This window comes from Apibacter muscae (genome assembly GCF_007845595.1).
In the GTDB taxonomy this organism is placed as follows: domain Bacteria; phylum Bacteroidota; class Bacteroidia; order Flavobacteriales; family Weeksellaceae; genus Apibacter; species Apibacter muscae.
Genome location: NZ_SELI01000018.1, coordinates 1 through 230686 on the forward strand (window position 1 = coordinate 1; position 230686 = coordinate 230686).

At 30.4% G+C, this 230686-nt stretch carries 212 protein-coding genes, 1 tRNA gene, 1 other RNA gene and 1 pseudogene (1 of these 215 cut by a window edge); 145 read left to right on the forward strand and 70 right to left on the reverse strand.

Features of this window, described 5'->3' with window-relative positions; genetic code table 11:
- The 3 genes from ETU10_RS11160 to ETU10_RS05390 all read left to right on the forward strand — a co-directional run.
- The coding region (locus tag ETU10_RS11160) for a scabin-related ADP-ribosyltransferase (RefSeq protein ID WP_317129702.1) at positions 1 to 578 on the forward strand (578 nt) is incomplete at its 5' end.
- 19 nt (positions 579 to 597) lie between these two features.
- Positions 598 to 1092: a hypothetical protein gene (locus ETU10_RS05385; RefSeq protein ID WP_146310472.1), complete on the forward strand. Its 495-nt coding sequence runs from the start codon at positions 598 to 600 to the stop codon at positions 1090 to 1092.
- Positions 1093 to 1096: 4 nt separating this feature from the next.
- A complete protein-coding gene (locus ETU10_RS05390) occupies positions 1097 to 2029 on the forward strand; it encodes an ADP-ribosylglycohydrolase family protein (RefSeq protein ID WP_146310474.1) in 933 nt (310 codons plus the stop codon).
- Positions 2030 to 2069: 40 nt separating this feature from the next.
- On the opposite strand, the gene ETU10_RS11165 is transcribed toward ETU10_RS05390, so the two are convergent.
- Together ETU10_RS11165 and ETU10_RS05395 are read right to left on the reverse strand one after the other, a co-directional pair.
- Positions 2070 to 2240 (reverse strand): hypothetical protein, encoded by a 171-nt coding sequence (locus ETU10_RS11165; RefSeq protein WP_185145060.1) that lies wholly within the window; start codon positions 2238 to 2240, stop codon positions 2070 to 2072.
- Positions 2241 to 2242: 2 nt separating this feature from the next.
- Positions 2243 to 3784 carry a M20/M25/M40 family metallo-hydrolase gene (locus ETU10_RS05395; RefSeq protein ID WP_146261935.1) on the reverse strand — a complete coding sequence of 514 codons (1542 nt, stop codon included), beginning with the start codon at positions 3782 to 3784 and terminating at the stop codon, positions 2243 to 2245.
- 107 nt (positions 3785 to 3891) lie between these two features.
- Here ETU10_RS05395 and eco point away from each other — a divergent pair, with 107 nt between their 5' ends.
- The 8 genes from eco (at position 3892) to ETU10_RS05435 (ending at position 14179) form a co-directional block, all read left to right on the forward strand.
- Positions 3892 to 4389, forward strand: coding sequence for a serine protease inhibitor ecotin (gene eco / locus ETU10_RS05400; RefSeq protein WP_185145380.1), 498 nt, complete (start codon positions 3892 to 3894; stop codon positions 4387 to 4389).
- 217 nt (positions 4390 to 4606) lie between these two features.
- Positions 4607 to 5893: a TolC family protein gene (locus ETU10_RS05405; protein ID WP_146261933.1), complete on the forward strand. Its 1287-nt coding sequence runs from the start codon at positions 4607 to 4609 to the stop codon at positions 5891 to 5893.
- A gap of 4 nt (positions 5894 to 5897) precedes the next feature.
- Positions 5898 to 6977, forward strand: a complete 1080-nt coding sequence (locus tag ETU10_RS05410; protein ID WP_146310476.1) for an efflux RND transporter periplasmic adaptor subunit — start codon at positions 5898 to 5900, stop codon at positions 6975 to 6977.
- A 6-nt stretch (positions 6978 to 6983) separates the two neighbouring features.
- Positions 6984 to 10082, forward strand: coding sequence for an efflux RND transporter permease subunit (locus tag ETU10_RS05415; RefSeq protein ID WP_146261931.1), 3099 nt, complete (start codon positions 6984 to 6986; stop codon positions 10080 to 10082).
- A 43-nt stretch (positions 10083 to 10125) separates the two neighbouring features.
- Positions 10126 to 10809, forward strand: coding sequence for a response regulator transcription factor (locus ETU10_RS05420; protein WP_146261930.1), 684 nt, complete (start codon positions 10126 to 10128; stop codon positions 10807 to 10809).
- Positions 10806 to 12152, forward strand: a complete 1347-nt coding sequence (locus ETU10_RS05425) for a sensor histidine kinase (RefSeq protein ID WP_146310478.1) — start codon at positions 10806 to 10808, stop codon at positions 12150 to 12152. The genes ETU10_RS05420 and ETU10_RS05425 overlap by 4 nt, the downstream gene beginning before the upstream one ends.
- A 311-nt stretch (positions 12153 to 12463) precedes the next feature.
- Positions 12464 to 13105, forward strand: a complete 642-nt coding sequence (locus ETU10_RS05430) for a DUF47 domain-containing protein (RefSeq protein WP_146261928.1) — start codon at positions 12464 to 12466, stop codon at positions 13103 to 13105.
- Between the two features lie 9 nt (positions 13106 to 13114).
- A complete protein-coding gene (locus tag ETU10_RS05435) occupies positions 13115 to 14179 on the forward strand; it encodes an inorganic phosphate transporter (protein ID WP_146261927.1) in 1065 nt (354 codons plus the stop codon).
- Positions 14180 to 14194: 15 nt separating this feature from the next.
- Here the strand turns inward: ETU10_RS05435 and ETU10_RS05440 are convergent, their stop codons facing one another.
- Positions 14195 to 14626: a nucleoside deaminase gene (locus ETU10_RS05440; RefSeq protein ID WP_146310480.1), complete on the reverse strand. Its 432-nt coding sequence runs from the start codon at positions 14624 to 14626 to the stop codon at positions 14195 to 14197.
- An 11-nt stretch (positions 14627 to 14637) separates the two neighbouring features.
- The gene (locus tag ETU10_RS05445) at positions 14638 to 15528 is read right to left on the reverse strand and encodes an ion transporter (protein WP_246118424.1); all 891 of its coding nucleotides are present in this window, start codon (positions 15526 to 15528) and stop codon (positions 14638 to 14640) included.
- Positions 15529 to 15744: 216 nt separating this feature from the next.
- On the opposite strand from ETU10_RS05445, the gene ETU10_RS05450 reads away from it, so the two are divergent.
- The 4 genes from ETU10_RS05450 (at position 15745) to ETU10_RS05465 (ending at position 18089) form a co-directional block, all read left to right on the forward strand.
- Complete coding sequence (locus tag ETU10_RS05450) at positions 15745 to 16221, forward strand: Lrp/AsnC family transcriptional regulator (RefSeq protein ID WP_146261925.1); 477 nt, start codon at positions 15745 to 15747, stop codon at positions 16219 to 16221.
- A gap of 90 nt (positions 16222 to 16311) precedes the next feature.
- Complete coding sequence (locus ETU10_RS05455; protein WP_146292001.1) at positions 16312 to 16713, forward strand: hypothetical protein; 402 nt, start codon at positions 16312 to 16314, stop codon at positions 16711 to 16713.
- Between the two features lie 176 nt (positions 16714 to 16889).
- Positions 16890 to 17564 (forward strand): tRNA (guanosine(37)-N1)-methyltransferase TrmD, encoded by a 675-nt coding sequence (gene trmD / locus ETU10_RS05460; protein WP_146310482.1) that lies wholly within the window; start codon positions 16890 to 16892, stop codon positions 17562 to 17564.
- Between the two features lie 18 nt (positions 17565 to 17582).
- The gene (locus ETU10_RS05465) at positions 17583 to 18089 is read left to right on the forward strand and encodes a DUF2480 family protein (RefSeq protein ID WP_146310484.1); all 507 of its coding nucleotides are present in this window, start codon (positions 17583 to 17585) and stop codon (positions 18087 to 18089) included.
- 125 nt (positions 18090 to 18214) lie between these two features.
- Here ETU10_RS05465 and ETU10_RS05470 read toward each other — a convergent pair whose 3' ends face one another.
- The 16 genes from ETU10_RS05470 to gldB form a co-directional block, all read right to left on the reverse strand.
- Positions 18215 to 19075 (reverse strand): DUF2911 domain-containing protein, encoded by an 861-nt coding sequence (locus ETU10_RS05470; RefSeq protein WP_146310487.1) that lies wholly within the window; start codon positions 19073 to 19075, stop codon positions 18215 to 18217.
- A 7-nt stretch (positions 19076 to 19082) separates the two neighbouring features.
- Positions 19083 to 20768 (reverse strand): glutamine--tRNA ligase/YqeY domain fusion protein, encoded by a 1686-nt coding sequence (locus ETU10_RS05475; protein WP_146310489.1) that lies wholly within the window; start codon positions 20766 to 20768, stop codon positions 19083 to 19085.
- A gap of 85 nt (positions 20769 to 20853) precedes the next feature.
- A complete protein-coding gene (gene rsmG, locus ETU10_RS05480) occupies positions 20854 to 21471 on the reverse strand; it encodes a 16S rRNA (guanine(527)-N(7))-methyltransferase RsmG (protein ID WP_146310826.1) in 618 nt (205 codons plus the stop codon).
- Between the two features lie 273 nt (positions 21472 to 21744).
- On the reverse strand, positions 21745 to 23679 hold the full coding sequence (gene dnaG / locus ETU10_RS05485; protein ID WP_146310491.1) for a DNA primase: 1935 nt from the start codon (positions 23677 to 23679) through the stop codon (positions 21745 to 21747).
- 183 nt (positions 23680 to 23862) lie between these two features.
- Positions 23863 to 24372 (reverse strand): tetratricopeptide repeat protein, encoded by a 510-nt coding sequence (locus ETU10_RS05490; RefSeq protein ID WP_146310493.1) that lies wholly within the window; start codon positions 24370 to 24372, stop codon positions 23863 to 23865.
- A gap of 229 nt (positions 24373 to 24601) precedes the next feature.
- Positions 24602 to 24934: a peptide chain release factor-like protein gene (locus ETU10_RS05495; protein WP_146310495.1), complete on the reverse strand. Its 333-nt coding sequence runs from the start codon at positions 24932 to 24934 to the stop codon at positions 24602 to 24604.
- Between the two features lie 12 nt (positions 24935 to 24946).
- Positions 24947 to 25162, reverse strand: coding sequence for a hypothetical protein (locus ETU10_RS05500; RefSeq protein WP_146310497.1), 216 nt, complete (start codon positions 25160 to 25162; stop codon positions 24947 to 24949).
- A 94-nt stretch (positions 25163 to 25256) separates the two neighbouring features.
- Positions 25257 to 26654, reverse strand: a complete 1398-nt coding sequence (locus ETU10_RS05505) for an RtcB family protein (RefSeq protein WP_146310498.1) — start codon at positions 26652 to 26654, stop codon at positions 25257 to 25259.
- Positions 26655 to 27092: 438 nt separating this feature from the next.
- Positions 27093 to 27962 carry a phosphate ABC transporter ATP-binding protein gene (locus ETU10_RS05510; protein WP_146310500.1) on the reverse strand — a complete coding sequence of 290 codons (870 nt, stop codon included), beginning with the start codon at positions 27960 to 27962 and terminating at the stop codon, positions 27093 to 27095.
- Entirely contained in the window at positions 27959 to 28807 is an 849-nt protein-coding gene (gene pstA / locus ETU10_RS05515; protein WP_146310502.1) for a phosphate ABC transporter permease PstA, read from the reverse strand. The genes ETU10_RS05510 and pstA overlap by 4 nt, the downstream gene beginning before the upstream one ends.
- A gap of 3 nt (positions 28808 to 28810) precedes the next feature.
- Positions 28811 to 29707: a phosphate ABC transporter permease subunit PstC gene (gene pstC, locus ETU10_RS05520; protein WP_221410370.1), complete on the reverse strand. Its 897-nt coding sequence runs from the start codon at positions 29705 to 29707 to the stop codon at positions 28811 to 28813.
- A 14-nt stretch (positions 29708 to 29721) separates the two neighbouring features.
- A complete protein-coding gene (locus tag ETU10_RS05525; RefSeq protein ID WP_146310504.1) occupies positions 29722 to 30651 on the reverse strand; it encodes a PstS family phosphate ABC transporter substrate-binding protein in 930 nt (309 codons plus the stop codon).
- A 122-nt stretch (positions 30652 to 30773) separates the two neighbouring features.
- Positions 30774 to 31328: a copper resistance protein NlpE gene (locus ETU10_RS05530; RefSeq protein WP_146310506.1), complete on the reverse strand. Its 555-nt coding sequence runs from the start codon at positions 31326 to 31328 to the stop codon at positions 30774 to 30776.
- Between the two features lie 75 nt (positions 31329 to 31403).
- Positions 31404 to 32381 (reverse strand): porphobilinogen synthase, encoded by a 978-nt coding sequence (gene hemB, locus ETU10_RS05535; RefSeq protein WP_146310508.1) that lies wholly within the window; start codon positions 32379 to 32381, stop codon positions 31404 to 31406.
- Positions 32382 to 32406: 25 nt separating this feature from the next.
- Positions 32407 to 32733: a gliding motility protein GldC gene (gldC, locus tag ETU10_RS05540; RefSeq protein WP_146261910.1), complete on the reverse strand. Its 327-nt coding sequence runs from the start codon at positions 32731 to 32733 to the stop codon at positions 32407 to 32409.
- A gap of 6 nt (positions 32734 to 32739) precedes the next feature.
- Positions 32740 to 33777, reverse strand: coding sequence for a gliding motility lipoprotein GldB (gene gldB, locus ETU10_RS05545; RefSeq protein WP_146261909.1), 1038 nt, complete (start codon positions 33775 to 33777; stop codon positions 32740 to 32742).
- A 43-nt stretch (positions 33778 to 33820) separates the two neighbouring features.
- Between gldB and nadE the strand changes: the two genes are divergently transcribed.
- The 3 genes from nadE (at position 33821) to ETU10_RS05560 (ending at position 36584) form a co-directional block, all read left to right on the forward strand.
- On the forward strand, positions 33821 to 34606 hold the full coding sequence (nadE, locus tag ETU10_RS05550; RefSeq protein ID WP_146310510.1) for an NAD(+) synthase: 786 nt from the start codon (positions 33821 to 33823) through the stop codon (positions 34604 to 34606).
- A 188-nt stretch (positions 34607 to 34794) separates the two neighbouring features.
- Entirely contained in the window at positions 34795 to 35535 is a 741-nt protein-coding gene (locus tag ETU10_RS05555; RefSeq protein WP_146310512.1) for a YebC/PmpR family DNA-binding transcriptional regulator, read from the forward strand.
- A gap of 95 nt (positions 35536 to 35630) precedes the next feature.
- Positions 35631 to 36584 carry a PorP/SprF family type IX secretion system membrane protein gene (locus ETU10_RS05560; RefSeq protein ID WP_146310514.1) on the forward strand — a complete coding sequence of 318 codons (954 nt, stop codon included), beginning with the start codon at positions 35631 to 35633 and terminating at the stop codon, positions 36582 to 36584.
- Positions 36585 to 36955: 371 nt separating this feature from the next.
- Here the strand turns inward: ETU10_RS05560 and ETU10_RS05565 are convergent, their stop codons facing one another.
- On the reverse strand, positions 36956 to 43162 hold the full coding sequence (locus ETU10_RS05565; RefSeq protein ID WP_146310516.1) for a T9SS type B sorting domain-containing protein: 6207 nt from the start codon (positions 43160 to 43162) through the stop codon (positions 36956 to 36958).
- 197 nt (positions 43163 to 43359) lie between these two features.
- On the opposite strand from ETU10_RS05565, the gene ETU10_RS05570 reads away from it, so the two are divergent.
- Entirely contained in the window at positions 43360 to 43863 is a 504-nt protein-coding gene (locus ETU10_RS05570) for a thioredoxin family protein (protein WP_146292033.1), read from the forward strand.
- Here ETU10_RS05570 and ETU10_RS05575 read toward each other — a convergent pair.
- The 3 genes from ETU10_RS05575 to proS form a co-directional block, all read right to left on the reverse strand.
- Positions 43847 to 45850: a ComEC/Rec2 family competence protein gene (locus ETU10_RS05575; RefSeq protein ID WP_146310518.1), complete on the reverse strand. Its 2004-nt coding sequence runs from the start codon at positions 45848 to 45850 to the stop codon at positions 43847 to 43849. The two genes, ETU10_RS05570 and ETU10_RS05575, sit on opposite strands and share 17 nt — an antisense overlap.
- 58 nt (positions 45851 to 45908) lie before the next feature.
- Positions 45909 to 47156 carry a 3-deoxy-D-manno-octulosonic acid transferase gene (locus tag ETU10_RS05580; protein WP_146310520.1) on the reverse strand — a complete coding sequence of 416 codons (1248 nt, stop codon included), beginning with the start codon at positions 47154 to 47156 and terminating at the stop codon, positions 45909 to 45911.
- Positions 47157 to 47304: 148 nt separating this feature from the next.
- Complete coding sequence (gene proS, locus ETU10_RS05585) at positions 47305 to 48777, reverse strand: proline--tRNA ligase (RefSeq protein ID WP_394344703.1); 1473 nt, start codon at positions 48775 to 48777, stop codon at positions 47305 to 47307.
- Between the two features lie 186 nt (positions 48778 to 48963).
- Here proS and ETU10_RS05590 point away from each other — a divergent pair, with 186 nt between their 5' ends.
- Together ETU10_RS05590 and ETU10_RS05595 are read left to right on the forward strand one after the other, a co-directional pair.
- A complete protein-coding gene (locus ETU10_RS05590) occupies positions 48964 to 50148 on the forward strand; it encodes a hypothetical protein (RefSeq protein ID WP_146310524.1) in 1185 nt (394 codons plus the stop codon).
- A 34-nt stretch (positions 50149 to 50182) separates the two neighbouring features.
- Complete coding sequence (locus ETU10_RS05595) at positions 50183 to 51625, forward strand: OmpP1/FadL family transporter (RefSeq protein WP_146310526.1); 1443 nt, start codon at positions 50183 to 50185, stop codon at positions 51623 to 51625.
- Between the two features lie 36 nt (positions 51626 to 51661).
- On the opposite strand, the gene mscL is transcribed toward ETU10_RS05595, so the two are convergent.
- From mscL to ETU10_RS05610, 3 genes are read right to left on the reverse strand one after another with little or no spacing between them, the layout of a single operon-like run.
- On the reverse strand, positions 51662 to 52057 hold the full coding sequence (mscL, locus tag ETU10_RS05600) for a large conductance mechanosensitive channel protein MscL (RefSeq protein ID WP_146261890.1): 396 nt from the start codon (positions 52055 to 52057) through the stop codon (positions 51662 to 51664).
- Positions 52058 to 52059: 2 nt separating this feature from the next.
- The gene (locus ETU10_RS05605) at positions 52060 to 54183 is read right to left on the reverse strand and encodes a type IA DNA topoisomerase (RefSeq protein ID WP_146310528.1); all 2124 of its coding nucleotides are present in this window, start codon (positions 54181 to 54183) and stop codon (positions 52060 to 52062) included.
- A 47-nt stretch (positions 54184 to 54230) separates the two neighbouring features.
- Positions 54231 to 54893: a YceI family protein gene (locus tag ETU10_RS05610; RefSeq protein WP_146261888.1), complete on the reverse strand. Its 663-nt coding sequence runs from the start codon at positions 54891 to 54893 to the stop codon at positions 54231 to 54233.
- Between the two features lie 88 nt (positions 54894 to 54981).
- On the opposite strand from ETU10_RS05610, the gene ETU10_RS05615 reads away from it, so the two are divergent.
- The 4 genes from ETU10_RS05615 (at position 54982) to ETU10_RS05630 (ending at position 60421) form a co-directional block, all read left to right on the forward strand.
- Positions 54982 to 56313, forward strand: coding sequence for an SGNH/GDSL hydrolase family protein (locus ETU10_RS05615; RefSeq protein ID WP_146310530.1), 1332 nt, complete (start codon positions 54982 to 54984; stop codon positions 56311 to 56313).
- Positions 56291 to 57505 carry a GDSL-type esterase/lipase family protein gene (locus ETU10_RS05620; protein ID WP_146310532.1) on the forward strand — a complete coding sequence of 405 codons (1215 nt, stop codon included), beginning with the start codon at positions 56291 to 56293 and terminating at the stop codon, positions 57503 to 57505. The genes ETU10_RS05615 and ETU10_RS05620 overlap by 23 nt, the downstream gene beginning before the upstream one ends.
- The gene (locus ETU10_RS05625; protein WP_146310534.1) at positions 57489 to 59189 is read left to right on the forward strand and encodes an MBOAT family O-acyltransferase; all 1701 of its coding nucleotides are present in this window, start codon (positions 57489 to 57491) and stop codon (positions 59187 to 59189) included. The genes ETU10_RS05620 and ETU10_RS05625 overlap by 17 nt, the downstream gene beginning before the upstream one ends.
- A 257-nt stretch (positions 59190 to 59446) precedes the next feature.
- On the forward strand, positions 59447 to 60421 hold the full coding sequence (locus ETU10_RS05630; RefSeq protein WP_146310830.1) for an ABC transporter ATP-binding protein: 975 nt from the start codon (positions 59447 to 59449) through the stop codon (positions 60419 to 60421).
- A 6-nt stretch (positions 60422 to 60427) separates the two neighbouring features.
- Here the strand turns inward: ETU10_RS05630 and ETU10_RS05635 are convergent, their stop codons facing one another.
- Positions 60428 to 61027: an aminotransferase class IV gene (locus ETU10_RS05635; RefSeq protein ID WP_146310536.1), complete on the reverse strand. Its 600-nt coding sequence runs from the start codon at positions 61025 to 61027 to the stop codon at positions 60428 to 60430.
- A complete protein-coding gene (locus ETU10_RS05640; protein WP_146310538.1) occupies positions 61011 to 61997 on the reverse strand; it encodes an aminodeoxychorismate synthase component I in 987 nt (328 codons plus the stop codon). Before ETU10_RS05640 ends, ETU10_RS05635 begins: the two co-directional genes overlap by 17 nt.
- 42 nt (positions 61998 to 62039) lie before the next feature.
- Between ETU10_RS05640 and ETU10_RS05645 the strand changes: the two genes are divergently transcribed.
- From ETU10_RS05645 to ETU10_RS05660, 4 genes are all read left to right on the forward strand, one after another.
- Entirely contained in the window at positions 62040 to 62612 is a 573-nt protein-coding gene (locus tag ETU10_RS05645; RefSeq protein WP_146261882.1) for an anthranilate synthase component II, read from the forward strand.
- A gap of 137 nt (positions 62613 to 62749) precedes the next feature.
- Positions 62750 to 63406: a uroporphyrinogen-III synthase gene (locus tag ETU10_RS05650; protein WP_146310540.1), complete on the forward strand. Its 657-nt coding sequence runs from the start codon at positions 62750 to 62752 to the stop codon at positions 63404 to 63406.
- Entirely contained in the window at positions 63399 to 64424 is a 1026-nt protein-coding gene (gene hemE / locus ETU10_RS05655; protein WP_146310542.1) for a uroporphyrinogen decarboxylase, read from the forward strand. Before ETU10_RS05650 ends, hemE begins: the two co-directional genes overlap by 8 nt.
- 17 nt (positions 64425 to 64441) lie before the next feature.
- Complete coding sequence (locus ETU10_RS05660; RefSeq protein ID WP_146310544.1) at positions 64442 to 64960, forward strand: hypothetical protein; 519 nt, start codon at positions 64442 to 64444, stop codon at positions 64958 to 64960.
- Between the two features lie 19 nt (positions 64961 to 64979).
- Here ETU10_RS05660 and ETU10_RS05665 read toward each other — a convergent pair whose 3' ends face one another.
- From ETU10_RS05665 to sstT, 3 genes are read right to left on the reverse strand one after another with little or no spacing between them, the layout of a single operon-like run.
- Positions 64980 to 65654 (reverse strand): TIGR02117 family protein, encoded by a 675-nt coding sequence (locus tag ETU10_RS05665; RefSeq protein ID WP_146310547.1) that lies wholly within the window; start codon positions 65652 to 65654, stop codon positions 64980 to 64982.
- Positions 65655 to 65696: 42 nt separating this feature from the next.
- Positions 65697 to 66467 carry a Cof-type HAD-IIB family hydrolase gene (locus tag ETU10_RS05670; protein ID WP_146310550.1) on the reverse strand — a complete coding sequence of 257 codons (771 nt, stop codon included), beginning with the start codon at positions 66465 to 66467 and terminating at the stop codon, positions 65697 to 65699.
- Positions 66467 to 67681 carry a serine/threonine transporter SstT gene (gene sstT / locus ETU10_RS05675; protein ID WP_146310552.1) on the reverse strand — a complete coding sequence of 405 codons (1215 nt, stop codon included), beginning with the start codon at positions 67679 to 67681 and terminating at the stop codon, positions 66467 to 66469. The genes ETU10_RS05670 and sstT overlap by 1 nt, the downstream gene beginning before the upstream one ends.
- A 229-nt stretch (positions 67682 to 67910) precedes the next feature.
- Between sstT and ETU10_RS05680 the strand changes: the two genes are divergently transcribed.
- The 25 genes from ETU10_RS05680 (at position 67911) to ETU10_RS05800 (ending at position 95085) form a co-directional block, all read left to right on the forward strand.
- Positions 67911 to 68597: a potassium channel family protein gene (locus ETU10_RS05680; RefSeq protein ID WP_146261875.1), complete on the forward strand. Its 687-nt coding sequence runs from the start codon at positions 67911 to 67913 to the stop codon at positions 68595 to 68597.
- A gap of 302 nt (positions 68598 to 68899) precedes the next feature.
- Positions 68900 to 69370, forward strand: a complete 471-nt coding sequence (gene mraZ / locus ETU10_RS05685; protein ID WP_146310554.1) for a division/cell wall cluster transcriptional repressor MraZ — start codon at positions 68900 to 68902, stop codon at positions 69368 to 69370.
- Entirely contained in the window at positions 69354 to 70256 is a 903-nt protein-coding gene (rsmH, locus tag ETU10_RS05690) for a 16S rRNA (cytosine(1402)-N(4))-methyltransferase RsmH (protein WP_146310556.1), read from the forward strand. Before mraZ ends, rsmH begins: the two co-directional genes overlap by 17 nt.
- On the forward strand, positions 70256 to 70603 hold the full coding sequence (locus ETU10_RS05695; RefSeq protein WP_146310558.1) for an FtsL-like putative cell division protein: 348 nt from the start codon (positions 70256 to 70258) through the stop codon (positions 70601 to 70603). The genes rsmH and ETU10_RS05695 overlap by 1 nt, the downstream gene beginning before the upstream one ends.
- Complete coding sequence (locus ETU10_RS05700; RefSeq protein ID WP_146310560.1) at positions 70596 to 72560, forward strand: penicillin-binding protein; 1965 nt, start codon at positions 70596 to 70598, stop codon at positions 72558 to 72560. The genes ETU10_RS05695 and ETU10_RS05700 overlap by 8 nt, the downstream gene beginning before the upstream one ends.
- Entirely contained in the window at positions 72557 to 74011 is a 1455-nt protein-coding gene (locus ETU10_RS05705) for a UDP-N-acetylmuramoyl-L-alanyl-D-glutamate--2,6-diaminopimelate ligase (protein ID WP_146310562.1), read from the forward strand. Before ETU10_RS05700 ends, ETU10_RS05705 begins: the two co-directional genes overlap by 4 nt.
- A 12-nt stretch (positions 74012 to 74023) precedes the next feature.
- Entirely contained in the window at positions 74024 to 75247 is a 1224-nt protein-coding gene (gene mraY, locus ETU10_RS05710) for a phospho-N-acetylmuramoyl-pentapeptide-transferase (RefSeq protein WP_146261869.1), read from the forward strand.
- Positions 75248 to 75250: 3 nt separating this feature from the next.
- A complete protein-coding gene (gene murD / locus ETU10_RS05715; RefSeq protein WP_146310564.1) occupies positions 75251 to 76585 on the forward strand; it encodes a UDP-N-acetylmuramoyl-L-alanine--D-glutamate ligase in 1335 nt (444 codons plus the stop codon).
- Between the two features lie 8 nt (positions 76586 to 76593).
- Positions 76594 to 77781 (forward strand): FtsW/RodA/SpoVE family cell cycle protein, encoded by a 1188-nt coding sequence (locus tag ETU10_RS05720; RefSeq protein ID WP_146261867.1) that lies wholly within the window; start codon positions 76594 to 76596, stop codon positions 77779 to 77781.
- Complete coding sequence (murG, locus tag ETU10_RS05725; RefSeq protein WP_146261866.1) at positions 77768 to 78874, forward strand: undecaprenyldiphospho-muramoylpentapeptide beta-N-acetylglucosaminyltransferase; 1107 nt, start codon at positions 77768 to 77770, stop codon at positions 78872 to 78874. Before ETU10_RS05720 ends, murG begins: the two co-directional genes overlap by 14 nt.
- 2 nt (positions 78875 to 78876) lie before the next feature.
- Positions 78877 to 80238, forward strand: coding sequence for a UDP-N-acetylmuramate--L-alanine ligase (gene murC / locus ETU10_RS05730; RefSeq protein WP_146310566.1), 1362 nt, complete (start codon positions 78877 to 78879; stop codon positions 80236 to 80238).
- 43 nt (positions 80239 to 80281) lie between these two features.
- Complete coding sequence (locus ETU10_RS05735) at positions 80282 to 80950, forward strand: cell division protein FtsQ/DivIB (RefSeq protein ID WP_146310568.1); 669 nt, start codon at positions 80282 to 80284, stop codon at positions 80948 to 80950.
- 2 nt (positions 80951 to 80952) lie between these two features.
- Positions 80953 to 82311, forward strand: coding sequence for a cell division protein FtsA (gene ftsA, locus ETU10_RS05740; protein WP_146310832.1), 1359 nt, complete (start codon positions 80953 to 80955; stop codon positions 82309 to 82311).
- Between the two features lie 13 nt (positions 82312 to 82324).
- Complete coding sequence (gene ftsZ, locus ETU10_RS05745) at positions 82325 to 84079, forward strand: cell division protein FtsZ (protein WP_146310570.1); 1755 nt, start codon at positions 82325 to 82327, stop codon at positions 84077 to 84079.
- Between the two features lie 9 nt (positions 84080 to 84088).
- On the forward strand, positions 84089 to 84535 hold the full coding sequence (locus ETU10_RS05750; protein WP_146310572.1) for a GatB/YqeY domain-containing protein: 447 nt from the start codon (positions 84089 to 84091) through the stop codon (positions 84533 to 84535).
- A gap of 88 nt (positions 84536 to 84623) precedes the next feature.
- Positions 84624 to 86753 (forward strand): Tex family protein, encoded by a 2130-nt coding sequence (locus ETU10_RS05755; protein ID WP_146310574.1) that lies wholly within the window; start codon positions 84624 to 84626, stop codon positions 86751 to 86753.
- 93 nt (positions 86754 to 86846) lie between these two features.
- Positions 86847 to 87341, forward strand: coding sequence for an acyl-CoA thioesterase (locus ETU10_RS05760; RefSeq protein WP_146310576.1), 495 nt, complete (start codon positions 86847 to 86849; stop codon positions 87339 to 87341).
- A complete protein-coding gene (gene rfbC, locus ETU10_RS05765) occupies positions 87342 to 87896 on the forward strand; it encodes a dTDP-4-dehydrorhamnose 3,5-epimerase (protein ID WP_146310577.1) in 555 nt (184 codons plus the stop codon). It abuts the gene before it with no gap.
- On the forward strand, positions 87893 to 88741 hold the full coding sequence (gene rfbD / locus ETU10_RS05770; protein WP_146310579.1) for a dTDP-4-dehydrorhamnose reductase: 849 nt from the start codon (positions 87893 to 87895) through the stop codon (positions 88739 to 88741). Before rfbC ends, rfbD begins: the two co-directional genes overlap by 4 nt.
- A 10-nt stretch (positions 88742 to 88751) precedes the next feature.
- Entirely contained in the window at positions 88752 to 89798 is a 1047-nt protein-coding gene (locus tag ETU10_RS05775; protein ID WP_146310581.1) for an acyltransferase family protein, read from the forward strand.
- Entirely contained in the window at positions 89791 to 91101 is a 1311-nt protein-coding gene (locus ETU10_RS05780; protein ID WP_146310583.1) for a flippase, read from the forward strand. The genes ETU10_RS05775 and ETU10_RS05780 overlap by 8 nt, the downstream gene beginning before the upstream one ends.
- A gap of 5 nt (positions 91102 to 91106) precedes the next feature.
- Complete coding sequence (glf, locus tag ETU10_RS05785; protein ID WP_146310585.1) at positions 91107 to 92207, forward strand: UDP-galactopyranose mutase; 1101 nt, start codon at positions 91107 to 91109, stop codon at positions 92205 to 92207.
- Positions 92200 to 93237, forward strand: a complete 1038-nt coding sequence (locus ETU10_RS05790; protein WP_146310586.1) for a hypothetical protein — start codon at positions 92200 to 92202, stop codon at positions 93235 to 93237. Before glf ends, ETU10_RS05790 begins: the two co-directional genes overlap by 8 nt.
- 128 nt (positions 93238 to 93365) lie before the next feature.
- Entirely contained in the window at positions 93366 to 94346 is a 981-nt protein-coding gene (locus ETU10_RS05795; RefSeq protein ID WP_146310588.1) for a glycosyltransferase, read from the forward strand.
- 73 nt (positions 94347 to 94419) lie between these two features.
- Positions 94420 to 95085, forward strand: coding sequence for an acyltransferase (locus ETU10_RS05800; protein ID WP_146310590.1), 666 nt, complete (start codon positions 94420 to 94422; stop codon positions 95083 to 95085).
- A 9-nt stretch (positions 95086 to 95094) separates the two neighbouring features.
- Here ETU10_RS05800 and ETU10_RS05805 read toward each other — a convergent pair whose 3' ends face one another.
- Positions 95095 to 95652: an SGNH/GDSL hydrolase family protein gene (locus ETU10_RS05805; protein ID WP_246118425.1), complete on the reverse strand. Its 558-nt coding sequence runs from the start codon at positions 95650 to 95652 to the stop codon at positions 95095 to 95097.
- A 94-nt stretch (positions 95653 to 95746) separates the two neighbouring features.
- Complete coding sequence (locus ETU10_RS05810) at positions 95747 to 96583, reverse strand: glycosyltransferase family 2 protein (protein ID WP_146310594.1); 837 nt, start codon at positions 96581 to 96583, stop codon at positions 95747 to 95749.
- 394 nt (positions 96584 to 96977) lie between these two features.
- Between ETU10_RS05810 and ETU10_RS05815 the strand changes: the two genes are divergently transcribed.
- From ETU10_RS05815 to ETU10_RS05825, 3 genes are read left to right on the forward strand one after another with little or no spacing between them, the layout of a single operon-like run.
- Positions 96978 to 97886, forward strand: a complete 909-nt coding sequence (locus ETU10_RS05815) for an O-antigen ligase family protein (RefSeq protein WP_146310596.1) — start codon at positions 96978 to 96980, stop codon at positions 97884 to 97886.
- A 51-nt stretch (positions 97887 to 97937) separates the two neighbouring features.
- Positions 97938 to 99047 carry a glycosyltransferase family 4 protein gene (locus ETU10_RS05820; protein ID WP_146310598.1) on the forward strand — a complete coding sequence of 370 codons (1110 nt, stop codon included), beginning with the start codon at positions 97938 to 97940 and terminating at the stop codon, positions 99045 to 99047.
- Positions 99044 to 99718: an acyltransferase gene (locus tag ETU10_RS05825; RefSeq protein WP_146310600.1), complete on the forward strand. Its 675-nt coding sequence runs from the start codon at positions 99044 to 99046 to the stop codon at positions 99716 to 99718. The genes ETU10_RS05820 and ETU10_RS05825 overlap by 4 nt, the downstream gene beginning before the upstream one ends.
- 5 nt (positions 99719 to 99723) lie before the next feature.
- On the opposite strand, the gene ETU10_RS05830 is transcribed toward ETU10_RS05825, so the two are convergent.
- Positions 99724 to 100287, reverse strand: a complete 564-nt coding sequence (locus tag ETU10_RS05830) for a hypothetical protein (RefSeq protein WP_146310602.1) — start codon at positions 100285 to 100287, stop codon at positions 99724 to 99726.
- Positions 100288 to 100414: 127 nt separating this feature from the next.
- On the opposite strand from ETU10_RS05830, the gene ETU10_RS05835 reads away from it, so the two are divergent.
- From ETU10_RS05835 to ETU10_RS06000, 34 genes are all read left to right on the forward strand, one after another.
- Positions 100415 to 101503, forward strand: coding sequence for a DUF1972 domain-containing protein (locus tag ETU10_RS05835; protein WP_146310605.1), 1089 nt, complete (start codon positions 100415 to 100417; stop codon positions 101501 to 101503).
- The gene (locus ETU10_RS05840; protein WP_146310607.1) at positions 101494 to 102729 is read left to right on the forward strand and encodes an O-antigen ligase family protein; all 1236 of its coding nucleotides are present in this window, start codon (positions 101494 to 101496) and stop codon (positions 102727 to 102729) included. Before ETU10_RS05835 ends, ETU10_RS05840 begins: the two co-directional genes overlap by 10 nt.
- Complete coding sequence (locus tag ETU10_RS05845; protein WP_146310609.1) at positions 102722 to 104140, forward strand: exopolysaccharide biosynthesis polyprenyl glycosylphosphotransferase; 1419 nt, start codon at positions 102722 to 102724, stop codon at positions 104138 to 104140. The genes ETU10_RS05840 and ETU10_RS05845 overlap by 8 nt, the downstream gene beginning before the upstream one ends.
- An 80-nt stretch (positions 104141 to 104220) precedes the next feature.
- Positions 104221 to 104613, forward strand: a complete 393-nt coding sequence (locus tag ETU10_RS05850) for a hypothetical protein (RefSeq protein ID WP_146310611.1) — start codon at positions 104221 to 104223, stop codon at positions 104611 to 104613.
- A 93-nt stretch (positions 104614 to 104706) separates the two neighbouring features.
- Positions 104707 to 105288, forward strand: a complete 582-nt coding sequence (locus ETU10_RS05855) for a cytochrome b/b6 domain-containing protein (protein WP_146261842.1) — start codon at positions 104707 to 104709, stop codon at positions 105286 to 105288.
- Positions 105289 to 105338: 50 nt separating this feature from the next.
- A complete protein-coding gene (locus ETU10_RS05860; protein ID WP_146310613.1) occupies positions 105339 to 109646 on the forward strand; it encodes a CusA/CzcA family heavy metal efflux RND transporter in 4308 nt (1435 codons plus the stop codon).
- A gap of 12 nt (positions 109647 to 109658) precedes the next feature.
- On the forward strand, positions 109659 to 110792 hold the full coding sequence (locus ETU10_RS05865) for an efflux RND transporter periplasmic adaptor subunit (protein WP_146261840.1): 1134 nt from the start codon (positions 109659 to 109661) through the stop codon (positions 110790 to 110792).
- Between the two features lie 295 nt (positions 110793 to 111087).
- Positions 111088 to 111852: an alpha/beta fold hydrolase gene (locus ETU10_RS05870; RefSeq protein WP_146261839.1), complete on the forward strand. Its 765-nt coding sequence runs from the start codon at positions 111088 to 111090 to the stop codon at positions 111850 to 111852.
- Positions 111853 to 111869: 17 nt separating this feature from the next.
- A complete protein-coding gene (gene yihA, locus ETU10_RS05875) occupies positions 111870 to 112490 on the forward strand; it encodes a ribosome biogenesis GTP-binding protein YihA/YsxC (RefSeq protein WP_146310615.1) in 621 nt (206 codons plus the stop codon).
- Between the two features lie 112 nt (positions 112491 to 112602).
- Complete coding sequence (locus ETU10_RS05880; RefSeq protein WP_146310617.1) at positions 112603 to 113946, forward strand: cytochrome ubiquinol oxidase subunit I; 1344 nt, start codon at positions 112603 to 112605, stop codon at positions 113944 to 113946.
- Between the two features lie 3 nt (positions 113947 to 113949).
- Entirely contained in the window at positions 113950 to 114954 is a 1005-nt protein-coding gene (locus tag ETU10_RS05885) for a cytochrome d ubiquinol oxidase subunit II (RefSeq protein ID WP_146292086.1), read from the forward strand.
- A gap of 439 nt (positions 114955 to 115393) precedes the next feature.
- The gene (locus tag ETU10_RS05890) at positions 115394 to 115816 is read left to right on the forward strand and encodes an RrF2 family transcriptional regulator (protein ID WP_146310620.1); all 423 of its coding nucleotides are present in this window, start codon (positions 115394 to 115396) and stop codon (positions 115814 to 115816) included.
- 27 nt (positions 115817 to 115843) lie between these two features.
- The gene (locus tag ETU10_RS05895) at positions 115844 to 117325 is read left to right on the forward strand and encodes an MFS transporter (RefSeq protein ID WP_146310622.1); all 1482 of its coding nucleotides are present in this window, start codon (positions 115844 to 115846) and stop codon (positions 117323 to 117325) included.
- A 17-nt stretch (positions 117326 to 117342) separates the two neighbouring features.
- Entirely contained in the window at positions 117343 to 118698 is a 1356-nt protein-coding gene (locus ETU10_RS05900) for an MFS transporter (protein ID WP_146310624.1), read from the forward strand.
- A 22-nt stretch (positions 118699 to 118720) separates the two neighbouring features.
- Entirely contained in the window at positions 118721 to 119776 is a 1056-nt protein-coding gene (locus ETU10_RS05905; protein WP_146310626.1) for an MFS transporter, read from the forward strand.
- A gap of 29 nt (positions 119777 to 119805) precedes the next feature.
- Positions 119806 to 122028, forward strand: a complete 2223-nt coding sequence (locus ETU10_RS05910; RefSeq protein ID WP_146310627.1) for a molybdopterin oxidoreductase family protein — start codon at positions 119806 to 119808, stop codon at positions 122026 to 122028.
- An 11-nt stretch (positions 122029 to 122039) separates the two neighbouring features.
- Complete coding sequence (locus ETU10_RS05915; protein WP_146292095.1) at positions 122040 to 122609, forward strand: 4Fe-4S dicluster domain-containing protein; 570 nt, start codon at positions 122040 to 122042, stop codon at positions 122607 to 122609.
- 21 nt (positions 122610 to 122630) lie between these two features.
- Positions 122631 to 123128, forward strand: a complete 498-nt coding sequence (locus ETU10_RS05920; protein ID WP_146261829.1) for a QcrA and Rieske domain-containing protein — start codon at positions 122631 to 122633, stop codon at positions 123126 to 123128.
- Between the two features lie 3 nt (positions 123129 to 123131).
- Entirely contained in the window at positions 123132 to 123407 is a 276-nt protein-coding gene (locus tag ETU10_RS05925; RefSeq protein WP_146310629.1) for a DUF6755 family protein, read from the forward strand.
- Positions 123400 to 124383 (forward strand): GTP 3',8-cyclase MoaA, encoded by a 984-nt coding sequence (gene moaA / locus ETU10_RS05930; protein ID WP_146310631.1) that lies wholly within the window; start codon positions 123400 to 123402, stop codon positions 124381 to 124383. The genes ETU10_RS05925 and moaA overlap by 8 nt, the downstream gene beginning before the upstream one ends.
- A gap of 39 nt (positions 124384 to 124422) precedes the next feature.
- Positions 124423 to 125610: a molybdopterin molybdotransferase MoeA gene (locus ETU10_RS05935; RefSeq protein ID WP_146310633.1), complete on the forward strand. Its 1188-nt coding sequence runs from the start codon at positions 124423 to 124425 to the stop codon at positions 125608 to 125610.
- Positions 125598 to 125924, forward strand: coding sequence for a winged helix-turn-helix domain-containing protein (locus ETU10_RS05940; protein ID WP_146310635.1), 327 nt, complete (start codon positions 125598 to 125600; stop codon positions 125922 to 125924). Before ETU10_RS05935 ends, ETU10_RS05940 begins: the two co-directional genes overlap by 13 nt.
- The gene (gene mobA / locus ETU10_RS05945) at positions 125914 to 126489 is read left to right on the forward strand and encodes a molybdenum cofactor guanylyltransferase (protein WP_146310637.1); all 576 of its coding nucleotides are present in this window, start codon (positions 125914 to 125916) and stop codon (positions 126487 to 126489) included. Before ETU10_RS05940 ends, mobA begins: the two co-directional genes overlap by 11 nt.
- A complete protein-coding gene (locus tag ETU10_RS05950; protein WP_146310639.1) occupies positions 126479 to 126709 on the forward strand; it encodes a MoaD/ThiS family protein in 231 nt (76 codons plus the stop codon). Before mobA ends, ETU10_RS05950 begins: the two co-directional genes overlap by 11 nt.
- A gap of 23 nt (positions 126710 to 126732) precedes the next feature.
- Entirely contained in the window at positions 126733 to 127815 is a 1083-nt protein-coding gene (locus ETU10_RS05955) for a HesA/MoeB/ThiF family protein (protein ID WP_146310641.1), read from the forward strand.
- A gap of 13 nt (positions 127816 to 127828) precedes the next feature.
- Positions 127829 to 128278 carry a molybdenum cofactor biosynthesis protein MoaE gene (locus ETU10_RS05960; RefSeq protein WP_146310643.1) on the forward strand — a complete coding sequence of 150 codons (450 nt, stop codon included), beginning with the start codon at positions 127829 to 127831 and terminating at the stop codon, positions 128276 to 128278.
- Position 128279: 1 nt separating this feature from the next.
- Positions 128280 to 128975: an MOSC domain-containing protein gene (locus ETU10_RS05965; RefSeq protein WP_146310645.1), complete on the forward strand. Its 696-nt coding sequence runs from the start codon at positions 128280 to 128282 to the stop codon at positions 128973 to 128975.
- 8 nt (positions 128976 to 128983) lie between these two features.
- Positions 128984 to 129892, forward strand: coding sequence for a bifunctional molybdenum cofactor biosynthesis protein MoaC/MoaB (gene moaCB, locus ETU10_RS05970; protein ID WP_146310647.1), 909 nt, complete (start codon positions 128984 to 128986; stop codon positions 129890 to 129892).
- 16 nt (positions 129893 to 129908) lie between these two features.
- The gene (gene modA / locus ETU10_RS05975) at positions 129909 to 130673 is read left to right on the forward strand and encodes a molybdate ABC transporter substrate-binding protein (protein WP_146310649.1); all 765 of its coding nucleotides are present in this window, start codon (positions 129909 to 129911) and stop codon (positions 130671 to 130673) included.
- A 4-nt stretch (positions 130674 to 130677) separates the two neighbouring features.
- Positions 130678 to 131355, forward strand: a complete 678-nt coding sequence (gene modB, locus ETU10_RS05980; protein WP_146310651.1) for a molybdate ABC transporter permease subunit — start codon at positions 130678 to 130680, stop codon at positions 131353 to 131355.
- A gap of 8 nt (positions 131356 to 131363) precedes the next feature.
- Entirely contained in the window at positions 131364 to 132017 is a 654-nt protein-coding gene (locus tag ETU10_RS05985; protein WP_146310653.1) for an ABC transporter ATP-binding protein, read from the forward strand.
- Between the two features lie 176 nt (positions 132018 to 132193).
- Positions 132194 to 135286 carry a UvrD-helicase domain-containing protein gene (locus ETU10_RS05990; RefSeq protein ID WP_146310655.1) on the forward strand — a complete coding sequence of 1031 codons (3093 nt, stop codon included), beginning with the start codon at positions 132194 to 132196 and terminating at the stop codon, positions 135284 to 135286.
- Positions 135287 to 135297: 11 nt separating this feature from the next.
- The gene (locus ETU10_RS05995; RefSeq protein ID WP_146261815.1) at positions 135298 to 135672 is read left to right on the forward strand and encodes a ribosomal maturation YjgA family protein; all 375 of its coding nucleotides are present in this window, start codon (positions 135298 to 135300) and stop codon (positions 135670 to 135672) included.
- Position 135673: 1 nt separating this feature from the next.
- Complete coding sequence (locus ETU10_RS06000; protein ID WP_146310657.1) at positions 135674 to 136036, forward strand: YraN family protein; 363 nt, start codon at positions 135674 to 135676, stop codon at positions 136034 to 136036.
- On the opposite strand, the gene ETU10_RS06005 is transcribed toward ETU10_RS06000, so the two are convergent.
- The 10 genes from ETU10_RS06005 to ETU10_RS06050 are packed head-to-tail and all read right to left on the reverse strand — an operon-like array spanning position 136031 to position 146999.
- Positions 136031 to 136726, reverse strand: coding sequence for a tRNA1(Val) (adenine(37)-N6)-methyltransferase (locus tag ETU10_RS06005; protein ID WP_185145063.1), 696 nt, complete (start codon positions 136724 to 136726; stop codon positions 136031 to 136033). The two genes, ETU10_RS06000 and ETU10_RS06005, sit on opposite strands and share 6 nt — an antisense overlap.
- The gene (locus tag ETU10_RS06010; protein ID WP_146310661.1) at positions 136719 to 138152 is read right to left on the reverse strand and encodes a sensor histidine kinase; all 1434 of its coding nucleotides are present in this window, start codon (positions 138150 to 138152) and stop codon (positions 136719 to 136721) included. Before ETU10_RS06010 ends, ETU10_RS06005 begins: the two co-directional genes overlap by 8 nt.
- Before the next feature lie 45 nt (positions 138153 to 138197).
- Positions 138198 to 139535 (reverse strand): hypothetical protein, encoded by a 1338-nt coding sequence (locus ETU10_RS06015; protein WP_146310663.1) that lies wholly within the window; start codon positions 139533 to 139535, stop codon positions 138198 to 138200.
- 20 nt (positions 139536 to 139555) lie between these two features.
- On the reverse strand, positions 139556 to 140728 hold the full coding sequence (locus ETU10_RS06020; RefSeq protein WP_221410371.1) for an ABC transporter ATP-binding protein: 1173 nt from the start codon (positions 140726 to 140728) through the stop codon (positions 139556 to 139558).
- Between the two features lie 12 nt (positions 140729 to 140740).
- A complete protein-coding gene (locus ETU10_RS06025) occupies positions 140741 to 142075 on the reverse strand; it encodes a DUF58 domain-containing protein (RefSeq protein WP_146310665.1) in 1335 nt (444 codons plus the stop codon).
- 2 nt (positions 142076 to 142077) lie between these two features.
- A complete protein-coding gene (locus tag ETU10_RS06030; RefSeq protein ID WP_146310667.1) occupies positions 142078 to 143061 on the reverse strand; it encodes an AAA family ATPase in 984 nt (327 codons plus the stop codon).
- Positions 143062 to 143067: 6 nt separating this feature from the next.
- A complete protein-coding gene (locus ETU10_RS06035) occupies positions 143068 to 144264 on the reverse strand; it encodes a DUF4350 domain-containing protein (RefSeq protein WP_146310669.1) in 1197 nt (398 codons plus the stop codon).
- Between the two features lie 30 nt (positions 144265 to 144294).
- The gene (locus ETU10_RS06040; RefSeq protein ID WP_146310671.1) at positions 144295 to 145080 is read right to left on the reverse strand and encodes a hypothetical protein; all 786 of its coding nucleotides are present in this window, start codon (positions 145078 to 145080) and stop codon (positions 144295 to 144297) included.
- Positions 145064 to 146041 (reverse strand): glycerophosphoryl diester phosphodiesterase membrane domain-containing protein, encoded by a 978-nt coding sequence (locus tag ETU10_RS06045; RefSeq protein WP_146310673.1) that lies wholly within the window; start codon positions 146039 to 146041, stop codon positions 145064 to 145066. Before ETU10_RS06045 ends, ETU10_RS06040 begins: the two co-directional genes overlap by 17 nt.
- Positions 146019 to 146999, reverse strand: a complete 981-nt coding sequence (locus ETU10_RS06050; protein WP_146310676.1) for a stage II sporulation protein M — start codon at positions 146997 to 146999, stop codon at positions 146019 to 146021. The genes ETU10_RS06045 and ETU10_RS06050 overlap by 23 nt, the downstream gene beginning before the upstream one ends.
- Positions 147000 to 147046: 47 nt before the next feature.
- Between ETU10_RS06050 and ETU10_RS06055 the strand changes: the two genes are divergently transcribed.
- From ETU10_RS06055 to ETU10_RS06070, 4 genes are read left to right on the forward strand one after another with little or no spacing between them, the layout of a single operon-like run.
- On the forward strand, positions 147047 to 147796 hold the full coding sequence (locus ETU10_RS06055; RefSeq protein ID WP_146292123.1) for an RDD family protein: 750 nt from the start codon (positions 147047 to 147049) through the stop codon (positions 147794 to 147796).
- Between the two features lie 25 nt (positions 147797 to 147821).
- Entirely contained in the window at positions 147822 to 148802 is a 981-nt protein-coding gene (locus tag ETU10_RS06060; RefSeq protein ID WP_146310678.1) for a Gfo/Idh/MocA family protein, read from the forward strand.
- Between the two features lie 25 nt (positions 148803 to 148827).
- Complete coding sequence (locus ETU10_RS06065; RefSeq protein WP_185145064.1) at positions 148828 to 149136, forward strand: CD225/dispanin family protein; 309 nt, start codon at positions 148828 to 148830, stop codon at positions 149134 to 149136.
- A 54-nt stretch (positions 149137 to 149190) separates the two neighbouring features.
- Positions 149191 to 149781, forward strand: coding sequence for a hypothetical protein (locus ETU10_RS06070; RefSeq protein WP_146310680.1), 591 nt, complete (start codon positions 149191 to 149193; stop codon positions 149779 to 149781).
- A 1-nt stretch (position 149782) separates the two neighbouring features.
- Here the strand turns inward: ETU10_RS06070 and ETU10_RS06075 are convergent, their stop codons facing one another.
- Both ETU10_RS06075 and ETU10_RS06080 read right to left on the reverse strand, forming a co-directional pair.
- Positions 149783 to 150271: a dihydrofolate reductase gene (locus tag ETU10_RS06075; protein ID WP_311388679.1), complete on the reverse strand. Its 489-nt coding sequence runs from the start codon at positions 150269 to 150271 to the stop codon at positions 149783 to 149785.
- Positions 150272 to 150365: 94 nt separating this feature from the next.
- The gene (locus ETU10_RS06080; protein WP_146310682.1) at positions 150366 to 152879 is read right to left on the reverse strand and encodes a M1 family metallopeptidase; all 2514 of its coding nucleotides are present in this window, start codon (positions 152877 to 152879) and stop codon (positions 150366 to 150368) included.
- Positions 152880 to 152965: 86 nt separating this feature from the next.
- Between ETU10_RS06080 and ETU10_RS06085 the strand changes: the two genes are divergently transcribed.
- Genes ETU10_RS06085 through ETU10_RS06095 form a run of 3 tightly spaced genes read left to right on the forward strand, consistent with a single transcriptional unit; the run spans position 152966 to position 154359 of the window.
- A complete protein-coding gene (locus tag ETU10_RS06085; protein ID WP_146310684.1) occupies positions 152966 to 153259 on the forward strand; it encodes a DUF721 domain-containing protein in 294 nt (97 codons plus the stop codon).
- A 48-nt stretch (positions 153260 to 153307) separates the two neighbouring features.
- Complete coding sequence (gene rlmB / locus ETU10_RS06090) at positions 153308 to 154039, forward strand: 23S rRNA (guanosine(2251)-2'-O)-methyltransferase RlmB (protein WP_146310686.1); 732 nt, start codon at positions 153308 to 153310, stop codon at positions 154037 to 154039.
- A gap of 41 nt (positions 154040 to 154080) precedes the next feature.
- Positions 154081 to 154359 carry a hypothetical protein gene (locus ETU10_RS06095; protein ID WP_146310688.1) on the forward strand — a complete coding sequence of 93 codons (279 nt, stop codon included), beginning with the start codon at positions 154081 to 154083 and terminating at the stop codon, positions 154357 to 154359.
- Here the strand turns inward: ETU10_RS06095 and ETU10_RS11425 are convergent.
- Positions 154334 to 154792: an exosortase F system-associated membrane protein gene (locus tag ETU10_RS11425; protein ID WP_146310690.1), complete on the reverse strand. Its 459-nt coding sequence runs from the start codon at positions 154790 to 154792 to the stop codon at positions 154334 to 154336. The genes ETU10_RS06095 and ETU10_RS11425 overlap by 26 nt on opposite strands.
- Positions 154776 to 155330: an exosortase family protein XrtF gene (gene xrtF, locus ETU10_RS06105; protein WP_146310692.1), complete on the reverse strand. Its 555-nt coding sequence runs from the start codon at positions 155328 to 155330 to the stop codon at positions 154776 to 154778. The genes ETU10_RS11425 and xrtF overlap by 17 nt, the downstream gene beginning before the upstream one ends.
- Positions 155331 to 155463: 133 nt before the next feature.
- On the opposite strand from xrtF, the gene putP reads away from it, so the two are divergent.
- From putP to ETU10_RS06135, 6 genes are all read left to right on the forward strand, one after another.
- Positions 155464 to 156975, forward strand: coding sequence for a sodium/proline symporter PutP (gene putP / locus ETU10_RS06110; RefSeq protein WP_146310694.1), 1512 nt, complete (start codon positions 155464 to 155466; stop codon positions 156973 to 156975).
- Between the two features lie 299 nt (positions 156976 to 157274).
- Positions 157275 to 158273, forward strand: a complete 999-nt coding sequence (locus tag ETU10_RS06115; RefSeq protein WP_146310696.1) for a bile acid:sodium symporter family protein — start codon at positions 157275 to 157277, stop codon at positions 158271 to 158273.
- A 101-nt stretch (positions 158274 to 158374) separates the two neighbouring features.
- Complete coding sequence (locus tag ETU10_RS06120; protein ID WP_146310698.1) at positions 158375 to 158908, forward strand: RNA 2'-phosphotransferase; 534 nt, start codon at positions 158375 to 158377, stop codon at positions 158906 to 158908.
- Positions 158909 to 158912: 4 nt separating this feature from the next.
- Positions 158913 to 159440, forward strand: a complete 528-nt coding sequence (locus ETU10_RS06125; RefSeq protein ID WP_146310700.1) for an O-acetyl-ADP-ribose deacetylase — start codon at positions 158913 to 158915, stop codon at positions 159438 to 159440.
- Between the two features lie 201 nt (positions 159441 to 159641).
- Positions 159642 to 160319, forward strand: a complete 678-nt coding sequence (locus ETU10_RS06130; RefSeq protein ID WP_146310702.1) for a hypothetical protein — start codon at positions 159642 to 159644, stop codon at positions 160317 to 160319.
- 2 nt (positions 160320 to 160321) lie between these two features.
- Positions 160322 to 161038 carry a toxin-antitoxin system YwqK family antitoxin gene (locus tag ETU10_RS06135; protein ID WP_146310704.1) on the forward strand — a complete coding sequence of 239 codons (717 nt, stop codon included), beginning with the start codon at positions 160322 to 160324 and terminating at the stop codon, positions 161036 to 161038.
- A gap of 86 nt (positions 161039 to 161124) precedes the next feature.
- Here the strand turns inward: ETU10_RS06135 and pnp are convergent, their stop codons facing one another.
- Together pnp and rpsO are read right to left on the reverse strand one after the other, a co-directional pair.
- On the reverse strand, positions 161125 to 163278 hold the full coding sequence (gene pnp / locus ETU10_RS06140; RefSeq protein WP_146310706.1) for a polyribonucleotide nucleotidyltransferase: 2154 nt from the start codon (positions 163276 to 163278) through the stop codon (positions 161125 to 161127).
- A gap of 253 nt (positions 163279 to 163531) precedes the next feature.
- Positions 163532 to 163801: a 30S ribosomal protein S15 gene (gene rpsO / locus ETU10_RS06145; protein WP_146310708.1), complete on the reverse strand. Its 270-nt coding sequence runs from the start codon at positions 163799 to 163801 to the stop codon at positions 163532 to 163534.
- A 281-nt stretch (positions 163802 to 164082) separates the two neighbouring features.
- Here rpsO and ETU10_RS06150 point away from each other — a divergent pair.
- The 6 genes and pseudogenes from ETU10_RS06150 to ETU10_RS06175 all read left to right on the forward strand — a co-directional run bounded on the left by ETU10_RS06150 (position 164083) and on the right by ETU10_RS06175 (position 171230).
- Positions 164083 to 164955 (forward strand): annotated as a pseudogene (locus ETU10_RS06150) (IS982 family transposase).
- Positions 164956 to 165143: 188 nt separating this feature from the next.
- A complete protein-coding gene (dnaN, locus tag ETU10_RS06155) occupies positions 165144 to 166259 on the forward strand; it encodes a DNA polymerase III subunit beta (RefSeq protein ID WP_146310710.1) in 1116 nt (371 codons plus the stop codon).
- Between the two features lie 82 nt (positions 166260 to 166341).
- Positions 166342 to 168759, forward strand: coding sequence for a phenylalanine--tRNA ligase subunit beta (gene pheT / locus ETU10_RS06160; protein ID WP_146310712.1), 2418 nt, complete (start codon positions 166342 to 166344; stop codon positions 168757 to 168759).
- Positions 168760 to 168769: 10 nt separating this feature from the next.
- Positions 168770 to 169549, forward strand: a complete 780-nt coding sequence (locus tag ETU10_RS06165; protein ID WP_146261782.1) for a Rossmann-like and DUF2520 domain-containing protein — start codon at positions 168770 to 168772, stop codon at positions 169547 to 169549.
- Positions 169536 to 170066 carry a KdsC family phosphatase gene (locus tag ETU10_RS06170; RefSeq protein WP_146310714.1) on the forward strand — a complete coding sequence of 177 codons (531 nt, stop codon included), beginning with the start codon at positions 169536 to 169538 and terminating at the stop codon, positions 170064 to 170066. The genes ETU10_RS06165 and ETU10_RS06170 overlap by 14 nt, the downstream gene beginning before the upstream one ends.
- 195 nt (positions 170067 to 170261) lie before the next feature.
- Positions 170262 to 171230, forward strand: a complete 969-nt coding sequence (locus ETU10_RS06175) for an acyltransferase family protein (RefSeq protein WP_185145065.1) — start codon at positions 170262 to 170264, stop codon at positions 171228 to 171230.
- Here the strand turns inward: ETU10_RS06175 and ETU10_RS06180 are convergent.
- The 3 genes from ETU10_RS06180 to ileS are packed head-to-tail and all read right to left on the reverse strand — an operon-like array spanning position 171222 to position 175649.
- Positions 171222 to 171866, reverse strand: coding sequence for a lipoprotein signal peptidase (locus ETU10_RS06180; protein WP_146261779.1), 645 nt, complete (start codon positions 171864 to 171866; stop codon positions 171222 to 171224). The genes ETU10_RS06175 and ETU10_RS06180 overlap by 9 nt on opposite strands.
- A gap of 1 nt (position 171867) precedes the next feature.
- Positions 171868 to 172248 carry a TraR/DksA family transcriptional regulator gene (locus tag ETU10_RS06185; RefSeq protein ID WP_146261778.1) on the reverse strand — a complete coding sequence of 127 codons (381 nt, stop codon included), beginning with the start codon at positions 172246 to 172248 and terminating at the stop codon, positions 171868 to 171870.
- A 5-nt stretch (positions 172249 to 172253) separates the two neighbouring features.
- Positions 172254 to 175649, reverse strand: coding sequence for an isoleucine--tRNA ligase (gene ileS, locus ETU10_RS06190; RefSeq protein WP_146310718.1), 3396 nt, complete (start codon positions 175647 to 175649; stop codon positions 172254 to 172256).
- Positions 175650 to 175874: 225 nt separating this feature from the next.
- Here ileS and ETU10_RS06195 point away from each other — a divergent pair, with 225 nt between their 5' ends.
- From ETU10_RS06195 to ETU10_RS06245, 11 genes are all read left to right on the forward strand, one after another.
- On the forward strand, positions 175875 to 176441 hold the full coding sequence (locus ETU10_RS06195) for a YceI family protein (RefSeq protein ID WP_146261776.1): 567 nt from the start codon (positions 175875 to 175877) through the stop codon (positions 176439 to 176441).
- 121 nt (positions 176442 to 176562) lie between these two features.
- On the forward strand, positions 176563 to 177549 hold the full coding sequence (locus ETU10_RS06200; protein WP_246118426.1) for a homocysteine S-methyltransferase family protein: 987 nt from the start codon (positions 176563 to 176565) through the stop codon (positions 177547 to 177549).
- A gap of 59 nt (positions 177550 to 177608) precedes the next feature.
- Positions 177609 to 178298 carry a superoxide dismutase gene (locus tag ETU10_RS06205; RefSeq protein WP_146310720.1) on the forward strand — a complete coding sequence of 230 codons (690 nt, stop codon included), beginning with the start codon at positions 177609 to 177611 and terminating at the stop codon, positions 178296 to 178298.
- Between the two features lie 248 nt (positions 178299 to 178546).
- Entirely contained in the window at positions 178547 to 179200 is a 654-nt protein-coding gene (locus tag ETU10_RS06210; RefSeq protein ID WP_146261773.1) for a DedA family protein, read from the forward strand.
- A 25-nt stretch (positions 179201 to 179225) separates the two neighbouring features.
- Positions 179226 to 180764 carry a dicarboxylate/amino acid:cation symporter gene (locus ETU10_RS06215; protein WP_246118427.1) on the forward strand — a complete coding sequence of 513 codons (1539 nt, stop codon included), beginning with the start codon at positions 179226 to 179228 and terminating at the stop codon, positions 180762 to 180764.
- A gap of 97 nt (positions 180765 to 180861) precedes the next feature.
- Entirely contained in the window at positions 180862 to 182616 is a 1755-nt protein-coding gene (aspS, locus tag ETU10_RS06220) for an aspartate--tRNA ligase (RefSeq protein ID WP_146310722.1), read from the forward strand.
- A gap of 929 nt (positions 182617 to 183545) precedes the next feature.
- Positions 183546 to 184232, forward strand: coding sequence for a response regulator transcription factor (locus ETU10_RS06225; RefSeq protein WP_146310724.1), 687 nt, complete (start codon positions 183546 to 183548; stop codon positions 184230 to 184232).
- 4 nt (positions 184233 to 184236) lie between these two features.
- Positions 184237 to 185604 (forward strand): HAMP domain-containing sensor histidine kinase, encoded by a 1368-nt coding sequence (locus tag ETU10_RS06230; RefSeq protein ID WP_146310726.1) that lies wholly within the window; start codon positions 184237 to 184239, stop codon positions 185602 to 185604.
- Positions 185605 to 185725: 121 nt separating this feature from the next.
- A complete protein-coding gene (locus ETU10_RS06235) occupies positions 185726 to 186838 on the forward strand; it encodes an efflux RND transporter periplasmic adaptor subunit (RefSeq protein ID WP_146310728.1) in 1113 nt (370 codons plus the stop codon).
- A gap of 19 nt (positions 186839 to 186857) precedes the next feature.
- Positions 186858 to 189956: an efflux RND transporter permease subunit gene (locus tag ETU10_RS06240; RefSeq protein ID WP_146310730.1), complete on the forward strand. Its 3099-nt coding sequence runs from the start codon at positions 186858 to 186860 to the stop codon at positions 189954 to 189956.
- Positions 189953 to 191227 (forward strand): TolC family protein, encoded by a 1275-nt coding sequence (locus ETU10_RS06245; RefSeq protein ID WP_146310732.1) that lies wholly within the window; start codon positions 189953 to 189955, stop codon positions 191225 to 191227. The genes ETU10_RS06240 and ETU10_RS06245 overlap by 4 nt, the downstream gene beginning before the upstream one ends.
- 70 nt (positions 191228 to 191297) lie before the next feature.
- Here ETU10_RS06245 and ETU10_RS06250 read toward each other — a convergent pair whose 3' ends face one another.
- A complete protein-coding gene (locus tag ETU10_RS06250; RefSeq protein WP_146310734.1) occupies positions 191298 to 192167 on the reverse strand; it encodes a hypothetical protein in 870 nt (289 codons plus the stop codon).
- Between the two features lie 342 nt (positions 192168 to 192509).
- Here ETU10_RS06250 and ETU10_RS06255 point away from each other — a divergent pair, with 342 nt between their 5' ends.
- From ETU10_RS06255 to ETU10_RS06280, 6 genes are all read left to right on the forward strand, one after another.
- Positions 192510 to 192821, forward strand: a complete 312-nt coding sequence (locus tag ETU10_RS06255; RefSeq protein WP_146310736.1) for a hypothetical protein — start codon at positions 192510 to 192512, stop codon at positions 192819 to 192821.
- A 23-nt stretch (positions 192822 to 192844) separates the two neighbouring features.
- Entirely contained in the window at positions 192845 to 195400 is a 2556-nt protein-coding gene (locus ETU10_RS06260; RefSeq protein WP_146310738.1) for an Hsp70 family protein, read from the forward strand.
- Positions 195400 to 196920 carry a hypothetical protein gene (locus ETU10_RS06265; RefSeq protein ID WP_146310740.1) on the forward strand — a complete coding sequence of 507 codons (1521 nt, stop codon included), beginning with the start codon at positions 195400 to 195402 and terminating at the stop codon, positions 196918 to 196920. The genes ETU10_RS06260 and ETU10_RS06265 overlap by 1 nt, the downstream gene beginning before the upstream one ends.
- An 80-nt stretch (positions 196921 to 197000) precedes the next feature.
- Positions 197001 to 198191: an aspartate aminotransferase family protein gene (locus ETU10_RS06270; RefSeq protein WP_146310838.1), complete on the forward strand. Its 1191-nt coding sequence runs from the start codon at positions 197001 to 197003 to the stop codon at positions 198189 to 198191.
- Positions 198178 to 199209, forward strand: a complete 1032-nt coding sequence (locus ETU10_RS06275) for a VanW family protein (protein WP_146310742.1) — start codon at positions 198178 to 198180, stop codon at positions 199207 to 199209. The genes ETU10_RS06270 and ETU10_RS06275 overlap by 14 nt, the downstream gene beginning before the upstream one ends.
- A 95-nt stretch (positions 199210 to 199304) precedes the next feature.
- Positions 199305 to 199922, forward strand: a complete 618-nt coding sequence (locus tag ETU10_RS06280; protein ID WP_146310744.1) for a glycosyltransferase — start codon at positions 199305 to 199307, stop codon at positions 199920 to 199922.
- 29 nt (positions 199923 to 199951) lie between these two features.
- Here the strand turns inward: ETU10_RS06280 and ETU10_RS06285 are convergent, their stop codons facing one another.
- The 7 genes from ETU10_RS06285 to ETU10_RS06315 all read right to left on the reverse strand — a co-directional run bounded on the left by ETU10_RS06285 (position 199952) and on the right by ETU10_RS06315 (position 208396).
- The gene (locus ETU10_RS06285) at positions 199952 to 202072 is read right to left on the reverse strand and encodes a fibrinogen-like YCDxxxxGGGW domain-containing protein (protein WP_146310746.1); all 2121 of its coding nucleotides are present in this window, start codon (positions 202070 to 202072) and stop codon (positions 199952 to 199954) included.
- A gap of 428 nt (positions 202073 to 202500) precedes the next feature.
- A complete protein-coding gene (locus ETU10_RS06290; RefSeq protein WP_146310748.1) occupies positions 202501 to 204150 on the reverse strand; it encodes a fibrinogen-like YCDxxxxGGGW domain-containing protein in 1650 nt (549 codons plus the stop codon).
- 132 nt (positions 204151 to 204282) lie between these two features.
- Complete coding sequence (locus ETU10_RS11170; RefSeq protein WP_185145066.1) at positions 204283 to 204447, reverse strand: hypothetical protein; 165 nt, start codon at positions 204445 to 204447, stop codon at positions 204283 to 204285.
- A 366-nt stretch (positions 204448 to 204813) separates the two neighbouring features.
- Positions 204814 to 205677: a diaminopimelate epimerase gene (gene dapF, locus ETU10_RS06300; RefSeq protein WP_146310752.1), complete on the reverse strand. Its 864-nt coding sequence runs from the start codon at positions 205675 to 205677 to the stop codon at positions 204814 to 204816.
- A gap of 1 nt (position 205678) precedes the next feature.
- On the reverse strand, positions 205679 to 206161 hold the full coding sequence (locus ETU10_RS06305; protein WP_146261758.1) for a VanZ family protein: 483 nt from the start codon (positions 206159 to 206161) through the stop codon (positions 205679 to 205681).
- A gap of 4 nt (positions 206162 to 206165) precedes the next feature.
- On the reverse strand, positions 206166 to 207476 hold the full coding sequence (locus ETU10_RS06310; RefSeq protein ID WP_146310754.1) for an ABC transporter permease: 1311 nt from the start codon (positions 207474 to 207476) through the stop codon (positions 206166 to 206168).
- A 2-nt stretch (positions 207477 to 207478) separates the two neighbouring features.
- A complete protein-coding gene (locus ETU10_RS06315; protein WP_146310756.1) occupies positions 207479 to 208396 on the reverse strand; it encodes an ABC transporter ATP-binding protein in 918 nt (305 codons plus the stop codon).
- A 147-nt stretch (positions 208397 to 208543) separates the two neighbouring features.
- Between ETU10_RS06315 and ETU10_RS06320 the strand changes: the two genes are divergently transcribed.
- From ETU10_RS06320 to ETU10_RS06335, 4 genes are all read left to right on the forward strand, one after another.
- Positions 208544 to 210670 carry a hypothetical protein gene (locus ETU10_RS06320; RefSeq protein WP_146310758.1) on the forward strand — a complete coding sequence of 709 codons (2127 nt, stop codon included), beginning with the start codon at positions 208544 to 208546 and terminating at the stop codon, positions 210668 to 210670.
- A gap of 126 nt (positions 210671 to 210796) precedes the next feature.
- Positions 210797 to 211372: an SPOR domain-containing protein gene (locus tag ETU10_RS06325; RefSeq protein ID WP_146310760.1), complete on the forward strand. Its 576-nt coding sequence runs from the start codon at positions 210797 to 210799 to the stop codon at positions 211370 to 211372.
- An 86-nt stretch (positions 211373 to 211458) separates the two neighbouring features.
- Positions 211459 to 212280 carry a hypothetical protein gene (locus ETU10_RS06330; RefSeq protein ID WP_146310762.1) on the forward strand — a complete coding sequence of 274 codons (822 nt, stop codon included), beginning with the start codon at positions 211459 to 211461 and terminating at the stop codon, positions 212278 to 212280.
- Between the two features lie 26 nt (positions 212281 to 212306).
- A complete protein-coding gene (locus tag ETU10_RS06335; RefSeq protein ID WP_146310764.1) occupies positions 212307 to 214133 on the forward strand; it encodes a chloride channel protein in 1827 nt (608 codons plus the stop codon).
- On the opposite strand, the gene ETU10_RS06340 is transcribed toward ETU10_RS06335, so the two are convergent.
- The 4 genes from ETU10_RS06340 to ETU10_RS06355 all read right to left on the reverse strand — a co-directional run bounded on the left by ETU10_RS06340 (position 214130) and on the right by ETU10_RS06355 (position 217345).
- Entirely contained in the window at positions 214130 to 214537 is a 408-nt protein-coding gene (locus tag ETU10_RS06340) for a thiol-disulfide oxidoreductase DCC family protein (RefSeq protein ID WP_146310766.1), read from the reverse strand. The two genes, ETU10_RS06335 and ETU10_RS06340, sit on opposite strands and share 4 nt — an antisense overlap.
- A complete protein-coding gene (locus ETU10_RS06345) occupies positions 214534 to 215172 on the reverse strand; it encodes an acyl carrier protein phosphodiesterase (RefSeq protein WP_146261750.1) in 639 nt (212 codons plus the stop codon). Before ETU10_RS06345 ends, ETU10_RS06340 begins: the two co-directional genes overlap by 4 nt.
- A 30-nt stretch (positions 215173 to 215202) precedes the next feature.
- The gene (locus ETU10_RS06350; protein WP_146310768.1) at positions 215203 to 216552 is read right to left on the reverse strand and encodes a tetratricopeptide repeat protein; all 1350 of its coding nucleotides are present in this window, start codon (positions 216550 to 216552) and stop codon (positions 215203 to 215205) included.
- A 91-nt stretch (positions 216553 to 216643) separates the two neighbouring features.
- Positions 216644 to 217345: a biotin--[acetyl-CoA-carboxylase] ligase gene (locus ETU10_RS06355; protein ID WP_146310770.1), complete on the reverse strand. Its 702-nt coding sequence runs from the start codon at positions 217343 to 217345 to the stop codon at positions 216644 to 216646.
- A gap of 118 nt (positions 217346 to 217463) precedes the next feature.
- On the opposite strand from ETU10_RS06355, the gene rsfS reads away from it, so the two are divergent.
- The 9 genes from rsfS (at position 217464) to ETU10_RS06400 (ending at position 223699) form a co-directional block, all read left to right on the forward strand.
- Positions 217464 to 217835, forward strand: coding sequence for a ribosome silencing factor (rsfS, locus tag ETU10_RS06360; protein ID WP_146261747.1), 372 nt, complete (start codon positions 217464 to 217466; stop codon positions 217833 to 217835).
- Between the two features lie 40 nt (positions 217836 to 217875).
- Positions 217876 to 219873 (forward strand): ATP-dependent zinc metalloprotease FtsH, encoded by a 1998-nt coding sequence (gene ftsH / locus ETU10_RS06365; protein WP_394344704.1) that lies wholly within the window; start codon positions 217876 to 217878, stop codon positions 219871 to 219873.
- A gap of 113 nt (positions 219874 to 219986) precedes the next feature.
- Positions 219987 to 220568 carry a hypothetical protein gene (locus ETU10_RS06370; protein ID WP_146310772.1) on the forward strand — a complete coding sequence of 194 codons (582 nt, stop codon included), beginning with the start codon at positions 219987 to 219989 and terminating at the stop codon, positions 220566 to 220568.
- A gap of 5 nt (positions 220569 to 220573) precedes the next feature.
- Entirely contained in the window at positions 220574 to 221428 is an 855-nt protein-coding gene (locus ETU10_RS06375) for a phosphatidate cytidylyltransferase (RefSeq protein ID WP_146310774.1), read from the forward strand.
- The gene (locus ETU10_RS06380) at positions 221425 to 222078 is read left to right on the forward strand and encodes a phosphatidylserine decarboxylase family protein (protein WP_146310776.1); all 654 of its coding nucleotides are present in this window, start codon (positions 221425 to 221427) and stop codon (positions 222076 to 222078) included. Before ETU10_RS06375 ends, ETU10_RS06380 begins: the two co-directional genes overlap by 4 nt.
- A gap of 67 nt (positions 222079 to 222145) precedes the next feature.
- Positions 222146 to 222397: a type B 50S ribosomal protein L31 gene (locus ETU10_RS06385; protein ID WP_146261742.1), complete on the forward strand. Its 252-nt coding sequence runs from the start codon at positions 222146 to 222148 to the stop codon at positions 222395 to 222397.
- 145 nt (positions 222398 to 222542) lie between these two features.
- Positions 222543 to 222851: a hypothetical protein gene (locus ETU10_RS06390; protein WP_146261741.1), complete on the forward strand. Its 309-nt coding sequence runs from the start codon at positions 222543 to 222545 to the stop codon at positions 222849 to 222851.
- Positions 222852 to 222870: 19 nt separating this feature from the next.
- A complete protein-coding gene (gene bshB1, locus ETU10_RS06395) occupies positions 222871 to 223587 on the forward strand; it encodes a bacillithiol biosynthesis deacetylase BshB1 (RefSeq protein ID WP_146261740.1) in 717 nt (238 codons plus the stop codon).
- A gap of 38 nt (positions 223588 to 223625) precedes the next feature.
- Positions 223626 to 223699 (forward strand) — tRNA-His (locus ETU10_RS06400).
- Positions 223700 to 223927: 228 nt separating this feature from the next.
- On the opposite strand, the gene ETU10_RS06405 is transcribed toward ETU10_RS06400, so the two are convergent.
- The 4 genes from ETU10_RS06405 to ETU10_RS06420 form a co-directional block, all read right to left on the reverse strand.
- The gene (locus tag ETU10_RS06405) at positions 223928 to 224473 is read right to left on the reverse strand and encodes an RNA methyltransferase (RefSeq protein ID WP_146310778.1); all 546 of its coding nucleotides are present in this window, start codon (positions 224471 to 224473) and stop codon (positions 223928 to 223930) included.
- A 125-nt stretch (positions 224474 to 224598) separates the two neighbouring features.
- The gene (locus tag ETU10_RS06410; RefSeq protein ID WP_146310780.1) at positions 224599 to 225381 is read right to left on the reverse strand and encodes a class I SAM-dependent methyltransferase; all 783 of its coding nucleotides are present in this window, start codon (positions 225379 to 225381) and stop codon (positions 224599 to 224601) included.
- A 21-nt stretch (positions 225382 to 225402) separates the two neighbouring features.
- On the reverse strand, positions 225403 to 226212 hold the full coding sequence (map, locus tag ETU10_RS06415; protein WP_146310782.1) for a type I methionyl aminopeptidase: 810 nt from the start codon (positions 226210 to 226212) through the stop codon (positions 225403 to 225405).
- Complete coding sequence (locus ETU10_RS06420; protein ID WP_146261736.1) at positions 226209 to 226649, reverse strand: BT0820 family HAD-type phosphatase; 441 nt, start codon at positions 226647 to 226649, stop codon at positions 226209 to 226211. The genes map and ETU10_RS06420 overlap by 4 nt, the downstream gene beginning before the upstream one ends.
- 355 nt (positions 226650 to 227004) lie before the next feature.
- On the opposite strand from ETU10_RS06420, the gene ssrA reads away from it, so the two are divergent.
- From ssrA to ETU10_RS06445, 5 genes are all read left to right on the forward strand, one after another.
- Positions 227005 to 227406: a transfer-messenger RNA gene (gene ssrA, locus ETU10_RS06425) on the forward strand.
- A 214-nt stretch (positions 227407 to 227620) separates the two neighbouring features.
- Positions 227621 to 227857 (forward strand): hypothetical protein, encoded by a 237-nt coding sequence (locus ETU10_RS06430; protein ID WP_146310784.1) that lies wholly within the window; start codon positions 227621 to 227623, stop codon positions 227855 to 227857.
- Between the two features lie 105 nt (positions 227858 to 227962).
- Positions 227963 to 229012, forward strand: coding sequence for a DUF2931 family protein (locus ETU10_RS06435; RefSeq protein WP_146310786.1), 1050 nt, complete (start codon positions 227963 to 227965; stop codon positions 229010 to 229012).
- Between the two features lie 120 nt (positions 229013 to 229132).
- Positions 229133 to 230113, forward strand: coding sequence for a phospholipase effector Tle1 domain-containing protein (locus tag ETU10_RS06440; protein ID WP_185145068.1), 981 nt, complete (start codon positions 229133 to 229135; stop codon positions 230111 to 230113).
- Positions 230114 to 230155: 42 nt separating this feature from the next.
- On the forward strand, positions 230156 to 230686 hold the 5' portion of the coding sequence (locus tag ETU10_RS06445) for a hypothetical protein (RefSeq protein WP_146310790.1). Its footprint extends 216 nt past the window's final position; the window shows 531 of its 747 coding nt (coding positions 1-531); it begins with the start codon at positions 230156 to 230158; its stop codon lies off the right edge, out of view.

The following is a 230686-nucleotide window of genomic DNA, read 5'->3' on the forward strand; positions in this document are numbered from 1 at the left end:
AAGCAAAAAGTATTCACTCGCGCGAGACAAAAGTAAGCGCAGAGTTAGACTACAATCGTTTCCGTTACTACAATCCCCAAACTGGACAATACATCTCCAAAGACCCCATCGGACTACTTGGAAATAATCCGAATGTCTATGCGTATACGCATGACTCCAATACGATGGTCGATCCATTTGGATTGGATTTAATTACTGTATATAGATTTGATAGAAGATCTCCTGATGTGATAAAGGCGGAAGGTGGATTTAACGCAAAATCTCCGAATGCAAATGTTGATTTATTAGATTATGCCAAAAATAACACTCCTTCTCAATATATCTCTACTACCTATGATATAAACAGTGCTATAAATTTTGGTAATGATTACTATAATGGAGAAGGATATGTTTATAAGATTCAGGTTGATGACTCCAAAGGAGTAAATGTCAATGAAGTTTTAGGAGCTAAAAGTCCATATCCTCTGGAAAAGGAATTTTCGGTCATAAATAAAATACCTAATGAAAATATTATAGGTCATACTCCTGCTAAAGATATCAAAAATCCTAATGATATTAAATGGCTTTGTCCTTATTAATACATGTAATCTAATTAAAATGAATAATAAAGAAAATTTTAAATGTTTTAATATAAAAAGTTTGAATTTTCAACACAAGATACTTGATGCAAGTATTAATATTTGGACTGAAAATATAGAAAATCCTACAATATATGATATTGTTGAAAATAAGAAATATGAATTTCAGGGGAAATATGAAGTATTCTTTTTAGAATATCATGATGAAACTGGAAATTCGCTTAAAAATTATTCTGATAGAATTGGTAGTGCCTTTTATGGGCTTTGTATTAAGATAGAACAAATAGAATTAAAATTATTAATTAAGGGATGTGTTTTAAGTAATTATATAATTCCTCGACTACAATATTCTATTTATACTACTCATTTAACATTAGGTAAAAGGATTGATAAAGAATTTGTAAGAATCAATCTTTTTGATCCAGAAGAAGATGTAAATCAAATAGCAACTGTCCAAGAACAGAAAGCATATTACAATCAATGGTTAAAAAGTATAGAAGGCTTACCTTATTAAGATTATGGAAAAAAGCTTATTAAAAGATATACTTTATGGAGTATTAATAGGAGATTCATTAGGAGTACCTTATGAGTTTAGGACTAGAGAAAACATGCATAGAAACCCAGCTCAAGACATGGTTGGTTATGGGACACATAATCAGCCTCCAGGAACCTTTTCAGATGACGGGTCTTTAACATTATGTTTAGCAGATTCAATTATTCAAAACGGATATAATATAAAAGATATAGCTAAGAAATTTATATTATGGCAAGATGCAGGATATTGGGGTGCACATAATCAAGTTTTTGACATAGGTATAGCAACTAAAGAAGCAATATATAATCTAAAACAAGGGATTAATCCAATTTTGGCAGGAGGGAATGATGAATATTCAAACGGAAATGGATCTCTAATGCGCATATTACCTCTATTATTAATACTAAAAGATATTCAAGACCCAAAAGAAAGATTTAAAATAGTTAGTGAAGTTTCTTCTATAACACATGCACACATTCGATCAATTATAGCATGCTTTTATTATCTTGAATTTGCAATGCTTCTAATAAAAGATAAAGATATAGAGGAAATATATTTTAAATTACAAAACCACATCTCTAATTTTTTACTAGAACAAAAAATACCATCAAAAGAAATAAAGAAATTTGATCGCCTTTTACAAAATAAAATATTTGATTTAAAAGAAGAAGATATACAAAGTAGTGGTTATGTTATTGATACATTAGAAGCTAGCATTTGGTGTTTATTTAAAACACAGAATTATAAAGATTCAATACTAAAAGCAGTTAATTTAGGAGAAGATACAGATACTACAGGAGCGGTTACAGGGGGATTAGCTGGTTTATTATATAGTCATGAAAGTATTCCTCAAGAATGGTTATTAAAATTAGCCAGAAAAAAAGAAATAGATAATATGATTAATAAGTTAGAATAACCGAAAAACACCAACCCTAAAGGTTGGTGTTTTGTTTTAATTAATACTTATTTAGCTTGTCCAAGAGTTCCCATTCGCTTTTAGGGATCAGCTCTAAGAGTAAGGACAAAAGCAAAAAAAACTCGTCCCTGTTTAAAGAATTCCCAGGGTCTAAAATAGCCACTTTCATAGCTTTAATAAGCGCCTGAATGGTATTAGTAATTAAAAACACAATTACTGCATTAATTCTTTAAAATAAGCAATCATTTTACTGTAATTATCGATAGAAATATGTTCATTCTCATTATGAATGGTTCTTTGTTCAAATTGATTTACCATAATTGGCATGAAACGATAGATATTATTACTTACAATTTGATATTTGTAAGCATCTGTTCCTCCAATAGTAATATAAGGAGAAATAATAGCCCCAGGGTAAATTTTATTTACCGCACTTTCAATTTTTTTAAACCCGTCAGTTTGAGAGGAAGAAATTTTTGAAGGTTCTCTTGAAGAAATTGTTTTAATATTAACTTTATATCCTTTGCAAAGATTTTCAACATGATCCATTACTTGCTTTACCGTATTCCCGGGTAAAATTCTAAAATTAACGGTGATTTCAGCAGTTGTTGAAAGCACATTAGGAGCATCACTACCTTTTGCCATTGTAATGGCTGTAGTAGTTCTAACTAAAGCATTAGATGCAGGTGTTTTGGAAAGAGATTTAATAAGTACCGGCTGTAACAACCATTGGTTTGCAATAGCCATTCTTGATGTAAAGCCCATTTCTCCCCCTACATTCTTCAAAAAATTATTAATAGGTTCAATAATTTCAGCATCCATTTGCGTAGAATTTAAAAGTTCAATAATCTCAGCGGCATAGACTAAAGAACTCTTTTCTGGGGGCATAGAAGAATGACCACCAATTCCCTCTACTTCAATATTTAATGTTAAAAAGCCCTTTTCTCCAACCCCAACTAAAGCCATTGGCTTTCCAATAGATTCTAAGATGGAATGAGGAGCAATTATAAATCCACCTTCATCATATACCGCTTCAAATTCAATATTTTTACTTTTAAAAAATTGTGCAATGTTTACAGCGCCTTGCTTACCACTTACTTCCTCGTCATGTCCAAAAGCAAACCAAAGATCTTGTTCCGGCTCAAATCCTTCCTTTAATAGTTGATCTGCAGCTTCCAAAATAGAAAAAAGCATACCTTTCATATCCAACGTACCTCTACCATATATTCTACCATCGACAACAGCACCAGAAAAGGGGGAATAATCCCAAGAATTTTTATTTTCTTGTATAGGGGCAATCGGTGTGTCCTTGGGTTGAAAAATTATAGGAGAATTTTTAATAGTATCTAGATCATAACCCGTTACAGGCACTACATCATAGTGAGAGAGAAATAAAATAGGTTTTTTGGTAGAATTTTTACCTTTCCAGTGAAAAACCAAACCGTAATTATTTATAGTTGTAGTTTCAAGACTGTTATAAACTCTAGGGTAAGAATCTCTAAGGTACTGTTTAAATTCATCAAAAGGTTTGAAATTTGTTTCTTCATAATCAGTCGTACTTATAGTAGGAATTCTAATTCCGCCGGCTAATCTTTGTAAAGATTCATCCATGATCGAGATAGTTCCACTAGTCTTATCCTTTTCTTGAGATTCAACAATTTTTTTGAAAGGATAAGTATAGGTTTTAATAATTAAAATTAAAAAAAGCACAAGGGCTAAAATAGCAATGCCTAAGAATATTTTGGATAATTTCATAAGTTAAATTCAGTGTTTGAATTTGTTTCAAAATCAAAAATTAGTCCACTTTAAAATATTTAGTACAATTATTGCCCATAAATAAGAATAAATTTAAAAATAGAATGATGAAATTATTTAAAGTATTCTTGATATTTACTTTTGTAGGTATAATCTTAATGTCATTTACAAAACATGAAAAAATGAAATTTAATAATAACGATCCTTATAAAGAATTAGGTAACTTTCCAGTAGCTGGTGAAGGTATGACACGTTATGTGATTTTTTTGAAAAAGAAATCTAACGAAAATGATTTTAAGATAGAATTAATACCTGGTAAGATTATGAATGTAGATTGCAATTTCTACACTTTATTGGGGAATATGGAAGAAAAAAATTTAGACGGTTGGGGGTATAATTACTACCAATACACAAGTTCAGGAGAAGCTATGTCAACCATGATGGCATGTCCAGAACAAACGAAAACGAATAAGTTTGTAGCAGGTAAGTCTATATGGGTAGATTATAACAGTAAATTACCCATAGTTATCTATGTACCTAAAGGTATAGAGGTTAATTATAAAATTTGGAAAGCAGGTAAAGAATCATCTGCAGAAGAAAAATAAAATTAAAAAAGAGAAAGTGATTTCACTTTCTCTTTTTTAATTTCGTATAATCTCTCTATTTTAGTATTATTCAATTCTATTTCTAAAGAGAAGATTATTTTTATAAAAAAACATATTTTCTAATCTACTTCTAATCTACTTCTTAATTAAAATTAATTTATATCAAAGATCGTATTAATGGGAGAAAAATAATTTTGTAAAAAATTGATCCCGTGTTATGCGCAAGTACAAAATTTTAATACTATTACTACTAATTATTCAAAGAATTTCAGCTCAAGATTCCAGAGTAATTAAGATGACTCCAGAGCAAATAGAAGCCCAATTTCTAGATCAAAATTTGGAGCTTATTGCTGAGAAAATGAATATAGATATTGCTGATGCTTCAATCATTCAAGCAAAGTTGTGGGAAAATCCATCGTTTGAGTTAGGGGATGTTAATTTATGGACAACCAAAGCTCAGAGAAATACAGAAGAATTATCTCCAATAATTGGGAAATCTTTAAGAACACAATTTTCATTAGAACTTAGCCAGTTAATACAAACGGCTAGAAAAAGAGGGAAATTAATTAATAGAGAAAAAGTTTCTAAAGAAATAGCAATTCAAGATTTTGAAGATGTGCTTAGAGGTTTAAAACTTGAATTAAGAACTTCCATTCAGGAAATTATATATCTACAGAATTACCAAAAAATATTACAGCACCAAGAAGATCTCTTAAAAGGTTTGATACAAGCCTACAAGAATCAGGTTCAACAGGGAAATATTGCCAAGAATGAATTGGTAAGATTGCAATCCTCCTTATTGGAAATAAGTAACGAATTGTATGAAGTAAAAACAGAGTTTAACGAACAACAGAAAACACTTAAAACATTATTAAATTTTCAGCCTGAAGTATCTATCGAAATTGAGGAGACAACGGAAAAATTATTAAAAGATCCGCAAAACATACACTTAGAGCAGTTATTGCAAAATGCTTTAGAAAACAGAGCAGATGTTAAAAAAGCAAATTTGCAGATTGATTACTCAGATAAAGATTTAATTTACGAAAAAGCCCAACGAGTGCCAGATATTACTTTTTCAGCCAATTACGATAGAGCCAGTGGAGTATGGAAAGATTACGTAGGATTCGGATTAAGTTTTGACCTACCACTATTAAACAAAAATCAAGGGAATATAAAAGCTGCCCAATTTGCCAAAAAACAAAGTGAGTTTATGGCTGTACAACAAATGAATTTAGCCCAGCATGAATTGGTAGAGGCATATAATAATTACGAAGAAACTTACAAGCTTTCCAAAGAAATTGAAAAAGAAGATCTAACAAAAGATCTAGATTTTATGATAGATGCTTACACCAGAAATTTAAAAAATAGAAACATAAGCATGGTAGAATATATGGACTTTATGGAAGCATATAAAGAAAATAAACAAACCATGTTAACCATCAATAAAAATATGTTTATACAATTTGAAAATCTACAATACGCAGCAGGCGTTGAACTAAAATAAAATTATGAAAAGAATAACAATCTTATTAGCAACCCTTTATTTACTAGGTGCTTGTAGCAGTAAATTAGAAAATAACGAAACAGCAGAAAAACAAACCATAAACCAAACATTTCTAAATAATTTAAAAACAGTTCGTGCAGAATTAAAACCACAAGAAGAAGATTTAGTACTCACGGGTAAAGTAGAATACAATCCAGACAAAGTAGTGGAATATTCACCCTTGGTAAATGGAGTTATTACACAAACCTACTTTTCTTTGGGAGATAAAGTAAATAAAGGGCAGGTCTTAGCCAACGTAAAAAGTATGGAAATCAATTCTCTACATTCAGAAAAATCATCATTGCAGGCAGAATTGGCAACGGCTCAAAGAGAACTAAAAAGTGCAGAATCTATGCATAAAGATAGCATGTTGTCCGATGCAGAATTGCAAGAAGCACGTTCAAAAGTAATGCAAGCCCAAGCAGAATTAAGTAGAGTAAATTCAGATATGTCCGTAACCGGATCTAACAAATCAGGAGGTTTCTCCATCGTGGCTCCTATATCAGGATATATCGTTACTAAAAATATTGCCCCAGGAACCATGGTAAGCCCGGATTCTGATCCATTATTTACCATAGCAGATTTAAATCAAGTTTGGATTACCGCTAATGTATATGCAAGCAATCTAAAATTTGTAAAAGAAGGGATGCCGGTAGATATGACAACCCTTTCATATCCAGGAGATGTGTTTGTTGGTAAAATTAATCAAATATCTCAAGTATTTGACTCAGAAGAAAGGGTTCTAAAAGCAAGAATAGTAATGGATAACCCTGATTTATTGTTGAAGCCCGAAATGGCTATGATGATAAAACTCAAAAACAATACAGAGAATTTAAAGGTTGCTATACCTATGAAAGCTTTAATTTTTGATGAGGATAAGGACTTTGTTGTAGTAAAACAAGGCGCGGATAAGTTTGTAATTAAAGAAGTAAAATTACAAGGGCACAATGGAGATACAGCTTACCTACTTTCAGGGCTAAAGGAAGGAGATGAAGTTGTAATTAAAGATCAATTGCTTATCTATTCACAACTAAAAAACAAATAAGAATTTATGCACAAGTTTGTAGAAAAATGTATAGCCTTTTCATTGCGAAATTCCATTCTAGTTTTATTTTTAACCGTACTTTTATTTCTAGGAGGAATTCTTTGTTACTTTAATACCCCTATAGAAGCATATCCGGATGTAACCAATACTCGGGTAAGAATCATTACCCAATGGCCGGGGAGGAGCGCAGAAGAGGTTGAAAAATTCATTACTCTCCCAATCATGAGGGAAATGAATACGATACCTAAAAAGACAGATGTAAGATCTACTTCATTATTTGGATTATCAGTAGTAACGGTTTTATTTGACGATGGAGTGGATGACTTTTTTGCACAGCAATATGCCTCTAATCGAATGCAGGGTATAGATCTGCCCGAAGGAGCAGATGCAAGTATTGAACCGCCTTCCGGTGCTACAGGCGAAATTTACCGCTATGTAGTAAAGAGCGACCTACCTATAAAAGAAGTAGCGGCATTAAATGAATGGGTAATTGAAAGAGAATTATTATCAGTCCCTGGAGTTGCAGATATCAATAGCTTTGGAGGAGAAGAAAAGATTTATGAAATTAAAGTAAACCCTATTGAACTTGCCAATTATGGACTATCGCCGTTGGAAGTATATGAAGCAGTTGAAAATAGTAATATAAATGTTGGAGGAGATGTTATTCAAAAAGGAAATCAAGCTTATGTAGTACGAGGAATAGGATTGCTAGATAAGATTGAGGATATAGAAAATATTCTAATTGAAGTTAAAGGTAGCACACCTGTACGAGTAAAACAAGTAGCAGAAGTAAGTGTTTCCGCTAAACCACGTTTAGGACAAGTAGGATTGGATAATGAAGATGATGTAGTACAAGGAATAGTTGTAATGCTGCGAGGAGAAAATCCGGGGGAGGTTATTAAGCATCTTAAAGAAAAAATTACAGAGTTAAATGAAAGAATATTACCTAAAGATGTTAAAATTGAACCATTTATTGATCGAACAACACTAGTAGATTCAACGGTTCACACCGTAATGAAAAACCTTATAGAAGGAGTTATCTTAGTATCTATAGTCGTATTTATTTTTCTCTTTAATTGGAGGAGTACCCTTATAGTTGCAACGGTAATCCCCTTGTCATTCCTATTTGCAATTATAATGTTAAGAATACAAGGGCTTCCGGCAAACTTAATTTCTATGGGAGCTTTAGATTTTGGACTTTTATTGGAGGGAACCTTAGTAATTGTAGAAATTATATTTGTATCTATGGCTAAAAGGAACGAAGAATTAGGAGATCAACGTTTTCTTAAATTAGCCAAAGGAGGATTGATTAAGAAAAGTGCTGGAGGAGTAGCCTCTCATATCTTTTTTGCTCAAATCATACTAGTAGTTGCATTATTTCCAATATTTTCTTTCCAGAAAGTAGAAGGCAAAATGTTTTCCCCTTTAGCGTTTACTTTAGGTTATGCACTATTAGGGTCTTTAATATTAGCCCTTACATATGTTCCGGTAATGTGTAAAGTATTGTTAAACAAACCCATTAAAGAAAGAACCAACCGAATAAGCAGATTTTTTACAACCAATCTCTATCGCATATACGCATTTGCCTCTCGTTACAGGAAAGGAACGATTCTAAGCTTTTTAGCATTATTAATTTTATGTTTGGTACGTTTTAGTTTTTGGGGAACAGAATTTATTCCAAGTATGAATGAAGGCGCAATTTATATAAGAGCAACTTTGCCCAACAGTATAAATTTAGATGAATCAGTTCGTATTACCAAAGAAATGAAAAAGAAGCTGAGAAAATTTGACGAAGTTAAATTTGTGCTTACCCAAACCGGAAGACCCAATGACGGTACAGATCCTACAGGTTTCTTCAATATTGAATTTCATGCAGAATTAAAACCTGAAAAAGAATGGAAAAGGAAAATTAAAAAAGATGAATTAATCAATCAAATGAAAGATTCCTTAGACATTTATCCAGGAACTATTTTTGGATTTAGTCAACCCATCCAAGACAATGTAGAAGAATATGTTGCAGGAGTAAAAAGCGCCTTGGTGATTAAAATTTATGGAGATGACTTAAAACAGCTGGAGAAGCTAGCAGATCAAACAGCCAGTGCAATTGGCAAAGTTAAAGGAGTAGAGGACGTCAATGTTTTTAGAAGTATAGGTTTGCCAGAATTACAAATCAAATTATCAGAATCTAAAATGGCACGTTATGCAGTCTCCATGGCAGATGCACAAGCTGTAGTTGAAATGGCAATAGGAGGGAAAGCAGCAACTAATTTCTACGAAGGAGAAAGAATATTTGATGTTCGTGTACGTTTTCAAAAAGAATTTAGAGAAAACGAAGACCAAATTGGAGAGATATTAATCCCTACCATGGATCAAAAATATGTTCCACTGAAAGAAATTGCAGATATACAATTTGTCTCAGGACCAACCTTTATTTACAGAGATGGAAGTAGTCGTTATGTAGGAGTAGGATTTAGTGTAAGGGATAGAGATTTAGGCTCAACCATAGCAGAAGCACAGAAAATTGTAGATAAAGAAATAAAATTAGACCATGGAAATAAAATGGTATGGGCAGGAGAATTTGAAAGTCAGCAGAGAGCAACCCATCGCTTAATGATAATTGTTCCATGTGCATTATTGTTAATTTTATTTCTACTTTACATGAACTTTCATACATTAAAAGACACTCTAATTGCTGCTAGTGCAATGCCTTATGCGTTCATTGGAGGATTTATATCTCTATGGGCAACTGGAACAGTTTTTGGTATTTCTGCCGGAATTGGATTCATTATCCTATTTGGAATTACTGCTATAGATAGTATATTGCTTATAGCATTAATGAAAAACACGATGCAGAGAACCCATAATTTAAAACTAGCGATAGACAGTGCTGTGAAAAGTAGAGTTCGCCCTGTGTTAATGATTGCTTTAATGGGGTCTATGGGATTATTGCCTGCAGCGATGTCCAACGGTATGGGGTCCGAAGTGCAAAAGCCACTAGCGATAATGATTGTAGGGGGGATAGTTGTTTGTATGCTATTGTCATTCACAGTATTACCTCAAGTCTTTTATTTTGCCTATCGGAAAAAAGATAAAAGTAAAAATTAATATATTTACTATACTGTAAAAAAATAATTGCCAGATTAGAAATATGGAATTGCTATTAGTAGAAGACAATAAAAAAATCAGCCAGTTTATGGTCAAAGGATTAGAAGAATGCGGTTTTGCTGTAACCTTGGCTGAGAATGGAGTGCAAGCAAGAAAACTATTTTTAGAGAAGATATGGAACGTAATTCTTTTAGATATTATGTTGCCGGATCTGGACGGCTTGGAACTTTTGCAGTATTTAAGATACAAAAAAATAGAAAGTCCAGTGTTAGTCATTAGTGCATTGGGCGATCCGGATGACAAAGTTAAAGCATTAGAAAAGGGGGCGGATGATTATTTATCCAAACCCTTTCACTTCAAAGAATTAGTAGCAAGAATTCAAGCCCTCAATCGTCGAGCAAACCTTAACTATCAAGTTCCTACTCACAGCCTCAGTTGTGCAGATTTATATTTAGATCTAGAAGCACATAAAATTACTAGAGGAGATGAGGAAATTATCTTAACCATACAAGAATTTAAGCTCTTAAAATTTCTAATGGAAAATAAAGATAAAGTATTAACACGTACACAAATTTTAAGTGCCGTATGGGGAGCTCATTACGACACCAACACCAATGTAGTAGATGTGTATATATCCTACCTTAGAAATAAAATAGATATTGAAGGTAAGCCCAAACTTATTGAAACCGTAAAAGGAAGAGGTTACAAAATAAATTCAATTCAATGAAAGTACAAACCCGTTTAAGCTTATTAAGTTCGGCACTTTGGGGAATTGTATTTATTGTTGTATCCATACTTATATTTAGTTTATATAAACAAAATATTGAAAAATCAGTTTATCATAATTTAGAAAAAACGGCACAAATTATTGCTTTTTATTTTTTTGAAGAAGACGAAATTTCTTTTAAAGAATACGAAAAAATAAAAAAACAATACGAGAATCTTTCCAATGCTTATTTTCAAGTTTATGACAAGAATAATCATTTAGAATTTGGATTGAAAACCCCTCAAATTCCAGTAGAAATTATAGATGAAATTCGTAACAAAGGTAAATTAACCTTTAATATACCAGGTTTTTTATGTTACGGAGTTTATTATAAAGATAACCAAGGAGATTTTGTAATTATAACCAAAGATAAAAAAGACGAAGTAGTAACCAATTATATTAAACCATTGTGGTGGATATTAACTTCTGCCTTTGTGGTAGGTATGTTGGCAACAATTCTTTTAAATTTATGGATATCCCGACTAGCTTATAGACCGATTAGGGAAACCATTAAGCAAGTGAAAAACATGTCTCCCAACTCCTTATCTCTATTAAAAAGCTCAAAAATAAAAGATGAAATTTACGATTTAACCGATACTTTCAATCAGTTGCTACAACAGATTTCCGATACATTTAAAATACAACAAAACTTTGTAAGTTATGTCTCTCACGAATTCAAAACCCCTTTAGCAGCAATACAAGGAAATTTAGAAGTATTTTCCTTAAAAGATAGAACCCCCGAAGAGTATAGAGAGCTTAGTGATCTACTTATTGAAGAAATCAGGCAATTGGAAGAGATTTTAGACATTTTATTAATTGTTTCGGATTTAAGAAAAAATACAGATATCGCTGAAGTTATACATTTAGATGTATTGATTGAGGAAATCATACGTAAGGTTTGTGAGAAATACCCTTCTGCATCCCAACAAATCAAGTGGGAAAAAATGATAGACGCTGAATTCAAAGATTATTTACAGATTAACATAGACCGCACCCAGTTATTTATGGCCTTGTATAATTTAATTGAAAATGCAGTAAAATTTTCGCAAGAAAATCCAGTGGAAATAGTTTTGTACTGGGACAATGCATTGTATCTTTCTATAAAAGACCATGGTATAGGTATTCCGGAGGAACATATGGGAAATATTATACGTCCTTTTTTTAGGGGTAAAAACGCGCAGAATATTCCTGGTAAAGGAATAGGTTTATCCATTGCATTGCGAATTCTGGAAAAAAATAAAGTGAAGTATCAAATTAACTCTAAAGAAAATGAGGGCACAGAATTTCTTCTAAGATTTACTTAAACATATTTTTGATTACTAAAGATTCTGATGGATGTAATTCATAAAAATTTACAAACATTTAAATATTTATTTAATCTCACTCATTTAATTTCTAAGATTGAACGAATCATCAATCACTAAAAAATTCAAGAATTCAAAAAAATCGTAGATATAATTAAACGCGTAAAAAATAAATTTTTTCTGTTTATTATATATCCCTGAAAGCTTTTAGAAATTTTTTATTAGAAAGGAACTTATTGTGAGTGTTTTGTATTCAATTAAAATCAATATATTTGCTACACATATAAGAGAATTGAATCTATAAATCAACTATGAATATTAGTGCATTTTTCAGGTTATTTCAACCCAAAGACAAAGTATTTTATTCTTTGTTTGAACAAGTAGCCGATAATTTGGCAGCCATGTCTAAAGATTTGGTCGATGGTCTAAAATCAGAAGAAGCCATTACCGAAGGGTTTTATAAAAAAATGGAAGATTACGAGCATGCTAATGATAAATTAACACACAACATTTATATTGAATTGGGGAAAAACTTTATAACCCCTTTTGATAGAGAAGATATCCATCAATTAACTTCATCTTTAGATGATATTGCAGATTTTATTTATGCATCAACCAAATATATATTGTTATATAAATCTCCGGTCATGCCTTGTTATAGTTCTTTTGCAAGCATTATCAATGATAGTGTTCTTGAATTAAAGAAAGCAATTTATGCTATGAGAGATTTAAAAAAGCCCAAGGAAGTATTCGCACATTGCGTAGAAATAAATAGAATGGAAAATATGGCAGATGATCTATTCAGTAAGGAAATCAGTGCCTTATTTGAAAGTAATAAAGAAGTCTTAGACATTATTAAAATAAAAAGCATTTTAGAATATTTAGAAGACGTTACTGATAAGTGCGAGAAATCTGCAAATATTATTGAATCCATTTTAGTAAAATACTCATAATTTTTTTTAATGACCTTACTAATAACCATTGTAGTATTAGCCTTAATTTTTGATTATATCAATGGATTTCATGATGCGGCTAATTCCATTGCAACAATTGTTTCCACTAAAGTTTTAACCCCTTTTCAAGCAGTCTTATGGGCCGCATTTTTTAATTTTGTAGCATACTTTGTCTCCTTATATATCATAGGGGAATTTAAGATCGGAAACACCATAGCCAAAGCTGTACATGAAAATTTTATAACTCTTGAAGTGATATTCTCTGGTTTAATTGCTGCAATTACATGGAATTTATTTACTTGGTGGGCAGGAATACCCTCATCATCCTCACACACTCTAATAGGTGGATTTATAGGAGCAGCAATCGCACATGTGGGAGGTTTTTCAGAAGCAGGGAATGTAGTTATCAATTATCCTGTAGTAATTCCAATCATACTTTTTATTTTCGTTGCTCCATTGATTGGGATGATTATTTCTTCAATTATTACTTTACTGATCATGAACATATGCAGGAAAGCAAATCCTTATAAGGCCGATCAATGGTTTAAGAAATTACAACTCGTTTCCTCAGCAGCCTTTAGTATCGGTCATGGAGGCAACGATGCACAAAAAGTTATGGGGATTATTGGGGCAGCCTTTATTTTTTATGAAGTAAATGTAGTTCATGCAGCAGAATATGTAAACCTTTCCACTTCTGAACGTTTTCAACATTTTACCATTGATTATTGGTGGGTTCCCATAGCAAGTTTTGTAGCGATTGGATTAGGAACCATGTCTGGCGGATGGAAAATTGTTAAAACTATGGGGACTCGTATAACTAAAGTTACTCCTTTAGAAGGAGTAGCAGCAGAATCCTCAGGTGCAATTACATTATTTTTAAGTGAATATTTAGGTATACCAGTAAGTACCACCCATACCATTACCGGGTCAATAATTGGAGTTGGTTTAGTAAAAAGAGTATCGGCAGTACGTTGGGGAATAACCATAAAACTTTTATGGGCATGGATCTTAACAATTCCTGTTAGTGCAATACTTGCTATGATAGTTTATTGGATTGTTAAGTTATTTATATAAAAGCATTAAATAAATTCATCTTCTTAGTTTAAAGAATTCCTGAAGTAATTCAGAGCATTCATCTTTTAAAATACCAAATTCATAGGTTGTTTTGGGATGCAAAGAAATATTTTTAGATATAAATCCTCGTTTTTCATCCGAGGCACCCACTACAATTTTATCTATTTGTGACCAATACAAGGCACCTGCACACATGACGCAGGGTTCTAGGGTTACATACATAGTGCATTGAGTTAAGTATTTAGCGCCTAAATAGCTACTTGCCGCAGTTATGGCTTGGATTTCAGCATGAGCAGTTACATCTGTTAAAGACTCTGTTAGATTATGCGCTTTGGCTAAAATTAGATTATTGGATACAACAACAGCTCCTACAGGAACTTCTCCTTTATCAAAGGCAATTTTAGCTTGTTCAATTGCAATCTTCATAAAATATTCGTGGCTAAGCATAAGTGAAATTATTAAGGATTGTCGGTAGTATTTAAATTTTCATTCAAAAGATGTCCGCATCGTTTACAATATATAGCATCAACCTCATGATTTTCAGCCATACAATACCTGCAAACCTGAGTGTTCTGTTTATAAATTTTATTTCTTCTATATTCAACAGAGAGAAGTCCGGCAGGTACTGAAATTATTGAATAACCTAAGATCATGATTCCCGAAGCAATAATTTTACCTAAAACAGTGTGGGGAGCAATGTCTCCATAACCAACAGTAGTAAGTGTTACAATTGCCCAGTACATAGATTGCGGAATGCTAGAAAAATTTTCACCCTCAATCACATACATTAAAGCGCCTAATATTAAGGTAATTAGTAAAATAAAATAAAGAAAAACAAAAATTTTCCGTTTACTATTTTTTAAAGTAATTAACATAGTATTACTCTCATCAATGTAATTGGCTAATTTTAAAATCTTAAATACTCGAAAAAGTCTAAAAATTCTTATAATAGCCAAATAATGAGATTGAATAAAAAAGATGCTTAAATAAGTAGGTATAATGGTTAATAAATCAATTAAACCATAAAAGCTTGTCATATATTTCCATCTGTTTTTAACGCTAATAAGCCGAAGAAAATATTCAATAGTAAAAGAGATAGTCACCCACCAATCTAAGATATAAAGCCAAAAGCCAATTTCATTGTTTATTTTTGAAACACTTTCAAGCATTATTATAAGAGTGCTAAGCGAAATAAAAAATAAAAGTATAATATCAAAAATTTTACCTTTTACCGTATCGGATTCAAAGATAATTTCGTGCAGTTCATACTTCCATTTTAAGGAGCCATTAATTTGATCAGGAGTAGAACCGTCAAAAAATAATTTTATTTTTCTTCCAATTTTTTTCACAATGGGTCAGTAGCGGTAATTATTTAGGTTTTAAGTATTATGCACAAATATAAAAATAAATTGATGTAGACATAATATAGGGATAATTAGACACTTTTGTTAATTAATTTATAAATTACTTGTAATTTATAGTAATAATTTGATAAAGGTTAGAATAATTTTATATATTTGTACCATTACATAAGAAAAATAACAAAAAAAATAAAGCGTTTCATTATGAAAGAAAACTTTTATATAGATGATACAGACAAGAGAATCTTAAAATTTCTATCGGTCAATACAAGAATGCCATTTACAGAAATAGCAAAAAAAATGAATGTTTCTGCCGGTACTATACATGTAAGGGTTAAAAAAATGGAAGATGCAGGGGTGATTAGAGGAACTTCTTTAAATATTGATTATTCAATTTTAGGGTATGGGTTTATTGTTTATGTAGGAATTCTTCTTACTAAATCAAGTAAAACACAAAGTGTTTTAGAAAAATTAGCTTTAATACCTAATGTAACTACTGCAAATGTGATTTCAGGAAAATATAATATTTATTGTAAAATCAGTGCAAAAGATCCTCAAGATGCAAAGAATGTTATTTATAAAATAGATGATATTGAAGATGTATTAAGAACTGAAAGTATGATTTCTTTAGAAGAAAGTTTGAATGATCAAAACCGATTAATGGATGCTCTATTTCTCTAAAAATATTTTTTAAAAGGAACGTATTAAAAATAATACAGAAATTTTCTGTATTATTTTTTTTATATTTACTTAACATTAAAAAATATTTTTATGAAAGAGGAAGATTCAATTTTTGGTAAAAGACCTAAGGAATATTTTGTAGTTAAAGAAAAAAAATCCTTAGGCTTTTTAATGGCTTGTTTATATATGGGGTTTATGGGTTTAATACCTATAGTACTTGCCTATTTAGGTTTTAAAAAAATATATTTTCCTTCAGCTCCACTTTGGTTTTTCGGGATAAATCTTTTTTTTGGAGTATTAATGATATTAGGTTCCTATTGGTCTTACCACTTTAAGAAAAATGGTATTTACCTATTTACAGCAACTCTAATTTTAGATATTCTTTTTCATTTGTTCTTAGGATTTGAAGAACTAGACGCCATACATGGGTTGTATTTTTTTATAGGTTTTGCTTTAGTTCCCATCATCCCAAGATGGAAATACTTTAAATAAACAATTATATTAAGGAAGTTTGAATTTTAGTTTAATAATTATTTAAATCTTCATTATAATTTAAATAAATCTTATTTTTTAGATATTTGTAAATATAATTAGTATATAAAATCACGAGTTAAAAAAGATAAAAGATTGATTTTAAACAAAGATTTAGATATTTTAGTTAAACAAAAATGAGGATAGATATTATAAGTGTACTGCCAGATTTGTTGAAAAGTCCTTTGCAAGAGTCTATAATGAAACGAGCTCAGGATAAAAATAGAGTAGAGATATACGTACATAATTTGAGAGAATTTGCCAAAGGAAAACATAAGCAGGTAGATGATACTCAATATGGAGGAGGTGCCGGAATGGTAATGATGATAGAACCTATAGATCTATGCATTTCCCAATTAAAACAAGAACGGCACTACGATGAGATTATTTACATGACTCCGGATGGAGATACCCTAAATCAAAAAACTTGCAATTCCCTATCACTAAAAAAAAATTTAATGATCCTATGCGGTCATTATAAAGGAGTAGACCAGAGAGTGAGAGACTTGCACATAACTAAAGAGATATCCATTGGAGACTATGTGCTGAGTGGGGGAGAATTAGGCGCTTGTGTGTTGGTAGATGCTATTGTAAGGTTATTGCCCGGGGTTTTGAATGATGAGACCTCTGCATTGTACGATTCATTTCAGGACAATTTATTAGCTCCACCGGTGTATACACGACCGGAAGAATATAAAAATTTAAAAGTACCGGAAGTTTTGCTCAGCGGAAATTTTGCAAAAATTGAAGACTGGAGACATGAAATGTCTTTGCAGCATACACAAAAGAGAAGACCCGATTTATTGGAATAATAAATAAGATAGACTTTTATGAGTGATATTGTAAACAAAGTAGAAAAAAGTGGACTAATAACCATAGATTTAGAGGATTTTTACCCTACTGAGCCTAGAAAAGTATTCGATTTAAAAGAATTTCTGTATCAAGAATTAGTACTTAAAGAAAAAGATTTTAGACAAAATTTAAAAGATTTCAATTGGGAAATTTATAAAAATAGCTATGTAGCCATTCATTGTTCATCAGAGGCGATTATTCCCTCCTGGGGATATTTGCTGGTGGCAACTTATCTTACCGATATAGCTAAACATATTTCTTTCGGATCTTTAGAAGAACTGGAAAGAGATATTTATACAAAATTCATTCAAGATTTTGATGTTACCCCCTATAGGGATAAAAAAGTAATAATTAAAGGTTGTTCAGGAAAACCAATTCCTCAGAATGCATATGTACAATTGGTACAAAAATTAAAACCCGTAGTTTTTTCATTAATGTATGGAGAGGCTTGTAGCACAGTACCGCTTTACAAGCAGAAAAAATAAAAAAGCATGCTCCAAAAGATCCTATGATTGAAGCATGCTAAAACTTATTATCTATATAAAGAACGATGTGCAAATATAAGATATTTTATAGAATACTGAAATAAAAAGCACAATATTTTATCTTATTATAAAACTTTTTTCCAACCTTTAAGTGCGTTGGTGTTAAGTTTGATATATTCTTCGTTAGACTCTATTTTGGCTCCCTCTAAAGATTTTTCAGAAGATTCTATCGCTCCTTTAATGTCACCCAATTTCGCTTGTATCTGAGCCTTAATCCAATAATACCAATAAGGAGACTCACCTTGCTTTAAATCAATAGCTCTATTGATCCAGTTAAGCGCTTTTTTCATATCTCCGTTGGATCTTAGATAGTAATTTGCGGCAGCATAGTAAGCATTTGCATCCGCATTAGGATTAGATAAAATACCTTCTATGCTGGAATTTGCAATTTTTTGGGTTGGAACATTAAATTTAGCATCGATCAATGTTTGGTCCCACATCAGCTGTAAATGCCCCGAATTGTCGGAAAGATTATTAATACCAATGGTAAAAGTTTCAACTGTATCATTCAGTTGCTTAGTCGGAACTGTTATTTTTAGTGCAACCTTACTTTCATCCCATTCTTTAGGCACCCCCCAGTTTTCAGAATCTGAGTAAAAGATAAGATCCCATTTATTTTTGTGAGGGATGGTGTACAAAGCATATTTACCCTTAGGTAAATTTTGACCATAAAATTCTACATCATCACCAAATTGAAAAGTAGTATTTTCATTTGCTCCGGTTCTCCAAATTTTATTGTACGGCACCAAGTCTCCAAAAATAACCCTACCTTTTTTGTTAGGACGCGAATATTCAAACTCAACGTCTGTAAGCCCCACCATTTGTTCCACTTTCGCTTTTAAACTAGCTGCGGGAGCTTTAATTTCCTGTGCATAAGTAAATAAGGTAAATAGTAGTAGAGTAGTTAAAGAAATTATTTTTTTCATATGCCTATTATTTTTGATTAGCGATTTTACTCCAAGTATCTTTTAAACCCACCGTTTGGTTAAAAATGAGTTTTTCTTTCGTGGAATCTTCATCAACCACAAAATAACCCAAACGTTGAAATTGATATTTACTGCCAACGGCAGCATTAAGAAGACTAGGTTCAGCATATCCTTGAACCACCTGTAAAGAATCAGGATTCAAATAATCTAGAAAATCACCTTCCATAGAATCCGGAGATTCGACTTTGAAAAGACGATCATACATGCGTATTTCAATAGGAAGAGTTTGAGTGGCTGAAACCCAGTGTAAAGTACCCTTTACTTTTCTTAAACTCGCCTCTGTACCGCTACCGCTTTTACTGTCCTTGTTGTAGGTACAATAGATGGTTTGAATTTCTCCGGTCTCATCTTTGTCCACCCTTTCCGCTTTTAGAATGTAGGCACCTTTCAAACGAACTTCCCCTCCTAAAGTAAGTCGGAAGAATTTTTTAGGAGCCTCCTCCATAAAATCCTCCCTTTCAATATATATCTCTCTTGAAAAAGGCACTTCTCTCTCTCCACTCTCTGGGTTTTCCGGATTGTTTTCCACACGCACATATTCAATTTCTCCTTCCGGGTAGTTGGTAATAATTATTTTTACCGGATTTTTTACTGCCATAACCCTTGGAGCAATTTTATTTAAATGATTTCTAACAGAGAATTCAAGCAAAGAAAGGTCAATCAAATTTTCCCTTTTTGCAACGCCTACCCTCTCTAAAAAATCTAGGATCGCTTCAGGGGTATATCCCCTTCTTCTCATCCCCGAAATGGTAGGCATACGAGGATCGTCCCAGCCCGAAACATAGTTTCCTTCCACCAAACGCAAAAGCTTTCTTTTGCTGGTTAAAGTATAAGCCAAACTCATACGAGCGAACTCTCGTTGTTTACTTTTTACCGTACCCTCTTTGTAAACTTGGTTAATGAACCATTCGTACAAAGGTCTATGGTTTTCAAACTCTAAAGAACAAAGAGAATGAGAAATTTGTTCAATATAATCAGATTCTCCATGCGTCCAGTCATACAATGGGTAAATGCACCACTGATCTCCCGTTCGGTGATGAGATTTTTTTACGATCCTATACATGGCAGGATCCCTTAAATTCATGTTAGGAGATTTCATATCAATTTTTGCACGAAGTAAATGAGCACCTTCCTCAAATTCTCCCGCCTTCATTCTCCTTAATAAATCTAAATTTTCTTCCACACTTCTATTACGGTAAGGGCTTTCCACTCCCTCTTCGAAAGGAGATTTTTTTTGTTCCGCAATTTCTTCAGAAGTTTGGCTATCTACGTAAGCTTTCCCTTCTTTTACTAATTGTTCTGCCCAGTCGTACAATTGCTGAAAATAATCAGAGGCATAACATTCTTTATCCCATCGGTAGCCCAGCCATTCAATATCCTTTTTAATCGCATCCACATATTTTTGCTCCTCCTTTTCCGGATTCGTGTCGTCCAATCTTAGGTTTACTGGGGCATGGTATTTTTGAGCCAATCCAAAATTGATCCATATAGCCTTGGTATGCCCTATATGTAGAAATCCGTTAGGTTCAGGCGGAAAACGAAACCGAAGTTTATCTTTAGGAAACCCTTGAGCTAAATCCTCATCTATAATTTGCTCTAAAAAATTAGAGGTTTTTTTTTCTTCTTCGTGCATAGTGTATTAGGTATTGAAAAACAAATTTACATTATATTTTACCAAGAAGCGCAAAAATAAATAGTTAAAAGTAGTATATGCCGCTTCAATTTTCCAAGTAAACCACCTTCTTGGTTTCAAAAAAATCTTCCTCAAAAAAATTAGAAAGCGGATAAATTTTTGCCTTAGGGAATTCTTTTAACTCCTCTGTTAAATCCCCCCCCTTTAAATAAAGAATCCCGTTTTTTAAAGAATGCATATTTTTTTTTAGAAACTTGTTATGTGTCCAGTTAATAAAGGTAGGCATTTGAGTTACAGCCCGGCTTACTATAAAATCAAATCGATCGTCAATTTCCTCCGCTCGAGAATGCAGAGCCGTTACGTTGGTTAATGACAAAGCCTCTGCAATTTCTTGTACCACTTTAATTTTTTTTCCAATGGAATCTACCAAAACAAAGGAAGTTTCCGGAAATAAAATTGCCAAAGGAATTCCTGGAAATCCCCCACCAGTTCCTATGTCTAGCACCTTAGCCTTAGGTTGGAAAGAAAGTACTTGGGCTATTCCTAAAGAGTGCAAAATGTGCCTTTCACCCAAAAAATCAATATCTTTCCGGGAGATGACGTTAATTTTTTCGTTCCATTCTTTGTAAAGAGAAGGTAGCTTATTAAAAAGGTTTTCTTGCTTTTCAGTAAGGCAAGGGAAATATTTTTTTAAGGTTTGCATAGCCAAAGAGTATAAATACAAAAATAGAAAATTTAAAGCCAATAATTTCTATCCATTTTCAACGTTAATCTATTTATAGACAGAAGCTCAATTTTACGTTAAACTCTTAAGGAAACCGGCCATATTTCGGAGAATAAATTTATAAATGGCTCAATATAAAATTTATTTATTCCGTCCGTACCCAGGAGCTCCTTTGGAGGTGATACGTTAGTTATTTTGAAATGTACGTTTTTTAATTTATCTAAACGGAATAGTCTTAGAGGAAGCAAAAAATTACATAACCCGATTTTCCAATTGTTTAATTCTTTTTAAAAGAGTGTCTAAGTTCATCAATTGTTTAAAAATGGTTATTCTCTTTTCGTCTGTGAGATACTTATCTTTTAGTTGTAAAGCTAAAGCATTTTTCATTTGAATGATCTTCATAGATTTATAAGTTAAAATAACATCTTTAGTATTTTTCGCTAGGTTTTGTTCTAAGGTAGGCACAAATATTTCTTTGGCTTCCCAATTTTTGCTAATGGAGTACTTTTTCAACATTTTTTCCGCTGCAAAATGTGTAAATTCTTCTTCTTCCGATTTTACAAAATAACTACCGGTACGTAATTCGTTGTTTTCTAAACCTTCTATAATGTCATGGAAAATTTTGTTATAAAAGTCAATGCTAAACTGTATATCGTCTTCCTGTAGTTTTTGAACAATTTCTTCAATTACTGTGGTAGAATAGGTTTCATCCTCGTCCTGATATTTTATTTCAATTTCAAAATCCCCATAAGAAAGCATAAGGTCTAAAATATCTTCCTCTATCTTATAAGTAAAATCAACCTCTTTGGAGGATTGTTTATTTATGGCTTGCAGCTGTGGGCGTGGAGCCGAAGAAGAATTTTCTTTATTTTCCTTTGGTTGAGAAATTTGTGCCAGTTCGCTAAACAATACTTGTTCAGAAATATCTAATAAACGAGAACATTCTTTTATATAGATTTCTTGCTGAATAAGATTGGTAATTAAAGCAATGCTGCCTACAATGTCTCGGATGAGCGATGCTTTTTTTATAGGGTCTCCTTGGGTTTCTTCCAGTAAAACATCGGTTTTAAAATTTATAAAATCCTTGATGTTTTGTTTAAAATAAAGCTCAATTTCTTCCGTCGTGTGTTTGCGGGCAAAACTATCCGGATCTTCCCCTTGGGGAAAAAGTAAAACACGCACATTCATTTCCTGTTCCAGAATCATATCAATTCCACGAAAGGAAGCTTTTATACCTGCCGGATCCCCATCGTATAAGATGGTAATATTGGGGGTAAGCCTTTTAATTAGTCTAATTTGGTCTGTGGTAAGAGAGGTGCCGGAAGAGGCAACTACATTTTTTATTCCATTTTGGTAAAGGGTTATAACATCCATATAGCCTTCCACCAAATAACAATTATCTTCCTTAATGATATGGGTTTTGGCTTGAAATAACCCATACAAAGTTTGGCTTTTGTGGTAAATTTCACTTTCAGGAGAATTCAGATATTTGGCAGTTTTTCCATGGTTTTGTAAAACTCTACCCCCGAAACCTAAAACTCTTCCGGAAAAACTGTGAATGGGAAAAATTACTCTTTCGCGAAATCTGTCGTACCCAATTTCAGAATCTTCTTTAAAAATGCCAAGTCCGGATTTTTCTAGAGCTTCTCGTTTGTATCCTTTTTCCAGGGCGTAAGTAGTAAAAGCGCTTCTACTTTTAGGCGAATACCCCAATTGAAATTGTTTAATAATTTCGTCTCGAATTTCTCTTTCTCTAAAATAGGAAAGAGCTAAGGTTTTTCCTTCTTCTTCATCCCAGAGTTGTTGTTGGAAATATTCATTTGCCACTTCAGAAAGTTGGTATAAGCTTTCTTTGTTCAGCTGTATCTCCTTTTGTTCTTCGGTTAGCTCGGTTTCGTCTTCCTCTATTTCAATGTGGTATTTTTTTGCCAAATAGCGCAAAGCTTCCGGGTAGGTGTAGTGCTCCTGCTCCATAATGAAGGTAACTACGTTCCCTCCTTTGCCAGAAGAGAAGTCTTTCCAGATTTGCTTGGCAGGAGAAACCATAAACGAGGGGGTTTTTTCATCCACAAAAGGACTGAGACCTTTATAATTGCTTCCGGATTTTTTTAGGTTAACAAAATCGGAAATCACTTCTTCAACCCTGGCGGTGGAGAAAATCTTATCAATGGTTTCTTTGGAAATCATACGTACAAAAATAAGTTATTCTTACATGAGTTCGTATGGTTTTTATAAAAAGCTTTTTTATTGATCTTGTGCTTAGAAATAAAGTATAAAATAGATATGAAATTCTAAGAATTTATTTGGAATTATATTTAGGATAACGGATGAGAAATGGATAATTATACCAATAAAAAAAACAAAGGAATTCTATTTAGAATTCCTTTGTTTTTTATTCACTTTTTTTTCTTTTTGCTTGATAAGTTTAGCACGATCGTCCAGATGGCTCATAAAGCTTTGGGTATAGGTATGTAATCTAGCTTCATCAATGGCTTTTAAAGCATTTTTATAGTCTCTTTGGTATTCATACCACAAAGACTTCTTATTGTAAATAGCGGCTTTATCTATCCCTTTAACAGTTAAAGCGAAATGAATAAGCTTTTCCGCCTCTTGGAAGTCTTCATTCCATAGAAGACATTCGATATAAGGGGGGTACAATGAAATACAATGCAGATTAGAAGCCATCGCTCTTTCAAAATACTCCTTGGCGGTGGTATAATCATTAAGAACTTCGGCATACACCCTTGCCAGTAAACATAAGCAATCGGCTTGGTTTGGATCGTAAGACAAAGCGTAGTTTAGAGCTTCCATGGTATCTTCCATATTGTACGGGAAGTTGTCTAAAGCTTGGAAATAATATTTATTTTGTATGGTGTTCATTTTTATTTATTAACTATAAATACATATTTGTATTGCAAAAATAACATCTTTTGATTCATTAGTTTGGAGAATCTCTATTTTTTAGAATTTGAGATGTTTTGAGATATTTTTAAATTCAATCATTGCTTGATTATTGTTTTAGGAATTAGGTATATTTTGTACAAAATTTCATGTCTTGAAAGGTTTATAATTGATAATTTTCTTAGGTTATTTTGTTTCATGTTTAAGACTAATCTTTATGTGTGAATACCCGAATGGGATTTCCTCTTTGTATATCAGTTTGATGATTCCATTTTTCTTGAATCTGGCTTTTTAAATTTTCGTAATTTTTAAGTTTAATCTTTTCGATTAAACGATCTCTAGCCGTTTTTTTATTCTGAAATTGAGAGCGTGAGTCCATAACAAATACAGAGGTTTTTGTGGGCAGATGGGTGGCCCTAACAGCTGTATTTACCTTATTCACCTTTTGTCCTCCGGGGCCTTGTGAACGCACAGCTTGGTACTTAATATTTGTTTCTAAAATGTTTATTTCTTTTAATTCTGAAACTTCTGAAATTTCTATAAACCAATTTTTCTACTTATGAAATTTTCTAAAAGGGCTTTGTCCTATATATTGAATAACTCCTAACCAAGAGCAAATGAATTGATTTAACAATTCTTTCTCACCATATAATTCAAGGCATACCGTTTGTAAAGTGCCTTGAAAAATTCCGGAAGTTCTTTCAATAATTTTATAGTTCAATTTCTCATTATTTATTTCTTGGATCAGATGTTTTAAAATTTGAGCCACAGCTCATTCACACTCCACAGGGCCTCTGCCTGAAGTGAGTTGTAAAATTTTCTTATACATAAGCACTACGTTTTATTTATCCTCATCATGAAAGTTATTTTTTATCCATTCTTACCAATCTAGGTTTAAAAGTTCCCAGAATATCTACTAAATCAGACTGAGAGTTCATAACCTCGTTAATGTTTTTATAAGCCATTGGAGCTTCCTCCTTACTTCCTCCGATAAGTTCTACATGGTGTTTTTTTAGTTCTTTAGAAATCTCAGAATTGGTAATAACGTTTTTAGCTTTATGTCTAGAAAGCAATCTTCCAGCTCCATGAGAGGCGGAACGAAGCGCTTCTGCATTACCTTTGCCACGTACAATAAACCCTTTGGAAGTCATTGATCCGGGTATAAATCCTATTTGACCATCTGCAGCAGGTGTAGCACCTTTTCTATGTACAATTACTTCTTTACCCTCGTGAATTTCTTTCCATGCAAAGTTGTGATGGTTTTCTACCCTTGCTAATAAACGACCTCCGGTAATCTTCATTAATCTTCGATGAATATCTGTGTGGCAAGCAGCCGCATATTCTCCGGCTAAATTCATGGCTGTCCAATATTCTATTCCTAAATGAGAATCTAAATCTAACCAAGCCAATTGTTGAGCTTCTTTGGGTAAGGGACATTGTTCTATAGCTATTCGGGTATAGGTTTGCGCAATTTCAGCTCCTAGCCCTCGCGAACCACTATGAGAAAGTATTCCTAAATATTTTCCTTTGGGTAGTTGATTCATAGAATGATCTTCAAGAATTTCCACTTCTCCAAATTCCACAAAATGATTTCCACCCCCAGAAGTTCCCATTTGTTGGATGGCTTTTGCTTTTAAACGCCGTAATAATGGAATCATTTGAAAAGCTTCCTCCTCAAAAATGGAATGTTCAATATGGCTTTGGTGCGTTTCGTACATGCCAAATTTGGTATGCTCAAGCAATGCATTTAAATATTTATCCTTACTGCCTTCCAAATATGAGATAGGAACATCTAATATACTTAAACACATTCTGCACCCAATATCTACACCTACTCCGTAAGGGATAACAGCATTTTCGGTCGCTAAGACTCCACCAATCGGTAATCCATAACCTACATGTGCATCCGGCATTAAAGCTCCTCTAATTGAAATGGGGAGTTTTAAAGAGGTGTACAATTGTTGAATGGCTTCTTCGGTTATTTGTTCAATACCAAAAATTTTAAATGGGGCTCTTTGGCTTTCCAGTTTTCTTTTCTCTACCTTGGTAAGATTCAAAATTTCTTTGGCTATTTGTCCGAGCATTAAATGATTTTTATATTCATCGGGTTGATTTTGAATGTCTTTAAGTATGCTTAGTACATAAGCTTTATTCTTTTTTTCAAAGTTTTTTTGCATAACTTCGATGGCTATGTTTATGATCTTATTGTTGGGATAACCCAACTTTAATAAATCTTTTCCTTTTAATTTTATCTTGCCCATAACGGTTTAAATTTTAGTTAAAACTGTTACGATGTACTTATTTACGAATACTTAACAGTTAGTTTGATTTTATTAAAAATCAAATAAAAACAGTTCAATAAGCCTCGGACTTTAAATTGAGCATTCCATACGAAAAAATGTAGGAAGATAAATGACCATTTATCAATAGGACAATAAAAAACCCGAAGCTTTGCTTCGGGTTCATCTATTATATAATTGGATAATTTTTTGAAGTTTATTCCCGAAGCTAAGATTTTCCCATAGATGGGAAATCAATGATGTTTAATATGTGGATTATTTTGAACATTTGGCTTCGTAATTTTATTATGTTTTGTAATTTTATTCCTGCAAATTTATAGAATAAAATTTTAATTGTCCAAATTTGTTTTCAATTTGCCTTGAATTTTTTGGATGATTTATGAATTAAGTGGTTAATGGTTAGCTGAATGCACCTGAAATATATTTTTGAGTAAGCTCCTGCTGTGGATTTTCAAAAATCTCTTGTGCCTTTCCTTGTTCTATGATTTCACCCATATACATAAAAATGACATAATCGGCAATTCTTTTGGCTTGACGTAGGGTGTGGGTGACTAAAATAATTCCATATTCTTCTTTCAAGGATAAAAATAGTTGTTCTATAGTGCCGCTGGAAATAGGATCTAAGGCTGAAGTGGACTCATCCCCTAAGATAAATTCAGGTTCGACCGCCAAGCCTCGTGCTAAGCATAGTCTTTGTTGTTGACCAATAGAAAGACGGGTAGCAGGAGTATGCAAGCGGTCCTTAATTTCCTCCCATAAGCCAACAGCTTTCAAGTAGTATTCTACAACAACATTTAACTTTTTTTTGTTCTTAAGTCCATGGATTTTACAACCGTAGGTAATATTCTCATAAATGGACATAGGTAACGGGGTGGGACGTTGAGACAACAAACCTAATTTTTTTCTAAGGTGGGTAAGTTCTACATTTTTGCCATAAATATTTTCATTGTCTAGGAGTATATCTCCTTGAATTTTGACATTAGGCAGGTTTTCATTTAATCGATTAATACTTTTTAAAAGGGTAGTTTTTCCACATCCTGAAGGACCAATAATACAAGTGATACTTTGGTTGGGTATAGTAGTGTTTATATTCTTTAAGATTTTATGTCCTTGTATAGAAAGGTTAAAATCTTTGATCCGAAGATCGGGGTAACTTTTTTTACTATTAAACTTGTCGTACGGTAAAAATTCTGAATTATTGATCTTTGCAGTAGTAATAGGGTCTTTACTAAAAGTTTGTAAAAATTTATGGGGAAGAGTTAAATTCATCGTAATTTATTTTTTGAATATTTATGAAAAAAGATTCTACCTAAAATACTTAAAACTAATATGATAAGGGTTAATAAAAGTGCAGCAGCATACGCTTTTTCTCTAACTTCTGAAGAAGGGCTACTCAATTGAAAGAAAATAGATAAGGGTAGAGTAGCGGCAGGTTCATCCAAAGCGGTTGGTATATTATCCGTAAATCCTGCAGTAAATAAAACTCCAGCCGTATCTCCAATCGCTCTACCGATAGATAGAAAGGTAGCCGTACCTATACCCGGGGCTATTTGTTTAATAAAAATCTTAAGGGCTTCTAAGCGAGTAGCTCCTAGAGAATAGGTAGCATCCATTAAATCTTTAGGTAGTTCTTTGGCTGCTTCATCCATAGAACGTATAAAAATCGGAATGATTAATAAAGTTATTACAATAATTCCGGCTAACAAGGAGGTTCGTAAACCAAAATAAATCATTAAAGTAAATCCAAAGGCTCCGTAAACAATGGATGGAATACCAAATAGAACGTCGTACGTAAGTCTGCAAAGCTGGGCAAATTTGGAGTGAGTTGTTAAATAAACATTTAGGTAAAAAACTACAGGGATGCTAATCAATAGTCCAAGAATAGTGGCGCCTGCAACTATATAGAGAGATCCTACAATTGCGTTTAAAATTCCACCATCTCCTCCAATGTAAAACCCTCCGGAAGGAAGTTTAGAAATCATGGACCAATTTAAATAAGGGAAGCCATTTTTTATAATAGTCCATAAAATACTACCTAAAAATGCTACGACTATAAATGCGGCTAGATACATGAAAATCGTGGCAATACGTTCTTCTATAAATTTAAATTTCATAATTTAAAATTTAGTTTGTAAACGATGGAGAATAATTCTAGAAATTAAGTTAAAAAATAATATCATAAAAAATAATAAGAAGGCAGCAAACATTAAGGCAGATTCGTAATTGGGAATGGACATCATTTCTCCATAGTTATTGGCAATTAAAGCGGGTAAAGGGTAGCCCGATTCAAAAATTGAATGAGGGATCTGTATGGAATTGCCACAGACCATAACCACAGCTATCGTTTCACCAAATGATTTAGAAATTCCTAGTACTACAGAAGCTATGATACCGGATAGTGATTTTTTTATCACCACATTTTTAATGGTTTGCCATTGGGTAGCTCCTAAGGATGTAGAAGCTTCTTTTAAATCTTCGGGTACATTTGTAAATATTTGTGTTAATAAACTAATCAATATGGGGATTATCATTACGGCTAAGACGATACCACTGGCTAATAAAGAATATCCACTACTAGAGATAGAGAATTTGGGAGCTAAGTACTTTGAAATCCATGGGACTATGATTAAAACTCCCCATACCCCATAAATGACAGATGGGATTCCGGCAAGAATATCAAGAACAGGGCTTATAATCTTTTTAAAATGAGAAGACGCTTTCTCGCTTATCAGTAAGGCAGTGAGCAATGACACTGGAAACGCTAAAACAATGGACAATAAGGTTACCAGTAAAGTACTATAAATGAAAGGAAAAAAGCCAAATTCATTTTTAAAAGGGTTCCAATTAGAAGAGCCAAGTAAATCTTTTAAAGAATGTAACTTAAGTAAAGGCAGGGAGTTATTAAAAAGTCCCCCACCCATAAAAAATAAAAGTAAGATAGATAAAAGAGTTATAGCTAGCATGTATGACCTTGCTAGCTTATCTTTTAGTATGCGACATTTTAAAGATTTCACCTTTAATTACTTCTCTAATTTAATTTTTTTAATTCTTCTTTGGCAGTTTCTGGTGATATTTTGATAAAACCATTTTCAGTAGTGTAGCCTTGTCCTTTGGTTAATATAAATTCAATAAATTTAATAACCAGAGGATTGGTAGGCTTGTTTTTAGTAACTAGGTATAAATTTCTAGCCGGTGGGGAAGGGTATTTATGATTAGAAATTGCTTGAATCATAGAACCCATATCTTTATAAAAATCCTCATCGCCTTCTAGGTTTCCATTTTTGTTTATATCAATGGGTATAATACCTAAATTTTCTTGAGGTTTCATTGTTTTTATATCGTAAGCATAGGCAATATTGTTGTAGCCAATACCATTTACATCTTTTTGAACTGCGGAAGCTATTCCCGGATCTCCAAATACCCCTCTACCTTTTAAATCTTCTTGTTTTTCTCCCATCCATGCAGCCCAAGTTTCTCCAGCTCCACAGGCATCGGATCTTGTATAAACATTTAGGGGATTTTGATTGGTATTATTAAATATTTCGCCCCAAGTTTTATATTCAGCGTTCCATATTTTGGAAGCCTTTTCGGATGATAAACCTTTCTTTTTCATTTCACTCCATTCTGGATTCTGAGTATTCATCGTAGCTACTACTGCATCTCTAGCGACAGTAAAGGCATAAGCACCTTTTTTTATTTCTTCGTCGTGTATTTCTCTGGAAATCATTCCAATATCTACCATTCCAGATAAGACGTCGGTCATTCCCTTTCCAGCACCACCTCCTGAAATATCAATTTTCACTCCGGGATTCTCATGCTTAAATTCTTCAGCCCACTTAACCATCATGGGGTATAAGGCAAATGCTCCAGATATTTGTATTTTTTCTGAGTTTTTATTGGAGCATGAGTAAATGGTTAAAAGTAATAAAGTTAAATAGGTTAATTTTCTAAAATTCATGATATTATCGATCAATGTGAATACAAATATACTTATAAGAATTATTCCTACCAAATTGGTAGGAATTAATTTAGATTATTTACAAAAAAACCTAAAAGTTAATCTTTTAGGTTTTTTATAAGTTATTGTACTTTAATCTTTTCTTTAGTTTTGTCAATCACTTGTCCAGTGCTGTCAATTACTTCTTGTTGAATTTTTTCTTTGTCTCCTTTAATCTTAATTTTAGTTAAAACATAATTTGAGGTATTAGTTTCAGGAGAGGCGTTATTAGTAGGAGCAAGAGTTAATTGATCAATTCCAATTACAAATTCAGTGCTGTCAGGAACTAAAACCACATGTTTGTTATTAAGTACTTTGTAATTTCCTTTGGTTTCAAACACATTTTTATCTTCTGGTTTTTTCTTTCCAAGATACTCCTCTGTACGTTTAAAAGTTTTGTCCTTATTTAATTCTAAATGAGTTTTAATTCCTTCACAATCTGCACAAGGGAAAGTTCCTTCATAGGTACCGACAACTTCATCAGGGACAGGGATTTCTTCAATGGTTAGATCTGTAATTTCAATGCTATCTACAGGGATAGAATCATTATTTGATTGATTCTGTTCTGCTTTTTTATCACAACTTGTAAAAAATATAAATGCAGAAATAGCAGAAAGTAATAAAATACTTTTTTTCATTCTTAATAAAGCTTTTTTAAATTAAACCTAAAAGTTTCAAAAATAATGCCAGAGATAAAATTTTAAAGTATTCAATTATGAGTTTAATATTCTTGCTGCTTCTTTAGCGAAATAAGTTGTAATAAGACTTGCTCCTGCTCTTTTAATACAGCTAAGGCTTTCTATAATAACTTTGTTATTGTCAAGCCATCCTTGATTTACAGCCGCTTTAATCATTGAATATTCTCCGCTCACTTGGTATACCGATATAGGGACATCAACTAACTCATTTAATTTAGAAACTATATCTAAATAGGGAAGTCCGGGCTTAACCATAATGATATCTGCACCTTCATTAATGTCTTTGAGAGCCTCATTAATCGCTTCTTTACTATTGCAGTAATCCATCTGATAGGTTTTTTTATCACCAAAACCAGGAGCACTATCCAAAGCGTCTCTAAAAGGTCCATAGTAAGAACTGGCATACTTCGCAGTATAACTCATAATACCAACATCGTGAAAGTGATTTTCTTCCAAAGCTTTACGTATAGCAGAAACTCTTCCATCCATCATATCGCTGGGCGCGACAAAATCAGCACCAGCTTCTGCATGAGATAAGCTCATTTTTACTAAAGCATCTACGGTTTCGTCATTGATGATTTTACCCTCTTTAACAATCCCATCATGCCCATAAATAGAATATGGATCTAAAGCAACGTCTGGCATAACTACCATTTCTGGAACAGTATCTTTAATGGCTTTGATTGCTTTTTGCATAAGTCCTTCTTTATTCCATGCCTCTTTTCCGGTATTATCTTTAAGATTGTCGCTTACTTTAACATATAAATTGACTGCCTTAATTCCTAAAGACCATATTTCTTTAATTTCTTTCAGAGTTAAATCTAAAGATTGTCTAAAGATTCCAGGCATGGATGGTATTTCTTCCTTTATATTATTTCCTTCAGTTATAAACAAGGGAAGCATAAAATCATCAGTAGTTAGAGTAATTTCACGCATAAGATCCCTTATAGATTGACTACTTCTTAATCTTCTGTTTCTACTATGGAGTATCATGATTATTTATTTTAAAATTGAAACATTACATTTTAATACCGCTTCGATCAGCAAAATATTCGGCAAATTTTCTTATTTCCTCAGCAACATCTTCTTCATCCGTAGCTTTTTGGTAAGTATCCCCCAAAGAGATGAATACTTGGTGAATAAAACGCTTCATTTCATCTACAGGCATTTCTTTTGTCCAAAGATCAATACGTAACGCTTCTTTAGTTTTGTGGTCCCAAACGGATAGAAGGATAGATTTAGTTTCTTGTCCAACCACTCCTCCATCAGGAGCTGCCCAAATAATTTTTTCAGGGATATGATTTTCATCTAAATCAATAGCAAAGTTTATTTCAGTCTCTTTCATCTCTAATTATTTTTCTGATTCAACGGTTTCGTTTTGTTTGGGTTTATATCTGGATTTTGAAAAAATTTGATCGTGATTGGTATTATTTATAAAATCTTGCAATTTTATTTCTGGATTTTCTTGTAAATATTTTTTTACTATTTGCCATCCTACCCAAGATCCTATATTCCCCGGGCTATGGGTATCAACTTCTGTATAAAATTTAGAAAAAGGAGCTAGAGATAAAAATCTATCGGATAAACCAATATCGTCACTAAATAGATAATTCTCTTGTACAAAGAAATTCCAAATATCAAATTCATTATTTTTCGCCCAATCGTATTGTTCTTTTGTATATTCCATTTTATACTCATCGGGTAAATCTGGGAGAAATGCATCTTTTAAAGCGAGGATTTTTCCCTGCCGTATCATTTGTGAAACAAAATTTTGGCTGTTTAATTTTTTAGGTAATAAGTTTAATTGTTTAATAATTTCATCGGTAACTTTAGAACTTAAATAGTTTGGGCTCATAGTTTTTTGAAGATATTTATCAATCCTAAATAGATTGTAATATTTATTATCAGCACCTAAAAAATTATCAGTAGCTATAAATATTGCATTTTGTTCAGGGACGTAAGTAACAGGGTTTAAATAATCCTGTAAAAAGGAAGAATACAAATAAACTTTAGGAATTTTAAATTCGGGATAATAATATTTAATATGACTAAAAAGATCCGTAAGATCTTTCTGGATTTGACTCGTATTTACGTTTTTTACAATTTCTTTATAAATATTTAATTCAGTAGTATCCCTGCGTTGAGTTTCATATTTTTGATCTGAAATTCTAGCATCTAAAAAAAATGGATATTTCTCTTTAAAATTTGAAATGGGAGAGTTTAAATTATAAAAGTCTTTGGAAATATCTATAATTTCAACTTCTGATTCTGAACCGCCAACATCAATTTTCCAACGTTTGGAATATTCTTCCGCTTTGTTTTTTTTTGAGCAATTGCTAATTAGTGCTAAGATTAGAAAAAAGTATAAAAACTTCGTTATTTTTACCATTGGATTTTTTAAATTTAAAAAACAATAGGCAAAGATACGTATTATGAAAACACAAGAAGTAATTTCTTATATTATAGAATGGCTGAATGATTATATTAAAAATTCAGGAATGAAAGGCTTTGTAGTGGGAGTTTCTGGAGGGATAGATTCTGCAGTGGTTTCTACTTTGGCAGCTGCTACAGGTAAACCGGTTTTATTATTAGAAATGCCGATACATCAGCCCATAGAACAAGTTTCTAGAGCTCGAGAACATATGGATTTTTTAAAGAATAAATTTTCTAATGTTTTAACTAAGAGGGTAGATTTGACTAATTCGTTCGATATTTTAACTGATGCTTTGGAGGTGGATGAAGGTAATACAAATACAAATTTGTCTTTAGCTAATACGCGTTCTCGTTTGCGAATGACTACTCTTTATTACTATGCCGGATTGTATAATTTTTTGGTATGTGGAACAGGGAATAAAATAGAAGATTTTGGAGTGGGGTTTTTTACTAAATATGGAGATGGTGGAGTGGATATTAGCCCTATTGCAGATTTATTAAAAAGTCAGGTTTTTGAATTGGCGAAAGAGATGGGGATATCTCAAGAAATACAAAAGGCAAAACCTACCGATGGTTTATGGGGAGATGATCGCTCGGACGAAGATCAGTTGGGGGCCACCTATCCTGAATTGGAATGGGCTATGAGTGTACATAAAAATCATGTATCTTCTGATTTTTCGGGTAGACAAAAAGAAGTATTTGAAATTTATGAGCGTTTAAATAAAGCGGCACAACATAAAATTAAACCGATACCTATTTGTATTATTCCTAAAGAGTTGATGTAGATATGCGGATGATGTACCGGATTTAAGTTTTATAGATTTAAGTTGATAAAGGAGGCTGTTTTTACTGAATCAATTGTGTTGGCTATAACTTGTTTAGAAGAATTAAAGGGAATCATTTGAATTCATAATTTAATTTTTAATCCATCCTTACAATTCTTATTTTTGTCTATAATTTTTTAAACTTGAATATGGGAAGAGCATTTGAATATAGAAAGGCGTCTAAACTAGCCCGCTGGGATAAAATGGCTAAGCAATTTAGCCGTATTGGAAAAGAAATTGCAATTGCTGTAAAAGCAGGAGGACCAAACCCGGAAGCAAATCCAGCTTTACGTCGTTGTTTGCTTAATGCTAAAGGGGTTAATATGCCTAAGGATAATGTAGAGAGAGCTATAAAAAAAGCTTCCGGTGCTGATGCGGAACAATACGACGAGGTAACTTATGAGGGGTATGGACCTGGAGGGATTGCAATTTTTTTAGAATGCACGACCAATAATACAACAAGAACCGTTGCTAATGTTAGGGCTATCTTTAATAAGTTTGATGGGAATTTAGGTAAAAATGGAGAATTGACCTTTGTTTTTGATAGAAAAGGTATTTTTACTTTAGATAAAGATTCCATTGCAATGGATTGGGAAGACTTTGAATTGGAGATGATTGATGCGGGGGCTGAAGAGGTTGATATCGAGGATAATGAAGTTATTATTACCAGTTCTTTTGAAGATTTTGGTTCCATAAACCATAAGTTTGAAGAATTGAAAATAGAGCCTAAAAGTGCTGATTTACAAAGATTGCCCAATACAATGAAGGCGTTGCCTTTAGATCAGGCACAGATAATTATGAAGATGTTAGAAAAATTTGAGGACGATGATGATGTTCAACACGTTTTTCACAATATGGAAATAACGGAAGAGTTACAGAACTCCTTATAATTAATCATAGAACTAATTAAAAATAGCTTTTTAATATTTAAATTAAAAAGCTATTTTTTTTTCATATTTTTGCTTTATAAAGGATAAAATATTCTATGAAAAATTTCAAATTGTTATTATTATTTAGTATATTTTTTTTAAATAAAAATTTTGCTCAGCAAAGTATTCCTTTTGACCAGCAATATCTGTTATCCGATAAAGTTTTAATAAATCCATCTTATACAGGCTCTACAGACGACATTGTATTTAAAGCTACGTACCATCAGCAATGGAATAACATAGAGTCCAGTCCAAATACACAAACGATAAGCCTACATTCAAATATTTTTGATCGTGTGGGTTTGGGAATATATTTATTTAGGGATGAGAACGGGCCGATGTTACTAACAGGTTTTAATTTATCAAGTGCCTACCATATTCCTTTGGGCGATGAAGATCGCACCAAAAGTCAATTTTCATTTGGAGCTTCAGTAAGTATGTTTTCTCAATCTTTTGATTATTCAAGACTTCGTCCCGATGATCTATTTGATCCGTTAATATATAATAATAAAACAGTATTTCTTCCTTATCTTAATTTAGGTATGTCTGTTTATTATTCTGGTTTTTTTGCCGGGGTTTCTGTCTTGGATTTACCTTTGGGGCAAAATAAACCAGTGGTAAACTCTATAGAGCCTTCGCCTTCGTGGTATTATCTTAATTTAGGGTATGATTGGCAATTACCTTCCAATCTATTTATTGAGCCATCAATGATGTTTACACTGAATACAAATGCTGAAAAAATGATAGATTTTAATCTTCGAGCTAAATATCAGAGTGAGGTTAATTTATTTGCAGTAGGTGTAAGCTATAGAATTGCGAATGACTCTAAAATTAATGGACCTTTATCTTTGACTCCATTTTTTCAAGCGGAATTAAATAAACTTAATTTTTCTTTCGGTTATAACTTTGGGTTGACGGATATTTACAAAGAAGGAGGAAATGGTTTATTGGTGGGGTTAGGTTATAATTTAGATAACTTTATAAATTCCAGAGGTTTTAGATATAGATAATTATGGTATTAAGCTATATTATAGTTATTTAAATGGCTTCTTATTCGCTTATAAATCATTTGTATTTTTTTGATATTTATATTTCTAAAAAATAATGGCTTAATAAAAATTTTAAGTATAAATAAAAATTATATCATTTATGTTTAGCATATGTGAATTTTTTAATCTTAAAGACTTTTTTTACCAAAGAATTTTTAAAATTAATTATTGAAAAACTAATTGTTTTGTAAGTTCATCATTGAATAATTATATATACTAAGGTTAAAGGCTTTAGTTTTCATTAATTTTTACTTTTATTAATATAATTTAAATAACTAGAAAAACAAAAGGCAAGGTTATAACCTTGCCTTTTGTTTTTAATTTATCGAGATTTATTTATAAGTATCGATATCATCATAATTTCGCAGTAAAATCCATCCCGTAAATTTTCTTCCATCTGCAATAGTGATAATGTACCAGTAAGAAGCAGTTGGTAAAACTCTGCCTAAATATTTTCCATCCCATAAGAAATAAGTATTGGAGGATTCTTCAAATACAATTTTACCATAGCGATTAAAAATTTTTATATGGGAATATTCGCCATTAAACATGCTTAATCCACCAAGTCTCCAAACATCATTGTGTCTATCTCCATTGGGAGTAATTACATTAGGTATTCCAAATATTATTCCTTTGGAAGATATTGAATTACACCCATTGGCTTTTGAGCGGACATAAACGGTGTATATACCTTCGGATAAGTTAGAGAAAGTATTGTCATCCTGCCAATGAATCTGATCCAAAGAATATTCTAAAGGTGCAGGGCCTTGGGCAATTACTGTAATATAATCCTTGCCCTGTTTCAATTCCATAATAACAGGTTCTCTTAAAAGTTTAATTTCTATGGTAAAGGTAGAAGGGCATGTGATGCCATAGTTTAGGTTTTTACTAACTTTTAGCGTGTAAATACCTGTTTCTGAGATGTCTATATATCTTTGATTGCTAATTACTTTACCGTTCAAGGACCATTCCCAGAAATCATAATCTCCTCCATCTAAAGTACCCTTACCCCTAGGACAAATAAAATCTTCAGCAGGTAGTGGATTGGTGGAATAATACGTTTTTAATTTTATTTTAGCTAAAGAATGACATCTAGTATGGTTTGCCGGATATTCTTCTACTCTAACATAAACATAATCTTCAATGGCTTTTTTATTGATATAGGAGGTGAAATTTAAAATTGGATTTTGATTATTTTGAGCATCTTCTAAAGTAGAGAAATAAGAAAAGGAAATGTCTGAATCCTCGGATATTTCCTCAGAAACTAAAGTTAAATCAAAAGAAGAAAATCCGTCGTTATCTTCATCACAACCAACTAATTCCACTTCTTTATTTATTAGATTTATTTTTGGATTAGTATTTAGTATTAAAGTTCCCGTAGTTACGCATGAAGTGTTTTTTTCAATAACACGGATGGCTAATTTTTTAGGGAATTGTGAAAAAGGAATAATATATAATCTATTCTTATCAATGGCATGGTTACCGAGCTCAGCATCGGTGGAATTTTCATAGAAGCCGATGTCATAGTTCTCATGATTAGAAAGGATTAAATGTTCCAATTCAGTTAATGAAACTTCATAGATTTCATCTAAATTGTCATCACAAAAAATATAGTTTACGGAATTAATTTTTGGTGCTTCAAGCTTGTTGATGGTTATCTCTTGTAACTGGTAGCATTGTGTTGTTTTACTTTTGAACTTAACCCAGATTTTTGTAATACCTATAGGAAGTTTATAATTGGCAATTTCTGAGGATGGGATGGAGATATCTCCTGTCGCATTTTCTTTACTGGTATGAAAACTTATCTCTAAATCTGTTTGTATGGCTAAGTCTAATCCAGATAGAAGACCTTTAGTTTCATCATTTAAATTGATAGTATTTTCTGTTTTTCCGTCGGATTGAAATTCGCAAATGGTAATTTCCGGAATATTGGTAATCTTTATGTATGGATAAGTACGAAGTTTAATCTTAGCAATTTGGTCGCAATAATTACCTTTCGGGTCTTTAATTCGTACATAGATATAATCAATAGTATATATACCTTCTTTATCGTTAGTTATTCGACTGGTATAAGTTAAAGGATTATTTATCGGAACAGCTTGGTTATCTCTAGCCTCATCTTCAGATAAATAATAGCTAAATTGAGCATCTATAAGATCTGTTAAGTTATTTTCTGCCAGAGTAAGATTAAAAATACTATTTCCATATCCTACCTTATCACATTCTGTCAGTTCAACAACTTCTTTCTTTAAATTCACTTTCGGATTCATATTAAACATGATTGAAACTAAAGAGAAGCATCCAGTTTCTTTGTTGTCTATTCTCACCCATAATTGATAAAAATAGGGATCTCCGGGAGTGTCGGGGGCTGTTAATTCAGACTCGGTAAGAGTAAAGTTTTTATGGTTTACTTTGTTTTGTTTATTTTCAGCATCCGTTAATGATCTATAGAAACTAAAGTCATATACTTTGTCCATTACACTTTCCAGTTCTCCCGTAATTATTTGAGATCTAAATTGTTTGTAATCATTTAAATCTTCAATAAGGAACTTTCCATCTAATTTTCCATCTGTATCGTCACACAAGTAAGGGAAAATTACTTGTGCTTTAGGGGTTGGATTGATTACTACATCCAGCCTTTTTATAATAAAACATCCAGTGGTAGAGTTGGTAAACTTTATGTAGAAAGCATCTTTGTCAGAAACAGTAATTCCATTATCAATTAAACTTTGAGAAATAGTACTTGTTAAATTATTTCCAGCTTCTTGTAAAGTATAATGATAAGTAATGGTATATAAAGCTATGTTTTTTGGGTTAATTACCATATCTTTTGCTAAATCCTTCAAATCGATAATTTGCGTTTTAACATCAGCGCAGAAATTTATAAACTTATTCTGAAATTCATTTTCCATCGAAGGATATGCTTTTAAGGTAAACGGACTTACAGTGTAACAATTGGTTTTTTTGTTTGTAACCTTTACCCATAAAGTAATTGGAAATGAAGAAATGGTTGCGATGCCAGATGTTCCAACAGGTTGATCAAAGTACTCATCGTACGAGAATGAGAATGAATAATCATTTTCAGTGCCTTCAGTAATAAAATCTAAATTGAATTGATTTAAATTAATTTTTTCAAGTGTTGTATTATTGCTGTTCTTAGAAGCGTTATCACAAACCCAAAATTCTTTATTGGTTTGAATAACTGGGGGAGGAATAAGTTCAAAATTTAGTTTAAACAATCTACGGCAACCGGTTTGAGAATCAGTAATTACTAAATATAAATAAGTAGTTGGAGTTGCCTGTATGAAAGTTGCGATCTCGTTTTTATTTTCATTTGCATCTTTTTCATTAAGATAGAATTGTAAATCCAATGTTTCTTTTTTTAAAAAGTTATTGGCTTGTATTAAATAATTTTTTATATCTATAATCTTAATGTTCTCAATGTTAGGTTCTTCATAATCGCAAATGGATATTGTATTACTACTCAAGTCCTCTATTTTTATTGGAATTACAGGCAAAGGAATAATTTTAAAACATCCAGTAGTAAGGTCTTCTACACGAATAAATATCGTGGTCTCTTCTTTTACTTGGTAAAGAGGAGGTTGGTTTAGATTTCCGTATGTTCCAATGTAATATTCTGAATTTTCATCTCCTTTTTCCGCTGCATATTCATCAGAATAAAAAATTATCCTAGTATTTTCTGCTATTTCACTCAGTACCAAACTTAGATCGGTTTTATTGTCCGTGTCATCATAGCAAACATTTAAAAGATTGATAATTTTAGGCAGGGCAACAGCCGTAGTAAAGGTGAAGTTTAATGTTATTTTATATGCGCAACCGTTGTTTTTTCTTACACTTAAACTTATGGTAGAAGGGCTAGATTTCATTTCAAATTCTTTAGGATCTTCTACATTTAAATAAACAATTTCAAAAATATCTTTTGAAGTACCGTTAAACAGTTTTTTTACATCATCTTCGTAAAGTTTGAGGTTTATTTTTTCATAATTATCCCCCCCAAAATCACAAATGGTATAATCTAAATTAACAGTATCCATCTTCTCAAGTTTTAAATTAATTTCGTAGTTGTAGGAACATCTATCGTAATTCATTAAAACATAAACTTTTACGTATTTGTTAGAATACAATTGAATGGTTGTAATAGGAAGATCTTGATTGTTGAATGGATCTTTAAGATAATTCTCTATATCTTCAATAGACTTAAAGTATAATAATTTATAATTGGTATTTTTATATAGTTCGTTAAATTCTTTGTCAAGAGAAATTATAACTTCCTTAGAGTCTGCATTTTCATAATTACATACATTAAAGTATTCTTCTTTAAACTTAAGTTTAGTGGTAAGTAGCACTGAAAAGCTATTCCGGGTAATTATTCCTGTGTCTTTTATTTTATATCGAACGATGAAAGTTTTTTGATAGGACGGTGGTGTGTACTCAATGGTGTAAGGGTTCTCAACAAGTTTGTTATTCGTGTCAGTAATATCTAAAATTTCAATATCGTCTAAAGTAAGTCCTTTAGGGAGTTGATATATAAAATAGTTCCTTATTAAATCTATTTCATGAGTACCTTCTGGAACATCACATAATATTGGTCCTTCCCCGTCTCCTGCTAATTCTCCTCCACCAGGATTTCCATCACAATCTCCGTCTGCTCTAAAATGAATTGTAGTTGTGCCTTCGCAAGAGGTGGTAGGGTCCGTAATTTTTACAAACACAATACCGTCTAGTGTAATCTTAGCACTCTTAGGGTTTTTAATTTCATAGCTGCTATTATAAATAGGAGAAGTATAATATTTAACAATGTTATTTATATTATTACCATCGGGATTCACATATAATTCCTGCTCAAATTGAGTGAGATCTATTTCGATTTCTTGTCCTTCCAACAGAAAACAAACTAGTTTTTCAAGATTGTCAACTAAACGCAAGCTAGAGGATAAATTCAGGTTTACTGAAAATATATTTGAACAATTGGAGTCGTTAAAGCTTTTGTTCCAAACCCTTATATATAAAGTTGTTGATGAAGAAAGTGGGTATTTGCTAAGATTTACAATTTCATTCTTATTTGAGGCTGCATCTGATTGGTTATTAAAAAATTTTATATTCATCGTGGAACTAGAAAAACCACTTAGCTGATGGGCAACATCTGAAATAAGATTAATAGTAAGGGGGGAGTTAGAGCTGGTATTGCAAAAATTAAAGGTTTTATTGTCCTGTATTTTTGGCTTTCTATTTATGCGTAGTTTTATTGTTGAAGTGGTGTAGCAAAGTTTTTCTTTTATTACACGTACATAAACGGTAGTGTTATCAGAATTATACTGGAAATGTTTAGGATCAGCAATTAAATATTTTTCCTCTGCATTTTCAGCCCCAGATAATGAAGTGTAATAGACGAACTTCAGATCGTCCCTGCTATTTATAGATTTTTGAAATTTGGTTAAATCCACTTCAGCCGTTTCACCTTCGTTTAGACATGGAATTGCAGTCTGGTCCATCTCCACGTTATTTGCGGTTGGAAAGTCTGGTAAAAACTTAACTTCAATTTCGGATTCTTTAGTAACTGTAGTACATAAGCTATAAGTAACAACAACTTTATATTTTGTATCTACGCTGGGATTAACAACCAACGTAGGATTCGAACCAATTAATTTATTATAACTGTCGTACCACTTAACAGATATGCTTGAACTGCCTGAAGGTAAGAATCTCCAAGCTTCGTTTTTTGCTTCCCATTCTCCTGTATTTCTTCCTGGGGCAGCAATACCGTTAGATCCAGTAGCATTGGTAATACCGATTAAAGCTTTCCGCTCTTTACTTGTAGTGCTGTTTAAATCTTTATTCTTTACATAAATATCAATAACATTTGTAGTTTCATAAAGAACAATTTGTGAAGTAGACTTTTTGTTTGAACTAAATTGTGGAATTTCATTGTAATTGATAATAAATTTTCGATAAGGAGCTGTACCCACCACATATATTTTTACCAAATCTTTACTAGCCTTATTTTCATCCACTAGTTGCATGTCATGATAAGCTCCAAAAATGGAAGCAATAGGAAGACTAGAATTTGGAATGCTTCCACTAATCGTGTAAGGATTTTCTTCATTGGCATACAAAGTATTAAAACTAACTACCCCATTGTCACTAATTACAATGCTGGAATATTCTTTTCCGTAGAAACAAAATTTAAAAGGCAATGGTATTTTGGAGCTAAAAGCATCATCTCTGATGCCATCTTTTCTTTCAATATGAATTAAAGATCCAGCACCAAAATCTACTACAGGATTATACTCTATTGAAGCTACAGTGTAGTCATTGGTGACTCGTATATCGCTATAGTTTGCAGTTAATTTAATTCTGTTGGGTTGGTCGTTGTAAAAGTTGTAAGCACAGTCAATGTTTATGATTTCAGAAATACCATTATGATCATTTATGGTAACATTGGGTACAATAACTTCTTGAGCGAATAGACTTTTAAGGCTAAAAAGTAATGAAAGTAAGAAAGAAAAAAAAAATCTCATTATGGCAATATTAGTTTTAATTTGGTTATAATATTATTTAAAAAAAATAAAATAAATATAATAATTAAATTATTAAAGTAAAAAATATAAATTTTATACGAACCAAAAATAAGAATTTAAAATTAATTAAATGAGATTAATTTTTACTTTTGTAGAAGTAAGTTATATTAGTGTAAAAATTAAATCCAACTTTTAAAATGAAGTTTATTTCAGTAATAATTATAAGTATATTCTCATTAAATTTTTTGATAAGCCAAGAAAATCATTTAATCAATTGGATGAATATTGAAAATGCAGATAGTTTACAGCAAAAGGGCGATAAACGTTTAATGTTGATAGATGTTTATGCGGATTGGTGCGGACCTTGCAAGTTGATGGATAGAAATACATTTAACAATCAGTCCGTGGCAGAATACGTAAATGAAAATTTTATACCTGTAAAGCTTAACGCAGAATCCAAAGACGATATAAAATTTAAAGGGAAATATTATTCTTGGGTTACCGACGGTAGAGTGGGAGTGCAGTCTTTGGCTTATAGTCTTTTGAACGGAGAATTAAGATATCCATCCATAGCCTTAGTAGACAACAAAGGTCAAACATTAACAGTAGTTACAGGATATTTTCCAGCTCAAGACTTTTTGGAAGCTCTAAAGGATTTAAAAAGTCAAATTGATGAATATTATGCTAAGGAAGGGAAGTAATGTAAGCCCCTTGTTTGCTAGTAATCCATACATTTTCTTTGGAAGGGACTCCTAAATCATTACTTTTTGTAGCTTGAGAATCTGAGATAATTATTGAATGAGAATTTGACTTTTTTATGGACGGTTCAAAAGAAGATACAATAATTGTTGTCTTATTTGTATTTAGTGTTGATAGTTGTTTATAGTTTAAAGCTTTAATGATTTTACCTTCCCAAAAATAATCTCTATCTAAATAAAAATTTCTATATTCAGTATTCGAAATTCTTTCACCAGCCTCGTAAGGAATAAGAATATGCTTTTGTATATCAGAAAGGTTTAGAGTTGAATCTTTTAAAATTAAAAGTTGATTTCCGTTTCTTAAACCCACTAAAGTTTTAGTGTGATGAAAAACGATCACTTGCTTTTTATAATCGTTTTTAATTTTTAAGCTTAATCTAGTAATTTGAAAAGCTATTAAACTTAATAAAAAAGGAAAAAAGTATTTGAGTTTATAAGGACTTTTAAATATATATCGAATACTTACACAGCTGAAAGTTAAAAATAATGCTTCCACTAGTCCCAAAGGAATATTTTTATACATAAAAGTATTTTGTGAAGAAATCCATGAGGTTGAATTTACCAGTAATTTTATTAGAAAATCATAAATAAATGCAGAATAGGAATGAAAATCATTAGGCAGATAAAGAAATAAAAGTTCAACAATTGAAGCATAAGTAATGATAAATGAATAAGGAATAATGATAAAATTGAATGGTATGGATAGTAAGGAGAATTGATGAAAATAGAAGATTACCCATGGCAAAGTACCCAATTGTGCCGCAAGGGTTACAGACAATGGATTTATAATCCATTGATTGAATCCTTTGTAATTGGTTTTTAGTATTAAAGATAGAGGTTTAGCAAGCCAACATAAGAAAAATACAGCGCAGTAGCTCAATTGAAAACCAATGGAATAGACTTCATAAGGATTTATTAATAAAATGACAATGGCAGAAAGAGCAATGCTGTGATAAATATTTGAAATTCTTTTTAATAATTCAAAAATATAAAACAAGCTTATCATTAAACAGGCTCTAAATACTGAAGATGAAAGACCTACCAATATTGCGAATAACCAAACAAAGAAAAGAGAAATTATAATTACTAAAGTTCTCTTTTTTCTCCCTAAGCATAAATGAAAAACAGAGAAAATTATACTAAATATAAAAGCAATATGCATTCCTGAAATGGCTATTAAATGCATAATTCCAGATTGGGAATAAGCCTCTAAGGTATTCTTATCCATTTCAAAACGATCGCCGAGTAGATAAGCTTTTAAAAATTCCTTAGATTCTTTAGAAAGATTGGAATGATTTATTTTTTCAACAACTCTCTGATTAAGATTTTTTATTTTATATAGAATGGATTGATGAGGGGTTATCGACAGAATTTTTTTCACATCAGCCATTTGCAAAATGTATTGTTGTTGCAAGTATTGGGAATAATTAAATTGATGTGGATTTAAAGGTTTGATTGGGTCTTTCAATTCTACAAGTAAATCATATTGGTTCCCTAAGGTTAAAACAGAATTAAATTTTTCTTTATCTACTAAAAGTAACACATCTCCACAAGTGGAATAAAATTTGTCCTTGTTAGCAATTTGGTTTACTTCTGCAACATATTTTCTGCTTTTAGAATTGGAATTGCCTTGTTCTTTAACTGTAACAGAAATGAACTGTATAGCATTATCCTCTTTAAAATGAATATAATGATGCAGAGGTAAATATGAGTTTATTTTAACTAAAGTAGTTCCAAGGACAGTCCAAAAAATAAATAAAAGTATTGAGAAAGTAATTCTAAGCTTTATGCTCTTTCTAATAAAGAATAAAGTAGTGAAAAGTATCCCTAATATGGAGATTAAAAAATAGAATTTAAATGATAAAAAATCTCCTAAAAAAATTCCTATAATTAAAAATAATAAATAAAAGATATACGGGTTTTTATCCATAAAAAATCCTATATTTTTTTATCCTATAAAAATAGATATAAAAAATAAATAAGAAAATTTATAATTGATTGTCTAAATAATCTACTATAATTTGGGTGGAATTAGGTTTATTCAATACATAATTTTGAGCTTTACCTCCCAAAGAATTTCTATAATCAGGGTCTAAAACTAAAGAATTAATAATTGAATTAAACTCTGATTGATTTTTGATAACTATTCCTCCGTTTGAGTTAGACAATTCTTCTGCTTCTATAAATTTATCATAGATCGGTCCAAAAATTACGGGTTGTTTATAAACCGCAGGTTCTAAAACATTGTGAACACCTTCTTTTCCAAACCCTCCTCCTACATAAGAAATATCTCCATAAGAATATACCGAATTTAAAATGCCAATGGTGTCCAGAATGAGAACTGAAAAATCACTTAGATCAAGTTCCGGGTTAATCTCTGAATAGAATAAAACCTTACAATTAAACTTATTTTTTAAATCAATAAAGTATTCCTTATTCATATTATGAGGAGCAATTACAAACTTTAGCTTTTTATTAGTATTTGAATTGATGAAGTTTATAAACAATTCATCGTCTTTTTTCCATGTACTACCAGCAACTATCAATGTATTATTCTGTTTGAATTGAGCTAGCCAAGGCAAATCATGTTTTAAATTTAACAACATCTTTACCCTATCAAATCTGGTATCTCCAGCTACAGTAGCTTGAGTAATATGTATGGAATTTAATAAATATAAAGATTTATCGTTTTGAACAAAAAAATGGTTTATATTTTTAAGGATGGAAACCATCCATTTTCCATTAGGTTTAAAGTAAATTTGATTTTCACGGAAAATAGAAGAAATAAAAATGGTCTGGATTTTATTCTTTGAAAGTTCATTCAATAATTGAAACCAAAAATCATATTTAACAAAAATAGCACAGGAAGGATGCAATGCCTTAATCAATTCTTTAGCATTAAGAGAAGTATCTAAAGGAAGATAAAAGATAACATCGGCCCAAGATTTATCTTTTACCACTTCGTATCCCGAAGGGGAAAAAAAACTTACAGCAAATTTATAATTAGGATATCTATCTTTTAATGCGTTAAGTACAGGAAGTCCTTGCTCATACTCACCTAAAGAAGAAGCATGCATCCAAATAACTTTATCATTTTTAGAGATTTTGCTTTGTATGTAATTAAAAACATTCTTTCTTCCCTGTATCCATAATTTTGCTTTAGGATGAAAAAGTGATGCTAATTTCATTCCCATGCCAAGTAGTTGGATTCCTAGGTTATAAAAAGTTGAATTCATTAAGAACAAACTTAATTAAAATAAAATTATATTTTTCCACTCTGATTTTTAATACGATTAAGAACCCGTAAATATAAATAACTAAGTAATTTGTTTAGTTTTTACAAACACTTTTTTTAAAAAAAAGTGTTTGTAAAATTTTTAATAATTAATAGGCAATAGCAAATAAAACTCTTTTTTTAGAAGGGTTTCCAGAATAAATACAAATACCCTCTTCTTCTGGAGCATCTAAAGGAATACAACGAATGGTAGCTTTGGTTTCAGCCTTAATTTTTTCCTCAACCTCCATAGAACCATCCCAATGTGCAGAGATAAATCCACCTTTTTCCTTAAGCGCTGTTTTAAATTCTTCGTAGCTATCTACCTTAGTAATTAAGGAATCCCTATGAATTCTAGCCTTTAGGTAAAGATTTTCTTGAATTTGGTTTAATAGATTTTTAAGATGATCTACGAGTCCTTCAATGGGATGTGAATGTTTTTCTAATGTATCTCTTCTAGCAATTTCTACCTGTTTATTTTCAAGGTCTTTCGGTCCAATAGCTATTCTAACTGGAACACCCTTTAATTCATATTCATTAAATTTCCATCCTGGTTTATATTCAGTTCTATCATCAAATTTTACGCTTATACCTAATTGATTTAATTGTTTCTTTAAATCATTGGCCAGATTAGAGATTTCTTCAAGTTGTTCTTCGGTTCTATGTATAGGAACAATAACTATTTGAATAGGAGCTATGTTCGGAGGAAGTACCAGCCCATGATCATCGGAATGAGTCATAATTAAAGCACCAATTAAACGGGTGGAAACCCCCCAAGAAGTAGCCCATACAAGTTCTTGTTTCCCTTCTTTGGATTGGTATTTTACATCAAAAGCTTTGGCGAAATTTTGTCCTAAGAAGTGAGAAGTTCCAGCCTGAAGGGCTTTACCGTCTTGCATCATCGCTTCAATAGTATAAGTGTCTTCTGCCCCGGCAAAACGCTCCGCCGGAGATTTAGTTCCTTTAATTACAGGGACCCCCATAAAATTCTCAACAAAATCTGCATACACCCCTTGCATTTTTTTAGCCTCTTCAACAGCTTCCTCTTTAGTCGCATGAGCCGTATGTCCCTCTTGCCATAAAAATTCAGAAGTACGTAAAAATAAACGAGTTCTCATTTCCCATCGAACAACATTGGCCCATTGATTAATAAGAATGGGAAGATCTCGGTGGGACTTTACCCAGTTTTTATATGTATTCCAAATAATAGTTTCAGAAGTAGGGCGAACAATAAGTTCTTCTTCTAATTTAGCATCAGGGTCTACAATAACTCCACTACCATCTGGGGCATTTTTTAGTCTATAATGAGTAACTACGGCACACTCTTTCGCAAAACCTTCTACATGGTCCGCCTCTTTAGATAAATAAGATTTAGGTATGAATAGAGGGAAGTAAGCATTTTCGTGACCGGTATCTTTAAACATTTGGTCCAGTTGTTTTTGCATTTTTTCCCAAATAGCAAACCCGTAAGGTTTAATCACCATACAGCCTTTAACTCCCGAGTTTTCTGCCAGATCTGCTTTGATTACCAATTCATTGTACCATTTACTGTAATCATCCTCTCTGGATGTAAGTGTCGCCATAATTATTTTAAATTTTAAACTTTATAATACTTAAATTGTCATACTAAAAATGATATTGTGTCGTTTTTATAGTAGCATTTAAGAAAAGGCTTACTTGGTATGACTTTTGTCTCTTCTTTAAGCAAAATATATGAATTATTATTTAATTACAAAGGTAAAATTTATAAAATTATTAAAAAAAATATCATGAAGATTGTTAAAAATAATATTATGCGGCTTGGAATGTTGGTAAGTGTTACCACTTTATTATCCGGAGTTTTAACTTCATGTTACGTTGGTCAAACCTCTTATGCCGGAGAAGATAGTGTTTACTATAATCCTAATAAAGCCCCAAAAAAACAAAGAACGAATAGTGTTTCTCAGTCTTACAGTTATGTGTATAATGATGATGGATCTACAGATACAGAGCAGTCCCATGTTCGAATAGGAAAAAAATACATAGATACTACACCCAATGCTAGTGATTTGCTTTACGACGATTCAAATTCCAATACGAATTCAAATACATCCACATACAATGGGCTGAATAATGAAAATGGATGGGGAGATGATAGAGGTACAATAGTTAATAATTATTACTACGGAGGATATAGCCCATTTTATAGCTCGTACTGGGGAAATCCTTATTGGGGATGGAACAGTTATGGTGGATGGAACAGTGGCTTTTCCATTGGTTTTGGTTGGGGTTGGTCTAATTGGGGATGGGGCAATTCCTATTGGGGAAGCCCATATTGGGGTAGTAGTTATTGGGGCTACCCTTACGGAGGATGGTATTACAGACCTTATTCCAATTATTGGGGAGGAAGACCCTATTATGGATCTACATGGAACCGTCCTGGAGGATACTACAATTATCCCAATTATGGACCAAGATCTGCGTACACTTCTGGAAGAAGTAGCTCAAGTACAAACTTAGGTAGATCTTACACAGCATCAAGAACCCAACAAATAAGAGATATCCAAAGACAGTCTGTAAGAAGTAATACGATGTCCAGCGGTAGAACAGGAACAATTTCTGGTTCAAGAAGCGGAGTGGTATCAGGGACTAGAGGAAGCGTGATAGGGAATTCAAATTCAAGAGTGCCTAACAATACAGGAGCAAATTCATCAGGTAGAGTAAGGGGATACACAGGAGGAACTATTAACAATGGAACGCGAAGTTCAACAGGTACCATTAATAGAGGTTCAAGAAGTAGTTCTATAGGAAATTCAGGTAGGAGCTATGGAGTGGGTTCACGTTCATCGTCTCCATCTTATTCTTCCCCAAGCGCAGGAAGTAGAGGTAGTTTTGGTAGCGGTTCTATGGGAGGAAGTAGAGGAGGTTCTATGGGTGGTGGAGCAAGAAGCGGATCTGTAGGAAGTAGAAGATAGATAACAGGTTTTATTTTTTAAATAATATGAAATAATGAATAAAAAAAAGTTAATATGTGGATTGGGTTTGTTAGCGATATTCCAAATAGGAAAAGCACAGACTACACAATTTTATCCAAATGATGTTTCAGACCTTTTAAATTTATATGGAGATCAATCAAGCTCTAGTGGAACCGCTAGGAGTATAGGTATGGGTGGTTCTATGGGAGCTTTGGGTGGAGACATAAGTGCTGTTGAGACCAACCCTGCTGGATTAGGGATTTTTAGAAACTCTGAAGCTAGTTTAACTATGAGTGTTTCGTCTCATAAAAATAAGGCATCCATGGGAAGCGCTTCTAATTCGACCACAAATACTAATTTTAATATTCCCGGAGTTGGTTTTGTGCTAGCTCTAGGTCAAGAATCACAACCCTTACGTGTAAACTTGGGCGTTAATTATTCTTATCAAAGATTAGATAATGATGTTTATTTTGGGAAAAATAAAAATTTATCCTATCTCTATCCAGGAGCAAATGGAGATATGCAATCCTACAGCATGGAGAATTATGATTTATATACAAACGGATATAAATCTAAAATGAAATTTAGTTTAGGAACTAATTATATGGATAGGTTTTACTTTGGGGTGGGCTTAGATTGGCAATATTTAAATGTTGATAGAAATTCTACCTATGCGCAAAGAAGTTCTGTTGATGGTGAATATATGCCATTTAATGAACAACTAACACCTTACAACCAAGAAGCGAATGGTTTTGGTTTAAGTGTAGGGGTTATAGGAAAGGTTACTCCTGAAATCAGATTAGGTATAGCTTATCACTCACCTGTTTGGTGGTCGAATATAAATGATTATCGATGGATTTATAATTTCGATGAATCCAATAATGTCATAGGTAATTACGTATATTATGATAGAAATAAGAATACTACTGCAGGAAAATTGGTTTTGAGTGGTGCATATGCTTCCAATATAATTAACGATGATAATTCCTTGGCATTTAATGTTGATTTTTTAAATTATTTTAATAATAATATGAATTTTGGTGGTGGAGATATAGATTATAGATTGAATAATAATTTTATTAATCTTTACACAAAAAATTCTCAAGAATATAGAGCCGGTTTAGAATATAGATATAAAGAACTTAAATTGAGAGCAGGGTACTCTTATATGACTTCTCCGGTTAAAGACAAAACTATAGCTGGATCTTTTGATTTAAATTCTGATCCTGTATATGTGAAAAACTATTTAGCAGGGGCTAAAAATAAATTCTCATTGGGGGTAGGGTATGATATGGGACCATTCTTTGCAGATTTTGCATATCAATATATAAAATCGGATTATTACACCTCTTTGTCTGGAGACTTTTTTAATCCTTCACAAAATACAAATGTTAATTTTAGTTTAGAGAATCCAATTTTAGGAAAGGTTCAATATACTCAAAACAATTTTGTATTAACTTTAGGAATGAGGTTTTAAAAAAAATAAATTATAATAAAAAAGCTAAGCCTAGGCTTAGCTTTTTTTATTTTTTAATAAATCACGAATTTCAGTTAATAACTCTTCTTGTGAAGGTTTAGTAGGAGTAGGCTCAATCTTTTTATCATCTTCATCTTTTCTCATTTTATTTACTCCTTTGATTATTAAAAATAAACAGAATGCAATAATTATAAAGGAAAGGCTTATAGATAAAAAATTTCCATATTTAACAGTAGTTCCAGGAATTACCAATTGAGAAAGGTTGTCTAATCTTGCAGCTTTCAAAGCCGGATCAAGAATTAAAGGAGTTATTATATCTTCAACCAATGAATTTACAATTTTATTAAAAGCACCTCCTATAATTACCCCAATGGCAAGATCAATAACACTACCTCTAAGTGCAAACTCTTTAAATTCTTTAAAAAATCCCATAATTATTCAATTTTTAGATTTTCATTTCCAAATATAATTCTAAAATTATCGTCTAAGCAAAGGATATCCTCAAAAAAATTATTCTCAGTTGGGGATTTAAAGCCTTTAATTTTAGAAGTTTTTCCCTTGGTAACTAAATCATTCAGTTGTTTATAGGTTAACTTTTTACCATAAATTACAAAGGGAATTTTAAAATTGCAATTTTTAAAATCTGAACAACCGAAGGCTGATTTACCCGCTATTAATGTATTGGATTTACATTTTGGACAAAGCAATTTATCATTGATTACGGTCTTTTTATTTTGGGGAAGAGAGTTATTTTTTTCGCGTTTATAAGTTGAAACTGATTCTGTTGATATTTTTTTATAATTACTGGCTTTTACTTCATTTGTAATTTCCTTAACCATGAGAATTAATTCTTCTTTAAAAATGTCTAATTTATATTCACCTTTTTCAATTAAACGAAGTTTCTTTTCCCATACCCCGGTTAATTCAGCACTTTTTAAAAGCTCATTTTGAATCGTATCAATTAAACTTATGCCAGCTGAAGAAGCGTAGATATTCTTTTTTTTCTTTTCAATATAATTTCTTTTCAATAAAGTTTCAATAATATTGGCACGAGTAGATGGACGTCCGATGCCATTGTCCTTTAATAATTCTCGCATTTCCTCATCGTCCACTTGTTTGCCAGCAGTTTCCATAGCTCTTAATAAACTAGCCTCTGTATAAGGTTTAGGGGGGGTGGTTTTACCCTGATGTATAAAGGGTTCATGACTTCCAGTTTCTCCTTTTATAAAAATGGGCAAGATTTTCTCCCCGTTTCCATTATTGTCTTTTCTCTCATTCTTATAAAGTTCTCTCCATCCAAGTTCTAAAATCTGTTTGCCAGATGTTTTAAAGGGTACTTCACCCACTTTTGCGGTAACTAAAGTATTAGATATTTTACATTCTGGATAAAATGCAGCAATAAATCTTCTGGCAATTAAATCATAAATTTTATTTTCATCCGAAGAAAGATTAGTAGGAGATATATGGGTAGGAATTATAGCATGGTGGTCGGTAACCTTTGTATCGTCAAAAACATTTTTAGATTTTGGTAAGGGGTTATTCAGTAAGGCATTGACGAAATTTTCATAGGGTTTTAAATTGGAAAGAATATTTGTAATTTTTGGATATAAATCTTCGGACAAATAGGTCGTATCAACTCTAGGATAAGTAATATATTTACTCTCGTATAAACTTTGCGCAAGTTTTAAAGTATTTTCTGCAGAGAATCCATACTTTTTGTTAGCTTCCACTTGTAAAGAGGTTAAATCAAACAATCTAGGATTTTTTTCTCTTCCCTCTTTAATCTCAAAAGAAAGAATAACTAAAGGGTATTTTTTTAAATATTCTAACCCTTTATTAGCTTTTTCTTGAGATTTCAAACGATCTATATCGGCGTTAAATTCTGTATCTTTATAAATAGTTTTTAACTCCCAATATTCCTCAACCACAAAAGAATCAATTTCTTTTTGTCGTTGCACAATCATGGCGAGAGTGGGGGTTTGAACTCTTCCAATGGATAATAAAGTTTTATTTACTCCAAATTTTTTTGTAAACAGGCGAGTAGCATTTATTCCCAGTAACCAGTCCCCAATCGCTCTAGCACTTCCAGCTGCATATAAATTTTCATAGGAAGAGGAATCTTTAAGATTCTGAAAACCCTCTTGAATGGATTGCTCTGTAAGAGATGAAATCCATAGCCGTTTTATTGGTGCTTTGCATTTGGCTTTTAATAAAACCCAGCGCTGAATAAGTTCTCCTTCTTGGCCAGCGTCCCCACAGTTAATCACCTCATCGGACTTCGAAACTAAAGTTTCAATAATTTTAAACTGTTTTTCAATCCCTCGGTTAGCAATTAGTTTAATTCCGAAACTAGAGGGAATGATAGGTAAGTCCTCTAAATTCCAATATTTATAATTAGGATTGTAATCGTGAGGTTCTTTCAGTGTACATAAATGTCCGAATGTCCAAGTGACTTGGTAGCCATTCCCTTCAAAATATCCATCTTTTCTATGTATAGCACCAAGTATTTTAGCTATATCTTTAGCAACACTTGGTTTTTCTGCAATGCAAACAATCATGTTAGTGCAAAAATGCAATAATTTCAGTAAATTTTAAAATTGAAAATCTAGTTGCAAGTGTTTTTAGAATTGGCAACTAGGCTGATTTGTAAATCAAAATGATCCTGAATAAGAATATTAGGCAATCCTTGATAGTTTAAATTAAAATCTTTTCTGTTGATTGAGAATTTCTCAGTATTTAGAAATAATTTATCATTCTCATTTCTAATATTTGTTTTAACACGAATATTTTTTGATTGACCTTTTATTTTTAAAGTACCAATAAGTGAAAAATTAAAGTCAGAATTTCCATCAATTTTTTGTACAGAGTTTAAAACAAATTCAGCAATAGGATATTTAGTGACAGAAAAAAAATCTTTGTTTTTAAGAGTATTTATTAATTTATTGTTTTGGGAGGAATTTTGAATGTCATGGTTTTTTATAGAATTCATATCAATATATAAAATTCCACTTTCAACATTATTATTTTTGGTTTTTAAAAATCCTTTTTTAAAAGATAGCGTTCCAAAATGGCTTAGATTTAATGACTTTTCAATTTTATAGCCGGTCCAATTAACTGAACTGATATTAGTATCTATAGTATATTCTTGAGATTTTGTTTTTAATGAATTGTTTACATTTATATTATTAGAGTGTTGATTTGTATTATCTTTGTTGCAAGAAAATATAAAAAAAAATGTAATAAAACTACCCAAAAAAACGTTTTTCATTAATTATATTTTATAATAGTAACGAAAAGATTGTGAAATAATTATGTTTCAAAACTAACTATTTAGATTTAATTTTTTTTAAAAGAAAGTGAAAAAAGATCAAACCTTTTATATTCCTATACTATGCCTAATTTTTTTAGCGGGATTGATTGCTATGCGTTATCTTCCTCCTATCAATATAATGGGATATGAGTTGAAGACTATAGATATGTTCTCAGATGTTGAAAAAGAAGTACTCATAGAAGAAGATAATTTACCAATAGTATCTATAAAACCGCAGAATAAGATCCAATGTCCAGACGGACAAACCTGTATAGAAGATTATTCTAAAAAACAGAATTATTTTGGGAATTTATTTCATTATCTGCAAAATATAAGTTTAAAGAAAGATAAAGTTAGAATAGCCTTTTTTGGTGATAGTTTCATAGAAGGAGATATTTTATCTGGAGATTTTAGAGATTTGTTGCAAGAAAAGTTTGGTGGAAGTGGAGTGGGATGGGTTCCCATTGCTTCAGAAGTTGCTCAATTTAGACAAACAATAAAAGAAAATTTTAAGGGTTTTAAAAATTTTGATGCGGTGCATAATCCTAAAGAAAAAATTCCTTATCCACCCTTTGGAATATGTACAATTCCTTTAACGGGAAATGAAGCTTCTTTTTATGGAACTAATTTTTCATCTAAAACAGAATACATTCCTGGATTTCGACTTTTTTATCAAACTCCAAATACTTTAAAGATTAAAGTAGAGACAGATAAAGAAACTCAAGAAGTAAAGGCAGAGGCAGGGACGTTGATGAATATAGTTGAGGTAAATTATCACCCTGCAAAAAATGTAAATTTATCATTTTCAACTTCCCCTAATACCTACCTTTACGGGGTTTCCTTTGAAGGATCTTCTGGTGTTTATGTAGATAATTTTTCATTAAGAGGGAATTCAGGCTTATCACTTTTATCTAGTTCAGATGAAATGCATAAAGCCCTAAATAAAATCCAAGATTACAAGCTAGTAATATTACAATATGGTATTAACGCTGTGAATGAAAAGACTAAAGACTTAAGTTGGTATACCCGTATGATGAATAAGGTTGTGGCTGAAGTAAAAGAAGCTTATCCACAAGCCGCAATATTGTTAGTAGGTGTAGGAGATAGAAGTAGAAAAATTAATGGTCAATACAAGACTATGCCAACAATAAAACTAATGATAGATGCACAGCGTTCCGTAGCCGCAGAAAATAAAATTGCTTTCTGGAATATGTATGAGGCAATGGGTGGGGAGAACTCCATGGTTAATTATGTTAAGTCTAAACCACCCAAAGCTAATTTAGATTATACACATCTAAATTTTTTAGGAGGTAAGGAAATAGGTACATCACTATATAAAAGTTTATTGTTTGAATATGAAAGATATAAAAATAACTAAGCCCATTTATTTTTTTATTGTAGCATTTTTATTTGGGTTTCAATATGGATGTTCACAATTAACTATTGAAAATACATACTCATTTGTTCAAGAGAATAAAAATGCAATCCAAAATTGTCAAGAGTTACAGCCCTTTTTTAAAAAACTAGATCAAGCATCGAGCCGTAAAATTAATATCTTACATATTGGAGATTCACATTTGCAACCCAATCAAATTACCCAAGTACCACGTAAGCAGTTGCAAAAAGTTTTTGGAAATGCAGGAAGAGGATTAATAGTACCTTATAAAGTTGCCGGAACAAATTCTCCAGATGATATTATTTCTACTTCTCAGTTTAAATGGGAAGGCAAAAGAAATTGTAAACCATTAATACCGCAACCAACGGGGATTGGAGGAATATCTTTAAAGTCCTTGGACTCAGCCTCAACTTTTATATTTAGATTACCCCATGAATACGCTTTTTCTTCAATGACTGTTTTTTTTGAAAATGATGGTAAAAGCTATGATTTATTTGCTAAAGATTTGATTCATGGAGAAGTTATAAATCTAAAAAATTTTATTGATGAAAAGAATCCTAATGTATCTAAAATTAAGTTTAGTCAACCCACGAATGAAGTAAAAATTTTAAGTTTAAAAACAAGTTTGGAACAAACACATACAACCATCTTAGGCATAAATACAGAAAACGAGGAGAATGGTATTGTCTATCATAGCATAGGGGTAAATGGTGCAGAGTATTATCATTACGATACCTCAGAATACTTTAATGAAGAAACTCCATTTTTAAACCCTGATTTAATCATAATTTCTTTAGGAACTAATGAGGCCTTTAGAAAAAATTTTGATGAGGAAGATTTCAAATCAGAAGTACATAAATTTATAACTAATTTAAGGAAATATAATCCAGAAATTCCATTTTTAATCACTACTCCAGCCAATTCATATATTAATAAAAAATATCAAAACCCTAAATTGAAAAGGGTTAGAGATATTTTAGTTGCTTATTGCAAAGAAAATCAATTAGCTTTTTGGGATTTACAAGAAATTACTGGAAATGCACAAAATTGGAAAAATAATCAATTGATTAGTAAAGATTTAATACACTACAATGCGAAAGGGTATAGACTACAAGGGGAATTATTGTACAATGCCTTAATAAATTCTTACAAAGAATATGTTACCACTAAGTAATGAAGCAAAAGAACTGAATGTGTTTCAAAAATTCATTCAGAATATAGATGCACATAAATTAATTGAACAATTTTATTTCAATCCCCTAGAGCCATTAATATTTAATAGCGGCTTTTTTGTTTTCATCTTTACTTTCTTTATGATAGGGTATGCACTAGTACATCGTACCCACTTTCCAAAAGTAATTTATGTTATACTATTCTCGTTATATTTTTATTACCGATCTAGTGGTTATTATTACTTAGTTCTTATCTTTTGTGTGTTTTTCGACTTTTTTGTAGGCTTTGTTTTGTACAAAGCAAAAAATAAGATTGCAAGACAAATATTATTGTTTTTTAGTTTGGCTGTAAACTTAGGGATATTGGTTCATTTTAAGTATACCAATTTCTTAATTGATTCTTTTAATGCTGTTACTCATAACGAGTATAAGAAAATTGATATTTTTCTTCCTGTGGGAGTTTCTTTTTTTACCTTCCAGTCTATGAGTTATATAATAGATATTTATAGGAATAAAATTAAACCCGTGAAAAATCTGTTAGATTACGGCTTTTTTGTTTCTTTTTTCCCACAACTTGTAGCAGGTCCTATCATTAGAGCTTACGATTTTATACCCCAATTGTATAATCGTCCTACGATTATAACTAAGTCCATGATTGGGCGAGGAATGTTTTTAATTACCATAGGTCTATTTAAAAAATCTGTAATTTCAGACTATATAGGTGCTAATTTTGTAGATCGTATATTTGATCAGCCACAATTGTATTCAGGTATAGAAAACCTTTTTGGTATTTACGGTTATGCTTTGCAAATTTACTGTGATTTTTCTGGTTATTCCGATATGGCTATCGGGATTGCGTTATTATTAGGATTTCATTTTCCTAAAAACTTTAATTCCCCATATCAGGCAAAAAATATTACAGAATTTTGGCATCGTTGGCATATAAGTTTATCCTCTTGGTTAAAAGATTATCTTTATTTTTCTTTAGGAGGAAACCGATACGGGAATTTTTTTGGGTATTTCTTTCCGGTACTCTTTTTTATAGGATTATTGGTATGGGGAATTGTAGGAATTCAAAATCAGAGTTATTGGCAAATGTTGATCGCTGTAATTTTCATAGGATTTTTCTCCCTGTCTATTTTACTTTCTTCCAACAAGAAAAAAGCAGTTTTTGGTAGTTTCAATCAAATGACCACCATGCTGTTGGGAGGGCTTTGGCATGGGGCTTCTATGCGATTTATATTGTGGGGAGCCATGCACGGACTAGCATTAGCCATTCATAAAACCTACATGAATATTTTTGGAATAACTGAAAAAAATAATAAAAAATCTAATATTTGGATTAATCTGTTAGCTGTAATAATTACTTTTCATTTTGTATGCTTTTGTTGGATATTCTTTAGGGTTTCAGATATGCAAACTGCTTGGACTATGTTAGGGCAGGTGATCTATAAATTTGAGCCCCATATTCTCGTACAAATGATAAGTGGATATAAATTGGTCTTTTTTCTTATGTTAGTAGGTTTTATTCTGCATTTTACTCCAGTGGAATGGGAAGAATCATTCAAAACAAAAATAGAAAAAGCCCCATATCTTGTTGCCTTGTTATTTTTATTTATAGTGGTTATACTAGTGGCGCAAGTAAAATCTTCGGATATTCAACCATTTATTTATTTTCAGTTTTAGATGGATTAATTATTGAATACTCAGCTTTAGAGAGTAATAAAGTAATTTTAAATACTATTTACTGCTAAAAAACACATCAATTTTTTTCGTTCAGACGGTTTATTAAATCGTTGAAATAGCTTAAAGATAATGTTGATGATTATTAAATTAATCATGTTGGTAGATACGTTGTTAAATTTAAAATGAATTTATAATTTAGCAAAGCATTTGTTTTAACTACCTTTATAAACAATTGAATTTTTAAATGAATGGTTACCATGTTAGAAGTAAAAAATATATCTTTCTCTTACAACGAGGATAAAAAAAATATTGAGGGCTTATCTTTTAACTTGGAACAAGGGAAGATGCTAGCATTAATAGGTGAAAGTGGAAGTGGGAAAAGCACCATCTTGAAACTTATTTATGGAATGTTAGAATGGCAAGAAGGAGAAATTTATTACAATCATAGAAAGTTATCTGGGATGAAAGGAAATTTAGTTCCTGGTGAACCGGAATTTAAATATTTAGAACAAGAATTTGGATTAGATTCTTATGCAACCGTTGGAGATAATGTAGGCAGATTTTTATCGAATATTGATATGGATGAAAAGCAAGAAAGGATTTTCTTCTTGTTAGATTTGGTAGAGATGTCTTCGTTTATAGAAACTAAATGTATACATTTAAGCGGAGGGCAAAAACAAAGAGTAGCTTTAGCAAAAGTTCTAGCCCAAACTCCTTCCTTGTTATTATTAGATGAACCTTTTTCTCAGGTTGATACTTTTAAAAAGAATATATTAAAAAGAGCTGTCTTTGATTTTGCTAAAGAAAACAATATTTCAATTCTATTAGCAACCCATGAAATAGAAGATGCTTTGGCATATGCAGATGAAATGGTAATTATAAAAGACGGAAAAATTGTACAAAAAAACAAACCTAGTTATTTATATAAAAATCCGGTAAATGAATATGTTGCTCGTTTATTTGGTGAGATTAATATATTTACCAAAGAAAACTTTCCAGAATTATTTAAAGGTATAGAAGCAACTAAAATTCTAGTTTATCCCCATCAGCTTTATGCGGAAGAAGAAGGAGAATTACAAGTTAAAGTTTTAAAAAGTTATTTTTTAGGAAGTTCTTATTTAGTTGAAGCTATAGGGCAGAGAAAGCGCATATGGTTTTCCAGTGAGGATTATTATGCAATAGGAGAAAGCTGTGTACTACAAATCCACGATTACCAAATTTTAAAGGAGTAATTAATGTTAAAAGATTATATTCTTGCAACTAAGAATATGATTATTAGAAAAAGGTCTAAGAGCATTAATTAAACAAAATGAGTCGTATTCATTGATTGAATCAATTGAGATATTCTTCTCTATGATAAAATTTAAATCTAATAATCTTTGTCTTTCAGTTCCATGCAAAAGAGGACGCCTAGGAGTGTACCAACGACCGTCTTTTCGAAGCAAGATATTAGCAATCGAAGTATCAGTGATGTAGTTGTTTTTAACAATTAGAATATCGTCTGCAGTAGAACGTATCTTCATGGCATTAAGAGCGCTTCGGTCTTCAAACTTAAAAGAATATTCAATATCATCGTTATAAACTATCTGAATTGAATTGATTGGTTTTTGTAGGTAAGGAATAAATTCAACCTTTTCAATTATATCTGTATAAATTATTCTACAACGATAAGTTTCTTTATTTTCTAATTCAGGAGGAATAGAAATTACTTCAGAAATATCTTGGACTAGTTTCTTTTTAAAAAAGAATTGGCAAGTATTATTGGCTCGTTGATTATGATAGGCAATATTTTGAAAAGAATGATTTTTAATTAAAATAGTTTCAAGAAATCGGTACATAAATTTTTTGAATTAACTCGTTATATTCCTTTTGAACCTCACTAAAGCAAGTGATACCTCCCCCACTTCTATAAAGATATTTATGGTCTATCGTTTCTTCAATGAACCTAATCATTACCATACTATTCACTGATCTACCATCAAAGATTCCAGCTACACCGGTATAGAAATTTCTAGGGAAAGTTTCAACAGAATTTATAATTTCAACGGTCCTTTTTTTAGGAGCTCCAGTAATAGAGCCTGCAGGTAGTAGTTTATGAAAGATGTTACCTATATTGCATTGCCAATTAGGTTCTAATTCACCACTGATTTGGGAACTCACTTGTAATAACTTACCCCTTTGTGTATTTATTTCATCCAGATATCTGAAAATATCCACTTTCACTTTTTTGGAAACCAAATTAAGATCGTTACGAATTAAATCCACTATAGTATAATGTTCAGAGGTTTCTTTAAGATCTTCAAGAATAATTTTTTTAGCATTGGGAATAGAAGCGTCTATCGTTCCCTTCATCGGGAAAGAATAAATTTTCCCATTATTTATTTTAACGAAAGTTTCTGGTGAAAAGCATACAAATTGATGGTCTAGCCAAAGTTTATATTTAGCTTTGCTAACAAAAAAAATATCCTTTAGATCTATGTTTACATCTATAGGGGTTGCTGTAGTTAAATTGATGAGGTAAGAATTGCCAAAAGCAATTTCTTTTTTCACTAAATTAAACTGTTTTTCGTATTCAGCAAAGGCAATGGGGTGGTAGGTGTAACTAAGTTTAGGAATTGTATTTATATGAAATAAATTAGGTGTAAGATTTGTGAATCCTTCAAAATCATATAAAATAGATTCAGGACTAATTTTAGAGAGAGGAAGGATGATGTTTTCATTTTCAGAGAAATCAAGAATGAATAGAAAAGGAATTTGTTTCCTCCCCAGGTCATTCATTTTTTCAATAGCACTCCTATTTATTTTCATTAAATTTAAAAAAACAAAAATATAAAATAATTAACTGTATATATGAAAGTAAAGATAGCTTTAATTGATAACTATGATTCTTTTACAGGAAATTTATTTCAACTTTTCGATGAAAACTTAAATTGTACCCTAGAAGTTATTCCCAATGATAGGATACAAATGGAAGATCTAATTAAATTTGATAAAATTGTTTTATCACCAGGTCCGGACATACCTAAAAATACCCCCAATCTATTTTCAGTAATTGAAGAATTTAAACAAACTAAAAGTATATTAGGGATATGCTTAGGGCACCAAGCAATTGTTGAATGTTTAGGAGGAAAGCTTTTAAATCTTGAAAAAGTAAATCACGGAATAAAAAAAACAATAATTATCAATAAGCAAGAAAAAATATTTCAAAATCTACCTACTACCATTGAAGTAGGATTGTACCATTCTTGGCTGGCAGATAAAGATTGTTTACCTCTTAGCTTAAAAGTGATAGCAGAAAGTATAGATCATTCAATTATGGCAGTCTCTCATACCACTTGGGATTTAAAAGGGTTACAGTTTCATCCGGAATCTTTCATGACTTTTTATGGAAGGCAAATCATTAATAATTGGATTAAACAGTAAACAAATTTTTAAATAATAAGACTAATGAATGAGGATACTTGAATGCTTAGTTTATAACCGTCTTTGAATATGATTGTTGAAATATAAACGTATAAATTGAAATTACTTTATATTTGTTATCTAAACTTAATTAAGTAATGAAAAAAGTTTTAGTTACCTCTACATTCACTCTTCCAGAAGAAAATGATAAGAGGTTGCAAATTGATTATATTCCTTTTATAGAAACAGAGATTTATCCAGAAAGTCAGATAATTCCTTATCTTCCTAATGAGGTTAATTCTTTTATAGTTACCAGTGGAAATGCTGTGCAAGCAATCAAAAATATAGAGTTAGAAGGAGATTTTTATGTGGTAGGAAAAAATACAGCTAAAGAATTGTTTGGGCAAAATAGAGAAATAAGTTTTATTTCTAATTATGCAGAAGATCTTTTAGAAAGAATGTTAGAAACAGAAGTTAAAAAATATGTTTTTTTTAAAGGTAATCTTTCATTAAGTACTCTGCCTGATTCTTTAAGAAAAAATGGAGTGGAGGTTATAGGGATTGAATGTTATAAAACTACTTTAAAACCTACTAAAGTTAACGAAAATTATGATGCTTTGGTGTTTATGAGTCCTTCCGCAGTAAAATCCTATCTTTCCATGAATCAAATACCTCGAGATGCTTTGGTTTTTGTAAGCGGTAAAACCACTGCAAAAGCAGTGAAAGATTTAGCCGGAGACCTACCGGTTTATTATCCTGAAGAAACTACTAAAGAGTCATTACTTACCCTAATAAAAGAAACCATCAATGATTAAAAATACTTTATTTTTAGACGCACTAAAAGGAAAAGAAGTACAAAGACCACCGGTGTGGATGATGCGCCAAGCGGGGAGATTTCTACCTGAATTTAGGGCTATGAGAGATCAATACGATTTCTTTACACGTTGCCAAACTCCAGAATTAGCTGCAGAAATTACGCTAATGCCTATCCAACGTTTTCCTTTGGATGCTGCAATTCTTTTTTCAGATATTTTAGTCATTCCTCAAGCAATGGGTATGCCTTTCGAAATGAAAGAATCTGTAGGACCATTTTTAGCAAATCCTATAGCTTCAAAAGAAGATGTAGATAGATTGCAAAATGCATCTGTAGAAGAAAGTTTAGATTATGTTTTTAAAGCAATTTCTATAACCAAAGAACTGTTAAAAAACGAAATTCCTTTGATTGGTTTTGCAGGAAGTCCATGGACCATATTTTGCTATGCCGTAGAAGGAAAAGGCTCTAAAACCTTTGACAGAGCTAAAGCCTTTGCTTTTAAAAATACTGAACTAGCACATATACTATTACAAAAAATCACGGATTATACCATAGAATATCTTTTAAAGAAAGTTGAATATGGAGTAGATGCGGTACAGATTTTTGATAGTTGGGGCGGTTTACTTTCTCCTAAAGATTACGAAGAATTCTCATGGAAATATATCAATCAGATTGTAGAAGCTTTAGCAGAAAAAGCACCAGTTATTGTTTTTGGAAAAGGTTGTTGGTTTGCATTAGATGCTATGTCAAAGTCTAAAGCATCCGCTTTAGGAGTAGATTGGACGATTACACCGCAAAAAGCTAGAGAATTTTCTGGAGGTAGGATTACGCTACAAGGAAATTTTGATCCGGCTAAATTACTTTCATCTCCACAGAAAATTTACAATGAAGCGCAACAAATGGTTCGTGAATTTGGAGTCAGGAATTATATAGCCAATTTAGGACATGGAATACTTCCTAATATTCCTCTGGAAAATGCAGCTTCATTTGTGAAAGCAATTGTTGAATATAAAGAATAATCAAAAATAACTAAACTATGAGTATTACTGTAGCATTGATTCTTGGGATGCTAGGGATGATTGTCTTAATTTTAGTTCCAATTTTTTTAGTAGCCATTTTAACTTCACAATCAAGAAAAAGAAAAAGGAAAAATATTATTAATAAATTGCCTTCCAATGTAGAATTTTATGCTCCAATGAGGATTAATTCTGAAAGAAAGAATAATGCTTTTTTTAAATTTACATCTTTTGAATGTAGTGGGATTCTTTATGCCCATGAGGGTAAATTGTTTTTTAGAGGTACTAAAAAACAATTTGAATTATTAGAATTTAATTTAGATAAGGTTTCCATTTATTGGATAGGGGTGCAAGCTCAAAATGGAGCTTTACAATGGTTTTCAATCAAAGGTTCAGATAAAGGTAATTTCTACTTTAATTTAGATACAGGAATGACGATTTTTAATTTTTCTAAATCAGGAGAAACTACCAAAGGTATTTATGAAAAAATTATGAATATGAAATTAAAGGAAAATATAGATGACATAGGTAAAGTTTAAATGATTTATTCATGAATTTTTATTTATAAAGTCTAAAAATACCTTCTTGAAAAGGAGTCCATAAACAAGATTTTAGTCCAGATTTTTTTAGAGCTGTATTCGCCCATGTATTGCAGGTATATAACATTTGGTAAGTACCTGTAGCTTCATAAAAGGCATCGTTACTGCCATAAGTTTTCTCAGTTTTTATGTTTATTATATGACCATTACCATCTAGTTGAAAATCATTTTTTATAAATTCTACTAACTTCTTATACTGTTCTTTAGAAATCATAATCTTTTTACAATCTTTGTCCTCCACTACTTCTTTAAGATAAGTAGCATGAATGGCTGTGGAGCTTAATCCAAAGGCTGCTTTAAACGCAATGGAAAGTTTCACGTGATCCCAGTCAGGCACATCCAAGTAAAAACCTTTATCTCCCCATCCCAAAGCAACATACTTTTGAACGCTATCTTGTCCTTTTGTGTCGGTATACTTTATTTCCTTACTCCAATCTATAGTTTCGGTTTTTACCGGTAATATTAAATCTGTATGCATTCCATTAGTAGAAATATAAATAGCCAAATCTTTAGAAAAGTCTTTTTCTTTTTGAATAACTATTCTCGAAAGAATATTTGCAGCTAAAAAATAAAGGATTATAAAAACGATTATGGAAGATAGGAAATAGGCAATAATTTTGAATAATTTTTTCATAAGTAGTGTTTTAAATTAGCAGGAAAGTTTATAAGTAAAAATCTATAAAATATTGAAATGTTGCAACGCCTTTATGACTCCATGGTTATCAACATCATCAGTAATATAATTTGCCTTAGATTTTACTAAATCAGAAGCATTTCCCATAGCTATACTATATTTAGCTAATTCTAGCATAGAGATATCATTTTCACCATCACCCAAAGCCATAATCTCGTTGGTAGATATGTTAAAATAGTCCAATATTTTTAAAATCCCCGCTTTTTTATTTCCACCCTTTGGGTTTATATCTACAAATAAGGGATTCCATCGAGTAAAATCACAGTTGGGGAATTCTCGCCTTAATGTATTTTCCTCTTCAGGAGCAGTAAAACTAATCATTTGAAACACATCCATTTCTATAAAAGAATGAAGATCTCCAATTTTAAAATTCTCAATTTTTAACTGTTTTAAAGTATCTTCCACCCTATGGTTTATTCTATTTATACCTACTAAGTTTTCACCAAAAAGCATATACGCATTTTCTGTATTTTCAGAAAAAGAAATGATTTTCTCTACAGCATCTTTATCAATGGGGTTTTTGTATAGAACTTTTTCCGGAGTATAACAATATTGACCATTTAGAGTAACATATCCATCAAAAATAAAATCATTGAATTGATTGATTTCCAATTTATGACGTCCCGTAGCAATAAATAATTTTATTCCTTTGCTTCTAAGCTTTTCTAAGGCTTCTAAAACATCAATTGAAACTTTATGAGTTTTAAAGCTTACTAAAGTACCATCAATATCAAAGAAAATAGCTTTTACCATTATATGTTTTTTTTATTCTCGTCCGCAATACAAGCCGCTGCGGTAAAAAGTACATCGGTGGATGAATTTAGAGCAGTTTCTGCTGAGTCCTGTACAACCCCAATGGTCATCCCTATTCCAACAATAGACCAAGCAATATCTTGAGGGATTTTGAATAAACTACAAGCCAAAGGTATTAATAGTAATGATCCACCTGCTACGCCAGACGCGCCACAGGCACATAAGGCAGAGACTAAACTTAATAAGATAGCAGAGAAAATATCTACTTCAATGCCTAATGAATGTACTGCGGCTAGTGTAAGAATTGATATGGTAATTGCAGCACCTTGCATATTGATAGTTGCTCCAAGAGGAATAGATATAGAATAAGTGTCCTCATGCAAATTTAATTTTTTACATAATTCCATATTCACAGGAATATTTGCGGCAGAACTTCGAGTAAAAAAAGCAGTTATACCACTTTCTTTTAAACATTTAATGGCTAAAGGATAAGGGTTTTTTCGAATTTTAAAAAAGACAATTATAGGGTTTATCACTAAGGCAATAAATATCATGGTTCCTAATAAAACACTTACAAGTTTAATATAATCCCATAAAACGTTTAAACCCGTTTCTGCTAAAATTGAAGCTACTAAACCAAAAATACCAATGGGAGCAAAACGAATGATAATACGTACAACATAAGTAAATGCATTGGATAAGTCTGTTACCACTTTTTTGGTTGACTCAGAAGAATGCCTTAAAGCGATTCCTAATCCTATAGCCCAAGCGAGTATGCCTATAAAGTTTCCCTTAATTAAAGCGTTTATAGGATTATCTACAAAATTTAGTAGCAGGCCTTTTAAAACGTCAACAATGCTCGAGGGAGGGACCATTTCCATAGGTTTTTGCTGTATTAAAGTTAAAGTTACCGGAAATATAAAGCTAAAAATAACAGCAAATAATCCTGCGAGAAATGTTCCAAATAAATATAAAATTATTATAGATTGGATACTTGTCTTTTGTCCAACTTTATGATTGGTAATTGCAGACATAACTAGAATAAAAACCAATACAGGCGCTGCTGATTTTAAGGCAGTTAAAAAAAGTTCACCTAAGACCTTCACAGAAATAGCATAGGTAGGTAAGTAAACTGCCAATAGAACACCTAAAAATAAACCAATAGCAATTTGTAGGACTAAATTTCCTTTTAAAATAAAATTTTTAATATTCATATTTTTATTGAAAGGCCATTCAAAAATACTAATAATAATAGTTAATCAAACATTTTTGTGAATAGAGCTTTATAATTCAATTTGAATCTAGTGATAAAATTGAATAAAATTTATTTTTTAATAATGTATCGTTTATACGATTTTGGTGCTAGCTCTGTAATAGCATAGTATTTGTTAATGAAGGTTTATAAATAAGAATATCTACTTATATAATATAATTTCATTAGAAATGAACTCATCTCACTTATTAGAAAAGTATATTAAAAATTTTTTACAAATTTCAATTCTATTACTATCAGTTTTTTTGGTTGTTAGTATGTCTATTGATATCTTTAGAGGTATTGACACGTATGCACAAAACAACTATTTAAAAATTCAATACTGGATATGTTTATGGTTTTTATTTAGCTTCTTCATAGAAATATTTTTATCCGAGAATAGATGGAAATATTTCAAATCACATTTTATATTCCTAATTATATCCATTCCTTATCAAAATATTATTTATTTATATCATATACAATTGCCATCAGAAGCGATGTATTTAATACGTTTTATTCCTCTTTTGCGCGGTGGATATGCATTGGCAATAGTAGTGGGATGGTTTACAAATAATAAAATATCTAGTTTGTTTATTACCTATCTATCAATGCTTATGGCAACAGTTTACTTTTCTAGCCTAGCCTTTTATGCTATTGAATATACGATAAATCCTCAAATAAACGGTTATGGAGATGCCATATGGTGGGCATTTATGAATGTTACTACCGTAGGTAGCAACATAGTTGCAATTTCAATTACAGGTAAAGTATTAACTGTATTATTAGCTGCCATAGGTATGATGATGTTTCCCATATTTACCATATACCTTACCAACTTAATAACAACTAAAGCCAAAGAATTGGGAAGAGAATAGTAATTTTTTTTTAAAAACACTTAGTTCCGACCCTCTCTTTATAATTTAAAAAATAAAGTTCTAAAGATTTAGAATTAAATCATTTTGAATTTCTTTAATTATTTCATGGATTCACAAATGTTTGTAAATAAAATCTTGTAGAAAAGATATAGTATATGATTGGTTCTGTTAAATAAATTTTAAAAATTTATTTTTTCGTTCAACTTATTAATACATAATAAGTTGTAAAAGTTTTCAACAAAAGTGGGTAAAAGTGGGAGGAAGTAGAAATTATTTTTTACTTTTGAAATATTGTTATCATCATGTTGAATCTTATCGGAACATATGAATGTACGCTTGATTCTAAAGGGAGAATGCTTTTGCCTTCAGGGTTAAAAAAGCAGATGGAATCCCTTTTGGAAGAAGGTTTTGTGCTTAAAAGATCTGTATTTCAACCATGTCTTGAATTGCACCCGATTTCTGAATGGAATTTGATGATGAGTAAAATAAATAAGCTAAATCGTTTCGTTAAAAAAAACAACGATTTTATTAGACAGTTTACAGCAGGATTAAAAAATGTAGAAATCGATAACAATGGACGATTGCAGGTAAATAAAGATCTTATTCAGTTTGCTAAACTAGATAAGAATATAGTAGTGGCGGCATCTATAAATGTTATAGAAATATGGGATAAAGATCTTTATGAGAAAGCGGTTAGTGTAAATGATGATGATTTTGCTAGTTTGGCGGAAGATGTAATGGGTAATATTTTTGAAGATGAGGGAATATCATAATCCGGTTTTATTACACCCTAGTGTTGAAGCCTTGGTAAAAAATAAAGAGGGAATTTATGTAGACTGCACTTTTGGAGGTGGAGGACATTCGCGTTTGATTTTAGAAAAACTAAATTCAGAAGGTAAATTATTTGCGTTCGATCAAGATTCTGATGCTTATAACAATCAAATAGAAGATCCAAGATTTACGCTAATTCCACAGAATTTCAGGTATCTTAAAAATTTTTTACGATTCTATAAAATAGAAAATGTTGACGGTATATTGGCGGATTTAGGGGTTTCTTCTCATCAGTTTGATGTTCCAGAAAGAGGTTTTTCTACTCGTTTTGAAGGACCTTTAGATATGAGAATGAATATTCAACAATCCTTAACGGCTAAAGAGGTACTTTATACCTATTCTGAAGAGCAATTAAAAGAAATTTTTTATTTATATGGAGAGCTACAAAGACCTGGAAAGATAGCTCATTTAATTGTTGAAAATAGGGAAGAGAAGGAGTTGGAGACTACAGGGGATTTAAAGCAGATATTTGATAAGATAATCCCTCAGTACAAACAGAATAAGTTTTATGCCCAATTATTTCAAGCATTAAGAATAGAAGTTAATGATGAATTAAATGCATTAAAAGAACTTTTAGTTCAGAGTTATGATCTATTAATGCCGGGTGGGGTATTAGTATTTATTTCTTATCATTCATTGGAAGATCGCTTGGTGAAAAAATTTTTAAAAACAGGTTTATTTGAGGGAGAGCCTGAAAGAGATATTTATGGGAATTGGAATAAGCCCTTTGATTTAGTATCATCAAAAGCTATAATTCCTGATGAAGATGAGATAAATGATAATCCAAGAGCCAGAAGTGCTAAGATGAGAATAGCGATTAAAAGATAATGGCAAGAAAAAGAAAAAATATAAAAAAAAGAAGCATTTCAGACATACTAAAAGGTAGATTTTTAGTGGATGGGGATGCTATTTCTGTATGGAGATTTATTTTGTTTATTATTTTTTTATCACTCATATCAATTACTTCTTCTCATTTGGTGGATCAGAAAGTGGTAACCATATCTAAATTGAAAGAAGAGGCAGAAGAATATAAGGCACGTTATGCATTAGTACATAGTAAATTAATGAAACTGAAAGTAGAGTCTGAATTGGAAGGCATGGTGCTGTCTGATTCGCTTTTTGCTTTGGATAAACAACCGTACAAAATCATTGTACCGTATGTAGAAAATGAATAAGGAGAATAAAGACATATTAGCACGTACTTATTTAGTTGCAGCAATGGTTCTATTATTTGCTGTACTAGTATTTGCACGTCTTATATTTATTCAAACCGTAGATTCGGAAAAATATAGAAATCTTGCTCAAACAACAAACTTTAGAAATGAAGAAATTCAAGCGGCAAGGGGTAACATATATGCGTCAGACGGAATATTGTTAGCAACAACAATTACGAAATACGATATTCGGTTGGACATGAAAACTATACGCAAAAAATTGTATGATGAAAATATATCATCTCTTTGCGATTCACTTGGAAAAATGTTTGGTAAACCTAGCTTTTATTTCTATAAAAAATTAAATGAAGCTAGGCTAAAAGAAAATCAATATTTAAAATTAGCAACTGGATTGGATTATGAACAATTCACTAGGCTTAAAAAATTTCCCATATTAAATAAAGGACAAAATAAAGGAGGCTTTATAGTCGAAAGAAGATTAGAAAGAATTAAAACAATTTCAGGTTTTGGAAATAGAACTTTAGGTTTTGACGATGAACGAGGAAAAACAGGTTTAGAAGGTGCATTCACCTCATATTTAAAAGGAACCAACGGGAAAGAAATTCAACAAAGAATTAATCAAAAAGAATGGAAGCCCATAAATATAGAAATGGAACCTATAGATGGGAACGATGTGTATACGACCATTGATATGCGAATTCAAGACATTGCCTATTCTGCGTTACAAAATCAATTAGAGAAATCAGAAGCAGATCACGGTTGTGCTGTAGTTATGGATGTAAAAACAGGAAAAATAGTTGCATTGACCAATTTACAAAGAACAAAATCTGGAGAATACGATGATTTAAGGAATTTTGCAGTTTGGGAGGCATCTGAACCAGGTTCAACATTCAAAACAATATCAATGCTAGCCTTGTTGGATGATGGCTACGTTGAACCCAATACAACTGTAGATATAGGGGAAGGAGCTTGGAAATATAAAAATCAAGTGGTTAGAGATGATCATGGACAAGGTACTATAACCCTGTCTCAAGTATTATCACAATCAAGCAATGTAGGAATAGCTAAAACTGTAGTAAAATATTATTCAAAAAATCCCAAAGATTTCTTAGCGAAGATCAATAATTGGCACATAGGTTTAAAAACAGGAATAGATATTCCTGGGGAAGGAGCTCCTTATATTCCTCAATACGACCAAAAATGGAGTTCAGTTACACTTCCTTGGATGTCCTTCGGTTATGGAGTTAAATTAACACCTTTACAAATACTAACCTTTTACAATGGAGTAGCAAATGGGGGTAAATTAATGAAGCCCCAATTACTGGATAAGATAGAAAACAAAGGGATTATAATAAAAAAATTTTCTCCCATAGTTTTAGAAGAACATATGGCTTCGTCTAAAGCTATAGAAGATTTAAAACAAATGTTAGCGTATGCAGTAGAAAAGGGTACTTCAAGAAGTATATATACTCCAAATTTATCTATGGCAGGCAAAACCGGAACCGTTCAATTGGAATATTGGTCTAAAGGAAAAGGAAGATTGTATCAAGCATCTTTTTGTGGCTTTTTTCCAGTTGAAAACCCGGAATATTCATGCATTGTAGTGATTAATAAACCGAAAAATGGATTTTATGGTTCACAAGTAGCTTCACCGGTATTTAAAGAAATTGCAGGAAAAGTGTATTTAAAAAAACCATTGAACTTACCTAAAGAGGATGAAACAAAAATCTCTAAAAACATAAAACAATTTTTGACCCAAAACCAAAAAATACAAGTCAATCCAAAGACCAAGAATGTACCTAATGTGGTAGGTTATTATGCTAAAGATGCAATTCCAGTGTTGGAAAATTTAGGATTAAAGGTAGTATATAAAGGAAATGGGAAGGTAGTACAACAATCAATAACAGGAATTCCAATAAAAAAAGGCATGACTGTTTATTTAAAATTAAGTGTATGAAAATACTTTCAGACATAATATATAAAATAAAAGTAGAAAAGGAAATAGGAGATATTAACATAAATATCTCTAATATATCTTTTGATTCCCGTACCATATCTCAGGGAGATGTTTTTATAGCCATCAAAGGATATGACTTAGATGGACACCAATATATACAGTCAGCAATCCAAAAAGGAGCCGTTGCAATTATTTGTGAAGAAATTCCAACAGATGTTGTAGCCAATGTTACGTACATACAAGTAAAAAATACTAGTTATGCTTTAGGAATTATTGCCAGTAATTATTACAATCATCCTTCAGATCAGATAACTTTAGTAGGAGTAACAGGGACTAATGGTAAAACCACCACCGCTACTTTATTATACAATTTATTTCAAAATTTAGGATATCGTTGTGCCTTGTTATCAACCATTGAAAACAGAATTGCAGATCAAAAATTAAATACTCGACATACAACTCCAGATCCAATAACTATTAATCAATTGTTGTCACAAGCGGTAGAAAAAAAATGTGAATATGCATTTATGGAAGTTAGTTCCCATGGAATACATCAGGAAAGGTTAGCAGGTTTAAACTTTAAAGTGGGTGCATTTACAAATATTTCACACGACCATTTGGATTATCATAAGACTTTTGCTAATTATTTGGCAGCTAAAAAGAAATTTTTTGATGATTTGCCTAAGTCAGCCATTGCTATAAGCAATATAGACGATAAAAATGGACTTGTGATGCTTCAAAATACCGAAGCCAAAAAAGTAACCTATTCCTTAAAATCAAATTCTATGTACAAGGGGAAAATAATTGAGAATCGATTGGATGGAATGTTATTAAATTTTAATCAGCAAGAATTTTGGACTTCTTTAGCAGGTAAATTCAATGCCTATAATGAATTATTAGCATATTCGATAGCCTTAGAACTAGGTTTTGAGTCAACAGAAGTTCTAAAAGCTTTGAGCAATCTTAACAGAGTAAAGGGGCGTTTTGAAACCTATGTATCAAATGATAAAAAATATATTATTGTAGATTATGCACATACCCCAGATGCTCTCCAAAATATTTTAGAAGCTATAAACCAGATAAGGACAAGAAATGAACAATTAATTACTGTATTTGGTTGTGGAGGGCATAGAGATAAAGAAAAAAGACCGATTATGGGAAAAATAGCAACTCGGTTTTCGGATCTATCTATCATTACTTCAGACAATCCAAGAGATGAAGAGCCAGAACAGATCATTAAAGAAATTGAAAGTGGTATAGAACCTCAAAACACAAATAAATATCTTTCAATTACGGATAGAAAGCAAGCAATTAAAACAGCAATTAAAATATCTAAACCTAAGGATATTATTTTAATTGCAGGTAAGGGACATGAAGACTATCAAGAAGTGAAAGATGAACGTTTACCTTTTGATGACATGCTTATAGCAAAAGAATTATTAACAAATTAGAGATTAACAGAAATGCTTTACGATATATTTGAATATTTAAATCAACATTTCCATATACCCGGTAGTGGATTGTATAGATATATAACATTTCGCGCCTTAGCAGCCGTTTTTACCTCGTTATTTATATCCTTAATTATAGGTAAAAGAATAATTAAGATACTAAGAAGGAAACAGCTCGGAGAAACTGTTAGAGAATTAGGCTTAACAGGTCAAAAAGAAAAAGAAGGCACCCCTACAATGGGAGGAGTAATTATTATTTTAGCGACCCTAATACCGGTGTTACTATTTTGTCAATTAGAGAACATCTACGTAATAATACTAATTGTATCTACAATCTGGATGGGAATTATTGGGTTTTTAGACGATTTTTTAAAAATTCATAAAAAAAACAAAGATGGATTAAACGGGAAATTTAAAGTATTAGGTCAAGTAGGGTTAGGTGTATTTGTCGGGCTTGTTCTATATATGAATAATGATATTGTAATCAAGGAAAAAATTGAAGGATCGCACCATATAGAATTTGCAAAAGACTTTTATCCTAGCGAAAAATCATTTAAAACAACGATACCATTTTTTAAAAATAATCAATTTGACTATAGCAAGATACTAACCTGGGTAGGTGTAGAGGAAGGTGAAGCACAAAATTTAGTCTGGATAGTTTTTATCCCTATCGTAATTATTATAATCACAGCGGTCTCCAACGGAGCTAATTTAACCGATGGTATTGATGGGCTGGCAGCAGGAAGCTCCACTATTATAGTAGCAACCTTAGCATTATTCGCCTATGTTTCGGGAAATATAATGATGGCAGATTATCTTAACCTCATGTACATACCAGAATCAGGAGAAATAGTGATATTTTCAGCGGCATTTGCAGGAGCATTGATTGGATTTTTATGGTACAATACCTATCCTGCACAAGTATTTATGGGAGATACTGGAAGTCTTACCATTGGAGGTATTATAGCTGTATTAGCTATTGTTTTACGAAAAGAATTATTAATACCAGTTTTATGCGGTATATTCTTAATTGAAAATCTTTCGGTAATCATGCAAGTAAGCTATTTTAAGTATACAAAGAAAAAATACGGAGAAGGAAGAAGAATTTTTTTAATGTCACCCTTGCATCATCATTTTCAGAAAAAAGGATATCATGAAAGTAAAATTGTAACACGCTTCTGGATTATAGGTTTTATGTTAGCCATCGTATGTATAATAACCCTTAAAATAAGATAGATTATGGAAAGGTTGGTAGTAATAGGTGGAGGAGAAAGTGGAGTTGGTGCTTCAATTTTAGCACAGAAGCAAGGATTTGAGGTTTTCCTTACCGACTTAGGGGAAATCAAACCAGAATATAAGATGGTATTGAACCAAAAGCAAATTTCCTATGAGGAAAAAAAACACAGTGAGGCGAAAATATTAAATGCAGATTGGATCATCAAAAGTCCGGGCATATCTAAAAATTCGGCATTAATTAAGAAAATAAAGGAAAAAAATATTAAAATATCATCAGAAATTGAGTTTGCATCTCAATATACAGGAGCAAAACTAATTGCGATTACAGGTTCCAATGGGAAAACGACCACAACCTCATTGGCCTATCATATATTTAAGAATGCTGGATATAAGGTAGGATTGGCAGGAAATATAGGCAAAAGTTTTGCTTGGCAGGTAGCCGAAGAAAATTTTGATTACTATATCTTGGAAATAAGTAGTTTTCAATTGGATGATATTCAAAATTTTAAGCCACATATATCAATGATTTTGAATTTAAGTCCTGATCATTTAGATGAATACGGATATAATTATCAAAATTATATAGATGCAAAATTTAAAATTACAAAAAATCAAGATCCACAAGATTATTTTATATACAATGAGGATGATAAAATGATACTGGAATGGTTTAATAAAAATAACACGGAAGCAAATCGATTCCCCTTTTCTTTAAAAAGCGAAGTAAAAAACGGAGCTTACATGGATGGGGATAATATAAAAATACAAGTAAATTCAGAAAGATTAGAGATGAAAATTAATGAATTAGCACTATCAGGAAAACATAATGTAGCCAATTCCATGGCAGCAGGAATTGCAGGCAAGTTATCTAAAATTAAAAGTGAAGTTATAAAACAAAGTTTAGCAGATTTTGAGGCAGTAGAACATAGGTTAGAATTTACATATAAAATCAACGGAATAAGTTTTATAAATGACAGCAAAGCCACAAACGTTAATTCTGTTTATTATGCTTTAGAAACCATGAATTCTCCAGTTATTTGGATAGTAGGAGGAAAGGATAAAGGAAATGATTACACAGAGCTAATACCCTTTGTGGAGCAAAAAGTTAAAGCCATCGTATGTCTGGGGTTAGATAACACTAAAATAATTGAAACTTTTAAAGATATAGTTTCCGAAATTGTAGAAACACAATCAATGAAAGACGCGGTGCAAGCAGCTTATTCTTTAGGGAAAAAAGATGATGTAGTTTTACTTTCTCCTGCTTGTGCAAGTTTTGACTTATTTAAAAATTATGAAGATAGAGGGAATCAATTTAAAGAAGAAGTAAAAAAACTATAATTCATAGAATGCTGAGACTGAAACAATATTTTAAAGGAGATTCAACGTTGTGGGCAGCGATAATACTTATATCGCTTACCTCGTTTCTTCCAGTTTATTCAGCAAGCTCAAACTTACAATATGTAGTTGGACAAGGATCCGTATTGGAACACTTTGCCAAACATGCAGGATTTATTATTGTAGGAATAGGGATAGTATTTATATTTCAAAAATTTGATTATAAATATTTTGGAGGATTTTCAAAATTACTACTTCCAATAGTAATATTTTTATTGGTGTTAACATTAATGCAGAGTAATAACATTGAAGGCGCCAATGCTTCTCGATGGTTGAAATTGCCAGGAGTGCCTTTTTCCTTTCAAACATCCACGTTTGCCTCTTTAGTGCTTAACGTTTATATAGCAAGATATTTAGATAGAAACAGAAATTCTTTCATAACATTTAACAATAGCTTTGTATCAATATTATTACCTATATTTTTAATAGTGGGATTAATTTTTCCAGCAAATGGTTCCACCGGGCTTATTATATTTTTTATGGCTCTAGCACTATTATTTATAGGCGGTTATCCCATAAAGATTATAGGATCAATATTAGGAATAGGAATAATTACGATAACCTTATTTATTTTTATAGTAATGAAATTTCCAGATGCTTTTACAAGCAATCGAGTACACACTTGGATAAGTAGAGTTGATAATTTCTTAGGAGAAGAACATGAAGAAAGCTATCAAGTACAACAAGCAAAAGCCGCCATAGTACAAGGAGGAATGAACCCAAGAGGTCCAGGGAAAAGCGCATTAAAACAAACATTACCACAATCCTCCTCAGATTTTATATTTGCCATTATCGTTGAAGAATATGGGTATGCAGGAGTTTTTATATGTTTTTTTCTATATATATTAATACTCTGGAGAATTATAGTAATAGCAACAAGAATTGAAAATACCTTTGGGTCTTTACTTGTAGTAGGAGTAGGCTTACCCGTAATATTTCAAGCTTTTGCAAATATGGCAGTAGCAGTTAATTTAATTCCCGTAACGGGACAACCGTTACCCATACTAAGCTATGGAGGAACGTCCATGTGGGTTACGTATATGGCTTTAGGAATTATAATAAGTGTAAGTAGAGGTATTCCTAATAAAGAGAATCAAAATAACAGTAAACTAGAAAAAGAAAATTATGAAATCGCCTAAGTTTTTAATAAGTGGAGGAGGAACTGGCGGACATATTTTTCCCGCTATAGCTATTGCAGACGAAATTAAGCGTAGAATTCCTCATGCAGAATTCTTATTTATAGGAGCACAAGACAAAATGGAGATGGAAAAAGTTCCACAAGCAGGTTATAAAATTGAAGGTTTATGGATCTCAGGATTATCCCGATCTTCCCTGTTAGCTAATCTTTCTTTTCCTATTAAACTCATCTCAAGCTTAATAAAAGCAAAGAAAATCATACGAACATTTAAACCGGATGCAGCTATTGGAACAGGAGGATTCGCTTCGGGACCAGCTTTATTTACAGCTGTAAATGCTGGAGTTCCTATTTTTTTACAAGAGCAGAATTCATTTGCAGGAATAACAAATAAAAAGTTGGCAGCTAAATCCAAAAGGATTTTTGTAGCTTATGAGGGTATGGATAAATTTTTCCCTAATAATAGAATTTGTTTAACAGGTAATCCCGTAAGAAAATCTCTTTTTACAAATAAAATTTCACAAAAGGAAGCCAAAGAAAAATTAGGATTGAATACTGAAAAGTTAACGATACTTTCAATTGGAGGTTCTCTAGGCTCCAGAACTATAAATAATTTTTGGAAACAAAAGGCAAACGAAGTAATAAATTTAGGTGCACAGATTTTATGGCAGGTAGGTAAGTCTGATTTTTCATCTCTAGATATAGAAAATAATTTTAACAATAAAGAAATACATTGTACAGAATTTATTAAAGAAATGGAAATTGCCTATGCTGCGGCAGATATAATTGTATCCAGAGCAGGAGCTATAGCAATTTCAGAATTGTGTTTAGCAGGAAAGCCAACCATATTAATTCCATTTCCATTTGCAGCAGACGATCATCAAACTAAAAATGCTGAACAATTGGTTAAAAAAGAAGCTGCTATAAAAGTCAATGATAGAGATGTCTCACAGGAGTTATTACCAAAAATTGAAAATTTAATTAATAATCAGGAATTAAGAGAAAGCTTAAGTTTAAATATTAGAAAATTGGCAAAGCCTAATGCAACGGAAGAAATAGTAGATCAAATACTAACAGAAATAAATTTAGATTTTTAATAATGAAAGATATTCATACATATAAAAATTTTTATTTTCTTGGAATAGGAGGTATAGGAATGAGCGCACTTGCAAGATACTTTAACTTTTCAGGAGCTAAAGTATGGGGCTATGATCAGACACAGACTCAATTAACCATAAAGTTAGAAGAAGAGAATATTTCAATTATATATGATGATAATCCTGAATTGTTACCTGAAAATATTAATAAGGAAGAAACATTAATCATTTACACACCAGCTATACCTAATCATTTAAAAATTAAGAATTATTTTATAGAAGAAGGTTATACTATTTTAAAACGATCCAAAGTTTTAGGAGAAATTACTCGTTTTACACAATGTTTAGCAATTGCTGGAACTCATGGAAAGACAACAACAAGTACACTGTTAGGACATTTGTGTAAATATGCTAATCTAAAAGCAACCGCTTTTTTAGGAGGAATATCCGCCAACTACAAAACAAATTTTATATTTAACGGTAATCAAATATCAGTAGTAGAAGCAGATGAATACGATCGTTCCTTTTTAGCATTGTCTCCTAATATGGCTGCGATAACCTCTACGGATGCAGATCACTTAGACATCTATAATGATTCCAGTCATTTAGTAGATACTTTTAATGAATTTGCGAAATTGATTCCAGAAGAAGGTTTCTTGTTAGTAAAAAAAGGATTACCCATAAATGTAAAGCATTTTACGTATTCAGCAACAGAAAAAGCAGATTATTATGCAGAAAATATACAGATAGAGAACCATACATTTACATTTGATCTGGTAACCCCTGATTTGAATATTGAAGGGTTAATTCTACCCATACCAGGAAAACATAACATAGAAAATGCGATAGCAGCTTTAGGAATAGGCTTGAAAATGGGTATTTCACCAAGTGTGTTAAGAAAAGCTTTAGCAGAATTCAAAGGAGTAGCTAGAAGATTTACCCATCATACATTTAAAAATGGTAAAATTTATATAGATGATTATGCACACCATCCATCGGAATTAAATGCAACTATAGAGACTATTAGATCCCTATATCCAGGGAAGAATTTACTTACAGTATTTCAGCCCCATCTATTTACAAGAACAAGAGATTTTGCCAATGATTTTGCTAAAAGCTTGGAACATACAGATCAATTATTACTATTAGATATATATCCTGCAAGAGAATTGCCTATTGAAGGTGTAAGTTCTGAGTGGTTAAATGAAAAAATACAATTAAATAAAAAGCAAGTTAGCACACTTGATAAGGCATTAGATATAATCAAAGAAAAAGATTTTGATATACTGTTAACTGTAGGAGCTGGAAATATAGATATACTTTATCAACCCTTATTACAATGGTTAAATGAAGCTGAAATATAGATTAATAAAAATATTGTTTTTAATCCTCTCGCTGTTTTTTTTAATGAATTTTGCAATAAAAAGACACGATAATAGAGATATTAATGAGATTAATATCCAAATTGATAATTCAGATCGAATTCAATTTATAACTAAGGATATGGTTGAACAAATAGTTGATCAATCCTCACATAATGGAATTCAAGCAAATAAGATTAAAGATATAAATACCATAAAAACAGAAGAAAGTTTAAATGCCAATCCATTTATATTGAAAAATAATGTGTACATAGATTTAAATGGTGAAATAAATATTCATGTGGTTCAAAAACAACCAATTGCTAGAATTAAGACAAATAAGGATGAATTTTATTTGGATAATTACGGAAATAGCTTTCCGTTATCTAAAAATTTTTCTTTACCTTGTTTATTAGTTAATGGAGAAATACAAGAAGATGAATATGAAGGGATTGCTAATTTAGTTCAGGTTATTTGTAAGGACAATTTATTGAAAAATCACATTGTAGGAATTGAAAAGGTGAAAAAAGATTTGTATCATTTAATCCTTAATGTTCCAGATTGCTACATTGAATACGGAAAAATTGAAAATAATAAACAAAAGTTAACCAATTTAAAGGAATTCTATACAAAATATTTAGATTACGTAGGGTTTAGTACCTATAAAAAAATAAGTTTAATGTATGATAATCAAATTGTTGCAACAAAAAGATGAGTATGGATACGAATAAAATTGCAGTAGGTTTAGATATAGGTACAACAAAAATTGTAGCTATTGTTGGGCAAAAGAATGAGCATGGAAAACTAGAGATTTTAGGAATGGGAAGATCTAAAAGTCTAGGCGTTCATCGTGGAGTTGTTAATAACATAACTCAAACCATTGAATCAATAAAAAAAGCAGTAAGCGAAGCTGAAAAGGCAGCTAATTATAAGATCACAGATGTAACGGTAGGTATTGCGGGTCAACATATAAGAAGTTTACAACACAGTGATTATATATCACGTTCAAATTTTGAAGATGTAATTGACGATGTAGATATTGATAAATTAAAAGATCAAGTGCATAAATTGGTAATGTTGCCGGGGGAGGAAATTATTCATGTATTACCACAAGAATACAAAGTTGATTCTCAATCAGAAATAATTGAACCAAGAGGGTTTCATGGAAGTCGTTTAGAAGCAAATTTTCATGTTGTAGTAGGGCAGATATCATTAATGAGAAATATTGCAAGATGCGTAAAGGAAGCCGGACTTAATTTAATTGGGATCACATTAGAGCCCTTAGCCTCCTCAGATGCCGTATTAAGTCAAGAAGAAAAAGAGGCAGGAGTTGCATTAATAGATGTTGGAGGAGGAACTACAGATATAGCTGTTTTTAAAGATAATATAATAAGGCATACAGCCGTTATACCCTTTGGAGGGAATGTAATAACAGATGACATTAAAACCGGTTGTTCAATCATTGAACGTCAAGCAGAAATACTTAAAGTTAAGTATGGATCTGCCTGGCCATCTGAAAATAAAGAAATTGAAGTAATTAGCATTCCAGGACTCCATGGGAGAGAGCCTAAGGAAATTACAGTAAAAAAACTTTCTCAAATTATCCATGCAAGGGTTGAAGAAATTATTTCTTTATCATATTTAGAACTTAGGAATTATGGATGTGAGGAACAAAAGAAAAAGTTAATAGCAGGAATAGTAATGACTGGAGGAGGTTCTAAATTGAAACATCTAAGACAATTAACGGAATATACAACAGGCATGGATGTACGTATAGGTTATTGTAACGAGCATTTAGCCAGTGGTCAGCCTAAAGAATTAGCGAGCCCGGAATATGCAACGGCAATAGGTCTTTTAATGACAGGTTTAAACAATTTAGAAAATTATAAAAATAAATTTAATTCTACCCAAGAAAAAGAAACTCAACCTAAAGTTGAAACAAAAAAGGAAAGTGTAGAAACAGAGAAAAAAATAAAAGAAATTTCTCAAAAAGAAGAAAAGAAAAAAGAAAAAAAGAAGTCCATATTTTCAACCTTTCAAGAGAAATTTATAAAATATATTAACGATACTGAATAAATAAAAGAATCAAATGGAGAATAACGATAGCAAAAAATTATTTTTTGAATTACCAAAAAACAGACCTTCTGCTATTAAAGTAATTGGAGTTGGTGGAGGAGGAAATAATGCCGTAGGATATATGTATGACCAAGGAATTACAGGAGTAGATTTTATTATATGTAACACAGATGCTCAAGCGCTGATAAATAATCCTATCCCGAATAAAATTCAATTGGGTACAACCATTACCGAAGGATTAGGAGCAGGAGCAAACCCAGAAGTGGGTGAACAAGCCGCTCTAGAAAGTGTAGACGATATCAAGAATGCCTTAGGAGAACAAACCAAAATGGTATTTGTAACAGCAGGAATGGGAGGAGGAACCGGTACGGGGGCCGCACCCATTATTGCAGGTATTGCTAAAGAAATGGGTATTTTGACTGTAGGAATAGTTACTATACCATTTTCTTTTGAAGGAAAAAGTAGATTAGAGCAAGCCGAAAAAGGATTAGAAAAAATACGAAAATCAGTAGATTCCCTAATTGTAGTAAAAAATGATAAATTGAGAGAACTATATGGGAATTTAGGTTATAGATCAGGTTTTTCTAAATCGAATGAAGTATTAAGTACTGCTGCTAAAGGAATAGCAGAAGTTATTACCAAAAACTATTCTATAAATATTGATTTAAGGGACGCAAAAACTGTTCTAGCTAATAGTGGAACAGCAATTATGGGTTCAGCCATTGCATCAGGGCCTAACAAAGCTCAAGAAGCAATTATGACTGCCTTAGATTCTCCATTATTAAATGATAATAAAATAACAGGAGCGAAAAATGTATTACTATTAATTGTTTCAGGAGAAGATGAGATAACTGTAGATGAGATAGGAATCATAAATGATCATATTCAATCAGAAGCAGGAAATAATACCAATATTATTATGGGGATTGGTGAAGATGAAAATTTAGGAGATAATATTAGTGTTACAGTTATAGCTACAGGATTTCCTGTAGATGATGAAAGAAATAGTGGAAAAGAAAAAGAAAGAATAATACATACGCTAACGGATGATGGTTTACAAGATAGAGTATTTAATATATCAAAAAAAAATGATATAAAAATCCAACAAGAAAAAACCGATGAAGAACCTAGACTAAAATCTTATGTTTACGAAAATGAAGCATTGAATACAAACAATGATTCGTTTGTACAAAAAATTATCACATTAGAGGAGGAAGAGGAACTAACATCTTTTGGAATATCCAATAAACCAGAAATAATTGCACCTACTTACTCTACAGATAGTAATATTAGGATAATAAGTAGAGATGAAAGTAAATCGGGAGCAGATTTAAACCAGATTAAGCCTGTAAACAAAGAGCAAACAAACGTACAGGAAACTAAAACCAATAATTCATTAGGTAATCAGTCAACCATATTTACGTTAGACGAAGTCGAAAATTTTGCTCAAAAAGTAGAAAACACGAACGAAGGAATATCTTCCTTAGTTGAAACAAATACTAATGAAAATGAAGATAATTCCTTAGCGGAATTAATGGACAAGAAAATTCAAGAAAGAAGAGCAAGATTAAAAAAATTAAACAGTAAGTTTCAAGGATTAAATAAGCAAAATGTAGATGAGGTTGAACGAGTTCCGGCCTATCTGAGACAAGGAATTAATTTAGATAATAGAATAGAATCAGAAGATGAATCAGAGATTTATTTTAATAAAAGCTCAAATGAAATAAAGATTCGTCCAAACAATTTTTTTCATGATAATGTAGATTAAATAAAAAATATGAGTTTAGAAACTAAAATTATGGATGCAATGAAAGCAGCCATGAAAGAAAAAGATAAAGTTGCATTAGAATCATTAAGAGCTATAAAGTCACAACTATTACTTTTAAAAACAGGAGGAGGGGACGGAGAAGTAACCGAGGAGCAAGAAGTACTCCTACTACAAAGATTAGTGAAGCAAAGAAAGGAAGCCTACGAACAATTCGTAGCCAATAATAGACAAGAACTGGCAGATAATGAGATAGCTCAAGCAAAAGTTATAGAGCAATTTTTGCCTAAGCAATTAACGCCAGAAGAATTAGAAAATGAAATTCGATCAATTATTGAAGAAGTAGGAGCAAAAGATATCAAAGATCTAGGCAAAGTTATGGGAGTAGCCTCCAAAAAATTACAAGGTAAAGCAGAAGGAAAACTAATTTCTCAAACTGTCAAAAATTTATTAGCTTAAAATAAGTTGAACGTTTAATTAAAAAAGAGCTACTTACTTTAAGTAAGCTCTTTTTTTTTATTATATATCTATATAATTTATAACTCAAATGAATAAAATTTCCTTCATACAGAAAAAAATAGAACTGCCCACAAAAGCAATTGAAAATACATTAAAATTACTTGATGAGGAGGCTACCATTCCTTTTATTTCAAGATATAGAAAGGAAATGACTGGGAATTTAGATGAAATTCAGATCCAGAAAATTGCTAAGTTAAAAACAGAATTTGAAGATATACAAAAGAGGAAAGAAAGTATCTTAAAGAATATTGATGAACAAGGAGCTTTAAGCCAAGAACTAAATGATAAAATTGTAAACTGTTACGATTTAACCCTTTTAGAGGATTATTATCTTCCTTATAAAAAGAAAAGAAAAACAAGAGCCTCAGTAGCTAAAGAGCAAGGTCTAGAGCCTTTAGCGAAGATTTTAATGAAGCAAAATCCTATAACAGATTTAGAAACTTTAGCCAATAAATATATAAATAAAGAGCTTAACGATGTAGAGAAAGTATTGCAAGGGGCAAGAGATATTATGGCAGAATGGATGAACGAAAATGAAAAGATTCGTGCATACTTAAGAAAACTTTTTAAACAAACGGCAATAATTGAATCTGCAATTGTTAAAAATAAAGAAAACGAAGAAGAAGCAAAGAAATATCTAAATTATTTTGAATTTTCAGAACCATTAAAGAGATCTCCCTCCCACCGTATATTAGCGATGATGAGAGGAGAAAATGAAGGTTTTTTAAGAGTTAAGATAAAAGTTGATAAAGAGCAAGCAATAGAAATTATTGAGAGAAATATTCTAAAAACCAGCCAAAAAGAAATAAAGAAACAAATTAACTTAGCCATTAAGGATTCATTTTCACGATTGTTAGAACCAGCGCTAAGCAATGAAATTATGCAAGATGCAAAATTGCAAGCAGATAAGGTTTCAATACAAGTTTTCTCAGCCAATTTGCAACAACTTTTGTTACAACCACCATTAGGTGAAAAAAGAATTTTAGCTATAGACCCCGGATACAAATCCGGATGTAAGATCGTTTGTTTAAGTGAACAAGGAGAACTTTTACATAACGATACTGTTTATCCACATGCCCCACAAAGAGAAACGAAAGAATCAATAAAAAAAATTAAGTCACTCATTAATGCTTATAAAATTGATGCAATATCTATTGGAAATGGAACAGCATCCAGAGAAACCGAACGTTTAATTCAATCCATAGCTTTTGATCGTCCTTTAAAAGTATTTGTGGTAAATGAAGCCGGAGCTTCAGTCTATTCCGCATCCAAATTAGCGAGAGAGGAATTCCCCAATTATGATGTAACGGTTCGAGGTGCTGTGTCTATAGGAAGAAGATTGTCAGATCCATTGGCAGAGCTTGTTAAAATTGATCCTAAATCTATAGGTGTAGGACAATATCAACATGACGTAGATCAAACATTGTTAAAAAATGAGTTAGATATAGTTGTTATGTCTTGCGTAAACAATGTAGGAGTAAACTTAAACACTGCTAGTAAATCGTTACTATCCTATGTATCCGGAATAGGTGAAAAGTTAGCTGAAAATATCATAAAATATAGAACTGAAAAAGGATTGTTTACTCAAAGAGAAGAATTAAAAAAAATCCCTCGTTTAGGAGACAAGGCGTTTCAACAATCTTCTGCTTTTTTAAGAATACCAAATGCAAAAAATCCTTTAGATAACTCAGCCGTGCATCCCGAAAGTTATCCTATTGTAGAACAAATGGCTAAAGATTTAGGTCTGAAAGTAGAGAATTTAGTTTGCAATTCAGAAGAAATAAAAAAAATAAAATTAGATAAATATATAACTTCAGAAGTAGGGTTACCAACTTTAAAAGATATTATCAAAGAATTAGAAAAGCCAGGATTAGATCCCCGAAAAAAATCACAAATTTTCACTTTTGACTCAACATTAAAAACCATAGATGATCTAAAAATAGGTATGAAAGTACCGGGTATAATCAATAATATAACAAATTTTGGATGTTTTGTAGATATAGGAATTAAAGAAAGTGGGTTGGTCCATATCTCTAAAGTTGCCAAGGAATTTGTTACAGACATTAATACGGTGGTTCATCTTAATCAAACAGTGGAAGTGAAAATAATTGAAGTAGATATAGATAGAAAAAGAATTCAGCTATCCATGATTGATTAAAACACTAGTAAACTATTAAATTACCAATGCAAACCTTTAGAATATAAAATTCAATTCAATAAAAACAATTACCTTTGTATAAATTTTACAAATATGTTGGTGAAAGAACCTGAATCCATTCATAAAATTAGATTTATGGATTGTGATCCTATTGGGCATTTATCAAATATACGTTATTTTGATTATATGCTTAATGCAAGAGAAGATCACTGTTTAGAAAATTATCAAATAGATAATTATGAACAGTCTAAAAAAACAGGTTGTTTATGGGTGGTTTTACAAAATCAAATTGCTTATATCAAGGAGGTTAAATTTAACCAGCAGATAAAGATAACGAGTAAAATCATTAAGTATTCAGACAAAACAAATACAGTGGAAATTTTAATGTATGACAAAGAAAAAAAAATGATTCATGCTGTGTTATGGTTAACATTAATCTATTTTAATCTAAAAACCAGAAAATCTGAAGAACAACCCCACAATATTATAAATCTATTTGAAGATTTAAAGGTAAATATACTTGAAGATTCTTTCGAAAATAGAGTAAGTACATTTCATAATCAAAACAAAGAAATTCAAACAATATAAATGAAAGTAGTTGAAACTGAATTAAAAGGTTGTTTTATTATTGAACCTAAGGTTTATGAAGACTCTAGAGGTTTTTTTATGGAAACATACAATTTAAAATCTTTTCAAGAACAAATCGGATATAAACCAGAATTTGTTCAAGACAACCTCTCTAAATCAAGTTTTGGAGTGATTAGAGGATTGCATCAGCAACTTCCACCGTTCGCACAAGCGAAACTAGTATATGTGTTAGAGGGGAAAGTTTTAGATGTAGCTGTAGATGTACGTGAAAATTCAGAAACTTACGGTCAGCATATTGCCGTTGAACTATCTTCAGAAAATAAAAAACAACTGTTTATTCCTAAAGGATTTTTGCATGGATTTTCTGTGCTATCTGAAACAGTTATATTTGCTTATAAATGTGAAGGTTTTTACAATAAAGAAAGTGAATTTGGTATCAATCCCCTAGATGAAACTTTAAATATTAATTGGGGTATTGAAAAAGGGAAAGAGATTCTTTCTGATAAAGATAGAACTTCTATTTCTTTTAATCAATTAACGAATAAGAATTTATGAAAAGAATATTGGTTACCGGAGGAGATGGTCAATTAGGAATGTCTTTAAGACAAAAAATAAAGGAAAAACCTCTAACAGATTGTGCTTTTGTTTTTACCGATATTCAAGAACTAGATATAATGGATGAAATGTTTGTGAAAACATATTTCTATTCCAATAAGTTTGATTATATAATCAATTGTGCAGCATATACAGCGGTAGATAAAGCAGAAGAGAATAAAGAAATAGCTGAAAATCTTAATACCCATGCGGTAAAATATTTGGCACAAGCGAGTGCGTCTCAAAAAGCTACATTGATACAAATTTCAACAGATTATGTTTTCTCGGGAGATGAATCAACTCCAAGAAAAGAAGATGACCCAGTTAATCCTTTAGGTATTTATGGGTTAACTAAATTGGAAGGTGAAAAGATGGCTCAAAAATATAATTCCAAGCATTATATTTTAAGAACTGCTTGGTTATATTCTCCGTATGGTCACAATTTTGTGAAAACAATGTTGAATTTATTTGATCAAAAAAAAGAAATAAGTGTAGTTAACGATCAAATAGGTTCCCCTACCAATGCGCTAGATTTAGCTGAAACTATTCTTACCATCATACAAAATGATATAGAAGCCTATGGGATTTATCATTATTCTAACGAAGGAGAATGTAGTTGGTTTCAGTTTGCGGAAGAAATAAAAAAAATAAGCAATTCTCAAATTAGTATTCTGCCAGTTTCTACAGATGAATATAAAACTCCTGCTAAAAGACCTAAGTATAGTTTATTAGATAAAACTAAGATTAAGACGACTTTTGGTGTTTCAATCCCCAATTGGAAAGAGAGTTTAAGGAATTATTTTTAATTTATACTTTATGAAAAATATAAATTATATTAGCTATATGAAGTGCTTTTTGTTGCTAGGAATGTTATTTGGGCATGTTTTAGCATTTGTTTATAATAAAGACGTATATTTAATAGATGATTTTAAAGGAACTAAATATATAGCTTTTATAGCTGAATTTTTACACTTAATTACATTTTCAGGATATTTTTTTTGTTTTGGTTTTTTATGCAATATTATATATTTTAACGCATCTAATTTACAGCAAGTAAGAAAAAAAATCTTCAATAGTGCGATTAAAATGCTTATAGGATATTATATTTCAGCATTTTCTTATAGATTTTTTATTCATCCAGGTATAAAAAATACTGATGTAGTTAATATTTTAACTCTGAAAGATATACCAGGACTTTCTGAATTCATATTAGCTTATTTTGGCTTGATGTTAATTATTTTAATATTTTTTCCTTGGATTAGAAAAATATCTAAATTAAATGTCAACTATATAATCCTATTTTCAATTTTGTTATTTTCTTTATCCTATATTATCCCCTATGATAAAATAGGTCCTAGATTAGGTTTATATTTAGGATCTACAAAATATTCATTATTTCCAATTTTACTTTATTTTCCATATTTTTTATTAGGAGTATATTTTTCAAAAAGTAAAAAAATAAAACAGAATATTTTTATTATAATTTTCCTAATCTTTGGAACAGCTATTTATATAGCTTATTTCTATAATAAAGGGGTTTCACCAACTAGATTTCCTCCTAGATTTGAATGGTTAGTAGGAGCAATGTTTTTTGTTTATATATATTATGTGATATCTATTTGTCTTGACCAATGGATTGTCAAGAATAATAATTATAATATGAAGAATTTATCTAATTTTGCCATATTATTAGGACAAAATACATTTTTTTATCTTATACTAAGTAATATATTTCTTTTTGCATATGATTCTATTTTTGAAAAGCAGAATATATTTAATACAATAATAATATATCTAATTGTAATATTTGTACCCTATTATCTATTAATAATAGCTAGACCTATAAAAAGGATTCATGAATAAACATGGACTTTTTAAAAATATTGCATCATTAGGTGTAGTGCAGGTAGCAAATCTTATTCTACCATTAATATCAATTCCCATAATTTCTAGAATAATTGGTCCAGATAAGTTTGGAGTTGTAAACTATGCAGCTACTTTTATTGGGTATTTTACCTTATTGATTGATTATGGGTTCAATTTAACAGCAACCAGAAGGGTAGCTAAAGATCCTAATAATAAAGAACTAAGAGATTTAGTCTTTAGTGAAGTATTATATGCGAAAATATTTTTATTTTTAATATCAATTGTATTATTCATACCCTGCGTACTATTTTTTGAACCACTTTATTTAGAAAAGAAAGTCGCTGTATTTACTTTTTTAACATGCATAGCGTCTTTATTATCTCAGAATTGGTTTTTTCAAGCAATGCAAGATCTTTCAAAAGTAGCCGTGTTGAATTTCCTGTCTAAATTGTTATTTACCATTTTTGTATTATTATTAGTAAGGCAAAAACAAGATTATATATGTATGCCTTTGATTACAAGCTTAGTAGCAATTTTAGTTGGATGGATTTCGTATTATTGGGGAATAAGAAAATACAATATAATTCTTAGAAGGATATCTTTAAAAAAGATCTTTAATTTACTAAATAGAGAAAAGACAATTTTCTTTTCAACAGTTGTTATAAATTTATATACAGCAACGAATATTGTTGTATTAGGAATAATGCAGAGTGAAGAATCGGTAGGTTATTACACCGCTGCACAAAAATTAATATTAATATCAATAGGTGTTATAAATATACCCTTGGCACAAGCCTTTTACCCATATATAGGAAAGGCTTTTGGAAAAAGTAAAGAAGAAGGTTTGCAAACCACTCAAAAAATATTTCCATGGGTGATAATTTTAACAAGTATTTCAGGGGTTATTATGTATTTATTTGCTGGCATTGGGATTAACATTTTATATGGGAAAGATTTTAAACCTTCTATTCATGTATTTAGAGTACTTACTCTAGTACCTTTACTGATAGCAATAAGTAATTCATTTGGGATACAAATTATGATGAATTTAAACATGGATAAATTATTTTTCCGTATTACAAGTTCTGGAGCTTTACTTGGACTAGTTTTAAATGTAGTAATGATAAAATGGTTAGGCTATATAGGCACAGCATGGAATTGGCTATTAGTAGAGTTATATATTACAATAACTATGTATGTAATGTTAAAAAAACAGGGAATTAATCCAATCAGTTGGAAAGAATTTAATTTAATACGATTAAAGCATTATATTCAATTAATGTTTAATAAAGCTAAATAATAAGGATGAAAAAATATTTAATTGTTGGATGTGGTTTTTCAGGAGCTGTTGTAGCAGAACAATTAACAAAAAATGAAAATTGTAAAGTTTTGATTATTGATGAAAGGTCTCATATAGGTGGAAACTGCTATAGTGAAAGAGATCCGAATACAAATGTAATGGTTCACAAATATGGACCACACATTTTTAATACGTCTAATCAAGAAGTTTGGGAATATATAACAAATTTTTGTGACATGATTCCATTTATTAACAGAGTTAAAACTGTTTATGATGGTCAAATATTTTCAATGCCTATTAATTTACATACGATCAATCAATTTTTCAATAAGAATTTTAATCCTAAAGAGGCAGAAGAATTTATTGAAAAACAAGCAGACAAATCTATATCCGAGCCTGAGAATTTTGAAGAGCAAGCATTAAAATTTATCGGTAAAGATCTTTACCAAGCCTTTTTTTACGGGTATACAAAAAAACAATGGGGTTGTAAACCTAAAGACCTTCCTGCTTCTATACTAAAGCGATTACCAGTAAGATTTAGCTATGAAGATAATTATTATTCCAATATTTATCAAGGAATACCTAGAAACGGATATACAGAAATTTTTAGAAAAATGTTGTCACATCCTAATATAGAAATAAAATTACAAACAAAGTTTAATGAAAGTTTTAATATAGATAATTTTGAGCATATTTATTATACAGGTCCTATAGATGCATTTTTTAATTACAAATACGGCAGGTTAGGTTATCGTACCGTATATTTTGAAAGAGGAGAAGAAATTGGAGATTTTCAAGGAAATGCAGTTATAAATTATGCAGAAGAAAATGTACCCTATACAAGAGTTCATGAGCATAAGCATTTTACTCCATGGGAAAAACATGAGAAAACAGTCTATTTTAAAGAATTCAGTAAGGAAACTAATGAAAATGATGAACCCTACTATCCTAAAAGATTGGAAGAAGATTTAGAAAAGTTAGAATTATATCAAAGAGAAGTTAATAAATTAAAGAAATATACATTTCTAGGAAGATTAGCAACTTATAGATACCTAAATATGGATCAAGTAATTCAAGAAGCTTTAAATATTGTTAAGAATGATTAAAATAGATTCAGAAACTCAAATTTATGTTTATTGCCCTGAAAACATTGTTACAGGTGGCACAGAGTTATTGCATCAGCTGGTTGATTATTTAAATAAATTAGAGCTAAAAGCTTATATTGTTTATATAGATGCTAAATATCATCAACCGATAAATACAAATGTTCCAGAAGCATTTTTAAAGTATAATGTAATTAGTACGTGTTTAATTGGTGATACACAAAAAAATGTAGTAATTTTACCTGAAATTTTATTCGATATATCTTTGAAATTTAATAATGTTCAGTTAATGTTTTGGTGGCTAAGTGTAGACAATTATTTTAAAAGTTCAGCTAATTATTTAGATTTAATAAGATGGAGATTTAATGAGGGATTATTTCTAATATTAAAAAAAATTTATAAAAAGCTTTTTACTAAACAAAAATTATTCACAGTTTCAATTAGTAATATTAAAGATAGAGCAAACTTTAATTGCTATCAATCTATATATGCAAATTATTTTTTATTAAAAAATAATTTTCCAAATGTTATCTCTCTCTCAGATTATATAAATACAGAATTTATTAGATCTGATAATGATATAATTATAGATAGAGAGAATAAAGTACTATATAATCCAGCAAAAGGATTAAGGTTTACAAAAAAAATAATAAAAAAAATGCCACATATAGAGTGGGTCCCATTAAAAGGATTGACACCCTCTGAGTTAGTTAAGCATTTTAAAACAAGTAAGTTATATATAGATTTTGGAAACCATCCTGGGAAAGATAGAATACCAAGGGAGGCAGCCATAAATGGTTGTGCGATTTTAACAAATAGAAGAGGTTCTGCTAATTTCTATGAAGATTTACCTATAGATAAAAATTATAAGATAAAAGATAAAAATTTATCAGTCATTATAAATAAAATTCAATCAATTATTGATAATTACGATTCTATCATTGATGATTTTAAGTTATATAAGAAAAAAATATTTGAGGAAAAAGATGTATTCATTAAAGATATAGAATTAATATTCAAACAACAGAAGTGAAAATATAATTTTTTAAAAAAATGATTATTCTTTAAATTAGAATGAATTTATATTAATTAAATGAATTTATTTAAATTTTACAATTATTATAATAATTAATAAGAGCTTAATTAATATGAGAAATAATTATGATTAAAGTAATTACAGTAGTTGTAACATACAATAGATTGGAATTACTGAAAAAATGTATTAAAAATTTAAAAGATCAAACCTATAAAACTGATATACTTATAATAAATAATGGAAGCACTGATTTAACAAATAGTTGGCTTTCAGAATTAGATGGTGTATCTGTTATAAACCAATCGAATGAAGGAGGTGCTGGAGGTTATTATAGAGGAATTAAAGAAACATTTAATTCTAATTATGATTGGATTTGGCTAATGGATGACGATGCTTTTCCAGAAAAAAATTGTTTAAGCACGTTAATTAAATACAATCAGCAAGCAGATGTTATTGCACCATTAGTAATTGAAGGTAATAAAATAAATAATCTACATAGAGGTAGGATTAATTTAGATAAAATCAATTTTCCTTTTTTTCATAAACCTATTGAAAATTCTGAAATATTATCTAATGAAAATAATATAATTCCTATTGATTTTACCTCTTTTATAGGTATGCTGATTCGAAAGGATATTATTAATAAAATAGGCTTTCCTAATAAAGATTATTTTATGTTTAATGATGACGTTGAGTATTCTTTAAGAATAAAACAGCATCAATTAAAAATAATACTTGTTAAAAATGCTTGTATATATCATAAAAAGTATAGTGATAAGACATTTAAACTTGATGAATATAAAAACAATCTAAATATATCCAAACCATCTCTTTTTAAAAAGTATAAAAGTGAGGATATTATTCCCTATTTCTTTATATTAGGTTTTCGTAATTCTATAATAAATATTCTTAAATACGGGAATAGAAAAAAAATCAATATAATAATGATAATTTATCATTTTTTTAAAGAAAGTATGAAATCTATTTTCATTTACAAAAAGGGGATTAGATCTGTTTGCATATTATACATTTCGCTTATGCAAGGGTTGAAAAATATTATCGATAATAATATGTTAAAAGAATTTTATAAAGACCGAAATTTATGAATATATTCGTATTGTATATTAAATTAAAAGAATAGGTTATTAAAAAAGTTAAATAAACTAACGTTTTAAATCAATGTTACAGTACCTTTTAAAAAAATTTGGAAAAAAGTATACGATAGATTCGGAAATCCCTAAAAGTAGAATTAGAAAGGAAATTTATAATAGAGGGATAATGTTGCTAAGGGGTATTTTGAGAACTAGAAAAATTATTTTTTTAGGTAAAAATGTTTCAATTAATAATAAATCTAATATTAACTTTGGAAAAGGCACTGTTATAGAAAACTATTGTAAAATAGATGGATATGCTAAGGAAAAAATTCAATTTGGAGAATCTAGCAAATTAGGTTCATATTCAATTTTAACAGTTACTAGCCATTTATCAAAGTATGGTAGAGGATTTAAAATTGGTAATAATTCCGCAATGGGCGAGTTCTGCCATATTGGAGCTTCAGGAGGGGTATATATTGGGAATAATGTTATTATGGGGCAATATATAAGTTTTCATTCCGAAAATCATATCTTCATTGATTCCAATAAAGATATAGTAAATCAAGGTGTAACTTCCAAGGGAATAAATTTAGGAAATAATATTTGGGTTGGATCAAAGGTGACTTTTTTAGATGGAGCAAAAGTAGGTAATAATTGTGTTATCGCAGCCGGAGCAATTGTGAATAAGGAATTTCCTTGTGATTGTGTTATTGGGGGAGTTCCAGCTAAAGTTATTAAATATTTAAGGTAATACTAATTGTTATAAAGGTATTGCTTGAAAAATTGTTTCAGCAATTCTTTGCATTCCTAAATCATTGGGATGCGCAGCAACACCATTAGCTATGCTTCCACCTTCAATGATAGTATGCAACTTACCATCATCTCCAAAGACTTGTGTATTAATTGTACTTTTATTTTCATCAATGTCTAGGTGACTTAAACTAACCCATATACAATTTTCTTTAAGAGCTGCATTTTTTTGTTTTTCATCTTTTAGATCATTTTTCCAAAAATTCCCAGTTACCATAATTAATGCATTAGGAGATTTTACTTTTATATATTTAATCAAAGAAATAAAATCATATTCATAATGAGACATTGTTTTAGAATCATTTGATACGTTTTCTCCTAATCTGATTATAATTAAATCAATATCATCTTTTAAGTATGGATTGAAATTAGATTTGTCATAATTATTAAGATTAATTTCCCAACTTGAATCACCAGAAACATTCATAGTTAAAAACTTTCCCTTACGTTGATAAAGCAATTTTTGTAATATATGTACATAATCTTTATCCCTTCTAGAAGAAGCCATTCCCCAATCTCCCCACCAATAAGAACAAATGCCGTGTTTAGTTATTGAATTCCCAATAATTAAAACTTTATAATTATAGTCGTCTGTTGAATCATCATGAGAGCAATTTATAAAAAAAAAAGGAAAGTAATATTATATTAATATGGCGTATATTTTTCATTTTTTTAATTATTAAATTCAAATTTAATAATTTTTTTGAAATAAATCGTTCAAATATAGGCATATTTTTATCGCAATAAGTTTTTAGGCTTGAGATTAGTAATTTATTTCTTTCTGAATTAAACCCTCCAAAGTGGATATAAGTAGATTTTGGATAGAATACTATTTCATAATTTAAATTCTTGATTTTTTTACAAATATCTATATCCTCTGCATACATAAAATAATCTTCAGTAAAACCTTGAATTTTAGCCCATACGTGATGAGGTATAAGTATAAAAGAGCCCTCAATCCAGTCAACTTTGAAAATTTCATTTTTATTTAAATTTTCTTTTTGATTCAGGTATAAATTTTTTAATTTATAAATATTATTAAAACGTGGGAATCTTCCAGTGGAACATGTATATTCATAATTTTTGTTAAGCATCTGAATTCCTAAAGCACCAATCCAATTATTCTTATTAAGAATATCTATTTCATTATTAAGATTACTATTTAAAATAGTATCATTATTTAAAAGTAGTAAATATTTTCCTTTAGCATTTTTAGATGCTATATTGTTTCCTTTAGCAAAACCTAGGTTATCGTCACTTTCAATTAATATAACGTTTGGAAATTTTTTTTTAATAAATTCAACGCTATCGTCAGTTGATTTATTATCAATAATAATGACTTCATAATCTATAAGTTGCAAATTATTAAAAATTGAATTTAAACATCCTTCTAGGTAGTTAATGCCGTTGTAATTAACAATTATAATTGATAGAGTCATAGACAAATTTATAAATTTTTATAAATTTGCTTAAAATATAAATATGAATTTTTTTTTTGAAGAGTCATTTAAAAATAAATTAACATATCTTCTTATCGTTGGTCTTTTTTTACTCTCATTTATTTTACAAAATATATATATTATTGTTATTTTATTATTGTCAACATTTTATATAGCATGTTATTTTAATAAAAGTAAATTTGAATTTAATTTTTTCTTTATTATATTCATACTTATATTAATTCTTACAATAGGTCTACTAAAGATAAATAATTCTTTATATGATTATATAAAAGATATTTTTTACTTCATAAGACCAATAATATTTTTTATTTTTGGTTATATAGTAGTACAACAAATAGATTTAAAGAGAATAATTAAAATTTTCGTATATATGGCTCTAATCTTTGCAGTCATACATATTATTAGATCTACTAGTTACCTTTTTTGTTTACCATTAAATATAGAAAGTATTAGGGATGCTTTAGGTAGAGGTTATATACTTGAAGTTTTTGGGATATATTTTCTATTATTAAAAGAAAAAAATATCTTCTCCTTTAGTTCTAAATTTAGAATATTATATTCTATAATATTATTAACTTCTACTTTATTGTATTTTTCAAGAATCAATCTACTTATTTTGTTTATTCTTGTCTTATTTTCATTAAAAGAAATTAATTATAAGAAAATTTATTATTTAATAATACCTTTTCTTTATGTAGGATTATTGGTTTCTTTTAATTTTTTTTTAGTAAAAGATAAACTTACAGATAAATCCCAAAGTTCAGGAATTGAAATTTTCATGGATAAAATAAAGTATACAAAAGATGAAGTATTTTATGCGAATGCAGATGCTGATAATGAATCGCTAGAACAATTATATAAGCACTGGAGAGCCTATGAAACAAAGTGTGCTTTAGAGCAAGTAAATAATAAATTATTAGGTAATGGATTTGGATCTTTAGTTGACCTTCATTTAAAAGTATATTTAGGGGGAGAAAAAGTACAGTTTATTCCAGTATTACATAATGGATATGCTTATGTGTATTTTAAAACTGGATTGGTAGGATTGTCATTATATCTGATATTTATAATTATAATTTGTTTAAATTTTAAATTATTTTTTACTAATTATAAATACTTATATTTCTTTCAATTAGGAATAGGTTTAATCATTATATTAACTAGTTTTGTAATTGCTGGAATATATGGGAAAAATGATTTAATTATATTTATCTTAGGAGTTCTGCTTGGAAAACAGGTTTTTATCAAAAATAAATATAAAAATTGTTTATTAGAGTAGATTTAATCAGGATTATTTAATTTAATATTTATCGCTTATGCGCATTAATTTATGAAAAAAATTAAAATTTTAGTTGATGCTCATGTATTTGAAAATTCATTTCAAGGAACTACTACCTACATAAAAGGATTGTATAATCATTTAGTGCATTACAATGATTTTGAGATAACTTTATGTTCAAATAATATTAGCAATTTAAAAAAAATATTTATTTCACAAGATTTTAAATTCATTAAACTAAATTCAAAATCAACATTTAGTCGATTATTTATAGAATACCCCAAAATCTTAAAATCAGGAAATTATGACTACGCGCACTTTCAATATATAGTTCCTTTAGGATTTAAATATTGTAAATATATAAATACAATACATGATTTATTATTTATGGATTTTAAATCTTATTTTCCATGGTATTATAGATTTATAAGAACAAAACTATTTTCTTATTCAGCAACTAAATCAGATGTACTTTTAACGGTCTCCGAATATTCCAAGAGAGATATATATAATAAATTCAATATTAAATTAAACAAAATACATGTAACACCTAACGGTGTGTCTATTTCATCAAAGAAAAATATAACTTATGATGTTAAAGCTAAATATAATATAAGAAATTATATACACTATGTTAGTCGGTTTGAAAGTAGAAAAAATCAATTAGGCTTATTAAAAGTATACTTAAATCTTAAACTGTATGAAAAAGGTATTGATTTAGTCTTTATCGGAAGATATACGGATAAAATTGAAAAAGATGCTTATGATGAAGTTTTAAAATTAGTTCCTAAAAATTTAAATAATAGGGTGTTTTTTATTCACGATATTGAAGAAGAAGAATTAGAAAATTTTCATAAACAGTCATTATGTTTTGTGTATCCATCTTTAGCCGAGGGATTTGGAATACCGCCAATTGAGGCAGCTATTAATGGTTGCAAAGTATTATGCTCAAATTTAACGGCAATGTCAGATTTCAATTTTTTTTCTTATAATTTCAATCCTGAAAATAACGTAGATTTTGCAGAAAAATTATTAAAAATTTTGCAAGATGAATATTATCCTTTTGAAGAAATAAAAAATATTATATTGGAAAAATACAATTGGAGAAATATAAGTTCAAACTTTAAAGAAGTGATTATTAATAATTTTAGAATTAAATGAATATTTCAAATATATTAAAGGGTTTTAAAGAGCTTAATTTTAAAACAATTTATTTTAATTTTAAATATCTAACTTATAAACAAGCAATTTTTTTACCAATATTTGTTTCAAAAAATGTAAAATTAAAAAATTCCAAAGGGAATATAGTATTAGATTTTAAACCTAAAATGAGAAGCATTCGGTTAGGGTATGAAGCTGTCGGGATATTTGATCATAAGAGATCTAAATCAATTTGGGATGTGAAAGGAAAAATTATTTTTAAAGGAAAAGCTTTTATTGGTCAAGGTTTTAAAATATCTGTAGGAGAGAAAGGTAAGATAGAGTTTGGAGATAATTTTGCAATTTCTGCTGAAACATCATTAGTAGCAAGTAATAGAAGGATTGAATTTGGTTCAAATTGTTTATTATCATGGGAAGTACTATTTTTAGATACAGATTTTCATAAAATTTATGATATAGATAATAATATTATTAATGAAAATAAAGATATTAAAATAGGTAATAATGTATGGATAGGATGTAGATCAACAATCTTAAAAGGTAGTATAGTTTCTGATGGTATTGTTATTGCATCAAATTCTTTAGTTGCTGGAATTTTAAACTCTAATAACGCTATATATGGGGGAGTACCAATAAAACTAATAAAAAGTAATGTTAAATGGGAAAGATGAAATTTTTATTTTTTTAATATTTTTGGAGGATATAATTTATTCATTAATAATTTTAAAGAATCGTTAGCTGTAAGTACAGGATTATATTGATTTTGTTTATTATAAAGATCATAATAATATGTCAAATCATTAAATTTCATACATTCATTTACAAAAAAATAATTTTGAAAATCACCTCCATCTCCACTAATTGAATCATTACCATACTTTAAAGTAATATTCTTTAAAAAAATTTTATCTTGCTCATTGTTGCTACTCATTGATAACATTAAATTTTTTGGCTTAATACCTATTGGGAATTCAAAAATAATTTTTTGAATTTTGTCATCCCCTAAAATAATTTTCCTTTTACTTGATTTTTCTGAGAAAATAGAATCATTTTCATCTATATAATAAACTTTTATAAAATCATTTTTCTTATATACGCCTTCTATAATAACTTGAAATTTAGGTATAGAACCACTATTTGAAATGGTGTTATGAGTTGTAGATTGATCATTAAAATTTTTACAGGAGACTAATGATATTAGTATTATAAGAATGCAGTTGAAAAAAGTTTTATAAGTCATCTGAAATTAAAATTCTGACGTTAAAGTTAATATTATTATTTAATTATTCTAATAAATTTTAATAGTTAACTAAAGGTAATAATGCATTATATTTACCGTTTGATAACTATCTTTATGAATTAATTTGATGAAAATAGCTATATTAGGCACAAGAGGAGTACCTAATTTTCATGGTGGATTTGAGCAATTTGCTGAATTTTTTTCAGTTTTTTTAGCCTCTAAAGGTTATGAGGTTTATGTTTATAATTCTTCCCTACATCCTTACAAGAAAAAAATATATAAAGGGGTTAATCTTATTCATTGTAAAGATCCAGAAAATAAAATAGGTACAGCAGGACAATTTATTTATGATTTAAATTGTATTTTGGACAGTCGAAAAAGGAATTTTGATGTTATATTGCAATTAGGATATACCAGTAGTAGTATTTGGTATTTTTTATTACCTAAAAAGTCTGTAATAATCACAAACATGGATGGTTTAGAATGGAAAAGGAGTAAATATTCCAAAGCTGTACAAAAATTTTTAAAATTTGCAGAAAAATTAGCTATCAAACACAGTGATTATTTAATTTCTGATTCTATAGGCATTAAAGAATATATAAGCAAAATATACAGAAAAGAATCTAAATATATAGCTTACGGAGCTGAAATATTTACTATCCCCCAAGTAAAAAAACTAGAAGCTTTTCAATTATCACCTAATCAATATAATTTGTTGGTTGCAAGAATGGAACCTGAAAATAATATAGAAATAATTATTAAAGGTATTATAAAGTCTAAAAGTAATAATAAATTAATAATTGTAGGGAATTATAAGAACACAGATTTCGGAAAGTATTTGTATCATATGTATCATTCGTATTCAAACATTGAATTTATAGGAGCAATATATGATATAGAAATACTAAATAATTTAAGATATTTTTCAGAATTATATTTTCATGGGCACTCAGTTGGAGGTACAAATCCATCTTTATTAGAGGCTATGGCAAGTAATTGCTTGATAATTGCTCACAATAATATCTTTAATAAATCTATACTGGAAGACGATGCTTATTATTTCTCCAATAGTGATGAAGTTTCAAATATCGTATCATTAGTTCATAAAGTAAATAATCAGAAAAAAATTGAAAATAATAAACTAAAAATAGAGAAATTTTATAAGTGGGAAATAATTAACAACCAATATTTAGATTATATAAAACAATGTTTATAAAAAGAAGGTTAGATGTAAATTTCATGTTGGCAATTTTTTATGGATTGTTTATAGGTTCTTTTATTCCAGGTTTTGCATTAAGTAATTTTATGCTTATTCTATTTGGTATTGCAAGCATATTTCAATGCGTAAAAAACAAAACAATAAAATTTGATAAAAATTACTTACCTCTAATAATATTTTTTTTATGGACAGTTTGTTCTGTTGTATGGACTATTGATCATCAACAAACTTTTAAAGGAATTATAAAGCTTATAAGTTTTTTATTAATTCCAATATTCTTTTCTCAGTTCCCTAAAATAGGTAATAAAAATATTATAGTAATATTTAGAACATTAAGCATTAGTTTATCTATATATTTTATTATCTGTTTATTCAATTCCTATCAATTATATATATCTGATCAAAACATTAATCACTTTTTTTATCATGATTTGACATCTATGTATAATAATAACGCTATATATATATCTACTTTCACCTCATTTACACTTTTGTCAATGATCAATGTTTCAAAGAAAAAATTTTATGATTATATATTAGTATTTATTTTATTATTCTATTTAATTCTATTATCATCAAAAAATATAATTTTCACTACATTTTTTATTCAATTAATGATTGTGTTATTTTTCAATAAAAATAAGAAGCAAAAGCAAATTATAGTAGGAAGTTTGTTATCAATGGTTGTAATTTTCACTGCTTTTGTTTATATAGATTCACCATTAAAAGAGAGATACTTAGTTGAAAGTAATACGAATTTTAAAGAAATATTAACGAAAGATTTTTTTAATAATTATCAATTCAATGGTACTAATTTGAGACTTTTACAATTGAGAATGGGTATTGAAATGTTTTTAAATAATAATGTTGGATTTCAAGGCTTAGGTTTATCATCTGCTCAAGGGCTTTTAAATGATTATTATTTATATTATACAGTGCCGCAATATTTAAGTTATAATTTCCACAATCAATATATGCAAACAAGTATAGAATTGGGAATCATAGGGCTATTTTTATTAGCTTTTATACTAGTTTTTTCATTTATTAAATCCATAAAAAATTATAATATTATATTGTTTAGTTTTGTTTTATTAATGATTTTCTTATTTTTTACAGAGTCATTCTTAAACCGACAAAAAGGAATACTTTTTTTTGTATTTATATATAGTTTACTTTTTAAATTTCAAAGCAGAAATTTTTCGATAAAAGCAAAAAATGATTAAGCGCAGTAAGAGTTCAGAAAATTTAATTTTTTTTCAGTATGCCCTTGATATTCTGATATTAACATTTTTATCATTATTTTTTATAAAAATACAATATTTAGAAAATTTTCATAAGTATTTGTCAATTTCTTATTTATACACTGCTCATTATAAAGTTTTAATATTATTTGTAGTTAGTTGGTATTTTATATCAGTAAATGTAAAATTATATATAGGCAGTAGGTTTAGTGGAGTGATACCCATCATTAAAAAGAATTTTTATCAGATTTTATCGTTTAGCATTATTGTATTTGCAGTATCAGGGTTTAAGTCCAATGAATTGTTTTCTAATAAATTATCCTTAAAATTTATTACAGTACTTTTTATATTGACTACCGCAACTAAAATATTATTATTTTACGGCATAAGGTATTATAGAAAATTAGGAGGCAATAATAGAAAAGTAGTTTTTGTAGATGAGAATAGTAATACCTATTCATTTATAAATTTACTAACCAAAAAAAAACATTATGGAATTCTTAATTGTGGGGAATTTCTTTTTAAGGTAAAAATAATTAATAAAGAGAATAAGCATAAATATATTTTTAAAGAATTTAAAAATTATATTATTAATAATGAAATTCAAACAATATTTTTTTCCTTAAATGGACAATTACCAAAGGAAACTCACGAAGATCTCGTTTATTTAGCTCAAAAATTACATATTGAAATAAGTTTTATTCCTAGTGAAATTTATGATTCCTATAGCAGTTTGAATTTAGAGTATTATGATACATATCCCATATTAACATTTAAAAAATTCCCTTTGGATAGCTTTTGGAATCAATTTTTAAAAAGAATATTTGATATTATTTTTTCACTTTTTGTTATAATATTTATTATAAGTTGGCTTTTTCCTTTAATAGGATTGGTAATTTTGCTAGATTCTGGGAGTCCAGTATTTTATCTTCAAAAAAGAGTAGGGCTAAGAGGGAAAGTATTTAATTGCTTTAAATTTAGAACCATGAAAAAAAGTGTTGATAACAATATTAAAGCAACAGTTAAAGGAGATATACGAATTACACGCTTTGGTAAAATATTAAGAAAGACTAGTCTAGACGAATTCCCACAATTTATAAATGTTTTGATTGGAAATATGTCCGTGGTAGGTCCAAGGCCACATATGGTAATACAAGATGAGCATTATAACGATATTATATTGAAGTATAGTTTAAGACATTATGTAAAACCAGGTATTACAGGCTTAGCACAGTCCAAAGGTTTTAGAGGAGAGATAGCCACTAAGGAAGATATTCATAAAAGAGTAATAGCTGATGCATATTATGTTAAAAATTGGTCGTTTTTGCTAGATATAATAATTATTATAAGAACATTTTTTAATATAATTTCAGGAGACAAAAAAGCATTTTAACTATTGTGTAAATTAATTCTAAATTAAATAATAGCTCTTAAGTTTATAGGAAATAAATTAACTTTGCGTCAATGAAAATTATGGGGAAAATATCTATGTATTTAGCTACACTAATAGTTGTAGCACATATGATTATTCCACATCAGCACAAAGCTAAATTACAGACAGTAATTCACGAATGTTTATTTGATAATAACGATTTATTGGAAAAAGATGAGAGTTCCTTAATTGGTGCGATCGCTGATTTAATAAAGCATGTAAATTTAGGTGAAAAGCATTTAGAAACTTTTAAAATTTCTAATTACAAATATCAAATAAATTCTATCTCAATCTTTGAGGTTCCAGAAATAAATTTTTTAAGATTTCAATTTAAAGAATTAAAAAGATCAACAATTTTCCCAGATTATAATCTATTATTTTCACATCAAAGTCATCCTAGAAATCTTAGATTAAGAGCGCCTCCTATTATATAATAAATCCACACAATATTTTTATCTTATCTTTTTTCAGCTGGAACTAGGTAATCTCATTTTTATTTATTGTTAACAAATTTATTATAAACACTAATGAATAATTATAAATTTTCATTAATACATAGATTATTACATTGGTCTATGGCTCTCACAATTATTTTTATACTCATTACTATTTTTCTTAGATTGGGTTGGATGAACAAAAATATAATGGCTACTATTATATTCAATAATTTACAAGAAAATAATATTAAAATTACCCAAAAGGAAGCAGTAAGTATAGCAAAAAACATTAGGGGAAATATGTTTAATTGGCATGTATACATTGGATATGTATTGCTAGGATTATACTTATTAAGAATTACTTATATAATTATTAAAAAAGGGAAGTTTAGAACCTCATCACTAATAAAATATTCCCTAAAAAAGAAATTTCAGTCTTTGGTGTATTTAATTTTTTATATAGGTTTAGGAATAACTCTTATTACAGGTTTATTAATTCAAAATGCACCTAAAGAATATGCTCAATCATTAAAATCAATTCATCAACTATCATTATATTTTATGTTGATTTTCTTGGTTTTTCATATGATTGGAATATTCATAGGTGAAAAATCAACGGATAAAGGAATTGTTTCTGCCATGATTAATGGTGGAGACAATATTAGCAGATAATACTAATTTTTATATACCCATTCTAATTATATAATACTAATAATAAAATTATGTTTAAAAAAATTATAGAATTCTCTATAAATAATAAATTATTAATTATTGTAGGAACACTCGCCTTATTGATAGGTGGGGTTTACTCAGTAAAAGATATTGCTATTGATGCAACTCCCGATATTACAAATAATCAAGTGCAAATAGTAACCACTTCACCAACTTTAGCACCTCAAGAAGTTGAAAAGTTAATAACTTTCCCATTAGAATCACAATTAAGAAATATTCCAGGAACAACAGAAGTACGCTCCATATCTAGATTTGGACTCTCCATAATAACGGTTGTCTTTAAAGAAAATATACCTACTTTACAAGCAAGGCAGTTGGTTAAAGAACAAGTAGATATTGCAAAATCAGAAATACCTGATGGGTTAGGAGATCCTGAATTAATGCCTATAACAACAGGATTAGGAGAAATTTATCAATATGTACTAAAGGTAAAACCAGGGTATGAGAATCAATATAATACAGAAAAATTACGTACCATACAAGATTGGATCATTAAACGTCAACTAAATGGAGTAGAAGGAATAATTGAAATATCAAGTTTCGGAGGAAATATTAGAGAATATGAAATATCTATAGATCCAGTAGCTTTACAAAGCTATAATTTAACATTGGAAGAAGTTCACACAGCTTTAGAAAATAATAATCAAAATTCAGGTTCTGGCTATATACAACAAAAACATAACCTATTTTATATCCGAACCGAAGGGATGATAAAAAACTTTCAAGATATTGAAAATATTGTTATATCACTAAACAATAAGGTTCCTATTAAAATATCCGATGTAGCACAAGTAAAAATAGGTTCGGCACAACGTTTTGGAGCAATGACTATGAATGGTCAAGGAGAAGTTGTTGGAGGTATAACTCTAATGCTAAAAGGAGCTGATTCCTATAAAACAGTACAAAATGTAAAACAAAGAGTCACAGAAATTGAAAAAAACCTACCGGAGGGATTAGATATTTATGAATATTTGGATAGAGCTAATCTAATCGATAAAACTATATCTACAGTAACCAAAAACTTAATAGAAGGCGGACTCATCGTTATTTTTGTTTTAATACTACTTTTAGGTAATCTAAGAGCTGGGCTTATAGTTGCTTCTGTAATTCCATTGTCCCTACTTTTCGCTTTAGCAATGATGGATCTATTTGGAGTTTCAGCAAATCTACTATCGCTAGGAGCTATGGATTTTGGAATTGTAGTTGATGGAGCAATTATTATCATAGAAAGTGTTATACATGTATTGTACACTAGTTATTTAGGTAAGAAACTCACCCAAAAAGAAATGGATGGAGTAGTTACTAAAGCAGCAGGAGATATATATAAATCAGCTTCTTTTGGGATTATGATAATTATTTTAGTATTTGTTCCTATAATGACTTTAACAGGTATAGAGGGTAAAATGTTTAGACCTATGGCATTAGCCGTAAGTTTTGCAATTTTAGGTGCATTTATACTTTCCCTTACCTATGTTCCTGTAATGACAACGATGTTTATAAATAAAAACATAAAACAGAAAATAACATTTGCAGACAAAATAATGAATTTCCTGAAAAAGTTGTATTTACCCGTTTTACAGAAAGTTTTAAAAATACCTTATACAATAGTGAGTTTAGTAGTGGCTATATGGCTTATGTTTGTTTTTGTATTCATGAAGATGGGGTCAGAATTTGTACCAACCTTACAAGAAGGAGATATTGCAATGCAAATGAGTATTCAACCTGGAAGCTCCTTAGATGAAAGCATTGCAACTACAACGAAAGCAGAAAAAATATTGAAAGAGAATTTCCCAGAAGTACTACATGTGGTTTCTAAAATTGGAACTGCCGAAGTGCCAACAGATCCCATGGGTATTGAAGATGCTGATATAATGATAATTCTAAAAGAAAAAAAAGATTGGATATCAGCGACTACACAAGAAGAACTAGTCAATAAAATGAAAGAAAAATTATCTGTTATATTAGGTGCTTCTTTTGAGTTTTCCCAACCTATACAACTAAGATTTAATGAGTTGATGACAGGGGCAAAGGCAGATGTAGTCATAAAAATATTTGGAGAAGATACAGAAGAATTAAAAAAGATAGCAGACAAAGCAGCAGAAAGTATACATGACATAAAAGGAGCGGCAGATGTGAAAGTGGAACAGACGGAAGGATTAAAACAAATGAATATTAGCTACAATAGAGAAAAAATAGCACAATACGGTCTAAATATTAATTCTTTAAATCAGATTATACGATCGACGATCGCAGGTCAATCTGCCGGAGTTGTTCTTGAAGGTGAAAAAAGATTTGATATAGTCTTAAGATTAAATGAGAACTATAGAAAAGATTTGAATCTAAATCAAATCTATGTAAAATCAGCCACAGGAATACTCATTCCATTGTCAGAAGTAGCATCCATGAATTATGAATCAGGTCCTATGATGATATCTAGAGAACAAGCCCAAAGAAAAATTAATATAGGAGTGAATGTAAGAGGAGTAGATGTTGCCACCTTAGTAAAAAACATCCAAACAAAGTTGGATAAAGACATTAAATTACCCCCAGGCTACCGCATTCAATACGGTGGAGCATTTGAAAATTTGCAACAAGCAAGTGCAAGATTAAGTATAGTTATTCCTATAGCCCTTATAACCATAATTTTTCTATTATACATTGCTTTTAAAAGCTTAAAAGATGCCCTTATAATTTTTACAGCGGTGCCCTTAGCCTCCATAGGAGGGATTATAGCCTTATGGGCAAGAGGACTCCCCTTTAGCATATCAGCCGGAGTAGGCTTCATAGCCTTATTTGGAGTAGCCGTTTTAAATGGGATTGTATTAGTAGGAGAATTAAATGATTTAAAGAAATCGGGTAAATTTAATTCTTTGAAAGATCTAATTATACAAGGTTCTCTTACACGTTTACGTCCCGTATTTATGACGGCTATGGTAGCTACTTTAGGATTTTTCCCAATGGCTATATCCTCCTCAAATGGTTCCGAAGTACAACACCCATTGGCAACAGTGGTTATAGGAGGATTAGTAACCTCTACTTTATTAACCCTGTTAATAGTACCAGCAATTTATTATATAGTAGAGAATAAAAGTTTTAAAAAACTCTTAAATAAAACAAATACTACCTTAGGAGTATTCATCTTAGGAGGAATCATGTCCATACAGGGACAAACTAGAGTAGCATTGCCTGAACTTTTACAAAGAGTTTCAACAGAAAATATGGAACTCCAAGGAGATCGTATGCAGATAGAAAAAGAGCAATTAGAAAAAAAATATGCCTATACGGTCCAAAATACATCTATAACTGCAGGTTATGGAGAGTACAATGATAGAAAAGGAGATTATCAAGTAGAATTAGAACAAAATTTAGGAAACTTATTCTCTTATAGGAGTATACAAAACTTATCCGATTCAAAAATCAACTGGTTAAATTCCCTATTCTTATTAAAGAAACATACTTTAGAACTACAAGTAGAACAAACCTATAACCAATGGTTATACTCTATTGAGAAAAGGAATTTACTACTTAAAATGGATTCTTTATACCAATCAGGCTTAAAAAGAGCAGAATTCAGGTATCAACAAGGAGAAACCGATTATATGGAGAAACAATTTTTTAAAGTAGAGTTAGATCAGATAATAAGAAGAATAACCAGCAATGAACAAGAATACTTAAACGTTGAAAATCAATTGTACAACTTATGTAAAATAGATTTAAAAGATAAAATTATTCCAATTGAAAGTTTTTCAAGATTAGAAAATGATTACATATCAAGTACTTTACAGCCATTATTTACACAAGAGTTCGATCAAGCAATGCAATTTAATAACCAAGCCGTAATACTTGGAAAATCACAAAGACTACCAGAATTATCAGTAGGAACCATAATGCATAGTATAGACCAAAGATCTGCATATTTTTCTGGAGTAGTAGGGATCAATATACCTCTATTTAACAATTCCTATAAAAAACTAAAAGAACAATCATATATTGAAAATCAATTCATAGAAAATAATAAAGAACAAAAAGTAAGAAGTTTAGAATTAAGGATTAAACAGTTAAAAGAACAAGAAGATTTATTTAATAAAGAAATAGCTTCTTTAGGAGAGAATCATTTAAATGAACTAATAAAAATGAGGAAGGTAGCTCTTACCAAATATAAATATGGTGAAATTGATTATCTGCAATATTGTAGCTTATTAAAAGCATCTGTAGAAGCCCACTTAACCTATCTAGACTTAATACATGATTACAATCAAGTACTTATAGAAATAAAATATTTAACTCAACAAAATTAAATTGATCACGCAATGAATATACGAATATATATAACCCTATTTTTAAGTTTAATTATTATTTCTTGCAGCAAAGAAAAGCAAGAAAACCATGAAGCTGTAACAAAAGAAAATACAGAAATAGAAATTACTCCTGAACAAATTAAAATAAATAATATACAAATAGGGAAACCCGAGTTAAAATCTATTGATTCCCGAATAACAGTAAGTGGAGTTATACATGCTTTACCACAAAATATGTCCTCCGTACATAGTCAAGTAGATGGATTTATTGATAAAGTAAACTTCATTACCGGTGAGTATGTTAAAAAAGGACAAGTTTTAGCCACACTAAGAAATCCATCTTTCATTCCTTTGCAAAAACAGTTTCTTGAATCGTACTATAATATGCTTTTAAATCAAAAAGATTTCCAACGGAAGAAATCTTTATTAGCTGCTGATGCTATAAGTCAGAAAGCATACGAACAAGCCTTAGCACTTTATCAAGTATCCTCCGCTGAGTATGAAAGTTTGCATTCTGAATTAAAAGTTTTGGGATTTTCACCCTCAACGATTATAAAAACTAAAACTATAAATCCAATTTTACCAATAATTAGTCCGCAAAACGGATTTATACAAGCCGAAGAAATTTCTCCAGGAAAGCAAATTTCAACAGCAGATGAATTATTTAAGATTATAAATCAAGACGAATTACATTTGGAACTAAATGTGCCGTCTAAATACGCATCTCAACTATTTGCAGGGCAAGAAGTTGAATTTAGTTTACCAGAAATAAAAGATACATTAAAAGGAGAAATCCATTTGATAGGAAGGGCTACTAACACAGAAAATAATACAATTCAGGTACATGTAGATATTAAGACAAAATTACCTGCCAATGATTTCTATGAGGGACGTTTTGTAAATGCCTCAATCATTAATAAAACTCATCCACTTCTGACAATTCCTAGAGATGCAGTGTTTGAAGAAAACGGAAAAAAATATATTTTTATTAAAAATGGATCTAAATTCGATAAAAAAGAAATTAAAACAGGAGTCGAGAATTCTGAATATGTAGAAGTGTTAGATTTAGATAATAATCAAGAACTTGTCACTGCTGGAACTTATTATTTAAAGGCTGGAGAGATTGAATCTGGACATAGCCACTAAATTCTTAAAAAACATAGTACAAAAACACAAGGGAAATTATTCCCTTGTGTTTCTTATTATAAATGAATTTATAATTCGATTAAACATATAAATCTTAATCTATTTTCAAGATTATTTCAATAAAAAGAATGTATCGAATTAATACGTTAAAGTTACATACAAATAAATAGATAAAATGCGTCTAATAAGCTGAAAATCAGTTATGATATGTTTTTTATAAAATGTGGGATAAAATAATACTATTATATTAGTAAAAATGATGTATTTTTGCATGATTGCATAAGATGAGCTTAATATGATTTTTAGTCTTCCTAAAAAAAATAAATTTATATATACAGAAGTTGGAGAAGGAAGTCCAATTGTATTGTTACATGGATTAATGGGAGGATTAAGTAACTTTAAATATCAAATAGAATATTTTTCACAAAAAGGTTACAAAGTTTATTTTTTGCAATTACCACTGTATACATTGCCTCAGTTAAAAACGAATATTTCAGGATTGACCAACTATGTAATAAAATTTCTTGAAAAAGTAGTGGATAAACCGGCTATACTAATAGGAAATTCACTAGGCGGTCACTTAGGACTAATTACATCCTTAAAAAAAGCTCAATATGTTAAAGCACTTGTTTTAACAGGAAGTTCTGGACTATACGAGAGAAGTTTTGGTGATTCATATCCAAAAAGAGGAAGTTACGAATACATAAAAAAAAAGGCACAAGATGTTTTTTACGATCCTGACATAGCAACTAAGGAGCTAGTAGATGAAGTTTATGAGACTGTAACTGATAGATTAAAAGCTATAAAAACAATTCAGATAGCAAGAAGTGCAATGAAAAATAACTTATCTGAAGAATTAAAAAATATTAAGATACCCACTTGTTTAATTTGGGGAAAACAAGACAATGTTACCCCACCTGAAGTTGCAGAAGAATTTAATCAATTTATCCCTGATTCAAAGTTATATTGGGTAGATAAATGTGGGCATTCACCAATGATGGAAAAGCCTGAAGAATTTAATAGTATTCTTTACGAATGGTTAAAAAGTAGAGAATTATAATTCAAATAAATTAAATTGTGAGCATACATTCAGCAGATTTCATTAAAAGTAGTCCTAAGATAGAAGAGTGTCCAGAACCTGATTTTCCAGAATACGCATTTATAGGCCGTTCAAATGTAGGTAAATCATCTCTTATTAATATGTTAACCAATAAAAAAGGTTTAGCGAAAACATCTTCAACCCCTGGGAAAACCCAATTAATTAATCATTTTCTCATTAATAATAGCTGGTATCTAGCAGACCTACCTGGGTATGGATATGCCAAAGTATCTAAAAAGACTAGGGAGATTTTTTCTAAAATGATTGAAAAATATATTTTAAATAGGAAAAATCTAGTCAATGTATTTATATTGGTGGATGCTAGACATTTACCATTAGAAAATGATTTAGAATTTATTAATTGGTTAGGAGAAAAAGAAATACCGTTTTCCTTAGTTTTTACTAAAATTGACAAAGTTTCCCAAAGAGAATTTGCATTCAATTTAAAAAAATATATGCAAGAACTTAGAAAAACTTGGGAAGAAGTACCCACAATTTTTAAAACCTCAGCAGAAAAAAAAATAGGTCAAGAAGAAATTTTATCCTTTATTGAAGATACAAACAAATATCTTGAAAGAAACAAGATTACTTTCACCTAAATTCATAAACAGATAATTGTATTTACGTAATTCTTTTATAAATATATAGGGCGTTTAAGAAATTTATTTATAAATTCTTATGTAACTTTGTATAAGACTAAAAAATTATATAATGGATGATTTTATTGCTGCTCGTTCTCAGATGGCGTTGTCCTTAGGTTTTCATATTATTTTTTCATGTGTAGGTATGGTAATGCCATTTTTTATGGCTATAGCTCATTATAAATATTTAAAAACCGGAGACAAAATCTATAAAGGATTAACAAAAGCTTGGAGCAAGGGAATAGCAATATTATTTGCCACCGGAGCTGTTTCAGGAACCATGCTGTCATTTGAACTTGGGCAACTTTGGCCCAAATTTATGGAACATGCCGGATCTATTTTTGGTATGCCCTTCTCCCTAGAAGGAACAGCATTCTTTGTAGAAGCTATTGCTCTAGGTTTTTTTCTATATGGTTGGGGAAAATTAAATCCATGGTTTCATTGGTTTACAGGATTATTGGTAGGTATAAGTGGATTAGCTTCCGGTATATTAGTTCTAGCAGCAAATGCTTGGATGAATAGTCCCGCAGGCTTTGATTTTGTGAATGGTGAATACCTAAATGTAAATCCCGTAAAAGCCATGTTTAATGATGCATGGTTTTCTCAGGCCTTGCATATGATAATAGCTGCATTTATTGCTACAGGCTTTGCTGTTGCAGGAGTTCACGCTTTTATGATCCTAAAAGGGAAAAATTTAGTATTTCATACCAAAGCATTCAAAATTGCCGCTATTTCAGCATCCATAGCTGCCCTAATACAACCACTTAGCGGAGATATTTCTGCCAAAGATGTAAGTAAAAGACAACCAGAAAAACTTGCAGCAATGGAAGCGCATTTTCATACAGAAAAAAATGCAGATTTTATTTTAGGAGGAATAGTAAATGAAAATGAACATAAAGTTGATTACGCAATAAAAATACCTGGTTTATTAAGTTTTTTATCACATGGTGATTTTAATGCACCAGTAAAAGGAATATTAGATTTTCCGGAACAAGACCGACCTCCGGTAGCTATTGTTCACTATGCCTTTCAAATTATGATCATGCTTGGCGTAGCACTAATGATAATATCAATTTTATACCTTTTAGCCATATTAAAGAAAAAATCTTGGCTATCAAAAAAATGGTTAATTAAGCTATTTGTTATGGCAGCACCTTTAGGATATATAGCTTTAGAAGCAGGTTGGGTGGTTACAGAAGTGGGTAGGCAACCATGGATAATATATAAAATAATGCGAACCTCAGAAGCTGTAACTCCGATGCCTGGAATCGCTTATACCTTTTATTTATTCACTCTTATTTTTATGTCACTTTCTTTAATTGTTATTTTTCTGTTGTATAGACAGATAAAGATGGTGCCCTATTTATACGATGAAACAGATCCAAAATTTATTCATAAACCTACAAATAAATAAAATATGTTTGATCTATATGTAGTTATATTTTTCCTTTGGACAGCAATAGCCCTTTATTTGTTATTGGGTGGGGCAGATTTTGGTGTAGGTATAGCAGAGCTATTCTCAAATAAAAAGAACCAAGAACAAATTCATAAAATTATGTACCGTGAAATGGGGCCGGTTTGGGAAGCGAACCATATGTGGTTAATAATCGTTATAGTAATACTTTTTGTGGGATTTCCTCAAATTTATTCTACCCTATCTACGTATCTACATATTCCTCTTCTAATTATGTTATTAGGAATCATTGCACGAGGTACAGCTTTTACATTTAGGCATTATGATGCTGTTATAGACAATTGGCACAAAGTTTATAATAAAATTTTTATCTATTCAAGTTTTATAACTCCTTTCTTCTTAGGAATAATAGCAGCAGCAACTGTTTCAGGAACTATAAATACGGAAGCCACTGAATTTTCAACAGCTTACATTTGGAGTTGGTTAACACCCTTTGGAATTGCCTTAGGAGTTTTCACCAGCTGTATTTGTGGTTATTTAGCCTGTTCTTATACAATTTCTCAAATTGAGAACGAAGAAGAAAAAAAATATATAGGTAAAAAAGTGAAAATATTTCTTATTTCTGTAATCCTTTCAGGAGGGCTAGTATTTGCCTGCGCAGGCTACCAAAATTTACCTTTGATTAGGTGGATATATGGAGGAGTAGTAGGTTGGGCAGCAGTGCTTTTTGCCACCCTTTCAGCCATTGGGGCTTTTTATTGTATTTATAAAAATAAATATTCTGCTATAAGAATATTAGCCGGTTTTCAAGTAATTATGATTTTATTGGCAGTAACCTATGGTCATTACCCAGATTTAGTGTTATTAAAACAAGGGTCACTATCTTTATTAAGTGGAGAAAATGAACCCAAAACTATTAAAATGTTGGCTTGGGCATTGATTTTAGGAAGTATTTTTATACTACCAGGAGTATTTCATTTGATCTATTCCTTTCAGAAAAAAAGATAATTATATATTATTGATTAGCTATTATATTATATCTGAAAAATATATATTTTTCAATCAATAAATTTTTACGTTTTCAGTAATAAGTTTTTATTTAACAGAGATAAAATAAAACAATTATAATAAAAAATATATTATTCTGAATCTAGGAAATACTTAATTAAATAGAAATTTAAATTCTATAAGTACGAAAATTTCTTGATTGTACTTTTTTTAATATTTGTAAACAACTAATAAAATTTATAGTATTATTTAGCTTTTGTCCCTTTTTTTAGTTTCATAATACTATATAGTCATTAATACTTCGTAAAAACGATATAAAATATTTATTTAGAACAAGTATAAATTAATCAAAAGATAATAAGACTTTAATATCTTAATATATCCTTTTAAGATTATTAAATTATATTTGCAGGTAATTAAGTTTAAAAATTATTAGGGAATGTTTTCAAAAACCAGTGAGTACGCAATAAAAATTATGATTTATCTAAGTTCAAAAAATCATAAAGATAATTATTCACAGGTTAAAGAAATTAGTCAGGCATTAGAAACTCCAGAACCCTTTACCGCTAAAATATTGCAACAATTGGCTAAGGTTGGCTTATTAATATCGATGAAAGGTAAAAATGGAGGTTTTGCTTTAGGGAAAGATTCAAGTGAAATTAAAATACTAGACATTGTTATTGCTATAGATGGAAGCAAATCTGTTACACGTTGTGTCCTTGGTTTAAGTTATTGCTCCAATGAAGATCCATGTCCACTACATCATAAATATTACAAAATTAAAGAACAGATTAAAAAAGATGTTTTAGAAACTAATTTAAAAGATATAAAAGATCGATTAAAAAACTTAAAACTAAAATAGTTAATTACATAGAAAGTTTTCATTCATATGCCTAAATCAAATTTAAAACAATCCCATATAATATTAGCTTTAAATACTTTAGCCTTCACCATGTGTTTTGCATGTTGGACGCTTAATGGAGTTTTAGTTACCTACTTAGTAGAGAACGGAATTTTTGACTTTTCAGTAGTAGAGATAGGTTGGTTATTAGGAATTCCCGTTTTAACAGGATCATTGTTGAGATTACCAGTAGGGATAATGACGGATAAATTCGGAGGGAAAAAAGTATTTATTATTTTGCTCATTTTTTGTTCAATCCCCTTATTTATACTACCTTTGGCTAAAAGTTTTTTAGCATTTGCTATCTTAAGCTTTTTATTTGGTATAGTAGGTACAAGCTTTGCTGTAGGCGTAGGATACACTTCCGTTTGGTATCCCAAAGAGTGGCAGGGGAGAGCCCTAGGTATATTTGGTATGGGTAATGCAGGAGCAGCAATTACAACATTTTTAGCTCCAACACTTTTAAATTATCTTTCTAAAAATAATCCGGAGAATGGTTGGAAAATTTTGCCACTTATATATGGATTTACACTTATAGTTTTAAGTATATTATACATTCTGCTAGCCAAAAATAAAAAACCTCAGGGCAGTTCTAAGACAATGTCAAGCTTATTAAGTCCATTAAAAAAAGGAAGAGTTTGGCGTTTTGGGCTTTACTACTTATTAGTTTTTGGATTTTTTGTGGCCTATTCCCAATGGTTAGTACCCAATTTTATGAATGTTTATAACACAACTTTAGTAATGGCTGGTATGTTTGCCTCATTTTTTAGCTTACCATCAGGAGTGGTAAGAGCATTTGGTGGATATTTATCCGATAAATATGGGGCAAGAAAAGTAATGTACTGGGTATTAGGCTCCTCAGTAGCCTTTAGTTTTCTTCTCATGTTTCCTAAAATGGATATTTACACACAAGGTCAGGGAATCTTATCTACAAATGCTGGAACAATTACACACATAGATAAGGATAAAATTTTAGTAAATAATAAAGAGTATAAAGTAAAAAATAAAGAAGAAGAAGTTCCCAAAGATCAAACAAGATTTTTACCAGAAAAAAACACATGGCAGGAAATTTTGGTGAAAGAGAACCAAAAGGTCAATAAAAAAGAATTATTAGCCAAAGGTATTACTGAAATAAGATTTGAAGCTAATATGTGGATGTATTTAGCCTTGGTTATATTCATAGGGATTTCTTGGGGGATAGGAAAAGCTGCTGTATATAAACATATTCCCGAATATTTCCCTAATGAAGTAGGAGTGGTTGGAGGAATGGTTGGATTAATAGGGGGGCTAGGAGGATTTATAGGGCCTATAATCTTTGGTTATCTTCTAAACTGTACAGGTCTATGGACCAGCTCTTGGATGTTTATTTTTATAATTTCACTGCTATGTCTAATATGCATGCATAGGGTTATTGTAAAAATGAACAAAGAGAAAATGCCGGAAATATTTAAAGACATTGAAAAAAAATAAATAAATAGAATAGAACTATGGCTACATGGCTTAAAGAATGGAACCCTGAAGACAGTAACTTTTGGGAATCAAAAGGAAAAAAAATCGCTTGGAGAACTTTAATAATTACCACCATTTCACTTACATTATCTTTTATAGTATGGTACTTAATGAGTGGTATAGTAACCAAACTAACCGGTGTAGGTTTTAAATTTACAGAAAAGGAATTATTTTGGTTAGCTTCTCTACCGGGATTGGCAGCTGGAACTTTACGAATTGTTCATACCTTTTTAATACCCATATATGGAACAAGACATACCATAACAATTTCAACATTAATAAAATTAATCCCCGTAGTAGGAATTGCATTTGCAGTAATGGATCCATCAACACCTTTCTGGGTTTTTGCTATCCTTGCCTTTACTATGGGTTTTGGCGGAGGTGATTTTTCTTCCTTTATGCCATCAACCAATATGTTTTTTCCCGCTCGTTTAAAAGGTACAGCCTTAGGAATTCAAGCAGGAATAGGAAACTTTGGAGTAAGCATTGTTCAATTTCTTACACCAGCTCTTTTAGGAGTAGCCATAGTAGGAGCACCTCAAATACTAAAAACTACAAATTCAGTTACGCAGGAAGTAATATCTAAGCCAATATATTTGCAAAGTACAGCTTTAATATATGTACCTCTGTTGATCGTAATGACTTTAGTTTGTTGGTTCGGCTTAAAAAGTATACCCTTAAAATCATCGTTTAAAGAACAAATGGGTATATTTAAACAAAAACATACTTGGTTTTGTACTATTACTTATTTTATGACTTTTGGTACATTTTCAGGTTTAGCAGCTGCATTTCCTTTAATGATAAAATCATTATACGGAGATTTTCCAGGCGCACCCGATCCATTAAAATATGCTTTTTACGGTCCTTTGATAGGTTCAGCCAGTCGTGTAGCTTTTGGTTTTGTTGCAGATAAAGTAGGAGGAGCAATTTTAACAACCATTACAGGAGTTGGTTTTATTATTTGTATTGGAGCTATGATATTTATGGGTTCCGTTTCACCGACTTCCATGGAACAGTTTCCTAGCTTTTTAGCAATGATGTTGACTATATTTTTCTTCTCAGGCATAGGAAATGCTGGAACTTTTAGGCAATTCCCTATCATATTTAAGAGTAACGCAGTACATGCAGCAGGAGTTATAGGCTGGACTGCAGCTATTGCAGCCTATGGACCCTTTATTTTTTCATTAATCCTAGGCTCAGAATTGCATGCATCAGAACTAGCAGGAAGAAAAAGCGCAAACGGATTTTTCTGGGGCGTATTAATATTTTCAATAATAGCTACATGGGTCAATTGGTATTATTACCAAAGAAAAGGAGCTGAAAGACCAAGTTAATAAAATATAAAATAAATACATTATGTTTCATTTGTTTCAAAACCTAAACAAATCGGCATTACTTAAAGCCATAATAGTTTCAATTCTAACCATTGTTATGGTCTTTATAGGATCAAGAAATTTGCAAAATTTTGACGCTGCCTTAATCGCATATTTATTTGGAGCGGTATTCGCCATCTTTGGTATCACTTACAGATATTCTATCTGGTTGCAAAGACCTCCAACGAAAATGTATTGGAAAAGATCGTGGCAATTTCTTTTTAGTAAATATTTTGTAGCTTATATAGGAAGAGGATTAAGATTGTTTTTTCAAAACATACTTTTTCAAAAATTTATTTATCCAAGAGGAAGAACAAGATGGATCGGTCATTTCTTGTTAGCAACCGGTTGTATGTTAGCCTTTGCCATAACATTCCCCTTAACCTTTGGTTGGATACATTTCACCTTAGAATCTGGGTCACTTACTACCTATGAAGCTCATTTATTTGGTTTTAAAATGATGGATTTTCAATTAGGATCATTCATAGCCTTTCTTATATTTCATGCTTTGGTTTGGTGTTCGGTATTGGTTATAATAGGCTCAATTATGATGATGAAAAGAAGAATGATCAATGGAGGACTAATAGCAACCCAAACTTTTGATGGTGATTGGTTACCCTTGTTGTTGTTAATAGCAATCTCGGTAACTGGTATAGGTATTACGTTTGATTATACATATTTAGAAGGTAAAACGAATCAGTTTATGTCTGTTACACATGCCGTTACTGTAATACTCTTTTTGGTGTGGATTCCTTTTGGTAAATTTTTTCATATTTTTCAACGTCCGGCGCAGTTAGGTGCTAATATTTATAAGACGGAAGGAATTAAAAATGGTTTAGCAAAATGTCCTTATACTAATGAAGAATTTGCTACTCAAATGCATATTGATGATTTAAAAACAGTAACTCAAGAATTGGGCTTTAATTTTAAATTATCCGATGGAAAAAGTCATTTAGATTATAGCCCCGAAGGAAAAAGATGTATGTTGGCAAAAGCTCATTTAAAAGCAAGAGAAGAAGCGGGAAGTTTTTTTGGTTAATAAATATAACGAATTAGTAAAAAAAGAAAATGTCTAAGATACCAGTAAGCGATAAAAAAATTATTGAAGAGTTTGGGCCTCATAAACAATATACACCTAAAGAAGGATTTAAAGGGGTTGAAGAGCCAGATAAATTAGTAAAAACACATTGTTGTTTCTGTGGTATGCAATGTGGTATACAACTAAAAGTTAAAGACAACAAAGTGGTAGGATTTGAACCTTGGAGAGAGTTCCCGTTTAACGAAGGAAGATTATGTCCCAAAGGAGTGCAAAGATATCTTCAAAATAATCATCCGGATCGTATACTTTCCCCAATGAAAAGGGTAGAAGGGGTAGGATTTCAGCCCATAGAATGGGAAGAAGCGATGAGCAAAACCGTAGCGGAGATTAATAGAATTCAAGACCAATACGGCAAGGATTCTTTTGCAATGCTTTCAGGAGTATCACTAACCAATGAAAAAAGTTACATGGTTGGTAAATTTGCTCGAGTTGCTTTAAAAACTAAAAATTTGGATTACAACGGAAGGCTTTGTATGGTAAGTGCCGGTACCGGGAATAAAAAAGCCTTTGGTTTGGATAGAGCCTCCAATAATTGGTCTGACCTTAAGCATGCAGAAGTTATTATTGTAGCAGGAGCCAATGTAAGTGAAACTTTCCCTGTTTTAACTCACCCACTTTGGGAAGCAAGAGATAATGGAGCAAAATTAATTGTCGTAGATCCAAGAATGGTACCATTCGCACGTACAGCGGATTTACATTTGGATGTACGTCCAGGAACAGATTCTGCACTCTACGGGGCTATGTTAAAAATATTGGTAGATAACGGTTGGATAGACCAAGAATTTATTGAAAAACATACCAGTAGTTTTAAGGAAGCAATAGAGGTAGTTAAAGATTATACTTTAGAATGGGCAGAAGAAATAACAGGAATTTCAGCAGCTAAAATATACAAAGCTGCCGAAATGTGGGGGAAAGCAAAAACTAGCTTTTTTCTACATGCAAGAGGAATTGAGCATCATACCAAAGGGGTTGACAATGTATTAGGAGTAATTAATCTAGTCTTAGCAACAGGCAGAATTGGAAAACCTTATTGTGGTTATGCAACAATAACAGGGCAAGGAAACGGACAAGGAGGAAGAGAACATGGACATAAATGTGATCAACTTCCGGGAAATAGAGATATTGAAAATCCAGAACATCGTAAATACATTTCAGAAGTTTGGGGAATTGAAGAAAAAGATTTGCCCGGTAAAGGATTAAGTGCCTATGAAATCATTGATGCTATACACAGAGGAGAAATTAAAGGGTTGATCTCCATTTGCTTTAATCCATTAGTATCTCTACCCAATAATAATTATGTAAGAGAAGCTTTAGAAAAGTTAGAATACTACGTAGCCATAGATTTCTTTTTAAGTGAAACAGCAAGATATGCAGATGTAGTACTGGCAGGTTCATTACAAGAGGAAGAAGAAGGAACCGTAACAACAGCCGAAGGAAGAGTAGTTAGAATTAATCAAGCCATTACCCCTCCAGGAAAAGCGAGAAAAGATAGTGATATTTTAAAAGAATTGGCCAAACGATTAGGAGAAGAAAGTAAGTTTAATTATAAAAATGCAGAGGATATTTTCAATGAACTAAGAGTAGCATCCAAAGGAGGAACGGCTGATTACTATGGAATTACCTATGAAAAAGTAGAAAAAAATATGGGAGTATTTTGGCCTTGTCCTTCATTAGATCATCCTGGAACTCCAAGGCTTTGGGAAGATTTAAAGTTTAAAACTCCGGATGGTAAAGCTCATTTTAACCCAGTAACCTATAAAGAGTCTTCAGAAATGATTGATGAAGATTACCCAATCATCTTAACTACAGGTAGAGTTGTTTCACAATATTTAAGTGGAACACAAACACGAAGAATTGGTAAACTTGTAGATCAGTATCCGGAGCCACTCATGGAAATCCATCCAAAATTAGCGGCAAAATATGGAATTCAAGATGGATATTTAACGAAAGTAATAACACGAAGAGGTGAAATGACTTTGCCTGCCAATGTAGTGGATACGATTAGAGAAGATACTATATTTATCCCCTACCACTGGGGAGGAAAACATTCTGCCAATCAGTTAACCATATCAAGTTTAGATCCTCTATCTAAAATTCCTGAATTTAAAGTGTGTGCCTGCAAAATTATGAATACCAATGAAAAAGCTCCTGATTCTCAAAAATCAGATGCATTTCAAAGTTTAGACAACTAAAAATAAAAAAAATGACAACTACAGAATATAATAAAAACATGGAATTTTTTGTAGATATGCAGAGGTGTATTGGGTGCCACTCCTGCGAGATGGCTTGTGCAGAATGTGAAACGAATGGGCAAGAAAGTATGATACATATTCATTATGTAGATAGAAAACATACTGTACAAACCACAGTGCAAGTTTGTATGCATTGCGAAGATCCAGTTTGTGCCAACGTATGTCCGGCCGATGCTATTACCAAAGATTCCTTCGGAGTAGTACACTCAGCCAACACGGCTCGCTGTATTGGTTGTTCCAACTGCGTTATGGCATGCCCCTTCGGAGTTCCTAAAAAAATAGAAGAAGCAGAGCTTATGATGAAATGCAATATGTGTTACGATCGTACAAGCGCAGGGCTAAAACCCATGTGTGCGACCGTTTGTCCTAGCGGAGCTTTATTCTATGGGACTAGAGAAGAAATAGAGGAAAAAAGACCGAATAGTACCCCGGTAAATAAATTTATATTTGGTCAAGAAGAAGTTGTTACTAAAGTAAATATTATGATGCCCAAAGGCAGCAAAGAGTTAAAAGTTCACTAATTACATAAGAAATAAAAAAACATGTCAAAAGATAACAAAGAACCTATATGGAAATCTGATTTTCCTGTAAGACAAGAAGAATCTACCCATGTATCCCGAAGAGAATTTGCTAAATTTTTATGTTTATTATCTGGAGGATTAGCACTTGGCAATGGGTTTATAGCGGCTAAATCCCTATTACCATCCAAAAAAGAAGTAGAAGAAGAATTTTATGTATGTGAAACTTCAGAAGTTCCTATCGGTCAAATGAAATCCTTTACAATTAAAGAAAATCACAAAGTGCCTTACATACTCATCCATTTAGGAGAAGACAAATGGAGATGTTTTGAACAAAAATGCACACATTTATCCTGTGCCGTTTTATACAATCACGAAATCAATAAGATTGTTTGCCCCTGCCATCAAGGATTTTTCAATCCAGAAACTGGAGATGTTTTGCAAGGTCCACCGCCTAGACCCTTGCCTCAATTATCCGTAATAATAAAAGACGGGAAAATCTATGTAAAAGAAAAAGTATAAGTGATGAAAAAAAAACACAAGGTAAACAATCCCGTAAATCCAAGCAGAATGAATACCCTAACTTCTGCAATAATTGTAATTTTTATCCTTATATTAGCCCTTCAAATCTGGTTAATGTATGGAGCTTTAAATAATGCTTTAGATGGGAACCATGGATTTGCATGGGCTACTTTTATAGCCTCTTTATTTTTATTTATATCCAGTTTATTTTTACTTAAATATTTACCGGCTTCAATAAAAAATAAAGAAAATAAAAAGTCAGACAATCAATATGAATAATTTAACGGATACATTCGGAAGAAAACATAGTTATCTAAGAATATCACTTACCGATAGCTGTAATTTTCGATGTATCTATTGTATGCCTGAAGAAAATATACATTGTTTACCCTCCAAGGAACAATTGCAGGCAGATGAAATTTTTGAAATATCCAAAATCTTCGTTGATTATGGAGTGAATAAAATTCGCCTTACCGGTGGAGAACCTTTGGTAAGGCATGATTTTGCTACCATTGTTGAAAAAATTTCTCAGTTACCCGTCCAAATTGCTTTAACCACCAATGGAGTATTGTTAGACAAATATGAAAGCGTATTAAAAGATACAAATGTTCTAACCATAAATGTTAGTTTAGATAGCTTAAATCCAGAAATTTTTTTCAAGCTAACTAAGCGTGATGCATTTCATAAAGTATGGAGAAATTTACTTACTTTTATAGAGAATGGTTTTCATATAAAACTGAATGTAGTAGTAATGAAAGGGATTAACGAAATAGAAGTCAATGATTTTGTTAATCTAACCATGAAGTATCCAATAGAAGTTAGATTTATTGAATTTATGCCTTTTGATGGCAATCATTGGAATAAAAAAAACGTAGTATCCATGTCTGAAATGTTAAGCAGTATTGCCGAAAAGCATAGATTTAATAAAATCCAAGATCAAGTTTTTGATACTACAAAAAAATACAAGTTGGAAGGAGCCAAAGGTACTTTTGCTTTTATAACCACAGTAAGCCAACCCTTTTGTGAAGGTTGTAATCGAATGAGATTAACTTCCGACGGTAAAATGAAAAATTGCCTTTTTGGAAAAGAAGAGTTTGATCTTTTGGGTGCTTATAGAAATAAGCAAGACATTAAACCCCTTATAGAAAAATGCATTTACAAAAAACATGAGAAAGTAGGAGGACAGCTAAATCAACTCAAAGAATTTGATCCTGATCAGTTAATTAATCGAAGTATGATTAAAATAGGAGGATAATTTTTTATTTATCGTTATGACAAATTTGACCTATTGAAAATGAATTTTATTACCGTTTCCCAAGCAAAAGATATTGTTAAAAGCGAAATATATGAAGGTTCTATGGTTAAAAAAAACTTAGAAGAAGCATTGTATCATTATACAGCGGAAGATATTTATGCTCCTTTAGATGTGCCTTCATTTGACAATTCAGCCATGGATGGATATGCATTTAACTATGAACAATATAAAGAGAAAATTCCACTAAAAATTAGTTATACCATTCAAGCAGGAGCGACAGATCTACCCATATTAAAAAAGGGAGAAGTAGCTCGTATATATACCGGTGCACCGATCCCTAAAGGAGTAGATACCGTAGTAATGCAGGAAAAAATCAAGGAAAATTTAGGAGAACTTCAAATACAAGATTCTAAAATATTCCAAGGAATGAATGTGAGGCTGAAAGCTTCACAAACTAAAAAAGGAGATTTACTCGTACCTAAAAACACATTTATAAATTCTGGGATTATAGGCTTTCTTGCTGGATTTGGTTTTACACAGCTACCCGTATATGCATTTCCTAAAGTAGGGCTTATAGTTACAGGAAATGAATTGGTTGAAGCAGGAAAACCCTTGCAACAGGGGCAGATTTATGAAAGTAATTCTCAGGCTCTAAAAGCCCTGTTACAAGATATAAACATTCAACCTCATAAAATAGTTAAAGTTCTAGACGATAAAGATTCAACGATTGAAACCATTCAAGATTTTTGGGAAGAAGTAGATATATTGATAATGACTGGAGGTATATCAGTAGGAGATTACGATTTTGTAAAAGAAGCTTTAGAAATTAGTGGAGTAGAAAAACTATTTTACAAAATACAACAGAAACCAGGGAAACCCATATTCTTTGGAAAAAAGAAGAATAAATATGTTTTTGCACTACCGGGAAATCCAGCATCCGTATTAATTAATTTTTATCAGTATGTTCGTCCATTTCTAGAGGGCATTCAAGGAAATTTAAATTTCAATAAATCTAAAAGAACGGCAAGATTAGCAACTGCCTATAAGAAAGAAAATACTCTTACTTTGTTTTTAAAGGCTATATATAAGCAAGGGAAAGTTTGTCTATTGCCAACACAAGAATCTTATAAAATGGATGCTTTTACGAAAGCCAATTGCTTAGTAGAACTTCATGGAGATCCCCGATTAATAGAAGAAAGTGAAGAAGTAACCCTATGGAAGATTTAAGAATTGAAGGACATATTTGGTTGGAAACCCCTAAAGGACTTAAAATTGGTAGAGGTAGAGCATTATTGTTGGAATTTATAGAAAAAACAGGTTCAATAGCAGCGGCAGCACGCAGTACAAATATATCTTATAGGAAAGCTTGGGGCATGGTACAAGAAATGAATCAGTTTGCACCCTTGCCTTTAGTAATTAAGAATGTAGGAGGTAGAGAAGGAGGAGGAACTTTTTTAACAAAGGAAGGAAAAAGTTTATTGGTAAAATTTAGAAAAATTAACCAAGAATTTAATCAATTTAAAGATAAAAATGCAAATTAATGCAGTCATTTTAGCTGGAGGAAGAAGCTCTAGAATGGGGGAAGATAAAGGTTTAAAACCTTTATGTAATAAACCATTAATTGCCTATACAATTCAGGTATTGTCACATTTTTTTACTAGCATTTATATTAATACTAACAATTTAATGTACGAATCCTTGGGATTGCCTTTAATCCCAGATATGGAGACTAATCATGGTCCAATGGGTGGAATTTATGCGTCTTTAACTAAATTTAAGGCTGATACTTTTTTTATCAGTTGTGATATGCCCTTAATTTCAACTGAAGTTATTGGCATACTTATTAAGAGCCATCAAAAAGGACAAACCACAATAGCTACTTACAATCAAAGATTAATTCCAGTATTGGGCATTTATTCGCCAGGCTTACTTTCCATATTAGAACAAAAAAATAAGCAAAGAGAACTAAAAATGAAAACATTTTTAGAAGAAGTCAGTTGTAATTGTATTGAATTGAATGAAATAATCTCGGAGAATAGATTTGTGAATGTAAATACCCCTGAAGAATTTAAATATGTAGAAAAAATACTTAAACATGAAGATTAAAATTTTTGGAAAACTTACAGATATATTTAAAACAGAAGAATATCATTTAGATAAAGAAGAAACTTTTGTTATAGAATTAAGAAATCAACTGGAGAAAAAATTTCCGCAATTAAAAACCTCCACTTATTTAATTGTGATAAACGAAGAAATTAAACAAGATTCTGATACGATTCCAGAAAACGCAGAAATAGCTTTGCTACCTCCTTACTCAGGAGGATAAAAATTCTTAGATCAAAAATTGAGATGGATTTACAACGTTATAATAGACAAATCATTCTCCCGAATTTTGGAGAGAAAGCACAAAAAAAATTATGGAATGCTAGCGTTTTAGTTGTCGGAGCTGGAGGGTTGGGTTGCCCCGTATTGCAGTACTTGGCTACAGCTGGCGTGGGTACTTTAGGGGTTGTGGATTATGATAAAGTAGAAGAATCTAATTTACATAGGCAAATTTTGTTTGAAGAATCAGACATAGATCTACTAAAAGCAGAAGTAGCTAAAGATAAGCTTGAAAAGTTAAATTCCAATCTAAAAGTAAAGGCTTATCCACATCCATTAACTTTAGAAAATGTATTTTCAATCATTGATTCCTACGATATTGTCGTAGATTGTACAGATAATTTTTCTATCCGTTACTTGTTAAGTGATGTTTGTTATCTACAAAAGAAACCCTTAGTTTATGGAGCAATTTACCAATACCAAGGTCAGGTAGCGGTTTTTAATGTAGAAAAAGAAGACAGGATGACCAATTACAGAGATCTTTTTCCACTTCCTCCTCAACCAGACGAAATTCCAAATTGTAATGAAGCCGGAGTTATAGGGACCTTGTCGGGCATGGTCGGTACGACGCAAGCCAATGAAGTAATAAAATTGATTACCGGTATAGGAGATGTATTAATTCATAAATTATTACTTATTAATATGTTGGATTATCATACCTCCATTATTAAATACCCAAAATCAAAACTCAATACTTCTCCCCAAACCCAAGAGGAACTAAAACCAGAAAATTATTCAGAAACTTGTAAATTAGTGCAAGATACGGATGTAAAAAGCTTGAGAGAATTGGAAGATTTACTTAAAAATGATCAAGCGCTATTGATAGATGTTCGAAACGAGGATGAAATGCCCAGAATTCAATTGAAAAAATGCAAATCCATCCCTTTAGAGCGGTTAAAAAATAAATTTCAAGAACTTGAAAAATACGAACGGATAATATTTATTTGCCAATCAGGGATTAGAAGTCAAAAAGCACTTGAAATAACACAAGCCCAATATCCTGATAAAAAAATACAACAAGTTAGCGGAGGAATAAAAACTATATTATAATTAATAGATTCCCATGAATGATAAAAAAAATAGAAAAATAAATCCTTTTATAGACGGAGCGATTCCTCCGGAATTTATTTCAGAGAGCATCCGTAAACATAGTGCCAAAACCAATATAGGAGGACACAGCCTTTTTTTAGGACAAGTAAGAGAAGATAAAAAGGGAGATACAGAAGTTGAAGCCATCCATTTTACAGCCTATAAAGAAATGGCCATAAATAAATTAGCGATTCTAAGAGAAGAAATATTTACCAAGCATGAACTGGTTTGTATGCATGTGTATCACAGCTTAGGGAAAGTGAAAAAAGGGGAAATTTGTTTATTTGTGTTTACCTCCTCCAAGCATAGAAAAACAGCAATGGAAGCTTGTGAGGAATTGGTAGAAAGAATAAAGAAAGAATTACCCATTTGGGGAAAGGAAATATATAACAACCAATCCTATCACTGGAAAGAAAATAAGTAACATGGATCTGCCCATTATACAATCTTTGCATATAGGAAAAGAAGCATCCTTAGCCGGCACTAATTTTTTAAGTGCTATAAATAAATCAAGAATAGAAGGAAAATGCTTAGTTACTAAAATAGGTTTAAAAAATGATGAACAAGCCGATAAAATAAATCATGGTGGCTTAGAAAAAGCGATCCATCAATATGCTTTTGAAAATTATAATTATTGGAAAGAAAAATTACCCGAATGCGCAATTTTAGATAATGCAGGAGCCTTTGGAGAAAACATATCCTCTTTAGGAATGGATGAACATACTGTAAGAATTGGAGATCAATACAAATTAGGAACCTGCATATTAGAAGTTAGCCAGGCACGCCAACCTTGTTGGAAATTAAATTATCGGTTTAACCATGCTGAAATGTCCGAAGAAGTTCAGAATTCCCTAAAAACCGGTTGGTATTATCGTGTAATAAAAGAAGGAGAAATAGAGGAAGGAAATAAATTTGAGTTAATAAGTCGCCCCTTTCCGGATTATCCTCTTCAACGGTTATTGAATCTCTTATATAAAGATGCTCTTAATTTCAAAGAATTAGAATTAGCTATAAAAATAAAACCTTTGGCGGATAGTTGGAAAAAACTATTTTTCAAGAGAATAGAAACAAAAAATATAGAAAATTGGCAAAACAGACTATTAGGTGCCACAAATAAATAAAAACAAAAATGGTAAATATAACCTCAAAAAATAACAGCTTGCGCAAAGCTATCGCACAAGCAGAAGTGAAAGTAAGTAGAATAGAAACCATTCAAGCAATACAAGAAAACAAAGTACCCAAAGGCAATGTGTTTGAAATGGCAAAAACTGCCGGTTTATTTGCCGCTAAAAAAACCAGTGATGTAATTCCAGATTGTCATCCTTTACCTATAGAGTACACATCTATATCTTTTGAAATTAAAAACTTAACCATTTACATTACAACAGAAATTCATACCATTTATAAAACCGGGGTAGAAGTAGAAGCCATGCATGCTTCGTCAGTAGTTGCACTTACAATGTATGATATGTTAAAACCGGTGGATAAAAATATAGAAATACAAAATATAAGATTAGTGGAGAAGAAAGGAGGAAAGAGCGATAGAAAAGAGACATTTAATCCACCTTTAACCGCTTCAGTTATTGTTTGTTCCGATAGTATTTCCCAAGGTAAAAAAGAAGATAGAGCAGGGAAGGTAATAATAGAAAAATTAGAAAATTGTGAGGTTGAAATATCCGATTATATCATTATACCTGATGAAGTAACCGAAATTCAAAATCAGATTAAAAAATATACGGAGCAAGAAATAAATATGGTTTTGATTACCGGAGGTACGGGATTGTCTCAACGAGATGTAACCCCGGAGGCGGTTAAACCCTTACTTGAAAAAGAAATACCAGGGGTAGCGGAAACCATGAGAGCTTACGGACAAGATAGAACTCCCCTAGCCATGCTATCCAGAAGCGTTGCCGGGTTAATTCAAGAAACATTGGTTGTTACGCTTCCCGGATCTACCAACGGAGCCAAAGAATCAATGGAAGCATTATTCCCAACTCTTTTACATCTATTTAAAATTAGAAAAGGAGGTCAACACTAATCCTATTTATATATCTATGAAGATTAAAATTATTCTATTCATATCTGCAATTCTAACTATAATTTCATGTAGTCCTAAAGAGCAGAAAGTAACCATTGCAGCCGCCGCCAATTTAAGGTATGTATTGGATGAAATTAAAGAGCAGTATACCAAAGAAAATCCAGAAGTACAATTGCAAATGATTTATGGATCTTCGGGGACTTTAACTCAACAAATTTTAAATGGAGCCCCTTATAATTTATTTTTATCTGCAGATACCAAATTTCCTGAAAGTATAGTAAAAAAAGGAATGGCAGAGGGTTTACCTATAAATTATTGTTACGGAAGGTTAGCGATGTGGAGTTCCTCTATAGAGGTCAGTAAAGGTTTATCCATTCTAACCTCTCCACAAGTAAAAAAAATAGCCGTTGCAAATCCTTCTCAAGCCCCTTACGGAGAAACCGCTGTAAATCTCTTAAAGAAATTTAACCTTTATAATCAAATAGAAAATAAAATAGTTTGGGGAGAAAACATCAATCAAACCGCGCAATTTGCTTCGTCTGGCAATGCAGAAGTAGGATTTATTGCCCTCTCTTTAGCCTTAGCGCCACAAATGAAAGAAAAAGGACAGTACTATGTACTACCAGAAAATCAAGCATTACCGATTGCTCAAGCTGCGGTATTAATTAAAGGTCAGGAAAATAATAAACAAGCACAAACTTTTCTAAACTACATCGTAAGCCCTAAATGCTCTTCCCTATGGGAGAAGTACGGATATGGACTAGCCATAAAAAAACAATAAATAATTGAATTCAGACTTTTTAAATACTTTATTTCTAACAGGGAAATTAGCCATTTCAACGACTCTAATATTACTTATTATTGCCTTACCGATAGGTTATTGGCTTACGTATAGTAAATTTAAATTTAAAGCACCTATAGAAGCTTTCATTTGTATGCCTATGGTACTACCTCCTACCGTTATGGGGTATTACTTACTGGTTGCTTTTAGCCCGGAAAATATTTTAGGAAGCTTTCTGGATCAATATTTAAATACACGTTGGGCGTTTTCTTTTCAGGGAATCTTAATTGCAAGTATCCTTGCCGGATTACCTTTTATGGTACAACCCATTCAAAATGGTTTTAGTTCCTTGCCTAAAAGTTACAAAGAAGCCTCTTACACCTTGGGTAAATCTTCTTGGGTGACCTTTTACAAGGTTCTAGTACCCAATATAAAATCCTCTATTATCACCGGTGTAGCACTCACCTTTGCCCATTGCATAGGGGAATTTGGTATAGTTTTAATGGTGGGAGGGAATATTCCGGGACAAACCCGCATAGCTTCCATAGCAATCTATGATGAAGTACAAGCCCTAAACTACCCAGCCGCTCATCAATATTCCTTGGTACTTTTTATAATCTCTTTTTTTCTATTGGTATTGATTTATAGTATAAACAAAAATTTTAAAATGAATACCTTATAACCCCAACCATGATTCAAATTAACCTAGAATACTCTTTTTTAACCCCCAACGGTAAAAAAAATCTTAGTATAAATACAGAGATTCCTGAAAAAGAAATCATAGGTCTATCTGGACCCTCAGGCGCAGGCAAAACTACATTTTTACGTATTCTAGCCGGATTGGAAACTCCGGAGAGGGGGAAAATAAAAGTTGGGAAACAAGTTTTTTTTGATTCAGAAAAAAAAATGAATGTACCACCACAAAAAAGGAAACTGGGTTTTATGTTTCAAGATTATGCCCTTTTTCCCAATATGAACGTAGAACAAAACATAGATTTTGGCAGAAGCCATAAACATAACCCGGAGTTGACTCATCGGCTCTTAAAAATCATGGACTTGCAAAACTTGCGCAAGCAAAGAATTCACCAACTCTCCGGAGGACAAAAGCAAAGAGTAGCCTTAGCGCGGGTGTTAGCTACAGAATCTTCATTATTACTTTTAGATGAGCCCTTATCCGCCTTAGACCTTCCCATGCGTACAAAATTACAAGAGGAAATACTTAAAATTTACGAAAGCTTACAACCTACTATCTTTTTTGTGAGCCACGATAAAGATGAAATTCATAAGCTAGCGACCTATATACTACAGTTTAATAATGATAAGGTAGAATTATTAAAAAAATAAATATCAAGAAATTGGTAGAGTGAGCTGTGAAAAAATAATAAAATAAATCTATGTAAAAAATAATTTATATTTTTTGAGATTGATGAGGTTAACTTTATAGTTAAAATTTTTTATTAGTTCAAATTCTAAGCCCAAACAATTTAATTACTTTTGTTTTAGCCAGTGAAAAAACACTTATGGAAACAAACTATACAATATACAATGCATCTGCTGGAGCAGGGAAAACTTTTACATTGGTAAAGAAGTTTGTTACCATACTATTAAAAGATGAAAATTTAGACACGGTAAGATCGGTTTTAGCCGTAACTTTTACCAATAAGGCGGCTAACGAAATGAAAGTGAGGATTCTTAACTGGTTAAAGGAATTTTCTGATAAAACAAAATACAAAGAAAATATTGTTTTAAAATTAATTTCTGAGGAGTTAGGGATAAGCCTGGAAATTTTAAATCAAAGAGCTTACAAGACACTTTCTTACTTATTGCATCATTATTCGTTACTAAGCGTAAGCACTATAGATAAATTCAATCTTCGATTGATGAAATCTTTTACTAAAGAACTAGGTCTCTCATATTCTTTCTCTGTTGAACTAGATGCTTCCGAGTACTTAAAACAGTCCATAGATGAATTAGTCTACCAATTGGGTACAGAGAATCCCTTTGCAGAAGTAATTTTAAACTATATATTTTGGAAGTTTGAAAATGAGTCAACCACAGATATCCGAAAAGAGCTATTAAGCTCTTCCCAAAATTTTCTTAAGGAAATGCATTTGGAGAATTTAGAATCGGTAACTCAAAAAGATTTTGAAGATTTTAAAAAACTCAATCAAATACTGGTAAAAAGAATAAAAAGCAATCATGATGAAGTAATAAATATTGCTAAGAAAATTGTTGTTTTAATACAAACCCATGGTTTGGAAGCTTCTGATTTTTACCAAGGAAAAAATGGAATGGGAGCCGCTTTTTATAAAATAGCTTTAGAAGGGAATATATTTCTAAATTTTGAATCTGCTAACTATAAAAAATTTTGTGAGGAAGAGAAATATGCAAAAGCGAAATCCCCTAAAGAGGATGATATTAAGCTTATAGCTCCAGAAATGATAAAGGCTTTTAATCAAATAAAACAGCTGGTTAATAGAATTAAAATTGATGAATCCGTTCGAAAAAATCTAATTACCCTAGAATTACAATCTGAAATTACAGGCTTTTTAGACCAAAAAAAAGAGGAGAACGATGTGGTATTTCTTTCAGATGTAAACAAGTTAATCAGCAGGCATTTAAAAGAGGAGCCAGTGGCATTTATTTATGAAAAACTTGGAGGAAGATACAACCACTATTTTATTGATGAATTTCAGGATACTTCTCAATTGCAATGGGATAATTTTTTGCCCTTAATTGAAAATGCAAAAGTATCCGATGGAACATCAATCACCTTAGTAGGAGATCCGAAACAAGCCATTTATAGATTTAGATCAGGCAAACCTGAAATTTTAATTGATCTTATATCATCCGCCGAAGAAAAAAACATACAAATTGAAAATTTACAGAATAATTATAGAAGCTTACCCAATGTGGTAGATTTTAACAATCAATACTATCAATTTTTAGCGAATACAGAGATTTCAAATCCCGATTACAAAGATTTATTTGGAAATAAATTGCAACAGATATCTTTTCAAAAAGAAGGAGGTAGGGTTCAAGTATCCTTTGTACCCCCCCAAGAAGAAGAGAATGATTTTATGTCAGAAAGAGTGGTGGAAATTATAGAGGAATCTTTAAGTAATGGCTTTGCCTTTCAAGATATTGTAATACTAGTAAGAAATAAGAACCATAGCTACTCAATCGTAGAAAAAATAATTGAAAAAGGTTATCCCATACTTACAGAAGAAGCCCTTCTAGTTGCTTCATCTCCAGCAATACAAGCAATCATATATGCCTTTCGCTGGATTGAAAAACCCGAGGATAAAGTGCCTTTAATACGAATGCTATATCAGCTATATAAGTTAGATAAAATAAAAATACAAGATTTTACGGAAGAAATTTTAAAACTTCAAAATCTAAGTTTCACAGAGATACTTAAATTCTTGAGCGAAGAATTCAACCTACAAATACATAATAAGCAATCCAACAATTTAAGTTTTTATGATTTTGCAGAAGAATTTATTAATTCTTTAAACTTCGGAAGTAAAGAAGACTTATACATATCGGCATTGTTGGATATGATATTACAATTAGAAAAAAATTCTGTCTTAAGTTTATCAGAATTTTTAGAACATTGGGAAATAAAAAGTAAAGGATTATCCATTAGATTCCCAGAACATAGAAATGCTATCCAGATTATGACTATACATAAATCCAAGGGATTAGAATTTCCTCTAGTTATTTATCCACGTTATGAAAAAAGAAAGTCGAATAGTGAAGAATATTGGTTTCCTTTAGAGGAAGATTTGTACGAAGGTTTTGATAAATACTACACCTCAAGTAAATCCAGTTTAGATGAAACAAACGAAGAAATTAAACAAGTAATAGATAAACAGGAATTTGAAAAAAAGATTGATGAATTGTGCATAGAATACGTAGCAACCACTAGAGCCGTTCAACAATTATTTTTATTAATTGAGCAGAAATCTGAAAAATCTATAAGTTCCATTTCTAGTTTTTTAGCCAACCAAGGACATGAAGCGAAGGGAGTTATTGAGTTATATCCTAACACTCAATTTACAAATTTTAAACCTGAGGGTAAAGCTAATCCAATAGAAGATAAAATGATTCAGTGGTATTCTGAGGGTTGGAATAAAAAATTAAAAGTAAGCTCAGAGATTCACAAATTCTATAAAGAAGAGAATAAAGAAATACAATACGGCAATACCATACATGCAATATTAGCAGAAATAGAATCTTTAGACGATTTACCTTCGATTTTAAAAAAATATATTTATAAAGGAGTATTAGAAATCCAGGATTTGCCAATTGTTAAGGATCTAATTACTAATCTTGTTACTCATAAATATTTAAAAATCTTTTTTAGTGAGGGTGTTAGAATATATAAAGAACAAGAAATACTTTGGGAGGATAAATTCTATCGACCGGATCGATTGGTTGAATTGAATGGTGAGTTTCATATATTAGATTTTAAAACAGGACAAAAGCTATCTAGACATAAAAAGCAAATCGAATCCTACGAAAATGCATTGCTATCCATGGGGAAAAGAATTAATAGTAAACAATTAATATATTTGTTAAACTCAGAAATAGAGATTATAAAATTATAAATACGGGCACTATGAAATTTACATTTAGTTTACGAGCTTTTCTCCTTTTTTTATTTTTTCTATTAATAGAGATTGTAATTGGTATTTATGTAAAAGATTCATTTATTCGTCCCTATGGTGGAGATTTTTTAGTTGTATTTCTAGTATTTTATGCATTTAAAACCTTCTTGCCAACTAAAACTTTACCGTTGATAATAGCAACATTATTACTGGCTTATCTGGTAGAGTTCACTCAATATTTAAGACTGGCAGATGTTCTAGATATAAAGAATAAGGTGGTAAGAATTATTTTAGGAACTTCATTCAGTTGGGAAGATATGATTGCTTATACGTTCGGATGTATTTGTTGCTATTTCATAGAAAAGAAAATTTTTAAACAAAAATAAATTGGCTATACACAATGACTTTGGTAAAGAAGCAGAGAAAGAAGCTCAGAAATATCTTAGAAATAAAGGGTATTCTATTTTAGAAACCAATTGGAGGTTTCATCGGGCAGAAATAGATATCATAGCCCTATATTGTTCTGATTTGGTTATTGTGGAAGTTAAAGCGAGATCTGGAAATTATTTAATAAATCCAGAAGAAGCAGTCAACGATTATAAAAAGAAATTATTAATTGAAGCAGCCAATCATTATGCAGAAAATTATCCTGAAGAAATCAATGTAAGGTTTGATATTATTTCACTTATTAAAAAAGAGAATCATTGGCAAGTAAATCATATAGAAGATGCTTTTGAGGCAATTTTATAAATAGAAATCGGCGGTTAATTTCTTGTATTGCGAAGACCATTCCCTCGGACTTTCTTCTATATAAATACTATCTGTTAAAATTTCTTTTTTATTTAAAGAAAACTCAATAAAAATTCTTTTAATTTTTCCATTTCTAATTCCAGAAATATAAACCAATCGTTCAGGATAAAAATTATTTTTTTCAGCTTTGCTTAGAACTTCTTTCTCACTTTCAGTAGGGAATATTAACCCTAGTTTACCATCTTTATCTATAATTTCTTTTGCTTTAGCAAATAGTAAATCATAAGAAAATTTAATTTGCTGCCTAGCTACAGGGTGTTTTTGATGCAATTGCTTAGAAGCTTTAAAAAATGGAGGATTACAAATAATATAATCAAAGAGAAAATCTGAAAAATAATTATTTAAATCCTCATGAATCACTCTAATATTTTTGGAAAAAGAAGACTCAGAACAGTTTTTTTTAGCTAGGGAAGCAGCTTCTTCTTCTGAATCGATTGCAGTTATAGCAATAGAAGGATTTCTTTGTGCTGAAATTAAGGATAATAGGCCCGTACCAGTACCAATATCCAGCAAACGAGTAGCCTTATCAATATTTGCCAAGCAACCTAGTAAAACGCTATCGGTACCCACTTTAAAAACAGAATTTTCCTGTTTTATAGTAAACTTTCTAAATTGAAAATGATTATTCACCTTTGGGTATTTCAAATTTAAATACACTTCCTACTCCTTCTTCAGAGGTAAAATTGATGGAACCGTTGTACTCTTCAATTATTTTTTTAATAATGGCTAAACCCAGCCCACTTCCACTAGATTTCGTAGAAAACTGAGGAGTGAAAATTTTAGATTGAATTTCATTAGGAATTCCAGTTCCATTATCAATGACTAAAAAGTATACGTTATGATTGTCTTGGGTTATTCGTACAATAATTTCTGGCGTACGATTTTCCGGGATTGCTTGAAAAGCATTTTTTACCAGATTGGTAAGTATGCGATTTAATAAGTTTGGATCAAAGTTTAGTATAATATTTTCTTCAGAAACTATATCAATATATTGAGAAGGAAAAATTTCTAATGAATTTTTTGCGATTTCGTAAACATTTATTTTTTCATCTTTTTTAATAGACATTTTCGCAAAATCTGAAAAAGCTTCTGCTATGGAAGCAATGGTATCTATTTGTGTAATCAATGAACGAGTTAATTTATTTAGCTTATCCTTAATCTCAGGATCTTCAGGGTTAAATCTTAGTTGAAAACTTTGAATTTCTAATCTCATCGGGGTCAACGGATTCTTAATTTCATGAGCGACTTGTCTGGCCATTTGTTGCCAAGCATTGTCTTTCTCAGATTTAATAAGAGCATCGGTTTGTTCTTTAAACTTTACAAGCATTATATTATAAGCCTTAACCAACGGGCTAATTTCATCAATGTAATTATAAAGTATAGGGCGATTGTTGGTTAGCGCTCCAGTATCGCTAAGTCTTTGGGCTAGATCTTTAATTTTTCGTGTTAACGTTTGAGAGAAGAACCACGAAAATACGCCACTTACCACCAATACAATTAACATAATTACTAAATATCGATACAATAAAGTATGGAAATCCTTCTTTAAGAAAAATTCATCATGTAAAAAAGGAAAATTTATGATGGCAATAGGCTCATAATTATTATTATAAATATAGCGGTAGATAGTAGCATAGTTTTCTCCGGTAAGTGGGGATTTCTTATTTATCTTTATACGATCATTGTTTATGCTAAGACTTTTTAAATATTCTTTAGGAATAAATTTTGAGGAGGCATCAGGGATTTTATTACCTAAAAGAAAATTTCCGTTTAAGGAATAAAAATTAATATCAAGATTATTAATGTCTGAAATTTCATAAATTTTATTCCCAATTTTATCTTTTACTTCACTGGATGCCGTATTTTTTTTAGATAGTAAATAGTCAAAAGTTTCTACAATCAGCTGTTCTTTTCTTTCAAGTTTCTTATTATTGTATTCTCTAGCAATTCTTACATATTGGTAAAACGTTATCAATCCCATAGCAAACATACTACTAACGACAACCAGTATTATAACCAAGAAAATACGAAGAGAAAGTGGAAACCTTTTATACATAAAAATATATAATAGATGTTTACAAATAATATAATTGATAATTTATTATTCTTCTGGCAATGATTTCCATACTTTTATTTGTTTTACAAAAAAGAACAGGACTACTATACTTAAAATTAAATTTAACCATAAAAATTTATCTAAATTTTCACTAAAGTAGGAGTATATACAAGAACTAGACCTATTTTCAATGGGAGATAAATTTTTACACCAATTCATGAAAATTATAAATATTATATAGGGTACAAAGGGGAAAATCCACAGGACTAAATTTAAGGAGATAGAGGAAAATCCTTTAGTTTTATTTTTACCTAATATTTTACTTTCAAGATGTAGGAAAAGAATTAAAAAAGTTAGAAGCCAGAAATAAGTATATAAATTTTGAGAGGTATAGCCAAAAGATATAAAATCTAGAATTGCCATAAAGATGCCGCTGGTAAAAATCAACAATCCTAATATAATAAATGAGGTGATCCAAGCCTTTGCATGAGTAACTCGAATAGAAAAAATAATAAGAGAGAATACCAATGCAATATAAAACGTGATTAATACAAACTTTAAAACAGGTTCTAAAGAATTATAGGCCTCAAAAATATTATGGTATACATGGTTGAAATAATAATAATTATCTTTATAATTATCTAGTTTTAAATAAGAATCTAAAATATATTCGGGTGGATGATAATAAAATTTTATCCAGGTGTCAGTAGTTAAATTAGTCTTTAAATGGTGTTTTTTATGAAGATCTAAAAATGAATTTAGGGTACTTTTAATACTGTCTTTATTTTCCTTGATTAGCCATTCATGCACCTGATGGCTATATATTGAATCTTTACGGGTATATTGGTAATTTTTTAAGGATAATAAGGAATTAGGGAAAATACCACTTTCAATATCGTTGTAATCATTCAAATATACATTAGGGATTAAATAATTAATTTTCACTAATAAATCTAAGGTTTTATTAGTTTCTTCTAATGATGCATAGCTTCTAGTTTTGGTTAAGGATCCTTGATAAAAGGAAAAGCAATATAGGAAAGCGCCTATAATTATAAAATAAGATAAGATCCATTCCTTGAATAAAGAAAAGGAGGTTCTAGGATATAAAGATTTAAATCCGTTATTTTTTAAATAAAAGGCTAGCCAAACTATGAGGGTGAGAAAAGAAGAAAGTATAGCAATACCATATAAAGGAAAGTTTGGCTCATTGTAATGATCATAAGGAAATCTAGTATAGTTATTAAAGGTAAATTTTGTAGAAAAATAACCTAAGAAAAAGAAGAGTATATTAAAAATAACTATAAGAATAAGTATAGGAACTAATTTAAGATTCCAAAGTAATGGATGATTTACCAATAAATTAGATTGTAATTTTTTTAACATAATTAAATTTTAGTAGTAGTTTAAACAAAAAAACGACGGGTAGAGTTAGAAATATCTCGTAAATATTTAATAGGAATGTTATTTTCTATAATAAGCTGTAAAAAATGATTCATAGTTACAGTTTTAGGGAAATATCCCAAAAAAGATCCGCCGTTGAATTGTAATTTAGTGATTTCTAAGGCAGAAAATATTGGATATAATTTTTCATATTGCCATTCAGTTTCAAATTCAATTATGAATTCATGGTGGGTTGAATTTTCAGAATTTATTTTAGATTGAGTATATTTTTTTTCTCCATTTTTCAAGAAAACTACCTGATCTGCTGCTTTTTCAACTTCATACAATTGTTGTGAACTTAGAATAATACCTAAAGGTCTGAATGGAGATTTAGCTATGGATTTAAAATCATTCAAAACAGTTTGTTGAGCATTGATATCTAAATTTGCCAATGGTTCATCAATTAATAATAATTTAGGTTTACGTAAAAGCATTCGTGCAAGTTCGAAACGCATTTTATAACCGGAAGATAAGTTTTTCCATTGCAAATTTTGGTAATTTCTTAGTCCCAGTCTACTTAAAACAAGCTCAACCAAAAGCAAGTTTTCTTCGCCTTTAATTCCATAAGAGGCAGCCGCAAAACGCAATTGATCGAGGATAGCTCCCTGCCAAGAAGTATATCTTTGAGGTATGTAAACCAAGCGGCTTCTTAAATCATAATTATTTTGGTAATGAAAGTGATAATTAATCTCACCGTCTGTTGGAAGTAGTTCTCCACATAGAGCTCTAAGTAAAGTAGTTTTTCCATTGCCATTTTCACCTACCAACCCTATTATTTCTCCTTCTTTAAGTTGAAATGAAATAGGACCTAAGGCAAACGAAGACTTGCTATAAGCTTTTTTTAAATTTTTTATTTCTAATAAGTCAGTGGAAGGAACTATAGGTTTTTTTACTAGAAAAGTATATAGCTGATGAAGGAATAAGCTATATTTTTCCCTTTTACCATCTAAATTGGATTCATTGTAATCGTTCCAAGCCAGAAGATCATGAGCTTCCCTGTAAAAGCTAATTTCTTCGGTGTCTAACGTTAAGTCAATGATTCTTTTTAAAGCAAGAGGAAAATCTTCAAATTGAATAAAATTTGCAATTTCTTTGTATTGATTTTCAAATGAGCTTATATCAGTAGTTATTTTCATAGTAAGTAGTCTTTAAATAGTACCGCGTGCCTTTAATTCCAAATATTTGTTAATGGTATTAATGGTAAGTTTTTCAGGTTCTGTAAGAATAGACTGTATCCCATTCTTTTTTAATTCTTTAACAATTAATTCCTTATCAAAAGCAAATTTTTCAGCAATAACTTTTTGGTAAATCTCTCTGGTATTTTTTACAGGTTGATTGATCAATTTTTTTAATTCAACATTTTTAAAAAATATAACAATCAATAAATGATTCTTAGCAATCGCTTTTAGATAAGGAAGCTGTCGTTGCATGGAATCCATATTTTCAAAGTTTGTAAATAAAAGGATTAAACTTCTTTGGTTAATAGTTCTCTTAATATTTCCATACAATCTACCAAAATCGCTTTCAGCAAAATCAGTCCTTATATTGTACAAAGTATTTAAGATAAGCTCCATTTGAGATTTTCTCCTTTCAGCAATAATTTTATTTTCAATTTTTCTTGAAAATGTAAACAGTCCCGCTTTGTCATTTTTTTGCAAGGCTACATTGGAAATCACTAAACTTGCGTTGATGGAGTAGTCAAGAAGAGAAAGACCATTGAAAGGCATTAACATAACTCTGCCTTTGTCAATCACAGAGTAAACCGGTTGTGAGCGTTCATCCTGAAATTGATTAATCATCAACTGATTTCGTTTAGCTGTTGCTTTCCAGTTGATATTTCTAATATCATCACCATAAACGTAATCCCTGATTTGTTCAAATTCCATGGTATTACCAACCTTACGTATTTTTTTAACCCCATATTCATGTAAACGGTTGGTGAAAGCCAATAAGTCGTATTTTTGAAGCTGTAGAAAGGAAGGATATACGGCTATGTCTTTGCCTTCTTCAAAAATATATCTTTTTTTTACAAGTCCCAGTATGCTTTCTGCATATACATTTAATTTTCCAAATTTATAAACTCCACGTTTCGTAGGATGAATTTGGTACGTATATTCTTTACACTCGCCTTTTTTTAACTTTACTTTGAATAAGAAATTTCTTATTTGAAATTGAATTGGAATCTCATCAATGACTGATAATGAAACATGAAAGTTGTACAAATTCTCAAAAGTGATATGTACAGGATTATCATCCCCATTACTAAATTTTTCAGGCAATAAACGATTGGCTCGAATACCATTTTTTACAAGATACAATAAAAACATATCTGCAATAATTGCTAAAAAATATAGTAAGAAAAGATATTTAACTAGAATAAACAAAGGTTCTATAAAATTAGCTAAAATAAAAGCTAATACAAATCCTAATAATATTAGAAATAATCGTTGGGTAAGATATAAAGATTTAAAAAATTTTAACACAACTATCTAGGTATTTCAATTCCGTCAATAATTTGCTTTATCACTAAAGTAGGTGTTAGACCTTCCATTTCTCTTTCCGGAGTTAGTATAATTCTATGTTTGAGTACCGATGGGGCAAGATATTTTACATCGTCCGGAGTAACAAAATCTTTTCCTTGTAAGGCTGCATAGGATTTACAAGTATTTAAAATTGAAATAGAAGCCCTAGGGGATGCTCCTAAATAAAGATTGGCATTGTTCCTAGTGGAAGTTACTACTTTGGCGATGTAATTAATGATAGAGTCCTCAACATGCACTTTTTTCACTAAATTTTGAAAATTAATAATATCCTCAGCAGAAATTACCGCTTGCACTAAATCAGTTTCATTTTCTGATTCAATTTGATTGTGATTTTTTAAAATATTAATTTCTTCTTCCAATTTGGGGTAATCAATTTCAATTTTAAATAAAAATCGATCCAATTGAGCTTCCGGTAACCGATAAGTACCTTCTTGTTCTACTGGATTTTGTGTTGCTATAATGGTAAAAGGACGAGGGAAAAAATAAGTTTGGCTATCTACAGTAATCTGCCTCTCTGCCATTACTTCAAATAACGCAGATTGAGTCTTGGCTGGTGCACGATTAATTTCATCGATTAATACAATATTTGAAAAAATTGGACCTCTTCTAAATTCAAAATTTGTCGTTTTTTCATTGTATATTGAGGAACCGATAACGTCTGAGGGCATTAAGTCAGGAGTAAATTGTATTCTACTAAAAGGTGCAGAAATACATTTGGCAATAAGTTTGGCAAGAACTGTTTTTGCTACTCCAGGAACACCTTCCAGTAGTAAATGTCCATCCGCCAATATGGCTGTAAGAATCAAGTCTATAGCTTCTTCTTGACCAACAATAATCTTTTTTAATTCGGCTCGAATTTTATCTGCTGAAATTTTTAATAAGGACAAGTCAATCCTGTTTGTGTATTGAAATTTATCGTTTTCCATGTAGGGTTAAATTTTAGTATAAAATAAGTCAATAGTTTGATTAATTAGTTTTAAATCATTTTCCGTGGATGATTTTGAATCTCTGTTTTTTTGAATGAGCGATACAATTTTATCAGTAATCTCTTTAGAAACTCCAGATTTTGTATGAAGTTTTTCAGAAAAATTCTCATCAATAAATGCGGTGTTTAAAAAATATTTTTCTTTAACAAAATATAAGAAATAAGTAATTTTTTTATTAATAATATCTTGATGTTCTCTTTGGTTGAAATATATATTTCCTATGGTTTTAGTAAACTCCACAGTAGTATTTTTTAAAGGATTTACAATAGGAATAATTCGCTGAAGCCTTTTTCCTAAAAATAAAACATAGATGATAGATCCTAGAATTAGAACTCTCCAAGCCCAAGTTAAAGCAGGAGAAGAAAAAATATACATAAGAATTCCCTTCTGTACGGAATTTATAGATTTATTTTGTTCGTCCCAAAGAATATTTTTTTTGTCAATATAATTAAGTGAATGTATGGCGTAGGTATAAGTATCATCATTCAATAGATAATAATTTGTAAAGGCTTCTGGGAGTAGATGGATATAGAAATTACCTTCTCCATATTTAGTTTTAATAAAATTAGCCTTTCTATTTCCTGATTGGGTCAACTCCCCTAAAATTACCGATTTGGTAGTATCAATTTTAGAGAAATAGGTCAATGGGTTTACCTTATTATAGGTGTATTCTTGTTTTTCAAAGCTAGGGTTAACCAGTCTTAACTTTACTCGATCCTTTAAACGGTTAGAATTGTAAATAATATCAGTTTCTACATTAAGTTGTTTTTCTAACTCTTCAGGTAGATGATTGGAAATAATAAAAACATCTCCACCAACATTAACAAAATCATTTAAGTATTCTAAATCTGTCTCAGAGATTGTAGAATTTTTATTAAGAAAAAAATATAAAGAATTAGAATCATAGGTTTCTTCGTTTTCAAATAAATAGGCTGAAGGCGTTTCAGAAATAGAGGTTACTATTTTTTGTGGAAAAAGTTTGCTAAATTCCTGAAAAAGCAAATAAGTACCTAAAGGAATTTTATCTTTAGAAGAATATGTTTCCGTCCAGTCCACAGGCTTAGGCTTTTGGTATTCTAAATACATCAGCCCACCAATAACGATAATAAAAATGCCTATATAGATCTTTAAATGTTTATTCAAGAGAGTAAGTTTATAATTTAGATATCATTTTTATAATTTAGATATCATTTGTTGAAGTTCTAAAAATTTACTTTTCGCAAGTAAAAAATCCGATTCCTTTGGAGAATAATCCCCATACCAAGAATAATCAAAAGTTTTAGAAGTTGATTGAAATAAATTTTTTAAATCATAATTTTTAATCTCATAAAAATAGTCATAATTGGTTTTATTCCTATGGTACTCAATTACCTTCTTATTCGCCATTAATTTTAAAATTCTTAAATAATAAAAACGTATAGCTAACCGATAATTTTTATCTGATACCGCTTGGTATATTAGTTGATCAAAGTCTACAGTATCAATGTTTTTCTCAACTTCTTCAGCGGATAGAATATCTTCATCATTTCTACCAATAGTTTTTCTAAATTTCTTGATTAGAAATAGGAGTCCTACGATAAGTAGAATTCCAAGCAATAATATGAGTATAAAGTTCAAAAGATTTCTATCACTTACTTGATTCTGCTCTGTATTAAAGTTGAAAAGTTTTTTAATAAAATTAAATATTTTTTGAACGATCCAATCAAAATATTTGGATAAAAAATTAGAGTCAGAATCAGAATCTTTTTGAGGGATTTCATAAATGAAATCTTTTCCAGTATAGATGTTAGAGGGTTTTTCCGGAAGATTATTTACAGGACTTATTTTACTTTGATCGTATAGAATAGAATCAGTTATAGCTTGTAATTTCTTAGTAGGGAATAATAAAAATAATACTACTGTAATTTGTACAAATCTATTAGATAAATTAGTTGTTCGTATTTTAAACCTCTGCCTCATACACTCCAATTTTATCCAATTCTTTATAAGTATTATAGCCTTGTCTTTTTTCTTTCGTACTATAATAAAAAAAACATGTGCCTACATATTTTAAAGAATACATAAGAAATCCAAAAGCGCCTCCCAAACCTATTAATAAACTGCTTAGAACCGTTGTATTATCCGACGGGTCATTATCATTAATTATTCCTAAAATTGAGCTTATGTACAATAGAATAGTGCCTGGTAGCTTAAACAAGGAAGAAATCATTGAAGTTATAATACCAAAAATTAAACAGAATAAAAAGGTTTCCCAAAAAATATTTTTAGTGAAGTTGAAACTATTTTTAATTGAATCCCAAACACCCTTATCCTCTAGAATTATAAACAGAGGGCTAAATAAGATCTTTATATATAGATAAAAAATGAGAAATGTAAATATAATATAAAGCAAGATGGTTACAATTATTCCTAATTTCCACAACATTAAGGGGATAAGGCAAATTAAATTTCCTATAATTATTGTTAGAATCAATAAAACATTGTAAAATAAAATTTTTGGAAAATATTTTTTAGAAGTTTTCCAAACAGAAGAAGGGGTTATTTCAGACACGTTTTGATATAATTTTATATAACTAAAACTGACAATAGAAATAAACATGGAAAGAAGCAACGCACCAATATATGTTAAAGAAAGATAAGAAAATGATCTTATTAACCCCGAATTTTGAATTTCTAAAATAAAATTATGAAAATTTAAATTCTCAAATCCTTCTGTGTTATTCAAAGATAATGTAGAAGAAAAGTAATCGTTAAAATATAAGTATGAAGTTAAACCATAAATAAGTATAGGAATAAAGCAAATATAAAATAGGCTTATGGATAGTGATTTTAAATTTAGCCATGCAAACCGAAAAGAATCGGTAATAATTTTGCTTAATGAGCGATTCTCAACAAAATCAAATTTTTGGATTGAATTCATGATTGTCAAATTTTTTTCTTAGTAGTCTAGGATAAATTATATAATAAAAAATAATAATTACTAAAGATACAACAATAATGCTTATGGCTACAGGCAATGGCATCAAAGTGTAGCGAGTTACAAAACTTTCTAAAAAACCGGCACAAACAAAGAAGGGCAGAGTGCTAAAAGTAATTTTTAATCCGTCTTTAAACCCCTTTTGAACAGACTGTAAGCGGGTGTAAGTTTTAGGGAATAATATACTATTGCCCAAAATTAATCCGGCAGCACCACAAACAATAATTACAAAAATTTCAAAGACTCCATGTACCCATATAATAGAGTTAGCTCTTAACCCAACGCCGTATTGAAGGAGAAATCCATCAAAGGTTCCAACCATAATACCGTTTTGAAATAATACGTAAATTGTAAAAATTGGCGTAAAAATTCCACCCAGAAAGGAAATGAAACCAACTCTAATATTGTTAGTAGTAATAGTTAAAAACATAGTCCATGCAGAAGTTTGATGATAAACTGCCATAGGATCTCCTATTTTAATATTTTTGATCGTCATATCAACATAGCCATTTCCCAAAATTACACGTGCGAAATCTAAATCTTTATAAACAGAAAATAATCCAATTGCGGCAGACAATAAAAAAATAATCAAAGACAATAAAAACTCTTTTTGGTAAGAACTAAAGAGTAAAGGAAGTTCATACTTCCAAAAAGTGATTATGCGACTAGATTTTTCCTTTTTATTTTTATAAATATAGAAATGAGCCTTTCTAGCTAAATCGTTTAAATATATTGTTGTATTGCTTTTAGAATAGTAGGTTTTGGAATAGCTTAAATCATTGATAATTTGCAAGTACAAATCAGCTAATTCATCCGGACGAAGTTTTTTTTTGCTCTTTAAAGCATTTTCAAAATTGCTCCATTGTAGTTTGTTTTTATTTATAAAAGCAGCTTCTCTCATTAAAAAATAGTACTTTTGTTGCAATATTACAAAAAAATTAATATACAATGAACGGAGCTCAAATCAATACTTCTCAAAATGTATCCATAGACTATAATTTGGCTGATATTGGAGAGAGAGTAGTGGCAAAAATTTTAGATACATTGTTTATTTTAGGTTATTTATTGTTCTGCTTAGCTATATTTATAGGTGTTGCGTATTGGTATGAAGATAATCTTGAATTTTTTATTGAAAATGATGGAGCTATAGCAATAACTATTTATTTAGTAATGATGATTCCTGTGTTTTTTTATTCTCTATGGGCCCCCTATTTTATGCAGGGGCAAACATTCGGAAAAAAAATAATGAAATTGAAGATCGTTAAAGTAGATGGATCAGAAGCTGGTTTTAGTACCTATCTTATACGTTGGTTATTAAATATTATAGATAGCTTATTCTATTATATAGTTGGGTTGGTTGTGATGGGGACCACTGAAAAAAGACAAAGGGTTGCTGATTTGGTGGCGAAAACCGTTGTTATATCCACGAAGCCAAAAATGAAAATAGATCAAACCATCTTAGCCCAGATAGAGGAAAATTATACACCAACTTTTACACAAGTATTACAATTGTCTGACAACGATATACAAATAATTTCAAAAACCTTAACAAGAATCAAGGCTACATCAGATTACAGTATGCTTTCAAAGCTTCGAGAAAAAATTGAAAGTGTTATTCATGAGAGCAAACCGGAGTTGACGGATATGGATTATGTTCAAACTGTAATCAAAGACTATCAGTATTTTTCTCAACAATAAGTAATTATTTAAATTTAAAGAAATTATGCTAAAAGTAGGATTGGTAGGAGCAGGACATTTAGGGAAAATCCACTTAAAATTATTAAGACAATCATCCAAATACCAATTAATAGGTTTTCATGATTTAGATATGGAAGCAGGTGAAAGTTTAGCTCAAGAATTTGGGTATAAATATTATGAGAATTTTGATGAGCTATTGAACCAAATTGATGTTTTAGATATAGTTACTCCAACATTTGCACATTTTGAATATGCAGAAAAAGCGATTATAGCAGGTAAACATTTTTTTATTGAAAAACCCATTACAAATAGTCTAGAGCAAGCGAATCAATTGATTCAATTGGCTAAGCAAAACAATATAAAAGCACAAGTAGGACATGTAGAAAGGTTCAATCCTGCATTTATATCCTCCAAACCATTTATCGTTAACCCCATGTTTATGGAGATTCATCGTTTGGCAGAATTTAATCCAAGAGGAACAGATGTGCCCGTGGTTTTAGACTTGATGATTCATGATTTGGATATTGTTTTATCCGTAGTGAAATCTAAAGTTAAAAATATTCATGCTAGTGGAGTAGCCGTTGTAAGTAATACTCCTGATATTGCAAACGCAAGAATTGAATTTGAGAACGGATGTGTAGCCAATGTAACTACCAGTAGAATCTCCATGAAAAATATGAGGAAAAGCAGGTTTTTTCAAAAAGATGCTTACATTTCCATTGATTTTTTAGAAAAAAAAGCTGAAATAATAAAAATGGAAGATGCTCCTAAAGAAATTCAACCGTTTGATATGATTATCGAAAACTCTAAAGGAGACAAAAGAAAAATCATTTTCCAATATCCAGAAGTACAATCAAATAATGCAATTTTAGATGAATTAGAATCATTGGCAGACTCTATTGAGAAAGACCTGCCCGTGCAGATTCCTCTTGAACAAGGAAAAGAAGCTTTAGAAATTGCAATGGAAATTATGCGCCAAATTGACAATAGCATTAAAAATATTTAGCAAAAACATTCTATTATTATTTAGATTGAAAGAAGAAAACATAGATAAGGATATTGATAAAATTCTGGGAGATCAGAAGCCTCCAGATAATTATTTAGCTTTAGCCATCATATCAACCATTGTATGTTTTGCGCCTATAGGTGTTTTTTCACTTTTTTATTCTTTAAGAGTCAATCAATATTGGGAAGAGAAAAAATATGCTAAATCTAGAAGGGCATCTATATTAACAAGAGTTATTTGTGTGTGGACGATAGTTGCTGGAATAATTTTTTGGGTTGGTATTTTATTTGGAGCTATTTATAACATCTTTGGCAATAGATATCTTGTATTTTAAACCTATAAAATGCATGATTTTTGCTATTAATTAGATATTTTTAAAATTTACTATATGAAAAATCATAAAATTTTACGCAAATGTGCTTTTAGCTTATTCATTTTTTCGTTCTTTTTTTTAGGAGTAAGCTGTGATAAAGCTACTTTATCTGAAAGTAATGCTTGGGATGCGGTTGATAAGTATTTAAAAGTCAACCCTATTTACGAAACCGTATTGATGTCCTTGGGAGAAGTAAAATTTAGTCCTAATAAAGATTCAAGAGAATTGTCTGCCTATAAGAAATTAGCACAAGAAGGCTATATTACTTTTGAGGCTATTAAACAAAAAAAGAAATTTTTAAGCAAAGATAGTATTTTAACTTATGAGGTGAAGCTTACCGATAAGGCAAAGCCATGGGTATTAAATCAGAAAAAAAATCAAGTTGAAGTTAAGTCTATAGAATATCAATTGGATAAAAAAGATGAGCCAAAAATAGAACTAACTGGGAAAAAATCTGGAAAAGTAATCCTTAATTTGCACAAAGCCAATAGCGATTTTTCAATATTATCAGAGGATAACAATCCTCATACTACATTTATCACGCAGACATTCCTGTTAAATTTTAAAAAAGACAAAGGTTGGGAAGTTACTAAAAGTAAAAAATAATTTATTTTTTCTCAAAACTTATAAAACGGAAGCTATAACTATGCTTTTCATCCATTGGGTGAAACTCTTCCTTAGTTTTTTTCCACTGAGAATAATCAATAGAAGGAAAGTAAGTATCCGCCTGATCAATTTTAGTTTCTACAAGCGTAATTTCTAAATTATCAACTAGGTTAAGAGTTTCCTTATAGAGGATTCCTCCACCTATAATAAACGGATTATCATCTTTACTTTTTGCAAATTGTAAAGCTTCCTTTATAGAATGATGTATGATAACATCTTCAACAGCTTTAAATTTCGGATTAGAGGTAATTACAACATTCGTTCTATTGGGTAAAGGTTTTCCTAAAGATTCATAAGTCTTTCTACCCATAATTACAACATGGTTTTGCGTTAATTTTTTAAAGTGTTTTAAGTCGCTGGGTAAATGCCATAAAAGTTGATTATTACCTCCAATGGCTTGGTTTTCATCCATAGCTACAATTATCGTCATTATAAATAGGCTTCTTTGAAATTAAACGTAAAGTTAGAAAATAAAAATGGCTTTCTAAATGAAAGCCATTTTTATTAAAGAAATATCTTTTATTCTACATCATTTTATTTAATCCCTCAGAGATCATTGAAACTTGTTTCTTTAAACTATTGTTAGAAGGATTGATATTTAAAGCTCCTTGCTTCATCTGTAAAGAAGCTTCCATCACTTGTTTCATAAGATCTCCAAAACTATATTTTTTTGCTTGTGGATAGATTTTAACAATTGAATCTACAATGTTTTTAGTTTCAACTGGGTAATCTCCACTCATAATAGTTCTAAGTATAGCAAAATAAGTATCTGCTTCTTGTTGAGATTTTGCATACATTAGTAGATTTAAGAAATTTTTAGATATTAAATCTAGTTTAGAATTGTCTTGGTTTGCAATTAAAGCTTTTGCAATAGCAAGCTCTAAATCTTTACCAGGATTTTTATCATCCACTTTATCCGCCAATTCTTTACCCAAAGCTTTATCTCCTTTTACACTAGCTTCTATGGCTGCCGCTTTAATTCCATAAGAAGGACTTTCAAAAGATTTCTTAAATAAATTTAAATATTTCGCCGCATCTAATTCACCTAATTGTTTAATAGCTTCTGCTTGTACTAAAGTTTTCTTATCAGAAGTAGCAATTTTTTCTAAAACCGAGGCAGATTTTTGCTTCACCTTTGGATTTGTTAAATCTAATTGAGAAATGGCAAAAACTCTAAGACCTTCAAAAGGGTCAGAGGAAGCAGCTTGCAGTAAAGTTTCTAAAGCTAGTGGGTTGGAAGTCTGCAAATCAGCCACTTTATGAATGGCTTCTTTTCTTGAGGAATACTCCGGTGAATTTTTATACTGATAAATGTATTGCTCAGGAGTTTTTTCCATAGTTATTTCAGCCAATAATATATTGTCTGGATTTACATTAACCAATTGAGGTTTTGTTTTGGAAGGTATTTCAAAGGTATTTGTTTCAGTGGCTTTAGCCCAAACTTGATGGTGATTGGCTTTGCCGTTTTCATAAATATCAATATCCAGTGGGAATTGAAATTTAGGTTCCTGAGTTTGGGTAATTGTAACAGTTACAGATTTCTTAGTATCGTTATAAGTATAAGAAACTTTTAGTTTGGGATGTCCATTACCAAAAAACCATTGATTAAAAAACCAATTTAAATCTTTTCCGCTAATTTCTTCCCAAGCTAAACGTAAATGATGAGCTTCAGTAGCTTTGTATTTATTTTGGTTTAAATATAGATTCATTCCGGCATAAAATGCATCATCTCCCAAGTAATTTCTTAGCATATGTAAAACCAATCCACCTTTATTGTAACTAACGGCATCGAACATATCCTCTTTGTCTTTATATTGAAAGCGAATTAAGTCTTTAGTAAAATTCTCCCCTCCATTTAAATAACCATCAAGTTCCTCGGCACGATGTTCTTCAGCATAATCTTTTCCATACTTATGTTCTAGCCATAAATATTCAGAATAATTTGCAAAAGCTTCATTCACGGGTAAGTTAGCCCAACTTTCATTGGTAGCTAAATCCCCAAACCAATGGTGGAAAAGTTCGTGAGCAATTACAGGTTCCCAACTATTTTTGTCTATCAATTGACCTGGTTTTTGTTGAGCATTTTCTGCGTGTAAAGTACTGGTAGTATTTTCCATGGCGCCACTAACATAATCGCGAGCTACCATTTGGCTGTATTTTTCCCAAGGATAAGGGTACTGCAACTTATTGGAAAAAAACTCAATCATGTCAGGAGTATCGCCAAAAATTTGTTTAGCGTAAGGCTCAAATTCTTTTTCAACATAATATTCAACAGGAATATTTTTCCATTTATCTTTCACCACTGCAAAATCACCGATTCCCATAAAAAATAAATAAGGAGCATGTTTTTGGTCAAATTTCCAATAATCCGTTCTAGTACCATCAGAATTTTTTATGCCACTTTTTAAAACTCCATTAGATAATGTAACATATTGGTCAGGAACGGTAATATATATTTCTTGAGATGTTTTTTGGTTTGGCGCATCTATGGTTGGGAACCAGCAACTACTAGCTTCAGTTTCTCCCTGTGTCCAGATTTGGGTAGGTTTATCTTTTTCCTCGCCTCTAGGATTTATAAAATATAATCCTTTAGCAGAATTAATGGCGGCACTACCTTTTTGTGTGACAGTAGAAGGGATGGCCGTATATTTTATATATATTTCGTATTCTTCCCCTTTCTTATAAGTTTTGTCTAATTGAATTTTTAACTTAGAATTTTGGTAAGAATATTTTAAATCCTTTCCATTGGCTAATTTAACTGTTGAAATTTCCATTCCTTTAGCATCTAAAGTTAAAGAGTCGGTAGGGTAGAAATGCGGTTTAAGTGTTACCCACTCTTCCCCCAATAATTTTTCGTTGGGGATATCAAAACCAACCTTTAATTTAGTATGAACTAAATCGTTTATCATTGTAGATGAAGGATTGTATCCGGAATAATCCTGAGCCTCCACTAAAAAAAAAGTAAACAGGGAAATTAGTAAAACTAATTTTTTCCCTAATAACGTGTTTTTAGTATACATATATGTGTTATATTTCATTAAATTAGCTATAAAAATAATTAAATTATTACAAGTAAATTTAAGTTGATTCTATTTTTTTATAAAAATTAGTTTCATTGATCAATATGAGTATACGAAGGAAAGAACAAACCAGCAATTCTGCAATTAAAAACTTAATTAAGACATTAGGAATAGAGGAAAAATTATTGATTGTAGAAATTCAAAATTTGTGGAGAGAATTGATGGGACCTTCAATTTTTGAACATACTACAAGGATGTTTATAGACAATGAAATTCTTTATATACAAATAGATTCAGCAGTTATAAGAAATGAATTGAATTTTAATCAAGAAAAACTCTACAATGAAATTAATAAAGCAATTGAACAAAATAGTTTTATAAAAATTAAATTTATTTAACAGCTAAGAGTCTAAATCTATCTTTTTAAAGATTTATATATTTGCTTTATGGAAAAAGATTTTATATTCGGTATTCATCCAATAATAGAAGCGATTGAGGCAGGGAAAGTTTTTGATAAAGTATTTCTTCAAAATGGTTTGTTAGGAGATAATATTAGAGAATTAAAAATAAAGTTAGGCGAAGCAGGTATAAAAGCTAAATATGTACCTGTTGAAAAATTAAACAGACTTACGAGAAAAAATCACCAAGGAGTATGTGCATTTCTTTCTCCGGTACAGTTTTATAAATTAGAGGATGTAATTCCAGAATTGTTTGAAAAGGGTAAAATGCCATTTATATTAATGTTAGATCACCTTACTGATGTAAGAAATTTTGGAGCCATATGCAGAACAGCAGAAATCGTTGGGGTTGATGCTATCGTAATACCAGATGAAGGTTCAGCTCCAGTAAATTCAGATTCTATAAAAACTTCAGCTGGCGCTCTTTTTAATGTTAAAATATGTAAAGAAAAGAACCTTTTAAAAGCTTTGGAATTTTTAAAATTAAGCGGAATTAAAACGGTTTGTGCGACTGAAAAGACGGATAAGAGTATTTATGAAGAAAAATTAGCATTACCAATAGCCATAGTTTTAGGGAATGAAGAAAAAGGAATTTCTAGAGATATTTTAAAAAATGCCGATGAAAAATTGAAATTACCTATGTATGGAAAGACAGATTCGCTAAACGTTTCTGTGGCTTGTGGAGTATTTCTTTACGAAGTAGTAAGACAAAATATATAATAAAATTTTATAAATTTACATATAAAATAAAAATTCAAAATATGAAAAGTTCAATTATAATAGGTATTCTTTGTTTAATCATTGGAGGAGCAATTGCATATTTACAACATAACGGTACGGATCCAATATTTACCTTTCCGTTAGTTATCGGATCTTTATTTGGTGCGGGTTTAGGATTAATTTTAGGGGCTATTGGGGGATATATAGGTAAATCTCAAAGTATTAAAAGAAAAGAATTAAAGGAAAAATTATCAGAAAAAGTTGCTACTGAAACCAACCAAATAACTGAGAATTCTACCGAGAATAATTTGGGGAATTAGTTTTCTTTAAATGTTTATGGTAGTAAATGGCGGGGATTAATATCAATAGAAATATAGGTTGTATTAATATTCTGCGTATGTAAAAGGTAGGCATATAGCCTAAACTAAAGTTTGTGCATATTGAAACAAAGTATAACGCGCAAAATATCGCAAATCCTATCGTAAATATATAAAAGGAAAAAACGCTGATTTTTTTATCGCCAAACCATAAATAAATAATTAATAGACTTAGAATTAAATTGAGACTATATCTTAATGATAAGGAAATAAATAAACGTATTGTATGGAAGTTTGGGGGTGATAAATGATTAAAATTTGATTTTTTGAAAAATTCTAAGAAAGGATCATAAAAGAGAGAACTTTCATATCTTCTAACTAAGATTAAACCTAAAATAAAAATTATAATTCCAAAGATTTTAATTGTTCTTATCATTTACGTAGGCAGGTTTATTTAGAACAAAAAATTTAATCCACACCATCCATAAAAATATAATTATTCCATATATAATAACCGGGAATATATAATCATGTGCTAAATTTGAATAACTGGGAAAGGTGTGAAATATATAGTTTAAAAAAGCAATTCTAATAAGGTTTGTTATATATATAATTAAGACTGATGATAGTAAAAAGATGGTTGTATTTCTCCAAGTATTAGCAAAAGCGATGATAAAAGCTATATAAAGTATTATTACAGATAATGCATTACAGCCTTCGTTAACAATACTACTGATTTTACTATCTATGGCAAAAAACATAAAATTATTATGATTGATGTGTATTGCCATACTATTTACCGATACAAAATTTAATAAAGTAGCAGATTGTTTAGCTACAATTTCAGTATAAGGATCGCAAGTTTGTAGTTTATTTTGATAGAAATTTAAGTATAAATAATAAAGACCTATTAAAACTAAATAAACACAGAAAAATTTAACTAAAACAATAAGAATAGATTTATATTCCTTCATAAGGATGAATTATAATAGCAAATGTAAGAAAGAAAAAGAAATTATAGATATATATACAAAATATTCATTAAAAATTCCTTAGATTTTAGAATTCTTTTTTTAATTTGTAAAAATCTTTATTAATCAAAGAAAAATGGATTTATACGAGCTAATATCAATTAGTCTATACTTTATTTTAATGGTAGCCATAGGTTTTTATGCTTATAAAAAATCAACGGCAAATACTGAAGAATTTCTATTAGGGGGTAGAAAAATGGGGGCTGCAGTTACAGCTTTATCTGCTGGTTCAGCAGATATGAGTGGATGGTTACTTATGGGGCTTCCTGGAGCAATGTATATTTCCGGATTGTCGGCTTCTTGGATTGCCATAGGTCTTACATTGGGAGCCTATTTAAACTATTTGTATATAGCGCCTAGATTGAGAATATATACAGAATTGGCAGGTAATTCCATTACTTTACCTGTGTTTTTTGAAAATAGATTTCAAGATCAATCAAGGCTCTTAAGGGTTATATCGTCTGTCTTAATTTTAATTTTCTTTACCTTATATACCTCTGCAGGTATGGTATCTGGGGGAAGATTATTCGAGTTTGCTTTTGGTATGCATTACAATGTAGGCTTGTGTCTCACTAGTTTGGTTGTAGTTGTTTACACATTTCTAGGAGGTTTTCTTGCCGTTAGTCTTACGGACTTTGTACAAGGGACTATAATGGTATTAGCTCTAGTTACTGTACCTATTGTTGCGGTTGTGATTTTAGGTGGGCCTATGGATACGCTGGAAATCATCGAAAACAAAAATAATACCTATTTGAGTTTATTTACTGGTACAACTAAAGTAAGTGTCTTATCCTTATTGTGTTGGGGGTTAGGGTATTGTGGACAACCCCACATTCTGGTTCGTTTTATGGCTATCGACTCTGTGAAAGATTTAATTAAAGCTAGAAGAATAGGTATAAGTTGGATGATCTTTACGGTTGGGGGAGCACTGCTCGTGGGTTTAATAGGGATTGCTTATTTACATAAATATGATATTGATAGTATGATGATTTTTGATTCGTCTAAAGAAAAAGCTGAAACAATTTTTATTTATTTTGCAAGAGTATTGTTTCATCCATTGATATCTGGATTTTTGCTTTCTGCTATTTTGGCTGCGGTTATGAGTACTATATCTTCACAACTTTTGGTTACATCAAGCTCAATTACAGAAGATGTATATAAAGCATTTATAAATAAAAAACCCACAGAAAAGCAAGCGATGATAGTTAGCAGGCTTTCAGTATTAGGGGTAGCTATAATAGCTTTTATATTATCGCTTACTCCCAGAGATAGTATTTTAAATTTAGTAGGCAATGCATGGGCTGGTTTTGGTGCAACATTTGGTCCGTTAATTATACTTTCTTTATTTTGGAAAAGAACCAATGCCTGGGGAGCTTTGGCTGGTATGCTAACTGGAGGAATCTCAGTTTTAGTTTGGGTATATGCAGGTTTATATGATAAAACAGGGATTTATGAAATAATTCCATCATTTTTTCTTTCGTTAGTAATGATCATTATAATAAGCCTTTGCACTGAAAAGCCTAAAAAAGAGATTATAGATACCTATGATAAAATGGATGTAGAATTAGAAGAGAAGTACAAAAATTAACTAATTATTTATAACAAGCTTATTTATTTGAACTTTAGAAAAATTATTTTATTGCTCAATTGTTCTAGTAAAAATATTTATATAAAATTTAATAATTGATTATATTATATTATATAAATAATAGTGGTTATTGTCGTAAAATATCTAAAATTTATTTTATAAACATTAATTTTAAGAGATGTAAATTTATAATTGTTACTTTCTCAACTTAGATTTCAATATATAAATTTTTTCGAAATTTCGTTCCATTGAAACTCATATTAAAAATTAATAAACTTTTTAAAAATTATAAAATAGTAATGAAAACATTGAAAAAAATTGGAATTGACGAGTTTTTAATATTACTCCTTTTAATGATTATTCTTGCCTATTTTTTTCCATCGCTAGGTTCTTCAGAAGGAACATTTTCATTAAAAAGTTTAACCAATATAGGAGTATCTGTTATATTTTTATTTTATGGATTAAGATTAAGTTTATCGGATTTAAAAGCAGGTCTATCAAATTGGAAATTACACATCTTAATTCATCTTTTTACTTTTATAGTATTCCCATTATTAATTTTGCCTTTAAGAGGATTATTTACAGGTGCTGAAAACCAACAATTATGGTTAGGTATATTCTATTTAGCAGCTTTACCATCTACTGTTTCATCTTCAGTAGTAATGATATCAATTGCTAAAGGAAATATCCCTGCAGCTATATTCAATGCCAGTATCTCAAGTTTATTAGGGGTTTTTGTAACTCCTTTATGGGTTGGATTAATAATTTCAGGACAAAATAATAGTCCAGCCTTAGGGCACGTAATGATTCAATTGGTTATACAAGTTATTATACCAGTAATTGTAGGGATTATACTCAACAAATATTTAGGAGAGTTTGCTAAAAAATATAATAAAGGGTTAAAAAAGTTTGATCAAGCCATAATATTATCCATCGTTTATACAGCCTTTTGTGAATCTTTTACACAACATGCCTTTGACGGATTTAGTATCACCAAATTATTTTTATGTGGGGCAGGTATGGTTGTGTTATTTTTTATTGCTTACTACTTGATAACATTACTATCTAGATTATTAAATTTCAATAGAGAAGATAAAATTACAGCTACTTTTTGTGGTTCCAAAAAATCTTTAGTACATGGAACAGTTATGTCTAAAGTCTTATTTCCTAATTCAATGTCCTTAGGGGTTATATTATTACCTACTATGTTGTATCATGCTTTACAACTTATTGTGGTAAGTGTTATAGCTCAAAAATTAGCCAAACAAGTTGAAGATAAAAGTAAACTTAATTATTAAATGGAGTTTAGTAGCTAAAGATTGTAATTTAAAATACGAAATTTTTAGAATAAATTAAATATAATTAATATTTTATATTGACTTATGAATAAAAAAATAAAATCGAAATAGGAAAATTTATAAGTTTTATTTTAAGACATGAACCTAAAAAAATAGGGTTGAATTTAGATGAAAACGGATGGGCAGATGTTGATGATTTAATCCAAAAATCAGTGATGAATAATGTAAATTTCACAAAGAAAGATTTAGAAGAAATTGTTGATACCAATGAGAAGAAAAGATATTCTTTTAATGAAGATCAAACCAAAATAAGAGCCAATCAAGGACATTCCATATCTATAAATATGGAATTTAAGTCTGTATGCCCGCCCGAATACCTATATCACGGAACAGCGGTAAAATTTCTTCCTTCTATAAATGAAAAAGGAATCCAAAAAATGAGTCGGCAATTTGTGCATCTAAGTGTAGATGAAAGCACTGCATTAAAAGTAGGGTGTAGGCATGGAAAGACTGTCGTATTAACCATATGTTCAAACCAAATATATAAAGATGGAATTATATTTCACTGTTCAGAAAATGGAGTTTGGTTAACAGATTATGTGGATATAAAATGTATTTTTAAAGAAAAATATTGAAACAATGAAAATTGAAGTTTGTAGTGCAGATATTACGAATATAGAAGTAGATGGAATAGTTAACTCTGCAAATACGTCATTATTAGGAGGAAGTGGAGTAGATGGGGCAATACACAGAAAAGGAGGGATTGAAATTTTGGAAGAATGTAAAAAAATTCGATCAAGACAGGGCGGATGTAAAGTAGGAGAAGCTGTATATACAGTTGCGGGTAACCTGCCATCCAAATATGTCATTCATACAGTAGGGCCAGTTTGGAGCGGAGGAATAAATAAAGAAAAGGAATTATTAAGTTTATGCTATATTAATTCGTTAAAAATAGCGAATCAATTGCAATTGAAATCTATCGCTTTCCCTAATATAAGTACAGGGATTTATAAATTTCCTAAACCCTTGGCTGCTGAAATAGCAATTTCTTCAGTCATTAACTTTTTGGAAAAAGAAAACATAAGTTTAAATAAAGTATTTTTTGTATGCATGGAGCAAGAAAATGAACACCTTTACAGAGATAAGTTAAGAGGAAGAATTGAATAAAATTACTATTAGATAATTTAAAAAGAATTTTTTTAAAAATGTCCTTAAGTAATTTAAAATTTCAATAAAAGCCTATTAGTTTTTACATATTTATTAACATAAAATAAACCATAATAAATAATTTATATTTAAAAATAAAGCACTCATATATAAAAAAATAACATAAAATATATATATTTACTGGATTTATAATTTAAATCTATGAATTCAAAAATTGTAGAATCAACTGAAAAGTTAGCTAAAGATAATATTATAATGAATTCTTATAAAGATTTCTATGGTGGTAAAGGGTATTTTCTGACCAAAAATTTATTATTAGGAGGTTCTAAAAAACCATTTTTTTTTCCTATAAAATCATCCTTTGAAAAATGGTGGAGTAGTGGGGAATTAAATATAGCACAGAAAAAATATATATTATTACTTTCAGGAGTAAATGAATATAATGTAAATAAAAACGCTTATGATTCAATTAAAAAAGGATATGATAAGTGGAATTCCAATTATTTAGTAGTTGTTTATGGGGGTAATAAGGGTTGGGCTTGTAATTTCTTCGTTGGAGAAGCATTGTTTTTTGCTGGTATAAATACAGTAGTTTCAGGAAAATACCTATCAGCCAAACAAATATGGAATGGAGAAAGTTCAAGAATGAAATTGATTGATAAAAAAAATCTATTGGCTGGAGATATTGCTGCTTTTGGAGGAACTCATGTGGAAATTGTAATTAGAGTTCATCGAGGGCAATTATTTTTTGATGATGATTTTTGCTCAAGAGGAGCAGGCAGAGGTGCTACCGATTTTGGAACGGAAAAATGTGAAGGAATGTTTGGTGATACTAGAGAGATTGAAAATTCAAATATTAGATTTTTAAGAGCTCAATAATTATGAATAGAAGTTTTTTATTTCTTCTAGCTATCAGTATTTTTTTATTTGCATGTAGTAAAAAAGAAGAGATCCAGGCACCAATTAAAATCGTATTTTTTACGGATTCTACTTTTACTGTTAAAAAAGATTCTATAGAAATAAACTCTTTAAATAATTCCCTTCATGGATTTGTTAAAATTTATGGTTATGGAGGCATTAATTCTTTTGAGGAAGGAGAATTAAAAGAAGGAAAACATATTGGTATATGGAAAAAATATTTTTACGGAACAACCCTTTCTGAGTATATTACTTTTAATCAATTGGGAGAAAGAGACGGTGTTTCTTTAGAATTTGATTCTAATGGAGATACATTATCTCTTTTAAATTTTAGAAAAAATCATCCGATAGGGAAGCAAAAGGAGTTTTATGAAGGTAAATTAACCTTGCAATATTTTCTAGATCCTAATGATAATCTCATAAATGAATACTTAGCCTTAAATCTTAATGGAGATACCTTGTATTTTGTAGATTTAGGTAAGGAAGGAACTGGGTATTTAAAAAAGTATGATCGATATGGTGTTTTAAATATAGAAGGGTATTTAAAAAATGGAAGCTTTCAAGATACGATTAAAGAATATTTTTATGACAATTTTAGTAATAAATATTTATATGCAAATGTATATTTTTATAAAGACGATTCTACCAAAGTTTTCATAAAAAAAATAAATATGAATTAGACCTTAGAATTTGAATATAAACTAATAACCGGAAAATTAAAAAAAACGGTAAATTAATATTTACCGTTTTTTAATTGAAGAATAAATTATTCTTCGGTTTTATCCTTTTTATCAGTTCTTTCCGGTCTAGGTAAAGTATCTTTTCTAGATAATTTCATTTTTTTCTTATCATCCATACCTAAATATTTTACTTCAATAACATCGCCTAAATTTACAGAATCTTCCACCTTTTCAACTCTCTTCCATTCTAATTCTGAAATATGAACTAATCCTTCGGTTCCCTTAGAAATTTCAACAAAAGCTCCGAAAGGCTTTATAGAAACAACTTTCGCCTTGTAAATGGTTCCAACTTCAGGAACAAAGGCAATTTGTTTAATTCTAGCTATAGCCTCATCAATTTTAGATTGGTCAACACCAGAAATCTCTATTTTGCCTAAGTCATCACTTTCTTCAATAGTTATAATAGTTTCTGTATCCTTTTGTAACTGTTGAATAATTTTTCCTCCAGGACCAATAATAGCACCAATAAAATCTTTAGGAATTTCTAAACGAATTAACTTAGGAGCATTAGGTTTCAATTGAGAATTAGGAGAAGGAAGAGTTTCAATGATTTTACCTAAGATATGTAATCTACCATCTCTAGCCTGATTCAAGGCTTGTTCCATAATCTCAAATGATAATCCTTGAATTTTTATATCCATTTGGCAAGCGGTTATGCCATCGGCAGTTCCGGTAACCTTGAAATCCATATCTCCCAAATGATCTTCATCGCCCAATATGTCAGACAAAACAGACCATTTTCCAGATTCTTTATCTGTAATTAACCCCATTGCAATTCCAGAAACAGGTTTTTTAATTTGTATACCAGCATCCATTAACGCTAAAGTACCAGCGCAGACGGTAGCCATGGAGGAAGAACCATTGGATTCTAATATATCAGAAACAATTCTTATAGTATACGGAGAATCTGAAGGAATCATCTGTTTCAAAGATCTTTGGGCTAAGTTTCCGTGACCTATCTCCCTTCTAGAGACACCACGTATAGGTCTTGCTTCACCCGTTGAAAAAGGAGGGAAGTTGTAATGCAAGTAAAATCTCTCTTCATGTTGAAAAATTACATCATCAATTCGGTTGGCATCTAAAGAAGATCCCAAAGTTACAGTGGTTAGAGATTGAGTTTCTCCTCGTGTGAATATTGCTGAACCGTGCGCGCCAGGAAGATAATCAACTTCACACCAAATAGGGCGAATCGTTTTGGTATCTCTTCCATCCAAACGAATACCCTCATTTAAGATTAGCTGTCTTACTGCATCTTTTTGTACTTCGTGGAAATAAGTAGATGCTAAAGATTCTTTTTCAGCTCTTTCTTCTTCTGAATATTTAGATAAAAATTCTTCTAAGATAGCATGAAATTTATCACTTCTTTCGTGTTTATTTGAAGGATTCTTAGCAATGTCATAAACTTTTTGAAAGGCAAATTCAGTAATTTCTTTTCTTAGCTCTTCGTCATGTTCTTCGTGACAATACTCACGTTTAATCAAAGACTTTTCAACTTTAGAAGCTAATTTTTCTTGTGCTACAATTTGTTCTTTAATTGCGTTGTGAGCATGTGCAATCGCTTCAATCATTTCTTTTTCAGAAATTTCGGACATCTCCCCCTCAATCATTACAATTGAATCTTTAGATGCACCTACCATAATATCTAAATCAAACCCTTGGTTCATTTGAGCTAGACTAGGATTTATAGTATATCTTCCATCTTGTCGAATAATTCTAACTTCAGAAATAGGACCTTTAAAAGGTATATCTGTAATAGCAATTGCAGCTGAGGCAGCTAAGCCTGCCAAAGCATCTGGTAGTATTGAACCATCGTAAGATATTAGTTGAATCATGAGCTGAATTTCAGCATGAAAATCATTAGGAAAAAGTGGGCGTAGTACACGATCTACCAATCTCATGGTTAAAATTTCTTCATCGGTAGGTCTACCTTCTCTTTTCATAAATCCTCCGGGGATACGTCCGCCTGCAGAAAATTTATTTCTATAATCAACAGTTAGAGGTAAAAAATCTACTCCAGGATTTGCTTCTTTTGCGGCAACTACAGTAGCTAATAACATAGTGCCTCCACATTTAACTACAACAGAGCCATCTGCTTGTTTAGCTAACTTTCCGGTTTCTAAAATGATTTCTCTACCATCATCTAGAATAATTTTCTCAGTAATTGCTTTTGGAATTTCCATAAAACTAATTCTTTAAATTAAAATATTATATAATAAAAAAGAAGATAAATGACTTTTTGCATTTCACTTTAGCAAACTTACCAGAAAACATAGAGAACACTCAAGTCTATTAAAATGATATTAAGATTAATAGAATTCAGTGCTCTGTGTGTTTAATAAATGGTTAGAACTCACTAAAAAACACAATAGGAAATTTTCTTCTTTTACGTTTAAAAATATAGAGGCAATTTTAAAATAATTGCCTCTATATGATTTATTTACGAATACCTAATTCACCAATGATAGCTCTGTATCGATTGATGTCTTTCTTTTTAAGGTAATCTAGTAAACTTTTTCTTTTACCCACTAAAGCAACTAAAGCTCTTTCTGTATTAAAATCTTTATGATTTTTTTTAAGATGTTGAGTTAAATGATTAATTCTGTAAGTAAATAAGGCAACTTGCCCTTCTGCGCTACCCGTATTTTTCTCATTCTTACCGTGTTTAGCGAAAATTTCTTTTTTAATTTCTGTTGTTAGATACATTCCAATATTTTTTTTAAATGATTATTATGCATACGTTTTACAAAGATATAAATTTTTTAAGTAATAACTAATCTTTTTTATTTGGAGATAGTTATGGATTTTGTGAAAATATAAATTCAATCTTTTAAATAACACAAGTTGCTATTTAAATATCTTATCAAACATAGTATCAATAATAAATAAAGACACCTTAACCCGTGGTGCATTTAGAATAATAAAATAAAAGTTGTTCATTTTCAATTAAATGACTATATTTAATTGTCTACCAAACGATTAAATACATGAACAACTTCACTCGAAGTTACGAAAAAATATTGGAAACTTTACAATCCATAGAAAGTACAATGAACTTTAGAAATCAAATACGCAAGCCTAAACTATCAGATATAGAGTTGATAGCTATAGACTTAACTTCTGAGTTCATGGGAGTTGATTCAGAGAGGGATTTATTTAGGAAACTCCCTGATAATTTGAATTCAAGAGTATAAAGAAGTGTTTATAATCGTAGAAAACGAGGTTTGTTTTATCATCGAGAATTATTACGAAAAGATTTGGTACAAAGCATTGGTAAACAAGATTTATATATAGTAGATAGTATGCCCCTAGAGGTCTGTAAGTTAAGTCGTAGTTTGAGAAGTTCTATCTGTAAAGAAACCTACCTGACAGCACCGGATAAAGGTTATTGTGCTTCTCAAGGAAATCATTATTATGGTTACAAACTCCATGCTGTCTGTACTATTGATGGAGTATTTACCGATTTTGATTTAACACAGGCTTCAATACATGATATTCATTACCTTAAAAACATAAAATCGATGTATTCTGATTGTACTATTCTAGGAGACAAAGGCTATTTAAGCATTGATTATCAGAGAGATTTATTTCCCAACAATCAAATCAAACTTGAAGTTCCAATGCGTAGCAATCAAAAAGACTATAAGCCACAGACTTATCTGTTTAGAAAATCAAGAAAACGCATTGAAACATTATTTTCTCAATTATGCGACCAATTTATGATTCGCCGAAACTATGCTAAATCTTTTGACGGATTTAAAAACAGAATATTATCTAAAATAATGGCGCTTACTGTTATACAACTGATAAACAAATTAAATAATCGAAATATTAACATCTTAAAAACCATAATTGCTTAATTGAACCGCGGGTATCTTTAATATTAGTTTATAAAAAATATAAAGAAGATAGATTTAACTTAAAACTTCTAGAAATCAATTTTAGAATTGAAATCCTTAAATTAAGAAAAAAATAAAAAATAATAAGTGATTTTTGTTATTAAAAAACTATTTTTGTAAAGATTAAGGAATTTAACAAAGATTCGAATATGAAATTTATTGTTTCAAGTGGTGATCTATTAAAGGCATTGCAACTTATCAGTGGAGTTACCGGAGGTAATTCATCTTTACCTGTGTTAGAGAATTTTTTATTTGATTTGGACGAGGATCGTTTAACTATTTATGGTTCAGATGGTGAAACAACTATGAAGACTAGCATAGGAGTTCAAAGTGAAGATAAAGATAGGATTGCCGTGCCATCTAAGTTACTAACAGATATTATAAAAACTTTTTCTGAACAACCTTTAACTTTTTCTAAGAAAGAGAATCAGCTGGAAATCGTGGATGAAAAAGACAACTATTTCATAGCGTTGGATGATGTGGATCAGTATCCTTCAATTCCTGAAATTGAAGTTGAAAAGTCATTAAAAATTAAAGCTTCAGTATTAGCTGAAGCAATAAATAACACCATTTTTGCTACGGGTAATGATGCTATGCGCCCGGTAATGACAGGTATATTATTCCAATTTAATGAATCAGAAAGCTGTTTTGTTGCTACGGATGCACATCGTTTAGTGAAATATACGCGTAAAGATTCAGTTTCCGAGGAACCAATAGAATTTATTATGCCTAAAAAGCCATTAATTTTATTAAAAAATGCACTGGCTGCATATGATGATGAAGTATTGATTGATTTTAATGATACAAATGCTAGGTTTACATATAATGAAACCCAATGGGTATGCAGGTTGATTGATGGTAAGTACCCCAATTATGATGCTGTGATACCTAAAGAAAATCCTAATGTTTTAACGATAAACAGACAGCTATTTTTAAGTTCATTAAAGAGAGCATCTCTTTTCTCAAATAAATCTACTTCACAGGTACGTTTAGTTTTGAACGGTAATTTATTAAAATTAAGTGCAGAAGATTTGGATTTTGCAAATAAAGCAGAAATGAGTCTTCCTTGTGATTACAATGGCGAAGAATTAAAGATAGGCTTTAATTCCAAGTTTTTAAATGAAATGTTAAATAACATCTCTTCAGAAGATATTACGCTCGAAATGTCAACTTCCAACAGAGCAGGTATAATTAAGCCGGTGGATGGCAAAGACGATAATGAGGATATTTTGATGTTAGTAATGCCTGTAATGTTGAATCAATAAAAGAATTAAAATAATAATTTTTAAAATTCTTATGTAAATTTTACTTTTGCATAAGAATTTTTTATTTAAATAGTATAGAGTAATGAAAATTTCTTACAATTGGCTAAATGATTATATTAAGACTGATCTTTCAGTAGAAAAAGTAGCTTCAGTTTTAACAGATATAGGATTAGAAGTTGAAGGTGTTGATAAAGTAGAATCTGCAAAGTCTAATTTTAACGGAGTTGTTGTAGGAGAAGTGATAGATTGTATTAAGCACCCGAATGCAGATAAACTCAAGATTACACAAGTAAAAATTAATGAAAATGAGATACTTCAAATTGTTTGTGGTGCTACTAATGTAGATATTGGTCAAAAAGTTCCAGTAGCTACCATTGGTACTATTCTTTATGATAAAGAAGGTAAAGAATTTAAAATAAAAAAAAGTAAAATTAGGGGTGAAGATTCTTTTGGAATGATTTGTTCAGAAGAAGAACTAGGAATTGGTGAGAACCATGAGGGTATTATGGTTCTGGATAGTCATATAAAATTGGGTATGCCTATCAAAGAAATTTTAACTACTTCAAGTGATTATACTTTAGAGATTGGTTTAACCCCCAATAGAACGGATGCAATGAGTCATTTTGGTGTCGCTCGTGATCTAGCATCAGCTTTAAAAAGCAGAAAAGTAAAATCAGAATTATTACCTATTTCCATAGAAGAATTTAAACTGGATGAAGAAAATACGAATCCTGTTCAAGTGGAGATTGAAGATGCGAATTTGTGTCCTAGATATTCAGGGATATATTTAAAAGACGTTGAAGTTAAACCTTCTCCAGAGTGGTTGCAAAAGAAATTAAGAACAATTGGATTAACACCAATTAATAATGCTGTAGATATTACAAATTATATTCTTCATTCTTATGGGCAACCGCTACATGCCTTTGATGCTGATAAAATTAAGGGAAATAAACTTAAAGTAGGTAGTGTTCAAAAAGGAACTAAATTCGTTACTCTAGACAATGTGGAAAGAAATCTAGATGGAACAGAATTAGTGATTAAAGATTCCGAAGATCAACCACTTTGCCTTGCAGGAATTTATGGTGGTTTAGAATCAGGTGTAAGTAGCACCACAAAAAATATTTTTTTAGAGTCTGCTTATTTTAATCCAATATCCATTAGAAAGACATCTAAAAAAGAAGGAATTAGTACAGATTCTTCTTTTCGTTTTGAACGAGGAGTAGATCCTAACAATACTTTATTACCGTTAAAAAAAGCTGCAGAATTATTTAAAGAACTGGCTAATGCAACCTTAGTTGGCGAAATTATAGATGAATATCCTCAACCTATAAAAGAAGTCAATACAGTACTAAGATATCATAAAATTGATCAAATATTAGGTAAGCGAATACATAGAGATCAAATAAAAGAAATAGTAAAATCATTAGATTTTACTATTATAAGTGATGTAAATGATGTTTTAGACTTAAATGTGCCAACCTATAGAGTTGATGTTACTAGAGAAATTGATGTAATAGAAGAGGTCGCTCGTATATATGGATACAATCATATAGACATACCAGAAAAATTTTCATTCACCTATGATAATAATCAACAGAATGAGGAAGATCTTTTAGAAGATAGTATAACTAATTTACTGAAATTTAATGGATTTTATGAGGTTTTAAATAATTCCATTACTACTAAAAAGATGGAAGATACCAATTATGTAGAATTACTTAATCCTTTAAGTTCAGACTTATCTGTAATGAGGCAAACATTACTTTACGGAATGCTACAAACGGTATCTTTTAATTATAATAGAAATCAAAAAGAAATTAAATTATTTGAATTAGGTAAAGTTTATTTTAAAACTTCTGGAAATAACTATCTTGAAAATAAAAAGTTAGGTTTAATATTATCTGGTAATTTTCAATCCAACAATTGGATATCTAAAGAGAATAGAAGCTCTTTTTTCCATTTAAAAGGTATAGTTTATCAACTTTTAAATTCTTTAGGAATACAACCTAGTGAAAAACCTATTCATTCCAATTTATATGATGAAGGTATTGAGCTAAGTATGAATAATACCTATTTAGGAGAAATATCTATTATTTCTCCTAGTCAGCTTAAAGAATTTGGAATTAAAAATGAAGTCTATTTTGCTGAATTGGATTGGGATAATATATTAGATTTATCAACTAAAAGAAAAGCATTGAAATTTGAAGAGATTTCAAAATTCCCCGGATCAAGCAGAGATTTAGCTCTATTAGTTGATAAAAATGTTAATTATTTTGATCTTTATAAAACAGCCTTTAATGAAGAAAAAATACTTATAAAGTCAATAAATCTTTTCGATGTATATGAAGGTGAAAAATTACCGGTTGGAAAAAAATCTTACGCCTTAAACTTTATCATCCAAGACGAGAGAAAGACCCTTACCGATTCGGAAATTGATGCCGTTATGAATAATTTAATTAATATTTATTCAAGGGAATTTAAAGCTGAATTAAGAAATTAAAATTTAAAAAATGTTTAAAACAGTTGTAATTGTAGGAGCTGGAAACGTAGCTTATCATTTAACAAGAGCTTTACTGGAAAATACGGTAAACCTAGTACAAATATTTAATAGAACATTATCTAAAGCCCAACTTTTAGCGGAGAATTACAACATAAGTTATACAGATAAAATTTCAGAAATTAAAAAGGCGGATATATATATTATTTGTACTTCTGACGATGCTATATCAGAGATCTCATATTACATACCTTTTGATGATTGTTTAGTAGTTCATACATCTGGATCAACCCCTATATCTGCTTTAAAAGGGAAATATAGAAAAGGAGTTTTTTATCCACTGCAAACCTTTACGCAAGGACGATCTTTGGAATATGATAAAATACCTTTTTTCATTGAAGCAGAAAATTCGTCTGATGAAGGTGCTTTACTAGCTTTAGCTGAAAGGATTTCAGAAGAATCTTATCTTGTTGATTATGAAAAAAGAATGAAGATTCATATGGCTGGAGTTTGGGCAAATAATTTCACAAATCATCTATATTTAATTGCAGAAGAAATTTGTAAAAAACAAGAGATACCTTTTGATGCGTTAAAATCAATCATTAAAGAAGGTGTAGACAAACTAGTAGATGGTGTATCTCCCTATGATGCACAAACGGGACCTGCGAGAAGATTAGATAAATCAGTGATAGAGAAGCATTTATCTATTCTAGAGGCTACAGATTCAAAATTATTCCAAATTTATAATTTATTAACAGAGTCAATAATAAAATTATATCATGAAAAATTATAAGGAAAAACTAAATTCTATTACTTCATTTGTATTTGATGTAGATGGAGTGATGACAGATGGAAGTATAATTCTTATGAATAAGGAGATGATTAGAAGTACCAATACGAAAGATGGTTTCGCCTTACAATTTGCCTTAAAAAAAGGATATAAGATAGGCATAATTACAGGTGGAAGAGATGCATCCGTAGTTTCGCGCTTAAATTATCTAGGAATCACAGATATCTATTTAAATTCCACGTATAAATGGGCAGATTTAGAAGATTTTATTTACAAATATAATCTTAAATCTGATCAGGTACTATACATGGGAGATGATTTGCCTGATTACGAAGTTATGTCAAGAGTTGGATTTGGAGCAGCTCCTAAAGATGCTTGTTCGGAAATTTTGACTGTTGCTGATTATATATCGCCACTCGAAGGTGGTAAAGGATGCGTAAGAGATGTAATTGAACAGGTTTTAAGAGTGAGAGGAGATTGGGATTATTTAGAAACACAAAACGATATAGCTTCAATTTAATGTAATTATATCAAATGCTAACTTTAATTATAAAATATTATAAATAAAAATTAGTTTATAAACTTTAAAGCTATTGAAAATCTAAGATACACTTGTTTAAAGGATATTTTATATTTCAATTAATCAAATAGACGAATAAAAATTTTTATTAATTATTTTATATAATATATTTGCGCAATATTATTATAAATCTGCGTGATAAGAAATCTTTATATCGATCTCATTAAAGGAATTGCTTGTATTGGAGTAATTTTTATTCATACTAGTTTTTGGTCTGGCGTTTCCTATGTTCCAGATTTTTTTAGAAGTGTTAGCCTGCTCATTGATGTACCCATATTTTTTTTATTAAGTGGATTAACCACATCAATAAACATTAAAAAGAATTTTATTAGGTTAGGCAAGTTACAGTTATCGTACATGTTTTTTGTAACATTAATCTATATTACACATGCCATATACACACAGAAAATCGACGTATATAAACTTTTGCTTTGGTGGGTACACGATTACTCAGACTCTTTTCCTTTACCTGTTGTTATGGGTTCTATGTGGTATCTTAAAATATATTTTTTTGTTGCGATTACAGCTCAATTAGTATTAAAATTTATAGCTGAAAAATATTACTTACCTTTATTGATTATATTATTTACGCTCATTAATTTTTTAACATGGATTTATAGGTATGAGTCAGGAGATATAGATTATGTAGTATTTTATCTATTTATATTTATGTTAGGATATTATTTTAAAAATAAAAATTTTAAAATAACTTATCTATATTTCACAATAGCTCTAGTAAGCTCATATTTTATAATTTTTTATATACTAGGAATTGATATATATTTAGACAATATAGATAAATTTCCACCTAACATTATTTATTTGTTGTATTCATTATTTTCCTTAACAGCTATATTATATCTTAAAGATAAAATAGTTATTCATAAGAGCAATTTTTTAATATACATAGGAAAAAATGCTATTTACTACTATTTTGCACAAGGCATTAGTGCTTCAATAATATTCCTATTTGTTTATCTATTAAGAAATATATTAGATTGGGCAATATTGTTACCAATGATGTTTATTACCAATCTAATACTTGCCATAATTTTTGCAGAAGGCATAAAAAAATTAGATAAATTATTTTTCAAATTATTTTAGCCACTCTTTAGGTAAAGCATTTGGTTTGAAGAAATATATTAATGCTAATAGAATTGCGCCAATGGTTATTGAGGAATCTGCAACATTAAAAATATAATTAAAAAATTGTATTCTATTTCCTCCCCAAATGGGAACCCAGCTAGGTAAATGTGTATCAATAATTGGGAAATGAAACATGTCTACCACGCATCCACCAAACAAAGGAGCATAACCTTTAAAATCTAATTTTGAAATTCCATGATATTCTGACCATGATTGACTTAAAGCATTATAAGTGGTCCCTGTATCAAACATAACACCATAGAAAATACTATCGATTAAATTTCCAATGGCACCTGCAAAAATTAATCCGGCAGGAATAATAAAATACCAAGAATTTGCTTTTTTTACCCACTTACTTATATAATAAGCCATAAAACTTATTAAAACCAAACGTAAAATGCTTAACCCAATTTTACCTAAAAATCCACCCAATTGAACACCATAAGCCATTCCTGGATTTTCAACATAGGTAAGATTGCACCAACTTCCAATTATAGGAAGTTGTTCTCCCAAATGAAAATGAGTTTTTATATAAATTTTTGAAGCTTGATCAATAAATAATATGATAAAAGTAATCCAAAGAACTTTTTTCATGTTAGGATTGCATATTTTTTGCTTCAATACTTAGAGTTGCATGAGGAACTGCTTTCAATCTTTCTTTGTCAATGAGCTTTCCGGTAACTCTACAAATACCATAAGTTTTATTATTAATTCGTATTAAAGCATTTTTTAGGTCTCGAATGAATTTTTCTTGTCTTGATGCAAGCTGTGCATTACTTTCCTTACTCATAGTTTCAGATCCTTCTTCAAAGGCCTTAAATGTAGGAGAAGTATCATCTGTACCATTATTTAAATCATTAACGAAAGATTCCTTTAACATAACTAAATCTTTCTCTGCGATTTCAATTTTATCTAAAATTAATTTACGGAATTCTTCCAATTCCTCATCTGAATATCTTAATCTATCTTCAGCCATAATAATTATATTTTTTTTAAGATTATATAAACTTGGTAGTCGTCTAATTCCAGCTCTGTACCATTAATAATGGAGTCCTTAAATAGGAATTGATCGGTCAATGTTTCAGAACAAATATATTCTTTATTTTGCTCAATAGCAGCTCTTATTTCTTGATCCGCTTGGATTTCTAAGGAAATTCGATCGGTTACTTCTAAACCATTATCTTTTCTCAAGTTTTGTATTCTATTTACCAATTCTCTAGAAATACCTTCAGATTTTAATTCTGGAGTAATTGTTATATCTAATGCAACGGTTAATCTCCCTTCTGTAGCAACAAGCCAACCAGTGATATCTTGGGTTCTAATTTCTACATCTTCAAGAGTTAAAACATAACCCTGAATAGTTATATTTCCATTTGATTCAAATTCTTGAATTTGGGTATTCGTTAAATTCTGTAATTCTTGAGTTACCTGTTTTAAATCTTTCCCTAATTTAGGTCCTAAAGCTTTAAAGTTTGGCTTAACAGCTTTTACAATTAAATCAGAAGCTTCTTTAGCATTAAGTAATTGAACCTCTTTTACATTTACCTCTTGTTTGATTATAGGAATAATATTTTTTAAATCCGATTTATGATTTTCATCTAAAATTGGGATCATTATTTTTTGAAGAGGTTGACGCACTTTAATATTCTCCTTTTTTCTTAAAGAAAATACCATGCTAGTAATTTGTTGAGCTAGATGGGTTCTTTCTAGAAGAGATTGGTTAATATTTGAGTTCACCTTTACAGGAAATTCAGATAAGTGAACAGAAATGAAATTTTCTTTTTGAGTGATAGAGTTTAGATCTCTATACAAATGATCTGAGTAAAAAGGTGCGGCCGGAGATATCAATTTAGCTACGGTAAGCAAACAATGGTAAAGGGTTTGATAAGCAGAAATTTTATCTTGAGAATATTCACCTTTCCAAAAACGTCTTCGGGACAAACGTACGTACCAATTGCTTAAATTATCAATAACAAAAGTATTAATTGCTCTTAAAGCTTTAGTAGGCTCATAATCAGCATAAAAATTATCAACGGTTTCAATCAATAGATTAAGTTCAGACAATATCCATTGATCTAATTCATTTCTTTCAGAAAAAATTATATCTTCTTCTTTATAAACAAAACCATCCACATTTGCATATAAAGCGAAAAAAGAATAGGTATTATATAAAGTTCCAAATATTTTTCTTCTAACTTCATCAATTCCTTCCAGATCAAATTTTAAATTGTCCCAAGGTTGTGCGTTTGATATCATGTACCAACGAGTAGCATCTGGACCGTACTGATCCAAGGTCTCAAAAGGTTCTACCGCATTTCCTTTACTCTTAGACATTTTATTTCCTTTGCTGTCTAACACCAAGCCATTGGAAATAACATTTTTATAGGTTAAACTATCAAAAACCATAGTTCCAATAGCATGCAATGTATAAAACCAACCACGAGTCTGATCTACGCCTTCTGCTATAAAATCTGCCGGATAAGAAATTTTATTATCAATCATTTCCCTATTTTCAAAAGGATAGTGCCATTGAGCGTATGGCATGGAACCCGAATCGAACCAAACATCAATCAAATCAGTTTCACGTTTCATCGGTTTTCCGCTTTCTGAAACTAATATTATTTGATCTACGATATTCTTATGAAGATCTACTTGCTTATAATTATCTTCAGAATAATCACCGGCAACAAATCCATCATAAATATTCTTGTCCATAAAACCTGCTTTAACAGACTTATCAATCTCAATCATAAGTTCTTCTAATGAACCAATGATAATTTCTTCCTTAGCATCTTCCGTTCTCCATATAGGCAATGGGATTCCCCAGTATCTGGATCTAGACAAATTCCAATCATTAGCATTTTCCAACCAATGACCAAATCTCTTAGCACCCGTAGCTTCTGGTTTCCAGTTTATGGACTTATTCAATTCAACCATACGATCTCTTACTTCCGGGATTTTTATAAACCATGAGTCCAGAGGATAGTACAATATTGGTTTGTCCGTTCTCCAGCAATGCGGATAGCTATGTGTATATTTTTCTACTTTAAAAGCCTTATTATCAGTTTTTAAAAGGATAGCCAGTTCAACATCTGTAGAACGTTCAGGTGCTTCTCCCTCCATGTAGTATTCATTCTTTACATATCTTCCACCAAAAGGTTGAGGCAATAGGTCAATAAATTTGCCCTGTAAATTTACTAATGGTACAGGGTTACTATTTTCATCTAAGACAAGCATTGGGGGAACTCCATAAGCTTTAGCCGCTTTGGCATCATCAGCACCAAATGTAGGGGCTGTATGTACAATTCCAGTTCCATCCTCAGTAGTTACGAAATCTCCGCTAATTACTACAAAAGCTTTTTCAGCATCTTGATATGGAGTAGCCCATGGAAGTAATTGTTTATATCTAATACCTAAAAGTTGCTCTCCCTTATAGTTAGCTAAAATTTTATAAGGAATTTTTTTATCTTCGGGTTTAAAATTTTCAAAATCCGTATTAGAATCAGTTTCTAAAAACTTGTTATTGAACTGCTTGCTTACTAAAGATTTCGCTAGAATTACTTGAATAGGTTTAAATGTATAAGGATTAAAGGTTTGGATTAAAACATAATCTATATTTTTTCCAACTGTTAATGCAGTATTTGAAGGCAACGTCCATGGAGTAGTTGTCCAAGCCAATAAATAAACAGCTCCGTCTAAATCATTAAACAAAGTGGTACTTTCTTTAATGACCTCAAACTGAGCAACAATCGTTGTGTCTGTGATATCTTTATAAGCTCCGGGTAAACTTAATTCATGCGAAGATAAACCGGTTCCAGCTTTCGGCGAATAAGGTTGAATGGTATAACCTTTATATAGAAGATTTTTATTATAAATTTGTTTCAATAACCACCATACGCTTTCCATATATTTTGGATCGTAGGTAATGTAAGGGTTATCAGTATCCACCCAATACCCAATTCTTTCAGTCAATTGGTTCCAAACACTTGTGTAGCGCATCACTGCCTCTTTACAAGCCTTGTTATAATCTTCAACAGATATTTTTTTTCCAATGTCCTCCTTGGTAATTCCTAATTCTTTTTCAACCCCTAATTCAACCGGTAATCCATGAGTATCCCAGCCTGCTTTTCTATAAACTTGTTTTCCCTTTAATGTATGGTATCTACAAAAGATATCTTTAATGGTTCTAGCCATTACATGATGAATCCCTGGCATACCATTGGCAGAAGGAGGGCCTTCAAAAAAAACATATTGTGGATTTCCTTCTCTAGAAGTAATACTTTGTTTAAAAATGTTATTTTCTTTCCAAAAATTGGAAATTTCATTAGCAAATTTATTTAGGTCAAGCCCTTTATATTCCTGAAATTTATTACTCATTCTTCAATTATTGCCTAGGTGTGAAAAATTAATTTGCAAATATATAATAAAAAAATCATTGAAATTAGGTAATATTTTATTCTAATTTTTATATAAATCAATTTGATTCCTTCATGAACTTGTAAAAAGGAATTTAAAAGATTTTTATAGTGGATGGTAAATAATTATTCATGGAATATTTTTTGAATATTATAATAGAATTATCACTAAAAAACGAATAATTTTATGGGGTCTGATGTATTTAATCAGGATTTGTGTATTGTAAATTACAATGAAATATATTCAAAAGAATGGGGATTGAATAAACTCAATTCAAATTTTTTATTTTACGTTAAACATAATGGAATTTCAACATTAGAATTTGAGTTTTTTGAATTTGAAGCTACTTTATACTCACCAACGGGTAATTTAGATTATTTAGAACTTTATTTTACTGTTGATACTTCATCACTAAAGTCCAATATGCATTTTAGAGATGAGCATGTGAAATCTCCGTATTTTTTAAATTCTAAATTATTTCCTAGAATTACATTTTCAAGTACATCTAAATTTCTAGGTAAAAAATTAATAGGAGAATTAACTATTAAAGGTATTACTAAGAAAATAATTTTTAATCAGACATATTTAAATGGAACAAAAAACTCGATAAAGAATTCTATTCACTTAGAAATGACAACATCAATTAATATAGAAGACTTTGGGGTTAATTACAATAAAATTAACCCTCAAGGAATTTCTGTAGTGGATAAAAGTATTGAAATTCTATTAGATTTAGAATTTGATCAAATATAAATTAACGAAAATTTTGTTTTTAATAAATTCTTTGGATGCGGTATAAATTTTATCTTTGCTTTTAACCCTTTGGTAAGTCGTGGTTTATTTATATTGGCTAACAGGGATGAAAAATAAATTTATGCAAATAGAAGATATTTTAAAAGAAAAGATATTGATTTTAGATGGAGCCATGGGGACTATGATCCAGCAATACCAGTTGAAAGAAGAAGATTTTAGGGGTAGTCAATTTAAAACATGGCATAAAGATATAAAGGGGAATAATGATTTATTGTCCATCACGCAACCAGAAATTATTAAAAAGATTCATTTAGAATATTTTATAGCGGGAGCAGATATAGTAGAAACTAATACATTCAATTCTAACCGAATATCTATGGCAGATTATGATATGCAAGAGTATGTTCGGGAGTTAAATATTGAGTCTGTAAAAGTAGCGAATGAAGCTAGAGAGGAATATTATAAGAAATATGGAAATAAGCCACTTTTTATAGCGGGTTCTATAGGTCCCACATCTAAGACGGCCTCTATATCACCCAATGTAAATGACCCTGCGTATCGGGAGGTAGATTTTGATTTTCTTGCTGACATATATAAAGAACAAACCTTGGCTCTTATAGAAGGAGGAGCAGACCTATTATTGGTAGAAACAATTTTTGATACTTTAAATGCCAAAGCTGCATTTTTTGGTATAGAAGATGCCTTTATGGAAGCTAAAAAATCACTTCCTCTAATGGCATCTGGAACTATAACTGATGCTGCTGGGCGAACATTATCTGGACAAACCACCGAAGCATTCTTAACCTCAATATCCCATATACCTTTATTGTCTATCGGGCTCAATTGTGCTTTAGGAGCAGATCAACTTTTTCAATATTTAGAAATATTATCGAATAAAAGTCCATTTTTTATAAGCGCACATCCCAATGCGGGTTTACCCAATCCTTTGGGAGGATATGACGAGACTCCGGAAATGATGGCTGAGAAAGTTAAAGTGTATATGGAAAATCAACTTGTAAATATATTAGGAGGGTGTTGTGGAACAACTCCAGCACATATTAAATTATTTGCAGAAATGGCAGCAAAGTATAAACCTCGTACGTTATAAGAAAAAAAGATAAAAAAGATAAAAAGAAGTATATTTGGGATTAAATTAAAAATAGTCCAATGAAAATTAGTAACATTTTTTTTATTAGTATCTTATTATTAAGTATACAGTTATCTGCACAATTTAGTTTACCAACTTTAAACTATAAGTACGATGAATTGCAACCGAGTATAGACTCAACCACGATGCGAATTCATTATTCCAAACACCATGCAGCCTATGTGAAAAATCTTAATGATGTTTTACAAAAACATCCAGAATATTCAGGTATGATCTTGGAAGATTTAATAGTGAATATCAATCATTTACCTCAAGAAATTCGTATGGCAGTTCGTAATAATGGTGGAGGACACTATAACCATTCCTTATTTTGGTCAGTGTTAACCCCTCAAAAAAAATCAAAAATAGGAGGCCCTATTGTAAAAGAAATTAAAAAGCAATTTGGATCTGTGGAAGCTTTTAAGGAAGAATTTAACAAAGCAGCCGCCAGTCAATTTGGATCTGGTTGGGCATGGTTGCTAATAGATAAAGATGGAAATTTAAAAATATCCTCAACTGCGAATCAAGACAATCCATTAATGTTAGGGGTTGTTGATGTCAATGGCACTCCAATTTTAGGTCTAGACGTTTGGGAACATGCATATTATTTAAACTACCAAAACAGAAGGGCTGATTATATAAAGAATTACTGGTATATCATCAATTGGGATGAAGTAAATAAGCGTTACCAAGAAGCAATTCGTAAATAGTACTTGCTTAACAACAATAAAAAGAGTTGGAAATTTCAATTTCCAACTCTTTTTATTTAAAATCTAATAATTATTACTTGATATACAAACAATGCAAAAATTTACTTAAAGTTTTTAGATGAAATTTAAGACTAAAATTTTGTCAATTTTAGCGTATAATTTGGAAAAGTAGATGATTTCATTATATTTGTAAAAATTAAAACTTTCTTTAGAAGGATACCGTCTTAATTTTTATAAAATTACTTTACATGGAATTCGTTTATGTCTTAATTGATTTTATTTTACATATTGATGCTCATTTAAGAGATTTAGTAAGAGATTACGGGTTATGGGTTTATCTCATCCTGTTTTTAATTATATTTTGTGAAACCGGTTTAGTGGTAACCCCCTTTTTACCGGGAGACTCATTGCTCTTTGTCGCAGGAGCTTTAGCAGCCATAGAAGATAATGGATTAAATGTTTATTTATTAACTATTTTGTTGGTTATTGCTGCAATTTTAGGAGACTCTATAAACTTTGAAATCGGCAAATATTTTGGACATAAGCTTTTTAGTAACCCGAATTCTAAAATTTTCAAGCAAAGTTATTTGAAAAAAACCAATGAATTTTACGATAAACACGGAGGTAAAACTATTATACTAGCAAGGTTTGTGCCTATAATTAGAACCTTTGCTCCTTTTGTGGCTGGTATGGGAAGAATGAATTATAAATTCTTTGTAAGGTATAATATTTTTGGTGGAGTCATTTGGGTATCCATATTTATATTCTTAGGATATTTTGTAGGAAATATACCTTGGATTCAAAAAAATCTAAAATTTTTAATAGTATTTATTATCGTTTTTTCATTGCTTCCAGGCATCATTGAGATAATTCGAAATAAATTAATCATAAATAAAAAATAAGTAATCTGTTGAATATATGTTTAATATGAAAAAAAGAAGTTTATATACGTTTTTAATTTTAATATTCCTAGCCATAAATATAATTATTTCTGTACGTCATTTATTATTTGGTGATACATCTTTAGCAAGATTTTTTATATCAACGTTCATACTAGTATTCGCATTAATTTACTACTTATCCAAGAAAATTTCAAAGGTTATACCTATATTTTTTGTATTTGCAATAGCTATGATTTATTCTTACTATATCTTTTTTGGAGGATTATCTGAATCCTTATTATTTTATTGCAGATGGATTGCAGTAGTAGCATTACTAGTTTATGGTATAAATAAGAAAAATTTGACAACTTGGATATTTGTGTCCTTAATTTTAGGAACCTGTATAGGTTTTGATTTTCCAACTTTAGGTAAAAATTTAGAAATACTAAGTCAAATATTTTTAAAGCTTATAAAAACCTTAATTGCTCCATTAATATTTGCAACCTTAGTACATGGTATTGCAGGGCATTCTGACCTAAAACAAGTAGGAAGGATGGGATGGAAATCCTTGGTTTATTTTGAATTGGTAACCACCATAGCACTTTTTATTGGTTTAGCTGCCATAAACCTTACTCAAGCAGGAGTTGGAACCAAACATATCGAAACTGGACATGCTGAATTACCACAAGTTGCACACCAAACTTGGCAAGATATAGTTTTACATATTTTCCCTGAAAATTTTGCAAAATCAATTGCAGAAGGTCAGGTATTACAGATTGTAGTATTTAGCATCATTTTCGGAATAGGTTTAATTATGGTTGAAGAAAAAAAGAGAGCATTTATGGTGAATTTCACGGATAGCTTGGCAGAAACCATGTTTAAATTCACTAACGTAGTTATGTATTTTGCTCCTTTAGGTGTTTTAGGTTCAATCGCTTATACCGTGGCACATATGGGACTGGATGCACTGCTTCCTTTATTGAAATTATTACTTACTTTATACGGAGCTTTAATTGTTTTTGTTTTATTGGTTTTCATTCCTATCGCATTGCTTATAAAAATGCCAATGAAACGCTTCTTTAGAGAAATTGGAGAAGTTGCCTCCATAGCCTTTTCTACAGCTAGTTCAGAGGCAGCTTTGCCAAAAGCTATGGAAGCCATGGAGAAATTAGGAGTACCCAGAAAAATAATAGCTTTTGTTATGCCTACGGGTTATACTTTTAATTTAGATGGTACAACCTTGTATTTATCACTAGCAAGTGTATTCGTTGCGCAAGCAGCAGGAATGCATATGACTTTTGAACATCAAATCCTGATGGTATTAATTTTAATAGTTACGAGTAAAGGGGTGGCCGGTGTGCCAAGAGCTTCACTAGTAATTCTTATGGGAACTGCAGCCTCTTTTGGATTGCCGGAATGGCCAATACTTATGATTTTGGGCATCGATACACTTATGGATATGGCTAGAACTACAGTAAATGTAATTGGGAATTGTTTAGCCTCCGCAGTAGTAGCTAAATGGGAAGGCGAATTTGATCCGTACGGAGAAACTCAAAACTTAGAACAAGAGCAGATAAAATCTTAAACGTATATATTAATAGACTTAATTAAAATTACATATATAGTATTATATATGTAATTTTGTATTTATACCTCAAACCCCAAAAAAAAGAATCAAAAGAATGTACAGAACACACAATTGCGGAGAACTCAACGAATCAAACATAGGGACAACTGTAACACTTTGTGGTTGGGTTCAAATTGTAAGAGATATGGGATACGTAACTTGGATAGATCTTAGAGATCGTTACGGAATTACCCAATTAGTTTTTGACGAAGAAAGATCAAATCAAGAATTATTAGAACAAGTTCGAAGTCTTGGTCGAGAATTTGTCATTCAAGTCACAGGTGAAGTTATCGAACGATCCAGTAAAAATCCTCAGATACCTACTGGTGGGATTGAGATTCTTACAAAGACATTAACAATCTTAAACTCATCCTTAGTTCCACCATTTACCATTGAAGATAAAACCGATGGAGGAGAAGAGCTAAGAATGAAATATAGATATTTAGACATAAGGAGAAATCCTGTAAAAGAAAATCTTATATTTAGGAGCAAGGTAGCACAATTAATAAGAAATTATTTAGCTCAAAATGATTTTATAGAGGTAGAAACTCCTGTATTAATTAAATCTACCCCGGAAGGGGCAAGAGACTTTGTAGTCCCTTCAAGATTAAATCCGGGGCAGTTTTATGCCTTGCCACAATCCCCTCAAACCTTTAAACAATTGTTGATGGTTGGAGGATTAGACAAGTATTTCCAAATAGTAAAGTGTTTTAGAGATGAGGATTTGCGTGCCGATAGGCAACCTGAGTTTACGCAAGTGGATTGCGAAATGTCATTTGTTAATCAAGAAGATATAATAAATACCTTTGAAGGATTAACTAAACTCCTTTTAAAAGAATTAATAGGGGTTGATATACCAAAATTTCCAAGAATAACCTATGATGAAGCCATGAAGAAATATGGCAACGATAAACCAGACATTCGTTTTGGAATGGAATTTATAGAATTTAACGAAGAATTGAAAAATAGTGGATTTAAGATTTTTGATGAAGCTGAATTGATTGTAGGTATAAATGTTGAAAATTGCGCTAAATATACCCGGAAGCAATTAGATGAATTAACGGATTGGGTGAAAAAACCTCAAATAGGAGCCAATGGTTTGGTTTATATAAAATTCAACGAAGACGGTACTATAAAATCCTCTGTTGATAAATTTTATTCAGAGGATCAATTAAAAGAAGTATTAAATAAGTCTAATTCAAAGCCTGGTGATTTAATGTTGATTCTTTCGGGGATTTCAAAAAAAGTTAGACCACAGCTAAGTGCATTACGGATGGAAATGGCAGAACGTTTGAGGCTTAGGAATCCCAAAAAAATTGCTCCTTTATGGGTAATAGATTTTCCACTTTTAGATTGGGATGAAGATGAAAATAGATATGTAGCTATGCATCATCCCTTTACCTCTCCTAAAGAAGAAGATATAAAATTATTAGAATCAGATCCAAGTAAAGTAAGAGCAAACGCCTACGATTTAGTCTTAAACGGAAATGAAATAGGAGGTGGATCCGTAAGAATATTTAATGATGAACTTCAAGCAAAAATGTTTTCTTTGTTAGGGTTTTCTCAAGAAGAAGCTAAAAATCAATTTGGATTTCTAATGAATGCTTTTAAATATGGAGCGCCACCCCATGCAGGAATCGCTTTAGGTTTCGATCGACTAGTGGCAATTCTAGGCGGGCAGGAAGTCATTAGAGACTATATAGCTTTTCCGAAAAACAATGCAGGAAGAGACGTTATGATTGATACACCTTCCCCAATTAGTAAAGAGCAAATGAAAGAATTAGGAATTTTAAATAAAGTAAATATATAATTTAATTTTAAAAACATTTTTTTTAGAAAATAATTAAGCATTAATAAAAAAAGTAAAATTTTGTATCTTATAATTATACTATCAACTGTTCTTATGCAATTCTAAGTTTAAATTAAAAAATATTCACCCCCATATATAATTTTTTACTGGATATGTAAAATATATTATATATAGAAATATAAATCCCATGTATACAAAAGAATAGTTTAAATGAATTAATGTAATTTGATTTAGTTGAAACAAATTTTAGTAATAGAGATGTTTGGAAATTTAATAAGTTATAACTTTTATAACAGTTATAATAATTTTAAAATGGCTACTGGAAGTGTTATGAAATGTATCCTTTCACATTTGATATAGATAAAATTTTTTAGAACTAAAAGAATAGTTCTTGTCGCTAAATATTTTTAAAAAAGTTTTTGTGGCTTCAAAAAAAAATGAGGTGCTTGCTGTAGCCTTATAATAAATTGCAAAAGAGCAAGCAGTATTTTTTATAGTTCAGCTTCGAATATATTGGTAAGAAGAAAACATAATATGACATTGCTTTAAGAAATCTTAAGAAATGAGGTAATAGCAAATAGAGATGCATATGAATCATTACAAAATATAAATGATTGATAGTTATTATTTTAAGTTTATTCAGGGAATATTTATGGATTTAATTATTAAAATGGATTCTTAAGTACTTCAAATATTTCGTCTTTTGTTTATATAATACTAATATATCTTTACCAAAAATTTTATAACATCTGGTTTTATAATTTAAAATTCTATAATGTTTGAGGATGCAATTAGAGGGATGTTTTCATAAAAAATGAAAAATTCATTAATAAGTAAAGATATCTAATCTATTTAAACTCTAAAAAACATATCCAACTCGTTGGATATGTTTTTTTTTATAATCAAATTTGCGTATACCAAAACAGTAAATGGTTAGAAATACAGCAAGCATACTACTAATTGAAGACGATATAAGAATTTCTGAACTTATAAAAAAAGCTTTGGATGCAGAGGGGTTTATAATTACACAGGCTTTTGATGGTATAGTAGGTGAAGAACTGGCTTTGAACAAAGACTACGAATTAGTGATAACAGATATATTATTACCCATTAAAAACGGACTGGAAATTTGTAAAACTTTAAAAAATATCAAGCCTTATTTACCCATTGTTATGTTAACGGCATTGGGGACTACAGACGATAAAGTGGAAGGATTTGATTCTGGCGCAGATGATTATTTGGTAAAACCTTTTGAAATTCGTGAGTTAATTGTAAGGATTCGTGCCTTACTAAAAAGACATGAAAAATTAGGAAATAATTTTTTATTGAAATGTGAAGATTTAGAAATGAATCTACAAACCAAGATTGTAAAAAGAGGCAATATTGAAATAAAATTAACTCCTAAAGAATTTAAATTATTGGAATTTTTTCTTAAAAACCAAGGCAGAGTAATTCCAAGATTAGAAATTGCCGAGAAAGTTTGGGGAACTTATTTTGATACGGGTACAAATTTCATAGATGTATATATAAATTACTTAAGAAAGAAAATAGACAAAGGATACAATAAAAAATTATTGCATACCCAGTCAGGTATGGGATTCATTTTAAAAGCATAGAGGAATGAAAATTCGTAATCGATTAACTCTATTATTTACATTTATTTCAGTAAGCATTCTAATTTTTTTTTCAGTAATAATTTACTTTACAGCAAAAAAAAATAGAAGTAAGGAATTTTACGAATTACTTACCAAGGAAGCGATTACAAAATTCAATTTGTTTGTAGATGCAAAGGTTCCTCCTCAAATACTTCAAAATATATACTACAATAATTCACAAATTATAGATGAAGTAGAAGTAGCTATATACGATGAAAATTATACACTTGTTTATCACGATGCCATTGATATAGATTTTGTGAAAGAAACTCGTTCTATGTTGGATAAAATTAAGGTTAAAGGAGAACTTAAATTTTATCAAGATCAGTGGCAGGTGATAGGTTTAAAACATAAATTTAAAAACAAAACCTATATAATTACAGCGGCTGCTTACGATCAATTTGGTTACAAGGAACTTCATCTATTATTAAAAAACTCTATTTTTTTAATAGTAGTTTCCATTTTCTTTATCTATCTCACCGGTTATTATTTTGTAAAGAGAATTTTTCAACCCATAACGGAGATGACAGATAATATAAATGAAATTTCAGCCAATCGTTTAGATTATCGTTTAAAGATCAATAAGAACAAAGATGAATTAACTAAATTGGCTCAAACTTTCAATCAAATGTTGGATCGGTTAGAAAATTCTTTTGATTCCCAAAAAAAATTTGTTTCCAATATTTCACACGAAATAAGAACTCCTTTAGCCGCTATAATTACAGAAATAGAAATAGCACTACAAAGAGAAAATACTATAGAAGATTATCAAACCACTTTGCATAAAGCATGGATGGATGCAAATAAAATAGTAAAACTGTCCAACAATTTATTGGATTTTGCCAAAGCAAGTTACGATCCTTCACAAATAGCTTTTAAACCTGTACGAATAGATGAAATATTATTGGATAGTTGTGAACAAGTAAAAAGAATAAACAATAACTATCGTATCAATCTTTCCTTTGAAAATGAATTTCACGAAGAAAATGAGATTCATGTAAATGGGAATGAATATCTTTTAAAAGTTGCTTTTGCAAATTTGATTGAAAATGGATGTAAATTTTCTCAAGATCATAAAACACAAGTAAGCATACTAGTTGTTAACTCAAAGATTGAAATTCGTTTCAAGGATGAAGGTATAGGTATAAGTAGGCAAGAACTAAAAAAAATTTTTAAACCCTTTTATAGAGGGAACAATAAAGAATGGGCGCAAGGGAGCGGAATAGGCTTATCTTTGGCCGATAAGATAATAAAACTTCATGGTGGAGAAATCATTGTTTCAAGTAAAATAAATTTGGGAACCACATTTACAGTTATTCTTTCTCATCTATAATTTTCTAATAAAATTCTAATTATTTTTTAAAAGACTTCCTATAAGCGAATTATTGAATACTACTTACTTTTGCAATTGATTAAATCACTGATTGCGAAAACAATAATAAATTAGGAGGAATATGATAAGAAAAATAAATATAAGCGCACTGTTAGTAATATCAGTCTTATTCTCATGCCACAAAAGTGCCCAAGAAGAAACTCCAAAAAATTATATTATTGATGGTCAAACCATAGTACTTCCAGAGGGTTCTAATATAATACCCAAAATAAAGACTGAAAAAGCAGTCGTTGGAGAGTATAGCCCTAGTATTAGTACAGTTGGGACTGTGCGTGCAATACCAACCAATTATGCGGAAATTTTACCTCCTTTTTCAGGTAGGGTTTTAAAATCTTATGTAAATCTTGGTGAAAAAGTGGTAGCAGGAGCTCCTTTATTTTCAATAAGTTCTCCTGATTTTTTTAATGCACAAAAAGAATATTTTGATTCTAAACAAGAATTGGCTTTGGCACAGACCAATTTAAAACGTCAACAAGATCTTTTTAATCATGGGGTAGGTATAAAACGAGAGTTAGAAGAAGCTCATACAGATGTTCAAACTAAAAAATCGGCGCTTGAAAATGCAGTAGCAGTATTAAAAACATACAATGTTAATCTTTCTAATATGTCATTGGGGCAGCCGTTAGTAGTTACTTCACCCATTGCCGGAGAAATAGTTACTAATAATATAATTATGGGAGAGTATCTTAAAGAAGATTCTGAGCCTATAGTAAAAATAGCAGAACTAAGTAAGGTTTGGATTGTAGGGCAAGTAAAGGAAAAAAATATGAACTTTTTACATAATTTAAAAAAGGTAGAAATTAAAACAGAAGCCTTGCCCGGAGAAACTTTGTATGGGAAGATTTATCACATCAATGAAATGATAGATGAAAGTACCAGAAGTGTGGAAGTTTTTGTGGAAAGTAATAATTCAGATAGAAATTTAAAACCGGGAATGTATGTAAATGTTCTTTTTTCTGATTGTCCAATCGCAGCCATTATTATTCCATCAAAAGCGGTATTACAAAATAGCGAAAATCAATTTGTTTATGTACAAACAGGGAATAATAAATATATAAAAAAAGAAGTGGTTACTGAAAATATCTCTGAAGATAAAGTAAGAATAAAATCTGGATTACAACCAGGAGAAACATACGTAGCTGAAGGAGGTATTTATTTATTAGATGCACAGTAAACCATAAAGAACAAGAAAGATGTATAAATTAATAGTAACAGCCATAGACAAACGCTGGGTAATGGTTATATTATTCAGTTTACTAGCAGCCTTTGGGTATTATTCATGGAAACAACTATCCATAGAAGCTTATCCAGACATAGCAGATGTTACCTCTCAGGTAGTAACCCAAGTACCCGGATTGGCAGCCGAAGAAGTTGAACAGCAAATAACCATACCAATAGAAAGAGCTTTAAATGGTCTTCCTGGAATGAATGTTATGCGAAGTAAAAGCACCTTTGGTTTGTCTATAATTACTATAGTTTTTAACGACGGAGTAGAAGATTATTGGGCAAGAACAAGAATACAAGAGAGATTAAATGAAGTGGAATTGCCCTATAGTGCTGTTCCTGAATTAGATCCTTTAACTTCACCCATAGGTGAAATCTATAGATATATTATTGAAAGTGATAATCATGATCTTAGAGAACTTACCGATTTACAAAACTTTGTTATAATCCCTAGAATAAAACAAGTCTCTGGAATCGCAGATGTTACTAATTTTGGAGGTATCACCACCCAATTTCAAATAGAACTAAATCCACAGAAATTAGATCAATACAATTTAACCCTCTCAGAGGTAACTGAAACTATTGAAAATAATAATGTTAGCGCCGGAGGTAGTGTATTGTCTAGAGGAGATTTAGGCTATGTTATCAGAGGGATAGGATTAGTCAAAGATTTATCGGATTTAGGTAAAATAGTTGTGAAATCAGAAAATGGAGTGCCTGTATTGCTAAATGACATTGGGGATTTGAAATATGGAAATATTGAAAGAAAAGGAATACTCGGATATACCGATAAAAACAGGAATTATTCAGAAAGTATAGAAGGAGTAGTTTTACTTTTAAAAGGAGAAAATCCATCCGTAGTACTAGAAGAAGTTCATAAAGCTATTGATGAATTAAACAACGAAACTTTACCCAAAGGAGTGAAAATTCACCCATTTATGGATCGAACAGAATTGGTAAATACAACTTTAAATACTGTTTCACGTACTCTTTTAGAAGGTGTAACACTAGTTATAATTGTTTTAATCGTTTTTTTAGGAAGTTGGAGAGGTGCATTGTTAGTAGCCGTAACCATACCTCTTTCCTTATTAATTGCATTTATTCTAATGCATTTTACTAATATTCCTGCCAACCTATTATCCCTAGGAGCCATAGATTTTGGGATAATTGTAGATGGAGCGATTGTTATGATGGAAACTATACTGAAGAGAAGAGAAGAACACCCAAATGAAACATTTAAAGAGAAAACCATAGCTCAACGAGCAACGGAAGTAGCTAAGCCTATTTTATTCTCCACACTTATTATAATTACAGCCTACCTACCTTTGTTTGCTTTTGAAAGAGTAGAAAAAAAATTATTTACACCTATGGCATTTACAGTAGGCTACGCCTTATTTGGAGCTTTATTGGTAGCACTACTATTAATCCCCGGTTTAGCATATGTAATTTATAAAAAACCACAAAAAATTTATCATAATCGCTGGCTTGAAAAGCTAACCAAACTTTATCACAATTGCATAATAAAAATTATGCAAAAGCCAAAGAAAATATTTATACCCTTATCCATAGTTCTTCTAGTTACGGGGGGGCTTACATATATAGTAGGGAAGGATTTTTTACCGCCGTTAGATGAAGGTTCCATATGGTTACAAGTTCAATTACCTCCAGGGATTTCATTGGAAAAATCTAAAGAGCTAAGTGATGAATTAAGAGCTAAAACCATGAAATATGGAGAAGTTACTTATGTAATGGTGCAAGCTGGAAGAAACGATGATGGTACAGATCCTTGGACCGCTTCTCACTTTGAAGTTTCAGTAGGTTTAAAGCCCTATAAAGAATGGCCCAAAGGAAAAACCAAATACGACTTAATTAATGAACTGGAAAAAGAATATGAAAAAATGCCTGGCTATACCGTTGGTTTTTCACAACCCATGATTGATGGAGTAATGGATAAAATATCAGGTGCACATAGTGAACTAGTTGTAAAAGTATACGGAGATGATTTTAAAGAAACCCGTAGAATTGCAGAGGATGTAATGAAAACATTAAAAACTGTAGACGGTGCCGTTGATTTAGCCATAGATCAAGAACCTCCGTTACCACAATTACAAATTGTAGCCAATAGAGATAAGATTGCACAGTATGGGTTAAATGTTTCCGATGTAGCGGAACTAATAGAAGTTGCTATTGGAGGGAAAGCAATTTCTCAAATATTCATAGGGAACAAAGTGTATGATATTATTTGTAGATACAATGAAGAAAGTAGAAATTCACCGGATAAAATAGCCAACTTAATGTTAACATCTTCCACCGGAGCAAAAATTCCATTATCACAAGTGGCAGATATAAAGTTAAGTACCGGCGAGAGTACCATAACCAGAGAAATGAATAAACGACATTTAACTGTAAAATTAAACATAAGAAATAGGGATTTAAGTGAACTTTTAAAGGATGCCAAAAAAAAGATTGAAGAACAAGTAAAATATGATCACAAAAAATATCATATCAAATGGGGTGGACAATTTGAAAATCAAAACAGAGCAGATGCACGTTTAGCAGTAATAGTTCCTATTACTTTAGCAATCATATTTGTAATGCTATATGCCGCCTTTGGCAAATTCCGCCTAGCCGCCTTACTTTTGAGTATTGTACCTATGGCTTTATTTGGAGGTATGTTAGCACTCAATATTAGAGGAATGACACTAAATGTATCATCAGCCGTGGGATTTATTGCCCTATCAGGAATAGCTATTCAAAATGGGGTAATTATGGTTTCGCATATTAATGTTCTTAGAAAAGAAGGAATAAATCTTTTACAAGCAGTCATAGAGGGAGCAAAGCACCGTTTTAGACCAGTGTTAATGACAGCTACCGTAGCTGTATTAGGATTGTTTCCGGCCTCATTGGCTACCGGTATAGGTTCTGATGTACAAAGACCTTTAGCAACAGTAATTGTTTACGGGTTATTATTTTCAACTGTAATAACCTTATTTGCACTCCCAGCCTTGTATTATATGATTGAAAAAAGATTTGACGCCAACAACACTAAAACTTCTTCAACGGTATGAAAATATTAAAATCCTTATTTATTATAGTTTCTTTATTTACAACTATTCAACTATTGGCACAAAGCCATCCAGAGATGAAGATGAAAACCATCTCATACGGCGAATTTATAAAACAAGTTGCCGAAAATAATCTGGAATACGCTGCCGAAAAATTTAATGTAAGTTTAGCAGAAGCAGAAATTGATGTTGCTAAAATAATTCCAGACGTCGAACTTGGTTTAGAGGGTGGAAGTAATAATAAAAACATGGGCAATTCCATGGAAATAGGATTGGGATGGACCATAGAATTAGGGGGTAAAAGAAAAGCAAGAATTGATCTAGCCAAAAGTGAAGTGGAGTTAAATAAGTATTTATTACAAAATTTTTTTAATAATCTTAGAGCAGATGCAACTTTGCTTTATTTACAAACCTTGCAAAATAAACAACTACTTGACGTACAAAAACGATCCTACCATACGTTAGAAGAATTGGCAAAGTCTGACAGTTTACGTTATAAGCTAGGTGTAATTGCTCATATTGATGCAAGACAAAGTAAATTTGAAGCACAGTCTATGCTTAATGAGATTTATGAAGCAGAAACAGAGTGGAAAAATTCGCTTATAAATTTATCTTTAGTGATGGGGAAATCTCAAACAGATCAATGGTGGATGACAGAAGGAGACTTAAATAAATTTGATAGAGATTTTGATCTTTCACAATTAATAACAACAGCACAAAACAATAGAGCAGACGCAATGGCTGGGATACAAAATGTAAAAGTTTCAGAAGAAATGTTAAAACTAGCCAATGCCAATAGAATCATGGATCTAGGAATAAGTGCTGGTTTACAACTCAATGGTAAAGCAACGAATGAAGAAGCTCCATCCCCCTATCATACAGGAGTTGTTGCAGGTTTAAATATTCCACTACGATTTCTTAACAATAGAAAAGGAGAAAAAAAGATTGCAGAATATACAATACAAAAATCAAACCTTGAATACAAACAAATTGAATTACAAATTCAAACGGAAATAACTCAAGCCTATAATAATTATATTACCTCTCAAAAACAAGTAAAACAATACAAAGATCATTTGTTAAAACAGGCTGAAGAAATTTTGAAAGGCAAAATGTATAGTTACCAAAGAGGAGAGACATCATTATTGGAGTTGTTAGATGCGCAAAGAACCCATAATGATGTACAAAAAAGCTATTACGAAACTATTTTCAACTACGCATCTTCCTTAATTGAATTGGAAAGAGTATCAGGAATATGGGATATTGAATTTTAATAAATAATTATAACTAAAAAAGCATTAGGAACTAATTCCTAATGCTTTTTTTAGTATTCTAGTAAAAGTATTATTTAAAAGAAGCAGCAATTTCTTCTAATGCTTTCGGATTAGATACTGCTTTATCTACATCTTGTAAAATAAAATTACCTGGCTCATTTCCCTTAGCTAAAGGCAATTGATTAGGGATTTTAGGAGTTTCTCCAAATAAAAATTTATAAATGACAATAGAATTTAAAAAGCCAGCATCATTTAAAGGGTGTTTAGAATTATCTGTATTACGTAATAGGTCTTTGCCATCTTTTACAGCAATATAACCCTTATCATTGTTGTAGGCAGAAGCTAATATAGTTCCTATAGGTAATACCTCAGCATTAGTCAATTGTTTAGCAACCTCTTGTGCACGCTTGCTTAAATGATCTTTAATGCTATTAAAATCACTATCTGTAACATTAAATGGAGAAGCTAGTTCATAAATATATGTAGCAACCTCTGGACTGTTTTTTGAAATAAGCTCAATTACTTTTTTACTGTCATTTAGATATTCATCTGTCTCATCAATAGCAACAGGAGTAGATTCTTGAATAATTACATAATCGAAGTAATTTCCATCTGTATCCTTCTTAGCAAATAACTTTTCAGCTTTGCTTTTATTATAAGATAAAATTTCATCAACGCTTACACCCATTTCCAATAATGTTTCTATTTCAACTTTTTTATCATTGGCTTTAGCTAAGGCTTCAAGAATTTTTGGATAGCTAATTATAAACTCTGTATGGCTATTACCCACAAATAAAACTCTTATAGGGCCTTCTGATTTAGGTGGGGTTGGTTTTTTGTAAGTAATTTCTTCTTGTTTAGTAGATTCATTCTTGTCTCCTGATTTACAAGAAATTAAAGAAAAATTAATAATTAATGTGAATAACAATAATTTTTTCATAGTATTTTATATTTTTCACAAAAATATAAAAAATATTGTATTAATTGAATTAATCTTTAACATTATACAATATTGTCTTTTCAAACATTTTAATTTTTTGTGAGTTACAAAATATATAAAGTTAAATAGTAGATATTGTGTTTAGATGAAAGTAAATATGCTTAAACATATAAAGTTATTTATCTTTATTTAGATTTTTTTATAAAATTATGTTGCAATTGTATAGTTTAAATTTTTTTCACCTAATAAAAAGCATTTATAAGTGATATCATTTATTTTATTAGTATTAAATTAAAATGTAAAAAATGAATTAAGTAATTTTGTAATCAAAACGGACATACTATGAATAACTCTATTCTATTAATTAATCAACTTATTGAAATTAAGCAAAAAGCTGAAAAAGAAAATTTTTACAGTAAGATTGAGCGAAATGTTAACCGAATGTTATCAATTTTTGAAGATGAAGGTTATAAAATTATTGTACCCTTAGGAGAAAAATATTCGGAAACTCGTACAGATTGTGAAGCTAACCTTGTAGGTAAAGAATCATCAAATATGAAGATTACTCAGGTAATCAAACCAATTATTTATAAACAACAGAATCAAGGAATTACTATAGTTCAAAAAGGGATTGTATTAGTTGAAAATAAATAATTAATTATTAGTAAGTCATTATCATGAAAGCTGTAAATTTTGGAATAGATTTAGGTACAACCAATTCATTAATAGGTAAATACGAGGAAGGTAAAGTTGTATTATATAAAAACCCTATAGGACATAAAGATACATTAGCCTCAGTCGTTGCCTTTAGAAAAGAACGTACACTAGTAGGCGATAAAGCAAGAGAATATATTGTTAAAGATCCGGTAAATGTTTTTAGTGGCTTTAAAAGAAGAATGGGTACTGATGATCGATTTTACGTAGTAAATTTAGATGAAAATGTAACTCCCATTGAGCTTTCAGCATTTCTTCTAAGAGAATTAAAGAATTTTATACACACTAACGAGATCCCAGAGGCGGTAGTAATTACCATTCCTGCTTCTTTCGATACCATGCAAACCAATGCAACCAAAGAAGCAGGGAAATTAGCCGGGTTTGAAGAAGTATTTTTATTACAAGAACCTATAGCCGCTAGTTTAGCCTACTTTAATAATTCCAAGGAAGATAAAGAAGGGAATTGGTTGGTATATGATCTAGGAGGAGGAACCTTTGATATAGCTTTGGTTCAAATTAAAGATGGTGAAATGAAGATTAAAGATCATGAGGGAAATAATTTTTTAGGAGGTGTAGATTTTGATGCCTTAATTATTGAACATTTAATAGTTCCAAAAATAGTAGAAAAGACAGGAATCACTGATTTTGCTGAACAATTAATGATTAAGCACGGCAAGTACGAAAAAATTTATTATCATTTACTCTATTTAGCAGAAGAAGTTAAAAAGGAATTATCTACACAAGCAAAATCAGAAATAGATTTATCTATGGAAATTGATGGTGTATTTTATGATTTAACATTTCCTATCTCAGTCGATGATTTTAATTCATTAATATCTCCTAAAATCGAAGAAACCTTGGAGATGTTACAAACCATTATAAACAGAAATAACTTTCAACCGCAAGATATTCATGAAATAATTTTGGTAGGAGGAAGTACTTTTATTCCATGGGTAAGAGAACAGCTAAATATAAAAACAGGAATACCAGTAAATAATAGTATTGATCCTACTACAGCCGTAGCAGTTGGAGCCTGTTTTTATGCTGCTAGTAAGTTTTACACACCTACAGAAAAAGTTAAAATGGTTATAAATAATCATGAAAGTAATGATTTCTTAGAGAATTTAGAAAATTTTAGTGAACACCAAGAGGAGAAACCCAACATTAAACTAAACTTAGGATTTAGTCAAATGAGTAAGGAGGAAGAAGAGGTACTATTGGTAAAAGTAGAAGGAGATTATCAAGGATTAAATTATCGAATCTTGCGAATGGATGGAGGGTTTGATACCGGCTTAATCACTCTAAAATCTAAATTCACAGAATTTTTACCCCTTCTTACCAATACACTCAACCATTTTATAATGCAAATTTACTCTTCTAATGGAGAGAAAATAAATTCTTTCACGGAAGACTTTTCCATTAATCAAGGACAATTCCACATATCGGGACAACCTTTACCTAAAGATATTTGCATAGAAATTGACGATCAAGAAAATTATAAAACTAAATTAGAAGTAATCTTTGAAAAAAACAGTATACTACCCTTAAAAAAAACCTTATATAGAGAAGTATCCAAGACAGTTGTAAAGGGTTCTGAAGATAGTATAGTTATAAATTTATTAGAAGGAGATCGGTTTGCAAGAGCTATCTCAAACCTTCCCATTGGTTGTATTGAAATCACAGGAAAAGACTTAACTTCAGACCTTATTAAAGGTTCTGATATAGAAATTCAAATTTCAATTTCCGACGATAGAGAGTTAAAAGTAAATACCTTTTTAGTAATGACTCAGCAGGAATTTACAAATAATTTTTCTATATCTGAAAAACACATAAGTATATCACGGTTAAAAGAACAATACCAAGACCTTGAAAAAGAGCTCAGAAAAAATCTAAAAGATTTCAATTTTAACCAAAATGAAATTTGGGCTATAGAATTAGAAAATCTCCTTAAAAAATTAGAAATAAGTGGAAAACAATTAATGACTCTTAAGGAAAATGATGCTACAGATAAACGTTATATACTGGCAGATACTATGGCAAGAATTTCTCAGGAAGTTGATAAAATAGGAGGAAAAGAACGATTAAGCAACTTACAATTTAAGTATATAGAAATTAAAGAATACATTGAAGAAATATTAAGTTCAGCCGATGAAAATAAAGAAATTCTTAGCCAAAGATATACTAAGATAATTGAAAAAGAAAATGATATTTTAAAATCAAAAAATTCATCATTTTTACAAAAAAACATAGAATTATTAGAAGATCTACAATGGGAAATATTGTGGAACACCTATACCTATATTACCGGACGTTTTTATGCATTACAATCACTACAACCAGAAGAATATAAAAATTACAAAGCAGCCCAACAGTTGATCAAAGCAGGGGAAGATGCTATTAAATACAGCCATTATAAAGAACTTAAAAGATTAATGATTGATTTAATATATCTCACCAAACAAAGTGATTACTATAAACAAGAAGATAACAAAAAATTTAAAGGTACAGGTATTGGCTAATGAACTATCAATCTCCTATAAGGCTTTTTGAATATTGTAATATAGATTATAAAGAATCCTTAGATATAAAAAAAGTAAAAAAAATTATTGGTCTTGAATTCTCCTTTGCAAAGGAAGGCTACATTACCTTAGAAAATCTTGATTATTCAAAAGACCAAATATTTAAAGAAATAGAGCGAGATGATTTTTTGCAAAGATTTAATTTTCATCTTCAAATTTGGGAAAACAAAAGTTTACTAAATTTTTTAGAAAGGCAAGAAATAAATCTTCCCATTTTAGGGAAATGGATAAGCTTATGTAATAAACAAAATTGTAATTTTAAACCTTTTATTTCTCCCTATTTTGCATATTCAATAAATAAAGTATTTAAAAAATGTTTAAGTAGTAAAAATTTTAAACTCGTTAACGAATGGCTAGATTTTTTTGTTTTTATTGATACACTTGAAGATGAATTTTTAGCGACTGAAAGTCTTAAAAATTTTTTGATTGACAAAACTCATATACTTAAGAATGTTAATAAGAATACTTATGTAACTAAGTTACCACAGATCAATGATTGGTTAAATGAACCATTTTCAAACTTTGTAAATAAACTACCTGAATCACTGAACGACCAAATAGATAAATTAGTTACTGAATTAATAAATTTTTCAGTAGAAATACAATTTGAAAATAAAAAATTATGCTATCAAATAATTAAAGAATTAAAACTTATTCAAAATATTAATGAGGATTTAAAACTATTAATTTCTGAGAATCATAAAATATATAAGAAAAAAAATATATCTATAAGAAATATAAGAAAGAGAGATATAATTAGATTTATACTTGCTTTATTTATAATAATAAGATCTTTGTCAGTAATTAATAAAGGAGTTTTTACTGATAAAGAAAAGAATAGTATTAAAAATTTTAAAGAGGAAGTAAACTTTGAAAAAGAAATATTTATTGAAAATAGAAATAAGCTATCCACTATTCATTGGGATTCACTTGAAGTGGTTAAAAATAGTAAAATAGTAATGCATAAGGATGTTAAATATTTTTTAATTTTAGAAAATAAGTTAAATCAAAAAAAAGAATCATCTGTTCAATTTGTAAATAACTCAAAATATCCTTTAATCATTTCTATCCCAGATAATGACAATGATTTGGTAGATTTTAAGGTGGAGGCTGGAAGGAACTTATCCGTCAAAGTTAATAGCAATGTAATGGATCTTATATTTAGTTTACAAAATAAATACCATGAATTATTACATAAAGAAAATAAGAATTATATACCAATACTAATTTCAGACTCTTTAGATTTGACTTTAAGAAAAATAAATTTTAATCAATCAGGGAAAATAATAGATATTGATCATCCTGAGGGTAAAGATGATTTATCAGTTATCATTGAAACTGATTCAAATAATCGTAGTTACTTTTATGTAGTAGGTAAATATGATTGGATTGCACCTAAAAAAATGTTTATGGTACAAAATAAAATAATCTATAATTATCAATATTTACCGGAAGAATAAAAAAATACAAAAATAGCTAGGTAAAAGTTATATCCCTTATTTTTATATGATTATAATAATAGAATAAACGAATGGAAGATTTGCAAAAAGATTTTTTTAAATATCAAGCTAAAACCACTTTTTTTGCTTCAGGCTTTGAGGTTGATAGGGCAGAAGGGAATTACATATATGGTAAAGATGGAAAAGCATACCTAGATTTCGTAGCTGGTGTATCTGCCAATACCTTGGGGCATTCTCACCCTAAAGTAATTAAGGCAATTAAAGACCAGGTAGATAAATATTTGCACGTGATGGTCTATGGTGAATATGCAATGGAAAAACCAGTACAGATATGTAAGATGCTGGCAGAAAATTTACCGGATCCGTTGCATACTACCTATTTGGTAAATTCCGGAACGGAAGCTATTGAGGCTTCTATGAAGCTAGTGAAACGTTATACAGGAAGACAACAAATAATATCCTTTATAGATGCCTACCACGGCAATTCACAAGGTTCTTTAAGTTTAGCAGGAAGGGATACAAATAAAGTACCTTTTGAGCCTTTATTGCCACAAATTGATTTTATAAGATTTAATGAGGAAGAAGATTTACATAAAATTACCTCAAAAACAGCAGGGGTATTTGTTGAAACGATCCAAGGAGCTGCTGGTTTTTTAACTCCAAAAAATAATTATTTAAAAAAACTTAAATCTAGATGCGAAGAGGTAGGAGCTTTACTGGCTTTAGATGAAATTCAACCCGGATTCGGAAGAACCGGAAAATTATTTGCCTTTCAGTGGTATGATATCGTCCCAGATATTTTAGTGATGGGTAAAGGTATGGCAGGAGGTATACCTATTGGTGCCTTTACAACATCAAAGCAAATGATGGAAAGTTTGGCAGATAATCCAAAATTGGGACACATTACCACTTTTGGAGGAAATCCTGTCCCAGCTGCAGCTGCATGTGCTGTAATGCACGAATTATTAACGACAGATTTAATGGATCAGGTGCATGAAAAAGAAAAGTTATTTAGAGAAAAATTACAACATACGTGTATACGATCCATAAACGGAAGAGGATTAATGTTAGCGGTTCAACTTGAATCGCCTGAATTTACTTTAGAAGTAGCTAAAAGATGTATGGAAAAAGGTTTAATTGTTTTTTGGCAATTGTACAGAAATGAATATATGAGAATTTCTCCTCCTTTAACAATCACTAAAGAAGAAATTGAAAATGGTTGCGAAATTATATTGGCGTCCATCAATGAGGTTTTAAATGAAAGATCATGATGCCGTTGCATTAGCCCAAAAACATAGTTGGTATAAGACATTTCTATTTTATGTTAAAACCAATCTATGGTGTTTAAAAAGAAATTTTCAAAATAAATTCCATAGAATAAAGAAATTTCCTGTAGGAAATCAATTCAAAAATTTACCAGTGGTTTCTATTTCAAAAAGTGATTTATGGACGAATAATGAAAAGAAGGAGCATAGGATACTTACAGCGGGGAAAATTCATAATCTTAGAATAGCTTCAAGAAAAATTAACGGATTAGAAATACCAGCAGGAGAAACTTTTAGTTTTTGGAAGTATATAGGTAAACCTCTTAAATCAAGAGGCTTTGTAGTAGGAAGAGAAATAAGAGAAGGATGTTTGTTACCCACCATTGGTGGAGGATTATGTCAGCTTTCAAATGCATTGTACGATGCCGCTATAAAAGCAAATTTTAAAATTTTGGAGCGTCATAGACATTCTTTAGTGGTTGAAGGCTCATTAGCAGAAGTAGATAGAGATGCTACAGTAAAATGGAATTATATAGATTTAAGATTTTTATCGACTCAATCCTTTAGAATTGAGGTGGAAATGACATCAGAAAAACTAATTGTTACTATTAAGAGTTATAATAAAGTAAACAATGTACGGAGAGATATAGAAGATAACAATTATTTAAAAACCTCTATCATTAATGATTGTTATACTTGCGGTAATCAAGTATGTATACTTAATAATCCAAAAATAAATATAAAAAACATTTCAAAAACAACCTATGTTGTAGATGAATATTCACCAGAGTATGAGAATTACATAAATAATTATAGTGAGGATAATTCCACTATAATTTTACCTTTCTTTAAAAGACAAAAAATAAAAAATGATAATAAATCTTGGACTATTCATAAAGGTGAAGTAATTACTTATTCCATAATAGAGATTTATCAATGCATAAAATATAAATTTAAAAAAGGAAATATTTTTAAATTATCATTTGAAAAGAATAGGGGGGGGTTGAAAAAATTGAAAAGTTAATACCAATTGAAACTACTCATTTAGTTATTTCTCAAAATTTATTACCCTATTTTATTGAATATAATCTTACGGGAGGTAGGACTTTTGATGTTCTTATGTATAGATATCCTATTGGTATTTTACAAAAAAAGTTAGATGGAATTTATGATATACACCCGCAAACTAATACATTAAATGAGTATAGAGCTCCAAATTCTATTATTATTAACGAGGATAAAGGACTGAAAAAAGCTAGAAAAATAGTTACTCCTCATAGAAAAATTTCAGAGTTATTCTTTCAAAAAAGTATACTTCTTAACTGGTCTATAAATATTGAAAAAAATATAACTTTAGAGAAAGGTTTAAAAGTTTTATTTCCTGGATCTTCTCTCGCAAGAAAAGGAGCGTATGAAGTAAGAAGAATTGTACAAGAATTAGAATTACCATTAGTGATTAAAAAAGGTGCTATGGAAACAAAATCTTTTTGGAATAATATAAATATTGAATATGCAGATTCTAAAGATATTTTCCAAGATATAGGATTAATCATTTATCCAGCTTATATAGACCATTCTCCTCGAATTATTCTTCAAGCCATGGCAAAAGGTATTCCCGTCATTATTTCAGATGCTTGTGGTATAGAGTCTGCTGAAAATGTTACTGTAATTCCTTCGGGAAATTATGACAAGTTTAAACAAGAAATAGAAAAATTTATAAAAAAAAGGTCTCAATAAATTTTAAGACCTTTTTTAATTGTTACCATTTATTTAATATAAGATTGTATTATACGTCCTTCTCCGTTATTGAAGGAATGTGGTGTTCTATAACTAAAGTTACCAGAACAACTTGAAAGTCCCCCATAATCAGGGCCTTCTGCAGAACTGGAATTGTTCTCTACCCTACATTTTCCTATGTGGTGATTTAATTGATTTTCAGGGGTGTATAACGTCCATAAATCGTTAATGTAATATGGGTAAACCACATCTGTTCCACCGTCTGGTGTTGTATAAGTCAATGTTTCAGTGGTTGATCTACTGGCTCCTCCCCAAACTCCGTAATAACCGGCATAAAAGACTTGATTCCAAAAACCATAAGCATTGTTATAACTAGTACCGTTATAAATATGTGTTCTATTTTGTGTGCTTGGTTTAGTTAAAGAATAACTAAAAAGTTTTCCTTCTGTAGTATAGCCAACGGATGTATAGTCTCCTGTGGTTGGATTACCCCCGGAAAAAACAGTATTTATTGAATAATTATCCACAGCCCAAGCATCTTTGGAAGGAGCAGCGTTAATATCCTGTTTAATTAAAAATTTGTATTTATTTTCTGAAGCGATAGATTGAACCACTGATAAAGGTAGTCTAAAAGCAGTAAGATCCACTTCGCCAGTTTCAGTAGTGATCACATTGGTTGGATCATTCACGTTAAAGCCGGCATTGGCAGTCCACTTGGTACCGCTGTTTAAAGCGGCTTTTTCTGAATAAGATTTAACCAAAGTCCATCCTCCTCCAGTCATATCACAATAGGTTTTATAAGAATCAGTTCCGCCTTTAATAAAGTAAAAACCATCGGCTGCGTTTGGGTTCTTAGCTAATATACTTGAACATCTATCCGCGGGTTTTTTAAAGGAACCTAAATTAGAAGTAACATTTACATTAAATGAGCAACTGTATCCTTCAATTGTAAAAGAAGTAATTCCTGTATTTATAGGAGCTCTTGAAGCATATAGCCTAATCGTATTCGTAGATGGATTAACGGTGACAGAATTTGAAGAAAAACTAAACCCATTTTCTAGATTAGTTTTTAATATAACGGAACCTTCTCCGGTCACTGTAACTGGAATGTCTATATAGTTTTTTGATGATGATAATAATTCATTAGAATAATAATCTCCCACAGGGGTTAATGAGCTACAATCATTAATTGTAACTTTTGCACTGGCTGGTTCAACAGTTATAGGAGGTAATGTGCAATTTGTTGTATAGGATACACCATTTATAGTAATTGTAGGTATATCGCTTCCTTCCCTCATAGGAGTACCCTGTGCTTCACACACAATTGTATATTCACCTGTATGTGTAGCGGTACCAGTCTTCCTAAAAGAATATCCATTGTCCGTATTTACTTCAATTGAATAAGAGCCAGGTTCATTTACATTTATTACAACTGTATAGGTATTACCAGAATTACCAGTGGTATTTACTCCAGCTTTAAATGAGCCTTTTGGACCTGTTGGAGAATCACAATTTACAAGATTTAGATTTGCAGGTCCAAAATCACCACAAAGACTTAACCACTTGTTTGCGTCAGTTGAAAAATAATTTAAACAATTGGTAGTAGTATTAAAAATAATTAAGCCATTGGCAGGATCATTTATGGTATTCCTTTCAGAATTAGTAAGTCTAGGAATTAAAATTCCTTTACTCGAAGATGCAATTTCCAACTGAGCATTTTTATCAATAACAGAGTTTCCAATAACAACATTTCCACGGTGATATATATTTTGCGTGTTAGAAGTAGCAGTAGTAGCAAGGTCTACATTATTCCAAGGCTGTGTATCTCCCCCAAAGGGTATCCAAATGGATCTTGGGAAATTATAGTAGTAATATCCGGGAGCATTCACCAATTTGAATTTTTCATCCGTACCAGGAAATGGTGTGGTGATGTATACGATAGCTCCACTTTGAGCTTCAGTGTATAAATACCCCAAAGTAGATAATTCTTCCGAAGAAATTCTTGGAGCGATCACTCCAGGTGGAACTAGATCTTCTCCTTTCATTACTTCAAATGTCGCATTCGGCATATCTGTATTTATGCCTACTTGGCTCCGAAGTTGAAATGAATAAAGCAGTGCTATACAAATTGAAGGATAAATTAGTCTCATAAATTAATGCTTTTGAGTTTATACCATAAAAATATAAAATAATTATTTATTGTTATTTATAATAAAATATAAAATACTAAATACAGTGAATGATTTAATCAAAATAACTAATAAATATTTTATACAAAAATATTTATTAGTTATTTTGTGAACAATTTAAAATATTGTAAAAATTTTAAATTAATTATGATTATCAAATATTTAAAAAAAAGATTATTTGGTATATTTATCTAGAGTTTAATCATAAAATTATATTTTTCAATAATTAATTCAAGTTCTAGCAATAATTTTATTTTACATATAGATTTTTTTTATGAATTTATAATAGAATACTGTGATAGTATATTTTTCAATTCTATAATAAAATGCATTAAAATAAAAAAAAAGGACTTTATTTGAATAAAGCCCTTTTTTTATAGAGATATAATTTATTTTATGTAAGACTGAATAATTCTTCCCTCTCCATTATTGAAGGTATGTGGAGTTCTGTAGTTAAGGTTGCCAGAACAGTTTGCAAGGCCTCCATAATCGGGACCCTCCGCAGAAGTTGAATTATTAGCTACTCTACATTTGCCAATATGATGATTTAATTGATTCTCCGGAGTGTACAAAGTCCACAAATCATTAATATAATACGGAAAAACGTAATCTACACTTCCATCTGGAGTTGTAAAGGCTAATGATTCAGAAGTTGAAGAGCTAGCGCCTCCATTAGCACCATAAAATCCAGCAAAAAAGCCTTGATTCCAGAAGCCGTTGGTATTGGTATAGCTTTTTCCATTGTAAATATGAGTTCTGTTTCCTGCTGTTGGTTTTGTTAAAGAATAACTAAAAAGTTTTCCTTCTGATGTAAATCCAGGAGAAGTATAATCTCCTGTAGTTGGATTTCCACCCGAGATAATATTAGTAATTAAGTAGTTATCTACAGCCCAGAGATCCTTAGAAGGAGCAGCATTAATATCTTGTTTAATTAGAAATTTATATTTATTCTCGCTAGATATGGATTGAACTACGGACAATGGTAGTCTAAAAGCAGTAAGATCTACCACACCCGTTTCAGTTGTGATTACATTTGTAGGGTCATTAATATTAAAACCAGCATTGGCTGTCCACTTGGTACCGCTATTTAAAACGGCTTTTTCAGAATAAGACTTAACTAAGGTCCATCCTCCTCCCGTCATATCACAATAAGTTTTATAGGAGTTTGTTCCACCCTTAATATAATAGTAACCATCCGCTGAGCTAGGATCTTTTTCAAGTATACTAGAGCATCTATCCGCAGGTTTTTTAAAGGTGCCTAAATTAGTAGTAACGAGAATATTAAATGTACACGTATATCCATTTATGCTAAATGTATAATTACCAGTGTTGGTGGGTACACCTGTAGCATATAATCTAATAGATTTTGTAGCAGGACTTACAATTATAGAATTAGAAGAAAAAACAAATCCATTAACGGAATTAGTCTCCATTATAAAAGCTCCTTCACCAATTACAGTTACTGGTATATCTATAAAATTTGTAGAGGAGGATAATGTTTCTTCAGAAAAATAATTACCTGTAGCTTTAAGAGATTCACATTCGGAAATTGTAACTTTTGCACTTGCTGGATCTACGGATATAGGAGGCAATTTACAATTTATTATTGAAGGTGCCCAATTAATCATAATTGTTGGTATATCTTCGCCTTCTGTTAATGGTGTGCCTTGCCTAGCACAAACAATAGTAAATTCACCAGTTTGAGTAAATGTTCCTGAGTTACTAAATGAATATCCATTGGTAGTATTGACTACAATGGAATATGAACCTGGTTCATCAACTTTAACCACAATGGTATAGGTATTGGTAGTATTTCCAGTTATATTTGTTCCAGCCTTATATTTTCCCTGTGGACCAGTAGGAGCATCACAGCTTAATAAGGTAAGATTCGCAGGTCCAAGATCTCCACATAAGCTTAGCCATCTATTTATTTCTGTTACAAAATAATTAAGGCAATTGGTTGTATTATTAAAAATTAATGAACCATTGGAAGGCTCTTTTATTGCATTTCTTTCAGAAATGGTAAATCTAGGAATCAATACTCCTTTGCTGGATGAAGAAATGTCTAGCTGAGCATTTTTGTCTATAGATGAGTTTCCTACGGCAACACTGCCGAGTTGATATATGTTTTGTGAATTTGAGGTTGCTGTGGTAGCTGTTTCTATATTATTCTATGGCTCTGTATCACCTCTGAAAGGAATCCACATGGATTTTGAAAAATTGTAGTAATAATAGCCGGGAGAGTCAACCAATTTATAGCTTTCGTCAGATCCAGAATATGGCGTTATTATATATACAATGGCACCGTTTTGTTCCTTGGTATATTTATGTGCCATGGAATACAAATCTTCCGATGATATTCTTGGAGCAATGACTCCTGGGGGGCAGCTTCATTGCCATTTACGATGTCAAGCGTTGCATTTGGAACATCTGTGTTTATATCTATTTGTCCCCACCCTTGTATATAAGTTAAAAAAGTTATAGAAAGTGCTAGTAAAATAGATCGCATATATTTTGAAATTATTTTAACAAAATAATGTTTTAGTTAAAATAATGTAAATAAAAATGCCTTTTATTGATAAAATTCACAATAAATTAAATATTAATGCTAATATTATTTCTTTATATATTTTTTTAAAAAATTCTTATATTTAATTATTGATTATTAATTTATTTTTTGCTTAAAAAAATATATTCTAAAATCAGACAAAACTATTTATTAATTCTTCATGAAAAGTTCCATCACATATTTGCTTTACTTCTCCAGTCATCCGAATATTAAATTCCTCACTAATATCTATGGTTAATGAACCTCCGAGCATATGTATGGTAACTAAATGATCTATAAGCCCTTTTTTTCTTAAAACACTAGCTACTGCACAAGAGGAGCTGCCAGAAGCTAAGGTAAATCCTGCACCACGTTCCCATATTAAGACTTCAACATTTTCACGATCTATTATTTTAGCAAATTGCACATTAATTCGATTTGGAAATTTTGAAAAATTTTCAATTAAAGGACCATATTTTTTTATCTCGTCAATCTCTAAATGATCTTTAAGAATTACACAGTGAGGGTTTCCTAGAGAAACACAATTTACTTTAAAGATTTTATCTTCAATTTGAATCATTTGATCCTGTACCTCTTGGCTCTCAAATAAGGTAGGAATTAGAGGAGAGGCAAAGATAGCTTGCCCCATATCAACCGTAACAATAGAAGCTCTATTATTATTGGTTTCCTGTATAGTGGCATTCACTATGCCACCCTTTGTTTCAACCGTAAATTGTTGGTTGTTTATAATTTGGTAGTCATAAACATACTTACAAAAGATTCTTAATCCGTTTCCACTTTTTTCAGCTTCTGAGCCATCAGGATTAAATATTTTAAGACCGATATCCGCTTTTTCAGAATGTGTTTTAACTAATATACCGTCAGATCCTATGCCGAAGTTTACATTACAGATGGTTTGAATTGCTTTTTCTGTTAAAGGGAAAGTTATATTATTCTCATCAAGTACTATATATTCATTTCCTAGTCCTTGGGTTTTTACAAAACTATTTATAGTCATTTTATTTTTTTGTAGAATTAAATTCAAAAATATGCTTTTTGTAGAAATTTAAAAGTAAAAATCCTACAATTCCACCTATATAATTTAGTAGAATATCATCAATATCAGCAGTACCCGTTTGGGTTATATATTGTAAAAGTTCAATTACGAATATGATAATTATAAAGAATATACTAAAATATAAAAATTCTTTTACTTTTGAAGATAGCCAAAAACCCAAGGGAATAAAAATGAAAATATTTCCAGCTATATTAATCATAAAATATTCCCAATGTTTATTTTTATCTAAATTTAAAAAGAATTTTAAAGTATGGAAGGGTCTTAGATTGTATTCAGCTTTGGTATCATTAAATAAGGGTGGTCTTCCAAATCCGAAGAATAAAAGGTAAATTAAATAAATACAATAAAAAATGAATAGGAATTTTACTAAGAGTTTTACTTTTAATTGAATCTTAGGGTATTTATTTAATAAAAAATTCTTCACTTCATTAGGATTGTTTGATCCATTTTATAATTTCTTTTAGCGTAACCTTTTTTCCATAAATCAAAATTCCAATCCTATATATTTTTCCTGCTATGGAAATCATTATAAATACAGAAATAATCATTGAAAACATAGATAGAAGTAAATCACCGGTAGGTATGTCGTAAAAAGACCGTGTAACCATAACCATAGGGGCTGTAAATGGCACTATGCTAAGCCAAAAAGCTACATGACTATCTGGATTGTTTATAATACTTATGGAACCGTAAGCCCCAATAAGTAATGGAATTACTACTATGGGTAAGAATTGTTGAGTTTCTGTGTCATTATCAACCGCTGCTCCAATTGCAGCAAAAAAAGAACTATAGAATAGATAACCCACAAAAAAATAAAATAGAAAAATAAATACGATTAAAGGAATATTCAAATCTAATAAATTAGTTAAGGCTTCTTTTATTTGTAGCTGAGTTTCTAAACTAAAAATCGCATGAAATATATTCTGTTGAGGTGTAACTATAACACTATCTCCTAGTAAATAATTACCAATAAAAATAATGCTTAGAGTTATTAAAATCCAAATTGAAAATTGGGTAAGAGCAACTAAAGTTGTACCTAGAATTTTACCTAACATCAATTGAAAAGGTTTTACCGAAGAAATAATAATTTCAACCACACGATTATTTTTTTCTTCCATAATACTTCTCATCACCCTAGTGCCATAAATAATTGTAAACATAAGTATGATGTACATAAGAGATAAGGATATAATCTCTTTTAATGTTGTATTTGCATTGGTATGCCCATTTATTAGATTAATGCTAGTTAAAGATATGTTAGATTTGATAAGATCAATGTTTGATTGGCTAATGCCCAGTTGTAACTTACGGTTGTATTCAATGGTTTTATTAATATTATTTTCTAAAGTATGTAGTAAGGATTGATTTAAGGTCTTGTTTGAATATAATTTAATTTTATCTTCAATGTTTAATAAAAGAGGATCTTTATGATCTTTTGAAATTTGAAGAATGGCATCTAAATGATTGGTTTTAGTTAGAGAGTCTTTTAACGCATTGAAATCATTTGAGGTGTGGTATTCGTAAAAAACTTTATCAGTATTTTTAAAGCTGTTATTAAATAGTTGGTTTTCATCAATAATCGCAATATTAGAGATTGGATCATCAGACTTAAAAATATATGAAATAGCACTTCCTGCTAAAAGCAATAGTATAGGAGCAAGAACAGTAATAACAATGAAAGATTTTTTTCTTGCTTGTACAAGAAATTCCCTACGCATGATTAAGAAAATATTTCTCATAGTTATTTTGAATTTACAGCATTAATAAATATTTCATTCATACTTGGTATTTCTTCGAAAAAGGAAATTATAGTACCCTTTTTTGATAATTCATTAATTATAGCATTCGAATTTTTATCGGTAGGAATTTGAATTGAAAAATTATAAATCCCGTCTGAAAACGTAAGATTGTTTATTTCTTGTTCATTAATGAGAGATTTTATTTCATTTTCTGAAGTTTCAGTAAGAGAAATATTAAATTTATTCTTTTTGAATCTATTTCTAATATCCTTTAAAGATCCGTCTAATATTTTTTTAGAATTATTTATTAAAGCTGCATAGTCACACAATTCCTCAACTGATTCCATTCGGTGAGAAGAGAATAAAATAGTTGTTCCTTTTTGTTTTAGTTCTAAAATTTCGTTCCTTATAATATTAGCGTTAACAGGGTCAAATCCACTGAAAGGTTCATCAAAAATTAGTAATTTAGGATCGTGTAAAACGGTTACAATAAATTGTATTTTTTGAGCCATTCCTTTAGAAAGTTCACTTAATTTTTTACTCCACCATTTTTCAATGTTTAATTTGTCGAACCAATATTCAAGTTTACTTTTCGCTTCCGACTTTTTCATGCCTTTCAACTGAGCCAGATACAGGGCTTGTTCTCCAATTTTCATATTTTTGTAAAGTCCTCGCTCCTCTGGCATATAACCAATCTCTGCTATATGTTTAGGTTGTAAAGGTTCCCCATTGAAATATAGCTTACCACTGTCTGGTTTAGTTATTTGGTTTAAGATTCTTATAAATGTGGTCTTGCCCGCTCCATTAGGACCTAAAATTCCATAAATAGAACCCTTAGGAATTTGTATACTAAAATTATCAAGTGCCACTTTATCTTCGTAAGCTCGGGTAATATTTTCTGCTTGAATAAAATAATTCATAAAGAAACTAATAAAATCAATAGCCAAAATTACTAAAAGTTTTATATCTTAAAATTAAATTAAAACTAAAATTTTATATTTGTTACGATTTAAAAATTAGGTTAAAATCTAGAAAATAACTCGTTTGAGCATTGCAAAATCTTCTGCATGAATAATACTTTTATCTATTTCATATTTTTTATTTCAACCCTAGTGGGAGCACAGAATAAAAAAAAATATAATTCAAATGCAGAAACAATTCTTCATGGAAATTATGCAAGTAAAATACTTGAGAAAGTAAGAGAAAATAGGAATGTCAATAGTGTGTCAAGTTTAGAATCTTATGAATACGATTTATATCAAAAGTATTTTATTGACGATTACTTATCGGCTTATATTGATTCCATAGATCGAAATAAAAATACAAGAGAAGAATTAATTCTGATCGGGGAAAGGGTTACGAAATTTAAACATGAGAAAAATTCGGGAGACAAGAAACTAATTTTGGCTGATGCGGTATCTGGATTTAAAGAGCCTTTTTTAGAACTTTTTAAGCAAGCTGATTTTCAAGAAGAATTTCCTTCAATTTTAAGCCATGAATATTCTCAATATAATTTTAGATTAATTGATAGCACTTGGGTTGAAGATAAAAAAAACTATATTTTTTCATTCACCGCCAAAAAAAAATTATTTATAAATGGTAAGAGGGGGACACTATATATAGATTCAGCCACTTATGCAGTAACCAAATATACGGGGGTAGAATACAATGAAATGTACACTCGTACCTTTGAGAATTTATGGAAACCTTACGAAAATATTTGGTATACTGCGTCACAATCCAATCAAATTAAACTTAGAGCTATTGATTTAGCTTCTTTTTTGCCAAGGGAATTAAAAGTTAGTAAAAAGATGGTTGGGCCTTGGATTGTAATTGAAAATTCAGTGAAAAACTTAAGAAAAAAAGAAAATTTTTCAAAGCAGGAATTTAAAGGTTATACCTATGAATTGATGGAGGATTATTCAAAAGATTCGTTTAACAAATTATCCACCTATAGAAATTATCCACTTACTGAAAAAGAGAAAAACACCTATGAATTTTCTACTTTGTTTCATATATATCCCATAGAAAAAAAAATTAATTTATCTCAGAATTTAAATAGAGGAGTACTACCGGTAGGCAAGATAAATTTAAATTTGCTAAGTCTTGCTAGTTATAATGATTATGAGGGATTTAGATTTCAGTTAGGTGGTAAGACTAATTTTAAATTTAATCCCCACTATTCATGGTATGGGTATTTAGGTTATGGAACAAAAAGTACAGATTTAAATGGAGGTATAGGTACAGAATTTTTATTGAATAAGGAGGTAGAAAGAAAAATAAACTTACAAATTTTTGCAGATGTAAATCCCTTTAGTCGCTCTATAAATAGATACCCGGAAAGTTTAAGGGATATAAAACAGGAACTGAATTTTATACAAAATTCAGTGTTTTATAAATATAGAGGCGGTAAAATTTCCTATCAACAAGATTTTTTTAAGAAAATAACGACCAATTTAATCTTGGGTTACGAAGAACAAAAATCGGAGTATGAGTATTCGTTTAAAAATTTTAATAAATCTCGTTGGTTTGATCAATTTACTACAGAACTAAAGATAAAGTATTCTCCATTTGCAGAATATATGCTAACCCCGAAAGGGAAAATCACTATAAAAGATAAACCTGTATATGTATATTTAAATTATTTAAGAGCTTGGAATTTATTGGGATCTACTTTAGAATATGATAAATTAAATTTATCTTTAGATATGTCTATTAACAATTCATGGGGAAGAAGTAATTTATTCATAGAATCTGGTTTAGTATTCGGAGATACGCCTTTATGGAATATGTTTGGAAGTTTTGGTGATGCGAAGAAAGGAAGTAACATTTGGAAAAGATTTTCTTCTTTCGGTTATCATACTTTCGAAACAATGATTCCTGAAAATTTTTTCGCAGATAGATATACGGCTTTCTATTTAACGCACAATATTAGTAATATAAATTTATTTAATTTAAAAAAAATAAATATTTCCTTTCTATACAAAGGATTAGTTGGGAATTTAGATCATACAGTTTTACATCGATTTAAAGGAAGTTTTAATACCCCCAATAAATACTACCAAGAAATTGGCGTTGAATTTAATAGAATCATCTATTATTTTGGGTTAGGATTTTATTATAGAATAGGTGCATATAATGAAGGGAATTTTGATAATAATTTATTTATGAAATTAACATTCACTATCTTTTAAATTTTAAATCCAAAAAAATATCTAAATGTTTAAGTACAATTATCATATTTTAATGAGTGATATTTAAATGGAAATATTTGTGAATTAAATTAAAAGACTAATTTTGTATATAAACAACTAAAGTTAATGAAAAATTTTTTATTTTTTATTTTATTACTATTAAGTATCCATTATTATAATGGGCAAGAAAAAATCATTAAGGTTGATTCGGCTACAGGAGGATCTCTAACGATTGAAGCTAATAAAGAGATAATTGATTTGATTAATGAAGATCAATTGTGTAGAAAAGTTCCCAAATCCAATATTCCAGCTAAAGTTAGTACTTCAAGGAGTGATATTAGTGAGATTGATAATTCTAAAGTTGTAAATACTAAAACTAGTTCTTCAAATACAAATAGTGCTAGAACTGTCAATAAAGAAAATCCTAAGAATATATGTGGTTCCAGAAGGGACATCCCAGGCTATATGATTAAAGTAGGAGAAGCTAAAAGTGAACAAGATATTAATTCAATGATTTCAGATTTTAGATCCAAATTCCCATATTTAAGAGTTGAAAAGACTTATTTGAGACCAGATTGGAGACTTTTAGCCGGAGATTATTTTAAAAAAGAATCTGCACAAGCAGATTTAAAGAAAATACGTCAAACCTATCCCTCTGCAATGGTTATCAATTGGAGGATTTACTGCAACAGAGCAAAGTAAAAAGGGATAAGATAAATTGATAGGAATGATCAGTTTTTCTGGTCATTTTTTATATTTAAAAAAAATAGAAAAAAAATTATTAGTATATGATAGTAGATCAAATAGAAAAAAAAATTCAATACTTAAAGAAAAATAAATATCAACTACCTATAAAAGAAATATTATCACAAACATTCTCTCTATTTACTAAGACACTTTTTCTTGGTATATTCTCTGTTCTATTTACATCCAGTGTATTAGTGCTAGTATATCAATTTTTTACCAGTTATTTTGATCTAGCAGATTTGGACAGTACAATATATCAATCCTATATGGTATTACTTAACACATTTGTGAAAGGAGATGTTGTTAAAAGTCAAGAGGCATTAATGGGTGCAAGAAATTTACTTTTTTCTTATTTAAGTAATTTTTGCGTTATGCAAAGATTTATAATTTTAATTTTTTCAAAAATTATAATTTTTCCACTTTCAGCCGGAGTTGTTTATTGTGCTTATAAAAAAGATACGGTAGGTTTAGCTACATTTAAAGATTTGATTCGAAATTTTGAAGGACAAAGATTTCTTAATTTGGTTATTTTAGGTGTCATATATTATATAGCAATAGCAATTAGCATTGTATTTTTTTATCTTCCAATGTTAATTTTTTCGCCTTTTTTATATTTGGCAGGAGCCTTTATTGCCATAAATAATATTTCATTAAGTAAGGCATTAAAATATAGCATACAAATTGCTAAAATTAATTATGGTAAAATGCTTATGATTTCTTTGATTTCCTTCGTATTAAGTACTATTATTGGGCAGTTGTTTGGTTTTATGTTACTTTATGCATTATCAGTTCCATTTACATTGGTAATGGTATATGTAGTATATAAAAATATTTTGGGAGAAGATATTATTAGTAATGAATAAAGGTTTTAAAGGTTTGTTGTAATTAAATGAGAAGAAAAAAAAAACATAAATTATTCATAATCATATTCCTTTTTAAAAGAATAAGAGTAGAAGCTAATTTATTAGCAAGAAAATTTTTACTTACTAATCCCCAAGCATTTGTATATATTATTAGCATTATTATAGGATTAACTGGAGGAATAAGTGCAGTAATTTTAAAAAATCTAGTAAGCTTTACAGAAGAATTAATCTATCATAGAAATGGTATTTCTTATTCTAATTATTGGATAATTTTTCTACCTGCCATTGGTATACTTTTAACGGTTATGTATATAAAGTTTTTTGTAAAAGAAAACATTAGTCATGGTGTTGAAAAAGTTTTAGCAGCTATATCTAAAAATAAAAGTAGAATAAATATCAAAAATACTTACAGTTCAATAGTATCCAGTAGTCTTACCGTCGGCTTTGGAGGCTCCTCTGGTCTTGAAGCACCTATTGTTTATACTGGAGCTGCTATAGGAGCAAATGTTGCGGATAAGTTTAATTTACCCATTAAATTAAGAACCTTATTTATTGCATGCGGATGTTCAGCGGCTGTTGCAGGAATTTTTAAAGCACCAATAGCTGCTATAATTTTTTCTCTAGAAGTTATAATGATTGATTTAAGTATGTGGTCTATAATCCCCATACTAATTTCAGCCACTACAGGAGCCTTAGTTTCCTACTTTTTTTTAGGTGATGATATTTCCTTTTATTTTGCAGTTTTTGAACCTTTTGATAAATCTAAAATACCATTTTATATATTATTAGGTATTATATGTGGATTCTATGCCGTATACTTTATTAAATTTAGTAGATATATTGAAAAAAGGTTTGCGCAAAAAAAGAATATATATCTTAAGGCAATAATAGGTGGTTTAAGTGTAGGTATACTAATATTTATTTTTCCACCACTTTTTGGAGAAGGTTATATTGGCATACAGCATTTAATGAGTGATAAACCTAATGTAATCATTGAAAACTCGTTATTTAATTCATGGAAGGATAATAATTTATTTTTAATACTATTTCTATTATCAATTTTATTTATCAAAGTTATAGCTAGTAGTTTTACAACAGCTTCAGGGGGAATTGGTGGTGTTTTTGGACCTGCACTATTTACCGGAGGTGTTTTAGGGTATATTTTCGAAAAAATTATTACTAAGTTAAGCTTGATTAAATTATCAGAGCATAATTTTACTCTGGTTGGAATGGCTGGAGTTATGGCTGGTATTATGCATGCTCCAATTACTTCTATATTTTTAATAGCAGAAATTACGGGAGGTTATAGTTTACTTTTTCCACTTATAATTACCGCTACAACAGCATATTTAGTCAAATATAGATTTGATAAGTATTCTGTTTATACCTATCATCTAAAAAAAGAGAATCAAATGATTACTCATAATAAAGATAAAGAAGCTATTTTAAGAATGAATATAAATAATCTGATTGAAAGGGATTTTATAGTTGTTAAATCAACCATGAAATTGGTAGATTTTATTAAAGAAATAATCCCAAAATCAAATCGGAATTTATTTATAGTAGAAGATGATAATGGAGATTATTTAGGAGTTATTCAATTGGATGAAATCATGGGGCTATTGTTGGATAAGGAAAAATACGAAGGTTTGGAAGTGAAAGATATAGTAACCCCTTCCTCAGCAGTTATAAATTCTTTAAAAGGAGATAACGAAGCAATATTTAACTTATTTGATACTTATGATGTTTGGTATTTGCCAGTGGTTAAAAATAAAAAATATCTAGGAATGCTTTCCAAATCCAAGCTACTTCAAAAGTATAGAAAACTAATAATAGATTTTTCTGAAGATTAGTTAGTCAAAAATTTATCTTTCCATTCAGGATTCGGCATCATGCAACTTTCACTTTTACCAAAAAATTTATATCGATTTTTTGCAATCAATGAGTACAATTTATCTCTTATAAAAGAAGGGAAAATGTAAAATATACTTAGAATACTAAAAGGAAAACCTAACAATTTAAAAATTTGTAAAACAGCATCACTTTTTAAAAAGTAGGCAGAATTGGGTTGATATAATATAATAGAGTCAAAAGAATGTGAAGATAAATTCCTCTCATTTAAAAAATTTTGTCCAATTTCTGATTGAAGTGAAGCGAACTTAAACCTATTTTTTTTATCATATTTAATTATGAATTTCACCCAAGAATTACAAAGGTTACAGATCCCATCAAAAAATACAATGTAACTATTCATCATCTTTTAGCACTATATTCCTTAACTAAGTTTTCATAATTAGGCATCAATCTAATAATAAACTCTTTACAATACTCTTCTAATTCAGGGAAAAATAATAAAAATTGATTTTCAATGTTCTTTTCTTGGAGATAAATTTCTTTTATAGAATATCCCATATCTTGAATAAGATGTTTGAATTTTGACCTTTTAGTTAAATTATGTAAAGTCCATTCAATACCTTCTAGGGATTTATACTTATCAAACCAGTCATCATTAATCAAAGAGATCAAGAATACTTCTAAGTTTTTAGGAACAAGTATTTCTAAACTATTGACAAGGTTGTAACAAGAATTTTTAAAATCATAAAAAGGTTCTTTGTAAAACAGATGCCAATTTTTAATTAAAAAATAGTCATAAATTACATCTGTAATTATGGGTGCAAATTTACCATAAGATTTATGAAAAATACTTGTAGTTTCTTTTACAATAGGATGGCTATCTGTAAAAGAATCTATATGTCTATGTAAAAGAATTCCGGTAGCTATAGATTGTGGGTAATTTTGGTAATCTTTACCACGAACAACCTCACCCAAAATATTACCTATTTGAATATCGGGTATATTAAAAGATAAAAATTGGTGAGCTACAATATTCATATAATACTAATAAATATTAGTCTTCAGTAATTATTTATTATTTTTTAAAAGTATGGAATACTTTTCTTTCATTTCAATATTAATATAAGGATTCAATTTTAGTGCCATTTTTAAACAATTATTACCTTTTTCTATGTCATTTATTAAAAAATAGCAATTTCCAAGTTGATAATAAATTTCTGCTCGATTTAATGTTTTTAAGCTATTTTTCAAAATTATAATCGCTTTAGAATATTCTTTCATATTGATTAATAATTCTGAGTATGCCAACCAATTATGAAAAGTGTCTGGTTCTAGATCTATAATAATTTCAAAGGCATCAGAGGCTTCTTGGTAATTTCCTAACTGTACATTTAAGTACGCATATTTTTTCCAATAACTTACTTCCTTAGTCTCAATTTCCAAAGCTTTTTTTATAAATACAAGTGCTTCTTCTTGGTCATTCATTAGATCAAAAAGATCAGAAATTTCAAACCAAGCTTTGTCAAATTGTGGATCTTCTTTAGTAGACTTATAAAAAGCTTTCATGGCAAGGTCATGTTTTTTTAACTTATTATAAGCTAAGCCAATCTTTAAGAATGTAAAAGCAGCAGTATCATCAAAAGCTAAGGATTCTTCATAAGTTTCAATTGCTTTATCCCAAAGTTCAAGCTTTTCGTAACAAAAAGCCTTTTGAGAATAACCGGCAATACTTTTAGGATTTATTATGATTACATAATCAAAAGAAATTAAACCCTGTTTATAATTATTAATATTTAAATACTGCAAACCTAGCTGAAACCATGCTTCTTCACTGTAAGGATTATTATCTATATAATCATTTAAAAATGTTATGCAATTATTATATTCGAAACTAACTTCATAGCAATGAATGCAGGACAATAATGCATAATCATCTTTTAAATTGAATTTTAATGCGCTTTTATATGCTTCTAAAGCTTCCTTAGGTTTATTCAATTCCAGATATTCATTTCCTATACAATTGTAAATGTAATTTTCTTCTTCATGGTTTTCTAAAGCTGTTAAATAAAGTTCAATTGACTTATGATGTAGTTTCTTTAAAGACCAATATCTAGCAGAAGCTATTAAATAATCATTATTGTTAAAACAATAGTCTTTTAATGATTCAATAAAAGTGGAAGCTGTTTCAAGGTCTTCTACGCCTACGTAATACTCCAGCTGCTTAATTTTTAAATCAAGGCTTTCAGGGTATAAATTTAATGCAATCAACAATGCTTTATTTGCATATTCAAAATCATAAATATCTAAATAGAAAGTGATAATTTCGTTAAATTCATCAGAGTCAAAATAAATTGACTTATTATTCTCTAATAAATTCTCAAATTCATTAACTAAATCATTATCAAAAAAGTCTTCCACAAATATTAATTTCTAATCGTTGGTAGGTAAAATTAGTTAAAAAATCTCATTTATAATTATTTAAATAATAACTTGTTGAAAAATCATTAAGTCACAAAATAAAAGAAATTTCTTTCATTCTAAATCTTTCAATGGTATTATTGAATTGAATATTTAATAGTCCATCTCGATCTACCTCTTTAATAATACCCTTAATTACTTTTTCGTTAATAATAAATTCCCTTCCTATATTCTTGCCAAATAAATATTCATTATAAGTATTAAGAAGCACATCTGGGGCTTTTAATAATGATAAGTTAGTTTTAAAACTATTAATTAGCTGATCAACAAGTTGATGTAAGTTGTAATCCTTTAAATTGTTTTCTTTAAAAAGTGAAGTAGCGGTATAAAGATTATTAAAATTTGTTTGCTTAACATTAAGACCAATTCCAATAATATAATATTCTTTATGTTTTTCAATTAGAATTCCACAAATTTTTTTTTCATTGACAACAATATCATTGGGCCATTTTATATAAACATCATTGTTTTCAAGTATATCCATAACCCAATCTCTCATAACTACTGCAACCCATAAACTTAGATCTATGGGATTGGACATTGTTTTATGATTTAGACAAAATGACAGGGCTATATTTTTGTTGGCTTCACACTGCCAAGAACTCCCATTAACTCCTTTGCCTTTAGTTTGATTAAAAGTGTACACTCCAGAAAAGTTTACTTTATAATTATCCAAATTATCTTTTAAAAACACATTTGTAGAGCTTGTATGTAATAAATATTCTAGTGGCATAACATTTGAAATATAAATTATAAAGTTAAAATTATTAAAAATAAAGACAATTAAATATTATAAATGACTATTTTTGCTAAAATTCAAAAATTATAATATTTAGATTAGAGATTAATGCATGATTAATACAGAAGTTGACAAAGAAGTGTTGCTAAATGCAATAGTTCAAGGGATTGAAGATGTTAAAGGATACGATATAACTATTTTAAATCTTACACAATTAGAAAACAGAATCTCAGATTATTTTATTGTATGTACGGGATCTTCCAATACTCAGGTTTCTGCCATTTCAGATTCAATTGAAAGAAATGTTAGGACAAGTTTAAAAGAAAAACCATGGCATGTTGAGGGAAAAGATAATTTACAGTGGGTGTTGATGGATTATGTATCTATTGCAGTCCATATATTTCAGCCTGAATTTAGAGAATATTATGATTTAGAAAGTTTATGGGGAGATGTGGAAGTTAAGAAAATATCAGTTGAAAATTAGCATTTTATAATTATTTAAGCACAGTTAAAAATTAGTTAATATTTTGGAGACAAATAAAAATAAAAAAAATAATAAAAATAAAAAGCCATTTACATTTAATTGGTTTTATGGGATTTTAATAGTTTTTGCAGTTTTATTGCTTTCGCAAGAATTTTTATTTTCTGGGAGAAACACAAAAATTGATCAAGCAAAATTTTTCAACTATTTAGAAAAAGGGTTTGTAAGTCGTGTGGTTTTTCTAAATGCCACATCAGAAGTAAAAGTTTATTTAACCGATGAAGCTAAAAAAAATCCAGAAGTTGTAGGAAAGGAAAGTCAAAGTTTAAATCCCTTTGGTCAAATCTCAGACAGTCCACAATTTACATTTGTAGCAGGAGATAAACAATTGTTTGAAAAACAATTCAATGAAGATGTAGATAAATTAGGTCTTAAAACTAAAATTGAATTTGAAAACTCTAGCCCTTGGAGCGGAATTTTATTACAATTATTGATACCAATATTATTCTTTGGATTAATTTGGTTTTTCTTATTTAGGAGAATGGCGGGCGGTGGCGCCGGAGCGGGTGGTCAAATTTTCAGTATAGGAAAATCCAAAGCCAAACTTTTTGATGAGAATGATAATACAAAAGTAACTTTTAAAGATGTAGCAGGATTAGAAGGAGCAAAAGAAGAGGTGGAAGAAATCGTAGATTTTCTTAAAACACCTGAAAAATACACCAAATTAGGAGGTAAAATACCTAGAGGAGCGCTATTAGTAGGTCCTCCAGGAACAGGTAAAACTTTATTGGCGAAAGCTGTAGCAGGTGAAGCCAATGTTCCTTTTTTCTCATTATCAGGTTCAGACTTTGTGGAAATGTTTGTAGGCGTTGGAGCTTCTAGAGTTAGAGATTTGTTTAAACAAGCCAAAGATAAATCCCCAGCCATAATTTTTATTGATGAGATAGATGCTATAGGTAGAGCACGTGGGAAAAATAATATTACCGGCTCTAATGATGAAAGGGAGAATACATTAAATCAGTTATTGACTGAAATGGATGGTTTTGGAACCCACACAAGTGTGATTGTTTTAGCGGCAACAAATAGAGCGGATATTCTAGATAAAGCTTTATTAAGACCGGGGCGTTTTGATAGATCTATATATGTAGATTTGCCAGACTTGAACGAGAGAAGAGAAATATTTCAAGTTCATCTTAAACCACTAAAGCTAGATGAAAATCTAGATATAGAATTTTTAGCTAAACAAACTCCTGGGTTTAGTGGTGCAGATATAGCAAATGTATGTAATGAAGCAGCATTAATAGCAGCTAGAAAAGGTAAAGAAAGCGTAGGTAAACAAGATTTTTTAGATTCAGTAGATAGAATTATTGGAGGATTGGAAAAGAAAAATAAAGTTATAAAACCGCATGAGAAAAAAAGAGTAGCCTTCCATGAAGCCGGTCATGCTACAATTAGCTGGATGGTTGAACACGCTGCGCCCTTATTAAAAGTAACTATTGTGCCTAGAGGTCGTTCACTAGGAGCTGCATGGTATCTTCCGGAGGAAAGACAATTGACAACTACAGAGCAAATGTTTGATGAAATATGTGCTACATTAGGAGGTAGAGCAGCAGAGGAAGTAATATTTGGTGACATTTCTACCGGAGCATTGTCGGATTTGGAAAAAGTTACTAAACAAGCCAACGCTATGGTAACTATTTATGGATTAAGTGAAAAAATAGGCAATATTTCTTATTATGACAGTTCAGGGAATGAATATGGATTTACTAAACCTTATTCTGAAGTAACTTCCGAGATTATTGATAAAGAAATTTCAAGAATTATTGAAAATCAATACGAAAGAGCCAAAGAAATACTTCTTGAGAATAAGGATAAGCTAACTGAATTGGCTAATAAATTGCTTGAAAAAGAAGTAATTTTTAAAGATGATCTAGAAGAAATCTTTGGTAAAAGAAAATTTGAAGAGGAAACCTTTTCTCAAGAAATAGAAGATGATAATACAACTAAAGAAAATAATAATTCTTCAGATTATCATATATAAATATATCGTTAACCTTTCCTATAAATATTAGTAAAAGATTTAATAGTTAAGGTTAATAAATTTATTTTATAAATTTAGAAAACTAAGTTTTTAGATTTAATATTGCAGGATTGATGGGTTTTTTAGATAAAATATTTGGAAAGAAAAAAAAAGATGAAATTTTAGACTGGAATATTGTTAATCAAGAAGAAGATCAATCTGTAATATTTGTTGAAAAATTTAAAAGTGCTGGAGGAATGTTCTTTTATAACGATGATGAAAGTGAAGCACTACAAACATTGAAAAATATATTAATCGTTGAAGATATAAGTGAAGTATTATGTCTGAATCCTAAACTTATATCAATGTTAAATGTGTTGGATTGTAATAATACCCCAATATGTAATGGAAAGCAAGACATAGCATTTATAAATTGTGAATATTTAGTAACTTTAGATGGTTCAGTAATGGTATCATCAGATCAAATTTCACATCTAAAAAAATCAGATCTTCCTAATAAAATTATAGTGTGGGCAAGTCCAGATCAAATAATTAGTTCTTCCAGTGAAGGATTGGAAAAGATTAGAGTTTCTAAAAAACAAAAATTGCCCTCAAACATTACAACAATACATGGGAATCAAGTTCAAGGATTTAGTGGTTTATCAACCACACGAAAATTATATCTGTTATTAGTTGAAGAATCATATATAGCTTAAATTAAATGTTAACGCGTACTTTTTCAGGATTAATATATATATTCCTAATTTTTATTTGTTCAAATAATATATTTTCGGATTTTTCATATACATATTTTAATATTAAGATAAATGCAGGTTTATTATTTTATATATTGAACTCTCTGTTTTTACTTTGTTGTTTAGTAGAATGTATAAAACTATTAAAGTATTCAACATTTATCTATAAATTATTGACAATAGCAGTTGTATTCATATTATATTATTATTCATCCATCCATTATTTCAACCATAGTTTTTACATATCGTCATTGTATATACGTTATTTGTTAACTCTCTTGTTGTTTTTTTTATCTATTGTTACTATTTTTAAGTATTCCAATGAACTATATTCAGATTCATCCAAATTAATTTTTGTCTTAGCCTATTTAGGGGTTCCTTTTGGTTTATCACTAGCATTACCAAACAGCTATAGAGACTACACTTCTGAGGTATTCTATATTTTTTTACTAATTTGGGTTAGTGATAGTTTTGCATATATAATAGGAAGTAAATTTGGAAAGAGAAAGTTATCTCCTAAAATATCTCCCAATAAATCAATTGAAGGATTGTTAGGGGGCATATTTTTTACACTTGTTGCGGGAATATTAATTGAATACAATTTAAAAATATTAAAAGGAAATTGGATAGTGATTAGTTTATTAATATCTATATTTGCACCCATTGGAGATTTAGCAGAATCAAAGTTAAAAAGAGTATTTAAGGTAAAAGATTCAGGCAAATTAATGCCAGGACATGGAGGGCTTCTAGATCGATTAGATAGCTACATTATTTGTGTTCCAGTAGTATTTACCTATTATTTAATATTATCTAAAATATGAGGTTTCATAAAGCAGGGACAGAAATAATAACAATAAGCGTTATCCTATTTCTAATAATAAATTTAGTTTCAATCTATTTATTTAAATACTGGAGTGTAATTATTTTTATACTGACACTTGCACTCTTGGCTTTTATTCTATGGTTTTTTAGAAATCCCAAAAGATTTATTAAAGCTAATAACAATGAAATTGTAGCACCTGTTGATGGTAAAGTTGTCGTTGTAAAAGAAGTTTATGAGAAAGAGTTTTTAAAAACCTCATGTATTCAGATATCCATATTTATGTCGCCCTTAAATGTTCATGTGTGTAGATATCCGGTAAGTGGTGAGGTTATTTATACCAAATATCATCCAGGTAAATTTTTAGTAGCATGGCATGAAAAATCATCTGAGTTAAATGAAAGAACAACAGTTGTGGTGCAAAATGAATGTAATCAGCAAATTTTATTTAGGCAAATAGCTGGGGCTATGGCTAGAAGAATAGTTTTATACCCTAAAATAGGAGATACTGCTGTTGCAGGTAATGATTATGGATTTATAAAATTTGGCTCAAGATTAGACGTGTTTTTACCATTAGGAACAGATATTTTAGTTAAGGTTGGCGATAAAATTCCGAATGGAGGTGAGAAAATTATCGCACGTTTAAAATAAAATTTAAAATAGTATTTGTATATATATAAAAAAAAGTATAATTTCGCATTCCAAATTCGTAGTAAAGATGAAAAAAGAAATTCACCCAGATAATTATAGATTAGTTGTATTTAAAGATATGAGTAATGAAGAAATGTTCCTTTGTAGATCTGCTGCAGATACAAAAGATACAATTGAATATGAAGGTGTGGAATATCCTTTAATAAAAATGGAGATTTCAAGTACTTCTCATCCTTTTTACACAGGAAAAGTTAAATTGGTTGATACAGCTGGTAGAGTTGATAAGTTTTTTAACAAATATAAAAGTTATAAAAAATAGCTTTATTCAATTAAAATAAAATTTATACCCATTGTTATAAAATTAACAATGGGTTTTTTATGGCATAACTATTGACCTTAAAATAAAGGTACAAAATTTTTCCATATTTTTTGAAATTTGTATGTAACTAACAAAAAATGTATTTATGAAAAAAAAACTGTTTATCATATTTTTCGCTTTACTTTCAATGATAACCTTTGCTCAAGATCGTTATAAGTATAGACAAGAAATACAGTCAACAAATGATAAAATACTTCTAATTGAGAATATGGTAAAGAATGAATTTGGCGAACCCTCTTCACCAGGTATATGGACATCAAATAACTCTGATTTTGGACTTATGATTAGAACTAAGGGCAATTCTTTTAGTATAAGTGCTTGGCAAATATCTGATAATCCTGAAATTAAGATTAGAGTAGAAAGATTGATGAATAAAGTTAAATCTATTTTATAGATAATTTAAACATATTTGAATGAAATTAGATATTTTGGCTATAGGAGCCCATCCTGATGATGTAGAACTAGGTTGTGGAGGAACATTAGCAAAAATGATTTCTCAAAACTATAAAGTAGGTATTCTAGATTTAACTCAAGGAGAATTAGGTACTAGAGGAACTTATCAAACAAGAAAATCTGAAGCTGATTTAGCCAGTCGTATTTTAGGTGTATTTTATAGAGATAATCTTAAATTTAAAGATGGTTTCTTTACGAACGATGAATTTCATCAACTTGAGATTATAAAGATTATTAGAAAATATCGCCCCAACATTATACTTGCTAATGCTATAGAAGATAGACATCCAGACCATGGAAAGGCTGCTAAGCTGGTAAATGATTCAATTTTTTTATCGGGACTGGCTAAAATTGAAACGATATTGGATGGAAATTTTCAAGAGAGGTGGAGACCTAAGCATACGTTCAACTATATCCAGTGGAAGGAACTAAAACCAGATTTTGTTATTGATATTTCTGGGTTTTTAGATATAAAAGTCCAAGCATGTTTAGCATATAAAACCCAATTTTATGATCCAGAATCAAAAGAATTAGATACACCTATAACCTCATTAAATTTTAAAAAAAGTATTATTTACAGAGCTGAAAATTTGGGTAGGCTAGTGGGGTGTGATGCTGGGGAGGGTTTTACCAGTGCAAGCTGGATAGGATTAAAAGATTTTGATAATTTTATTTGATAATAAGAAATCTATTTATATATTTGCAATCCTAAATGGTGACCATAGCTCAGTTGGTTAGAGCGTCGGATTGTGGTTCCGAAGGTCGTGGGTTCGAGACCCATTGGTCACCCTATTAAAAAGTGAGATTTATAAAATAAATCTCACTTTTTGTTTATAAATACAAATAATAATAAAATTTTTTAAAAAATGATTGAATGCTATGATTACATAAGATTATTATTTGGAGAAACTATTTTATGAAATAGTGATTACTTATATAAAATTAAAATTTTTAAAAATTACAAGAAAAATTTTAATTAAAGAGCTATATAAGCACTATGAATTAGCGAAAATTTGATTAAATGAAGTTCTTGTACCATTCCCATAAAATTATACCCGAACAAACGCTAACATTTAATGAATGTTTAGTTCCGGATTGAGGAATTTCAACGAACAGATCAATTTCATCCAGAATTGAATCTGTAATTCCATCGACTTCATTGCCAAGAATCAAAGCATACTTATTTTTATAGTTAATAGTAAAATCTTGTAATAGAATACTATCTTTTACTTGTTCTATACCAACAAGTAAATAACCCTCCTTCTTTAAATTTTTAATTAGTTGTAATATATCTTCATAAAATTCCCAATCAACACTTTCAGTTGCCCCAAGAGCAGTTTTCTGTATTTCTCTGTGAGGTGGACAAGGAGTTATACCACACAAAAATATCTTCTTAATAGAAAAAGCATCAGAAGTTCGGAACACTGAACCTACATTATTCATGGAGCGAATATTATCCAGTAATACAACTACAGGAATTTTTTCACTTGTTTTGAATTCTTCAATAGATTTTCTATTTAAAGCATCTAATTTAAGTTTTTCTGTTTTTTTTTCTAAAGACATATAATATTTGTAATTTATAAAATAAAACAATTTAAAGGATGTTATGTGAAATTGTATAAATAATTCGTACTAATAAAATAAAACTTATTTATAGATTTCAATAATAATATATGATTATTGAAATTTTATAAAACTAATTTAGGTTTTCTAACTACGGGTAAAATTTCATTCCGAGACAATGCATATTTATTAATTTCCTCTAAAGATAGAATTTCGTAGTACTTTACTTGTTCAACTTGAAAACCACCTTTCTCTAATCGTTTAAAATAATCCAAACCATACCATCGGACGTGGTCATACTGCCCAAAATGTAATTTTCTATCTTCTTTTTTAGTTATGGTAAAGTCTTCATAAGTATATTTTTCATTAGATCTCATAGGGACTTGAAAAATGCCCCATCCTCCAGGTTTCATGGTTCTATAAAGTTCAGAAATAGCTTTGGCATCATCTTCAATATGTTCCAATACATGATTACAAAAAATCACATCGAATTCATTATCTTTAAAAGGAAGATTTAATATGTCAGCTTTAACATCAACTATGGGAGAGTATAAATCCGCAGTAATATAATCTATATTCGTAAGACTTTTAAATCTTTTTAAAAAGCATTGTTCGGGAGCAATACTTAAAACTTTTAATTTAGAAGAAAAAAAATTGGTATCCCTTTGTAAATACAGCCACATAAGACGGTGTCTTTCTAAAGACAATGTTCCAGGTGCTAAGACATTGTTTCTAACATTTCCATAGCCGTATGGAAGAAATTTACGATAAGACTTCCCATCAATAGGATCCGTATACTTATTTCCTTTATAATAGATTGAAATTATCGGAGCAATGGCATAGCTAAATTTAATCAGAATAGGTCTAGGAAATAAGTTTAAAAAATATTTAAAAATTTTTTTATTCATTCTTAATATTGGAAGAATGGATTAAGGATTAAAAATAAATTCTTCCTCTTCGTTAGAAGAAATTCCCAAGGCATCGTAAATGAATTTGTAAGTGGTGAGAAGCTTAGGCATTCCATCCACCACAGCAACATCATGTTCAAAATGACAAGAAGGTTTATGATCTTGAGTGGTTACCGTCCATCCATCCTTATGAAATTTTACTTTGTGAGTGCCTAAATTAATCATAGGTTCAATAGCTACCACCAAACCTTCATCTATTCTAGCTCCACTACCTTTTCTTCCATAATTAGGTACTTGTGGATCTTCGTGCATGGATTTACCCAAACCATGTCCAACCAATTCTCTAACAACACCGTAGCCGGCATTTTCACAAATTAGTTGAATGGCAAAACTTATATCTCCAATACAATTCCCTTTTTTACATTTTTTTATACCAGCGTAAAGACTTTGCTTGGTAATATCCATCATTTTTTGTATACTAGAATCAACTTCACCCACGGCAAAGGTATAGGCCTGATCTCCATAATAACCATTTTTTAATGCGCCACAATCAATGGAGATAATATCCCCGTCTTTAAGGATATAGTTATTCGGAATTCCATGAACAACCTGATCGTTCGGAGACATGCACAAAGTATTAGGGAAATCATACAAACCTAAAAAACCCGGTTCTGCACCTTGATCTCTAATAAATTCTTCCGCTATTTTATCTAAATGAATTAAAGATACTCCCGGGGAAATTTCTTTTGCTAAAATCCCCAAAGTTTTTGAAACTATTTGGGCACTTTCATACATTAATTTTATTTCTTCTTTCGTTTTTAGTTGTATCATGATCCAAATAATTTTGATAAAAAACTTTTCTTTCTTCTATGCTTTTTTTTAGAATAAGGGATGATTTGTCTTCCTTCTATACCAAATTCTATCTTCTCTTTTATAATTTGATAAACCTCCCCCCAACCAGGGAAACCACCTAAATTACGATCGTCGATAAAATAATCAGCATTTATTTTTCTACTTTGAGATTCTTCGAAAACTTCTCCTTCATAACTTGAATTAACAGAATAAAATTCAATCCCATTTTTTCTGCAAAATTCAATAGCTTCTTCCAATGCTTTACCACTACGATAGGTCCATAGTATTAATCTATAGCCTTTGGATTGTAATTTTTGCATAGTTTCAAAAGCAAAAAGCAGGGGCCTACCAATTTCAGGATAGTTATCTTCTACGATAGTGCCATCAAAATCAATGGCTATAATCTTATTATTCATACTTTAAGCTTCGTAATCAAATATTATTACAAATGTAAATAAATTCTTTAAGGTTTAATATTATAAAAAAGATATTATCCCACTAAATACAATCCCATTTAAAATTATAAAAAATATTAACAAAAAGTCAATTTCTTATTTATAGATAATTATACGTATTAGAAAATTTAAATAGGAATTGCAATATGTTTTTCAATAATGTTTGATTAAAAATTTAATAGTTTTATAAAGCTAAATATCTTAACTTGTATAAATAATTAAAGAAATTGAAGTTAAGAGACTTAAAAATTTTAAAAATTGTTTTTTAAATTAAGACAAATAGGTAGAAAAATCTTATTTTTGCAAAGTTTTAATTGGGGCTGACTGGTTTCGACAGCAAGATCAATGGGTAGGTAAGCATGCCGAGCCACGTAACAATATCTCGTAAAAATAGTGTTACAAACCTTTAACTGGCAACGAAGAATACGCTTTAGCTGCTTAATCCGACTGAATTACAGTAAGTCCAAGCATTTTTCTCTGCTAGGCAGGGAAGCTAAATGTCTCTCAAAAGCCTTTCTCTACGGCGTTTGATTTAGAGGCACAGGAAGGTAGAGATAGAATGAGGTAGGTATCGGATCTCATTTAAAAATTAAGATACTAAGTTGTAATTGGGGTGTGAATTCTCAGCTTACAAACGAAAATCAATAATTCACTAAGCATGTAGAAAGCTTATGTATTGCTTGTTTGGACGAGGGTTCGAATCCCTCCAGCTCCACTCTATCGAATATTAAGTAGTTGATAGTCTGCATGTTGATATGCGGACTATTATTTTTTAGACAATATTTAGATAACGATTTTTATTTTTATTAAAAAAAATTATAACTATTTCTAAGATATTTTTGATTTTATCCTTCAAATGCGGTCTAAATATAACTTATTATTAATCTAATATATATATAAGACTTCCTCTCCAAGATTTTGGAGAAAAACCTTTGCCACGAGATATCTCTATGGGTTGGAGAAATAAAGAAGGACAACTTTACGGTGCGAAGATAGTGATGAATGAAGAATCAATTTTCCAAGCTTTTAAAGAAATATACGAAAAAAATCCCCAAGCCCATACTCAATTAAAAATACGGGTCAATATCCCCAATACCTATATAACTTTTGTGCTGACGGATGGGGAGAAAGAAATCCCTATAAAAACAGATAAACTACAAGTATTTTAAATCATGGGAAAGACTTTGGTATACAATCAAGCGGTATCATAAAAACACCAAAAAATAGCAAAAGAAATAAAAAACAATTCTTACCTTGCTAAGATTAGAAAAACAATGAACTATAAAATAAATTTACTGTTTTGGCTCTTAAGTATTCTTACTCTGTCTTGCCAAAACCCCCAAAAACCTATGGAACCAAGATTTGATTGGCAGGAAACCCTATCCTGCCCCCCGGGCTATCCCATTGAAGTGTACAAAGGAGGACTTTACAATAAAAACGAAGGCTATACCAGCCTATACTTAGGACCCCATACAGGAAAAAGAGGCTGGGGAGCTACCGGGCGAAGTATGAGTAGCGGGGTCAAAGCCCTGCCGGACAGCCTGGCAGTAACCTGGGTTTCTTACGCCGAAGACTGCTTTTACAAAGTAAACGCCAAGCTAGACAAAGAAAAAATGACCCAACTCTTTAGAACCTCTTACCAGCTTAAAAATATAGATGATACTTTTAGTGATGAATATTATAACACCATAGTGGTAGGCATGGCACCCGGAGGAGTGGTGGTAGTTTGGCTCGCAGGTATAGGGAGACAAACCGAAGTTGGCAGGTACCAAGGAGAAAAAACGGTAATTCCCCAGGCAGAGATAGATCACCTGGACGAACACGACCAGCTAATTTTTGATCCTAAATTCCGCAAGGAAACCATGGAGAGTGAACCCATTGTACCCAAAGAAGTCCAAGAAGCCCATAAGGGTAAACCCATTCCTTACGGACTCTGGGATACTTACCGCATACGATACAACTGGGTGCCGGTTTTTGAAATCCCAAATGAAGGAAAGATGGGAGATATTATAATTAATTACTTTAATGGAGAAATAGAAGATATAAAGAGAGAGGAAATACCTTTAATGAATTTTGAAAAAAAAACTATTCCTAGAAGAATTTCTATGGAATGGAAAAGTAAAGAAGGAAAACTTTATGCAGGAGAAATATTTTTTAACGAAGCATCTATTTTTCAAGCTTTTAAAGAATTTTACGAAAAAAATCTACTAACCCATGCCCAATTAAAAATACGGGTCAATATGCCCAATACCTATATTACTTTTATGCTGACGGATGGGGAGAAAGAAATTCCTGTAAAAACAGATAAACTAAAAGTATATTAACTTATGGGTAAGACATTTGTATACAATCAAACCGTGGAAGATTCCGAATCGATGGAATATTTGGACCTAAGCTTCGGAATGTTTTTTGATGGCACCCTGAACAATCGGGAAAATTCCAAATTGCGCGCCAAGGTTCTGGATGGAACAGCTACCCCGGAGGAACAAGCCTTGTACAAAGAAAATTCCGTAGATATTTCAGATAAAATTTTTGGGAATTCGCCCAACAACAGTTATGTCAATGATTTTTCCAATATCGCCCGCCAATCCATGTGTTGTTTGCAAAAATATGCCATATATATAGAGGGCATCGGTACCGAGGATAGAGAGCATGACAGTACTTCCGGCTTTATGCTGGGTTCCGGAAAAACCGGCATCCGTGACAAAGTACGCAAAGGCTGCGAGGAGTTAGTAAATAGAATAAAAGAAATTAAAAAAAATAATAGAAAGCAAGATATAAGAAACCTAACCTTAGATGTGTTAGGCTTTAGTCGGGGAGCAGCGGCGGCCCGTAATTTTTTATATGAGGTAAACGTAAAACCGGCTTACCCCGCCCAAAAACAACAACAAGTAATAGAACAAAGCAATAACTATGCCCGTGTTATCACCGACTTTAAAGATTCCGACGGGGAGCTGATCGATGAAAGTTTATTGGAAAATAACCTCCTGCCTGCCCGCGGTCATTTCGGTTATAAGCTCTTAGAAAGTGGTGCATTTAGTAAAGAAGAGTTGGAGAATTTAACCCTTACCATTCGTTTTCTAGGCGTATACGATACCGTTTCTTCCTACGAAGAAGCGGGAGATGGGGATGCACCAGTCATGTATACCGGCATGAAGCGGTTGGCTGTAAATATTTTTAATGATGTAGAAGAATTGCAACTCAACAACCTGGGGCCTATAAAAAAAGCGGTGCACTTTACAGCCATGGATGAACACAGAGAAAATTTTTCTCTTACCCGGCTATCCATCCATGGAGCCATAGAAAAAGCCTTTCCCGGAGTGCATAGCGATATTGGTGGAAGCTACGACAGCGGGGTAGAGATTATTAATGAGGTAGAAACTTCCAACAATATCTCCGAGGAAGAGTTAATAACGTTTAGATAAAAATTAATAGATCATTATTGGTGGAATGACAAAGAACTACTTTTGCAAAGAGAACATAAATTGTTGGGGGAAATTTTAAAATATTCTAAGCATTTAATTCCTGGTGGAGCGACCACGCATAATTATATTAATTACTATAAACTCATCGGTACCCGTACTTTAAAGAAGGAGTACAGTTATATTCCTCTGCATTTTATGAATCAGTATTACGGGAATATTCTAGCTAAAGACAAGCAAAAAGAAAAAATTTTTATAAGAGACATTACTCAAGTTTATTCCATAGCGAATCATTCCCATTTGGTAAGGGCAAAACAAATCTTGCGTAACTATGTAGTATCCCATACCAACACGAAAAAATGGGAATTTATAACCGATGAAGAACTCAAAGCCGAGCACGAGAAACTAATAAAGAAAAAACTAGAAGAAGCCAATAAAAAATATCTGGATGATTTATTGAAAAAAAGAATAGAGCAACAAGCAAAGCAACCCCAGAAAACATTAGAACAAAAAATGAGAGAAATGGAGCTGGAAAGTACAAGACAAAGGTCTGACAATACCAGAATAGACGGATAC

Coding starts and splice junctions, on each gene's coding strand:
- ETU10_RS05385 (WP_146310472.1), top strand. CDS start 598: ATGAATAATAAAGAAAATTTTAAATGTTTTAATATAAAAAGTTTGAAT.
- ETU10_RS05390 (WP_146310474.1), top strand. CDS start 1,097: ATGGAAAAAAGCTTATTAAAAGATATACTTTATGGAGTATTAATAGGA.
- ETU10_RS05395 (WP_146261935.1), bottom strand. CDS start 3,784: ATGAAATTATCCAAAATATTCTTAGGCATTGCTATTTTAGCCCTTGTG.
- eco (WP_185145380.1), top strand. CDS start 3,892: ATGAAATTATTTAAAGTATTCTTGATATTTACTTTTGTAGGTATAATC.
- ETU10_RS05405 (WP_146261933.1), top strand. CDS start 4,607: ATGCGCAAGTACAAAATTTTAATACTATTACTACTAATTATTCAAAGA.
- ETU10_RS05410 (WP_146310476.1), top strand. CDS start 5,898: ATGAAAAGAATAACAATCTTATTAGCAACCCTTTATTTACTAGGTGCT.
- ETU10_RS05415 (WP_146261931.1), top strand. CDS start 6,984: ATGCACAAGTTTGTAGAAAAATGTATAGCCTTTTCATTGCGAAATTCC.
- ETU10_RS05420 (WP_146261930.1), top strand. CDS start 10,126: ATGGAATTGCTATTAGTAGAAGACAATAAAAAAATCAGCCAGTTTATG.
- ETU10_RS05425 (WP_146310478.1), top strand. CDS start 10,806: ATGAAAGTACAAACCCGTTTAAGCTTATTAAGTTCGGCACTTTGGGGA.
- ETU10_RS05430 (WP_146261928.1), top strand. CDS start 12,464: ATGAATATTAGTGCATTTTTCAGGTTATTTCAACCCAAAGACAAAGTA.
- ETU10_RS05435 (WP_146261927.1), top strand. CDS start 13,115: ATGACCTTACTAATAACCATTGTAGTATTAGCCTTAATTTTTGATTAT.
- ETU10_RS05440 (WP_146310480.1), bottom strand. CDS start 14,626: ATGCTTAGCCACGAATATTTTATGAAGATTGCAATTGAACAAGCTAAA.
- ETU10_RS05450 (WP_146261925.1), top strand. CDS start 15,745: ATGAAAGAAAACTTTTATATAGATGATACAGACAAGAGAATCTTAAAA.
- ETU10_RS05455 (WP_146292001.1), top strand. CDS start 16,312: ATGAAAGAGGAAGATTCAATTTTTGGTAAAAGACCTAAGGAATATTTT.
- trmD (WP_146310482.1), top strand. CDS start 16,890: ATGAGGATAGATATTATAAGTGTACTGCCAGATTTGTTGAAAAGTCCT.
- ETU10_RS05465 (WP_146310484.1), top strand. CDS start 17,583: ATGAGTGATATTGTAAACAAAGTAGAAAAAAGTGGACTAATAACCATA.
- ETU10_RS05470 (WP_146310487.1), bottom strand. CDS start 19,075: ATGAAAAAAATAATTTCTTTAACTACTCTACTACTATTTACCTTATTT.
- ETU10_RS05475 (WP_146310489.1), bottom strand. CDS start 20,768: ATGCACGAAGAAGAAAAAAAAACCTCTAATTTTTTAGAGCAAATTATA.
- rsmG (WP_146310826.1), bottom strand. CDS start 21,471: ATGCAAACCTTAAAAAAATATTTCCCTTGCCTTACTGAAAAGCAAGAA.
- dnaG (WP_146310491.1), bottom strand. CDS start 23,679: ATGATTTCCAAAGAAACCATTGATAAGATTTTCTCCACCGCCAGGGTT.
- ETU10_RS05490 (WP_146310493.1), bottom strand. CDS start 24,372: ATGAACACCATACAAAATAAATATTATTTCCAAGCTTTAGACAACTTC.
- ETU10_RS05505 (WP_146310498.1), bottom strand. CDS start 26,654: ATGGGCAAGATAAAATTAAAAGGAAAAGATTTATTAAAGTTGGGTTAT.
- ETU10_RS05510 (WP_146310500.1), bottom strand. CDS start 27,962: ATGAATTTAACTCTTCCCCATAAATTTTTACAAACTTTTAGTAAAGAC.
- pstA (WP_146310502.1), bottom strand. CDS start 28,807: ATGAAATTTAAATTTATAGAAGAACGTATTGCCACGATTTTCATGTAT.
- ETU10_RS05525 (WP_146310504.1), bottom strand. CDS start 30,651: ATGAATTTTAGAAAATTAACCTATTTAACTTTATTACTTTTAACCATT.
- ETU10_RS05530 (WP_146310506.1), bottom strand. CDS start 31,328: ATGAAAAAAAGTATTTTATTACTTTCTGCTATTTCTGCATTTATATTT.
- hemB (WP_146310508.1), bottom strand. CDS start 32,381: ATGATACTCCATAGTAGAAACAGAAGATTAAGAAGTAGTCAATCTATA.
- gldC (WP_146261910.1), bottom strand. CDS start 32,733: ATGAAAGAGACTGAAATAAACTTTGCTATTGATTTAGATGAAAATCAT.
- gldB (WP_146261909.1), bottom strand. CDS start 33,777: ATGGTAAAAATAACGAAGTTTTTATACTTTTTTCTAATCTTAGCACTA.
- nadE (WP_146310510.1), top strand. CDS start 33,821: ATGAAAACACAAGAAGTAATTTCTTATATTATAGAATGGCTGAATGAT.
- ETU10_RS05555 (WP_146310512.1), top strand. CDS start 34,795: ATGGGAAGAGCATTTGAATATAGAAAGGCGTCTAAACTAGCCCGCTGG.
- ETU10_RS05560 (WP_146310514.1), top strand. CDS start 35,631: ATGAAAAATTTCAAATTGTTATTATTATTTAGTATATTTTTTTTAAAT.
- ETU10_RS05565 (WP_146310516.1), bottom strand. CDS start 43,162: ATGAGATTTTTTTTTTCTTTCTTACTTTCATTACTTTTTAGCCTTAAA.
- ETU10_RS05570 (WP_146292033.1), top strand. CDS start 43,360: ATGAAGTTTATTTCAGTAATAATTATAAGTATATTCTCATTAAATTTT.
- ETU10_RS05575 (WP_146310518.1), bottom strand. CDS start 45,850: ATGGATAAAAACCCGTATATCTTTTATTTATTATTTTTAATTATAGGA.
- ETU10_RS05580 (WP_146310520.1), bottom strand. CDS start 47,156: ATGAATTCAACTTTTTATAACCTAGGAATCCAACTACTTGGCATGGGA.
- proS (WP_394344703.1), bottom strand. CDS start 48,777: ATGGCGACACTTACATCCAGAGAGGATGATTACAGTAAATGGTACAAT.
- ETU10_RS05590 (WP_146310524.1), top strand. CDS start 48,964: ATGAAGATTGTTAAAAATAATATTATGCGGCTTGGAATGTTGGTAAGT.
- ETU10_RS05595 (WP_146310526.1), top strand. CDS start 50,183: ATGAATAAAAAAAAGTTAATATGTGGATTGGGTTTGTTAGCGATATTC.
- mscL (WP_146261890.1), bottom strand. CDS start 52,057: ATGGGATTTTTTAAAGAATTTAAAGAGTTTGCACTTAGAGGTAGTGTT.
- ETU10_RS05605 (WP_146310528.1), bottom strand. CDS start 54,183: ATGATTGTTTGCATTGCAGAAAAACCAAGTGTTGCTAAAGATATAGCT.
- ETU10_RS05610 (WP_146261888.1), bottom strand. CDS start 54,893: ATGAAAAACGTTTTTTTGGGTAGTTTTATTACATTTTTTTTTATATTT.
- ETU10_RS05620 (WP_146310532.1), top strand. CDS start 56,291: ATGAAAGATATAAAAATAACTAAGCCCATTTATTTTTTTATTGTAGCA.
- ETU10_RS05625 (WP_146310534.1), top strand. CDS start 57,489: ATGTTACCACTAAGTAATGAAGCAAAAGAACTGAATGTGTTTCAAAAA.
- ETU10_RS05630 (WP_146310830.1), top strand. CDS start 59,447: ATGTTAGAAGTAAAAAATATATCTTTCTCTTACAACGAGGATAAAAAA.
- ETU10_RS05635 (WP_146310536.1), bottom strand. CDS start 61,027: ATGTACCGATTTCTTGAAACTATTTTAATTAAAAATCATTCTTTTCAA.
- ETU10_RS05640 (WP_146310538.1), bottom strand. CDS start 61,997: ATGAAAATAAATAGGAGTGCTATTGAAAAAATGAATGACCTGGGGAGG.
- ETU10_RS05645 (WP_146261882.1), top strand. CDS start 62,040: ATGAAAGTAAAGATAGCTTTAATTGATAACTATGATTCTTTTACAGGA.
- ETU10_RS05650 (WP_146310540.1), top strand. CDS start 62,750: ATGAAAAAAGTTTTAGTTACCTCTACATTCACTCTTCCAGAAGAAAAT.
- hemE (WP_146310542.1), top strand. CDS start 63,399: ATGATTAAAAATACTTTATTTTTAGACGCACTAAAAGGAAAAGAAGTA.
- ETU10_RS05660 (WP_146310544.1), top strand. CDS start 64,442: ATGAGTATTACTGTAGCATTGATTCTTGGGATGCTAGGGATGATTGTC.
- ETU10_RS05665 (WP_146310547.1), bottom strand. CDS start 65,654: ATGAAAAAATTATTCAAAATTATTGCCTATTTCCTATCTTCCATAATC.
- ETU10_RS05670 (WP_146310550.1), bottom strand. CDS start 66,467: ATGGTAAAAGCTATTTTCTTTGATATTGATGGTACTTTAGTAAGCTTT.
- sstT (WP_146310552.1), bottom strand. CDS start 67,681: ATGAATATTAAAAATTTTATTTTAAAAGGAAATTTAGTCCTACAAATT.
- ETU10_RS05680 (WP_146261875.1), top strand. CDS start 67,911: ATGAACTCATCTCACTTATTAGAAAAGTATATTAAAAATTTTTTACAA.
- mraZ (WP_146310554.1), top strand. CDS start 68,900: ATGTTGAATCTTATCGGAACATATGAATGTACGCTTGATTCTAAAGGG.
- rsmH (WP_146310556.1), top strand. CDS start 69,354: ATGAGGGAATATCATAATCCGGTTTTATTACACCCTAGTGTTGAAGCC.
- ETU10_RS05695 (WP_146310558.1), top strand. CDS start 70,256: ATGGCAAGAAAAAGAAAAAATATAAAAAAAAGAAGCATTTCAGACATA.
- ETU10_RS05700 (WP_146310560.1), top strand. CDS start 70,596: ATGAATAAGGAGAATAAAGACATATTAGCACGTACTTATTTAGTTGCA.
- ETU10_RS05705 (WP_146310562.1), top strand. CDS start 72,557: ATGAAAATACTTTCAGACATAATATATAAAATAAAAGTAGAAAAGGAA.
- mraY (WP_146261869.1), top strand. CDS start 74,024: ATGCTTTACGATATATTTGAATATTTAAATCAACATTTCCATATACCC.
- murD (WP_146310564.1), top strand. CDS start 75,251: ATGGAAAGGTTGGTAGTAATAGGTGGAGGAGAAAGTGGAGTTGGTGCT.
- ETU10_RS05720 (WP_146261867.1), top strand. CDS start 76,594: ATGCTGAGACTGAAACAATATTTTAAAGGAGATTCAACGTTGTGGGCA.
- murG (WP_146261866.1), top strand. CDS start 77,768: ATGAAATCGCCTAAGTTTTTAATAAGTGGAGGAGGAACTGGCGGACAT.
- murC (WP_146310566.1), top strand. CDS start 78,877: ATGAAAGATATTCATACATATAAAAATTTTTATTTTCTTGGAATAGGA.
- ETU10_RS05735 (WP_146310568.1), top strand. CDS start 80,282: ATGAATTTTGCAATAAAAAGACACGATAATAGAGATATTAATGAGATT.
- ftsA (WP_146310832.1), top strand. CDS start 80,953: ATGGATACGAATAAAATTGCAGTAGGTTTAGATATAGGTACAACAAAA.
- ftsZ (WP_146310570.1), top strand. CDS start 82,325: ATGGAGAATAACGATAGCAAAAAATTATTTTTTGAATTACCAAAAAAC.
- ETU10_RS05750 (WP_146310572.1), top strand. CDS start 84,089: ATGAGTTTAGAAACTAAAATTATGGATGCAATGAAAGCAGCCATGAAA.
- ETU10_RS05755 (WP_146310574.1), top strand. CDS start 84,624: ATGAATAAAATTTCCTTCATACAGAAAAAAATAGAACTGCCCACAAAA.
- ETU10_RS05760 (WP_146310576.1), top strand. CDS start 86,847: ATGTTGGTGAAAGAACCTGAATCCATTCATAAAATTAGATTTATGGAT.
- rfbC (WP_146310577.1), top strand. CDS start 87,342: ATGAAAGTAGTTGAAACTGAATTAAAAGGTTGTTTTATTATTGAACCT.
- rfbD (WP_146310579.1), top strand. CDS start 87,893: ATGAAAAGAATATTGGTTACCGGAGGAGATGGTCAATTAGGAATGTCT.
- ETU10_RS05775 (WP_146310581.1), top strand. CDS start 88,752: ATGAAAAATATAAATTATATTAGCTATATGAAGTGCTTTTTGTTGCTA.
- ETU10_RS05780 (WP_146310583.1), top strand. CDS start 89,791: ATGAATAAACATGGACTTTTTAAAAATATTGCATCATTAGGTGTAGTG.
- glf (WP_146310585.1), top strand. CDS start 91,107: ATGAAAAAATATTTAATTGTTGGATGTGGTTTTTCAGGAGCTGTTGTA.
- ETU10_RS05790 (WP_146310586.1), top strand. CDS start 92,200: ATGATTAAAATAGATTCAGAAACTCAAATTTATGTTTATTGCCCTGAA.
- ETU10_RS05795 (WP_146310588.1), top strand. CDS start 93,366: ATGATTAAAGTAATTACAGTAGTTGTAACATACAATAGATTGGAATTA.
- ETU10_RS05800 (WP_146310590.1), top strand. CDS start 94,420: ATGTTACAGTACCTTTTAAAAAAATTTGGAAAAAAGTATACGATAGAT.
- ETU10_RS05805 (WP_246118425.1), bottom strand. CDS start 95,652: ATGGCTTCTTCTAGAAGGGATAAAGATTATGTACATATATTACAAAAA.
- ETU10_RS05810 (WP_146310594.1), bottom strand. CDS start 96,583: ATGACTCTATCAATTATAATTGTTAATTACAACGGCATTAACTACCTA.
- ETU10_RS05815 (WP_146310596.1), top strand. CDS start 96,978: ATGGCTCTAATCTTTGCAGTCATACATATTATTAGATCTACTAGTTAC.
- ETU10_RS05820 (WP_146310598.1), top strand. CDS start 97,938: ATGAAAAAAATTAAAATTTTAGTTGATGCTCATGTATTTGAAAATTCA.
- ETU10_RS05825 (WP_146310600.1), top strand. CDS start 99,044: ATGAATATTTCAAATATATTAAAGGGTTTTAAAGAGCTTAATTTTAAA.
- ETU10_RS05830 (WP_146310602.1), bottom strand. CDS start 100,287: ATGACTTATAAAACTTTTTTCAACTGCATTCTTATAATACTAATATCA.
- ETU10_RS05835 (WP_146310605.1), top strand. CDS start 100,415: ATGAAAATAGCTATATTAGGCACAAGAGGAGTACCTAATTTTCATGGT.
- ETU10_RS05840 (WP_146310607.1), top strand. CDS start 101,494: ATGTTTATAAAAAGAAGGTTAGATGTAAATTTCATGTTGGCAATTTTT.
- ETU10_RS05845 (WP_146310609.1), top strand. CDS start 102,722: ATGATTAAGCGCAGTAAGAGTTCAGAAAATTTAATTTTTTTTCAGTAT.
- ETU10_RS05850 (WP_146310611.1), top strand. CDS start 104,221: ATGGGGAAAATATCTATGTATTTAGCTACACTAATAGTTGTAGCACAT.
- ETU10_RS05855 (WP_146261842.1), top strand. CDS start 104,707: ATGAATAATTATAAATTTTCATTAATACATAGATTATTACATTGGTCT.
- ETU10_RS05860 (WP_146310613.1), top strand. CDS start 105,339: ATGTTTAAAAAAATTATAGAATTCTCTATAAATAATAAATTATTAATT.
- ETU10_RS05865 (WP_146261840.1), top strand. CDS start 109,659: ATGAATATACGAATATATATAACCCTATTTTTAAGTTTAATTATTATT.
- ETU10_RS05870 (WP_146261839.1), top strand. CDS start 111,088: ATGATTTTTAGTCTTCCTAAAAAAAATAAATTTATATATACAGAAGTT.
- ETU10_RS05880 (WP_146310617.1), top strand. CDS start 112,603: ATGGATGATTTTATTGCTGCTCGTTCTCAGATGGCGTTGTCCTTAGGT.
- ETU10_RS05885 (WP_146292086.1), top strand. CDS start 113,950: ATGTTTGATCTATATGTAGTTATATTTTTCCTTTGGACAGCAATAGCC.
- ETU10_RS05890 (WP_146310620.1), top strand. CDS start 115,394: ATGTTTTCAAAAACCAGTGAGTACGCAATAAAAATTATGATTTATCTA.
- ETU10_RS05895 (WP_146310622.1), top strand. CDS start 115,844: ATGCCTAAATCAAATTTAAAACAATCCCATATAATATTAGCTTTAAAT.
- ETU10_RS05900 (WP_146310624.1), top strand. CDS start 117,343: ATGGCTACATGGCTTAAAGAATGGAACCCTGAAGACAGTAACTTTTGG.
- ETU10_RS05905 (WP_146310626.1), top strand. CDS start 118,721: ATGTTTCATTTGTTTCAAAACCTAAACAAATCGGCATTACTTAAAGCC.
- ETU10_RS05910 (WP_146310627.1), top strand. CDS start 119,806: ATGTCTAAGATACCAGTAAGCGATAAAAAAATTATTGAAGAGTTTGGG.
- ETU10_RS05915 (WP_146292095.1), top strand. CDS start 122,040: ATGACAACTACAGAATATAATAAAAACATGGAATTTTTTGTAGATATG.
- ETU10_RS05920 (WP_146261829.1), top strand. CDS start 122,631: ATGTCAAAAGATAACAAAGAACCTATATGGAAATCTGATTTTCCTGTA.
- ETU10_RS05925 (WP_146310629.1), top strand. CDS start 123,132: ATGAAAAAAAAACACAAGGTAAACAATCCCGTAAATCCAAGCAGAATG.
- moaA (WP_146310631.1), top strand. CDS start 123,400: ATGAATAATTTAACGGATACATTCGGAAGAAAACATAGTTATCTAAGA.
- ETU10_RS05935 (WP_146310633.1), top strand. CDS start 124,423: ATGAATTTTATTACCGTTTCCCAAGCAAAAGATATTGTTAAAAGCGAA.
- ETU10_RS05940 (WP_146310635.1), top strand. CDS start 125,598: ATGGAAGATTTAAGAATTGAAGGACATATTTGGTTGGAAACCCCTAAA.
- mobA (WP_146310637.1), top strand. CDS start 125,914: ATGCAAATTAATGCAGTCATTTTAGCTGGAGGAAGAAGCTCTAGAATG.
- ETU10_RS05950 (WP_146310639.1), top strand. CDS start 126,479: ATGAAGATTAAAATTTTTGGAAAACTTACAGATATATTTAAAACAGAA.
- ETU10_RS05955 (WP_146310641.1), top strand. CDS start 126,733: ATGGATTTACAACGTTATAATAGACAAATCATTCTCCCGAATTTTGGA.
- ETU10_RS05960 (WP_146310643.1), top strand. CDS start 127,829: ATGAATGATAAAAAAAATAGAAAAATAAATCCTTTTATAGACGGAGCG.
- ETU10_RS05965 (WP_146310645.1), top strand. CDS start 128,280: ATGGATCTGCCCATTATACAATCTTTGCATATAGGAAAAGAAGCATCC.
- moaCB (WP_146310647.1), top strand. CDS start 128,984: ATGGTAAATATAACCTCAAAAAATAACAGCTTGCGCAAAGCTATCGCA.
- modA (WP_146310649.1), top strand. CDS start 129,909: ATGAAGATTAAAATTATTCTATTCATATCTGCAATTCTAACTATAATT.
- ETU10_RS05985 (WP_146310653.1), top strand. CDS start 131,364: ATGATTCAAATTAACCTAGAATACTCTTTTTTAACCCCCAACGGTAAA.
- ETU10_RS05990 (WP_146310655.1), top strand. CDS start 132,194: ATGGAAACAAACTATACAATATACAATGCATCTGCTGGAGCAGGGAAA.
- ETU10_RS05995 (WP_146261815.1), top strand. CDS start 135,298: ATGAAATTTACATTTAGTTTACGAGCTTTTCTCCTTTTTTTATTTTTT.
- ETU10_RS06010 (WP_146310661.1), bottom strand. CDS start 138,152: ATGTATAAAAGGTTTCCACTTTCTCTTCGTATTTTCTTGGTTATAATA.
- ETU10_RS06015 (WP_146310663.1), bottom strand. CDS start 139,535: ATGTTAAAAAAATTACAATCTAATTTATTGGTAAATCATCCATTACTT.
- ETU10_RS06020 (WP_221410371.1), bottom strand. CDS start 140,728: ATGAAAATAACTACTGATATAAGCTCATTTGAAAATCAATACAAAGAA.
- ETU10_RS06030 (WP_146310667.1), bottom strand. CDS start 143,061: ATGGAAAACGATAAATTTCAATACACAAACAGGATTGACTTGTCCTTA.
- ETU10_RS06040 (WP_146310671.1), bottom strand. CDS start 145,080: ATGAGGCAGAGGTTTAAAATACGAACAACTAATTTATCTAATAGATTT.
- ETU10_RS06045 (WP_146310673.1), bottom strand. CDS start 146,041: ATGAATTCAATCCAAAAATTTGATTTTGTTGAGAATCGCTCATTAAGC.
- ETU10_RS06050 (WP_146310676.1), bottom strand. CDS start 146,999: ATGAGAGAAGCTGCTTTTATAAATAAAAACAAACTACAATGGAGCAAT.
- ETU10_RS06055 (WP_146292123.1), top strand. CDS start 147,047: ATGAACGGAGCTCAAATCAATACTTCTCAAAATGTATCCATAGACTAT.
- ETU10_RS06060 (WP_146310678.1), top strand. CDS start 147,822: ATGCTAAAAGTAGGATTGGTAGGAGCAGGACATTTAGGGAAAATCCAC.
- ETU10_RS06070 (WP_146310680.1), top strand. CDS start 149,191: ATGAAAAATCATAAAATTTTACGCAAATGTGCTTTTAGCTTATTCATT.
- ETU10_RS06075 (WP_311388679.1), bottom strand. CDS start 150,271: ATGACGATAATTGTAGCTATGGATGAAAACCAAGCCATTGGAGGTAAT.
- ETU10_RS06080 (WP_146310682.1), bottom strand. CDS start 152,879: ATGAAATATAACACATATATGTATACTAAAAACACGTTATTAGGGAAA.
- ETU10_RS06085 (WP_146310684.1), top strand. CDS start 152,966: ATGAGTATACGAAGGAAAGAACAAACCAGCAATTCTGCAATTAAAAAC.
- rlmB (WP_146310686.1), top strand. CDS start 153,308: ATGGAAAAAGATTTTATATTCGGTATTCATCCAATAATAGAAGCGATT.
- ETU10_RS06095 (WP_146310688.1), top strand. CDS start 154,081: ATGAAAAGTTCAATTATAATAGGTATTCTTTGTTTAATCATTGGAGGA.
- ETU10_RS11425 (WP_146310690.1), bottom strand. CDS start 154,792: ATGATAAGAACAATTAAAATCTTTGGAATTATAATTTTTATTTTAGGT.
- xrtF (WP_146310692.1), bottom strand. CDS start 155,330: ATGAAGGAATATAAATCTATTCTTATTGTTTTAGTTAAATTTTTCTGT.
- putP (WP_146310694.1), top strand. CDS start 155,464: ATGGATTTATACGAGCTAATATCAATTAGTCTATACTTTATTTTAATG.
- ETU10_RS06115 (WP_146310696.1), top strand. CDS start 157,275: ATGAAAACATTGAAAAAAATTGGAATTGACGAGTTTTTAATATTACTC.
- ETU10_RS06125 (WP_146310700.1), top strand. CDS start 158,913: ATGAAAATTGAAGTTTGTAGTGCAGATATTACGAATATAGAAGTAGAT.
- ETU10_RS06130 (WP_146310702.1), top strand. CDS start 159,642: ATGAATTCAAAAATTGTAGAATCAACTGAAAAGTTAGCTAAAGATAAT.
- ETU10_RS06135 (WP_146310704.1), top strand. CDS start 160,322: ATGAATAGAAGTTTTTTATTTCTTCTAGCTATCAGTATTTTTTTATTT.
- pnp (WP_146310706.1), bottom strand. CDS start 163,278: ATGGAAATTCCAAAAGCAATTACTGAGAAAATTATTCTAGATGATGGT.
- rpsO (WP_146310708.1), bottom strand. CDS start 163,801: ATGTATCTAACAACAGAAATTAAAAAAGAAATTTTCGCTAAACACGGT.
- dnaN (WP_146310710.1), top strand. CDS start 165,144: ATGAAATTTATTGTTTCAAGTGGTGATCTATTAAAGGCATTGCAACTT.
- pheT (WP_146310712.1), top strand. CDS start 166,342: ATGAAAATTTCTTACAATTGGCTAAATGATTATATTAAGACTGATCTT.
- ETU10_RS06165 (WP_146261782.1), top strand. CDS start 168,770: ATGTTTAAAACAGTTGTAATTGTAGGAGCTGGAAACGTAGCTTATCAT.
- ETU10_RS06170 (WP_146310714.1), top strand. CDS start 169,536: ATGAAAAATTATAAGGAAAAACTAAATTCTATTACTTCATTTGTATTT.
- ETU10_RS06180 (WP_146261779.1), bottom strand. CDS start 171,866: ATGAAAAAAGTTCTTTGGATTACTTTTATCATATTATTTATTGATCAA.
- ETU10_RS06185 (WP_146261778.1), bottom strand. CDS start 172,248: ATGGCTGAAGATAGATTAAGATATTCAGATGAGGAATTGGAAGAATTC.
- ileS (WP_146310718.1), bottom strand. CDS start 175,649: ATGAGTAATAAATTTCAGGAATATAAAGGGCTTGACCTAAATAAATTT.
- ETU10_RS06195 (WP_146261776.1), top strand. CDS start 175,875: ATGGGGTCTGATGTATTTAATCAGGATTTGTGTATTGTAAATTACAAT.
- ETU10_RS06200 (WP_246118426.1), top strand. CDS start 176,563: ATGCAAATAGAAGATATTTTAAAAGAAAAGATATTGATTTTAGATGGA.
- ETU10_RS06205 (WP_146310720.1), top strand. CDS start 177,609: ATGAAAATTAGTAACATTTTTTTTATTAGTATCTTATTATTAAGTATA.
- ETU10_RS06210 (WP_146261773.1), top strand. CDS start 178,547: ATGGAATTCGTTTATGTCTTAATTGATTTTATTTTACATATTGATGCT.
- ETU10_RS06215 (WP_246118427.1), top strand. CDS start 179,226: ATGAAAAAAAGAAGTTTATATACGTTTTTAATTTTAATATTCCTAGCC.
- aspS (WP_146310722.1), top strand. CDS start 180,862: ATGTACAGAACACACAATTGCGGAGAACTCAACGAATCAAACATAGGG.
- ETU10_RS06225 (WP_146310724.1), top strand. CDS start 183,546: ATGGTTAGAAATACAGCAAGCATACTACTAATTGAAGACGATATAAGA.
- ETU10_RS06230 (WP_146310726.1), top strand. CDS start 184,237: ATGAAAATTCGTAATCGATTAACTCTATTATTTACATTTATTTCAGTA.
- ETU10_RS06235 (WP_146310728.1), top strand. CDS start 185,726: ATGATAAGAAAAATAAATATAAGCGCACTGTTAGTAATATCAGTCTTA.
- ETU10_RS06240 (WP_146310730.1), top strand. CDS start 186,858: ATGTATAAATTAATAGTAACAGCCATAGACAAACGCTGGGTAATGGTT.
- ETU10_RS06245 (WP_146310732.1), top strand. CDS start 189,953: ATGAAAATATTAAAATCCTTATTTATTATAGTTTCTTTATTTACAACT.
- ETU10_RS06250 (WP_146310734.1), bottom strand. CDS start 192,167: ATGAAAAAATTATTGTTATTCACATTAATTATTAATTTTTCTTTAATT.
- ETU10_RS06255 (WP_146310736.1), top strand. CDS start 192,510: ATGAATAACTCTATTCTATTAATTAATCAACTTATTGAAATTAAGCAA.
- ETU10_RS06260 (WP_146310738.1), top strand. CDS start 192,845: ATGAAAGCTGTAAATTTTGGAATAGATTTAGGTACAACCAATTCATTA.
- ETU10_RS06265 (WP_146310740.1), top strand. CDS start 195,400: ATGAACTATCAATCTCCTATAAGGCTTTTTGAATATTGTAATATAGAT.
- ETU10_RS06275 (WP_146310742.1), top strand. CDS start 198,178: ATGAAAGATCATGATGCCGTTGCATTAGCCCAAAAACATAGTTGGTAT.
- ETU10_RS06280 (WP_146310744.1), top strand. CDS start 199,305: ATGTATAGATATCCTATTGGTATTTTACAAAAAAAGTTAGATGGAATT.
- ETU10_RS06285 (WP_146310746.1), bottom strand. CDS start 202,072: ATGAGACTAATTTATCCTTCAATTTGTATAGCACTGCTTTATTCATTT.
- ETU10_RS11170 (WP_185145066.1), bottom strand. CDS start 204,447: ATGGCACATAAATATACCAAGGAACAAAACGGTGCCATTGTATATATA.
- dapF (WP_146310752.1), bottom strand. CDS start 205,677: ATGACTATAAATAGTTTTGTAAAAACCCAAGGACTAGGAAATGAATAT.
- ETU10_RS06310 (WP_146310754.1), bottom strand. CDS start 207,476: ATGAGAAATATTTTCTTAATCATGCGTAGGGAATTTCTTGTACAAGCA.
- ETU10_RS06315 (WP_146310756.1), bottom strand. CDS start 208,396: ATGAATTATTTTATTCAAGCAGAAAATATTACCCGAGCTTACGAAGAT.
- ETU10_RS06320 (WP_146310758.1), top strand. CDS start 208,544: ATGAATAATACTTTTATCTATTTCATATTTTTTATTTCAACCCTAGTG.
- ETU10_RS06325 (WP_146310760.1), top strand. CDS start 210,797: ATGAAAAATTTTTTATTTTTTATTTTATTACTATTAAGTATCCATTAT.
- ETU10_RS06330 (WP_146310762.1), top strand. CDS start 211,459: ATGATAGTAGATCAAATAGAAAAAAAAATTCAATACTTAAAGAAAAAT.
- ETU10_RS06335 (WP_146310764.1), top strand. CDS start 212,307: ATGAGAAGAAAAAAAAAACATAAATTATTCATAATCATATTCCTTTTT.
- ETU10_RS06340 (WP_146310766.1), bottom strand. CDS start 214,537: ATGATGAATAGTTACATTGTATTTTTTGATGGGATCTGTAACCTTTGT.
- ETU10_RS06345 (WP_146261750.1), bottom strand. CDS start 215,172: ATGAATATTGTAGCTCACCAATTTTTATCTTTTAATATACCCGATATT.
- ETU10_RS06355 (WP_146310770.1), bottom strand. CDS start 217,345: ATGCCACTAGAATATTTATTACATACAAGCTCTACAAATGTGTTTTTA.
- rsfS (WP_146261747.1), top strand. CDS start 217,464: ATGATTAATACAGAAGTTGACAAAGAAGTGTTGCTAAATGCAATAGTT.
- ETU10_RS06370 (WP_146310772.1), top strand. CDS start 219,987: ATGGGTTTTTTAGATAAAATATTTGGAAAGAAAAAAAAAGATGAAATT.
- ETU10_RS06375 (WP_146310774.1), top strand. CDS start 220,574: ATGTTAACGCGTACTTTTTCAGGATTAATATATATATTCCTAATTTTT.
- ETU10_RS06380 (WP_146310776.1), top strand. CDS start 221,425: ATGAGGTTTCATAAAGCAGGGACAGAAATAATAACAATAAGCGTTATC.
- ETU10_RS06385 (WP_146261742.1), top strand. CDS start 222,146: ATGAAAAAAGAAATTCACCCAGATAATTATAGATTAGTTGTATTTAAA.
- ETU10_RS06390 (WP_146261741.1), top strand. CDS start 222,543: ATGAAAAAAAAACTGTTTATCATATTTTTCGCTTTACTTTCAATGATA.
- bshB1 (WP_146261740.1), top strand. CDS start 222,871: ATGAAATTAGATATTTTGGCTATAGGAGCCCATCCTGATGATGTAGAA.
- ETU10_RS06405 (WP_146310778.1), bottom strand. CDS start 224,473: ATGTCTTTAGAAAAAAAAACAGAAAAACTTAAATTAGATGCTTTAAAT.
- ETU10_RS06410 (WP_146310780.1), bottom strand. CDS start 225,381: ATGAATAAAAAAATTTTTAAATATTTTTTAAACTTATTTCCTAGACCT.
- map (WP_146310782.1), bottom strand. CDS start 226,212: ATGATACAACTAAAAACGAAAGAAGAAATAAAATTAATGTATGAAAGT.
- ETU10_RS06420 (WP_146261736.1), bottom strand. CDS start 226,649: ATGAATAATAAGATTATAGCCATTGATTTTGATGGCACTATCGTAGAA.
- ETU10_RS06435 (WP_146310786.1), top strand. CDS start 227,963: ATGAACTATAAAATAAATTTACTGTTTTGGCTCTTAAGTATTCTTACT.